Annotated in this window: 140 protein-coding genes, 1 tRNA gene, 5 pseudogenes and 1 riboswitch (1 of these 147 running past the window's edge); of the genes and pseudogenes, 56 read left to right on the plus strand and 90 right to left on the minus strand. The window is 59.6% G+C overall.

The window, feature by feature from the left end; all coding sequences use genetic code 11:
- Together MUN46_RS10705 and MUN46_RS10710 are read right to left on the minus strand one after the other, a co-directional pair.
- On the minus strand, window positions 1–480 hold the 5' portion of the coding sequence (locus MUN46_RS10705; RefSeq protein WP_237978266.1) for a response regulator transcription factor. The gene continues 195 nt to the left of window position 1, outside the view; the window shows 480 of its 675 coding nt (coding positions 1–480); the start codon lies at window positions 478–480; the stop codon falls past the left edge of the window.
- Between the two features lie 3 nt (window positions 481–483).
- Entirely contained in the window at window positions 484–2,298 is a 1,815-nt protein-coding gene (locus MUN46_RS10710; RefSeq protein WP_243375922.1) for a sensor histidine kinase, read from the minus strand.
- A gap of 413 nt (window positions 2,299–2,711) precedes the next feature.
- Here MUN46_RS10710 and MUN46_RS10715 point away from each other — a divergent pair, with 413 nt between their 5' ends.
- From MUN46_RS10715 to MUN46_RS10725, 3 genes are all read left to right on the plus strand, one after another.
- The gene (locus tag MUN46_RS10715) at window positions 2,712–4,385 is read left to right on the plus strand and encodes a carbon starvation CstA family protein (RefSeq protein WP_243375923.1); all 1,674 of its coding nucleotides are present in this window, start codon (window positions 2,712–2,714) and stop codon (window positions 4,383–4,385) included.
- Window positions 4,386–4,840: 455 nt separating this feature from the next.
- Window positions 4,841–5,206: a phosphonate C-P lyase system protein PhnH gene (locus tag MUN46_RS10720; RefSeq protein WP_285230634.1), complete on the plus strand. Its 366-nt coding sequence runs from the start codon at window positions 4,841–4,843 to the stop codon at window positions 5,204–5,206.
- Window positions 5,207–5,245: 39 nt separating this feature from the next.
- Entirely contained in the window at window positions 5,246–5,626 is a 381-nt protein-coding gene (locus MUN46_RS10725) for a hypothetical protein (protein WP_243375925.1), read from the plus strand.
- Window positions 5,627–5,998: 372 nt separating this feature from the next.
- On the opposite strand, the gene MUN46_RS10730 is transcribed toward MUN46_RS10725, so the two are convergent.
- The 5 genes from MUN46_RS10730 to MUN46_RS10750 form a co-directional block, all read right to left on the minus strand.
- Window positions 5,999–7,231 carry a DUF401 family protein gene (locus MUN46_RS10730; protein ID WP_243375926.1) on the minus strand — a complete coding sequence of 411 codons (1,233 nt, stop codon included), beginning with the start codon at window positions 7,229–7,231 and terminating at the stop codon, window positions 5,999–6,001.
- An 18-nt stretch (window positions 7,232–7,249) separates the two neighbouring features.
- A complete protein-coding gene (locus MUN46_RS10735) occupies window positions 7,250–8,128 on the minus strand; it encodes an ADP-ribosylglycohydrolase family protein (protein WP_243375927.1) in 879 nt (292 codons plus the stop codon).
- Between the two features lie 134 nt (window positions 8,129–8,262).
- Entirely contained in the window at window positions 8,263–9,213 is a 951-nt protein-coding gene (locus MUN46_RS10740) for a hypothetical protein (protein WP_243375928.1), read from the minus strand.
- Between the two features lie 359 nt (window positions 9,214–9,572).
- Window positions 9,573–10,844 (minus strand): M20/M25/M40 family metallo-hydrolase, encoded by a 1,272-nt coding sequence (locus tag MUN46_RS10745; protein ID WP_243375929.1) that lies wholly within the window; start codon window positions 10,842–10,844, stop codon window positions 9,573–9,575.
- 58 nt (window positions 10,845–10,902) lie between these two features.
- On the minus strand, window positions 10,903–11,826 hold the full coding sequence (locus MUN46_RS10750) for a hypothetical protein (protein WP_243375930.1): 924 nt from the start codon (window positions 11,824–11,826) through the stop codon (window positions 10,903–10,905).
- Between the two features lie 470 nt (window positions 11,827–12,296).
- On the opposite strand from MUN46_RS10750, the gene MUN46_RS10755 reads away from it, so the two are divergent.
- From MUN46_RS10755 to MUN46_RS10765, 3 genes are all read left to right on the plus strand, one after another.
- Window positions 12,297–13,391, plus strand: a complete 1,095-nt coding sequence (locus tag MUN46_RS10755; protein ID WP_243375931.1) for a porin — start codon at window positions 12,297–12,299, stop codon at window positions 13,389–13,391.
- A gap of 433 nt (window positions 13,392–13,824) precedes the next feature.
- A complete protein-coding gene (locus MUN46_RS10760; protein ID WP_243375932.1) occupies window positions 13,825–16,365 on the plus strand; it encodes a ribonucleoside-diphosphate reductase subunit alpha in 2,541 nt (846 codons plus the stop codon).
- Window positions 16,366–16,410: 45 nt separating this feature from the next.
- On the plus strand, window positions 16,411–17,457 hold the full coding sequence (locus tag MUN46_RS10765; RefSeq protein WP_243375933.1) for a ribonucleotide-diphosphate reductase subunit beta: 1,047 nt from the start codon (window positions 16,411–16,413) through the stop codon (window positions 17,455–17,457).
- A gap of 90 nt (window positions 17,458–17,547) precedes the next feature.
- Here MUN46_RS10765 and MUN46_RS10770 read toward each other — a convergent pair whose 3' ends face one another.
- Both MUN46_RS10770 and MUN46_RS10775 read right to left on the minus strand, forming a co-directional pair.
- The gene (locus MUN46_RS10770) at window positions 17,548–18,336 is read right to left on the minus strand and encodes a PhzF family phenazine biosynthesis protein (protein WP_243375934.1); all 789 of its coding nucleotides are present in this window, start codon (window positions 18,334–18,336) and stop codon (window positions 17,548–17,550) included.
- Between the two features lie 89 nt (window positions 18,337–18,425).
- Window positions 18,426–19,133, minus strand: a complete 708-nt coding sequence (locus MUN46_RS10775; RefSeq protein ID WP_243375935.1) for a B3/B4 domain-containing protein — start codon at window positions 19,131–19,133, stop codon at window positions 18,426–18,428.
- Between the two features lie 344 nt (window positions 19,134–19,477).
- On the opposite strand from MUN46_RS10775, the gene MUN46_RS10780 reads away from it, so the two are divergent.
- The gene (locus tag MUN46_RS10780; protein ID WP_243375936.1) at window positions 19,478–20,134 is read left to right on the plus strand and encodes a GNAT family N-acetyltransferase; all 657 of its coding nucleotides are present in this window, start codon (window positions 19,478–19,480) and stop codon (window positions 20,132–20,134) included.
- Between the two features lie 353 nt (window positions 20,135–20,487).
- Window positions 20,488–20,772 carry a hypothetical protein gene (locus tag MUN46_RS10785; RefSeq protein ID WP_243375937.1) on the plus strand — a complete coding sequence of 95 codons (285 nt, stop codon included), beginning with the start codon at window positions 20,488–20,490 and terminating at the stop codon, window positions 20,770–20,772.
- Between the two features lie 641 nt (window positions 20,773–21,413).
- Here the strand turns inward: MUN46_RS10785 and MUN46_RS10790 are convergent.
- A complete protein-coding gene (locus MUN46_RS10790) occupies window positions 21,414–21,770 on the minus strand; it encodes a MuF-C-terminal domain-containing protein (RefSeq protein ID WP_243375938.1) in 357 nt (118 codons plus the stop codon).
- Window positions 21,771–22,184: 414 nt separating this feature from the next.
- On the opposite strand from MUN46_RS10790, the gene rpsT reads away from it, so the two are divergent.
- The 3 genes from rpsT to MUN46_RS10805 all read left to right on the plus strand — a co-directional run bounded on the left by rpsT (window position 22,185) and on the right by MUN46_RS10805 (window position 25,535).
- A complete protein-coding gene (gene rpsT / locus MUN46_RS10795; protein ID WP_243375939.1) occupies window positions 22,185–22,460 on the plus strand; it encodes a 30S ribosomal protein S20 in 276 nt (91 codons plus the stop codon).
- A gap of 333 nt (window positions 22,461–22,793) precedes the next feature.
- Window positions 22,794–23,780, plus strand: coding sequence for a metallophosphoesterase (locus MUN46_RS10800; protein WP_243375940.1), 987 nt, complete (start codon window positions 22,794–22,796; stop codon window positions 23,778–23,780).
- Between the two features lie 264 nt (window positions 23,781–24,044).
- On the plus strand, window positions 24,045–25,535 hold the full coding sequence (locus MUN46_RS10805) for a phosphoethanolamine transferase (RefSeq protein ID WP_285230635.1): 1,491 nt from the start codon (window positions 24,045–24,047) through the stop codon (window positions 25,533–25,535).
- Window positions 25,536–25,559: 24 nt separating this feature from the next.
- Here the strand turns inward: MUN46_RS10805 and trhA are convergent.
- Together trhA and MUN46_RS10815 are read right to left on the minus strand one after the other, a co-directional pair.
- A pseudogene (trhA, locus tag MUN46_RS10810) lies at window positions 25,560–26,057 on the minus strand (PAQR family membrane homeostasis protein TrhA); the annotation flags it as partial.
- A 399-nt stretch (window positions 26,058–26,456) separates the two neighbouring features.
- Entirely contained in the window at window positions 26,457–28,160 is a 1,704-nt protein-coding gene (locus tag MUN46_RS10815) for an IS1634 family transposase (RefSeq protein ID WP_243375943.1), read from the minus strand.
- A 143-nt stretch (window positions 28,161–28,303) separates the two neighbouring features.
- On the opposite strand from MUN46_RS10815, the gene cas1 reads away from it, so the two are divergent.
- The gene (gene cas1, locus MUN46_RS10820; protein ID WP_243375944.1) at window positions 28,304–29,389 is read left to right on the plus strand and encodes a CRISPR-associated endonuclease Cas1; all 1,086 of its coding nucleotides are present in this window, start codon (window positions 28,304–28,306) and stop codon (window positions 29,387–29,389) included.
- 368 nt (window positions 29,390–29,757) lie between these two features.
- Here the strand turns inward: cas1 and MUN46_RS10825 are convergent, their stop codons facing one another.
- Window positions 29,758–31,437, minus strand: coding sequence for a putative transporter (locus tag MUN46_RS10825; protein WP_243375945.1), 1,680 nt, complete (start codon window positions 31,435–31,437; stop codon window positions 29,758–29,760).
- Between the two features lie 1,675 nt (window positions 31,438–33,112).
- Between MUN46_RS10825 and MUN46_RS10830 the strand changes: the two genes are divergently transcribed.
- The gene (locus MUN46_RS10830; protein ID WP_243375946.1) at window positions 33,113–33,409 is read left to right on the plus strand and encodes a hypothetical protein; all 297 of its coding nucleotides are present in this window, start codon (window positions 33,113–33,115) and stop codon (window positions 33,407–33,409) included.
- 141 nt (window positions 33,410–33,550) lie between these two features.
- Here the strand turns inward: MUN46_RS10830 and MUN46_RS10835 are convergent, their stop codons facing one another.
- The 11 genes and pseudogenes from MUN46_RS10835 to MUN46_RS10890 form a co-directional block, all read right to left on the minus strand.
- Entirely contained in the window at window positions 33,551–34,324 is a 774-nt protein-coding gene (locus tag MUN46_RS10835) for a family 1 encapsulin nanocompartment shell protein (RefSeq protein WP_243375947.1), read from the minus strand.
- Between the two features lies 1 nt (window position 34,325).
- On the minus strand, window positions 34,326–34,679 hold the full coding sequence (locus MUN46_RS10840; RefSeq protein WP_243375948.1) for a ferritin-like domain-containing protein: 354 nt from the start codon (window positions 34,677–34,679) through the stop codon (window positions 34,326–34,328).
- Window positions 34,680–35,853: 1,174 nt separating this feature from the next.
- Window positions 35,854–36,891 carry a hypothetical protein gene (locus MUN46_RS10845; protein ID WP_243375949.1) on the minus strand — a complete coding sequence of 346 codons (1,038 nt, stop codon included), beginning with the start codon at window positions 36,889–36,891 and terminating at the stop codon, window positions 35,854–35,856.
- A gap of 79 nt (window positions 36,892–36,970) precedes the next feature.
- Window positions 36,971–37,960 carry a tyrosine-type recombinase/integrase gene (locus MUN46_RS10850; protein ID WP_243375950.1) on the minus strand — a complete coding sequence of 330 codons (990 nt, stop codon included), beginning with the start codon at window positions 37,958–37,960 and terminating at the stop codon, window positions 36,971–36,973.
- Between the two features lie 878 nt (window positions 37,961–38,838).
- Window positions 38,839–40,052, minus strand: a pseudogene (locus MUN46_RS11805) (IS256 family transposase).
- Between the two features lie 207 nt (window positions 40,053–40,259).
- Window positions 40,260–41,138 (minus strand): radical SAM protein, encoded by an 879-nt coding sequence (locus MUN46_RS10865; protein WP_243375951.1) that lies wholly within the window; start codon window positions 41,136–41,138, stop codon window positions 40,260–40,262.
- A 101-nt stretch (window positions 41,139–41,239) separates the two neighbouring features.
- Window positions 41,240–41,554 (minus strand): ArsR/SmtB family transcription factor, encoded by a 315-nt coding sequence (locus MUN46_RS10870; protein WP_237978233.1) that lies wholly within the window; start codon window positions 41,552–41,554, stop codon window positions 41,240–41,242.
- Window positions 41,555–42,089: 535 nt separating this feature from the next.
- Window positions 42,090–43,412 (minus strand): hypothetical protein, encoded by a 1,323-nt coding sequence (locus tag MUN46_RS10875; protein ID WP_243375952.1) that lies wholly within the window; start codon window positions 43,410–43,412, stop codon window positions 42,090–42,092.
- A 248-nt stretch (window positions 43,413–43,660) separates the two neighbouring features.
- Window positions 43,661–44,911: a hypothetical protein gene (locus tag MUN46_RS10880; protein ID WP_285230636.1), complete on the minus strand. Its 1,251-nt coding sequence runs from the start codon at window positions 44,909–44,911 to the stop codon at window positions 43,661–43,663.
- Between the two features lie 503 nt (window positions 44,912–45,414).
- The gene (locus MUN46_RS10885) at window positions 45,415–46,128 is read right to left on the minus strand and encodes a hypothetical protein (protein ID WP_243375954.1); all 714 of its coding nucleotides are present in this window, start codon (window positions 46,126–46,128) and stop codon (window positions 45,415–45,417) included.
- 60 nt (window positions 46,129–46,188) lie between these two features.
- Window positions 46,189–46,434: a hypothetical protein gene (locus tag MUN46_RS10890; RefSeq protein ID WP_243375955.1), complete on the minus strand. Its 246-nt coding sequence runs from the start codon at window positions 46,432–46,434 to the stop codon at window positions 46,189–46,191.
- A gap of 351 nt (window positions 46,435–46,785) precedes the next feature.
- On the opposite strand from MUN46_RS10890, the gene MUN46_RS10895 reads away from it, so the two are divergent.
- Both MUN46_RS10895 and MUN46_RS10900 read left to right on the plus strand, forming a co-directional pair.
- Complete coding sequence (locus tag MUN46_RS10895) at window positions 46,786–47,748, plus strand: hypothetical protein (RefSeq protein WP_285230637.1); 963 nt, start codon at window positions 46,786–46,788, stop codon at window positions 47,746–47,748.
- Between the two features lie 574 nt (window positions 47,749–48,322).
- Window positions 48,323–48,619 carry a hypothetical protein gene (locus MUN46_RS10900; protein WP_243375957.1) on the plus strand — a complete coding sequence of 99 codons (297 nt, stop codon included), beginning with the start codon at window positions 48,323–48,325 and terminating at the stop codon, window positions 48,617–48,619.
- 367 nt (window positions 48,620–48,986) lie between these two features.
- Here the strand turns inward: MUN46_RS10900 and MUN46_RS10905 are convergent, their stop codons facing one another.
- A complete protein-coding gene (locus MUN46_RS10905) occupies window positions 48,987–49,430 on the minus strand; it encodes a MerR family transcriptional regulator (protein ID WP_243375958.1) in 444 nt (147 codons plus the stop codon).
- Window positions 49,431–49,876: 446 nt separating this feature from the next.
- On the minus strand, window positions 49,877–51,337 hold the full coding sequence (locus MUN46_RS10910; protein ID WP_243375959.1) for an FAD-dependent oxidoreductase: 1,461 nt from the start codon (window positions 51,335–51,337) through the stop codon (window positions 49,877–49,879).
- Between the two features lie 128 nt (window positions 51,338–51,465).
- Between MUN46_RS10910 and MUN46_RS10915 the strand changes: the two genes are divergently transcribed.
- Window positions 51,466–52,407: a LysR family transcriptional regulator gene (locus MUN46_RS10915; protein ID WP_243375960.1), complete on the plus strand. Its 942-nt coding sequence runs from the start codon at window positions 51,466–51,468 to the stop codon at window positions 52,405–52,407.
- Window positions 52,408–52,724: 317 nt separating this feature from the next.
- Here the strand turns inward: MUN46_RS10915 and MUN46_RS10920 are convergent.
- From MUN46_RS10920 to MUN46_RS10935, 4 genes and pseudogenes are all read right to left on the minus strand, one after another.
- Window positions 52,725–52,877: pseudogene (locus MUN46_RS10920) on the minus strand (transposase); the annotation flags it as partial.
- A gap of 366 nt (window positions 52,878–53,243) precedes the next feature.
- Window positions 53,244–56,579, minus strand: coding sequence for an autotransporter outer membrane beta-barrel domain-containing protein (locus tag MUN46_RS10925; protein WP_243375961.1), 3,336 nt, complete (start codon window positions 56,577–56,579; stop codon window positions 53,244–53,246).
- A gap of 748 nt (window positions 56,580–57,327) precedes the next feature.
- Window positions 57,328–60,174 (minus strand): YadA-like family protein, encoded by a 2,847-nt coding sequence (locus tag MUN46_RS10930; protein WP_243375962.1) that lies wholly within the window; start codon window positions 60,172–60,174, stop codon window positions 57,328–57,330.
- A gap of 540 nt (window positions 60,175–60,714) precedes the next feature.
- Window positions 60,715–62,229, minus strand: coding sequence for an FAD-dependent oxidoreductase (locus tag MUN46_RS10935; RefSeq protein WP_243375963.1), 1,515 nt, complete (start codon window positions 62,227–62,229; stop codon window positions 60,715–60,717).
- Window positions 62,230–62,378: 149 nt separating this feature from the next.
- On the opposite strand from MUN46_RS10935, the gene MUN46_RS10940 reads away from it, so the two are divergent.
- On the plus strand, window positions 62,379–63,329 hold the full coding sequence (locus tag MUN46_RS10940; protein WP_243375964.1) for a LysR family transcriptional regulator: 951 nt from the start codon (window positions 62,379–62,381) through the stop codon (window positions 63,327–63,329).
- Window positions 63,330–63,346: 17 nt separating this feature from the next.
- On the opposite strand, the gene MUN46_RS10945 is transcribed toward MUN46_RS10940, so the two are convergent.
- The 3 genes from MUN46_RS10945 to MUN46_RS10955 all read right to left on the minus strand — a co-directional run bounded on the left by MUN46_RS10945 (window position 63,347) and on the right by MUN46_RS10955 (window position 66,751).
- Complete coding sequence (locus MUN46_RS10945; protein WP_237978383.1) at window positions 63,347–63,517, minus strand: hypothetical protein; 171 nt, start codon at window positions 63,515–63,517, stop codon at window positions 63,347–63,349.
- Window positions 63,518–63,566: 49 nt separating this feature from the next.
- Complete coding sequence (locus MUN46_RS10950) at window positions 63,567–64,013, minus strand: reverse transcriptase family protein (RefSeq protein ID WP_243375965.1); 447 nt, start codon at window positions 64,011–64,013, stop codon at window positions 63,567–63,569.
- A 479-nt stretch (window positions 64,014–64,492) separates the two neighbouring features.
- Window positions 64,493–66,751, minus strand: coding sequence for an inorganic phosphate transporter (locus tag MUN46_RS10955; RefSeq protein WP_243375966.1), 2,259 nt, complete (start codon window positions 66,749–66,751; stop codon window positions 64,493–64,495).
- Between the two features lie 380 nt (window positions 66,752–67,131).
- Here MUN46_RS10955 and MUN46_RS10960 point away from each other — a divergent pair, with 380 nt between their 5' ends.
- From MUN46_RS10960 to MUN46_RS10970, 3 genes are all read left to right on the plus strand, one after another.
- Complete coding sequence (locus MUN46_RS10960; RefSeq protein WP_237978380.1) at window positions 67,132–67,410, plus strand: hypothetical protein; 279 nt, start codon at window positions 67,132–67,134, stop codon at window positions 67,408–67,410.
- Complete coding sequence (locus MUN46_RS10965; RefSeq protein ID WP_422732595.1) at window positions 67,388–67,990, plus strand: hypothetical protein; 603 nt, start codon at window positions 67,388–67,390, stop codon at window positions 67,988–67,990. Before MUN46_RS10960 ends, MUN46_RS10965 begins: the two co-directional genes overlap by 23 nt.
- Before the next feature lie 460 nt (window positions 67,991–68,450).
- Complete coding sequence (locus tag MUN46_RS10970; RefSeq protein ID WP_243375968.1) at window positions 68,451–70,202, plus strand: cation:proton antiporter; 1,752 nt, start codon at window positions 68,451–68,453, stop codon at window positions 70,200–70,202.
- Between the two features lie 191 nt (window positions 70,203–70,393).
- Here the strand turns inward: MUN46_RS10970 and MUN46_RS10975 are convergent, their stop codons facing one another.
- The gene (locus MUN46_RS10975) at window positions 70,394–72,805 is read right to left on the minus strand and encodes an aconitate hydratase (RefSeq protein ID WP_243375969.1); all 2,412 of its coding nucleotides are present in this window, start codon (window positions 72,803–72,805) and stop codon (window positions 70,394–70,396) included.
- A gap of 209 nt (window positions 72,806–73,014) precedes the next feature.
- Between MUN46_RS10975 and MUN46_RS10980 the strand changes: the two genes are divergently transcribed.
- Both MUN46_RS10980 and MUN46_RS10985 read left to right on the plus strand, forming a co-directional pair.
- Complete coding sequence (locus tag MUN46_RS10980) at window positions 73,015–74,844, plus strand: sensor histidine kinase (RefSeq protein WP_243375970.1); 1,830 nt, start codon at window positions 73,015–73,017, stop codon at window positions 74,842–74,844.
- Window positions 74,841–75,479, plus strand: a complete 639-nt coding sequence (locus tag MUN46_RS10985; RefSeq protein WP_243375971.1) for a response regulator transcription factor — start codon at window positions 74,841–74,843, stop codon at window positions 75,477–75,479. The genes MUN46_RS10980 and MUN46_RS10985 overlap by 4 nt, the downstream gene beginning before the upstream one ends.
- On the opposite strand, the gene MUN46_RS10990 is transcribed toward MUN46_RS10985, so the two are convergent.
- Window positions 75,414–76,424: a metallophosphoesterase gene (locus MUN46_RS10990; RefSeq protein ID WP_243375972.1), complete on the minus strand. Its 1,011-nt coding sequence runs from the start codon at window positions 76,422–76,424 to the stop codon at window positions 75,414–75,416. The genes MUN46_RS10985 and MUN46_RS10990 overlap by 66 nt on opposite strands.
- A 170-nt stretch (window positions 76,425–76,594) precedes the next feature.
- Here MUN46_RS10990 and MUN46_RS10995 point away from each other — a divergent pair, with 170 nt between their 5' ends.
- The 5 genes from MUN46_RS10995 to MUN46_RS11015 all read left to right on the plus strand — a co-directional run bounded on the left by MUN46_RS10995 (window position 76,595) and on the right by MUN46_RS11015 (window position 80,027).
- A complete protein-coding gene (locus tag MUN46_RS10995; RefSeq protein WP_243375973.1) occupies window positions 76,595–77,350 on the plus strand; it encodes an ABC transporter permease in 756 nt (251 codons plus the stop codon).
- Window positions 77,347–78,111: an ABC transporter ATP-binding protein gene (locus tag MUN46_RS11000; protein WP_243375974.1), complete on the plus strand. Its 765-nt coding sequence runs from the start codon at window positions 77,347–77,349 to the stop codon at window positions 78,109–78,111. The genes MUN46_RS10995 and MUN46_RS11000 overlap by 4 nt, the downstream gene beginning before the upstream one ends.
- 6 nt (window positions 78,112–78,117) lie before the next feature.
- A complete protein-coding gene (locus tag MUN46_RS11005) occupies window positions 78,118–79,068 on the plus strand; it encodes an ABC transporter substrate-binding protein (protein WP_243375975.1) in 951 nt (316 codons plus the stop codon).
- Between the two features lie 97 nt (window positions 79,069–79,165).
- Entirely contained in the window at window positions 79,166–79,723 is a 558-nt protein-coding gene (locus MUN46_RS11010) for a hypothetical protein (RefSeq protein WP_243375976.1), read from the plus strand.
- A complete protein-coding gene (locus MUN46_RS11015; RefSeq protein ID WP_237978369.1) occupies window positions 79,716–80,027 on the plus strand; it encodes a hypothetical protein in 312 nt (103 codons plus the stop codon). Before MUN46_RS11010 ends, MUN46_RS11015 begins: the two co-directional genes overlap by 8 nt.
- Window positions 80,028–80,058: 31 nt before the next feature.
- Here MUN46_RS11015 and MUN46_RS11020 read toward each other — a convergent pair whose 3' ends face one another.
- The 4 genes from MUN46_RS11020 to MUN46_RS11035 form a co-directional block, all read right to left on the minus strand.
- On the minus strand, window positions 80,059–82,332 hold the full coding sequence (locus tag MUN46_RS11020) for a patatin-like phospholipase family protein (protein ID WP_243375977.1): 2,274 nt from the start codon (window positions 82,330–82,332) through the stop codon (window positions 80,059–80,061).
- A gap of 90 nt (window positions 82,333–82,422) precedes the next feature.
- Window positions 82,423–83,124: an amidase family protein gene (locus MUN46_RS11025; RefSeq protein WP_243375978.1), complete on the minus strand. Its 702-nt coding sequence runs from the start codon at window positions 83,122–83,124 to the stop codon at window positions 82,423–82,425.
- 161 nt (window positions 83,125–83,285) lie between these two features.
- The gene (locus MUN46_RS11030; protein WP_237978366.1) at window positions 83,286–84,506 is read right to left on the minus strand and encodes an aminotransferase class I/II-fold pyridoxal phosphate-dependent enzyme; all 1,221 of its coding nucleotides are present in this window, start codon (window positions 84,504–84,506) and stop codon (window positions 83,286–83,288) included.
- Window positions 84,507–84,731: 225 nt separating this feature from the next.
- Window positions 84,732–86,897, minus strand: a complete 2,166-nt coding sequence (locus MUN46_RS11035) for an autotransporter outer membrane beta-barrel domain-containing protein (RefSeq protein ID WP_243375979.1) — start codon at window positions 86,895–86,897, stop codon at window positions 84,732–84,734.
- Between the two features lie 473 nt (window positions 86,898–87,370).
- On the opposite strand from MUN46_RS11035, the gene MUN46_RS11040 reads away from it, so the two are divergent.
- Entirely contained in the window at window positions 87,371–87,607 is a 237-nt protein-coding gene (locus MUN46_RS11040) for an AbrB/MazE/SpoVT family DNA-binding domain-containing protein (protein ID WP_237978364.1), read from the plus strand.
- A gap of 260 nt (window positions 87,608–87,867) precedes the next feature.
- Here MUN46_RS11040 and phoU read toward each other — a convergent pair whose 3' ends face one another.
- From phoU to MUN46_RS11065, 5 genes are all read right to left on the minus strand, one after another.
- A complete protein-coding gene (phoU, locus tag MUN46_RS11045; RefSeq protein WP_237978363.1) occupies window positions 87,868–88,587 on the minus strand; it encodes a phosphate signaling complex protein PhoU in 720 nt (239 codons plus the stop codon).
- Window positions 88,588–88,614: 27 nt separating this feature from the next.
- Window positions 88,615–89,418 (minus strand): phosphate ABC transporter ATP-binding protein PstB, encoded by an 804-nt coding sequence (pstB, locus tag MUN46_RS11050; RefSeq protein WP_237978362.1) that lies wholly within the window; start codon window positions 89,416–89,418, stop codon window positions 88,615–88,617.
- Between the two features lie 24 nt (window positions 89,419–89,442).
- Window positions 89,443–90,306, minus strand: a complete 864-nt coding sequence (gene pstA, locus MUN46_RS11055; protein ID WP_243375980.1) for a phosphate ABC transporter permease PstA — start codon at window positions 90,304–90,306, stop codon at window positions 89,443–89,445.
- Window positions 90,303–91,205: a phosphate ABC transporter permease subunit PstC gene (gene pstC, locus MUN46_RS11060; protein ID WP_243375981.1), complete on the minus strand. Its 903-nt coding sequence runs from the start codon at window positions 91,203–91,205 to the stop codon at window positions 90,303–90,305. The genes pstA and pstC overlap by 4 nt, the downstream gene beginning before the upstream one ends.
- Window positions 91,206–91,294: 89 nt before the next feature.
- Complete coding sequence (locus MUN46_RS11065) at window positions 91,295–92,125, minus strand: PstS family phosphate ABC transporter substrate-binding protein (protein WP_243375982.1); 831 nt, start codon at window positions 92,123–92,125, stop codon at window positions 91,295–91,297.
- A gap of 466 nt (window positions 92,126–92,591) precedes the next feature.
- Here MUN46_RS11065 and MUN46_RS11070 point away from each other — a divergent pair, with 466 nt between their 5' ends.
- On the plus strand, window positions 92,592–92,852 hold the full coding sequence (locus MUN46_RS11070; protein ID WP_243375983.1) for a DUF2968 domain-containing protein: 261 nt from the start codon (window positions 92,592–92,594) through the stop codon (window positions 92,850–92,852).
- Between the two features lie 601 nt (window positions 92,853–93,453).
- Window positions 93,454–94,470 (plus strand): LysR family transcriptional regulator, encoded by a 1,017-nt coding sequence (locus MUN46_RS11075; protein WP_243375984.1) that lies wholly within the window; start codon window positions 93,454–93,456, stop codon window positions 94,468–94,470.
- Here MUN46_RS11075 and MUN46_RS11080 read toward each other — a convergent pair.
- The gene (locus MUN46_RS11080; protein WP_237978356.1) at window positions 94,467–95,687 is read right to left on the minus strand and encodes a M20 metallopeptidase family protein; all 1,221 of its coding nucleotides are present in this window, start codon (window positions 95,685–95,687) and stop codon (window positions 94,467–94,469) included. The two genes, MUN46_RS11075 and MUN46_RS11080, sit on opposite strands and share 4 nt — an antisense overlap.
- A 90-nt stretch (window positions 95,688–95,777) precedes the next feature.
- Window positions 95,778–97,148, minus strand: coding sequence for a C4-dicarboxylate transporter DcuC (dcuC, locus tag MUN46_RS11085; RefSeq protein ID WP_243375985.1), 1,371 nt, complete (start codon window positions 97,146–97,148; stop codon window positions 95,778–95,780).
- Between the two features lie 674 nt (window positions 97,149–97,822).
- Between dcuC (MUN46_RS11085) and ahpC the strand changes: the two genes are divergently transcribed.
- The gene (ahpC, locus tag MUN46_RS11090) at window positions 97,823–98,386 is read left to right on the plus strand and encodes an alkyl hydroperoxide reductase subunit C (RefSeq protein WP_237978354.1); all 564 of its coding nucleotides are present in this window, start codon (window positions 97,823–97,825) and stop codon (window positions 98,384–98,386) included.
- A 150-nt stretch (window positions 98,387–98,536) separates the two neighbouring features.
- On the opposite strand, the gene MUN46_RS11095 is transcribed toward ahpC, so the two are convergent.
- Window positions 98,537–103,378 (minus strand): hypothetical protein, encoded by a 4,842-nt coding sequence (locus MUN46_RS11095; RefSeq protein ID WP_285230638.1) that lies wholly within the window; start codon window positions 103,376–103,378, stop codon window positions 98,537–98,539.
- Window positions 103,379–103,584: 206 nt separating this feature from the next.
- Here MUN46_RS11095 and MUN46_RS11100 point away from each other — a divergent pair, with 206 nt between their 5' ends.
- On the plus strand, window positions 103,585–103,821 hold the full coding sequence (locus MUN46_RS11100; protein ID WP_243377558.1) for a hypothetical protein: 237 nt from the start codon (window positions 103,585–103,587) through the stop codon (window positions 103,819–103,821).
- Between the two features lie 176 nt (window positions 103,822–103,997).
- Here the strand turns inward: MUN46_RS11100 and MUN46_RS11105 are convergent, their stop codons facing one another.
- The 10 genes from MUN46_RS11105 to MUN46_RS11150 all read right to left on the minus strand — a co-directional run bounded on the left by MUN46_RS11105 (window position 103,998) and on the right by MUN46_RS11150 (window position 116,261).
- Window positions 103,998–104,999: an NAD-dependent epimerase/dehydratase family protein gene (locus MUN46_RS11105; RefSeq protein WP_243377559.1), complete on the minus strand. Its 1,002-nt coding sequence runs from the start codon at window positions 104,997–104,999 to the stop codon at window positions 103,998–104,000.
- 174 nt (window positions 105,000–105,173) lie between these two features.
- Window positions 105,174–106,184, minus strand: coding sequence for a glycosyltransferase family 8 protein (locus MUN46_RS11110; protein WP_237978352.1), 1,011 nt, complete (start codon window positions 106,182–106,184; stop codon window positions 105,174–105,176).
- Between the two features lie 423 nt (window positions 106,185–106,607).
- Window positions 106,608–107,042 carry a hypothetical protein gene (locus MUN46_RS11115; protein ID WP_243377560.1) on the minus strand — a complete coding sequence of 145 codons (435 nt, stop codon included), beginning with the start codon at window positions 107,040–107,042 and terminating at the stop codon, window positions 106,608–106,610.
- Between the two features lie 131 nt (window positions 107,043–107,173).
- On the minus strand, window positions 107,174–108,328 hold the full coding sequence (locus MUN46_RS11120; RefSeq protein ID WP_243377561.1) for a M20 family metallopeptidase: 1,155 nt from the start codon (window positions 108,326–108,328) through the stop codon (window positions 107,174–107,176).
- Between the two features lie 18 nt (window positions 108,329–108,346).
- Window positions 108,347–109,771, minus strand: coding sequence for a Na+/H+ antiporter NhaC family protein (locus MUN46_RS11125; RefSeq protein WP_243377562.1), 1,425 nt, complete (start codon window positions 109,769–109,771; stop codon window positions 108,347–108,349).
- Between the two features lie 156 nt (window positions 109,772–109,927).
- Window positions 109,928–110,123, minus strand: a riboswitch (Lysine riboswitch).
- 150 nt (window positions 110,124–110,273) lie between these two features.
- Complete coding sequence (ygfZ, locus tag MUN46_RS11130) at window positions 110,274–111,416, minus strand: CAF17-like 4Fe-4S cluster assembly/insertion protein YgfZ (RefSeq protein WP_479691234.1); 1,143 nt, start codon at window positions 111,414–111,416, stop codon at window positions 110,274–110,276.
- 44 nt (window positions 111,417–111,460) lie between these two features.
- A complete protein-coding gene (locus tag MUN46_RS11815; RefSeq protein ID WP_422732596.1) occupies window positions 111,461–111,775 on the minus strand; it encodes a DUF4143 domain-containing protein in 315 nt (104 codons plus the stop codon).
- Window positions 111,776–112,331: 556 nt separating this feature from the next.
- On the minus strand, window positions 112,332–113,423 hold the full coding sequence (locus tag MUN46_RS11140; RefSeq protein WP_243377567.1) for an ABC transporter ATP-binding protein: 1,092 nt from the start codon (window positions 113,421–113,423) through the stop codon (window positions 112,332–112,334).
- A 1-nt stretch (window position 113,424) separates the two neighbouring features.
- Window positions 113,425–115,095, minus strand: coding sequence for an ABC transporter permease (locus MUN46_RS11145; RefSeq protein ID WP_243377568.1), 1,671 nt, complete (start codon window positions 115,093–115,095; stop codon window positions 113,425–113,427).
- Between the two features lie 176 nt (window positions 115,096–115,271).
- On the minus strand, window positions 115,272–116,261 hold the full coding sequence (locus MUN46_RS11150; RefSeq protein WP_237978345.1) for an ABC transporter substrate-binding protein: 990 nt from the start codon (window positions 116,259–116,261) through the stop codon (window positions 115,272–115,274).
- A gap of 458 nt (window positions 116,262–116,719) precedes the next feature.
- Between MUN46_RS11150 and MUN46_RS11155 the strand changes: the two genes are divergently transcribed.
- The 4 genes from MUN46_RS11155 (at window position 116,720) to MUN46_RS11170 (ending at window position 117,823) form a co-directional block, all read left to right on the plus strand.
- Window positions 116,720–116,989: a metal-sensing transcriptional repressor gene (locus MUN46_RS11155; RefSeq protein ID WP_243377569.1), complete on the plus strand. Its 270-nt coding sequence runs from the start codon at window positions 116,720–116,722 to the stop codon at window positions 116,987–116,989.
- Between the two features lie 140 nt (window positions 116,990–117,129).
- Window positions 117,130–117,333 carry a hypothetical protein gene (locus tag MUN46_RS11160; RefSeq protein WP_243377570.1) on the plus strand — a complete coding sequence of 68 codons (204 nt, stop codon included), beginning with the start codon at window positions 117,130–117,132 and terminating at the stop codon, window positions 117,331–117,333.
- A complete protein-coding gene (locus MUN46_RS11165; protein ID WP_243377572.1) occupies window positions 117,330–117,623 on the plus strand; it encodes a P-type ATPase actuator domain-containing protein in 294 nt (97 codons plus the stop codon). The genes MUN46_RS11160 and MUN46_RS11165 overlap by 4 nt, the downstream gene beginning before the upstream one ends.
- Window positions 117,620–117,823 carry a hypothetical protein gene (locus MUN46_RS11170; protein WP_243377573.1) on the plus strand — a complete coding sequence of 68 codons (204 nt, stop codon included), beginning with the start codon at window positions 117,620–117,622 and terminating at the stop codon, window positions 117,821–117,823. The genes MUN46_RS11165 and MUN46_RS11170 overlap by 4 nt, the downstream gene beginning before the upstream one ends.
- Before the next feature lie 35 nt (window positions 117,824–117,858).
- On the opposite strand, the gene MUN46_RS11175 is transcribed toward MUN46_RS11170, so the two are convergent.
- Entirely contained in the window at window positions 117,859–118,668 is an 810-nt protein-coding gene (locus MUN46_RS11175; RefSeq protein ID WP_285230639.1) for a metallophosphoesterase, read from the minus strand.
- A 149-nt stretch (window positions 118,669–118,817) separates the two neighbouring features.
- On the opposite strand from MUN46_RS11175, the gene MUN46_RS11180 reads away from it, so the two are divergent.
- Window positions 118,818–119,783 (plus strand): alpha/beta hydrolase, encoded by a 966-nt coding sequence (locus MUN46_RS11180; protein ID WP_243377576.1) that lies wholly within the window; start codon window positions 118,818–118,820, stop codon window positions 119,781–119,783.
- A 102-nt stretch (window positions 119,784–119,885) separates the two neighbouring features.
- Here MUN46_RS11180 and MUN46_RS11185 read toward each other — a convergent pair whose 3' ends face one another.
- The 4 genes from MUN46_RS11185 to MUN46_RS11200 all read right to left on the minus strand — a co-directional run bounded on the left by MUN46_RS11185 (window position 119,886) and on the right by MUN46_RS11200 (window position 123,597).
- A complete protein-coding gene (locus MUN46_RS11185) occupies window positions 119,886–120,599 on the minus strand; it encodes a carboxymuconolactone decarboxylase family protein (protein ID WP_243377577.1) in 714 nt (237 codons plus the stop codon).
- A 35-nt stretch (window positions 120,600–120,634) separates the two neighbouring features.
- A complete protein-coding gene (locus MUN46_RS11190; protein ID WP_285230640.1) occupies window positions 120,635–122,365 on the minus strand; it encodes an IS1634 family transposase in 1,731 nt (576 codons plus the stop codon).
- A 177-nt stretch (window positions 122,366–122,542) separates the two neighbouring features.
- Complete coding sequence (locus MUN46_RS11195; RefSeq protein ID WP_243377503.1) at window positions 122,543–123,319, minus strand: alpha/beta hydrolase family protein; 777 nt, start codon at window positions 123,317–123,319, stop codon at window positions 122,543–122,545.
- Entirely contained in the window at window positions 123,217–123,597 is a 381-nt protein-coding gene (locus MUN46_RS11200) for an alpha/beta hydrolase family protein (protein WP_285230641.1), read from the minus strand. Before MUN46_RS11200 ends, MUN46_RS11195 begins: the two co-directional genes overlap by 103 nt.
- 115 nt (window positions 123,598–123,712) lie before the next feature.
- Between MUN46_RS11200 and MUN46_RS11205 the strand changes: the two genes are divergently transcribed.
- Window positions 123,713–124,624: a LysR family transcriptional regulator gene (locus MUN46_RS11205; RefSeq protein ID WP_243377501.1), complete on the plus strand. Its 912-nt coding sequence runs from the start codon at window positions 123,713–123,715 to the stop codon at window positions 124,622–124,624.
- Window positions 124,625–124,628: 4 nt separating this feature from the next.
- Here the strand turns inward: MUN46_RS11205 and MUN46_RS11210 are convergent, their stop codons facing one another.
- Complete coding sequence (locus tag MUN46_RS11210; RefSeq protein ID WP_243377500.1) at window positions 124,629–125,471, minus strand: aldo/keto reductase; 843 nt, start codon at window positions 125,469–125,471, stop codon at window positions 124,629–124,631.
- Between the two features lie 53 nt (window positions 125,472–125,524).
- Window positions 125,525–126,025: pseudogene (locus MUN46_RS11215) on the minus strand (flavodoxin).
- A 224-nt stretch (window positions 126,026–126,249) separates the two neighbouring features.
- On the opposite strand from MUN46_RS11215, the gene rarD reads away from it, so the two are divergent.
- The 4 genes and pseudogenes from rarD to MUN46_RS11230 all read left to right on the plus strand — a co-directional run bounded on the left by rarD (window position 126,250) and on the right by MUN46_RS11230 (window position 128,596).
- Complete coding sequence (gene rarD / locus MUN46_RS11220) at window positions 126,250–127,167, plus strand: EamA family transporter RarD (RefSeq protein ID WP_243377499.1); 918 nt, start codon at window positions 126,250–126,252, stop codon at window positions 127,165–127,167.
- 51 nt (window positions 127,168–127,218) lie between these two features.
- Window positions 127,219–127,770, plus strand: coding sequence for a helix-turn-helix domain-containing protein (locus tag MUN46_RS11225; protein ID WP_243377498.1), 552 nt, complete (start codon window positions 127,219–127,221; stop codon window positions 127,768–127,770).
- Window positions 127,771–127,840: 70 nt separating this feature from the next.
- Window positions 127,841–128,026, plus strand: a pseudogene (locus MUN46_RS11820) (helix-turn-helix domain-containing protein); the annotation flags it as partial.
- A gap of 3 nt (window positions 128,027–128,029) precedes the next feature.
- Window positions 128,030–128,596 (plus strand): IS3 family transposase, encoded by a 567-nt coding sequence (locus MUN46_RS11230; protein WP_285230645.1) that lies wholly within the window; start codon window positions 128,030–128,032, stop codon window positions 128,594–128,596.
- 119 nt (window positions 128,597–128,715) lie between these two features.
- On the opposite strand, the gene dcuC (MUN46_RS11235) is transcribed toward MUN46_RS11230, so the two are convergent.
- From dcuC (MUN46_RS11235) to MUN46_RS11290, 12 genes are all read right to left on the minus strand, one after another.
- Window positions 128,716–130,041, minus strand: a complete 1,326-nt coding sequence (gene dcuC / locus MUN46_RS11235; protein WP_243377497.1) for a C4-dicarboxylate transporter DcuC — start codon at window positions 130,039–130,041, stop codon at window positions 128,716–128,718.
- 88 nt (window positions 130,042–130,129) lie between these two features.
- Window positions 130,130–130,948 (minus strand): lyase family protein, encoded by an 819-nt coding sequence (locus tag MUN46_RS11240; RefSeq protein WP_243377496.1) that lies wholly within the window; start codon window positions 130,946–130,948, stop codon window positions 130,130–130,132.
- 75 nt (window positions 130,949–131,023) lie between these two features.
- A complete protein-coding gene (locus MUN46_RS11245; protein WP_243377495.1) occupies window positions 131,024–131,497 on the minus strand; it encodes a lyase family protein in 474 nt (157 codons plus the stop codon).
- A gap of 553 nt (window positions 131,498–132,050) precedes the next feature.
- Window positions 132,051–132,722 (minus strand): 7-carboxy-7-deazaguanine synthase QueE, encoded by a 672-nt coding sequence (locus MUN46_RS11250; RefSeq protein ID WP_243377494.1) that lies wholly within the window; start codon window positions 132,720–132,722, stop codon window positions 132,051–132,053.
- Window position 132,723: 1 nt separating this feature from the next.
- Complete coding sequence (locus MUN46_RS11255) at window positions 132,724–133,137, minus strand: 6-pyruvoyl trahydropterin synthase family protein (RefSeq protein ID WP_243377493.1); 414 nt, start codon at window positions 133,135–133,137, stop codon at window positions 132,724–132,726.
- A gap of 209 nt (window positions 133,138–133,346) precedes the next feature.
- Entirely contained in the window at window positions 133,347–134,516 is a 1,170-nt protein-coding gene (locus MUN46_RS11260) for a MalY/PatB family protein (RefSeq protein ID WP_243377492.1), read from the minus strand.
- 71 nt (window positions 134,517–134,587) lie between these two features.
- Complete coding sequence (dcuC, locus tag MUN46_RS11265) at window positions 134,588–135,967, minus strand: C4-dicarboxylate transporter DcuC (protein WP_237978327.1); 1,380 nt, start codon at window positions 135,965–135,967, stop codon at window positions 134,588–134,590.
- Between the two features lie 58 nt (window positions 135,968–136,025).
- A complete protein-coding gene (locus tag MUN46_RS11270) occupies window positions 136,026–136,403 on the minus strand; it encodes a RidA family protein (protein WP_243377491.1) in 378 nt (125 codons plus the stop codon).
- 454 nt (window positions 136,404–136,857) lie between these two features.
- Entirely contained in the window at window positions 136,858–137,406 is a 549-nt protein-coding gene (locus MUN46_RS11275; RefSeq protein ID WP_243377490.1) for a Tat pathway signal protein, read from the minus strand.
- A gap of 164 nt (window positions 137,407–137,570) precedes the next feature.
- A complete protein-coding gene (locus MUN46_RS11280; protein ID WP_243377489.1) occupies window positions 137,571–138,743 on the minus strand; it encodes a porin in 1,173 nt (390 codons plus the stop codon).
- Window positions 138,744–139,118: 375 nt separating this feature from the next.
- On the minus strand, window positions 139,119–140,273 hold the full coding sequence (locus tag MUN46_RS11285) for a porin (RefSeq protein WP_243377488.1): 1,155 nt from the start codon (window positions 140,271–140,273) through the stop codon (window positions 139,119–139,121).
- 763 nt (window positions 140,274–141,036) lie between these two features.
- Window positions 141,037–142,149, minus strand: a complete 1,113-nt coding sequence (locus MUN46_RS11290) for a replication initiation protein (protein WP_243377487.1) — start codon at window positions 142,147–142,149, stop codon at window positions 141,037–141,039.
- A 110-nt stretch (window positions 142,150–142,259) separates the two neighbouring features.
- Between MUN46_RS11290 and MUN46_RS11295 the strand changes: the two genes are divergently transcribed.
- From MUN46_RS11295 to MUN46_RS11305, 3 genes are all read left to right on the plus strand, one after another.
- The gene (locus MUN46_RS11295) at window positions 142,260–142,559 is read left to right on the plus strand and encodes a hypothetical protein (protein WP_285230642.1); all 300 of its coding nucleotides are present in this window, start codon (window positions 142,260–142,262) and stop codon (window positions 142,557–142,559) included.
- 1,057 nt (window positions 142,560–143,616) lie between these two features.
- The gene (locus MUN46_RS11300) at window positions 143,617–144,270 is read left to right on the plus strand and encodes an AAA family ATPase (RefSeq protein WP_243377485.1); all 654 of its coding nucleotides are present in this window, start codon (window positions 143,617–143,619) and stop codon (window positions 144,268–144,270) included.
- Between the two features lie 85 nt (window positions 144,271–144,355).
- The gene (locus MUN46_RS11305; RefSeq protein ID WP_243377484.1) at window positions 144,356–144,640 is read left to right on the plus strand and encodes a ribbon-helix-helix domain-containing protein; all 285 of its coding nucleotides are present in this window, start codon (window positions 144,356–144,358) and stop codon (window positions 144,638–144,640) included.
- Window positions 144,641–145,710: 1,070 nt separating this feature from the next.
- Here the strand turns inward: MUN46_RS11305 and MUN46_RS11310 are convergent.
- Window positions 145,711–147,303, minus strand: a complete 1,593-nt coding sequence (locus tag MUN46_RS11310) for an IS1634 family transposase (protein ID WP_285230601.1) — start codon at window positions 147,301–147,303, stop codon at window positions 145,711–145,713.
- Between the two features lie 462 nt (window positions 147,304–147,765).
- Window positions 147,766–148,935, minus strand: a complete 1,170-nt coding sequence (locus MUN46_RS11315) for a phosphatase PAP2 family protein (protein WP_243377321.1) — start codon at window positions 148,933–148,935, stop codon at window positions 147,766–147,768.
- Between the two features lie 357 nt (window positions 148,936–149,292).
- Here MUN46_RS11315 and MUN46_RS11320 point away from each other — a divergent pair, with 357 nt between their 5' ends.
- Window positions 149,293–150,894 carry an FAD-dependent oxidoreductase gene (locus tag MUN46_RS11320; RefSeq protein WP_243377322.1) on the plus strand — a complete coding sequence of 534 codons (1,602 nt, stop codon included), beginning with the start codon at window positions 149,293–149,295 and terminating at the stop codon, window positions 150,892–150,894.
- A 524-nt stretch (window positions 150,895–151,418) separates the two neighbouring features.
- Here MUN46_RS11320 and MUN46_RS11325 read toward each other — a convergent pair.
- Window positions 151,419–152,411 (minus strand): LysR family transcriptional regulator, encoded by a 993-nt coding sequence (locus tag MUN46_RS11325; RefSeq protein WP_243377323.1) that lies wholly within the window; start codon window positions 152,409–152,411, stop codon window positions 151,419–151,421.
- 153 nt (window positions 152,412–152,564) lie between these two features.
- On the opposite strand from MUN46_RS11325, the gene MUN46_RS11330 reads away from it, so the two are divergent.
- From MUN46_RS11330 to MUN46_RS11350, 5 genes are all read left to right on the plus strand, one after another.
- The gene (locus MUN46_RS11330; RefSeq protein ID WP_243377324.1) at window positions 152,565–154,001 is read left to right on the plus strand and encodes an aspartate ammonia-lyase; all 1,437 of its coding nucleotides are present in this window, start codon (window positions 152,565–152,567) and stop codon (window positions 153,999–154,001) included.
- Between the two features lie 249 nt (window positions 154,002–154,250).
- Window positions 154,251–155,225, plus strand: a complete 975-nt coding sequence (locus MUN46_RS11335) for a LysR family transcriptional regulator (RefSeq protein WP_243377325.1) — start codon at window positions 154,251–154,253, stop codon at window positions 155,223–155,225.
- Between the two features lie 168 nt (window positions 155,226–155,393).
- Complete coding sequence (gene argH, locus MUN46_RS11340; protein ID WP_243377326.1) at window positions 155,394–156,899, plus strand: argininosuccinate lyase; 1,506 nt, start codon at window positions 155,394–155,396, stop codon at window positions 156,897–156,899.
- A gap of 821 nt (window positions 156,900–157,720) precedes the next feature.
- A complete protein-coding gene (locus MUN46_RS11345) occupies window positions 157,721–159,037 on the plus strand; it encodes an anaerobic C4-dicarboxylate transporter (protein WP_281069890.1) in 1,317 nt (438 codons plus the stop codon).
- An 86-nt stretch (window positions 159,038–159,123) separates the two neighbouring features.
- Window positions 159,124–159,966, plus strand: a complete 843-nt coding sequence (locus MUN46_RS11350; RefSeq protein WP_243377328.1) for an alpha/beta hydrolase — start codon at window positions 159,124–159,126, stop codon at window positions 159,964–159,966.
- Window positions 159,967–159,999: 33 nt separating this feature from the next.
- Here the strand turns inward: MUN46_RS11350 and eutH are convergent, their stop codons facing one another.
- Together eutH and argH (MUN46_RS11360) are read right to left on the minus strand one after the other, a co-directional pair.
- Window positions 160,000–161,085, minus strand: coding sequence for an ethanolamine utilization protein EutH (gene eutH / locus MUN46_RS11355; protein WP_243377329.1), 1,086 nt, complete (start codon window positions 161,083–161,085; stop codon window positions 160,000–160,002).
- Window positions 161,086–161,198: 113 nt separating this feature from the next.
- The gene (gene argH, locus MUN46_RS11360) at window positions 161,199–162,713 is read right to left on the minus strand and encodes an argininosuccinate lyase (RefSeq protein WP_243377330.1); all 1,515 of its coding nucleotides are present in this window, start codon (window positions 162,711–162,713) and stop codon (window positions 161,199–161,201) included.
- Between the two features lie 327 nt (window positions 162,714–163,040).
- Here argH (MUN46_RS11360) and MUN46_RS11365 point away from each other — a divergent pair, with 327 nt between their 5' ends.
- The 3 genes from MUN46_RS11365 to MUN46_RS11375 all read left to right on the plus strand — a co-directional run bounded on the left by MUN46_RS11365 (window position 163,041) and on the right by MUN46_RS11375 (window position 165,282).
- Complete coding sequence (locus tag MUN46_RS11365; RefSeq protein WP_243377331.1) at window positions 163,041–163,994, plus strand: agmatinase; 954 nt, start codon at window positions 163,041–163,043, stop codon at window positions 163,992–163,994.
- Window positions 163,995–164,181: 187 nt separating this feature from the next.
- On the plus strand, window positions 164,182–164,730 hold the full coding sequence (locus MUN46_RS11370) for a pyridoxamine 5'-phosphate oxidase family protein (protein WP_237978314.1): 549 nt from the start codon (window positions 164,182–164,184) through the stop codon (window positions 164,728–164,730).
- Window positions 164,731–164,733: 3 nt separating this feature from the next.
- Window positions 164,734–165,282 carry a flavodoxin family protein gene (locus tag MUN46_RS11375; protein WP_243377332.1) on the plus strand — a complete coding sequence of 183 codons (549 nt, stop codon included), beginning with the start codon at window positions 164,734–164,736 and terminating at the stop codon, window positions 165,280–165,282.
- Window positions 165,283–165,320: 38 nt separating this feature from the next.
- Here MUN46_RS11375 and MUN46_RS11380 read toward each other — a convergent pair whose 3' ends face one another.
- Genes MUN46_RS11380 through MUN46_RS11390 form a run of 3 tightly spaced genes read right to left on the minus strand, consistent with a single transcriptional unit; the run spans window position 165,321 to window position 166,975 of the window.
- Window positions 165,321–165,581, minus strand: coding sequence for an FAD-binding protein (locus tag MUN46_RS11380; RefSeq protein ID WP_243377333.1), 261 nt, complete (start codon window positions 165,579–165,581; stop codon window positions 165,321–165,323).
- Window positions 165,562–165,741, minus strand: a complete 180-nt coding sequence (locus MUN46_RS11385; protein ID WP_243377334.1) for a hypothetical protein — start codon at window positions 165,739–165,741, stop codon at window positions 165,562–165,564. The genes MUN46_RS11380 and MUN46_RS11385 overlap by 20 nt, the downstream gene beginning before the upstream one ends.
- Window positions 165,742–165,799: 58 nt before the next feature.
- On the minus strand, window positions 165,800–166,975 hold the full coding sequence (locus MUN46_RS11390) for an MFS transporter (RefSeq protein WP_243377335.1): 1,176 nt from the start codon (window positions 166,973–166,975) through the stop codon (window positions 165,800–165,802).
- 220 nt (window positions 166,976–167,195) lie between these two features.
- Between MUN46_RS11390 and MUN46_RS11395 the strand changes: the two genes are divergently transcribed.
- Window positions 167,196–168,038: a phosphatase PAP2 family protein gene (locus MUN46_RS11395; RefSeq protein WP_243377336.1), complete on the plus strand. Its 843-nt coding sequence runs from the start codon at window positions 167,196–167,198 to the stop codon at window positions 168,036–168,038.
- A 179-nt stretch (window positions 168,039–168,217) separates the two neighbouring features.
- Here MUN46_RS11395 and MUN46_RS11400 read toward each other — a convergent pair whose 3' ends face one another.
- The 5 genes from MUN46_RS11400 to MUN46_RS11420 form a co-directional block, all read right to left on the minus strand.
- Window positions 168,218–169,723: an APC family permease gene (locus MUN46_RS11400; RefSeq protein WP_237978308.1), complete on the minus strand. Its 1,506-nt coding sequence runs from the start codon at window positions 169,721–169,723 to the stop codon at window positions 168,218–168,220.
- 209 nt (window positions 169,724–169,932) lie between these two features.
- Window positions 169,933–170,613 (minus strand): methionine ABC transporter permease, encoded by a 681-nt coding sequence (locus MUN46_RS11405; protein WP_243377337.1) that lies wholly within the window; start codon window positions 170,611–170,613, stop codon window positions 169,933–169,935.
- 1 nt (window position 170,614) lies between these two features.
- Window positions 170,615–171,640 (minus strand): methionine ABC transporter ATP-binding protein, encoded by a 1,026-nt coding sequence (locus tag MUN46_RS11410; RefSeq protein ID WP_243377338.1) that lies wholly within the window; start codon window positions 171,638–171,640, stop codon window positions 170,615–170,617.
- A 9-nt stretch (window positions 171,641–171,649) separates the two neighbouring features.
- Window positions 171,650–172,852 (minus strand): M20 family metallopeptidase, encoded by a 1,203-nt coding sequence (locus MUN46_RS11415; RefSeq protein ID WP_243377339.1) that lies wholly within the window; start codon window positions 172,850–172,852, stop codon window positions 171,650–171,652.
- A 76-nt stretch (window positions 172,853–172,928) separates the two neighbouring features.
- Window positions 172,929–173,789: a MetQ/NlpA family ABC transporter substrate-binding protein gene (locus tag MUN46_RS11420; RefSeq protein WP_237978304.1), complete on the minus strand. Its 861-nt coding sequence runs from the start codon at window positions 173,787–173,789 to the stop codon at window positions 172,929–172,931.
- Window positions 173,790–174,300: 511 nt separating this feature from the next.
- Between MUN46_RS11420 and MUN46_RS11425 the strand changes: the two genes are divergently transcribed.
- A tRNA-Gly gene (locus MUN46_RS11425) sits at window positions 174,301–174,375 on the plus strand.
- A 29-nt stretch (window positions 174,376–174,404) separates the two neighbouring features.
- On the opposite strand, the gene MUN46_RS11430 is transcribed toward MUN46_RS11425, so the two are convergent.
- Window positions 174,405–174,860 (minus strand): hypothetical protein, encoded by a 456-nt coding sequence (locus tag MUN46_RS11430; RefSeq protein ID WP_243377340.1) that lies wholly within the window; start codon window positions 174,858–174,860, stop codon window positions 174,405–174,407.
- Window positions 174,861–174,902 lie beyond the last annotated feature (42 nt).

Below are 174,902 nucleotides of genomic sequence, written 5' to 3' on the forward strand. Positions count from 1 at the left end.
CTTGTTGGGCAGCCCCGTGGCGACAAGCTGCGCCACCTCGCGCTCGCGCGGCGAGAGCTTCGCGAGAAGTTGCTTCGCGCGCGCCCTTTCCCGGGCCTTCTCGCGCGAGGTCGCGTCCCAGTCGACGAGAGTGCGGCAGGCCTCAACCAGTTTTTCAGCCGGCACGGGCTTCTGGAGGAAATCCGCGGCCCCGCGCTTCAGGGCCATTACGGCCATATGGATGTCGCCGTGCCCGGAGAGGAAAAGCACGGGGAGCCTGATTCCGCGCGCATTCATCTCCTCCTGGCACTGCAGGCCGCTCATGCCGCCCATGCGGATGTCGAGCACCACGCAGCCGGGCCGCTCGTGGTCGTCCTTCTCGAGGAAGTCCTCCGCGGACTCGAACTCCCGCGTGTCGAACCCCGCGAGCTGAAGGACGAAGGCCTGGGCTTTGCGAAGCTGCGGCTCGTCGTCCACGAGCCGGATGAGAGGCGAGAGCATGGCTTAATTCTCCTTGTCTTCTGCGGGTACGAGGGGCAGCGTGAGGGTCGCGACGAGCCCGGGGCCGGGCGCGGCGCGCCGAAACTGCACGGAACCGCCGTGCGACTCCATGATCCGGCGCACGATCGTGAGCCCGAGCCCCAGCCCGTCGCGCTTCAGGCTGCGGGTGGGACGAGCGAGCCCCGCGATGAGCTTGTCGGAGACCGGCGGCCCGTAGTCCCGGACGCTGATCCGGACGTGCGGCGGTTCGCACTCGAGCCCGATGTCCAGGCGCCGGGCGGCTTCGGGCAGCGTCCCCATGCAGGCCGCGCCGTTTTTAAGCAGGTTCACGATCGCGAGTTCGAGCTCGAGCGGCTCGACCAGCACTTCCGGCGAGGCGGCTCCGGCCGGGCTTCGATAGAGCCTGCGGATCGAGACGCCGCTTGAGGTCGTGCTATGGCTGAAGGTGCGCAGCGCCCGCTCGATGAGCCCCGCGGCGGCCATCCGGTGCCGCGGATGGGTGTCGGCCTTCGCGTAGCTCCTCACCCGCTCGACGATGTCGGAGACGCGCTGCGCCTCCGAGACGATCTCGTCGGCTGTCTGGTTCACGACAGGATCCTCCGTCCCCTTTTTCCGGAAATACATCCGCAGCCCGCCCGCATAGGTCATGAGGGTTGCCAGGGGCTGGCGCACCTCGTGCACGAGCAGCGACGACATTTCGGAGACCACGCCCGCGCGCTCCATGTGCGAGAGCCGCTCTCGGGCCTCGCGGGCCTGCCGGTCGCTTTCGGTCTTCTCGTCGATCGCGGCCTGGAGCTCGCGCGTTCGGCGCCGCACGAGCTCGTTCGCCCGAAGCGTGTGGAAGATGAGAAAGCCCGCCGCGGCAAGCAGCGCGAATACCACGCTCTTGTACTGCTCCCAGAGCACCTTCCAGTTGGTTTCGCGCAGGTAGCTGTAGGGACCGATCTTCAGGGTCTTGTAGAGCTTGTCGACCGGGTGGAAGTCGTTTGCGATCCCCCAGCTGTAGCCCCGCCGGGTGGGCGGCATGGTGAGTGCGGCCACCATCAGGGTCTTCACCGCTCCGGGGGTGAGCCGCGGCGTCGCCCCGAAGACGGTGTCGGGGAAAAGCGCGCTCGTGCTGCGGCAGGGGTAGCCCGTGATTGGCTGGGGTTCGAGCACGCGGAAAGCGCCCTTTCTGACGCGCCCTTCGGCCTCGAGCCGCTCGAGGCTGCAGGAGGGGAGCACCGCGGCGTCGGCCTGGCCCGAGGAGAGCCGCTCAAGCAGCGGAGGCTCCTCGTAGTTGGCGACGACCGCCCGGCTCTCGATCGGTCCGAAGTCGACCCCGCGTTCAGCGAGCACCCCCTGGAAGGCGATCCAGGTGGTGAAGCGCTCGGGGTCGTTCACCGCGACCCGGCTCTCCTTCAGGTCTTCGATCGAGCGCACGGGCGAGCGATCGGGCACCACCACGGTCATGCCCACCGCGTGGCATGGATCGCTGATGTGCGGCGCGAGCCTGGTGGCGACCTGCATGATGTGGTAGCGGATGTGCAGGAACGTGAAGATGCCGCTGTCGGCGAAGAAAAGATCGGCGCGGCCCTGCTTGATCGCTTCGATCAGCTGCGCGCTCGAGTAATCCGTGCGCCTGAACTCGGTCCCCGGGAAGCGTTTTTTGAGATACGCGATGGTGGGCTCGTAGGACTCGAGGAAGAATTCCGGGTCGAGCGAAGCCTGAACCGCCACCTGCACCACGGGGGGAAGTTCCTGCGAATAGACGGCCTGCGCCGCGCACAGGGCGCAGAGCGGGGCGGCGAGGCATTGAAGGAGGCGGGAGAAGTTCATGGACTTAAAAAACGCTCCGGAACCTGAAGTTTAAAGCGCGGCGGCGTTTCTGTATACATCTCAGCGCCGAAGCCGGCCAGGCGGTCCTCGCGGGGGCTCGGGGTGGCTCGCAGCGCGGTCTCCCCCCTCCCGCAAAAAAGCGGCCCCGCGCCGGGGATATAAGATTTAAGTGTTTGTAAAATAAATAAAATAAATAGAATAAATGCAGAAGCTTAGTGAGTTCAGCTTAAGGGAAAAATCCATGGCCTTCGGCAACCAGGATATCAGATAAAAATATATATTTTTCTGCAATGGGATTCTTCTTGGTCTGATTCCTCAAAGAAGGAGCGCCCCCCGGGCCCCGCGCTTTAAGGGGGAGAAGAGCTCCCACGGTTTTACAAGACTTCAAACACTTTTCTTAGAGAGATAACACAATGAACGGCGTAACCGTCATGCTGATCGCCTTTGCGGCGCTCGGCTTCGGGTATTTCGTATACTCGAAATGGCTGGAGAAAGTCTGGGGCATCGACCCCAAGGCCCTCACCCCGGCCGTAAGAAACAAGGGCGGGGACTTCGCCCCGGCCTCCAAGTGGACCGTCGCGGCCCATCAGTTCACCTCGATCACGGGCGCGGGCCCGGTGACCGGTCCGATCATCGCGGCAATGTTCGGCTGGCTGCCGGCGCTGCTGTGGATGCTGGTGGGCTGCGTCTTCTTCGGCGCGGTCCACGACTTCGGTGCGCTCTACGCCTCGGTCAAGAACAACGGCAAGTCGATCGGCTCGGTGATCGAGGACTACGTGGGACACACCGGCAAGCAGCTCTTCCTGCTTTTCTGCTGGCTGTTCTCGCTGCTCGTGCTCGCGGCGTTCTGCGACATGGTGGCCGCGACCTTCAATGGCTTTTCCAAGACCGGCGCTCCGCTCATGCCCAACGCCGCCGCGGCCTCGATCTCCATGATCTACATGGTGGGCGCGATCATCTTCGGCCTTTTCATGAAGTACGTGAAGCCCTCATCCGGACTGCAGTTCGTGGTGGGCGTCGCGCTCATGGTCGTGATGGTGGCCCTCGGCATCGAGTTCCCGATCTACGCCTCGGCTGACACCTGGCGCTACGTGACCTTCGTCTACCTCTTCGCGGCCGCGGTCTGCCCGATGTGGATTCTGAAGCAGCCGCGCGACTACCTGTCGTCCTTCCTGCTGCTCGGCATGATCCTCTGCGGCGTGCTCGGCGTCTTCGTGAAGAATCCGACTCTCAACATGCCGGCCGTCACGGGCTTCACCGTGCACAACCTGGACCTCTTCCCGATCCTCTTTGTGACGATCGCCTGCGGCGCGGTCTCGGGCTTCCACTCGCTCGTTTCCTCGGGCACTTCCTCCAAGATGATCAGCAGCGAGCGCGACATGCGCTTCGTGGGCTACGGCTCGATGTGCTGCGAGACGGTGCTCGGCGTGGTCGCCCTCATCGTGGTGTGCGCCGCCGCGAGCAACGGCCACCTGCCCGCCGGCACTCCCTTCCAGACCTTCTCAGGCTCCGTCGCGGGCTTCCTTGAGCAGATCTTCGGTGTGCCCAACGACATCGCCGCCTGCATCCTGACGATGTGCGTGTCCGCCCTCGCCCTCACCACGGTCGACGCCGTGGCCCGCATCGGCCGCATGTCGATGCAGGAGTTCTTCACCCCCGCCCCGGGCAAGGAAAAGACCCTCGTGCAGAAAATCGGCACGAACGTCGTTTTCTCCACCGTGACGACCCTGGTGGGCGGCTTCCTGCTCTGCCTCGCGGGCTACATGTCCGTCTGGCCGCTCTTTGGCTCGGCCAACCAGCTGCTCTCCGCGCTGGTGCTCACCGGTCTTGCCGTGTTCCTCAAGGCGACCGGCCGCAAGGGCTGGATGCTCTACATCCCGATGACCTTCATGTTCATCGTCACGATGACTGCGCTTTTCGAGGCGGTGTTCCGCATCTTCGGCCAGATTGCGAACGGCACCTTCGTGTTCATGGTGGGCGGTCTGCAGCTCATCGTCGCCGCGGCGCTGATCGTGCTCGCGTTCCTCGTGGTCTATCACTGCGTGGGCAAGCTGCGCGAGCCTGCGCCGGCGACGGCGAAGAACTGACCCGGGGCGTCCCGCCCGGCAAGGGGCGGGACAGCTCTCCTTTTCACTCCCAAGCCCCGGTGCGTCCGGGGAGGGGAGGATCCCAGGCGGAGCCTCGCGCTCCGCTTTTTTTTGGCTTCGGGAACCTTCTGGAGAAAGCGGGCCCGCACGGGGCGCGGGCCGCCTTCAGGGATCCGCCGTGAGCCGGATCCTTTTCCCCGCGATCGGCTCGAGCAGCGCTTCGAGGCCGAAACGGCGGCTACCAGGGTGGACTTTCAGAGCGTGTCCGGGATCCGCCATGACTGAGCGGACGGTTCTTCGCGGAGCCGCGCTTTCCGAGCAACGGGCCTTCCGCTGCCTGCTGCTCGCCCTTTCCTATCCGGAAAGGCCGGCTGCGGCCCCGCCGACGAGTTTTTCCTTGGCTCCTGCTTGCTCGCGCTCTCGGGCGGCCTGGGGCTCGTCTGCCTAATGGGGGAGTGCGACGCGTCCCTGCGGGGCCCCTGGGGCTGCTCCGGAGCGCGCAGGCTCAGGAGGCCGACGTGGTTCTCGCGCCTGCGAGGTTCGGCCCGGTCGTGCGGACCCTCAAGCGCGGCACGGAGCTCGATCCGGACCTTTCGGTCCGGCTCGTGCTGCTTAACGGCGGCTGCGCCCCGGGCGAAGAGGTGCGGCTCACGGGTCCGGGCGTGCGCGGCAGCCTGGCCGTGTCGGTCCCGGGGGCGGACCGCGCGTTCTGGGAGGCCCGCGGGGAGGCCATCCTCTGCGTGTCTCACGAAAGAAATCCTTCGGACATTCCGTTCGACCGGATTGTCCGTCTGGGTCCAGCGCCGGTTTCCGCCTGCTGATTCCGCGCTTTTCTTTTTAACTTTATGGAGTTTTAACTCATGAACCGCATCACAGTGACTGAAAAAGGGCAAAGCCTCATCTTCACGTTCGAGGACATCCTCAAGTACTTCGGCTCGGGAAAGATCTCGGGCTGCGTCGTCGGGGTGAGCCACGGGCTCATCTCCATGCAGCTCGCCTTTCCGATGCTCGACGCGGGCCGCCCCCTCGAGCGGCGCGAGGTGAGCGTCCGCACGGCCTTCCCCGGCGCGGGAGCCCGCGACGCGCTTGAGATGGTGACGCGCTGCTTTACCGACGGCCTCGTCGTGGTCGACAAGAACATGCCGGAGGCGAAGGACGCGGTCGAGAGCCCCGGGGGACGCTACTACTTTGAGTACAGCTACCGCGGCCGCACGATCGCCTGCAGCGTGAAGCCGGGCTGAGTGAAGCCGGAATTCATCGCCCTCGCCCGGCTGAAGAACCGCACCCCGGAGCAGGAGTCGGCGCTGGACTTTCGATGAATTTCCTCTGTCCCTGATGCTGACAGGCCCGGGGGCGCTCGGTGATCAGCGTACAGATGTTTGATGATCTGCGTTATGAATTTGTTCCGGTGATTGCGGCAGTTTCCCTGGGCCGATATGGCCATTGCCGCCGTGGTCATGCTGATAATCGAAAAATCAATTGGCCTGAAGGCAGTTTAGGGCGGGAAGAGAAAATCATAAATAGTGAATGCCGCCTTACGGCAGCAAAGGATGAGACTGACGGGACGGTTAAAGCGGTAAAGCACGGCGCGCCGAACTTTGAATCCCGCTCAATCACCAAAGGAGTTGCAGCAGGCAGGCTCCCGCGATGTAGCAGAGCAGGTACAGCGCGCTGCAGCGGGCAAGCAGCGGCAGCGTCTTCAGGTAGTCCGCCCTGAAGTAGTCGAGCGTCACCGTAAGGCACATGTGCGTGGGCGTGAGCATGATGCCCGCAAGCCCGCAGGAGAGGATCACGCCGGCGAGCTCGAGGCTGCCCTGCGGGACGAGGGCGGCGGCCAGCGGCATCACGATTCCAACGTAGCCCGGGGTCATGCCTACGACCGCCCCGAGCACGAAGGCCGCGGCGCCAAGCAGCACCGGCGCGGGCATCGGCGCGGAGAGGATCGCGGCCGCAAGCTGCTCGAGCGCTCCGGACTCGCCCGCGAGTTCCACGAACAGAAGTATGGCGAAGGTGTTGAGAAACAGAGGCCACTCGAAGGTGTTCTTCAGGATTGAGCGCAGGTCGACGGGCTTGCCGAAAGCAAGGAGAACGGGGATCATGCCTCCGGCAACAAGGCCGATCGAGCGCCCCGCGCCCAGGTTCGTCGCGAACATCAGCACAAAGCTCGCAGCGATGGGGAGCACAGCGAGAAACACCTCCCTGGCGGCTTCGAGCCCGGAGCCGGACGGGGCCCCGGAGGACCGCGCCCGGGCCTTGACCGAGCGCAGCAGCACGAGCCATCCGGCCGCCGCAAAGACCGCCCCGGTCCACAGCAGGCTCGCGATCAGCTCTCCAATGTCCACCCGGGCGATGGAGGCGGCGAGAATGACGCCCGGGGCGATCGGCCTCAGGTTTTCAAAGATGTGCCGGAACCAGAAGTTCACGGCGGACTTCTGCTCGGCCGAGAGGCCCAGCCCCTGCGAGGCCTCATCGACGATGGGGGCGGAAAACCGCGCTCCGCCCACCGAGGGGAGGAGCCCGAGGAAGGCCGGCATCAGAAAAAGAGTCGCCTTGGGCGAGTGGAAGGTTTTCTCCAGTGCCGCGACCATGCCCCGGATCGACTGCGCGCCTTTTAATTCAGACTCGATCGCCATGACGGCAAGAAGCGCGCCCATCAGGTCCCAGGTGCGCGGCGAGAGCGCCGTCTTTTCAAGCGAGGCGGCGAGTACCCCTGGGTCCCTCGACGTGAAGGCCCAGATGAGAAGCCCGCCCGAGAGCGTGGCGGCTCCGACCGGGACCTTCCTGCGGATGAGCCAGACGATGAGCAGGACGGCAAGTCCCATCACCAGCGCGATGCTTCCGCTCATGGCTGCGGCCTCCCTTTGTCAGGTCTGGGCGGCCGCGGGGGCGTCTTTTTCCCGGGCGGGGGCTGAAAGGCCTCCGGGCTTTGTCGCCGCGGCGCGGTCGAGGATCGAAAGCAGAGGCTGCGGGAGCCTGCTGCGGGCCGCTTCGCGGACCGGCCCGGGCACGCCCCAGTAGGCCTCGGCGAGGCTCCCCGCGATGGCGGCCTGGGTGTCGGTGTCCCCGCCGAAGGAGATCGCGCGCCGCAGCGCATCCTCGAAGCTGTCCGAAGAGAGAAAGCTCATGAAGGCGATGGGCAGTGTGTCCATGCAGGTGACGGAGGGCCGGGCCGAGGCCCTGAAGGCCTCGAAGGATCCGGAAAGATCGTAGCCGTAGCGCCCGGTGATATAGGAGCGGATGTCCTCAGCCGAAGCGCCGGTTCTCGCAAGGAAAATGCCCGAGGCCGCGGCGCAGGCTCCGCGGATGCCCTCCGGGTGGTTATGGGTCACGGCGGCGGCGATCTCCGCGAAGCGCTCAGTCTGCGGCAGACTGTCGAAAAACCAGCCAGCGGGGGAGACCCGCATCGCCGAGCCGTTGCCAAAGCTGTTGTAGGGCCGGGGGTCCTCGGAGCGCAGCCACAGCTTGAAGCGCACGCCGTAACCCGCATTCGGGTAGAGGAGCGCGAGACGGCGGATCGAGGCGATGAGCGCGGAGGGCGTCTTCTGCGGATCGCCTCCGCCTTCGATCAGGCCTTCGGCCACGGCGAGCGTGAGCACCGTGTCATCGGTGAAGCGAGAGGCGGGTGCAAAAAGTGGCCCGGCGTACGAGTTGATCGTCCGGGGAGCGCGGCAGTGCTCGTAGGGGCTGCCCGCGATGTCGCCCGCGATCGCGCCGTACAGGAAGCCATGGCTGAAGTCTTTCATAAGAGCGCTCTCCAGAAAGGAGCCGGTCCCTTTTGACGCGGGCGGATAGCCGCGGCGGAGCGGCCCGCCGCGTCCGGGGAAACAGGGGCGTCCGAAAAAGAAGGATAGCACCGCCCGGACGGCCCCGAAGCCTTTCAGCGGCGCAGCGCCTCCTCGGCCCAGAGCGCGCGCCGGGCGGCCTCTTCGGGCAGCCCATCCAGATCCCCGAGGAGGGGCTTCAGGCGGCTGGGGATGAAGCGGCGGAAGACAAGGGCGCTGCCCCCCGGCGAATACCAGGCTCCCGCCTGCGTGAAGGGGGCGGCAGCATCCATTGCAAGGCGGTTCAGGTCAAGGGCCGCCTGCCAGGCGAGGGCTTCGGAGGGCTGCCTCGCGGGCAGCTGCAGCTCGATGGCAAGCCCGGGCCCCAGGGCCGCGTGGCGAGAGGCCCGAAGCGTGAGCCGCGTTCCCGCTCCCCCGGGGCCGGAGAGCTTCCCCTCGAGCCCGGAATCTGTGACGGAGGGCTCCTTCAGGGCGGCGGCCCAGTCCGAGGCCCACCGCCTGAAATCCCCGGCGTTCCAGGCCGGCTCGGAGGCGTCCGCGCTCCCGCGGCCGGTGAGGGAGGCGACAAAGCCCGTGAAGAGCGCCTTCGGGGCTTCGAGCGCTGCTTCCTTCACGGCTGCCCCTGCTGCCTCGCTCCAGCGCCCGATCCGAATGCGGCTGCCGACCCGCAGCTCGCCGCTGCCCGCGCAGTAGAGCGCGCCGCAGGAAGCGAAGGCGTTGATCGCGTTTTCGGTGCGCGGGTTGAAGGGGAAGCGCTTCCTCACGAGGGAGGGGACGCCCGAGGTGACGACGAGGTCCGAGGCTTCGGCCTGTCCGGGGCCGGTCTTCGCGGCGCGCGCCGTGAGGAGGACTTCGCTCGAGGGCGTGACAAGCTTCAGGCTCGCCTCGTCCTCGTAGGAGGCAAAGACTCCGGGCTCGTCAATGAACAGCAGCGCGACGCGCGCGAGCGACAGCCCGCAGGCCTCGTGCGCCCCGCTCTGGAGATCCTCGGCGAGCTGCTCGGCCGTGAGCCCGCGCTCTCTCTTTTTAAAAAGCCAGTCCAGCATGGCATCCTCAAGGAAAAAGCGGAGGGCGCAGCTCCTGAGGCTTGCGCCCGTGTGGGGTGAGCATAGCCCAAAAGAGAGCGCCCTGCGCCTTCTGCCGCCCTTACGTCAGGATATATGGAGCTGCCTAAAAAATAGGCATACTGGGTTAGCCCTTAGAAACAATGGGGATTTTTGTCGCGAAACCCGCTCTTATTCACAGATTCTGTGGAAATGTGGCCCCAAGGTTACAGCAAAATTTTGTAATGCAGGAAAAATGGCAGCGCCCGCCGCTCGCAAGGGAGCTCTTGTCGCCTGCGGCGGCGCCGGGAGGGCCTGGGGAGCGGGGGCGGACAAGCCCCCCTTTTCTGTGGAAGCGTCGGTCAGACCCTGAGGTCGAGCGGGGCGAGCTCTCCCTCGACTCCGGCCAGCGCGAGCAGGAGCAGCAGAGAACGCTGTTCGCACACCCACACTCCCCGCGGGTCGAACCATTCGGCGAGCGTGTGCGTGCCGAACTCCTCGCCGCCCCGCGAGAGCGTGACGGCGGGAATGCCGCAGGCAATTGCGATGTTGCCGTTCGTGCAGCCGCCGGGCAGAAGCCGGGGCTGGACGCCCGCGGCGAGCGAGGCCGCCCTGGCGGCCTGCACGATGCGCGAGGACTCGGGCTGGGAGCCGGCCGGGATGTCGAGGATTTTCCTGCACGACATCCTGATCCGGCCGGGAGTTTCCCAGCGGGCGTTTTCCTCATCGGCTCCGGCCTGAAAGAGCTCCTGCATCCTCTGGTTCAGCCGCTCGAGGACCGTGGCGCTGTTTGAGCGGGCGTTCACCTTGAAGGAGGCGCGGGAGGCGATGCCGTGAATCGCCTGGCCGCCTTCGATCAGCGTGACCGAAAGCACGGTCTTAGGTTCGGCAGGGAGCTCCAGGTCCGCGAGCTTTGCGGCCGCCCGGGCCGCGGCGTGCACGGCGCTCGGCTCTCCCCAGGCTGTCCAGACATGGCCGCCCGGGCCCTCGTAGTCGACCTGCCAGTCGACCATCCCGGTCGCGTTGGCGTAGAAGGTACCGCGGCTGCCGCCGTCGATCGAGATCGAGGCGAGCAGCTTCGTGCGCGCGGGCAGGTCCTCGCCGAGCAGCCGCTTCATGCCGTCCATCGCGCCCAGGCCTTCCTCGCACACGGTCCCGGCGAACACGAGGTCGTGGTGGGGGCGGATCCCGCAGGCGCGCAGCGCCTTGAGCACCGCGAGGTTCGCGGCGAGAGCGCGCGTGTCGTCGCAGATGCCCGGGCAGTGGATCCGGCCTTCGGCGTCCACGAAGAGGCCCTTCACGTCGCCAAAGGAAAAGACCGTGTCGAGGTGCCCCTCGAGAAGCACCGAAGAGCCGGTGCGGCCCCCGCCGCGCACAAAGCCGAAGACGTTGCCGCTCGGAGCAGTCTCGACCTCTTCAAGCCCCGCGCCGCGGAGCAGCTCCGCGTACCGGGCGGCCTTCTTCTGCTCGTGGCGCGAGGGCGCCTCGATGAGCGCGAGTTCCTTTTGCACTTCGATCGTTTCGGGGAGCCTTTCGCGCACGAGCCGCAGGGCCTCCTTCACGGCGGGCAGGGTCTTGAGCGCCTCAAAGGCGCGGGCGACCTCCGGGCCGACAGCTGTTTTTTCTTCGTTCACGGTTTTCTCCTTTGTGGAAAAAAGACTGCGCCGCCGCGGGTCCGGGCCGCGCGCTCTTTCAGCGCACAAGCTGGCAGCGCGCCGAGAGCCCGAGCGCGGTCGCGATTTCAATCCTTTCCGAAGCGGAGTAGACGTAGTCGCGGGACTTCACCCGGGAGGCGGCCTGGCGCACGAAGGGCGCGGCGAGCGTCTCCGGCCCTTCCTTCAGGAAGTCGGCGTAGGCCTCGAGATAGTGCTCGCGCTTTGCGCCGCTGCGGGCGATCTCAGGGTCGTGGGTGAAGTAGGTGAGGGCGGCCGCGTAGAGCTGGCGGATCTCGTAGGCGTAGGGAAAGTTGGGGTAGGCCTTGAGGAAGGCGTCGGAGCCCAGGAGAAACCGCCCGAGCCTCTGCGGTGCGGGGCCTTCCTTTTTCGAATTGACCGACGGGATCTTGCCCGCGGCCTCGTCCATCAGCGCGAAGTATGCGGCCCAGCCGCGCGGCAGCGAGGGCAGGAGGCGGAAGAAGCCGTAGTTTGGCGTGAGCTCGAAGTCCGGGATCTCGTTTTCCCGCGAGGCGCGGGAAAAGCCGTTGAAGGCGAGTTCCTGCTCGATCGCCCGCCCGGCGACCGACCCGTCGAAGATCTGCTTTTCCTTGTAGCGCGAGGCCACCTTGTTGTTGAAGCTCACGATGTTGTTGAGGTAGAGCCGGTAGAACTTCTCGAAGGACGGGTTGTTCGCGTAGAGGGACTCGGTCGCCTTCGCCTGCTTGATGAGCTCGGTGTGGAAGGTTTTCTGCGCGTGCGAGATCTCAATGGAGTCGTCCTTGAGGTTGATGAAGGAGCGCGCGGAAAAAGGGTTGGGCTCCGTCTGGACGGATTTGGGCCCGAGCGTCGTGCGCCCCCAGTTGAGGACCCGCTCGATCATGTCGCCTACCGAGGCGGCCTGCGCTGTCGCGGAGAGCGCAAGAAGCAGGGACGCGCATAGGGCGAGAGCTGTGTTCTTCATGCCGTGTGTCTTTGAAGCCGAAGCGGAAAGTGTGGAAAAAAGAAAGACCGTCAGGCGATTATTGTAAGAAGGCGCATGAAAACAGTTCCCCTTAATTTGTTTCAAAGTAATTAACGGGCGGGGTTCGCGCGGGACGGGGAAAAGCCGCGCATCGCGCCGCGGCCGGTCCGGGCCCGGCTCTTTGCCTGAAAATGCTTAAGTTCTATCCATAAAGAATTACTCCCGCAGGAAAGCTGGCTCCTCTGCGCTCTGCGGCGGGCCTGCCCCTGGAATTAACTTTTTCGCTTATTAAAGAGTGACATTTAAATCTTCCGGGCTTTATCAGAAACAATTTTGATTAAAAAAGGGACAGACTCTTTCGTTTTCCCTCATTGCCTAATCCTATGGATATATGGATATTCGCTCCTTCCGGGGGAACAATTGTGGAGGGTTTTCGTTTTCACCACATTCAAAGAGAGAAAAGGGCAGTCATGAAAAAAACACTCATTGCAGCGGCGTTTCTGGGAGCTTTCGCCGCATCGGCCTTCGCGGCCCCGTCGGTCACCCTGTACGGCCGCATCGACACCGGGCTGCTTTACCAGCACGTGAACCCGGACGCCCCGGGCAAGGACTCGGTCGACACCGTGTCGATGGAGTCGGGCTGGAACACCGGCTCGCGCTGGGGGCTTAAGGGCGGGGAGGACATCGGGAACGTCCGCGTGGGCTTCGTGCTCGAGTCGGGCTTCGCCTCCGACGCCGGCACGAGCAGCCAGGGCGGCCGCCTCTTCGGGCGCCAGGCCACGGTGGAAGTCTCGGGGGCCTGCGGAACGCTCTACGCGGGGCGCCTGGGCTCGATCAATTCCGATATCGGCTCGATCGGCCTTCTGGGAAGCGTCTCCCCTCTGGGCTCGTCCTTCACCGGGCTCGGCACCCACAACTCCACTGGGCACCTCTGGACGCGCTACGACAACACGCTCGCCTACGTGAGCCCTTCCATCGCCGGCTTCAAGGCTGAGGCGATGTACTCCTTCAAGGGCAACACGAAGGACACGTACGGCGTCGAAGGCAAGTCGAGCGCCGACCGCTACGCCGCCGCGGGCCTCAGCTACAACAACGGCGCCCTCGACCTCGTGCTCACCGGCGACTACACGATGTGGGGCAACGCCGAGCACCCGGGCCTTGACGACGGCTGGAGCGTCGTGCTGGGCGGCAACTACAACTTCGGCTTCCTCACCGCCTACGCGAAGGCCACCTACTTCGACAACCAGCTGGTCGCGGACGACTCCGACCTGAACTTCTTCGGCCTCATCTCGACCCCGGTGAAGGGCTGGGGCGTGTCGGCAAGCGTCAAGGTCCCGGTCTGCGGCGGCAGCGCCATGGCCGAAGTCGGCTACCGCGACGCGAAGAACGTCGACGACTCGAGCGACAAGTTCCACCGCCTCTACGCGACCGTGGGCTACAGCTACTCCTTCAGCAAGAGGACCAGCGTCTACGTGACGGGCGGCTACACCCAGGAAAAGGCGAAGAAGCTTGACCGGACGCCGAACGCGGCCCTCGTGGGCGGCGGCCTCGTGCACAAGTTCTAAAAAACAAGGCTTCAAGTGACCCGCGGGCCGGCCGGAGGGGTTTCCAGCCGGCCCGCGCGGCGTTTTTTCCTTTCCGCTTTTCTTTCCGCTTCAGGCATCCCGCGTATTGGGGGCGCGGCCCTGGCAGCGGCGCTTTCCTTTTTCCCCTCTTTCCGCCCCCGAAGCCCCGCGCGGCCTCGCTCCGGGCCTCAGGCCCCGAGGCTTTTTTCTCTTCGCCTGAGCGCCGTCAAGGCGGGTTTTCTCCAAGGCGTAGGAAGGGCTGCGCCATGATAAAGTCACTACATTTTGTTGCTCAGACAATTTTATAAACTATTGATTGCGGTTCAGGCTTCATCCGGTCCCGCTGCGGCCGAGGCCGCGGCGGGCGGCCCCCGCGGCCTTTTGAAGCCGGTCCGCCCGACGGGCGCACGCGCCCCTGGACAGGAAAACGAAGATGGAAAAAAAACCGTCCTTTACGATTCGCAAGCGAAACGGCAGCGCCGAGCCTTTCCTCGGGGAAAAGATCGCGCTCGCCCTTGAGAAATGCTTCCGGGCGGCCGGCACCGCGCCGAAGCCCGGGGACGCCGCCGCGATTGTGAGCGCCGTGCGCGGGCAGCTTGAGGCCCATGAAGAGATGCGCGAGGTGGAGCGCATCCAGGACCTCGTCGAGCGGCAGCTGATGCAGCGGGGCTATTTCGACGAGGCGAAGCGCTACATCCTCTACCGCGAGGAGCGCTCCGGCGAGAGAAGGCTCGTGAAGGAGCTCTCGGAGCTTACCGGGGGCGCCTCTTCCGAGTCCGTGTGGAAGGGCATCGCCCGGGACTTTCCGCAGCCCCTTTATTCGCTTGAGGTGCTCAGGCGCAAGGCGGCCGGGATGGAAAAGGAAGGCCTCGGGAGCCGGGGGCGGCTCGCGGCCTTCATCGCCGCGGCCGAGGAGCTCACCACCGCGGAGGCTCCGCTCTGGGAGATGATCGCCGCTCGCCTTCTCGACTTCGAACTGCGGTGCGGCGTCCGGGAGGCCGAGGAGCGGGCGGGCGTCACGGACTTTTACTCGAAGCTTGCCTGGCTCGTCTCCGAGGGGCTCTACGGGGGCTATATCCTCGAGCATTATTCGCGCGAGGAGATCGCCCGGGCCGCCTCCTTCATCGACGACGGCCGCGACCGGCTCTTCAGCTACCCGGCCCTGAGCCTGCTGTCCAAGCGCTACCTCATCCGCCCGCACGACGGGTCGCAGCCCGTCGAGACGCCCCAGGAGATGTTCCTCGGGATCGCGCTGCACCTCGCGATGAAGGAAAAGAAGGAGCGGCTCGGCTGGGTGAAGCGCTTCTACGACATGATGAGCAGGCTGCAGGTGACGATGGCCACCCCCACCCTCGCCAACGCGCGAAAGCCCGCGCACCAGCTCTCCAGCTGCTTCATCGACACGGTGCCGGATTCGCTCGAGGGGATCTACCGCTGCGTCTCCAATTTCGCCCAGGTGAGCAAGTGGGGCGGCGGCATGGGGCTTTACTTCGGAAAGGTGCGGGCCGCGGGAGGCCGCATCCGGGGCTTTGACGGGGCGGCCGGCGGCATCGTGCGCTGGCTGAAGCTCGTGAACGACACGGCCGTGGCCGTGGACCAGCTCGGGGTGAGGCAGGGGGCCGCCGCGGTCTACCTGGATGTCTGGCACCGCGACCTTCCCGAGTTCCTGCAGATCCGGACCAACAACGGCGACGACCGCATGAAGGCGCACGACATCTTCCCGGCGGTGTGCTTCCCGGACCTCTTCTGGCGGCGGGCGAAAGAGGACCTGGGGCAGCCCTGGGCGATGTTCTGCCCCGACGAGGTCTGGCGGGCGAAGGGCTGGCACCTCGAGGACTTCTACGGCGAGGAGTGGGAGAAGCGCTACCTCGAGTGCGTCGCGGACCGGAGGATCTCGCGGCGCGTGATGACGATCCGCGACATCGTGCGGCTCATCATCAAGTCCGCCGTGGAGACCGGCACGCCCTTCATCTTCAACCGCGACACGGTGAACCGCGCGAACCCGAATCCGCACAAGGGCATGATCTACTGCTCGAACCTCTGCACCGAGATCGCCCAGAACATGAGCGCGATCGGCGAGGCGAAGACCGAAGTGCGGACCGTGGACGGCCAGACCGTGGTCACCTCCAGCGTGACGCCGGGGGACTTCGTCGTGTGCAACCTCGCCAGCCTCGTGCTCGGGCGCATTCCGCTCGAGGATCCCGCGGCCGTGAAGGAGATCGTGGCCGCGGCGGTGCGCGCGCTCGACAACGTGATCGACCTCAACCGCTATCCGCTGCCGTACGCGGAAATCACGAGCCGGCGCTACCGGGGCATTGGGCTTGGCGTGAGCGGCTGGCATCACGCGCTCGCCCTGCGCGGCATCCCCTGGGAGAGCGACAGGCACCTCAGGTTTGCCGACGAGGTCTTCGAGCGGATCGCGCAGGCCGCTGTCGAGGCGAGCAGCGACCTCGCCGCGGAGCGCGGCTCCTACGCCGAATTTCCGGGCAGCGACTGGCAGAGCGGGGCCTACTTCGACAAGCGCGGCTACGTCTCCGGGGCCTGGAAGGCCCTCCGGGAGAAGGTGCGGGTCCAGGGCATGCGAAACGGCTGGCTCATGGCGGTCGCCCCGACCAGCAGCACCGGGATCATCGCGGGCACCACCTCCGGGGTCGACCCCGTCATGAAGCGCTTCTTCCTCGAGGAAAAGAAGGGCTCGATGCTGCCGCGGGTCGCCCCCGGGCTTTCCAACAGGACCTGGTGGATGTACAAGAGCGCGTATCTGATCGACCAGAAGTGGAGCATCCGCGCGGCCGGGATCCGGCAGCGCCACGTCGACCAGGCGCAGAGCGTGAACCTCTACATCACCAACGAGTTCACGATGAGGCAGGTCCTCGCCCTCTACATCCAGGCCTGGGAGGAGGGCGTGAAGACGCTCTACTACGTGAGGAGCAAGTCCCTCGAGGTCGAAGAGTGCGAAAGCTGCGCCTCGTAAGGGACCCCCTTTGCCCCTCTCAACATTCACCGACAGGAAACCAGCATGTCTGAAAAAATCAAGAGGAACGCCCTTTTCAACCCGGACGGCGACACCGACCTGAGGCTGCGCCGCATGATCGGCGGCAACTCCACGAACCTCAACGACTTCAACAACCTCAAGTATCCCTGGACCAGCCAGTGGTACCGCCAGGCGATGAACAATTTCTGGATCCCCGAGGAAATCAACCTCTCGCAGGACGTGAAGGACTACCCGCGGCTCGAGCCCGCGGAGAAGACCGCCTACGACAAGATCCTGAGCTTCCTCGTCTTCCTCGACTCGCTGCAGAGCAACAACCTGCCCTGCATCAGCGAGTACATCACGGCCAACGAGGTGAACCTCTGCCTGCACATCCAGGCCTTCCAGGAGTGCGTCCACAGCCAGAGCTACAGCTACATGCTCGACTCAATCTGCAGCCCCGAGCAGCGCAGCTCGATCCTCTACCAGTGGAAGACGGACCCGCACCTGCTGCGCCGCAACACCTTCATCGGCAGCTGCTACAACGAATTCCACGAGAACCAGGACAAGACGGCCTTCATGAAGGCCCTCATCGCCAACTTCATCCTGGAGGGCATCTACTTCTACTCGGGCTTCATGTTCTTCTACAACCTGAGCCGGATCGGGAAAATGCCCGGGTCGGCCCAGGAGATCCGCTACATCAACCGCGACGAGAACACGCACCTCTGGCTTTTCAGGAACATCATCCGGGAGCTGCAGAAGGAGCAGCCCGAGATGTTCACCCCCGAGCGGGTCGAGATCTACCGCGGCATGATGCTCGAGGGCGTGAGCCAGGAAATCGCCTGGGGGCAGTACGTGATCGGAGACGCGGTGAGCGGCCTGAGCAGCGCGATGATCCGCGACTACATCCGCTACCTCGGAAACCTCCGCTGGCAGAGCCTGGGCTACGGCTACCTCTTCGAGGACAACCGGCTCGAGCCCGAGAGCATGAAGTGGGTGTCGGTGTATTCGAACGCCAACATGGTGAAGACGGACTTCTTCGAGGCAAAGAGCACGGCCTACGCGAAAAGCGCCGCGATCGTGGACGACCTGTAAAAGGGAAGGGCGGGCCGGAGCGCCTTAAGGAAGCGGGGGACAAGCGGCCCCCGCGTCCCGCGCCGCCCGGGGGCCCGGGAGGGGACCGGGTCACCTTTCCGGAAGAATGTCGCCCACGGAATAAAGCACGGCCTTCCCCGCGATCATCACGCGGCCGCCCTCCAGGCTCGTGCGGAGCTTTCCGGTTCTGGCCGAGGCCTGAAAGCAGTTCAGGCGGGTTTTGCCCAGCTTCCCGCACCAGTAGGGCGTAATCATGCAGTGCGCGCTGCCTGTGACGGGATCCTCATCCACTCCCGCCTTCGGCGCGAAAACGCGCGAGACGCAGTCGTAGTCACGGCCCCGCGCCGTGACGGCCAGAAGCAGGCCTTCCAGGCTCTTCACCCGGCCCAGGTCCGGCTTCAGGCCGGCCACCGTGCGGCTGTCCCGCAGCACGAGCAGCAGGTCCCGGTCCAGATAAGCCTCCAGGACCTCTGCCCCGACGGCCTTCCTCATTTCGTCCGTGACGGGCACCGGCCGGCAGTGATAGGCGGGGAAGTTCATGACAAACGCGTCCCCGTCCCTCCGGACCCGGAGTATCCCGACCTGGGTCTTAAACTGTATTTCTTCCGCTTCCTTCTCATAAAACGAGAAGAGCACATAGGACGCGCCCAGCGTCGCGTGGCCGCAGAAATCGATTTCCCCGCCCGGGGTGAACCAGCGCAGATGCCAGGCGGGGCCTTCCTTCACGGCAAAGGCCGTTTCTGAAAAGCGGTTTTCAGAGGCGATGTTCTGCATCAGCTCATCGGGAATCCAGCGCTCCAGCACGCAGACCGCAGCCTGATTGCCCTTGAAAAGCGTGTCTGTAAAAGCGTCGACTATGTACTGTTTCAAAATCCGCACCTCCTGGGTCAGAGGGCCGTGAGGCTCCTCGTCCGGGCGGCCCGGCCCTTTTTTCGGCCGCCGGCTTTAAGGGAAGGAAAAAAGGCCGCTCACTCCAGCCTGAATTCAGGGTGCTGCGCGTCGACAAAGCCGACCGCGGGCTCGCAGGAAAAGACAGCCTTCAGCATTTTCGCAAGAAGATCCCGGGCCTCCATGACCTGGTCCAGGTTGACGTCGGAAAACCCGTCTATCGGAAAGAACGCATAGCTTGTGTCCTCCGTGATCTTCCCGTCGTCGCTCTGCCTCCAGATCCAGCGGCGCGTCTTCACGGTGCGGCCGCTCACGTAGACGAGCTCCCCCTCCGGCACCGGTTCGGCCTGCTCTTCCCCCATGGGCTGGAAGTGATCTCCCGCTTCGGAAAAGCGCACCGAGAGGCCGCCCTCCCATTTGTCCACGTCATGGGCTCCCATGGGCAGCTGGTATCTGAGGGAAAAGGCGTTGCCGATGTCCACGATGGAGTTGATGTGGGGGAGGGCGGGCGTTTTTTTAACCCGCCTGCCCAGGGCTTCAATGGAGCACATGAAGCGGTTCGGGTTCATGCCCAGCTTCTGGAAGGCGCTTCTGCAGGCCTTCACGTTCCGCAGCTCCCTGATGTCCTGGTCTGACACCTGCTCATGAAACTTCTGAATTTCCTCGTTCAGGAAGTCTTCGATTGCTTTGCTGAACGCGTGATTGTCAATCCCGCGGGCCGCCACAATCCCGAGGCAGTAGGTCGGAAGCGCTTCAAAAACCTTCGGGTCAACGTTAAAAACCTTCACCTTGCATTCTCCTTTTTTCCCCGGCCTGCAGGAGCTCCTGCCTTTCCTGCGGCGCCTCTGCGTCAGGGCCTGGGCCGCTTTCAATATTAGCCGCCTGCGGCGCTCAGCCGGTGATTTTTCCGTGGTTTCTTTGCTTTTAAACGCCAGCCAGGCTGAAGCGCCGTCTGGCCGGCCCAGGCGAGGAGCCCGGCCTGAGGCTTTTTTAAGCCTGCGGTTTGAACGCAGTTTGAATGAGGCGGATTCAGACGGGAGAAGTCGCGGCGTGGAAAAGGGCGGCGCCGGCTGGACTTTGCCGCTGTTGTCTGACACAATGAAAGCTTTTAATTCCAAAGGAGAAAAGCCCAATGAAGCAGACGACCGCCGCCGGTGCGCTCACTGAAACTGCGCTTTGCCCGTCGGACTACGCCCGCATCGTCGATGCGTTTCATGCACAGTGGGGCTGGGAGACGCAGGGAGCTCCCGGACTCGGCCGCAGGGTTGCGGACTGGTACTGCTCCAAAATGATGCAGCACGTCACCTTCGGGCGGCTGCTCATCGCGCCCTCGGGCGGCACGGCCGGACTTGCCGTCGGGAGCGTCTTCGGAGACCGCCCCGTCCTGGGCAGGGACGCGCGCCTGCCGGAGCGACGCGCGGCGCTGCAACGGGAAATTGCCGCCCAGGAGGGCGGTCCTGAGACGATAGCCCTTTACGACAACATTGCCCGCATTAACGAGCAGCTGAGGCGCCGGGCCCGCGAAAACGGACACATCTTCGCGGCCGAGCTTTATTTTCTCTGGGTTTCGCCGGATTACCGGGGCTGCGGACTTTCCAGGCGCCTGCTCAACGCCGCCCGAACAGCGATGAAGGCGAGGCGCGCCAAGAATTTCTGCCTTTTTACCGATACGGACTGCGACTGGAAGTTTTACATGCGCGATCCCTGGGTCGCCTGCGGCCGCGAGCCCTGGCCTGACGTGCCGGGCATGGAAGGCGGCGCGGGACTGATGTTCGGCGCCGCGCTCTGATTCGCCGGGCCCCCGGCTGGTTTCCCTGGGGAAGGTTGTTCGGAAAAATGCCGGGCAGCCAGGTTCGGGTGCCGAACCATGAGGCTGCGCCTGCATGGGCAGCAGTCAGTCTGCGAGCACGCGGGCCTCATTAATTAAATGAAACAAGTAGGGACGGATCCGAGAAACGGGCATCGGCCCTTCATGCTTTTTAAGCTGTATTTTATGAATACAACGGATTATCAATGCTGAATACATTGGCATTCAGCAAGTATCCTATTTGTTTTCAAGGTATTGAAAATTTTTAGCACATAATTTTTCAGTCTTTGCCGCCCCTCGGGACTAATATATTTCTGAGGGGAAAGGAGATGGCCATGAAAAAGCTGCTTGTTTTGCTGATGTGCTTTGCCGCGGCTGTTCCTACGATTACCGCTAACAAATCTGGATTCGACAAAAATGGGGTTTCTGTTTCGCCTGAGGGTTGGGTTTTTACAAAAGGACCGAGTGGCGTGTTTAAAGATCAGCCGCCGATTGAGAAAGAAACTCCTCCCAGCTTCATAGATATGCGGAAGGTTGGAAATCAGGGAACAGATGAAATTTGGGAAGATACTCGGAATGGCAGGCTGTATACCTGTAACAAAGAGACGGGTTGCAGGTAATTGATATTTTATTTTTGTGCGGAGCGCTCTGAAAAACGGTGCGCTTTTTTATTATGGAACAGACTGTACTAAAACTTATCGTCGGTGGAAAGGAATACCGGGCATGGCAGCCTGTTAGTCAGCAAATAGGTATCTCGTTTTATTTGTAATACTAACTGTATGAATTAGAACGATTAAAACTATATTTAATCCGAAAAATTGAATTTAAATTAAGTAATTACATGCCACATTATCAATGTTTTTCATTGCTCGAAATAATTATATTTGTTAAAAATTACATAATTAAGTGAATGGGGCTGTATGGAGGATCGCTTTTCTCTATGCTATTTCCGGTTATTAAGAGGGAAATGAATTTCTTTAATGATTTTCGGATAATATTTCGAATTATCAATGAGTAATACAAAGCAACAAAGCAAGTACCCTATTTACTACCTATTGGAATGCTCGTCTTGCAGCTTGACAAGATCGTCCTCAGTGAGTACCCTAGAACCGTCGAAGTTGGAGAGCAACCGCTCCGCCTCTTCGGCAGAAAGCGGTTTGGGGCTTGGACGAAGAGAATTGGACTCGGGTGAGCCAAGCCACCGAGCCGCTTTTGCTCTATTCACATAGGCAACATTTCCCCACGATCGCTGTATAGCTAGTCAACCCTTCTTTTTCTCCCTTCCTTTTTCGTATTTGTTGTCTTTACCGTAAGCTGTCAGAGCGATATTAATTTCAGCGCCGTCTCCACTCTTGTCTTTGCTGAAATCAATAGGGACGATAACTGCCTTTCCCTTCTCATCAGTCACTTCGAGAAGGAACACAAAACGCCCTTCCGTCTCCGTTCTAAAGATGGCGACCGGGTCGGCAAGTGCGGCCGGGATCTGCTTGAGAACAGGAATGGTCATATCCGGATGGATATTGTTGCTGAACTTGCCCGTCTTCTCTTTTAGGAAGACGCCGTCGAAAAAGTGATTTGCCGCATAAAGCTCTTTGAATTTAGCCCCTACCAGATGCATGAGTCAGCAAATAGGTATCTTGTTTTATTTGTAAAACTAACTGTATGAATTCGAATGATAAAAAATATATTTAATCGGGAAAATCAAATTTAAATGAAGTAATTACATGCCACATTATCAAGTTTTTCATTGTTCGAAATAATTATATTTGTTAAAAATCATATGATTAAGTGAATGAGGCTGTGTAGGGGATTGCTTTTCTCAATGCTATTTCAGGTTATTAAGAAAGAAATGAATGAATTTCTTTAATGATTTTCGGATAATATTTCCTAAATATTTATAATTATCAATGAGTAATACAAAGCAACAAAGCAAGTACCCTATTTACTGCCCTTCAGGACAGAAGTCCCATCCATAAGCCCCACCGGGATCGAGATTCCGCCGGGCAAACTTAGAAAAAGGAAAAGTTCAAAAATGGCAAATACGAAACAGGCCCGCAAGCGCGTCCGCCAGGCGATCGAGCACAACCTCCGCGTCTCCGCCCAGCGCACCCGCTACCGCACGGCGATCAAGGCTGTCGAGAAGCTCGTCGCCGCTGGCGACAAGGCCGCCGCCGAAGCCGAGTTCAAGAAGACCTCCGGCATCCTCGACCGCTTCGCCTGCCGCCACGTTCTCCACAAGAACGCCGCCGCCCGCCAGAAGAGCCGTCTGTCCGCCGCCATCAAGGCGATGAACGCTGCCGCGAAGTAATCCTTCCCTTTCAGGAAAGATTCTGAAAAAGGCGCACCCCCTTGGGATGCGCCTTTTTTCGTGCCCACTCTCCCCTGGACCCTTGCTTGGCCCCGCGGATCGTGGCGGAAAGGAACAGCCCCCTATCCTTCTCCTCCGCTAACATTACCGGCAGAACCCAGGAACGATTCCCAAGAACAGACCGCAATGACACTTTTCTACTACGCGGCGCTCGCCGCGATCGGCTGCTACCTCGCGGCACGAACCTACTTCATCCTCTAGCGGTTCGGGAAAGGGGTTAGGCTCGGAGCCGCAGCGTTCGCGCTCGTCTCCTCACTCCTCTACCCGCTCCTCATGGTGGAGGCGCTCGGGCACCCGTGGGAATCCATGCACGCCGTGCTTTCAGTTGTCGGCTTCTTCTTCACGGCCGCGTCCTTCTCGGCGATCCTTCTCTTCCTCACGGACGCGGCACGGGTCGTGGTGCTCGTCGCCACACTCTTCCGAAAGCGGGGCCGGCTCCCGGGCGCCTTCTACGCCGCGTTCTTCGCCATTGCCTCCGCCCTCGCCCTTTGGGGCGGGATCAACGTAAAGACGCTTCCCCCTGTCCGCGAGACCGCGGTGACTGTACCGGGACTCCCCGCGGAACTCTCAGGGCTCCGGATCGTCCACCTCTCCGACATCCACGTGTCGCCGCTTTTTGAAAAGGACCGGTTCGAGGAGATCGCGCGGCGCGTCAACACGCTGTCGGCCGACTTCGTCGTCGTGACGGGGGACATCGCGGACGGCACCCCGGACTCTAAGCGCGACTACATGGGGTTCCTCAGCAAACTCCGCGCGAAGCACGGCGTGATCCTGATCCCCGGGAACCACGACTACTACGTGAATTTCGCGGGTTGGAAAAAGTTCTACCTCTCGCTCGGGCTCCCGTTCCTCGACAACGCGAGCGCCTCCTATCAGGTGAATGGGAAGACCGTGTCGTTCGTCGGCCTCGCGGACCGCACCGGACGTCAGTTCAGATTCCCGGGCCCGGACATCGGGAAGGCGCTTTCCTCCGCCCCGGCGAAGGACGACCTCCGGATACTCATGGTCCACCGACCCGAGGACAGCGTGAAGTGGGCGGATCCCCGGTACGGAGCGGGGCTCATCCTCGCGGGGCACACCCACGGCGGGCAACTTTTCTTTCTAAAACCTTTCGTTTCACTCCAGAACCATGGGTTCGTAAGCGGACTCTACCGGGCTGGGACGATCCCCGCCTACGTCTCGCCCGGAATCGGCTCCTGGAGCGGGGTGCCCGCGCGGATCGGCGCCGCGACCGAAATTACGCTTCTCACGTTGAAATAAGAAAAAGTAGAGATTTTCATTCTTTGTATGCCGTGATAGACTATTCCGAATTGTGAATTTTGTGGTTTTTAGAATTTTATTTTTAAAATCAAAATTATGCTTACCCCCCCCCCCCACACAAAGAGCATTAACTGCTTATTGTCGAAGTTAAAACATTGGTGTGAGGGCTTTGAAAAAATGCATAATTCCTCTCAGGAAGATGGCGGTCCGAAGCCATTCATCCCATCCCGTAGGGCTTCAGCTAAAACCATTTTGCTTTTCGCCGTGTATACGGCGCTTTGCATGGCCTTTGCAAAGCTCGTGCTCTTCGGCCTGGGCGACCTGCACGGCACCAAGCCGACGATTGCGCTCGGGCTCCTTTTCATCTTCCTTGTCTCCTCGAAGAAGGCCTATTTCCTTGCGGTCCTGCCGATCAGCATTCTCGCGATGCTCTACACACCGACAGGAATCTTCTACGGGCCTCCGGACAAGCAGGCGCTCTTTTCGCTTCTTGCGACAGACACGAGGGAAAGCCTCGAATACCTGAAGCAGATCCCTGTGTCCGCCTTCCTGAAGGCCGTCCTGATACCGATTCTCGGATATGGAGCCTACTTACTCTGCCATCGGGCCGAGCTAAGGCCCTGGCGGAACAAGACCCTTGTGATTGCTTCAGTCGCCTTCATCGTTTTCCTCTACCGACCGATTCACTGGTTCGACCGCGCAGCGGATTCCTGGAATGGCGTCAAAGGTGAGTACGACATCATCCACAAGGCCAATAACCCCATTTGGGGAAAGAGCATTTACAAGGGACCGAAGAACAAGGACTACATTCTCGTGATCGGAGAAAGCGCGAGGCGTGACTACTTCCACGTCTACGGGTATCCGATCAGAAACACCCCGTTCCTCGACTCCGTTCCCGGCGCGACAGTCGTCGACGGACTTTCGGCTGGAGGCCCTTATACGATCGGGTCCCTCCGTCTGATGCTCACCCAGGGCGACACGAGAGCGTGGGAGCCGCGGTACGAGAAAAGCATCGTGGGGCTCGCGAAAAGCGCAGGTCTCCACACGTCGTGGATCAGCCTGCAAGGAATGGTCGGAAGATGGGATTCTCCGGTTTCCGCGATCGGGATCCAGTCGGACGACAAGTTCTTCGACGGGGACTGGGACCATCGATCAGACCTTGAGCTTCCGGGGCTTTTGAAGAAAGAGCTCGAAAAGGAAGCTAAGGGTCCCCGGCTCTTTTTCCTCCATATGCAGGGTTCGCACTTCGATTCCTGCCTCAGGATAAGGGACATTACAGACCCTTACATTGCAAAAGACCCGAAGCTGAAAACCGTTGCCTGCTACGCGACTTCCATCCTCAAGACCGACCGAGTGCTTGAAGGGATCTACAACGCGCTCCTTGAAAACAAGGAGCAGACCGGGCGCGAGTTTTCAATTGTCTACTTTTCAGACCACGGAAATGTGCACGACTTCCATCCCGACGGTACGGTGACGCTCTCGAACGGTCACAACACGAACCAACTCTTCGAAATCCCGCTTGTTCGCATCGAATCCTGCCAGAAGGGAAGGAAGAGACTGGAGTCGGCCAAGGCCGGAGTGAGGTTCACGGACGGGCTCGCCACCTGGCTCAATATCCGTAACCTTCGTCTCCGTCCTTACGATCTTTTCGATGGTCAAAGCGATCCGAGCGACTACGGTCTCGCCGCGAAGTTCAAGCTCGGGCCCGAAACAAACGATCCTGCGATCAGCCTTCAGGGGAAGCTGCAGGAGTAGCAAAGAAAAGTTGGATTTTCTTCTCTAGGCCGTAACGTACGTGCTCGGGAGCACATAGAGGAGCACCGAGAGGAACTGGAGCACTGTCCCCGCGAAGACGAAGACGTGCCAGATCGCGTGGTTGAACGGAATCCGGTCCTTCACGTAGAAGAAGACGCCCGCCGAATACGCGACGCCGCCAAGCGCGAGGAGCCAGATGCCGCCTGACGGCAGGGCGGCCGCGAGCGGCTTCATCACGAGTATCACCATCCACCCCATCGCGAGGTAGATGAGGCAGTTCACGAAGTCCCCCCGCCGCATGAGGAGCGGCTGCAGGAGGATCCCCGCTACCGCAAGAACCCATTCCACAATGCAGAGCGTCCAGCCCATGCCGCCGCCAAGCGTGATGAGGCAGAACGGCGTGTAGCTTCCCGCGATCAGGAGGTAGATCGACGCGTGGTCGAAGACCTGAAGCACGCGCTTCGCCTTCCGGTTCGTGATCGCGTGGTAGAGGGTCGACGCGGTGTAGAGGATGATCATCGAGGAGCCGAAGAGTCAGCAAATAGGTATCTTGTTTTATTTGTAAAACTAACTGTATGAATTCGAATGATAAAAAATATATTTAATCGGGAAAATCAAATTTAAATGAAGTAATTACATGCCACATTATCAAGTTTTTCATTGTTCGAAATAATTATATTTGTTAAAAATCATATGATTAAGTGAATGAGGCTGTGTAGGGGATTGCTTTTCTCAATGCTATTTCAGGTTATTAAGAAAGAAATGAATGAATTTCTTTAATGATTTTCGGATAATATTTCCTAAATATTTATAATTATCAATGAGTAATACAAAGCAACAAAGCAAGTACCCTATTTACTGCCCATGGTCGGACCGAGGAATATACATGACCTGAAAGTCGTCTAATGAAACCACGAAAATTCAGTGAGTGACTCCCAGCATTTCAAGCAGCAGCTCGTCCCGCCGAATGGATTCCGTGCTCCAGCGCTGAGCGCCTCTGGGTGTCTGAACGGTCGTCGTTTCAACACAATCAAACCACTCCAGAATCTGAACCAGGGAGTGCGCCTCAAGCCACCGCTTGAGGCTGAGCTCCAGCTCGAGCTGCGACTGTGTCTTTGATGCGCCTTCTCTGCCGAGTTTTTCCTTCACGGCATCAATGGCCTTCGTCAGGAAGCAGTGATAGCCGAGCGCTACGAACTGGCAGAAGAGCCTGCCTTTGAGGCTGTCCGGGAACCACACGCGAGGTCGCCTGCCGTCAAGCGAGTTCTTCTGCACATCAAACATATCCTCGATTTTCTCCCTCTCCCGGTACATTCTCAGAGCTTCGTCGGCATTTTTGACCTCGTTCGAAACGAGCACGAAGAAGCCGAAGTACTTCCTGGCCTGCCTGAAGGCGTCTTCGTTAAACGAGACCTTGAGCGCGCCTCCCCGGCCGACACGGCTGCAGATGAGAAATTTTTCGGCTTTCCTCCTGCCTGCTTCGCTCAAAGGGTCTCCAGCCTCAACCGTGCGCTTGAGTTCGAGCAGATCATCAATTAAATTCTGTTCGTCCCTGCCGATGTTGTCCCGGTTGTAGAAGACATGAACATACAGACGGCGCTCAAACTCTTCCGTTTCACCGGCGGCAAAGCCGCCGCGCGTGCGCTGCCGGACCACAGAAAGCCGGTGCATGCGGCGGCGGGTGACGCCGCTCACCTTTTGATCGAAGGAGCACACGGCTTCAAGCCTGCCCACCTCTTCCCGGGCGGCGTCAATTTCTTCTCGCACCCAGGAGACGCTTGAGCGGATGAGCGTCAGGAACTTCATGTTGCTGCGGGCGAATTCGGCCATATTGCTCTGGCTGCAGAAGCCGTTGTCCGTCACTACGACGGGCCTGGCCAGCGGAAGGCACTTGATCTGCCTGAGGGTGTTTTTGATCGAAATGACATCGGGAATGTTACCGGGCTGTTTTGCAAAAGCGATCGGCTGCCTGTCCGACGTCGAGTACAGAGTCAGCAGCTTGATGGTGTTGAGTCCGTCCCGGTCTTTGTTGAATCCTTGTCTTGCTTCGGTCTGGTTGTGGCTGTAGGTCGAAATCGTGGTCGAGTCGAATGCAATGCAGGGGTTGGTGCTGAGGCATGCCGCCCGCTGCGAGAAATACTTCTGCTGGCCGTCCTCATTGACTCCCACGTCGTGGAAGAGTTTTCCGTAAACGTCTTCGCTCAACCCGGGAGCATAAGGAGTCGGGTGGGTGATCTGCCAGGACTCGATGCGGGGCATCGGGGCTCCGTCGGTGGCGACCAGGTAGCGCGCGACCGTATCAATTTTTTGAGCGGCGGGCTCTCCGAAACTCATCCGCAGCTGATCGGAAATTCCGGTCTGCCGCGAGACCCACTCCAGAAGATCCGTCGTGCCGGTGCACTGCCTTGAAGTCTTAGACGAGACCTTTTTAATCGATTTTTTCCTTGTCGACCTGATTTTCCCCGTTTCGGGGTCAAGAATTCCCAGCAAAGTTGTTTTAATCGTCCTGGTCTTGCGGGTTAGCGGATCGTACTGCGTCTGGCGTTCGTAAACGTAGACGTCCCCATTGGGGCGGGTGATGCGGCGGGTGCCGATGTGGATTTTTCCCGTAAAAGGACGCGGCATGGTGATCTCCTATAGTGTATTCATATTATATCATAGCAACACTAAATAAGTCAAGAAAAAACCGGCGAAATTTCAATTATTTCGACGGTTCCCAGATTGATATCTGGCGATTTTATGCGGGCATTAGACGACTTTCAGGATACATGAAGATTAAGTCCACAAAAAATCATGAGAGTTCTATTTGGATTTGGAACAGCCAGGAGAAAGGTGGGAAAGTGAGTCTTTGGTTGCCATACGCAGAAAGCCTCCTCCGCATTCCACGTTCGAGTTTCTGGGAGGCAAGGTATGGGGAAGAAACTTTGGAAATTGACTTGCAGAAAACCGATTTAATTATGCTTTACGGAGAGCGCGGCAACCTTCCAGTCACCTTTTTGGCAGACCTCTCAAAATACGGCATACCACTTATGATCCATGAACGCCGGCAGCCCCGGCCTTTTATTTTTTATCCTCCCGATTTTCAGGATCGCAATGACATCCTATCGCTCCAAATTCTGGCCCGAAATAATAAGACTCGTCGAAAGTCGGTTGCTAAGGCTCTGGTGAAGGCGAGGATTGCCAGTATGTCCAAACGCTACCTCATTCCGGAGAAAATCTCCAATGGGTTGCATTTCGCAAACAGCATTCAGGAGATCCGCCTTGCGGAAGCTCAGGCAACTGCTCGCTACTGGAGCTCTTGGTATAGCGCTCTAGGGCAGCCGTCGGAGCGGCGAATTAATACGCCGCTCAACCATGCACTGAATCTTGGGAGCGCGTTTCTTCACGGAATACTGCTCCGCTGGATACTCTTCCACCACTTGTCCCCGATGCACGGCTTCCTGCATGAAGCCACTTCATACAGTGCGCTTGTCTATGACCTGATGGAACCGTACCGATACATTTTGGAAGACGCTGCCGCCGACGTGTTCCGTGAAACCGAAGGGGAAGAAAAGGCTATGCTGAGAAAAATTGGGCCGACAATCAAAGAGCGGCTGTCTGAAATAGTTTTTGTACCAGCAACACGACAAAGCGTTCAGCGGAAAAACTTGCTGCACGGCATCGTACTCGCATTGCGAGCATGGCTGGCGGGGGATTCGCCGAAATTCATCATTCCAACCGAAGGCGAACCACGGGGTGGGAGAAAGCCGTTGCCAGGATATATTCTTCCCGGCGGACGGCTGTCAACTCGAAAAGGCGTTTCAAAAAGAGCCCCAGCAAGGAAAGACGTACGCCAAAGGAACGCGATCCCTTAATAACTAGTTCCGATAAAAAACAACAGGGCTTCAAATGCGCTTCGGCGGTTCGGCTGCATCGGTTGCGCAGGGGTATCGATTGGCGGAATGGATTAATGAGGGCCAGGTCTGAGGGCCGCCTGCCTAGTCCTTAAGATTTCAGGTCGCTCAGGGATGGGAAAAACTTCCGCGCTTCCATTTTTTAAGTTTCTTATTTGGGTAGGAGTTGTGCCTAGGAAGTCTGCCCGCACATAAAGCCGCCGTTCAGTGCCCGGCAGGCGGCTTCTCTTGTCAAGACGCCGTAATGACGGTGACCGCTGGCTTCCGGGCGGGTTCCTTGCAAATACATCTCTACGCTTGCCGAACCAGCCCTGCTTTCCTTATGGCTTTTATGAAATAAAAGGCCAGAGGATCACAAGAATGAGCTGCCCGGTCAGAATCCGCAGGAACATCGCGAGCGGATAGACGGTCGAATAGGCGACGGCCGAGGAATTGTTTTCAGACAGCGTCGCGGCGTAAGCCAGAACGGGGGGATCGGTCGTGGCGCCTGCCATGAGGCCCACGATGCTGTGGTAATTCACGTGGAAAACACACCGGGCGATCGTTCCCACGATCAGGAGCGGAATCACTGTAATGAGCAGGCCGAGGCCGACATAGAGCGGACCGTTGCCGTTTGTCATCGCATCGACGAAGCCCTGGCTCGCGGCAAGCCCGACGCTCGCGAGGAAAAGCGAAATGCCCAGCTCCCGCATCATCATGCTCACCGACTGGGTCGTGAAGGAGACCAGCTTCATGAAGCAGCCGAAGCGCCCGATGAGGATCGAGACAATGAGGGGACCGCCCGCGAGCCCGAGCTTCAGGGGCACCGGGAGCCCGGGGATCACGATCGGAACCGACCCCAGCAGGATGCCCGCCGCAAGGCCCACGAAAATCGTGAGGATGTTGGGGTGGTAGAGCTTCTTGATTTTGTTGCCGAGAATGGATTCCAGCCGCTGCAGCGCCGCCTCAGGCCCCACGCAGTAGACCTGGTCGCCCACCTGCAGGTGCAGGTTGGAGTAGGGGAACAGCGTCATGCCCGCCCGGAAGACTCGGGTGATGTTGACCCCGTCGAAGCGGCTCAGCGCGAGATCCTTCACCGTCATGCCGTTGATCTTGGAGCGGGTGATCAGAATCGTGCGGGTGGACACCGGAGACTTGTCCGCCGCCAGATCGACATCGTCGCGCTCTCGGCCAAAAAAGGCCGAAACGGGGAGGCGGTTTTCAGGAGCGGCCACGATTCGGAGGATGTCGCCGCGCTTCAGGGCGGTATCGGCTGTTGGGCTTGAAATCCGGCCCCCGCGCAGAATCCGGCTTGCGATGAAAGGACGGGCGATTATTTCACGGACTTCGCTGATCGTACGGCCTTCGATGCCGGAGTTCGTGGCTTCAACGTGGAAGTAAATCGGCTCGTGGTTCTGCGCCTTTTTTTCATCTTCCCAGTGCTTGTCCTCCTCGGCCAGGTTGATTCGGAAGGCGCAGCGGAGAATGATGGCGCAGGTGATGGTGCCGACAACGCCGAGCGGGTAGGCGCAGGCATAGGCTACGGCGATGTTCTCACCTGCGTAATGGAGTACGTCGAGCGCTTCCTGCGTTGCGCCAAGCCCAGGGGTGTTCGTGACCGCGCCGTAGTGCACGCCCAGCATCTGGGGCAGCGACACCCAGCCGGAGCAGAGGAAGTAAAGCGCGATGGTGACCGCGATTCCGAGCAGCACGAGCAGCGCGGTGAGGCCGTTCAAGAGCAGCCCTCCGCTCTTGAAGGAGGAGAAAAAAGAGGGCCCCACCTGCAGTCCGATGAAAAAGACGAAAAGCGTGAGCCCGAAGTCGCGCATCAGAGTGAGCACCTCGGGGGGCACGCTCAGTCCGAGCTGGCTCGCCGCCAGCCCCGCAAAAAGTATGAAGGTGGCCCCGAGCGAGACGCCCGCGATGCGGATGTGTCCTAAAAGCGTGCCTGCCGCGATCACCAGCGAATAAACGAAAATGATATGGGCGGTAGTCGCGGGATCCGCGAAAAGAGAAACAAGCCAGGACATGAGCGTTTCGGCTCCCGTTTTTTAAGGAAGCCGCAATACTTTTAAAAGGTTGAGAAGACGGAATGCACCGCCGGGGGCAGAGGCGGCAGGGAATATTGCTTAGTCTAATCGCATCAGGGCGGAGATCAGCCTTTCGAACTAGCGTTTTATGCAAATTGGGTTTTCAAAAAAAACAAGGGTAGCACGAGGGCGCTTGTTTCCTTGAAGGATATTAAGGTCACGAATACGTAGAAACAGCACCCGCCTCGCGCCGGAACCGTTTTGCGGCCTGGAAACCGAAGGCCGGAATTCCAAGGGCCGACGTGCTCTGCTCAGAATACCTGAGGTTCGAAAGAACTTTATCCGCCGGACGTTTCACAGAGACGATCGATGGCGGCACGTATCTTTGGTGAAGAGATGAGACGCCGGGACCTGATCCCCTTATTTCATGAAGAGCAGAGAAGGGCCGGAAACTGAAAGAGCGGCTTAGGCGCTTGCCCGCAGCAACTGCCGCCGGGGTTCAGGAAACAGGAAGAGTTCGTGCCGGAAGCGCGTTCAAACGCTGCGGTAAATTCAGGGGCTTTACATTCGCCCCTTTCAGTGGCAAGAGTGGAACTCTTTCCGCAGGGCGAAAGATCAAGCCCAATGAGAGGAGCCGCCTGCCGGGCACTGAACGGCGGCTTTACGTGCGGGCAGACTTCCCTGCGCACAACTCTCATCACAATTGTATCCATAGGTGCTTGAAATGGAGGTTCGAGCGCCTGGTGCCGAAGGGGATACGGACTTTGGGCACGGCGGCAAGACAGGAGATTGGGCGCGTTGGTTTGTGAACCTGGATTTCGTCAGAAGGCAGAACAAAATCGAGCCCGGGCAACACGCTGAGCCCGTGGTGTAGGCAGCATCAGAATTTTTAATTTTTTAAAAAGATTTGATGAAGTCTTTGTTTTTATGCGTAAAAACAAGAGCTAAAGGCCTGTTTTCCTGCATTGACGCTGAAGGAAGCTTCAGCCTAAAGATTGAGAACCGAAAGCAGAATCAAAACTCCGGCCTGCAGACTTATGCGCACGGAATGGAATTGGCCGGCATTAGAGGATCTCAAATACGAGAAAACCGCATGGCAGGTTGCTCGGCGATCGCAGAGCCTGCTCATACGGTTTTCCAGCTGAGGGCCTCCACTTCCTTCCCGCAATGTCTTTCGACTCGCTGTCTGAGAATTTGAGTGCCCAGGACACCTCAACCTGTCAAATGTCGATTTTTGATAAAAGATGCGTCAGGCGCAAATAAACAGACAGGCTTCCGTCCGCACGCAGGGTACTTGTTTGACGTCACGTTGCCTTGGAAGTAAAAAAGATTTTAAGAATACGACGCGGACATCTCTTAAAAATAAATAGTCTCCAGACTAATTTGTTCTGGAAGAACAGAATATATGCTGCTAAAAATGATATTTGTATTAAAAATTTAATTTTAATAATATGAAATGCAAAGCCGATGATTTAAATATGGAAAACAATATTGGCTTCAAATAAATTATTCATTCATTTTAAGTTATGGCTGTTATTTATGTAAATAAATCAAGGCTAATCAATTCAATTTCACCAAACTAGTTGTCAAGAGGCTGAAATTTTTGAGAACATATTTTTTTCAGTCTTTTCCGCCCTTCAGGGCTAATATATTTCTGAGGGGTAGGGAGATGGCCATGAAAAAGCTGCTTGTTTTGCTGATGTGCTTTGCCGCAACGGTGCCGGCGATGGCGGCTGACCAGATCAAATTCGATAAAAACGGCATTTATGTTTCTCCGAGCGGTTGGGTTGTGCGGGCCTTAAAACCAGAAAAAATCAAATTAACTGAGCTCGATAAAGAAACGTCAGCGCCGCAGGAAAAAGAATCGAGTCCAACGGATTACACGGTTCTTAACAGGGATGGGGATCGGTTCAGACTTTGGGATTCTCGCCGCGGCATAATATATGATTGCGACAAAAACGGCTGCAGGTGAAATAAAAATTTAGCTTACGGAGCGCTATGGAAACAGGGCGCTTTTTATACGTGTGCCCGTGCCGAGCACACCGTTAAAAGCCCGCAGCCTTTAAAAGAAAAGCTGCGGGCCTGTAGCGGCCGCTGCCGCATCCAGCGATTTTTAACCCCGGAACGCTACCACCGCGTTCGTGTTCTTCAGGCGCAGGAGAACGGTTTCAAAGACGCGGAAGTCATGGTTCATTTCAGAAGCCCCGAGGTAAGCGGTCACGAGGTCCTGGCCGATGGCAAGGTCCATATTCTGCTCGTCGGGCGCGATCAAAAGGGCGGTTTTGGCAGGAAGGATCGGGGTCTGGTAAATCTTCCCTTCGATCAAAGCAGCGATCCGGGTGCTTTCTAGAGCGCCGGTTCCCGGCTGGATGCGCTGCAGGCTTGCAAACACATCCGGGCTGACAACGAGAACCTTGGAGCCGTAGGCCCGGTTTGCCAGCATGTACTGCAGGCCGGACGCAACAGCAGCGAAGGCATTCTCATCCTTGTCCCAGGCCGCCAATTTCATGGTTTTGCCCGCAGTGCCCAGAAGGCCCGCACAGCCCTTTTCTTCATCGCCCAGGAAAATCAGGCGGTCTTCCTGCAACGCTGCGCCAACGGCGGCGGAAGCAACATCTGAGTAGGAAAACGGCAGGTTCAGGCGCTCGGCCGTTTCAAGGTCGCGCCAGGACAGGGTAAAGTCGGAGGAAATCTCAGCGAGGACCGCAATTCTCTTCGTTCCGTCCGTTTTAACTTCAACCGCCGGGACGCCGGCTCCCAGAGGGCCGTAGATGTTCAGGAATTTCCTTCCCGTCAGCACGGACCTTGCGGCGTTCACCACTGTCTCATCGACTGCCTTCCACTGCGCGTCGGACAGCTTGCTGTCACCTCTCATCAGGTAATCCATTTTATTTTCCCTCCTTCAAGCTTCCAACGGTCGCGCCGGCGGCAGGGAGTTCACCCTGTTTTATCCCGAGTTCTTCGAGCATTTCCAACACTTCTTTCTCGCCGCTCGCGTAAAGGTCTCCCTCCTTCGGATCCAGGTACTTCATAAGCGCCAGAAGTTCGCCCATATGGGCTTTTTCCTCGTCCCTGATGTCAGAGAGCACCGCCTTGGCAACCGGATCGTCGGTCGCCTGGACATGGGCGTCATAGCCGTAGATGGCTTCCAGCTCTCCGGATAGGTCTGCCCGGATGGCCTGGACGAGCTCTTCTTTGGTCATCTTGCGCTCAACATTTGCTGAAAATGGGTTGCCAAACATGTTGGTTACTCCTCTAGCTGTGGCATGAGTGCATGCGATGATTTCAATTTAGCATATGAAGATTAAATTAAAATAAACAGGTTTTTAGACAAAGTCAGACGGATGCTGCCCGTTTTGGGCGTAAAGATGCTGGGCCCCCGATTTCCAGAGAACTGGAGCTCCTGTGGGAAAGTTTTCCCCGTCAGCCGTGCCGTGCACTTTCTTTAATAGACTGAAAAAAGTATGGATTCCGACGCTCCGAGCGAAGCAGCGGATGCCGGAAGGCTGCTTCTTTTCTGACCGCTGAAGTTCCCTGTCCGTCAGCACGAGTATTCCGTCCGGGTCCCAGGTTTCCGGAAAAGAGCCGAGCGCTTTGAGTCCTGAGGTTTTGCCGGCGTTCCAGATGCTGCGCCGCCGCGCAGACCGCAAAACCCGCGGCCGGTCAGACGCCGCTCTTTGCGTCCCGGACTTTGAAGCGAAGGTCATATTCACCAGGGAAAAGCCGTCCCTAAAGCACGGAAATGACGGTTCAGAGTGCCTCTGAACGGCGGATAGCCAGTTCGAAAAAAAACTGCAGCCGGACTTCCAAAGCTGCTGTTTTAGTGGATTATTTATATCCTGAGCTCGGGGTCTTGCCCAAAAGGGAATTAGCCCCCGATGTTGCGCCCGGGCTCTCGAGCCTCTCTGCGTCAGCCTTTAAGGATTCGTTCCCGACAGCTTCCGCCGGAGAGGTTAATTTTTTTCTATCGGCCTGCAGTTTCTTCCCGGCTCTCCCTGTTGTCGAATCAAACTTCACTGACTCATCCGACCGCTGGAAGGCAATGCAGCTGATTTTGCATAAGATGCCTTTTTAATCTATTATTTGCTTCAGTCAAGCTGATTATGTCTTGGTGCTGTTCGTGGAACAGGCGCGTCTCCTCGGTGGCAAAGCTAATCGGCTGAAAGCCCGCCAGCTCCTGGCTCTGTTATCGCCTAACACTCCAGGTACGCGGGCTTTCCGTTTATTTGCCTTTGCAAACTGCACTGGAGTGCCTGCCCGGCGGGACAATGCAGACCAGGCTGCTCTTCCAGCAATGAAGTTCAACCTGGCGGCTCAACAAGTTTGCAGCGGCCGCCTTCATCATGAGAAGACTCCCCTGATCATCAGCTGAGCTCAGCGGTTCAAGCAAGGGCGCGGCAGGTCCTGAACCAACGCTCAGGGCAGAGGCTGCCTTGAAGACCACTTTTTCCCCGCTGCCGTATCCCGCACTTTTTTTATCGATTGAAAAAGCACGGCTTCGAGCGCCACCGAACGAAGCAGCGGATGAAGCGCCGAGGCGTTTTTCTTCACGGTAAGCGTTCCCTGATCGGTGAGCGCCAGAATGCCGGCCGCATCCCACGAGTCGGGGAGGGTGCCGAGCGATTCTAGGGCTTTTTCCGTTGCCGCCAGCCAGTAAAAATCCACAAAATCGAGCTGCGCCCTGAGGTTTTGCAGGCGTTCCAGATCCTGCGTCGAGGCGCAGACCGCAAAGCCGTGCAGCGCCACGCGGCCGGTTTCGCGCGTCGTGACCGATTCCGCCGCCAGCGCGTCAAATCTCGGGACAAAGGCCCGGCCAGGCGCAACCGCAAGTTCGGAAAAGAGCTCGTACCCGTCCTGGAAATAGGGTTTGATGGAGGATCCCGGCAGCCAGGACGGCGTGCGGGCGAGGGCGAGGATCAGATCCGTGCGGGGGGAAAGAGGCGCCTCTGACACTGTATCGGGCTTTAATTCCGCGTTTCTCCGCTCGTAGCCGTTTGCAAAACCCACGGCGCGGCCGGAAAGACGCCTTTCTTCACGCTCCATCTTCCAGGTCTGGCGCAGGGCCGTGCCCGTGAGAATGCCCTCGCTGGCCTTCGCCATCAGGTCGCGTTCGCGCTCAGCGCTGCCGCCGGCGATTCGGAAAATATATTTAAGTTTTTCCACTCCGAGCCTTGCTTTTTCCAGGCTGGGCGCGCTGCGGCCCGCCCTGGCCTCCCGAGCCTCGAAACGGAGGTAGTATTCGCCGGCGAAAAGGCGGTCCCAGAGCACTGAGATGTGGATCCGGGTCGCCTCCGAGATGGTTGAGAGCCAGTTTGAGAAAGAGCTGTAGCCCGGTTTCCAGAGCTGCTGCTTTTTCACTTCCTCCATCATTCGGAAAGAGGCTACCCAGGCCCTTCTGTCCGTAAGCAGGAGGTGCTTGAGGCTGCGTTCGATTTCACCCAGTTTGGAGAGCATGGCCGCAAAATGAAAATGATTTACTCGTGCTTTGCACGAGTATTATTATAAATGAACGAGATGAATCGTTCCCGCCGGTTCAAAGGCGAATTTTCCTGGACGCCTCGCGCTGCGCGTCTTCGCCGCGCCTGTCATACAGGGCGGTCGTTGAAATCGAGGCATGGCCCATCATGTTCTGAACCGTAGTGATGTCGACATTGGCCGCAAGCAGCCTCGTGGCGAAGGTGCGGCGGAGGTCGTGGGTTGAAAGCGCTTCGAGTCCCGCCTTTTCCCGATATTTTTCAACGATGTCGCCCACGGCGTGAGGCGTGAGCGGCCGGCTCGGATCAAACCGCCCTCCCTTGTAGAACCGCCCGAAGACAAAGGCTCCCGAGGCTCCCCGGACTTGAAGCCAGGCCTCGAGCGACTCCTGAACTTCACGGATCATGAAAACATTTCTTTCCTTATCGCCCTTTCCGATCAGCCGGATGCTCGATTCCGGCAGGTTCAGGTTTCGCATCAGGAGCTGCGCCGCCTCGGCGCGCCGCAGCCCGCAGCCCAGAAGAAGCGCGAGGATCGCGTGATCGCGAAGTCCCTGGGGACTGCGGGGCTGCGACTCGAGGAGCGCCTCCGATTCGGATTCCGAAATCGAGCGGCCGGCCGCGAGCCTCGCGTAGCGCACCGCGCGGATGAGCCTGATGCGGCTCAAAGCCTCGGTGTCCATCTGCCGCAGCAGGTAGGCCTGGCGCGCGACGCCCTTCAGGGCCGAGAGGTAGCAGTTGAGGGACCGGGCGCTGAGATGCGGCCTGCCGTCTGCACCGGGCTTCTGCATCGAGGCCATGAAGGCGAGGATGTGCTCGTAGCGGAGCGCCGCCCAGTTGCAGGAAAAGAGATCCTGAGCCCCGGCCCAGCGGGCGACGCAGTTCAGTTTGCTGCGCACGTTGTCCCGCGAAGCCCCTTCGTGGAGGGTCGCGAGGTAGGCCGCCGCGGGATTCAGCCGCGAAGGCTCCTGATGAGCGGCTGGCAGCGCCGCGCTTTCCTTCGGGGCCTCGGTCGGCAGCAGCTCGGCTTCGTAGCGGCGGGGTTTCATCTTTTGTGAGATCTGGGCTTCAATATTACTTCCTATAATAACCATTATGTTAAGTAAATACAACATTCCTGAGTAAATTTTTCCCTGTTTCCACAAGCCCGGCTACCGGCCTCAGTTGGTGAGGAGGCCGCGCGTGGATCTCCCCGCCCCTTGGCGCGCCAGATCACCGGTCGCAGCGAGCCTGCGCAGGGAGCCTTCTAGAGCTTAGGAGTCAAGGACGCGGACAGAGCTCCCGGACATCTTCTCCTTCATGAATCTGCCGCTTCTGACTTGTGCGGCGATCCTTACGGCCCCGAGCGCCGGGCTCTTTGCCGCACCAAGGAGCAAGCCCTTCACAGGCACAAGGAGCACTCTCATCAAACCATAGGCTGCAGGATCTCTCTCCCTGCTTTTTACAATTTTCCCTTAAAAGGCTGAGGAAATTAAGTTTTTCAGATGCTTCCCCTGCTAATTTCCAAAAGGCAACGAGCCTGCCGCTTTAAGCGCCAGGGCTGGTGTTTAAAACGAAAGCGAAAAAAATTGACCTTTGCCTGGCCGAGCGTCGCCTTAAATTCAGGCGCATCATGTTTTAAATGATCTGCAGAGTCCACCGCGCGCCAGCCTTACATACGTTCAACATGGCGAATCTACCAAATGAGAATAGGGCGGGATCTTTCGCTTGACATTCGGGAGTAGCCGGAGAAATCCGAAGAACAGCAGGGTACATTTAAACTCATTTAAATGAAGAACCCTAATTTATAATAATTTGAGGCGTTTTATTTTCACCTCTCTTTAAGATCGCTGAAACCCCGGGTGAAGGGGCTTTGTTTTTCTCATAGAGTAAGAGCGGCTGGGCCCTGGCCGAGGGTGTGGAAATTTTTGCGGGCGGCTCCTTCAGTTTAATCGAGGAAAGGTGTGATCCTGTCTCCGTACTTAATAGTTAATTCTCGCATGGCAGCCTTCCAATAAGGTGACGGCCTCACCCATCGCTTTTCCACTTTTCGTACGGCCAGGTAAATCAGCTTCATTGCGGCCGTCTCGCTTGGAAAGGAAGCTCTCGTCTTAACGACTTTTCTCAGGTCACGGTTCAGACTTTCGATGGCGTTGATGGTGTAAATCAGCCGCCTGACGGCGGGTGAGAAATCGAAGAAAGGAATCACTCGATCCCAGGCAGCCAGCCACAGCTTTTCGATATAGGGATATTTTTCCCCAAGATCCGACTGGGCGAAAGCGTCCAGAGCCTGCCGCGCTTCTTCGGCGTTCACGGCACGGCAGACGGGCTTCAAAGCGGCCACAACCGCCGCGTATCAGGTGGACGATGCAGGTCTGCAGCATCGTTTCCGGGAAAGCAGTTTCCCGTGCTTCCTTCATGCCTTTGAACTCGTCTGTGACGGCGATGAGAATGTCGGAGACGCCTCGATTCTTCAATTCGTTAAAGACCTTAAGCCAGTATTTGGCGCTTTCATTCTCTGACATCCACAGGCCCAGGACATCCTTCTTTCCATCAGTGTCCACGCCCAGAGCGATAGGGACCGCCCGGGGTGTGACGACCCCGTTTTCGCCTCTTGTCTTGATCCTGATGGCGTCAAAGAAAACAACCGGATAGACGGGGCAGAGAGCCCGGTTCTGCCACTTCTCGAGCTCCGGCAGGATGGCCTCGGTCACATCGCTGATGAACCCGGCGCTGGTTTCCATGCCGTATTCATCGTAAAGAAATCCTTGGATCTCCCGTGTCGTCAGGCCTCGGGCATAAAGAGCCAGGATCTTCTAGTCGAAACCATCGAGCGTCCTCTTGTGCTTAAGGGACGATCCGGGGAGTGAAGCGTCCTTTGCGATCCCGGGGCACGTCCACATGGATATTTCCAAGCTTGGGAGACCTCAGAGTTTTGGAGCTGTGCCCGTTGCGTTCATTGTCGCCCGAGCTTGCCTGGCCCTTTTCATAACCCAGGTGATGGGTCATCTCGCCATCAAGCATTTTCGTCAGCAGTCGGCCAAGCAGGTGGGGCATGAGATTATCCATCTCGTCGGCGGATCGGATTTCCCGGCCGGACTCTTTCAAGTCATTCAGAATCTGTTCGGCGTACTTGTCAAAAGGATCGGGTTTTCGTTTCATGTTGGGGTTCTCCAAGAGGCATTGTCTCAGAGCGCCCACAAAATTCTTTACACCCTCAATCCACCTAATAGCACCGTTACTTCCAATCCCGGATGTGCTTCAATAAACGGTTTAAGAATTGTCTCAAACCCATAGCACCATCCACAATAGCTGTCAAAAATATAATACGCCTTCATCTAAATACCGCTTTTCTGATTTCTGTCCTGGTCACAGGCTTCTCATGCTATCTCTTCGCATCCGCAATCGCTCTTCTCCCTGTTCGTCTGCACCCTGTTTGAGCATCGCCAGTATCTTCTCTTTGTCATCCGGAAGCTGTCCATATACCGGCATCATATTGGAGACGTTCGTTGCATCCAGCAGCGTGTGGATTTTAAGCGTCTTCACAAAGGTATATAGTTCCTGTATCTTTTCTGTCTCTGTAGCTTCTACAAACTCACCCCTTCTCACTTCTTCCATAAGCGGAGTATCAGGGAAGATCGAGAGCCCGGAAGCCAGTACCCTGACAGGCGACAGATGATTTAACACTTCTGCTGTTTTGATGGCATGCCCCATACCATAATCATGGCCTCCCAGTCCGTATAAGAAGATGACGGAATAATGCATTCCTGCTTCATCCAGCTTGGAGAGCTGCTCTACGATATCACTTCCATGATAACCCTTATTCATCTTATCGAGAACAGCATCATCCCCCGACTCGATTCCGAATACGATCACGTCATATCCCATTTCTTTCAGTGACTTAAGCTGCTCCACAGACTTGTTCTTTACGCTGTCAACCCGGCCATATCCACCAACGGAAACGCCCCAGGGCAGGTATTCTTTGATCAAGTCCATGATTCTTTTAAGTCTGCCGTAGCTCAGCAGCAACGGGTCCGCTCCCTGCAGAAAAATCCGATTTACCTTCCATCCGGAATCTCTTATTTCCTGAAGATCCTCCCGTATCTCCCTCTCAGGAGATACAGCAAACGGTGCTTCCTTGTAAAAGGTACAGAAGCGGCACTTGTTATGCGAGCAACCTGACGTTACTTGTAAAAAACAGGAACCTGCCTCATAGGGCGGTCTGACAATTCCACATGAAAAATGCATAGAAATTTCTCCTTGTTTCTTTATATCCTTATATCTCGTTTTGTCGATATATAAAGCCTTAAATTAAACGGGATTCTCATCCCGCCTAATTTATGCACAACTTAAATTTCGTGTCCGAAGTAGTCTGACAGTGCAGTCAACATCTCTTCATTCCGTCTGTAATATGTCCACTTCCCATGCCTTTCGGAAAGAAGCAGACCCGCCTTTTGCAGCATATCAAGATAATGAGATACGGTCGACTGTGATATACCGGCCCTGTCGCGGATGCTTCCAACACACACTCCGCCCTTCAGATCCACCGCATCGTCAAAATGTCCTCCCTGCGGTGGAAAGTTTTTCTCCGGTTCCTTCAACCACTCAATAATGCTGAGCCGTGTTTCATTTGACAGCGCTTTAAAAATTTCAATCTTATCCATGCATCTATTATATCCATTATTCGCGATATGTCAATAGTTTTGAGAAAACTAGTAAGCCCCCAGGGCCACCAGCAGCAGGCCGCAGGCCAGCTGGGCAAACAGGTACCCCAGTTGAAGGAGCGCTAGCGACGCGCAAAATGTAGTGAGTCGTTTCCCCTTTAGGGGGCAATACTTATAAAGTCAGCGTTACGGGATTTACTTTCAGTATCATACGTTATGAGGCAACAATTAGGTCTATTGTTTGATAGATATTCTTAATTAGATGAATTTAAAGTAAATATTCAATATTACATCGCTAAAACGGCTATGGAAATAACTTCATTTCCGGCCTGTTTTATGTATCTGGCAACTTGAATCGAATGTATGCCGATTGTGAAACGTTAAAAATCAATTAGTTTCACAAGATAATCTTTTCGTTTCATGTGTTTTCCTGTACAAATGAGGGAAACAGAGTTGGAAATGAATTCATTTCCGGGATGTTTTAAGGAGATGTTTTCTTAATTTTGTTTTATTATCAATGAATTAGAATTAACCATCAAGCAAGTATCCTATCTGTCGGCCCGGAGAGATAGCGCATATCCCGCATGCCGCGGGCCGTAAGGTCTTCGTTCGCCGCGTCAATCGATTCCTTCATCAGGGCAAGATAGGCCTGATAGGCTTCCTCCTCGCTGAAATCTTCGCGGTTAAGGGCCTGATAGAGGTCGTAGCGAAGCCGTGCCTCGGTCTGCTGCTCTTCAGCCACAAACAGCCGGTCAAACATCCGGCGGACATCGTCGCTCATCTGAGAGCCCGGAACCGCTGTCATAAAACCGTAGATCGCTTTAAGCCAGTTGGCGAAACGACGGAAAAGCGACTGAAGCCCAGCGCTCGGAGCCCGGCCATCCTTGAGATACTGCTCGAAGGTGCGGGCGAAACGCTCCTCGGCCGGACGGCGCTCTTCTATCGAAGCACCGACAAAAGTCTTCAGCGAATCGTACCCCAGCCACTTCACGGCATCTTCAACCGCAGAAACCAGATGCTTCTGACTGTCGGTCAGTGTCTCCAGATTCTTCAGCTGGAGAGCCAGCCCTACCCGGGCGCCAAGGAACCAGTGCCCAGTCTCGTGGAGGAACGTAGACCGATCCGCATTAGCCCAGAGCAGGATAGACCGAGCCGTGGGGAAATACTCGCCCTTGGAGAGCTCGTTGGGATTCTGCTCCTTGACAGATTCAGGAGTTGATTTATCATTGGAATTAAGAGCTTCGCGCGGGGATGAAGAGCCAGAGTCCCCATCAACTGTCCGACTTGGACTTGGAATCTTGTCGACGGCGCTTGGAGCTCTTTTTAATTCTTTGCCAGTCGGTGCTTCTTCATCTTTAAAAGATGTAATTACCCACTGCCCTCGGTCCGGATTACCATCCCAAAAAACGGAAAGACCAACTTTATCCTTACCGTTCCAAAGCGTTATTTTATCCCCGCGGCTAAATGCCCGAAGAGCGGGGTTCTGTAAAAAAGAAACTATCTTTTCAGCGTTTCCGGGATGCTTGGCGTCTATGTGCGCCAAACCGTAGCCGCCGCTAAATTCTCTCTTGGGGTCCCCCGGCCGGCCATAAACGAGTCCAACGGCTCCATTAGACGGTAACGGCTTTCCGTTTGGGTCTAACCACTGATCCAACCTAAATTGAAAAGCGTTAGGAACAACGCCCGTTTTTTCTTTACGGAGCTTAGCCAGTACCGCTAAGGGCTTAAAGTCCAAATCCTCCCCGCTAAAGATCGGACCGAACATATCCGGTACGTTGACCGTAGCATTTCCCTGCTTGGCCCACGGTTCATGAAGGCTCTCCGGACTCACCAGCGCGCTCTTCGCTTCCGAGCTCACCGCCTGAACCTGACCGGAAGCATCACGGGTTACATCCTTCCCCTCGGAGAAAATATTGCGGATACCGTATTGTTCCCTGATCTCCTTAGGCGAGCCGACAGATAGGATACTTGCTTGATAGTTAATTCTAATTCACTGATAATAAAACAAAATTAAGAAAACATCTCCTTAAAACATCCCGGAAATGAAGTTATTTCCATAGCCATTTTGGCGATGTAATATCTAATATTTACTTTAAATTCATCTAATTAAGAATATCTATCAAACAATATACCTAGTTGTTGTCCCGGGGCGAATTCCTCGAACTCAGGCGCGGCCGTGGCGTCGCTTTTCTTCTTTCGGTTAGCCCAGCCGCGGCACGCATTGACTACTCGAGAGCCGGGCTTCCAGACAAGGAGAGGCTTCAGATCATGCAGTCCTCCATTTCCCTGAGCTCCTCCCTGGTCCACTCCGGCCACCACGCCAGAGTCATCTCGTCGTCCGGACCTGACAGCTCCTGATCCCGATAGTCCGGCCTGACCCACTGGCCGTTCCGCTCGATAGACAGCCGCGCACCGCTGTGCACGCTGCGTATGGTCCTGTAGGGACAGGCTTCTGTCGGCTCGCAGAACGCCAAATGCCGCAGCACCTGCGTGTTGCGCATTCTGTGGAGAGGCGAGAGGATCGCCTTGATTTGCGCCTGCTCCAGCGGCGTTGCCGGATGCATTTTTGGAATTGGCTCCATTTGCTACTCCTTGGCCTGCTTGCGCGGCGGAATTGGATGGTCCCGCGGGGGCTCGTCGCTGAGCTCCCACCCCAGCTCCCGGATTCGCACCTGCGCCGCCGGGTAGTCCTCCCTGCGCATTGCCTCCTGGTAGATTTCGTCTTTCTGCAGCGCCAAGTTCCGCCTCCAGTGCGGCGGCCGCTTCATTCCGAAGATGATTTGCACGTCTGTCTCCTTCAAGGTTGTAGTCCGCCTTCTCCACCCAGGTGGCGTAGACAGCCTTGCTCGACGGCGAGCACTTCCCGCCGTACTTGTTGTCAAGGATAGCCAAAAGCTCCTGGTCGGACTTTGACGAGAAATTGAGTATTACCATTTCGCCGCTCGCATTGAGCGAGAAGCCGGCGAACGGATGCTCGTCCTGCCCCTTGTCGTCCTTCACCGTGATGGCGTAGAGCTCCTTGCCGAGGGCGTCGATGTCCTTGACGGATGCGTTGGCGGGAAGCTTCAGCACGACGGCGCCGTTCTTGTCGAAGCCGTCGCAGGCGTGGTCCTCCATGGCGGCCACGAAATCCTGCCCGAGCACGTAGCCCAGCATGCGGGCGACCGTCTTGGCGATCGTCGGCGTGCTGATGTTGAGCGTCACGGACGGAGACGTCACGCCGAGGAAGCCGCCGGCAGACAGGCTCCAGTTCCCCCGCGCCTCGAAGTCGTCGAGCACCTGTGGCAGCACCTTGCCCAGCATGCGCCGGGTGATGTCTGTGCGAACCGTGAACGGCAGCTTCGACCACCGAGCCATCAGCTCCTTGTTGGCAGGATCCGGCGCAACCTCGAAGTGCAGCTCCTGCGTGGCACCCTGGGAAAGGCCGGGGTCAAGGTGAACGCCGCGGCGATCATACGTGCCGTCTGTGACCGGGGTACCCGCAGGCACGCTCCAGCTCGGAGTCAGGTTCGCCTTTTGCCGACAGATAGGATACTTGCTTGATAGTTAATTCTAGTTCACTGATAATAAAACAAAATTAAGAAAGCCTCTCCTTAAAACGTCCCGAAAATAAATTCATTTCCCACTCTGTTTCCCTCATTTGTACAGGAAAACACATGAAACGAAAGATTATATTGCGCAACTAATTGATTTTTAACGATTTACAATCGGCATACATTCAATTCAAGCTGCCAGATACATAAAACAGGCCGACATAAAACAGGCCGGAAATGAAGTTATTTCCATAGGCATTTTAGCGATGTAATATCTAATATTTACTTTAAATTCATCTAATTAAGAATATCTATCAAACAATATACCTAGTTGTTGCCCATCGTGGCGACGCTGCGCTTCTGCAGCGCCTCGCGTCCTTCCTGCGTCTGGGCATCGATGGCGTCGGCGTAAGCCTGCCACTCCTCTTCAGACACCCATTCCGGCCGCTCGGAGAACATCTTCACCGCGCCCATGATCTTCTGCACCTGCTCGCTCTGCCGCTGGGCTCCAAGCATGCGGTCAAGCACGCCGCGCACCTCGTCAGAGAGCACTGGCAGCTTCTCTCCAAAAAGCCGCTCTTGCCGCTTCGACAAAGTGTTGTGCAGGAAGACCTCCTGGTAGACGCCGATGATCCAGTCAGAGAATCTCTGGAACAGCCCCTTGAGCGATTCGTCCGGCGCCTTTCCCGTAGCGAGGTGTTCCTCAACCCACGCGGCGAACTGCTCATGCACGACGCGCTTCTTGCCAGGCGCCATCTGGAAGAACTCCTCGGCGCTCTTGATGCCGAAGGCGTCACACAGGGTCTTCACGTCGCCCTTGAGAGAGCCGTCCCCATATCCGTCCTTCACCAGGGACATGATCGCCTCGAGGTACCAATGCCCCGTCTCGTGCGCGAACATCGAGAGGTTGGCGTTGTCCGTCAGCGTGATCGTGTTCGTTGCTGTGTTGAAGCTACCGTTCGGGCCTTGACTTGCTGCTGGCTTGGGTTGCTGCGCGGAACTGCTGCCTCTCTCGCCACGGCCCATCTTGGTCTGGTCCATGCTCTGCTCCTCGCTCGACTTCCCGGACCTTCTTTCTTGGAGCCGAAGTGCTAGAATGGATCAAACAGGCGCGGCTGGCCGCAGCTGCTGTCCTCCCGCGTAGAGGTCTTGTAGGGTGGCTGCGGCAATATCCTTGGCAAGGTTCACCTCGTGCAGGTAGAACTGCTTCTTCTTATCCCCCTTCTCCAATACAATCGCTTCGCATATGTAACGCTCTCCGCCAATGCTGACAGGAGCAGCGGTTACAAACGTGTCGTACCCGCGGCCCTTCCAGTCAGGCTTCCAATCGAAAATCTGGCCGTGCATCAAGACTTGCCGACAGATAGGATACTTGCTTGATAGTTAATTCTAATTCACTGATAATAAAACAAAATTAAGAAAACTCTCCTTAAAACATCCCGGAAATGAATTCATTTCCCACTCTGTTTCCCTCATTTGTACAGGAAAACACATGAAACGAAAAGATTACCTTGCACAACTAATTGATTTTTAAAGATTTGCAATCGGCATACATTCAATTCAAGCTGCAAGATACATAAAACAGGCCGGAAATGAAGTTATTTCCATAGCCATTTTGGCGATGGAATATTTAATATTTACTTTAAATTCATCTAATTAAGAATATCTATCAAACAATATACCTAGTTGTTGCCCGACATGATTAAGGCACAGACGGACCCCGATGGCGTCGACTCGCCTCTTATCAAGATGGTCTCACAAGCGTCGCAGACCTTCATGCCCGCAACCTTCCGGTCGGACTACAACAAGATGTGGGGTGGGCGCGGAGACAAGTCACGCCCGCTGGGATGGAAGTTCTACTCAGCGATGAAAGGCGTGGAGCGTGCCGCGCTGACTGACAATGTTGCGCCGTCAGGGCCTCGCCAGCGGAGCACCATCCGCGGCATTTTCAACGAATGCCTCGACAGAATCTCCGACATGAAAGGCCTAGAGACCCTGACGATGGCCGATCTTCAGGCGTCCTTGTGGTACTCGGAAAAGAAAATTTACGAGAACGTTAAAACGCCAGAAGGTATTTACGTCAAGGACTACAATACTAACGACGCCCCTGACTACGCAAACGAAATGCGTCGGCAGGCCTTGGCGCATGGGGTTCCCGAATCGACGCTTGACACTATCAGCCGACGTGTCGATCAAGAGATAGCGGAAGAGGCGAAAACCAAGGCCGCGGCCAAAGCAAGCAAAGAAGGATCTGGCACCGGTGCACAGACGGCGGCCAGCAAGGACACGACAAATGGAAAAAGCGCAGGACCAATCAAGCCTCGATTCGATACTCTCGACAACAAGAGTAAGGGTGTCGTCTTCAGAGCGCTCATTTTTGGCGATTTACGACGGAGATTCGGACTATCCCTACAGAACGGTACGGAGCGTCAAAAACGGCTGTCGTCTGTGTATCGAAGTGAATGGAAAGTGGCAGAGACCGGAGTACGCGGATCCAATGGAGCCGATGGGGGCCGGGCATCCGTATTGGACGAAGGAAGAACTCGAAGACGCAATGGACGACGACTTTCTGTACAGCTGAAGCCAATTGCGGTATGGAGCCCGGGGCGTGGCGTTTCAGATGTCCTGAGCCGACAGATAGGATACTTGCTTGATAGTTAATTCTAATTAACTGATAATAAAACAAAATTAAGAAAACCTCTCCTTAAAACAGCCCGGAAATGAATTCATTTCCCACTCTGTTTCCCTCATTTGTACAGAAAAACACATGAAACGAAAAGATTATCTTGCACAACTAATTGATTTTTAAAGATTTGCAATCGGCATACATTCAATTCAAGCTGCCAGATACATAAAACAGGCCGGAAATGAAGTTATTTCCATAGCCATTTTGGCGATGTAATATCTAATATTTACTTTAAATTCATCTAATTAAGAATATCTATCAAACAATATACCTAATTGTTGCCAGGGCGGCCGTCTGGGGTGATCTCACGACCCGGGCCGAGAGCCGGGCAAGGCTGATTGACTATACTCCGTCGGAAGTCATGCCGGCCCTCGTTCTGGCCTACGACTACTACGGGGACGCCACCCGGGACTCTGAGATCGTGGAGCGCAATAACATCCGGCGTCCGGCCTTTGTACCGGCCAGGGCGCTGAAACTTTTGAGCACATAATTTTTCAGTCTTTTCCGCCCCTCGGGACTAATATATTTCTGAGGGGAAAGAAGATGGCCATGAAAAAGCTGCTTGTTTTGCTGATGTGCTTTGCCGCAGCGGTGCCTGCGTTAGCGGCTGACCAGATCAAATTCGATAAAAACGGCATTTATGTTTCTCCGAGCGGTTGGGTTGTACGGGCCTTAAAGCCAGAAAAAATCAAATTAACTGAGCTCGATAAAGAAACGTCAGCGCCGCAGGAAAAAGAATCGAGTCCAACGGATTACACGGTTCTTAACCGGGATGGGGATCGGTACAGACTTTGGGATTCTCGCCGCGGCATAATATATGATTGCGACAAAAACGGCTGCAGGTGAAATAAAAATTTAGCTTACGGAGCGCTCTGGAAACAGGGCGCTTTTTTATTATGCCGACAGATAGGATACTTGCTTGATAGTTAATTCTAATTAACTGATAATAAAACAAAATTAAGAAAACCTCTCCTTAAAACATCCCGGAAATAAATTCATTTCCCACTCTGTTTCCCTCATTTGTACAGGAAAACACATGAAACGAAAAGATTATCTTGCACAACTAATTGATTTTTAAAGATTTGCAATCGGCATACGTTCAATTCAAGCTGCCAGATACATAAAACAGGCCGGAAATGAAGTTATTTCCATAGCCATTTTGGCGATGTAATATCTAATATTTACTTTAAATTCATCTAATTAAGAATATCTATCAAACAATATACCTAGTTGTTGCCCTCATCTTGTAATCCCGGTCCCGCCCGAAAGTATAAAGACTGTGAATCGGAGGACGGACGACATCTTCGACGACCCCGTCGCACAACGCGCATTTGGACAGGAACGACTCCACTTCCCGCAGCCGTTCAAGCCGTATGGAAAGTTCCTTTATTTTCTTCTCGATGTCCTTTCCGCACTCCTTGAGTGCTTCAAGCTGGCCGCGGTACGAAACTCCCTTTAAGGCCTTGATGTGGGAAAGTGAAAAGCCGAGGCTGCGCATCACCCGGGCATCTGCCACCCTGAGGGCATCGTGCGAGCCATAGCAGCGATAACCGTTTGCCGGATTCACGGACAGATGAAGCAATCCGATGTCCGTATAGTGCCGGATCACTTCGAGCCCGACCCCAAGGGCTGAGGAGATTTGCTTAACTGTCTGCATGAAGCGGGATAAATCAGTAGAAAAGCTAAGCTTCACATTTTCGGGCATTTCGCCACCGAGGGTTAAAGAAAGCTCCGAAACAAACTGCCTCGTCCAGCCGTCCAGTCACAAATGATGTTAACGAGGATGGGCCAGCCGGTTTTTTAAGGCCAGGCCTACGGCTTTTTACCTCCCGTCTGAAACTTCCCCCTGAGGATAAAAACTGCCGCTTTGCAAGCGGCGGTATGAAACCCCGGGCCTGAGTCTTCGGGAGGCTAGGGGTCGTCTTTTTCCCTTAAGCCCGAGCTACCCAGACCGTCAGTGCTCTTTCAAAAATGACCGTTTGTAATATCAGTCAGAAATCACCGTTTTCTTCAGAAGCTGGGAAGCGCAGGAAAAGTGCCGGCCGAAGCGGAGAGAGTACTCCGACCGGCAGATCCCGACTCTATCCTCTCCTGTTCCGGGATTTAGGCCTTAGTGGCGGCTGAGCGGCCGGCGATTCTCCCGAAGGTGAAAATGTCGGCGATAGCGTTGCCGCCCACGCGGTTCGTCCCGTGGATACCTCCGGTCGTCTCGCCTGCTGCATAAAGACCCGGAATCACCCGAAGACGGCGGTCAATCACGCGGGCCTTCACGTCTATCAAAATGCCGCCCATCGTATGGTGAACCGCCATGCTCGCGCGTCCCGCATAAAAAGGAGCCTTTTCGAGCTTCGTCATCACGGTTGGGCTCCGCCCCAGAGCGTCCTTCTTTTCATCGACTCCACGGTTATACTCCGCCACCGTCTTCTTGAAGACGTCGACCGGCACGCCCATCTTCTGCGCGAGTTCATCGAGCGTCTGGCACTTCCAGGCCTCGCCCGCTTTGATCGAAGCCTCGCAGCGCAACTTCGGACCGCCGGGCATTTCATCCCAACCCTGCGAGTCAATCACAACAAAGGAGACGGGGTCAGGCTGTGCAAGGAAGGCGTCGCGAAGCACGTCCCGGCGGCGGTCCTCCGCCACAAAGCGCTTGCCGGCCTTGTTCACGAATATGAACCGTTTCACCACATTGAAGAAGGCCGAACGGGTCTTGTCGCCCAGCGGGGCGCCCGGGATGCACTGGATGTAGTCCATCCCCACGGTCTGAGCCCCGACATCCTCGGCATAGTCGATCATCTCGCCTGTGGCCCCAGGCTGATTGGTGGTCGTGAGGTTACGCATCCTGGGATCGTAGATGGAGCGCTTTGCGACATTTGCGCCAAAGCCTCCGGAGGCGATCACGACTCCGCAGCGGGCTTCAATGCGCTCTGGCCGCCCGTTGACCTTCGCCTCGACGCCAAGCACCCGGCCCGAAAGCTCCTTTTCACGCACGATCCCGGTCACCGGGGCGTTGGTGATAATTTTGACGCCCAGCTTCTCAGCGCGGGCCGAAAGAGCCTCGATATAGGCCATTCCGGCAGCTTTTTCCGGCACATGAGCCCGAGGATAAAGGCCACCATAGATCTGGTAGACATAGGGCTTGAACTTCACGCCGAGGCTCTCGAGCCAGTGCAGGCTCTCCAAAGCATGGCTCGTTAGCTCATTCACCAGCTGCGGATTGGCTCGACCGTCGCCTGCGGCCAGTGTTTGCTGCGCGTGTTTTGCGGGGCTGTCCTCGACGCCCAGTTTCTTCTGCAGAACCGGATCGGCTGCGTTGTAACCGCCGCCAGAAATAATGGTGTTTCCGCCAATAATGCCGAGTTTTTCAAGCACGAGAACCTTTTTGCCGGCTTCGGCAGCCGTGACAGCCGCCGCAAGGCCCGCTCCTCCTGCTCCAACCACCACGACATCACAGCTTTGCGTCCAGCGCGAGGACTTTCTCTGCGCGGCGTTTGCCGCACCGCTTCCCAAGGCCGCCATCGCAGCTGCTGCTGCACCAAGGAAATCTCTTCTTTGTATTCCACTCATTTCTTTTCCTTCAATCCTTTGAAGCCACAGGCCAAATCCCCTGCATGGATTGATTTTATCCGCCGAAAGTATTAAATTCAATTAACATTTTTCTATCTATTAATAAATAATATTTAACTATTTATTCCATGGCCTCCGATCTCCCTCATCTCAATCTCGAACAGCTTCGAATTTTCCAATGCCTCGCCACGGCGGGAAGCGTTTCCGGGGCCGCTCGGAGTCTCTGCGTGACCGGGCCTGCCGTTTCCTACGGCATCCGGCGGCTCGAAGAGCGTCTTGGCGTACGGCTTTTCCGCAGGGAGGGACGCTGCAATGTCCTGACGGAGGAAGGAAAAATCCTTTTACAGACCACCCGTGCCATGTTCTCCGAACTTGCTGCAGGACAAGCCCGACTCGATGCGTATCGGTCCGTTCAAAGCGGCACCGTACGATTCGGAGTACCTGAGATGCTTATGCACCGGCTGATGCAGCCGGTGCTGCAGGAATTCCATGCGGACCATCCCGACGTAGGAATAGAGGTAAAAGCGGAAAACCATTTCAGCCGTTTGCTCGACGACCTCCGGAAGGGCTTAACGGAGTTCATGCTGGTCACGCTTCCCGACGGCTACAGCCCGGGCGAGGAATTCGAAGTCACCGAACTAGGTCGGTTTAGCTACAGCTTTGCCGCGAGCCGCAGTTTATTTCCTGAGCTTCAGCATCCGAATGTCCTTCTAGAGGAAATCGCAGCCTGCCCGCTCATCACGCTAAACCAAGGGCACATCGCTCGTGAAGCACTGCACCGGGCATTTGAGGGAAAAGGAATCGCTTTTCAGCCTCCGTTTGAATGCGAGTCCATGTCGTTGATTGAGGACTTTACCCGCGCCGGGCTGGGGTTGGGCTTTGTGATCACCGGTTGCGTGGAAAGTCTGCCGGAAGATGAGGACGTGTTCGTGCTTCGAATGGACCGGCCGCTAGTCGAGGGCTCACTCGTTCTCGTGCGCCTCAAAGGCCGCGGATTGTCCCTGGCGTCTAAAGTGTTCCTGAGCGTTCTGGAAGCGTCCAGGTCCAGCCGTTCGGATTCTGGCACCTAAAAATTAAATGTGCTTAAAATACCTTATTTTCTAATTAATTTCTCTCAGCATCCCCCCTTTTTTGAATCTATTGTTATTGGTTCAAATTAAACACAACTCAATCTGCAGCCATTTTGCATAGGATTACCAGTTCGTTCACAACCTCTAACCCGGGTTTTTTATGAACGATAAGAAATTAATGAGATCTTTTAAAATAAATTCAATGAGGTATAAGAAAAAAAGGTTCTTCATGGTATACCGGGAAAAGTTGGTACCCACAGCCCTGATTTCAACACAGCGGCATAGTCTGGAAGGCTTCTCCATGGAGACAGGTTCCTTCCGGGGAAAATTGACTTGATTTTCAGTACAAAATACTCAAAGTCTCTGAAGCCGTATGCCATTCGCTTGAGCACTTTGATCGCATTGTTCGCTCCTTCAAGGGGGCCGGTACTCCGTTTGAATTTCCCGGCATTGACAATGCCTTCTGCGCGGCGGCGCCCCGTCTGTTTTCGACCGGTCCGGTAACAATGCCCTGCGGCTCGCCGCTCGCGCCCAGCTTATCTCCACGACGATAAGCCGCTTCTAAAAAGGCTCACAGAGCTTTGCTAAAGCATGTCTTCGGGTTGCTGGCTCAACTGCAGGAGACACGCAGCGAAGCCACCCTTTCAGAACTATTGATCAACCTCTGAGGAACAGGGAAAAGGCGCCTTCCAGATCAAAATGCAGAAGGCCCGGCGCGGCTTCCTTCCCCTGATGAAACGGAGTCCGACCGGAAGCAACCGCCCGGTCAACAGGAACCTTTTCTGCCCCTTTCAGAGCAGGCATGGATCCTGTCGTCGGCCAGTTTTGAGAAGCTGTCAGAAAAAACGGTACACGATGTTCATATTACCGCCCGCACCGCGATGCTGCCCTGCGTACGCATGAGCGGCGAGATCCAGAACCCACGGGCCTTTCGTCCATTTTCCTCCCACCTCGAAGCGTGCGCTGCTGCCTCGTATGTCAGCATTCCGGATGGGGACTTCGTCAGCCAGACCCGAAGCCTTTCCGTCGAATTCGTACTCATAGGCCAAACCGGCGAAATACAGACTGTCGCGGCCGGCATGATTCCATTGTCCGCCGAGGCGCAGCAGGCTGCTGTTTGCTCCATCCAGCCGATAAGTGCCTGCGGCACGGAAAACATCGCTGCCAAGATGAGTATAAAAATAGCGCCCGTATAGGTCGACGCTGTCGTCTCGGGCCACCTCCAGAGTTTTGCCCAGGCCGAAGTGAAAAGCCCAGTAACGGCTGTGCGTATTGTAGTCATAGCCGTTTCCTTCCCCATCCACAAGAGCATGACGGGACTTGTTCTTCAGCCGGCCTGTGCGCAGAGAACCCTCTGTGAAAATCTGGTTCTCCCACCGGTGCTGGCCGAAGAGACCCGCACCGCTGTAGTCGATTTTTCCGTGCCCGCTGCGACCCGCGTCGTAACTGTGATAGTTTCCATGGCCGTAATCAAAAAACAACGCGCAGATGCCCTCGCCGCCTCGGGCAGTCGCAAAACGAACCCCCAGACCGGCATGCCCGTTGTACAAGTCGGTTCTTAAATGGCTACCGGTGTCATAGCGGTTCGCGCCGCCCATGGAAGAAACAAAGCCATACAAAGCGTTCTTCTCGTCCCTGGCAGCTCTGAGGTCCCGGACCACCAGGTCGCTGCCCTCGATCAGTGCAGTCAGACCCGCCTCGTGCCCCATCACGGTCATGTGAGTCTGCTTCTGGGGCTGGGGCTTGGAGAATGTATCCTTCAGGTCGATCGAATACTGAATATTCCCATTCTGAAGATAGGCCCTGCCGCTGCCCTCAAGCGTCGTTCCGACAGTGTATTTTAGGGACTCTCCGCTCAGGCTTTTTTCCGTCAGGTTCTCAGCCCGGCCGTTGGCATCGAGCAACGTCATGGTGTTCGTACCTTCCTTCAGATCCGAGAGGGATTTAAACATAAGGCCGGAGGTTTCAATTCTTGCCTCTGCGAAGTCGTAAGTCACATCCCGTTCCAGGGTGAGGGGAGTCTTTCCCCACTCGATGTTGCCAAACGAAACGGAGTTCACCTTCACGTCGCCAGTTTTAAGAACGATGTTGCCGTTTAAAGTGGTTCCCTTTCCGAGGAAGCTGCCGGACAAAACGGCTCCCTCCTTTCCCAGAGTGTAGGCGAAAGCCACGCCCCGTCCGCCGTTTCCGTCCTCGAGAGTCACGTTTTTGTCAGGACCCGCGTCGCTGTACTGCGTTACGGCGTCATCGACCAGGATGGTTTCGCTGTCAGGTCTGGCCGGCGAGGCCTGATCAAACGACAGACGGCTGATATCCACCGTTGTCTGGGTCAGATCCATAGCCTGCTTTACCTGAAGCATGGTTTTGCCCCACTGTCCTTCATGGAGCTCCATGCGGTCAAAGAAAGCTACGCTGTTGACCATATTGCCTTCCGGATTGTCCCATACTGCCGCCGCGGAACCGTTGTACCCGATGCGCAGGGTATTACCGGACCCCCGGGGCTTTGTCCCTCCGGCAGACAAGGCGCCATAGATATCAGCGTCACTCAGATCGGCTGTGCCCGTGATGTTGACGGAGTTATCGTTTGCCGAGCCGCTCGAACTGTACGCGGCAATCACAACAGAACGATTCTTCAGTTCGGGAACCGGCACCAAATTCTCAGATTCCGTGATATTGCGAGCTTCAAGCGCTTCCCGGGCAGCGTCAAAGCGGACTGCGGACTGACCTCCGATCGTGACCGTATTGCCGGAAGCGTCTCCCTCGGCCAGCCCGCCAACCACGATACCGGCCGTGCTGTCTGTGACGTCGACGGAATTGCCCCGGGCATTCCCCGTGCTGAGGGCTGCGCTGCCGAAGAGAGCGACGGAGCCTCCCAGCAGATGCAGAGAATTGGCAAAAGCCGAAGCCTCAGAGGAACTCCCGCTCATGGTCACTGTGAGAGCTGCCCCGGCAAAGCCTGACTCCAGGCTCACCTGATTTCCGGAAAGTTCGACTGCCGACAGCCCCTGATCGCTTAGCTCCACGCCCACGGCAAAAGCTGCCTGACTGCCTCCGGAAAGTGAAAGCTGGTTGTCCTCGGCACGGATGGCGGTCTTTTGTGCAGAGCGATTATTCTGAATTACGACCGCCGTGGCGCCCGCTTCTGCGCGACTTGCGCCAGAAAGAAAGACCGCATTTTGTTTCGCGTTGAGCTCTGAGGCCGAGTCAGACCCGTAAAGGTATTCGCCGATCGCCGAGCCCTTGGCAACCGAACCTTGATCCAGGATCAGGGTATTTTTATTGAAATTTTCCTTTGCGCCGTATACATAGTCTTGAATCAGATAGCTCCCAACGGTGCTCCCGGCAAAGGACAGCCGGTTTCCTTCTGAAACGGCCGAATCCGCCTCATAGATGTTCGAGCCGAACACAGTGCTCTGGATTTCCGCGCTGGAAAATTCCGCCGTATTTTGCGACAGGACGAGGCTGCTGGATTTCCCGTACCTCTGATAAGTTCCGGAATAGGAACCCACCGTACTTGAGCTGACGGCGACCGTATTGCCAGAGATTACATTCTCGCTTTCTTCATGGGGCGAGTACAAATGAATATGAGTGAGCTCGCCGATCCTGCTGGAGTCCACAACCAAAGCGTTTTTCTTGGCAGTAAATGAAGAACGGTCACGTCCGTTGCTGTTGTCCGTAATGTCGTAAACCGACACGACCTCCCCTGCCTGGGTGTTGCGGATCGTCAGGACATTGTCCCCCGCAGTCACACGGCCCATGGAGCCAGCGTCCTCCGCTGCGCCAAAAGATGGCTCGACATAAACGCCAAAAACCGTCCCGACCCGACTCGTCTTCTCCTCCCTAGTCCCGATTTCCAGAGCATTGCGGAGCAGAGACACGCTGCCTGAAGGACTTTTGCTCTGGGTCTCCACCCGAACGCCCTCCACCAGCGATGCGCTGTCGTGGTCATAAACGTAAAACCGGTTGTCAGCGGCCTGCACCCCCCCAGTCGGGTCCACCGGATCACGGGAGGTCACACCGATCAGCGTCTCGCCTTCCCGTTCGCCCTGAGACACCGTGCTTGTGTTTCCGCTGAGGCTACTGCCGGCCGTAGCGGTCCCGGACAAGGCTGCGAACACCATTAAGAGCCCAATGCGGATTTTCCGTTTTTCCCCGATTTTTTTCATAATCATTTCAGACCTTCAAAAAAGCATGCGTCCGACTCAGTAAAGACCGGATACATGCCCGCAAGGCTCGAACGCGATCCTCGGCAACGAAGCGCTCAAGGAAATGCAGGTTTAGATATCAGCTGTCTTGAAAAAAAATTTTAGTAAGTTAAATAAAATTTACAAATGAACGTTGCTTTCCTTGAAAAGGGGTTCACATTTAGCCCCCTATGTCAATTTGTTTATTTTCGGCAACAAAACTCCATGGCTGTTTTAAATCAGCCATTGTGATTCTCAATAACCAGAAGTTCCCTAAGTCGCTTTTTGAATTCGAGGTTCGATCGGGAAGTGAAACAATTTACGTCGTGTATTCGGACAGGCTCACATCCGGATTCGGGGACTTCTGTTGCCCTCCCCAGCGCCGATTAAAAGGCCTGGGCCATTCACTTCAATCTGGTCCGATTCCAGTCCCAAGTATTTTTTCAGGAATCACTGCATAGCCTCCGCAGAAGCTGCCGCCCGTCGAAGGGTTTAAGGAATCGGCCGAATTCACGAATTCAGTTTTGCAACCTATGTTGGGCTTACCGAGTAAGCTCTTCCCAATCGGGGTCAAATGGGTTCATTCACAGAAAGTCTCATCCCCCGATACTCATATAGCCCTTTGCAGGGCTATATGAGTATCGGGGGAGTCTCGAGAGCGGGAGGCTCCTTCCGAGGCTTTTTGGGACAAAGGCCTCAGAACGGAGACGCCCGCGGGCGGCATGATCCGGCGCTTTCAGCGAAGGTTCAGATGCGCCTTGATCTTGTTAAGCTCGGCCTTGAGGGACTCGTAGCCGGCCCTAAGGGCCTTCACTTCTTTGTCGGCGGCCTCAAGTCTCATGTTGGAGCTCTGAAGCTTCGCCTGCAGATCGCGGTTCTCGTTGGTGAGGGTGCTCACGCGCTCGGCCACATTGAGTTTCGTCTTGTAGCGAGCGGTCGAGTTATCGCCGAACCGGTAGGAGACCCCGAGGTTCCCCATCACGTCGTTCCCCGAGGCGATGGAGCCGCCGAGCGAGAAGAGCAGATTCGGAGTCGGCCTCACGAAAAACCCGAAGGCGGTTGCAGCCGCTCCATGATAACCGCCCACGCCCGCGGAGACCGTCACCAGGTGGTCCTCGTCATATTCCAGAGGATGAAGCGCTGCCAGCGCCGCGGCGTTCGCGCCTGCCTTCTTCACCTTGCGGTCGAGCTCCTGGGTCACGCGGTTGAGCTGCGTGATGGAGTTCGAGTTCACCTCGACCGCCTGGTTCGTTGCAAAAAGTTGCGAGCCGTTCACCGCGTCGGTGCTTGTGGCGGAAAGCTCGCCCGGAGCCACGTTCGTGATCCGAAGGCCCTGGGCGTTGATTCCGTTTTCGCTCAGGTAGGTGTTGGCGTTTACGACTGCCCGAGCGGCCGCTGCGTCAAGCGATACCGTGTAGTCCTTGGTGCCGATCTCATTGCCGGAGGAGGTTACGACAACGTTCTGACCCGCCGCCACGCGCGACTGGGTATCCTTGAGTCCCGTGACGCTCGCGGTTGTTCCATCGTTCATTGTGAGGGTCGCCGTACCGCTACCCTTGTCGTCATACGATGCGGTTCCTGACGCGACATACGTGTTCTTCAGACCAGTGACATCTGCCTTCGATCCGTCGTTCATCGTGAGAGTCGCCGTGCCGCTGCCCTTGTTGTCATAAGACGCAGTTCCGGACGTGACATATGTGTCTTTGAGGCCTGTGACCGTGGCTGTTGTCCCGTCCTGGTGCGTGAGCGTGAGGGTTCCCGCGCCGTTGCTGGTGTAGGAGGCGCTGCCCTCCTTGACATGCATGTCTTTGACATCGACGGTATAGACCGTGTGGTTGTCTGTTTTATCGGCGGACGGAGTGACCTTCACCAGATCGCTACCGGCCTTCACCTCGGTTTTCGCTGCAGCGACTGCAACGGTCGATGCGATGCCGGAAACCGAGTAGGTGCTTCCGTCGTTGCGTGTGAACACAAGCGAGCTGCTGCCGGAGTCATAGGAGGCGCTTTTCGTGTAGGTGTCCTTCAGGCCCTCAATGGTGACGGTGGAGCCGTCGTTCTGGGTGAGGGTGATCTTGCCCGTGCCGTTGCCCGAGGCATCGTACGAAACCGATCCGGAAGCAACGTAGGTGTTCTTCAGGCCCGTGACGCGTGCCGTCGACCCGTCGTTCAGCGCCAGGGTCGCCGTGCCGTTACCGTTGCCCGAGGCATCGTACGAAACCGTTCCGGAAGCAACTGCCCGGTCCTGGATCTCGTACTTCGTGCCGTTGATGGAAAGCGAGGTGAGCTTGTCAGGCGAAGTCGTGGTCGCGCTCGCGGGATTGGCAGCGACCAGGGAGCCCGCATTGACCGAGAAGGAAGAGGTTGTTCCGTCTGAGGTCGAACCGGAAATCACGATCTTCAGGTCGTCTCCGCTGCCCCCGGTCCCGCCGCTGTTCGCAATCGAGATCGTTCCCGGGACATCGGCCCCGCCGTTCGTGGTAAGGCTGATCACGCCGCTCGAGACCCCGCTCGAAGAGGCCGTCGCCGTGGAAAAATTCAGGTGAGCGATATTGTCCTTGTGGACTTTTTCGATATTGTTTTCAAGAATCGAAACCGCTTCGTTGAAATCCGCCACCGTCATCGAGGACATGCTGACCGGCAGCGTCTCATCGTAAAGATCGCCGCCCCAGTATGAATAAATGGTTCCCGAGGAATCCGTGGAGGTGAGCAGGATTTCGTTGTTCTGGCCGTAGACGTTGCCTTGATAGATTTCCTTCCCGCCGTTGATGACGAAAATCCCGGTTTCCGCAGTTTGAGTCGATGCATTGAGTATGGAATAGAGCTTCCTCGGGTTCACCGAAGAAAGCTCCCCGTCCGTGCTGTAATACTTGTAGAGTCCGTCGCTCTGGTCGTAGTACAGGGTCCCCGCCGTGGGAGAGGACGGCATGGAGGAAACGGTCGTGGCGGTCTTGAAATAGGTACTGTAATTGGTTTTCCCCGCGTTAACGACGCTGTTCCCTTCATAAATAATCATGTCCCAGTCGGAGCGCGCGTGGATGCCCGCGTTCGTCGAGGCCGCGAAATTGGTTTCCGAAGCGCTGAACAGGTGGTCGCTGTTAAGCGTCGTGATTCCGTTGTCCGCGGAAGCGAGCTGCGTGCTGTAGAGAATGCCGGCCTTCTGGGCGTCGGTCGCGTCAGCGTCGGCGATGACGACGATTTTGGTGTTCGAAGAGGGCGTAACAGCCGCGCCGCTGCTGTTCGTTCCCTCCCAGCGGTAGCCTTCCTCAACTTTCATGGTGAAGCCGTCGCGAACCCAGTAAGTGCTCGAACCTACCGTCTGCTTGTGGTAGGAGTAAGTCGTCGTCGCTTTTGTCGTCGGATCCGTGGAAGCATAAGTCAGTGTTGTTTCATCTTTTGAAAAAGTATAAGAAGCGTTTGAGAGTGTCTTACTGAGAGCTTCGATCTGTTTTCGCAAATTCGTGCTGTCCATAAGGACCGCGTACTGATAGTAGGTCGCCGCAGCAGCATTGGCCGCTGAGGCGCTGGGCATTTCACCGAAACAGACGCCGAGAATCAGAGCAGCGGCGAGGGCTTTATACGTCATTGCCGGTCGGATAAGTGAAGACGAAGAAAACCGATGCTGTCCAGAAGCATAACTTTTTTCTTTTGACATTAGAGCAGGGAAATTAATAACTGTTAAATTAAAAAGATAGGACCAATTATATCGGCAAAGGCCCGATGTCGAGAGAGTCGTTCTGATTAGGGAAAAAACGTTAGAAAGCCCGGAGCACCTGCAAAAAATCCCGCATTTCCGACCCGAAGACCTGCCGGAACCCACCGATCCCGAGTCAGCCGGGAAAGATCAGGAAATGCAGTTATAAACAAAAAGATAAGAATTCCGCAGTATCCGGTGCAGGGCGCAGCAGGACAGGGAGAAAGAAGGCCCCGGCAAGGCCTGAAAAGAAGCGGCGCCGGCCGCTCGGAGTTCGTCAAGAGAATTAACTGACTTTGCAGGAAAGCCTGCCTCGGGCAGGTCTCAGACTGCGGAAGCACGCCGCGGACTCAAACGGTCTTCCGGAAAAAAAGCGGCAGGCCAGGACGGCCTGCCACTTTAAAGCCGCTCCATTTTGGAAATTTTAAGGAATCAGAGCTTCTTTTCCTGAGAAAGGATGTTCTTTACTGCGATGCGGGCCGAGTTAATCGCGAAGGACGAGGCCGTGCCTTCACCCACTCGCAGGTCGTAGCTGTCGCCGTAGACGCCGCCTGCGTCATGGCCCAGAGCATAGAGTCCCGGGATCACCTTCTCGTTCTTGTCGACGACCTGGAGGTTCTCGGTTACCTTGACGCCGTTGAGAGACGTGAGCGTGTGCAGCTTCCCTTTAAGGATGTAATACGGACCCTGGGAAACCGCGCGGATATAGTAGCGGTCCTTGCCAAACTGCGTGTCTTTTCCGGATTTGGCGAACTTCGTCATATCGGCAGCGGCGCGCTTCACGTTGCTGGGATTGAGCCCCGCCTTCTTTGCCACTTCCTCGAGCGTCGCGCCCTCGAACACGTCGCCGCGCTTCACGCCGTTTTGGATCATCTGCGGCAACTCCTTTGCCACCTGATGGCGCTGGATGAAGTTGCCGCAGGGGTTGAGATAGCCCTTGCCCTTGGTGCCGAGCTCCTTCACGAAGGCGTTGTCAAAGAGAATGTAGGTCCACTCGCCCGCGCGCAGGATGGCGTTCGAGGCGACCGGCCAGTCGAGCGTGAGCTGCTCGTTGAAGAAGCGGTTGCCGGCGCCGTCGAGATAGAGCTGGCTCTGGCGGAAGATCGCGCGCAGCTCCTTGTTCGGGCCGTTGCAGATCGCCTCGCCAGGCAGCGGATTGAAGGCCCCGTTGATCATCATCGGGCCCATATTGTCGCCCACGGCGCCCGCCGAGAACGCCATTTCAATGCCGTCGCCGGTCCGGCCCGGCGCTCCGGACGGCACCAGATCCTGGCCGGTGAATTCCTTGACCAGCTTCGGATTGAAGTTGTACCCGCCGGTCGCAAGCAGCACGTACTTCGCGTTCACCGTCACCTTTTCGTGCGTCTTCAGGTCTTCAGCCTCGACGCCCACGGCGCGGCCGTCCTTCATCAGGAGCTTTTTGCCGGGGGTCTGCAGCAGCAGCCTGCCGCCGTGCTTTTCAAAGGTCTGCACCATAGCGGCGGGCAGCGATCCCGCCTTCGGGTAAATGTGCCAGGTGAGGTTCTTGTTGCCGGCCCACACGGACTTCACTTCCTTCCAGTGCACGCCGTGATCCCACACCCACTGGATCGTTTCCGGGGATTCATCGATGAAGCGCTTCACAAGAGGCGCGTTGATGCGCCAGTGGTGGTATTCGCCCATGCGGTTGAACTCTTCGAGCTTGGTGAGCTTCACCCCGGCCTTCTTCTGCATGAAGGACTCGACGGCAAAGGAGCCCTCCATGAAGTTACCCGCGCCGCCGGCGAAAGCGTTCTTTTCAAGCAGCACGGTCTTCAGGCCGGCCTCCTGGGCGCTCGCCGCGGCCACGGTGCCGGAAGCGCCGGCACCGACCACGACGACGTCGGCGTTGAGGACCCGGTCGGCGACCGCCGGGAAGGCAAAGGCCATGGCGACCGTCATGACTGAAAGCGTGCGAAGCAGTTTCATCTCTTCTCTCCTTTGAATGGAAGAGAGGGGCCCCCATCCTCTTGTTTTCAATGGGTAAGCTCATCTCTTCCCATTATCCTAGGAGAAAAGATAGTTAAGATAAATAGCCATAAACAAAACACTTTGTTTCTTTAAACAGAATAATAGCCATGGATCTCCTGTCCCTTCTTCCGGTTTTCATCCGGGTCGCCCAGACCGGAAGCTTCACGCGCACGGCGGACAGCCTGGGGCTATCGAGGCCCGTTGTGACCCGCTCGATCCAGAGGTTGGAAAAGGAGCTGGGGGTGCGGCTTTTTTACCGCTCGACGCGCTCGGTCACCCTCACCGCCGAAGGCAGGGAGCTGCTCGATCAGGCCGAGGACCTGATGCTGCGGACGAGGCGCCTCGTCGAAAGCCTCCACCGCAGCCCCGGCGAGCCGCTCAAGGGCCGCATCCGCATTTCCTCTTCCGGCATCATCGCCTGGGCCTTCCTGCAGCAGATCGTGACGGATTTTCTCGCTGAAAATCCGGGCGTCTCGATCGAGCTCATCACGGCCGACCGCGACATGAACATCCCCGGGGAAGGGATCGACCTCGCCTTCAAGGTGGGAGACCGCCTGAAGGCGGACGTGATCGCCCGCAGGATCGGCGTCGTGAGAAACATCCTCTGCGCGTCTCCCTCTTACTTCAGGGGCCGCCCCGTCCCCGGCGAGCGGGACGATCTCCGGGACCACGTCGCACTCGTGAACCTCTACCTCGGAGAGCGCTTCCGGCTCACAAACTCGAAGGGGGAGACGAGGATCATAGAAATGAAGGGGCGGTACCTCAGTAGCAACTCCCTTCTGATCTTCAACGCGTGCCTGCACGGCGCGGGCATCGCCATGCTGCCTTACGAATTCGCCCTGCCCTACATGGCGCGCGGTGAGCTGCTCCAGGTGCTGCCCGACTGGGAAGCGGACAAATACGGCTTTTACGCCCTTTACTACGACACGTCCCTTTCGCGGCCCGCCCGGCGTTTTCTGGAAAAGGTCACGGGCGTCCTCCAGACCGTGGGCGGCCGCGTCTACGACATCCGCGTGCGAGCGAAGGACAGGCTGGTCGGCTCCGGAAAAATCGAGTAGGAGGCAGGCGGTTCGCCCTACATCAGTCCGACCTCCGGCCGGATCACCTCCGCGCCCGTGTCTATGCCCGACTTAAGCATCCGGTGGATCAGCGATATGACCCGCCTGTCCTTGATCCGCGCTGACAGCTTCCTGATGAGTCGGCTGTGGTCCACGGTGTCGAAGAACTTGGCGAGGTCGATGTCCACCGCTCACTTGAACCCGGCATCGGCATGGCCGATGCACCGGAGGATCGCGTCAGACGCGCCCCGGTTCGGCCTGAAGCCGCAGCTCGAGTCCGAGCACCTGCGCCACGGCCTGCTGGGCAAGCCGGTCGAGGGCTGTAGAGATTCCAAGATCTCTCCCTTTTTCTGGTTTAGGAATGGTCACCCGCTTCACGGGGGAGGGGCGGTAACGCCCCTCGCGCACCGCGCTCGTGAGTTCGCCCGGGTGGCTGACGATGTAGTCCCGAAGCTCTTCGGTCCTCATCCCGTCCACGCCGGAAACCCCTTTGTTCGACTCGACCTGCTTCAGGGCGAGCAGAAGGTTGGAGGGGCTCAGTATCCTCTCGCGCGTGATGCCCGAAAAGTCGGGCTCAGCATGTGTCGTCTCTTCCTTCGCTATGACGGTCTTTGCGCCCTCCCGGCATTTTTTCCCCGTTCCGCGGGTATCCGGTGCCGGGCAGGTGCTGGTTTTCTGCGCCATAAGACTTTGTATCTCCGGGATGACACTCCGTTGGATTCGGGCCTTCGCCGGCTGCTGCTCCGGCTACTATGCCCTCTGCTGACTTCTCGCGGCAGGCTTTACTCCATGAGCCGAAAGGCTTCACGTTCGCGAGATCTCCTCGGGTAAGAACACGTTCTTTCCCGCCATGCATCCGCCGCATTGACACCTCGGAATCCGGACAGCTGGGGACTTCGCCTTGTCTAGCAGGCTCATCCTTCCTCGTATGCCTTATGCGGTTCCTGTTCGTCGGATCGGCGGTTTGCCTCGGGCTTCCTTCAGATTCCGCCTCGCGGCGGACACCCTTGCCTCCGGCTATGTGCTTGGTGCTGTCTCCTGCACTCGGGACTTTCACCCGTTAGAACGCGCTCATGCCGAGCGCACCCCGAGAAAAAGGACGGCTTCGCATGAAGCCGTCCTTTTCCGGCGGTTCCGGCCCCGCGGAACCGGTTCTTTATTTTTCAGCCCGCGGCCGCTCTTGACGGCCCGGCAGCCCTCTCCGTCTTTTCCCGTCCTGTGAGCCGCGACTCCAGCCCGGTGACAACGGTGTACCGGCCGAGAATTTCACGCAGGAACTGCAGGAAATTCATGTACAGCTCCGCGCCGCGCAGCGACAGCCCGAAATGCTCGCGGTCTCCAAGCACCGTTTCCTGAATCCGGTCGATGCGCTCATTGAGCGCATGCAGCTTCAATTGAAACTCGCTCTTGTCACCGTGCCGCACGGCCTTTTCGAGCGGCTGCTTCAGCGCCACGAGATCATGGGCAACAGCCTGAAGCTCCGTGGCGAGATCTCCGGAAAAAATCCTGTGCCGGTTCGCGACATGATCCCGGGCTAGCGAGACCGTGCGGATCAGCGACGAAGCCGCCTCCTTCATGCCGGTGCAGGACCTGTAATAAAAGTACTTGGAGTCCGCACTGTCATAGCCTTCCGTATCGGCCGGCATGGCATAGTAAAGAGCACGGTCATCGGAAATGCGGTCGCGCTGCTCGGAGGCGAGATTCACCGCTTTTTTCAGCCCGGGAAGATTATCCGAAAGGAAGGAGTCCACAGTCAGTGCAAAAAGATCCGCAGAGTGTCCGAAATTGGCCGGAATCGATTTTTCGAGCTTCGTGCGGATGCCGTCCGGGCCGCTGAGCGCCACAACCTCACGGTCCATTTCCTTTTCCCGAGGACTCTTTACGTTCGTCTTGAAGATGATGAACAGAGCGAGCGCCATTAGGACCAGATACGCAGCAAAACCGCCCAGGTTCACGATAGAAACCATCACGGCAGCGGCGATGAAGGCGCTGAAGGCAGTCACGAACCAGCCGGAAATCACCGTGATGACACCCGAAACCCGGTAGACCGCAGTTTCCCGATCCCAGGCCCGGTCGGCAAAGGACGAGCCCATCGCCACCATAAAGGTGACGTAAGTGGTCGACAGAGGCAGCTTGAGCGAGGTCGCCGAAGCAATCAGAATCGCTGAGACAATCAGATTGAGCGAGGCGCGGATGTAGTCAAAAGGCAGAGCCTCCTCGCCCTTCTCAAGCACTTTCGGCTCAAACCTGCGGTTGATTCCGCGCTGAATACCCGCCGGCACGAACGCGTGGATCAAATCCCCCAGAGCCATGCTCCCGCGAACGACGGCCCGCCCCAGAGGGGTGGCTCCAAATTTTTCTCGAGTTCCGTTCGAACTCGCCGACAGGTTCACGGAAGTTTCGATCACTTTGCGGGCGCTCTTTGACAGAAAGAGCGTAGCCACCATGACAACGCCAGAAAGCAGCAGAAGCAGCCCCGGGGCCGGAATGGCTTCAGCCAGCCCTCCCATCATAAAGCCGGAAGGATCCGCTCCGCCCGCAGCCTCAAAAATATGCGCCGCGTCGAGCGCCGCAATCGGAACGCCTACGAAATTAACAAGGTCATTGCCTGCAAAGGCAAAGGCCAGGGCGAACGTTCCTGCGAGGATGACAAGGCGAAAAACGTTGAGATGGAACAACATCATGCCGATCTGCAGCAAAATTGAGCAGACCACGAAGATACCAAGCACGACCATTGATCCGTTGACGCGGAAAAATTCCAATACCTCCGGCGTCATGAAGGACGCGCCTTTTGCTCCCTTCATCACGAGGAAATAAAAAATCATCGCAAGCGAAAAGCCACCGTATATGCCTCCCAGCTTTCGGAAGATGAGGTCATAACGGAAGGAAAATACGAGGCGCGTCACCCACTGAACGAGAGCTCCGGCTACAAAGGCGACGACGACAGACACCAGAATGGCGGAGATCATCCCGAGCGCCTTGCCGCTGTTGAGATAGTCGCCCAGCGCGGAGAGCCCCTCGCCCATGCCGATCAGGCGATTCGCAGCCATGCCGGCTCCAGCTCCCAGCAGCTCAAAGACAATCGAGACAGTGGTCGAGGTCGGCAGTCCCATGCGGTTGAAAGCGTTGAGCAGGATAACGTCGGTCACCATGACGGCGAAGTAGATCGCGATCACGTCCGAGAAGGAGAACATCGCGGGATGGAAGACGCCGCTGCGGGCAATCTCCATCATGCCGCCGGAGAACGTGGCGCCCAGCAGGACGCCCACGCCCGCCACAGTGAGGATCACCTTGAATGGGGCGATCCGGGACCCCACCGCTGAATTCAGAAAGTTGACGGCGTCATTGCTGACGCCCACGAAAAGGTCTATCACGGCCAGCAGTGCCAAAAAGCCGAGAACGACCCAGAAGAAGATGTCCATTTGTCACCAGCTGCAGGATTGTTGAAATAGGGAAGAGGGCCTGAGAGCGTGAAGCCGCTCGTCCACGCTGTAAGTATGGAAAAAACCTGTGTCGGGATTGTTGCTGGAAGATGACAGAAAGATGACGAAAATATGTCAATTTGATGACAAGGGGAAAAAGCCTTCGAAAGAGCGTCCCATCCACTTCCCGGGACTCGCCGCAGCCGGGCGCTCCGGCCCACTGCTCTCCCGCACCCTCCCTTCCGGCCCTGTGAATATGTGAGCCCCTTCAACATTCACCCTGCAGAGAGTCATATGCAAAAGAGAGCCCTTTCCTCCTAAAACAGCTGCGGTCCCGAAGCAAAGAAAATTTTCAACTTGCAGCGGCTGTACGTTGTGCGTTGCTCCTCGCAACGGGAGTCGGACTCCTCGCGGGTCCGAGGCAGGCTTTTGCGGACGCGGACAAAGCCTACGCAGCTGGCGACGGCGCGGCGGCGAACAGCTCCAAATCGACCGCCCTCGGCTCCGATTCGAGCGCCACGGGAACTTCGTCGCTGGCAATCGGCGGCGCCACGGCCAATGGCAACTACACCATCGTGATCGGCGATTCCGCCCAGGCTTTGGAAACCGGCAGCCCCCTACGACAGCTCGGCTGCCATCGGCTACAAGGCGTACGCTGACGGCGAGTGCGCCATCGCACTCGGCAGCTCTTCTAAAGCCGCGGGAATGGATTCCATCGGCATCGGTTTTGGCAACCAAGGCCAGGGCGCCACGGGATCAAATTCCATCTCGATCGGCGTCCGGTCAACCGCAAGCGGCGAATACAGCGTCGCCCTCGGCCAGGACAGCACGGCCTCAGGCACACTCAGCATTGCGATGGGAGACGCTGCAAATGCAACCGGCAGTTATGTCCACGCCATGGGCTGCTTGTCAAAGACGAGCGCTAATTCAGCCATCGCCATGGATAATCAGGCGGAAGCCGCCAGCAACAATGCTGTATCGCTGGGCGAGCGGGCGAAAGCTGCCGGAGGAAACAGCACCGCTTTGGGCGCCGAGGCGAATGCTGGCGGATTTAGCAGCATCGCAGCCGGCTATCAGTCGGCTGCATCCGGAAACTACTCCATGGCACTGGGCCAGCGGTCCGTGGCAAGCGGCGCTTCCTCCCAGGCGTTCGGCTACAACGCGACCGCAAGCGGCGAGGGAAGCCTCGCAAAACATACCGCTCGGCATGAAAGCGAACTCAATGCCGTCAAGGCATAGCTGAGCGAACTGAGAGCGATAGTTATGAAAAACACCAGTAGAACCTGAGGCTTCCCCAGATACCCGGTCAGCCACTTAGGGCGGAGAAGCGGCGCCGGCAGAAGCAGCGGGAACAATCCCGTTGCTTCTTTTTTTGCTGGAGCCCCTGCCGGCTTTTTAAGAGAAAGGCAGTCCTGCTGGCGCGGCCTCTGCCCGCCGCGCCCCGGAAAGAGCCTGGCGGTACTCAGACAGTGCTCTGGAGTTTCTCTCCGGTCCTTTTTCTCTTGGGAAGCAGGGCCTGCGCTCGAAGCGGCTTCCTCCGCGCTGTTTCAGGCCAATGCCCGCGCGCTACGCTTCGGTAAAATGGCCTTTAACGGTTTAAAAACTGAAGCTTGAGAAACGATTTCTACCTCCCGCTGTTTGCGGACCTCCTTCATCCTTTTTTCAGTCAGACCCATCATTCCGGAATAAAAACATCGAGATGGAACAGAACTTTACCCTGATCTCCACCCTTGCCGCAGGCTTTGTCTTCGCGCTCGTCTTCGGCGTGATCGCCCAGCGCTTCCGCGTTCCTCCGCTGGTCGGCTACCTGCTTGCCGGCATCATCATCTCACCCGCGACCCCGGGTTACGTCGCCGACGTCGAGCTCGCCCACCAGCTCTCTGAAATCGGCATCATGCTGCTGATGTTCGGCGTCGGGCTGCATTTTTCGCTCAAGGACCTGCTTCGCGTGAAGGCGATCGCGATCCCCGGAGCAGTAGCCCAGATGGCGCTCGCGACGCTGCTGGGCATGGTCGTCTCGCACCTCTGGGGCTGGAGCTGGGGGCAATGCTTCGTCTTCGGGCTGTCTCTGTCCTGTGCCTCCACCGTGGTGCTTCTCAAGGCGCTGGATTCAAAAGGGATCCTGAAGACCATGGACGGCCAGATTGCCGTGGGCTGGCTCGTGGTCGAGGACATTATGACGGTGGTGCTGCTCGTGCTGCTGCCGCCGCTTGCCGCAGTGCTGGGCGGCAGCATCGGGACGAGCACCGCAATGACCGCGGAAGGTTCCCAGCCCTTGTGGCTCATCTTTCTCTCGACGCTCGGGCGCGTCGCAGCCTTCATCGCCTTCATGCTGGTTTTCGGCAAGCGAGTGCTGCCGTGGCTGCTCTGGCAGGTCGCAAAGACAGGTTCGCGAGAGCTTTTCACGCTGTGCGTTCTTGCTTCGGCCATCGGCATCGCCTACGGCGCTTCGCTTGTTTTTGACGTCTCCTTCGCCCTCGGCGCCTTCTTCGCCGGCATGGTGATGCAGGAGTCGAAATACGCGCACGCGGCCGCGATCGAGTCGCTACCGCTGCAGGACGCTTTCTCCGTCATTTTCTTCGTGGGCGTGGGCATGATGTTCGAACCCTCGATCCTCGTCTCCCAGCCTCTGCAGCTGCTGCTCACGCTTGCGATCATCATGCTCGGGAAATCGGCCGGCGCCTTCTTTCTCGTGCTGCTGTTCCGCAGGCCGCTGCATACTGCGCTCACGGTCGCCGCGGCGCTCGCCCAGATCGGCGAGTTCTCCTTCATTCTCGCGGGGCTTGGCGTCTCGCTGGGGCTGCTGCCCCGCGAGGGGATGAGCCTCATCCTCGCCGCGGCCATTCTCTCGATCGCTCTCAACCCTGTCGCCTTTGCGCTCGTGCCGAGCATCAAGGAAGGCATGAAGAAGCGCTGGAGCTTCGCGCTGGCGGCCGACCGACGGGCTGCCCGGGACTTCCGACAGGAGCATGTAAAGGACGAAGAAAAGCGCAAGGTCATCATCGTGGGAGGCGCCGCGGCCGGGGCGGAGGTCGCCCGGGCGCTCAAGGCCGAAGGCGTCCCCTTCACGATCGTGGAGGACGACCCGGCGCTGATCCGGGAGCTTGAGCGCGAGGGGCTCAGCGTCACTCCGGGCCCGGCCGAGAGCCTCGGTACGCTCGCTCAGGCGGGCGTGCAGGACGCCTCGCTGCTGCTGGTCGCGATGCCAAACAGCATACGAGCCATCCGGGCAGTCGGGGCCGCGAGGGAGCTCAACCCGGACCTGAAGAGCGCCGTCTTCGCGAAAAACGCGGCCGAGGCCGAGCGGTTCAGGGAAAACATCGGCATCAACGAGGCCTTCTACGCTGAAAAGGAGCTCGCGCGCGCAGCCGCGCGGTTCGCGCTCGAGCAGGCCGGACGCGCGAGCCCGGAGGGAGCCGCCGCCCCAGGCGGGAAGCTCGCCCTGAGCTGAGGGCGCCGCGAGCCGCGCCGGACGCATCCCCCGCGGGGCAAGGGCCCCGGGCTCCCATAAAAAAATATCCTCCCCACCGGGGCCGGAGTGACCGTAGCCCCGAGGGGAGGATGCTGATTTTTACTTCCACCTGGGGAAAAGAGCGGGCGGAACCCGCGCCGCTCTTTCGCACTTTCCCGGAAAAAAGGGAATCAGGCGGCCTTCTTCATCGCGTTCAGGGCCGAGCCCGCGCGGAACCAGGACAGCTGTTTCTCGTTGTAGGAGTGCGCAGCCTGGAAGCGGTCCTCGGTGCCGTCCTCGTGCTTGCAGACCACGGTGACCGTCTTGCCCGGGGCGAGCTCTTTCAGGCCCAGCACGGAGATCCGGTCCTTTTCACGGATCTTGTCGTAGTCCTTCGGGTTTACGAAAGTCAGCGCGAGAATGCCCTGCTTCTTGAGGTTCGATTCATGGATTCGGGCCAGGCTCTTGGCCAGAACCACAGAGACGTTGAGATAGCGCGGCTCCATGGCGGCGTGCTCGCGGGAAGAGCCCTCGCCGTAATTGTCGTCGCCGACAATCACGGAGTGAATGCCCTTGTTCTTATAGAGCCGGGCCGTCTTCGCCGGGGTTTCGTAGTCCTTGTTCACGACGTTCCAGACGCTCTGACTGCGGCCGTTGAAGGCGTTCACGGCGCGCTCGAGCAGGTTGTCGGAAATGCGGTCGATGTTGCCGCGGTAGGGCAGCCACTTTCCCCCCGGGGAGATGTGGTCGGTCGTGCACTTGCCCTTCGCCTTGATGAGCAGCGGCAGATCCACGAAGTCCTTGCCGTCCCAGGCCGCGAACGGGGTGAGCAGGCGAATGCGCTCGGCGTTCGGGCTCACCTTGATTTCAATCTTCTTGAAATCCGGGATGACGCAGCCCTTCACGTTGGTGGCGAAGCCCTTCTTCGGCAGCTCCTCCCCGGTCGGGGCGGCCAGCTTGAAGCTCGCTCCGTTTGCGCCGGTGATGGTGTTCTTCAGGGGGTTGAAGCCCATATCGCCTTCGATGGCCATCGCGACTACCATTTCAGGGGAGGCGAGGAACGCCTGCGTCTTCTTGTTGCCGTCGTTGCGGCCGGCGAAGTTGCGGTTGAACGACTCGATGATGGTGTTCTTCTGCGAGGGATCGCCGATGTGGCGCTTCCACTGCCCGATGCAGGGACCGCAGGCGGTGGTCATCACGGTGGCGTTGAGCTTCTCGAAGGTCTGCAGGATGCCGTCGCGCTTGAGGGTCTCGCGGATGCGCACGGAGCCGGGCACGACGATGAGCGGGGTCTTGATCTTCACGCCCTTGTCGAGGCACTGGCGTGCGATCGAAGCCGCGCGGGTGAAGTCCTCGTAGGAGGAGTTGGTGCAGGAACCGACGAGCGCCACCTCGATGTTCTGCGGCAGGCCCTTCGACTTCACCGTCTCGCCCACCTTGTCGATCGGCATCGCGGCGTCGGGAGAGAGCGGCCCGTTGATGTAGGGGGTGAGTTCGGAGAGGTTGATCTCGACCACGCGGTCGAAGAACTTTTCGGGGTGCGCGAGCACCTCGGGATCGGCGTGCAGGTCCTTGGCGACGCCGTCGGCCAGCGAAGCCACGGCCGCGCGGCCGGTCGCCTGGAGATAGGACTTCATGTGGGAATCGTAGGGGAAGACCGAGGAAGTCGAGCCCACTTCAGCGCCCATGTTGCCGATCGTGGCCTTGCCGGTCGCGGAGAGCGTGTCGGCGCCGTCGCCGAAGTACTCGATCACGCAGTTCGTACCGCCCTTGGTGGAGAGGATGCCGGCCAGCTTCAGGATCACGTCCTTAGGCGAAGCCCAGCCCTGGAGGTGCCCGGTGAGCTTCACGCCAATCAGCTTCGGCATCTTGAGCTCCCACTCGGTGCCCATCAGGGCGTCGACCAGGTCGGCGCCGCCCACGCCGATCGCAAGCATCCCCAGGCCGCAGGCGGTCGGGGTGTGCGAGTCGGTAACGAGCATCATGCCGCCCGGAAAGTCGTAGTTCTCGAGGAAGACCTGATGGCAGATGCCCGAGCCCGCGGGCCAGAAGTCAAAGCCGTAGCGGCGCGAGACGTCGCGCAGGAAGTCGTAGGTCTCCTTGTTGAACTGATCGGCGAAGAGGATGTCCTTGCGGGCGCCGGCGTTCGCGGTGACAAGGTGGTCGCAGACCATCGCGGCGGGCAGCGCGATGCGGTCGCGCCCCGAGGTCATGAACTGCAGGATGGCCATGGGGCCGCCGATGTCGTGGGTCCCGGCGCGGTCAGGCCTGAACTCCGCGTAGGAGGCGCCGCGCTTGTATTCCTGAATGTTCTTCGGATCGTAAAGATGGGTGTAGAGGATCTTCTCGGAGAGCGTGAGAGGGCGGTTGAGCTTCGCGCGGACCGCGGCGAGACGGGACGGATAATTGCGGTAGAACGCCTGGATCATCGCGAAATCGCGGATGCTGGCCGTGGAGGCCTGCGCGGCCTTCTTGCCGGCGGCGGACGACGCCTTGGCCGAAACGAGGCCCGGCAGCGACATCGCGCTTACACCGGCCGCACCGATCGCTGTATCCTTGAGCAGGGTGCGGCGCGACAACTGGAAACTCTTCTTGCCTTCCATCTGATGTTCTCCTGAAAGCGGGCGGATCGCCTCTTGTCCGGGCTCCTGGCCACGCTCTTTTTCTGTGAAAATCTGGATCATCTCCGGCGCTGTTCGGCCATAGGTCTTCCTATGGGGGCGGCTCCTGATGGCTTACATTGTTCTGCCGATCAACCACTACGTAGTCTGACGGACGTCAAATACCGTTCGATCTACCACTTTTGAAATAGATGCCTATACGAGTCCTCTGTCTTGCCGCCATCGCCCTGCTGCCGCTCGCAGTCCGGGCCGCTGAAGCCGCCTGGCCGGCGCTGCCCGTGCGGCCCGACGTGACAGTGGGCATCGTCGACTACACGAGCCCCTCGCACAACGAGCTCATCATCCCCGACACGCTTGAAGCGCTTCGAAAGAACCTCGGGCCCGAGCACGTCCTCGTGAAGCGCTACAGCCTCTCGGAGCTCGCCTCCGCGATTCAGAAAAGCGAGGTGGACGTCTTTCTCGCGTCCTCGGGCTTCTGCCGCACGATGGTGCCCTTCGGGGCAAGCGCGCTTGCCACGGTCGCCTCGGTCGAGAACCCCGACCCCAACCAGAACGACGGGTCGGCCTTCGTGGTGCGTTCGGACTCCTCGGTTCGCACCCTCATGGATGCCTCGGGAAAGAGGCTCGGCGCCTCCTCGCCCACCGCCTTTCTGGGCTACCTCGTGGGCTTGGGCGAAGTGGCGCGCCAGGGCGGCAACCCGGATCGCTTCTTCTCCGAAACCCGCTTCTACGGCGGAGGCCTCGGTGCAGGCTCCATCCTCGAGGCGCTGCGCCGTGGCGAAGTGGACATCGGCATCTTCAGGCAGTGCTGGCTTGAAGACCACGTGCGGGCGAACCCCGCTGACCGCGGTCTCTTCCGCGTGGTCGACCCGAGGCCGGACTCCGGGAGGTGCCTGCGCTCAAGCAACCTCTACCCCACCTGGACCATCTCGACCGCGCCCGGGATCCGGCCCGACACCTCGAAGCTCGTCGCCTCGGCGGTGCTCGACATGCCGCCCACCCGAAGCGGCCTCTACTGGAGCATCGCGACCGATTTCCGGCAGGTCGACGAACTCTACCGGACGCTGCGGCGCGGTCCCTACGCGTACCTCCGCGAATGGTCCGTAAAGCGGTTCCTCGCTGCCTTCTGGCCCGGGATCGTGATCGCGCTGATGCTCGTTGTGGGGCTGGCCGCCCATGCGCTTCGCACCGAGGTACTCGTGAAGCGGCGCACCGCACAGCTGCAAGAGGCGCTGCGGGTCCAGAAGAACTACCAGGCCCGCGCCCGCGCGGCGAACGAAAAGATCCGCACGATGGAAAAGATCGGGATCGTGGGCGAGCTCTGCTCTATTTTCGCGCACGAGATACGTCAGCCCCTCGGGGCGATCGCCCTTTACGCGCAGGGCCTGCGCTCGCTCGTGCGGCGGGGCTCGGCCTCCCCCGAGCAGCTCTCGCTCGCGCTCGACCGTATCGAGACCCAGACCCAGCGGGCGAGCGACATCGTGGAGCGGGTACGCGCCTATGCGAGGTCGCGCAGCTCCCGGCGCGAGTCCTTCCTCCTCAACGACGCGGTGAGCCGCGCACAGGCCAATTTCGAGGCCTCGAGCACCCTGCACCCTAGGATCTCCCGCACGGACACCGGCCGCATCGCCTTCACGGGCGACCCCCTGGAGATGGAACTCGTCGCCTACAACCTCATCAAAAACGCGGCGGAGGCGGTTCGCAGCCAGTCCGACGCATCTGTCGAGATTCTCCTCAGCCAGAACGCGACCCACGCGCTGCTCTCGGTCTCGGACAACGGGCCGGCGCTTTCCCGCGAAGAGCTCGAGCTGCTCGCGGACCCCGGGGCGAGCTTCAGGAGCAGCAAGGCCGAAGGCCTGGGGCTGGGACTCCTCATCGTGAAAGCGATCATCGAAAAAAACGGCGGGCGGCTCTCCTATGAATCCTCCGGGAGCCGGGGCGTCACCGCCTGGGTGTTCCTGCCGCTTGAAAAGGCGGAGCGAGGACTAGGAAATGCCAGTCAGGACAAGGAGCTCACATGACAAACGTCCCTGAAGAACTGAAGAAAGGCAGCCTCATCCGGGCCGTGGATGACGACCCAGCGATCCGCGAGGCGCTCCAGTTCATGCTGGAGGCCGAGGGCTGGAGGATAAAGACTTACGCGGGAGGGCAGGAATTCCTCACCGAAGACGCACCCTCGGTGCCGGGCTGCGCCATCATCGACGTGCGCATGCCCGGAATGTCGGGGCTCGAGCTGCAGCGCGAGATGAACGTGCGCGGCTACCGCCTCCCGGTCATCTTCCTCACGGGCCACGGCGACATTGACATGGCGGTGAGCGCGATGCGCGAGGGCGCGGTCGATTTCGTCCAGAAGCCGGTCGAGCAGGAGCGCATCCTCGAGGCGATCGCGAGAGCCGTCGACCGGGGCCGGCTCGGAGAGGGCGGCAGCCTGTTGCTGGGCGACATCCGCGCGCGGGTCTCGACGCTCACCGACCGTGAGCGCGAGGTGGCGGCCCTGATCGGAGCGGGACTCACCAACCGGCAGGTGGGCGAGAGGATCGGCATCACGGTGCGCACGGCCGAGGGGCACCGCGCCGCGATCATACGCAAGCTAGGCGTGCGCGAGCCGCAGGCGATCGCCCGGTTCCTGAAAAGCCTCGAGGAACGGGAAGGCTGAGCGCTGCGCTCCTGCGCCGCTGCCGACCTGGCCGAAGCGCTCGTCCTTAAGCGGCCCGGGCTCGTCCTCGCACCAGCGGTAGGCGGTGAGCGCGCCGCCGCTGCCCGCTCCGTAGTCCACGCAGGCGGCGAATTCAGACACGGGCCGGGGCTCGAGTCCGCAAAGGTTGTAGTGACCGAAGAAGGTGGGCTTTTCGGGCTTGAAGACGCACACGCTCTTTTCAAGCGGCAGGGGCGGTACGCGCTCGGGCGCCTCCATGAAAGCCGCGGCGCGGTAGCTCGCGGCCCGGTCGTCCCACCAACGGATGCGCACGCGCCGCAGGAGCTTGCCGCGGCGGCTTCGGTAGGTGACCCCGGGCGGCAGTGGGAGCATGATGCCTGAAAGCACCCGCTCGAGCGCGTCATGCACCCTCCGGGCCCCGCGCTGCGTCTCGCCCCCGCGCGGGGGATTGAAGCGCCGGAACAGCGCTTCGCTCATGCGGCAGCCGCCCAGGGCCTGAGAGACCGTGCGCATCGCCTCCGGATCCCAGCAGGCGTGCACGGCCCGCAGGGGCCCAAGGTCGAGCCAGAGCGGCAGCGACATCATCCAGTCCAGAACCTCCTCGAAGTCCGGAGCGTTCTGGATGCGCCGCAGAAACGAGACGTGGCGCTCGCCGCGGTGGAAATTCTCGAGCCCCAGCCAGTCGCAGAGGTCGTTGTACTCGTGATTGCCCATGAGGGCGAGGGCCGAACCCGAGCGCGTCATCGCCATCACGGTGCGCACCGTGGTGAGCTCGAAGTCGCCCCGATCGATCATGTCGCCCAGAAAGAGCGGCCTGCGGCCCGAAGGATGGCGCCAGACGTAGGGAGAGGACCGCTCGTAGCCCATCGAGTCGAAAAGCCGCTCGAGCAGCTCAAAGTGTCCGTGCACGTCCCCGATGATGTCCCAGCCCGGGCCCAGCGTCATTGTCTAATTTCCCCCTGCCTTTTCAAGGCTTACCGACTGCGGCCGAATTTTAGCAACATTCCGTGATGCTCTGATGACAGCCCGGGCAGACCGCGGGCCCTGCGATTAGAATAGGAAACCGCCTTGTCGTATATAATTAATTATCATTCTCATTTAATTCAAGCCGAACCATGCCGCGCAGGCTTCTCTATCTTGTGCTTCCGACGCTGCTTTTCGCCCTCTGGGAGGGGGCTTCGCACAGCGGCCGCATCCCCGCGATCCTGCTACCCACGCCCGAATCGGTCTTCGCGGCCTTCTGCGCGCTCGCCTCTGACGGGACGCTTGCCGCGCACATCGCCTCCTCGGCCCGGCGCGCCTTCACCGGATTCGTACTTTCGGCGCTGCTCGGCGTCGGGCTCGGGGTCTTCCTCGCGGGCCACGAGAACGCGCGCCACGCGGGCAGCCTCCTGCTCGAGGCACTGCGGGTGACTCCGCCGCTCTCGCTTGTGCCGCTGCTCATCCTGTGGCTCGGGATCGACGAGGCCCCGAAGATTGCGATTGTTTTCCTCGCAAGCTTCTTTCCCGTCTATATGAACGCGCTCTCCGCTGTGCGGAGCGTGGATCCAGGACTTAAGGAAGTAGCGCTGCTGCTGCATTTCTCACCCTTCGAGCGCTTCCGCTGCCTCACGCTGCCCGCGTCGCTGCCGGGAATCCTCACGGGCCTGCGGCTCGGCTTCGGCTACAGCTGGAGGGCTCTGGTGGGCGCGGAGCTCATCGCCTCGTCCTCGGGGCTGGGCTTTCTCATCAGCGAATCAGCGGAGCTCTCGAAGACTGATGCGATCTTCGTGGGCATCATTACGATCGCGGTCCTCGGCGTGGCGGCCGACGCAGCGCTTCAGGCGCTTCTGAGCCTCGCTTCGGCCAGAATCAGGAGCGGCGGACGATGAATGCAGCCCTCATCTGCGAAAGCCTGTGCAAAACCTTCGAGACCCCGCGGGGCGCCGTGCGGCCGCTTCAGAACCTCTCGCTCCGGGCCGAGCCCGGGGAAATCGCTGCCGTGGTGGGCGAAAGCGGCTGCGGAAAGACCACGCTTCTGCGGATCATCGCCGGACTCGAGAGGGCCGAGGCCGGCCGGGTGCGGTTCGAGGGGGCGTCGGGCGAGCCCGCCTCGCCCCGGATCGGGGTCGTCTTCCAGGAGCACCGGCTCTTTCCCTGGATGACGGTGCGGGAGAACATCGAGCTCGCGGTGCGCCGGCTGCCGGCCCCGGAGCGGCGCCGCCGGTGCGGCGAAATCCTGGAGCTTGTGCGGCTTTCCGGATTTGAAGAGGCCTATCCCAGAGAGCTCTCCGGAGGGATGGCGCAGCGCGTGGGGCTCGCCCGGGCCTTGGTCGGCTCGCCCGATGTGCTTCTCATGGACGAGCCCTTCGGGGCGCTTGACGCGCTCACGCGCCACAGCCTCTACCGGGAGTTCGTCCGGGTGCACGCCGAGCGGCCCGCGACGACGTTGCTCATCACCCACGACGTCACCGAGGCGGTGCTGCTCGCGCGGCACGTCCACGAAATCGGCGGGGGGAGGCTGCTGCGGACCTTCGACGTCCCCTTCCCCTACCCGAGGACCCTGTCCACGCCGGGACTGGGCGGACTGAGCGACCGGATCCTCGCAACTTTTCTTCAACCAAGCCTCAGCAGCATTCAACCCAAGGAGTGAATTTTTATGAACCTCAAGCACTGGGCCGCGGCCTTTGCCGCCGCGGCAATCTTCACCGCCTCCGGCGCCGCGCTCGCCGCTATGCCCAAGGAACTCAACATCGTCTATGTGAAGGCTCCCTTCAATCTTCAGAACATGGTGATGAAGCAGCAGGGGCTGCTCGAGAAGGCCTTCGCGAAGGACGGAGTCAAAGTGAACTGGAAGACCATCACCTCCGGCTCCCAGCAGAGCCAGGCGATGGCAGCCGGCGCCGTGGACATCTCGGCCGTCATGAACACCGCCTCCCTTCTCATGGCCAACGGTGCGGGCAACCCGGTGCTTATCGCCAGCGGCGTCGCGCACCCGTCGGAGAATTTCGCGATCGTCGCGAAAAAGGGCGGTCCGGACTCGATCCGCGCGCTCAAGGGCAAAAAGGTAGTGGGGCCCCGCGGCACGGTGCTGCACCAGACGCTCGTGGCCGCGCTCGTTAAAAACGGCATGAAGCCCTTCGACGTCGAATTCATCTCGATGGGCATCCCCGCCGCGCTCTCGGCGGTCTCAAGCGGCCGGGCGGACGCGGCTCTGCTTGCGGCCTCCGCCATTGTGAAGGCCGAGGAGTCGGGCTGCCGGGTGATCACCCGCGCCACGGGTCTGGTGAACGTGAATCTGGTGATGACGGTGAGGAAGGGCTTTGCCGACCAGAGCCCGGAGGCCGTCGAGAAGGTCGTGCAGGTGCAGCGGGAAACCCTGAAGTGGATCCGCACGCACTGGAAGGAGGCGGTTGGAATCGGCGCGAAGGAGCACGGCATCAGCTTTGCCCAGGCCGAGGCCCTCGCGAAGCGCTCGAATTACTACGACACCCTCACGGAAAAGGATCTGAAGGGGCTCGAAGAGGACCAGAAGTTCCTTGTCGACAACGGCATGATGGCCAGAAAGGTGAACGTGCGCTCGCTCGTGCTGCCGTCGGCGCTGCATTAAGATAAGCCGCAGGGGCGGGGCCGGGAAGAGCCGCCCTCCTTCTACCCCCGGCTCCGCCGGAAACGCTTCCTTTTTCCCCGCGAGGAGAACCGCCGCCATGGAGCTCACGGCACCAGCCACCCTTCGGATCCGAGACCACGGGATCGAGCTCGCCATCCCCTTTGAAGCCTGCCGCCTCTACCACGGCGAGGACAGCATCGGGGGGCTCGCCTTCGGGTACCGGCTCGTGTGCTTTGCACTCTCGAAGCTCTCGCCCGGGCGGACCGCGGACCGCAGGGATTTCCGCTTCAAAACCGCCTTCCCCGGCCCGGGCGTGATCGACGCGCTCGAGATGACGACCCGCGCGGTCTCGCGGGGCGCGCTCGAGGTGATCCCGCCGGAGAGCGCCCCCCGCTGCGCCCCGGAGGCCGTCTACGGGCGGCTTTACTTTGAGGCTTCGCTCGGGGACCCGGGGCTTTGCCTCTGCGCGCGAGAGGGAATCATGAGCGAAGACTTCATCCGCACGGGCCGCTCCGTGAAGGCCGGAGGCCGCGATCCGGCACTTCTTGCACACTGGACGGAGTTGAAGCGAGCTCTCGCGCGGGCCGCGATGGCCGCGCGCGACGAGGAGCTCTTTGCCATCGTTCCCGAGGGCGGGGAGACGCGCAATGCCTGAGAGCGTCATCACGCGCTGCAGCCAGAAAGGCGTCCGGGTGCTGGTCTACGGGCGCAGCAAAAGCCGCCCCGGCGAACCCGAGCGGCTCCTCTTTGAAGTAAAGGGCGCGCTTGAGAGCTGGAGCCCGGAGCGGGTGACCGTGACGGACTTTTCGGGGCTCGAGGCCGACTACGGCCCTGACGGGCGAGAGGACGACGACACCGATCTGATCGAACGGCTGCGCGCGGGAGACTCGAAGGCGATCTGGAGCGTCTTTTTCCTCGCGGCGGTGCTTCTTGTGGCCTGGGCGACGGGCAGCCTTTAGGCGGCAGCCCGGCCCCTGCCTTCAAGCGGCCTTACTGGATGTGCCCCCACATGAAGTAAATGGCGCTGTCGCCCCCAAAGGTGCGTCCCCCCACCAGGTAGATCGGCCCCACCCAGGTGTCGGCACCGAGGAAGACTCCCGCCGCGCTCTTCCAGCCCGGGTGCTCGCCGTCCAACTTGTTGTAGGCCCGGCCGCCTTCCACCGTCACCCCGGCCCAGACTGGAGCGCCGATCTGCGCGAGCCGCGAGCTCAGGTTCCTGTAGGCCATGAGGCGCGCGAATTCCATGTGGTCGCCCGAATAACGCCCGTAGCTCGAGCCCGACAGGTTGAAGGCGCCGCCCAGCTTGAATGTGCCCTCAAGCGGCGAGCGGCCCGCCTTCACGGTCCCGGCGAAGGTCCAGGGGCCGGCCGTCGTCGCCCCGGTCGCGCTCAGCTCGTAGCCGGTCTTCATGCCGCTTCTTCCCATCTCGTCCCAGAAACGCACCCCGAGCGCGTCGATCTTGTAGCCTGCGGTGGGGAAGCTCGTGCTATTCAGGCGGTCGAGCTTGAAGCGCACGAAGTTTCCGAAGCCGCGGGTGTCCCTCACGTCGCGCTCGCCCGTGCCCACGACGCGGTTGGGCTTGAGAAGCGTGTAGCCCAGCCCCGCGGTGGCCACGCCATAGCGGCCGAGCTCGTAGCCGAGCTCCACCGAGCCGATGAGCTGCTTGTTCTGCCAGGTGCCGGCCCGGATGTCGCCCTCGTAGACGTCATAGTCCTCGCGCCCAATGGAAAAGCGCGGATTGAGGAACACGGGGCTTGCAACGCCCAGGGGCTGGTAGTAGCTCAGCTGCAGGCCCTCGTCCTCGCCGATCTGCACGGCGGTCTTCAGCTCCCCGCCCCAGGCGTTGATCCAGCCGAGCGTGTGTTCGAGCATGAAGCTGAAGGTGTGGTCGTCGCGGAAATTGGTCTGCAAGCGACCGCCCACGCGGAAGGCCGAATACCCCCAGGTCTTCTCCTGTGGCTCGAAGACGAGCATCTCGGTGCCATCGGGGCCGGGCTCGAAATGGTAGGGCACGGAGAGGAAATCGTCGTCCTGCCAGATGCGCTGCGCCGCCCGCTCGACCTGCGCCGTGGTGACGACGTCGCCCCTCTTCAGCTTGATCTCGCGCTCGACGTTGACAGGGTTGACCACCTTGAGTCCCTCGACCCGCACGCCCGCGAGCACGTGCCGCCCGGTGATCTCGGTCGCGCTGCGGCGCTGCTCGCTCCAGGCGAGGAACTCGCTGCGGGGAACGGCGAGGCTGCGCAGCCTCGGCAGCACCTTTCTCGCCGCCTCCTCGCCCGCGCGGATGATCTCGTCGGCCTTGTCGAAGTCGCCCGAAGAGTACTGCTCGAGGTCGGGCACGATGAAGATGTCGCGCGGCGTGAGCTCGCTGATGCTCTTCTGCACGTTCTGCTCGGTGAGGATGTTGATCATCTGCCCCATGACGCCCGCGAGCGTGTTGAGCTTCGAGCGCGGGGAGAGCGGCGTGCCCACGTTCACCGCGATCACGATGTCGGCGCCCTGCTTCCTCGCCTCCTCGACCGGGAGGTTCTGCACGAGACCGCCGTCGGAGATGAGATGTCCCTTCCACTCGGCCGGCGCGAAGGCTCCCGGAATCGACATCGAGGCGCGCATCGCCTGTGAGAGCAGGATGTCCTTCTGCAGCACGAGGGCACGGCCCGTCTCAAGGTCGGTGCCGAAGGCCGCAAACGGGATCGGCAGCCGCGAGAGGTCCGTGATGCGGCTTGCCGGCTCGTTCACGCGCGACAGGAACAGATCGAGCTCCTGGGTCGTAATGATGCCGTAGGGCAGCGCGAAGCCCTGCGGCCCGATGCCGAGCTCCGTGTCGGAAAGCCCGTGCTCCTTGTCTTCTTTGCGCCGCCAGTTCATCTCGGCGCGGTCAGGCTTCGGCGCGAACATCTTCTGCCAGTTGACGCCTTTGATGATTTTCTCGATCTCCTCGGGGCTGTAGCCCTCAGCGTAGCCCCCGCCCACCATGGAGCCCATGGAGGTGGCGGTGATGAGGTCGACCTTCACGCCCGCTTCCTCGAGCACCTTGAGCACCCCCACGTGCGCGAACCCGCGGGCGCCGCCGCCCGAGAGCACGAGCCCGATCCTCGGACGCCGGACGGTCTCGGGTCGCCTCTGGCCTGGCGAGGGGGCCGGAGCGGACTGAACCGCGGCGGGCTGCGTCTGCGGGGCAGGCGCGGGGGAGGAGAATCCGTCGGCCCGGACGCCGGAGGCGGCAAAGGAGAAAAGGACGAGAAAGGCGGCGAATTTCATGGCGCGCTGAAAACAAAATCTAAAACAAAAGAAAAACACCTTTAGGATAGCGTATCTGGGTTCGTCTTCCTATTAGCCGCCGGGGCAATCTCAGACGGCTTTCCTTATAAAAAAGAAGAAGATCGGGGCAAAGCCCGCGCTGGAAAAGAGCATGCGCGGGCGACCGAGGCTTTCCATAAGCTCGCAGCCGCAGCGCAGCACCCACTCGTCGCAACCCGCGGGCCCGAGGAGGGTGAGGCCGACCGGCGCGCCCTGCAGAGTACCCAGCGGCAGCGACAGCGAGGGCAGCCCCGCGAGTCCCGCCGGAGAAAGCACCGCAAAGGCGCTCGAACGGAAATGCTCCATGTCCGCGTCGCTGCCCGAGTGAAGCGGCCCGGGGCCGGGCAGCGTCGGAAACACGAGGAGGCCGCCCCCGGCGAGCTCTTCGTCAAGAAAGGCTTTGATCCGGGAGCGCTCTTCGCGCCAGGGCCGCAGGTCCTCCGAAGCCGCCTCGCGCGCGAAGGCGAAGCGCTCGCGCACGCCGGGTCCAAGCGCGGGGTACACCTGCTCGATGAAGGAGCCCCAGCTGCGCCAGGCTTCGGCCGCCTGAAGGTGGCGGAAGGCTTCTGCGAAGCACCCGAGGGTACAGGGCGCAAGACGCGCCTCCTCCTCTCCGCCCCAGAGCGCGCGGGCCTCGGAAAGCGGCCTCGAGAAGGCCTCGTGCAGCTCCTTCGGGACCGCCGCCCAGGCGTCCGCGGGCAGCAGCAGCCGAGGCCTTGCGGGGAAGGCCTTTTCGTCGGGCCCGCAGAGCACGGCAAAGGCGCGCTTCCTCCTTCAGACACGGGCTCTGTACTCACCGTCACGGCCGCAGCCGCTGGCTTTCTCCGGATGCAGAAAGCCCGCACCGAGGCCTGGGTCTTAAGGCGGGCACCGCCTTTGAAAGGAGGGAGGGCCTCCGGCGCCGCCTGTCCCTTTTAGTCCTGGCGGTAGTCCGCGAAGAAGTTTTTCAGCCTCGTGAGCGCCTCGGTGAGCTGCGGCACCTCCGAGAGGTAGACGATGCGGAAATGATCCGGGTGAATCCAGTGGAAGCCCGCCCCGTGCGTGATGAGAATCTTCTCACGCTTCAGGAGGTCTAGCGCGAAGCGCTCGTCGTCCGTGATCCCGAAGCGCTTCGTGTCCATCTTCGGGAAGATGTAGAAGGCGGCGTCAGGCCGCTCGAAGGTGATGCCGGGGATTTCGGAGAGGAGCCTGCAGACGCAGTCGCGCTGCTCGTAGACGCGGCCTCCGGGCACGAGCATCTTCTCGGTTTCCTCGGGCATTGCGAGCGCCGGCGCGATGAGCGACTGCGCGGGCACGTTCGAGCAGAGCCGCATCGCAGAGAGCAGGTTCAGGCCCTCGATGTAGCCTTTCTTGCGCTCCTTGTTGCCCGCGAGGCACATCCAGCCGCAGCGGTAGCCCGCCATGAGGTGGGACTTCGAGAGCCCGTTCAGACTCACGGTGAGAAGGTCCGGCGCGAGCGAGGCAAGCGCCGTGTGCTTCTTGCCGTCCATCACGAGCCGGTCGTAGATCTCGTCGGCAAAAAGGATCAGATCGTGCTCGCGGGCGATCTTCACGATGCCCTCAAGGATTTCCTTCGGATAGAGCACGCCGGTCGGATTGTTCGGGTTGATGACCACGATGCCCTTGGTGCGGTCCGTCACCTTCGAGGCCATGTCCTTCAGGTCCGGGTACCAGTGCGACTTCTCGTCGCAGATGTAGTGCACGGCCTTACCGCCCGCGAGAGTCACCGAGGCAGTCCACAGCGGATAGTCCGGTGCGGGCACGAGCACCTCGTCGCCGTTGTCGAGCAGCCCCTGCATCGACATCGTGATCAGCTCGCTTACGCCGTTGCCGGTGTAGATGTCGCCCACCCCCACGTTCGGGATGTCCTTCTTCCTGCAGTACTCGGCGATCGCCTCGCGGGCCGACAGCAGTCCGTGGGAATCCGAGTACCCCTCGGTGTCGGGCAGGTTCTCGCGCAGCTTCTCGACCAGAGACTCGGGCGTCTTGAAGTTGAAGTAGGCGGGGTTCCCGATGTTGAGCTTCAGGACGTCTTCTCCCGCCCGGCACATGCGGTTCGCCTCATCCATGATGGGGCCGCGGATGTCGTAGCAGACATGATCGAGTTTATGCGACTTGAGGTAGGTCTTCTGCATGATCAGAACCTTTGGCGCCGGATTTCGGGCGCAGGAATTTTTAGAAATTACTGAGGGATATTAGCTCAGGGAAGGCGCCCGGGCGGCCGGCCACCCCAAAACAGCGGGACGCCAAAAACAAAGTCCTGCCTTTCGGGGTGACGAGGATCCCCGCGAAAGGCAGGACTGGAGGAAAACGACAGGAAACTGCCCCGGGCCGCGTGCGGCCCGGGAGCTCAGGCCCTTTTACCAGACGTAGCGCAGGCCGACGTTCCAGCGCCAGTTTTCCTTGATGTCGCCGCAGCTCGTGCGCTCGAGGTCGAGGTAGGTGTAGGCCTGCTTGCTGAGATTGAAGTTCGCGCCCACCGCGTACTCGACCCAGCCGCCGTCGAGCTCGTCCTTGTAGGAGCGGCTCGCCAGCGCGTTGCTCGCCTTGTACTTGTAGTCGCCCTCGAACTCATAGGCGCCGGAGACGCGGGCATAGATCGTGCCCTTCTTCTGCGGGAGGTTCAGGCCGGCGCGCACACCGAGCCGGCCCACCAGAGAATTGAAGTTGTCCTGGTCGATCGTGGTGCCGCTCGCGGAGCGGAACTTGTCGCCGTCGACGAAGCTGTAGGTGAGCTCGGCCTGGGGCTCGACGAAGACGCTCTCGTTCACGTTCCAGTGCCAGCCCGCCTCTGCGCTCAGGCTGAAGGCGTTGTTGTCATAGGAGCCGCTGAAGCCGTTCAGGCTGAAGTCCGTGGAGATGCGTCCGTACTTGCCGATCAGGTCGACGAAGAGGCCCGAGTCATCCATCCAGGTGCCGTAGACGGAGAGCGTGTAGGTGTCGCCGTCTCCGCTGCCCTTCTTGTAGCTCGTGTCGCTGTCGGTGTAGCTGAAGGCCGCGCCGAGCTTCCAGTTGCGCGGCAAGCCGAAGTCCGCGCCCAGCTGAACGGAGTTGTTCTTCGTGGTGAGGCTCTGCGCCCCGTATTCCTGCTCGGAGCCGTAAACGCGGACCCAGGTGCCGACGCCCTTCGCGCTGTCGCGAAGCTCGCCCATGCGCTTTTCGAGGTCGTTCGTCTCATGGCGCCAGGTGAGGATGGAGGCCTTGGACAAGGCGCCGAAGGCTTCCTGGCGGGAGTTCCTGCTCTCGACCACGGCGCCCACGGTTCCGTCGGCCTTGGTCTCGCGGGTGATCGCGCCCACGATGTCGCCTTCAGCCACGTTCTGCACGAGATCGACGCCCTGGGTGCCGCCGTTCACGCTGAGAGACCGCAGGGTGTCGAGGTCGGAGGCGCTAGAAGCCTGGTCGGCGGTGATGCCGACATAGTTTTCAGTGATCTTCGGAGTCGATCCGGAGGCGACCGAAGAGACGTTCACCTTGGCGCTCTTTAGCGTTCCGTTGGTCTTTTCGGCAGCAACGTTGAGGGTGCCGCCCGTGCCCGAGAGGGTGGTGACGTCAACCGACTGGGAAGGCGACTGCGTCACGTTGATGACGCCGTTGTCAAGCTTCACGGAGTTCACGGCGAGGGCGGAGGACTTTTCGCCTTCCTCCCAGGGCTGAGGATCCGTCACGTTCCAGGCGGCGCCGTCGGAGAGCGCGAGGTTCAGCCCGGCCACCTGCCCGTTCTTCTGGATCTCCTCGTCGGTCCAGGATTCCGGAACCTGGCGGAAGACGTTGCCAGTCCAGGAGGAGCCGCTGCCCTTCAGATTGATGTTCACGGTGGCGTCGATCTCGTTGCCGGAGCCGGCAGCGCTGCCCGGCGTCTCGAAGGCGATGTCGCCCTTCAGGACCACGGTGCCGTCGCCCTTCTGGTTGATGTTGGTGGTGGAGTGTCCGCGCACGTCCATGAGCGACATGTTGTCGGTTGCCGTAAGGTCGCCGTTGATCTCAAGATAACCGTTGGAGTAGGCCGACATCGCGTATCCGTTCGGAGCGCTGATGGTGGTCTTTCCGCCGTTGATGACGACAGAGGCGGTACCTTCAGGCGCGGTTTCCTGATCCGTGTTGTTTTGCGTGAGCACGCTCCAGAAGCCGTCGGAGGTGACGCTGATGTTTTGCCCCGCGAGAACGACGTGCCCGCCCTTAAGGGCGAGGACTCCGATCGCGCTCTCCCCGCCTGTCGCGCTCACCGTCAGCCGGCTGGTTTCGGAAGTGCCGATGTTCAGCTCGCCGGAAGTTGAGGCCTGAATCGCCCTGGGATTGCCGTAAACCGCAATAGTGTCGCCCGAGGCGGTACCGACGGCGCCGCTGCCGTTGGCATAGAGCGCCTGGCTGATGGGGTTCGCCTCCGATCCCACCGTAATCGAAGGATCGCCGACCAGGTTAAATGAGGCAGACTGCTGGGCGTCGAGCGTGAGCGCGCCGGCAGACGCAGACAAGGCTGCCGCAGTTACAGCCACAGACAGAAGGCTCAGTGAATATTGCTTCATTGTTATTTCATCCCCCTCAAAATTCGAATGTGCCACCGTGATTATTTCAACCGGTCCCTTGAGCCATGGCCTTCGCGGTCATGTGTAAACTATTTTAAATAGTGCAAAATCTATAAATCCATGGGAGGGGGTAGAGTTTGTTCCATATTGACGTAGAGTATTTTGTGTATATTTTTCTGCCGGAAAATTCGGATTTTGACTTCTGAACTTTTTAGGTGTAAGGTTCAAAGACATATTTATATTCTGAGGATAGGTTTTCTGATGATCCGCCAGCTGTCCCATTTCGACAGCATGTGCATGTGCATGTGCCAGATGACGCGGCTTTCCAAAGCTGTAGCGTCCGGTTCTGCACGGTCAGAAAAAAGATAGTCCTTAAAGCAGAAAACCAGATCCGCTACAAAGAGAAGAGCCGCAGACAAAACTGCGGCTCTTTTTTTATTCGCATTCGTTTATTCAGGCAGGGAGAATTCAACATGGCAAATCGTCTTACCATTAAGGGCCAGGTCACCATTCCGAAGGAAGTCCGGGATTTTCTGGGGCTCAAGAGCGGGGACTCGCTCGTTGAGTTTCGGATCAATCCGGCCGGCGCGGTCGAAGTCGTGAAGGCGGCCCCCAAAAACCGGGCCTCGGAATCGCGCCGCTCTTCGGCGCGATGTCATGCGCGCCCCGGCATCGACGTCCTGTCGCTGCTCTCCGGGGTCTGCATCTGAGCCTTCTGCGCGCCTGAAAAAAGACGCGGCTTTAAGAAAAAAGAAGAGAAGCCCCCTTCCCTCTTTTTCAGGCATGGTCCGCTGAAAGCCCGGCACCCGCACCCCGGGGCCCTCCCTCCCCTCGAGGAAGGAGTTCCCCCAAAAGCGCAGGCGGCCCGCCACGAGGATTCGAGGCGGGCCGGAGGAATAAAAAGCGGCAGTGCCTTTTTTTTAAAAGAGCATTGCCAAAAAGGGCTGAGCTTGTATCTTGGCTCTCGGTCTCAGCCTTCCACCGAGTCGGGGCGAACGCTGCCTGGCCCCGGCTCCGTGTAAAACTCATGATGGATGTCTGCTCCCTCGCAGATGTAGATCACGGTCTCCGCAATGTTCTTCACGTGGTCGCCCACCCGCTCGATGGATTTGGCGATCCAGGCCGCGATGATCTCGGAGCGCAGGGCTTCGCGCTTCACCCCGTGGGTTTCGATGAGGCCGGCGATCAGGGCATGGAACACGTCGTCGATGCCGCGGTCAAGCCCGATCACCTGCCGGGCCACGACCGCGTCGCGGTCCTTGAGGGACCGAAGCGCCTCGCGGATCATGAGGTCCGCGGTGCTGAAGGCGGGCGCGAGGGCCGCGGCCATCGTCTTGCGGGCCGGGTCGGCCGGATCGAAGTAGCCGATCGTCCGGGCGATGTTCCTTGCCTCGTCGCCCATGCGCTCCAGATCCACCGAGACGCGACTCACGCCGAGCATCAGCCGCAGGTCTCCGGCCGCAGGCTGCCGGCGGGCGAATATCGACTCGATCTCCCGGTCGATTCTCACCTCCCAGCCGTTTACCTCGGAGTCCTTGCGGACCACCTCTTCGGCCCGGCCGTCGTCAAAGGCCTGCAGCGCGGCGCCGGCAAGCGCGAGCTGCGCGCGCACGAGCTGCCCCATCGAAAGCGTGTGGGCGAGCAGCTCTTCGAGCTCACCGTCGAATTTCGCGACAATATGCGCGTTCATCTCTTCTTCTCCTTTTTCCGCGCCCGGTCAGCCGAAGCGCCCCGTAATGTAGTCCTCGGTTTCCTTTTTCTTCGGGTGCGTGAACATGTCGGAGGTGGCGCCCACCTCGACGATCTGCCCCAGATAGAGAAAGACGGTGACGTCGGAGACGCGGGCCGCCTGCTGCATGTTGTGCGTGACGATCACCACGGTGTAGTCATTCTTCAGCTCGTCGACGAGGTTCTCGATCTTGGAGGTCGAGATCGGGTCCAGGGCCGAGCAGGGCTCGTCAAGAAGCAGCACTTCGGGCTTCACGGCGACGCCGCGCGCGATGCACAGCCTCTGCTGCTGGCCGCCCGAAAGGCTGGTGCCGGGCCGTGCGAGCTTGTCCTTCACGTCATCCCAGAGCGCGGCCTTCTTCAGCGCCCACTCGACCCGCTCGTCAAGGTCGGCCTTCGAGATCTTCTCGCGCAGACGCACACCGTAGGCGACGTTCTCGTAGATGCTCATCGGAAACGGGGTCGGGCGCTGGAAGACCATGCCCACCCGAGTGCGCAGCGCGCAGTCGTCGACCCCGGGCCCAAGGATGTTCTGCCCGTCGAGCAGGATCTCGCCCTCGGCCCTTATGCCCGGGTAGAGGTCGTACATGCGGTTGAAGGTGCGCAGCAGCGTCGACTTGCCGCAGCCCGAGGGGCCGATGAAGGCGGTGACGCAGCCCTTCGGGATCGTGAGCGAGATGTCTTTCAGGGCCCGCGAGCTGCCGTAGTAAAAGTTCAGATGCTTCACCTCGATCTTCGCCTCGCGGGCGCGCGGATCAGTCGAACTGGTGAAAAGCGATTCATATCCGTTCATAGTGGCTTGCTTTCCAAATAACCGTTAGTGTTTGCCGCGGCGGAACTCTCGGATGAGAATGGCCGCAAGGCTCATGGCGAAGACGAGCACCACAAGAACCACGGAGGCGCCGTACTGCAGGGGCCTGGTCGCCTCGATGTCGGTGCCGGAGGTCGCCATCACGTAGATGTGATAGGGCAGTGCCATCACCGGCTCGAAGGGCGAGACGCCCTCCTTCGGCGTGAAGAAGACCGCGCCCGTGTACATGATCGCGGCGGTTTCGCCCGCGGCGCGGGCGAGCGCGAGGATCGCGCCGGTCATGATGCCCGGCAACGCCGAGGGCAGCACGATCTTCATGATCGTTTCGCGGCGCGTGGCCCCGAGGGCGAGGCTCGCCTCACGCCAGTCGCCCGGAACCTGCTTCAAGGCGCTTTCCGTCGTGTTGATGATGATGGGCAGCGACAGCACTGCAAGCGTGAGGATCCCCGAAAGGAGGCTCACCCCGAACCCGCAGAAGACGGAGAAGAACGTTAGGCCGAACAGCCCGAAGACAATCGAGGGGACGCCTGCGAGGTTCGCGATCGAAAGCCGCAGCAGCACCACCGCAGGCGTGTCGCGGCTGTACTCGTTCAGGTACACGGCGCTAGCCACCCCGAGGGGCAGCGCGAAGAAAAGCGCCCCCAGCGCGAGCAGCGCCGTGCCGACGATGCAGGGGAAGACCCCGCCCGCGGTCATCATGTCGCGCGGCGGCTGCGTGAGGAAATCCCAGCCGAGCACGGGCCAGGCATTCACGATGAGCACGCCCAGCACGCCGAAAAGCGCAAGGACGCTCGCCGCCGCCGCGAGTCTCATGGCCGCAAAGCCTGCGATGCCCGCGGCCTGCCGCAGCCCGAAGTTTTTGAGTTTCATGATCCCTCCTTCAGCGCAAAGCGCCGGGTGAGGTTCCAGGCGATCACGTTGAAGACGAACGTAATGAAGAAAAGGACCAGGCCTGCGGCATAAAGCGCGTGGTAGTGCTCGCCGCCCACGGCGGCCTCGGCCATTTCAGCAGCGATGCCGGCGGTGAGAGGACGCACGGGGTCAAAGAGACTTTCGGGAAGGATGCCGGCCCCGCCCGCGACCATGAGAACTACCATCGTTTCGCCGATCGCACGCGAAATCGCAAGCATCACGGCCGTGCCGATACCGCCCAGGGCCCAGCGCAGCTCCACGCGGCAGAGGGTCTCCCAGCGGGTGGCTCCGAGCCCGAGGCTTGCCTCGCGCATCTGGGCGGGCACGTTGTTAAGCGCGTCCTCGGAGATTGAGGCGATCGTCGGCACGCACATGAAGGCGAGCATCAGCCCCGCGTTGAAGAGGTTGAGCCCCGTGGTGAGGTTGAACGTCTGCTGTAGCCAGGGCGCCACGACCACAAGGCCGAAAAAGCCGATCACCACCGAGGGCAGCGCCGCCATGAGCTCGATCACGGGCTTGAGGAAGCGGGTCACCGCCGGAGGAAAGGCGCAGTGCATGGCCGCGGCGGTGAGCACTCCGATCGGCACCGCGATCACGGTCGTCACGGCGGCGACCGAAAGAGATCCCACGATCATGGCCCCGATTCCGAAAACCGGAGGATCATCAGTCGGGTACCACTCCGTGGAGAAGAAAAACTGATGCAGGGGGACGTCCCTCAGAATCGGAAACGCCTGCGTGAAAAGAAACACGACAATGGCCGCGAGCGCGAGAACGCTCACGGCTGCAACGGCTGCGAGGGAATTTCTGAAAAGCCCCTCGTGCCTGTCGCCCGCGGGGGCGGCCGCAGAAGAAGTCATTCGATTGAGCCTTGCATTAAAGGCTCCCGCGAAAGGGAGGAGAGAAACCCCCGCGGGAGCACTTTTTTCAGTAGGAACAGCCGGACCGGTTATTTGCCAAGAGGAACGTAGCCCGCCTTGGCGACATACTGCTGGCCGCTCCTGCTCAGGGTGTAGTCGATCAGCTTCTTCGCGTCGCCCGCGGGAGCCTTGGCGGTGAAGAGGAAGAGGTCGCGGGCGATCGGCCAGGTCTTCTTGCGGGCGGCTTCAGCGGAGGGCTTGACGCCGTTCACCGAGAGGCCCTTCACCTGCTTGCCGAGATAGCCCACGCCGATGTACCCGATTGCGTTGGGGTTGCCGGCCACAGCCTGGACAACGCCGCCGTTCGAGCTCTGCAGCAGCGCGCGCTGGGAGACGCGAGTCTTGCCCATCACGAGCTCCTGCCAGCATTCGAACGTGCCGGAGGAGGAGTCGCGGCCGACCACGACGATCGGGGCGTCAGAACCGCCCACTTCCTTCCAGTTCTTCACGTTGCCGGCGAAGATCCCGCGGATCTGATCCTTGGATAGGCCCGCCACCTTGTTCTTCGGGTTCACCACCGGAATGATGGCGTCATGAGCGATCGTGATCTTCACGGGCTTGATGCCGTGCGCTCCGAAGTCAGCCACTTCCTTTTCCTTCATGTCGCGGCTGGACATGGCGATGTCGGTCGTGCCGTCGCGCAGAGCCTTGATGCCGTTGCCGGACCCGGTTCCGGAGATCGTCACCGTGATGTCCCTGTGCTGCTTGTGGAAGGCCTCGGTCACCTGCTGCATGATCGGTAGCACCGTGGTGGAGCCGTTCAGGTTCAGGGTGCCGGCGAAGGCAGAGGAGGAGAACATCACGGAGGCGGCCAAAAGGGCAGCGACGGCAGCCTTGGAACGCAGGAACTTGAGAGTCATCTTTTATTTTTCCATCAGTAGAAAAGAAATCAAGTGCGGGTGCTTTCCTCCCGCACAGGTTGAAAGTATGGAGAGGCGTTGTGTCAGCCCCGTGACGGTTTTGTGACGGATTGATGACAGAAAAATAAATTCACTCAGGCTTTTGATTTTTTTGTATTAGACGCAGGCCTGCCGTCAAACAGGCGGCAGGCCCTGAGGAAAAATCCGGCTGGCGGAAAAAGGGATTTCCCCCGTTTTTTCCATAACCAGCCCCTGCCGAGAGGTCCTGCGGCAGGCGCCTCTCAAACCCCCTGTGCCAGGTTGAACAACTTACATTATTTTAAATGTCAAAAAATATTAATATCATTTTTATGAACTTGCTTTCTGCAATTGAAACGCGGCGGTCTTATGCGCGTTCTGGTACACAGCAGACTCCGGCAACCTCCTCGTGTCTGCGGGGTACTCAATCAGCGGGGTCAGCTCCAATATGCTTAACGCCGGCCTCATCTACCGCTTCGGCAGCGACTTCAGGCACGCCGTGGACTACAGGCAGGTCGCGCTTGACGCTAAGAACCGCTCGAATGATCTCCAGGCACAGCTTTCTGCCTCCAGGACCTGCGAGGAAAACATGGCCAAAGACCTGCAGGCGGCCCGCGATCATTCCAATCAGCTGGAGTCCGAGCTGACTGCTGTCAAGGCGCAGCTTTCCAAGCTGGCTGCAAAGGTGGAGGCGCTTTCCGCCAAGTAAGCCGCTTAAACGGAAAGAAGCCCTTGGCTCCCTCCGCCCGACAGGGAGCCGGGAAACGAGAGAAGGGGATTTTTCAATCGAAGAATCCCGGTGGGATCTCCGCCTCAAGGCATACGAGCCGGGGATCCCTTTTGTTATGCCCCCTGCCACGGCCGGCGCCAGCTTTGTCTACAGGAAATCAGCCATCCGGGATGATTTGGCCAGCCCGATCCGACTGACTTGCTTCGCCTTGCCTAGCGGCTTTCCCCTTCCAAAGAACCTCTCTCTTTCACAGGCCGGTCCTTTCCGGACTCCTGGCGTCCCTGACGGAAAGGTGCGGGCAATGGCGGCGATTCACTTTTTATAATTTTTAATTAGATTTATAAAAACAGTGATTCTTAATTTTTTCAACATTAGAAATTCAGAAATACTGTGCTGAAATTTAGATCCGCAGCCTAAAGCCTCCAATGGCTGTCTGAACTGCGCTGCGGCCTCCTTGCGCCTGCTATTCCCGGCAGCACCATGCGCCCTTTCAACCTCTTAGAAAATCCTCTTGCTGCTTTTTCGCGCGTTTAAACTTGAATCCCGGCGCGTTCCGCGCCTGACTTCGGAAAATCACGCCATGGCCGAGCCGCTTCCCAGCAGAAACATCAGTCTGAAAAAAAGCCTTTTCAACAAGGACTTTGAGATCTTCCTGAGCCTCTGCGAGACTCGCTCCTTTCGAAAGACGGCGCAGCTCGCGGAGCTGTCAGTCGCCTCGGTCTCGCGAATTTTGAGCGAGCTCGAGGCCTCGCTGGGGGTCCTTTTGTTCGACCGCTCGCGCCGCCCCGCCTCGCTCACGGCCGAAGGCCGCCGCCTGGAAAGCGAGCTGCGCCCCTGCATGCGGCAGTTTGAAAAAAGCGTTACGGAAATCCGGCTCATGAGCCGCATCAGGCCTTCCCTCAGGATCGGCTTCATCGACAGCTTTTCCTACGACATCGCCCCGGCCTTCATCAGAAAAATGGCCCCGTCGCTGCAGAGGATCTCGTGCCTCACGGGAGGCGCGGACCGCCTCTGCGAGCGGCTTGCCGCTCGGGAAGTGGACGTCATCCTTTCCATCAACCCCTGCTTTGAAGCCCCGGGGCTGCGCCGCTTCAAGCTGCTCACCGAACCCTCGGTCATCATTTTCCCACGCAGCGCAGCCCCCGCAGCCTTCAGTCCGGGCAGCTGGCGGGAGCTCGCCTTCTGCGGTCTGCCCTTCATCCACAACTACCGCTCGAGCGGCGGGGGCAGGCTTGAGGACGGGCATTTCCAGACCCACGACATCCCCGTCTGCGGCAACATCTACACCGACAGCATCGGGATGCGCATGAAGCTCGTGGCCCAGGGGCTGGGCTGGGCCATTATCCGACCGCTGTCTCTGCTGCAGCACCTGGAGCTCCTCGAGGAGTTGCGCGTCCTGCCCTCTCCTCCGCCGGGACTGTCAAGATCCATCTACGTCCTTGCGGAAGCGAGCGTCCCCTCCGAGCTCTTCACCCGGATCATCACGGAGCTGCACGGCATCATCCGGGACGATATCCTCGGGCGCATCGCGCCGCTGCTGCCGCAGGGGACTGCGGGCATCGAGCTCCGTCCTCTGCCCGAAGCCCTGAAGGACTAGCCCTGGCAGGCCTGCCCGAAGGCAAACGGAATGGCCGCCATCACGGCTGCGGCATCTGAGAGCACCGCGTCGTTTACGAGAAAGGCGGGATCGTGCTGAGGCTGGCCAACGCCCTTTCCCTCGTCCTTCATGCCCATGAAGTAAAGACAGGACGGAACCCGGGCGGAATATTCACGAAAGTCCTCCGAGCCCGTGAGCATGTCGACGTCCTTCACACGCCCGCTTCCTAGAATCGCGCCTGCCGCGCTGCGCACCACCGAGACCATCGCCGGGTTATTCATCACGGCCGGCCCGTTGATGAGGAGGCTGTATTCGGTCCTGCAGCGATGGGCCTGCGCGGTGAGCGATGCAAGCTCCCCCAGCCGCTTGCCCATAAACCGCACTAGATCCTCGCGCGCTGCCCGGATCGTGCCCGAGAGCGTCACTTCCTGCGGGATCACGTTGGTCGCGGTCCCCCCGTGGATGGTGCCCACCGTGATCAGTGCGGGTTCGATCGGACTCGTTTCCCGCGAGACGATCGTCTGCAGACCGCAGACGATCTGGGAGGCCGTCGTGACCGGATCGCACCCCAGGTGAGGGCTCGCGCCGTGAGTGCCCTTGCCGATCACCTTCAGGCTGAAGCGCCCCGAAGCCATCATAGTCGCGCCCTCGCGGACAAAGACCTTCCCGGCCTCGAATATCCCCCAGACGTGCATGCCGAACATCGCGTCCACGCCTTCGAGCGCGCCGCTGCGCACGACGTAGCCCGCCCCAGAGAGCGGCTTTTCAAAAATCTTCGTGCGCGTCTCTTCCGCGGGCTGGAAAAAGATTTTCACCCGCACCGGCAGATCTTTCTCGTATAGCTTCAGGATTCGGGCGGCAGCGAGCATGCAGGCGGCATGGGCGTCATGCCCGCAGGCGTGCATGACCCCGGGGTTCTTCGACTGGTAGAGCAGCCCTGTCTGCTCGGCAATCGGCAGAGCGTCGATGTCGCAGCGCAGCCCCACGCAGCGGCCGCCCTGCCCCACGTACGTGCAAAGCCCCGTTCCGACCGGGCCGAACCCCACCTGGATGTCCCTGTAGCCAAAGGACTCAAGCTCCCTGCGGATGAACTCCGTGGTGCCCGTCTCCTTGAAGGAAAGCTCGGGGTTCTCGTGCAGATGGTGCCTCCAGCCCACGATCGAGTCCTGCATTGCGCGGGCCTCGGCCTTGATTGCCTCATAAATATCAGGATTCATATTGCGCCTCTTTTATGTCCGCCCGGGCCGTCCCTTCCTCCCCCTCCCCCCAAAAAAATGAGAGAAAGAGGCGGTCGGGACCGGCCTGCTTCAGCCCAGAAGAAGATAGTTGCCGATCATCATCACGATCCAGCCCCCGAGCATCGGGATTGCCGTGCGGCGGATGATGGCGATCGGCGTGATGCCGGCCGCGGCAGCCACCACAATCGTGGCGCCCGCCACTGGCGAGATACCGCGGGCGAGCCCCGCCGTAAACTGCATGGAGGAGATGAGCTGGGTCACGTCCCCGCCCAGGCCCGCGGCCACATCGGTCGCGATGGACCCCAGACTCGTGAGCGCGCCCACGCCGCTGCCTGTGAGGAAGGCGACGATCGCGATCAGGCCCGAAAGGACACCGGCCATCCCGGTCATGCCGAAGCCACCGTAGTTCGCGCATTTGAGCAGCAGGTCGATCAGACCGCAGAGCTTGATGCCGGTCGCGAAGATCTGGGCCGCAATGATGAGGGACACAATCGTGGTGAAGAGCGACCCCATGCCCTTGATCATCGCCATCGCGTCCTCGCAGACCTTCATCAGGTCGCGGCGGCGGATGAGCTCGACCACGACGCCGATGATCCAGGAAAGAAAGAGCGCGGTCACGGTGTTGAGCTGGATCGACTGGTAGCCGAACTTCGAGAACACGCAAAGGAGCGCGATCGGCAGGACCGGCAGAATCGCATAGCCCGAGGGGCCGACCGGCATCAGCTTTCCGCTGTCAAAGACGGAGTCCGTGTAGACGTCGTCATTCTTCCGGTCGTAGTAGCGCTGGACGAAGAAGTTGAGCACCGCGATCGTGATGATCATGGGGATCGCGACCGGCAGCTGGTACTGGACGAAATAGACGATCGGCTCGATGTTGGCGATTTTCGCCGCAAAAAGCGCCGTGCCCGTGCCGGGCCCCATTCCGATCGTGCCCGAGCAGAAGATAGCGGCCGCTGCACCCGCCCGGGAGACGCCGAGCTTGAGCAGGATCGGGTACATCGTGGTGAGCAGCAGCATCGCCAGCCCTCCGTGGCTCGGGACGACCGGGCACATCGCCGCGCCCAGCATGTAGCAGAGCGCGAGCACGAGATACGGGCTCTTGAGCGCCTTAAGCGGGGAAATGCAGACCTTCACCAGGGCGCCCGAAGCGCCTATGCGCTCCATGTACTTCGCGAAGCCCCCGGCCACCATGATGATCATACCGATGCCGGCCACCTGCTTCACGCTCGCGAGCCGGATCAGGTCGATGAGGTCGAACCAGACAAGCCCCGTGGACTTCGCGCCCTTAGGCAAAATGTGGTCGGCCCCGAACAGGATCGCAATGGCGATCATGATCAGGCCCGAGCCCAGAAGGACAATGACAGTGGGATATCGCTTGATGACGAGCCACCCTGTGGCAATGGTCACAAGCACCGCTAGAAATGACGCCAGATATTCCATGGTGAGGTCTCCTCATGAAAACCGCCTGTTGTTCTGGAATTGCGCGGATTCAGAAACAACTATCTGACTTCACGTGAAATTTTTAAATCATGTTTCGCGCCGCGAAAACTGACGTTTTGTTTTCTGCCGGTTCTGCGGCTGGCAAAATCGTTTCTAAATAACCCCAGGAAAAAGAGGGCCGGCGCCGGCAGAATCATCCTTTCATTGTTTTTAACAGTTATAAACAATCGTTCTATGATTTTTTCAATGTAAAAATAAAAACAGCCGCTCCGGCGGCCCGGACGCCGTGCGCTCGGGGAAAAAGCGGAAGCGCTCCTGCCTTGAGGGCGGAAGAACAAAGAAGGACTTCCCCGTCTTTCCCCAAAGGGGCAGGAGCCTGGCAGGCGGTTTCTTTTTGCCCGCCGCCCCGAAAGCCCTGGCAGGGCCCGCTTTTTTCCCCGGCGCTGAGACTTCAGGGAAGGCCCCCCGGCCCTGCCCCACCCTTTCCTTCCTGCCCTCTTTTATCTATCCCCTGCGCTCAAGGCCCCGGCGCCCCTCTTTCGGAGGAGAGGGAAAACCTGAGTGGCTTTGTCGGGTATTATTCGTAAAATAAAAATCATTCTCGATACGAACCAAAGGGCCTCGATCGCAGAAACGCTTTTTTCGGCCCTTTTATTACGCCAAGGAAAACATTCATGTCTCTCATCAACAAGGAAGTTGCCGACTTCACCGCCTCCGCCTACCAGGCCGACAAGTTCATCACTGTGAGCAAGAAGGACATTCTCGGCAAGTGGTCCGTCTTCATGTTCTATCCCGCGGACTTCACTTTCGTGTGCCCGACCGAGCTCTCCGACCTGAACGACCAGTACGAGGCCTTCAAGAAGATCGGCTGCGAAGTCTTCTCCGTGTCGACCGACTCCCAGTTCGTGCACAAGGCCTGGCACGACGCCTCGGAGACGATCCGCGCGCTGCGCTTCCCGATGCTCTCGGACAGCAACCATGAGCTCTCCCGCGACTTCGGCGTGCTCATTGAAAAGGCGGGCCAGGCCGAGCGCGGCACCTTCGTCGTGGATCCCGACGGCCGCATCAAGGCCTACGAAGTGGTGGACGGCAACATCGGCCGCAACGCCGAGGAGCTGCTGCGCCAGGTCGAAGCCCTGCAGTATGTGCGCGAGCACGGCGACCTCGCCTGCCCGGCGCGCTGGAAGCCCGGCAAGAAGACCCTGAAGCCCGGCATTGATCTCGTCGGCAAGATCTGATTTCCTTTTCCCGGGGGCTAACCCCGGGAAACATGTCGGAAATACTTCACCGCCGCAAAAACAAATTCCCGACTAACAGTTCAAGTTAACCGGGAATTTAGTTTTAAGAAGCTCCTTTAAAAGTCGTTGGGAGCTACGAAGTTAAATCACTTAATGAAGCAGAGATTCGACCTTCGCCGCCAACGCATTGAACTTTTCCTTCATCTTCCCGAGTTCAGACTCAAGAGTGCTGGCTCGTGCCTCTGCTTTGTCACGGCTCTTTATGAGTTCATCCACCTTTTCCGCAAGGCTGTTCTCGCGTGTTATAGAGGCTGACAGCCGTCCCTCCAGGTCATTTGAACGGCTGACGGCCTGTTGCGCCAGCTGGCGGTAATCGACAGCGTGCCTGAAGTTTCCGCCAAACCTGTATGTCAGGCCAGCGTTGATCATGTTGGAATCAGAGCCGCTGTTCGCATAGCCTGCTGAAAGCAGAAGATTGCCAGAATCAGTCGGATACCAGAAAGCTCCGATGGAAGCCGCCGTCCTGTCTTTATAGTGTCCAACGCCTGCGGCTAGCATGAACCGGTGATCCGGATCGAAGTCGACAGGATGGAGTGCCGCCAGGGCAGCTGCGTCGGCTCCTGCCTGGTTAATGCGCCGGCTCATATGATTGTTCAGCCGCTGGATCTGGTAGTCGACAAAGCCAACATTGGCGGCGCTCGTAGGATCGCTCGGGTTGGTGGCAACCCCGGTGAGGACACGTGTCTGGCCCATGCCGCCCGTGATGTCAATCGTGGAGGCGGTTCCTCCCGCATCGATCGTGATCGTATCGCCATCTGTCTGAACAAGCGAAGACATTTTGTTCACATTCTGGATGGCTGTGTAGACAGTGCCGCCGGAAACAAGCCCGGTATTGCCATTTTCGACTGAGCCCGTTCCGAGTTTTTCCTGCCAGGAAGCCACATCGTCTGCGCTTAGGTTGCTTGCATTTCGATCAGCTTTCTTGTCCATGTCTTCTTTCATGACGGACTTGATCGCGTTATCGGAGACATTGACGGTGTAAGTATCGGCAGTGCCTTCCGAACCTTTGGTGACCGTCGTGTTCTGCCCGGCCAGTACCTTTATCGACTCCTTTGCGAGGTTTCTGATGACGCCCTTCCCGCTTTCGCTGACATTTCCTAAATCCGTCTTCGCATAGTTCTGATCCAAATTGCCAACGGTCGCATTGATTGAGCTGATCGCAGAATCAAGGAGGTTGATATTCTGGCCGGCTGTATTGCCCGAACTGACAATGGTGCCGTCAGCGGAACGAGTTTCCGCATAAACAGTCTTTCCTGTCACAAGGCCGCTGCTGTTTGAATCCACTGTCCCAGTTCCGAGAGCACGTTGCCAGTTCGCAGTATTTATGACCGATGTGTCTGCATTGACGATACTGCTTGCCGCCTTGTCAAGGGCTGTGATGTTTTGCCCCGTGGTCTGTTCCGGCTTTACATATGCGCCGGCCTGAGACGGGCGGACTTCGTCGTAAATTCCGCCGCTGGTGACAAGAGCCTGGCTGTTTTTGCTGACTTGATCGCTGATGTCTGCGCCAGGCGAATTAGTTTTCACGGCAAGATTAAAACTCTTTACTCCCTGGTTATTCGTGGTTTCATTGACTGTCACCGAGCCATCAGAGCTGGAAATATTGATGAGTTTGGTGATGTTTTCCTTGCCTGCCGCAGAAATATTGTCCAAATCGCTTGAGGCCCGTTTTCCGATCTGAGCATCCAAGACAGACAAGTTCTGAGCAACAGAATTGTTCGGCTGGATGTAATTGCCTGCAGCGGTCGGGCGGACTTCCCTGTAGAGGATTCCGCCGGTCACTAGGCCGGCATTGCCGGAAGCGACGGCTCCATTGCCAAGTTTGTTTTGCCAGGCCTGAATATCGGCCTCCGAGAGGTTGTCAGCGGCCAGGTTCGCCTTTGCATCCAGATCTCCCTGAACCGCTCCCTTGATGCTGTCGCTGCTCACATTGACTGCGTAGGTCTTCGCGTCCCCCTCTGCGCCTTCCGTGACCGTCGTGTTGGTGCCGGCCACCACCTTCACCGACTCCTTCGCGAGGCCGCGGACCGCGGCCTTGCCGGCGTCCGTGACGTTCGAAAGGTCGGTCTTCGAATAAGTGTTCCCCAGCCCGCTGATCGTCGAGTTGATCGTCCCGATGTCTGTGGCGTTCTGGGCGGCCTTGTCGGCATTGGCCTTCACATGCGTGTCAAGCAAGGCCAGGTTCTCGCCCGCAGTCTTCGCCGACTTCACATAATTCCCATCAGCTTCCGGACGTACTTCGGTATAAACCGAACCGCCCGTCACGAGGCCTATGTTGCCAGAGGCGACTGAACCGTTGCCCAGTTTGCCCTGCCAGGCCTGCACATGGGCCTCCGACAGGTTGTCAGCCGCGAGGTTAGCCTTAGCATCCAGGTCTGCCTTAACCGCACCCTTGATGCTGTCATTGCTCACATTGACTGCGTAGGTCTTCGCGTCCCCCTCTGCGCCTTCCGTGACCGTCGTGTTGGTGCCGGCCACCACCTTCACCGACTCCTTCGCGAGGCCGCGGACCGCGGCCTTGCCGGCGTCCGTGACGTTCGAAAGGTCGGTCTTCGAATAAGTGTTCCCCAGCCCGCTGATCGTCGAGTTGATCGTCCCGATGTCTGTGGCGTTCTGGGCGGCCTTGTCGGCATTGGCCTTCACATGCGTGTCAAGCAAGGCCAGGTTCTCGCCCGCAGTCTTCGCCGACTTCACATAATTCCCATCAGCTTCCGGACGTACTTCGGTATAAACCGAACCGCCCGTCACGAGGCCTGTGTTGCCAGAGGCGACTGAACCGTTGCCCAGTTTGCCCTGCCAGGCCTGAATATCGGCCTCCGAGAGGTTGTCAGCGGCCAGGTTCGCCTTCGCATCCAGATCTCCCTGAACCGCTCCCTTGATGCTGTCGCTGCTCACATTGACTGCGTAGGTCTTCGCGTCCCCCTCTGCGCCTTCCGTGACCGTCGTGTTGGTGCCGGCCACCACCTTCACCGACTCCTTCGCGAGGCCGCGGACCGCGGCCTTGCCGGCGTCCGTGACGTTCGAAAGGTCGGTTTTCGAATAAGTGTTCCCCAGCCCGGCGATCGTCGCGTTCACCGTCCCGATGTCCGCGGCGTTCTGGGCCGCCTTGTCGGCATTGGCCTTCACATGCGTGTCAAGGGCGGCGAGGTTCTCGCCTGTGGTCTGCGCCGACTTCACATAAGCCCCGTCGGAAGCCGGGCGAACTTCTTTATAAACAGCGCCTCCTGAAACAGCATTCGAGTCATTTTCTGCCACTGTGTCGCTGACAGTGGCCCCGGGGATATTAACTTTAAGGTCGTAGCTCTTTGCACCGCTTGTCGAATTGACGTTTTCGGTGACAGAAACCGTGCCATCGCTGCTGGAAACAGATTCAACAATCTGATTCATGGCGGCGGCGTCCTGTGCGTTCACGCCGTTTGCGATCCTCACGATTCGGTTGTTTTTCGCTGCTGCTTCAGCCTGGGTGTCGCTCGAACCAAAGGACACTGTGCGGGTCGTGTCCGCAGCGCTGCCGGTGCCGATCGCCACGGCGTCTCTCGCGGTAACCGACGCGGAGGAGCCGATGGCTACGCTGTTTGAAGCAGCCTCAGAAGTGGACGCGCCATTGCCCCCAACAACAACGGAGTAGGCTCCGGCCGCTGTTCCATTCTGACCGCCAACGACGGTTGAATAGTTTCCGGAAGCGGTGTTTTGATAGCCGCCGTCTAAAGTGGAATATTCACCAGAACCGGTGTTGCCGAAGCCGCCGTTAACCGCTGAATAGTCTCCTGATGCCTTGTTCAGGTAACCGCCGTTAATTGCGGAGTATTTACCTGAAGTTGCGTTGTTATTGCCCCCAACAATGGTGGAGTATTCACTGCGGACTTGATTGCCGCTACCGCCAATGGCAGTTGCATAATCTGCATAAATGCTATTGGCATTGCCGCCGATTATCGTTGCAAATTGGCTAGAGGCGGTGTGTGACGAACCACCGACTATGACTGAATAGTCTCCTGAAGCGTTATTCGATGAACCACCATCAATAGTTGCATATTTCCCAACGATCAGATTCGACGCGCCCCCGTTGATAGTCCCATAGGGATCTAGAACCGTATTAGAGGATCCTCCGTTGATCGTGCCGAACTCGGGCTGCTCAGAGCTGCTTGTCGACAGATTCCAAATATGATTATTGCTGCCGCCATTAATCGTTGCGTAATTTGCCCTGGCCTGACCGGCCTGTCCTCCATTTATCGTCGCAAAATCAGCAGACGCAACGGCATATGTCACAGAAGTATCAGACCATGCTCCCCCGCCACCGTTAATCGTTGAGAATTTGCCTGACGCGGCGTTGTACTTTCCCCCGTTGACAGTCGCATATTCCCCGTCGGTCTGCACAATATAGCCACCGTTTATGGTCCCATATTTCCCATTGACTCGCGATATGAAGCTGCCGTTTATAGTTCCATAATCGGCATTTGCCTCAATTGCTGTGTACCGACCGCCATTTATCGTGCTGTGAACTGCGCTTGCCCTAACTCCGGCGCCGCCGTTAATGGTCGAGTAGTCCCCTTGCGCAAAATTCTTCTCGGAATAAGTTCCCGTGCCAGGGCTTTCGAATGTCCCTGTAGTATCGCTACCGCCGTTGATGGTTGAATATTTTCCAGAGGCGGTTCCTTCCTGCCCCCCGTTAATTGTCGAATAATCGCCCGTGGCCGTGTTCCCCTGGCCGCCATTTACTGTTGAAAAGTCACCGGCCAGTGCCTGAGGCGCGCAAAAGGAAGAAATCAATAAGCTGCAGAAAACGGCAACTGGAGTCTTTTTAAAGCGAGCGGAATTTACCCCCCCCCAAAAAAAATACACCTGTAATAATTTGATTTCATTTAATTTCCTCAGACAATTTAAGTGGAATTCTTTGGCTTTGTTTTCTTTATAAACGTAAAGACTCGTTAACAAATACCTTAAATATTTAACTCATGTATAAAAAATGTGTCAATAGGGCTTGAGTTCCCAAGCTCCTCTTTAACAAATCACCGCGTTGAATAAGTTAAATTAAGAAATTTTATGTATATAAGTGATAATTCACTGATTTATTTAAATATCATGATCATTTTGGTAGCGCAGTGGACAGTCATATCGAAGGAGCACAGGGATGATTCGGCGTGCTCATTGAAAAGGCGGGCCAGGCCGAGCGCGGCACCTTCGTCGTGGATCCCGACGGCCGCATCAAGGCCTACGAGGTGGTCGACGGCAACATCGGCCGCAACGCCGAGGAGCTGCTGCGCCAGGTCGAAGCCCTGCAGTATGTGCGCGAGCACGGCGACCTCGCCTGCCCGGCGCGCTGGAAGCCCGGCAAGAAGACCCTGAAGCCCGGCATTGATCTCGTCGGCAAGATCTGACCGCCCTTTTCCCGGGAGCCCGCCTCCCGGGAAAAGCGGCCGGAAATGCCAGAACGATGCGATTTGCGGGCGGCGGATTAACGATCCCCTGAAGGGTTCTTATTCTGCCGCCCGCCTGCCGTCTCACGCCCGGCGCTGAGGCCGTCAGACTGCCCGCAGGAAACCGTGCGCCGCTCTCACTTATAGTAAGTTTTGTACCACTGGGCGAATTTCCCCAGCCCTTCTTCAATGGTCGTTTCCGGCTTAAAGTCAAAGTCGCGCTGCAGCTCGCTCACATCGGCATAGGTCTGGTACACATCGCCGGGCTGCATGGGCAGATATTCCTTTTTGGCCTTTTTCCCCAGGGCCTGCTCCAGCACCTCGATGAAATGCATGAGCTTTTCCGGCTTATGGTTTCCGATGTTATAGACTTTGTAGGCGTCTCCCAGTTCATTTTTTCTGGGCGGATTGCACAGCATGTGCTCCATGCCGGTCACGATGTCGTCCACGTAGGTAAAGTCCCGGTACATGTCCCCGTGGTTGTAAATCTGGATCGCCTCTCCCCGGCGGATTTTATTGGCAAACTTGAAATAGGCCATGTCCGGGCGGCCAAAAGGCCCGTAAACCGTAAAGAAGCGCAGTCCCGTTGCCGGAATCCCGTAGAGATGGCTGTAGGCATAAGCCATCAGCTCGTCAGACTTCTTGGTCGCCGCATAGAGGCTGATGGGATGATCCACATTATCGGCCGTTGAAAACGGCGTTTTCTGCTGATTGCCATACACGGACGAGCTCGATGCGAAGAGCAGATGCGCGACTTGATGACGGCGGCAGGCCTCCAGGATATTGAAAAAGCCCACAATGTTGGAATCAATATAAGAACGGGGATGGTCGATGCTGTAGCGCACCCCGGCCTGGGCCGCCAGATTCACAACGATATCCGGATGAAAGGACTCAAAGACCCCCGCCACGGCCTTTTCATCGGCCAAATCCCCTTTGACAAAGGTAAATCCCGGAAAACGGGCAAGGATGTCCAGGCGGCTTTTCTTTAAAGAAACCTCATAGTAATCATTGAGGTTGTCAAACCCAAGGACAGAGGCTCCGAGCGAGAGCAGCCGCCGGGCCAGATGAAAGCCTATAAAACCGGCCGCCCCGGTGATCAATACTTTGCTTGTTTTGTCAAACGCTTTGAAATCTGCCATAGCAGTCGGCACCCTGTCTTCTCTGTTTTAGCCGCGGGGAAAAACAGCCCGCGCATAGGCTTTCTAATTGGCTTCGCCTGATTCTTCAGCCTGGCTGATTAGAAATAATCGCCGAAGCACGGCCCTTTAGATTTTACAGCGATCCGTAAATCCCTATTGCGGCAGCAGAATCGTTTAAAGATGCAGTTTATAGCGCATCCGCAGCCACGAATACCAAAATATCCCCTTAAAATATCCCGCCAGATTTCCATGCTTTTTCTGATATCGTCCCCACTGTTGGAAATCATGATAATTTTCAGGTTTTTTAATCGGCAGAATATTCGTAACAGTGGGCCAGGGCGATAAAGCATTATATTTGCGCCATTGGGCATCGAAGGGCGTCAGGACCATGTTCCACGGCTTTCTTCTTCCGGCCCAGTGAATAAACACTCCCTGATCAGTATCATAATCATCTCCGCCGTCCGTTATATTATAGGCATGCGGCAGAAAATAAAGATTTCCGTCAAAAACCAAATTCAGTATATCCTGGCTTTGCCCTAAAAAACGCTCTTTCGGTTCGCATTGGAAAGAAAAGGCTTTTTCCGTAATATGGTCTTTCTCCCACTGCTTACAGTCCACTAGCATAATGCCATCGTTGAAATATCTTCCATTCTTTAGCTTCAAATATTCAGATCTGTATTTGACGGAATCAGGACGATCAGCGGCCGCGGCTATGGCATAGCCTTTCATATCCAGGTGCATCAGAGGCTTTAATGAAGAAATGCACATGGTATCGGAGTCCGCATAAATATACCTGTCTGCATATTTTCCCAATACCTTCGGCATATAAAGTCTGACGTAGGTTACACGTGAGAAACGTGAAACCTTAATATGGAAATCCTTAAACGGCTCCATATTCACACGATATAAATAGCAGCAGCAGTGAAATTTCTGGGCTGTTTTCCTAATGTTTTCCTCACTGCCATCGCTGTACCCGTCTGTAAAAATGTGAAATGAAAGCGACGCACCCTTATTGTTTTCTATGACAGAAACCATTGAGGCGCCCATAAACGGAATATACGCATCGTTAACGTTATAAGAAACGTGAATTTGCTCCCGGGCATCGTCGGCTGGCAGATAATTAAATATTTTTTCTGACGCAATAAAATGAGATACATCAAAAAACGACGATTCAAACTGTTTCACGATCCTGTTCCTCCGAAGCCGCAGAGATTATTCACAAGCATAAATTAATCAATCAGGCGCATGATCAACGATCCAGGCAGCAAATAGGGTAATTACCGGATTTCAATGAGTCAAGCATTGGTAATTAAAGGCATTTAAGAAATAAGGGCGCCCTTTTGTTTTCCAATGAAGGTTTCATGGCGGATGGCCGCTGAGTAATGCTCCGCCACAGGGGCTGACCCTCTCATTAATACAGCGTGAAAAGCCTGTACAGAAATGCGGCTCTCAGAGGACATCCTTCTGTCGTCCGGCACACGGCAGACGGTCCGCCCGGGAGTAAAAAAAGCATCGAGAATTGTTCACGATGCTTGATTTTTTCGAACCTCCCGGAGTCCTGGAAGACCAGAAAACCGGGAGCCCGAGCTTCAGGCAGCCTTAAAGCTTTCAGCGCCTTCCGTCCGGGCGGTCTCCCGGACCCCCGCGCTGCGGAGCCGGCCCCCTCGCATCGCGCGCAGGCGGCATGGCGGCCGGATGCCGACGGCGGTATTCAGGGGCGTAATGATGGCGGTACCAGTCGTTCTTCACGAAACGCACCGGACGGCCGCAGGCGTCGTAGCGGCTGCAGTAGTGCCTCCAGTCGCGGCGTTGGGCTTCCGGAACGTTGAGATACAGGATCGAGGTCCCGGCGATCGCCGCGCCGATCGCGACGATCGGGGTCGAGTTCCAGACGTCAGGCCGCAGGCCGTTCATCATCGGGATAGCGCCCCAATAGCCCGAGTCGCCGATTGAAATATTGACCTGGGTGGCCGCACCGGCCTGAGCCGCACCGATCATGAGCGCGGCTGCTGCCGCAGCAGCCTTGCCTGCCATGCTGTTCATGTGATTCTCCTTTTCCGGGCCCCGGAGAGAAGCCCGGTGCTCACAGGCATACCCGTCCGGAGCGGAGGAAACCGTCACGAATTTTAAGTTTGGGCCCGGAATGGTTACAGCCTGTTGTCAGCTGTAACAAATCAAGCCGCGCCGGGCTTGAGCAGATCGCGGGTGAGGCGCTTGTAGATCTCAAGCGCGTTGGTCACCTGCTCGGGGACCCCGTACTCGTTGTCGCCGTGCATGTTGCCGCCTGAGGGCCCGAAAGTGACCACAGGAATGCCGAGCGAGACCGCGAGAATGTTGGAGTCGCACACCGAGGGGTCGTAGGCTACCGGCAAATCCACTCCGGTCACATCGCGGTAGTGGCGCTGCAGGGTCCGCACGAGCACGTGGTCTTCCGGTATGGCGAAGGCCTGCATGTAGGGGCTCTTGCGGGGCTTGAGCCGCACGGAGACCTTGCCGCCGAGGCCCAGGGCGTTCGCCGCCTCCATGATCTGCGAGATACAGAGTTCCGCGGTCTCGCCGGGCACCACGTAGCGGTCGACGAACATGTAGCAGCTGTCGGGGACAACAAGCGCCCCGGCGCTGCCGCCGCTCAAGTAACGGACGCACCAGGTCCCGCGGTTGAGCTTCGGGTGAGAGAGCGTGGGCAGCGCTTCGATCGCGGCGGCGAGCTTCCCCGCGCTGATGAGGGCGTTCTCCCCCACCTGCGGGTAGCGGCTCGCGTGGCCGGCCTTGCCCTTCACCGTCACCTCGAAGCTGAAGCGTCCGCGGAAGCCCACTGCGACGTTGTCATAGCGGCACTCGGCCATCAAGGCGAGGTCCGCATGGATCACGTTCTCTCGCACGAGCTCGTAGGTGCCCTGCGAGAGCCCCTCCTCATCGGAGACGAAGCAGGCCATGATCTTCCCTGCGAACTCGCTGCGGTGGGCGCTGAAGTAGCCGATGGTTGAGAGGATGGCGGCGTCTCCTCCCTTCATGTCCATGGCTCCGCGGCCGTAGACCTTCCCGTCGATCAGCGTAGGCTTGAAGGGATCGGTCACCCAGGCCTCGCGGTTCACGTCCACCGTATCGATGTGGCCGATGAAAAGCAGCGTCGGGCCGGGCCTTCCGCTGTCGAGAACCGTCCAGACCGAGGGGCGCTCGTTCTTCTCGTCTTCCGGGAAATAGCTCATATGCACGATGAGCCCGAAGGACTCGAGCGTTTTCTTCACATACTCCGCGGCCTTAGCCTCGTGGCCCATGACGGAGTCGATGCTGATCAGGTCGTACCAGCGCTGAAGAACTTCTTCCATGATTTTCTCCCCTTTGAGTCAGTTCGCCTCGGAAGCGGCCCCGGCCTGCGAATTCCCGCTACGGCGGGGCAGCTTTGCCGAGCCGATGCCCGTGAGTGCGATGAAAGCCGAAAAGACAATGGACAGCCAGAGCATCGGCGCATAGGGCAGGAACGCGAGGTTCGCGACGCCCAGCGTCGCCGCCGTGTAGGAGCCGGTCGTCGACCAAGGCACGAGCGGAGCAAGCCCCGTGCCGGTGTCGAGCATCATGCGCATCAGGTTCTTGCGGTCGAGCCCGTACTCCGAGAACATATCCTTCGTCATCGCGCCGATCACCGGATAGCTCACGTAGTAGGCGCCCGTGATGAGGAAAAAGAGCGCGTGCAGGCACATGATCGAAAAGCTCATCACGCGGGGGCTCGTAGCAAGGCGCTTCACGAAGTCGAGCAGCACGTCGGCCACGCCCGCGGTGCGCAACGGCGCGCCGAAGATGCCCGCCGCCATCAGCAGCCCGATCGTGCTCAGCATGCTGGTGAAGCCGCCGCGGTTGAGCATTTTGTCAACGAAGGCCGACCCGGAATGCCCGGAGTAGCCGCTGTAGAGGCTGGTGAGGACGGTCTTCAAGTCCATGCCCTGAAGAATCATGGCGAGGACCGCGGCCACCGCAATGCCGGCCACGAACGTGGGCAGCGTGGGCTTCTTCCAGACGATGAGCCCCACCACGACCACGAGCGGAAGCAGCGTGATCACCGACAGGTTGAAGGTGTGTGCGAGAGTCGTGAGGATCTCGTCGTAGACTGCGCTTTCAGCCACGCCGCTCTGGAAGGAGCTGCCGTATATGAAGAAGAAGACGAGGCTGATCAGGTAGGCCGGCCCCGTGGTGAGAAGCGCGTGCCAGATCCCGGACATGAGCGGGGTGTCCGTAACGGTGGCCGTGATCACGGTCGAGTCGCTCAGGGGCGAGATCTTGTCGCCGAAGAACGCCCCCACGCAGACCGCGCCGGCGGCGGCCTCCATCGGGACGCCCAGGCCGGAGGCGACGCCCATGCAGGCGACGCCCACGGTGGCGAGCGTTCCCCAAGAGGTGCCCGCGAAGGTGCTCATCAGCGTGCACAGAATGCAGGCGACCGGCAGGAAGAGCGCCGGAGTGATCACCTGCATGCCGTAGTAGACCATGACGGGGATGGTGCCCGCGGCCATCCAGCTTCCGATCAGGACGCCCACGGCGAGCAGAATGAGCATTGCGATCAGCATCGAGGCGATGATGTCCTTGATGCCCGTCTGCAACTTCGAGTACGGGACGCCGAAAAGCACCGCCATAAGGCACATGACGACGCCGTCCACAGCAAGCACGATGCGGACGTTCACGGAGAGACCCATGAGGCCGTAGACAATGATGAGGACGCCCACGACAAGCATTGAAAGGGCCTGCCAGGGCTTCACGATGGTATGTTCTGATTTCACTTCATTCTTTCCGTTTAAGAAAACCCACCCGCCTCCGGTGCTGCTTGAAAAAAGGAGGAAGGAGACGAAAAGGCCAGAACCCAACCGGGAACTCAGCCTTTTTCCCCTTCGGGGCGAACGAAAAGAATGTTCTTCGAAAAAAGAAAAAGCGCGAGAGTAACCGGCAGCGCTCCGCCCGCGCGAACGACCGTCCCGCGGGCGACAGTCCGCAGGATCTTCTCCTGCGGCCCAGATCCGAAAAACTCTGAAGCAGCTTCTTCGGTCTTCGGCGGTTCCCCCTTTGGCAGCTTCCGGCTCTTCAGCCCTTTGTGTGGAAGCCGCGACTCATGAGTCCCGCGCCTCTGCCTTGTAACGAAATATTTTAGAAACTAATGCTTCCCGCGGCAATGAGGACTGTGCCTTAGTCTTTTAGGCCGCCGGGGCGGCCCCTTCACCCGCCGAAGTCTTAACTCCCTCTGGGTAACGGGGCCTTCAAGACCGGAGCCCGGGGCCTGGGGGGGGGTCAGCGCTGCTTTTCGATGAGGGCGTAGAAAGCCTCGCCCGCGCTCACCGACTCGACCACGGTGCCGCCCGGGCATTCGCCCCCGGCGCCCGGCAGCGGCTCATGCGAGCAGAGGATTTCAGGCTGACGCTTCAGGCGCTCGGGATGGTTCTGCAGCCGCGCGATCACCTCCTGGCCCGGGTAGCAGCCCTTGTTGAAGGAGACCCCGCCCAGTTTCTCAAGCCCCACCGCCTGGGGGAGAAAGCGGCCCGAGGTAACCGCAAAGACCATGGGCAGGCCGCAGGAGATGTCGGCGAGCCACCACAGCCCCTCGGGGGCCTTCGGGGCGTCAAGACGCGAAAGCGCCCCAGGCTCCCCGAGGACGATCACTCGCGGGAACGCGGCCTCAAACGCCGGCACCCGCCCGGGATCCGCGTCTGACACCCGCACCGCGGTGAGCCCCTCGGAGCGCGAGGCCTCCCAGGGCTTTTCAGGCACCGAGAGCCCCGCCGCCTCGAGCACCCGCGCGGCCCCGCCCCCGGCAAGGCCGGAAACGCAGAGGCTTTCGGTGACATCCTCGAACTTCACCTTCGAACGGAAGACATAGAGACGTATTTTTTTCAGGAATGCCGGGGCGAGGCCGCGCGGAATGAGAAGAAGAAAGCTCTCGGTAGCCTCGCGCACGATCCGCGGGGCGGCGATCAGCCGCCCCTGGGCGTCAGCCCAGCCGGTGAGCTTCGCCCCCTCGCCAATGTCAGAGATGCGGCTGCAGAAGAGCCGGTCGAAAAATCCAAGCGCATCCGCGCCTGAGGCGCGGATTACCGAAAGCGACTCAAGCGGCGAGAGCGCCGCCCCCTGCCCGAGCCCGCGGCAGTCCTGCGGGCTTACCGCCCAGCTTCCTTCCTGCATCATGGCCTGATGGCTCCTTTTCATCCTGGCTGCAGGCGCTTTTCGCGCGCCTGTGCTCCACAATGCAGGAAAGGATACCCGAGTTGGAGAAAAACTGCGTTCCCTGGGGAGCCCGCTTGACCGTGTTCCCCCTGAGCACGCCAAAATTGTCGAGCCTTCCCGGATCAGCAGATCAATCTCCCGCTTTACCGTATCTCGGTAAAAGTAAAAGAGCGTCTTCTTCCCGTTGCGACGCCAGCTCTTCAAGATTTCCATGACGACGAAATTTTCGAAGAACACACCTGCGTTGTATGCCTGCCTCAGCGCTGAGAGCCAGGCGGCTGGCGCAGCCACGCGGCAAATTCTGTGTCCGTGAAGTAGAGCCGGGACTTTTTGATGAGTGTTTGCCCAATATTCTCGCAAAAGGGCGAAAGCAGATAGACGCCCCCCGCCGCCACGACCCCATTGAGCCATCCCCAGGCCGTTTCTGCCGCGACGCCGGCTTCCTTTTGAAGCGGGCCGAGAGCGAATTCCTGTCCATTGCGGGCGTCCAGAACTGCGACGAACTTCTCAAAGACCGGGATGTGCCGAACCCCGGCTGCCGGGATGCCCTTTTCAACGAACGCTCCGGGCAGATTCTCAAAAAACGGCCCTTCTGATCCGGATCATTCTGCGCCGCCGCGGGCCAGGAACCCTGCCCGATGATCTGCCGGATCTCTTCCTGTGTCAGGGAATCGAGGCTGTCCGGAGAAAGATCTCCGGCCGACAGAAAAAGTCTCTGCCGCAGTCCTTCCCCCTGGCGTTCATAAAGATTCAGGGGAAAAAGCTCAGAGGAGACCGCTCGTCTGGGCGAAGCCCTGGTGATCACGACCTCCCGCATCCGGGGAAGACAACCGGAGTTCAAAGGTTTCAGACCGCCTATGGGAGCACCTCATCTGAATGGCTGAAGAAAAACAGAGCTCTTGTGCATTCAGGCTGCCCCCGCAGGCACCCGGGGCAAAAAATCACTGCTGCACAAAGGGCTTTGCCTTTATTGAGCCAGAGCTCAATGAAATAAAGACAACAGTCTCTGCTTCCTGCGCCTTCCTGACTGCCCGGGGCTGCTCTCCAGCCTGCTGCCCAGTCAAACGCCCCGGAAAGCGAAGCCTTCCGGGGCGTTGCTGTTCTTCTTAAGAAGCTGTTTTTCCGGGCTCAGCGGCGGATCACGACGCCAGCCTCGGGAGTGAAGGCCGCCTCGATGATCGTGCCCTGCTCCACGAGCTTCGTGCCGGGCAGGAACGGCACCGACATCGAGAAGGGCTTTTTCTGCCCGGAGCCGGGCAGCACCACTTCGTAGTCGACCCGGTCGCCCTCGAAGTAGCGGTTTACGATCTCAAGCGGGAAGCCCGATTCGCCGGGCTGCGCAATCCGAAGATTTTCGGGACGCACGACAAGCAGCGCCTCTTCGGCTTTCTTCGGGGGATTCTGCCGGCCCATGCGGGCGCGCAGCTTCCGGCCGCCCACCTCGAAGAGCGCGTAGCCGTTCTCGTCGGAATCGAGCCGCCCCTCGATCAGGTTCGCCTGTCCGATGAAGTCCGCGACAAAGGCCGTGGCCGGGTCCTCGTAAAGCTCCATCGGAGTGCCGAGCTGCTCGATGTGGCCGTGGTTCATCACCATGATGCGGTCCGACATCGTGAGCGCCTCCTTCTGGTCGTGCGTGACGTAGAGGCAGGTGACGCCGAGTTCCTGCTGGATGCGGCGGATTTCGGAGCGCATGTGCAGCCTCAGCTTCGCATCGAGGTTCGAAAGCGGCTCGTCCATGAGCAGCAGCTGTGGACGCAGCACGAGTACGCGGGCAAGCGCAACGCGCTGCTGCTCGCCGCCCGAGAGCTGGTTGGGATAGCGGTGCTCGGCCTTTTCGAGGCCCACCATCGCGAGCCCCTCGCGCACTTTCTTCGCGATTTCAGAGGAGGACTCGCCCCTCACTTTCAGGCCGTAGGCGACGTTGTCGAAAATCCTCATGTGAGGAAAGAGCGCGTAGTTCTGGAAGACGAAACCCATATTGCGCTCGTTCGCGGGGAGGCTCGTGACGTCGCGGCCGTCGAGCAGGATGCTGCCGTCGGTGGGCGAGGCAAAGCCCGCGACCATGCGCAGCGTCGTGGTCTTCCCGCAGCCCGAGGGTCCGAGGAAGGTGAGGAACTCGCCCGGGGTCACCTCGAGGTTCACATGGTCGACCGCCCAGAACTTTTCATTGTCCTTCACATAGCTGCGGCAGAGATTTTTAAGGGTAAGAGCAACCGACATTTCAGTGAACTCCGATAGCGTCGCCGCTGCGGCAGAACAGGCGCGCGAGAAGCGCCATCACGCCCGAGGCGATGAAAATGAGGATGATGAGGACGATGGAGAAGGCGCAGGCCTGGGCGAACTGCAGCTCGGTCATGCACTCGAGAATCCGGGTCGTGATGAGCGACCACTGCACCGACACGAGGAAGATCGTCGCGCTGATGGCGGTCATCGAGTGGATGAAGAGGTAGCGCATGCCGGCGAGCACCGCGGGCAGCACCATCGGGACCGTGATCGAGAAGAAAGTACGCACCGAGGAGGCTCCGAGGCTGCGGCTCGCCTCCTCGATCGAGGGGTCAATCTGGGTGAGCGTGGCGATCACGTTCCGGATGCCGGCCGAGGAGTAGCGGAACACATAGGCCGCGATCAGGATGTAGATGGTGCCGGTGAGCACGATCGGCTCGCTGTTGAAGGCGAGCACGTAGGCGATGCCCACCACGGTGCCGGGCAGCGTGTAGTTAAGGAGCGAGACGGTCTCGAGCAGCTTGCTGCCGCGCACCCGCAGCCTCGTGGTGACATAGCCCACGACCACGGCGAGCAGCCCGCCCAGGGGCGTGCCGATCACGGCGATGAGCAGCGTGTCCTTGATCGCCTTCATGCCGAAGGTGAAGACGTACTCGTAGTTCTCGAGAGTGAACTCGTTGTTCACGCCCCAGACCTTCACGACTGAACCAAGCAGGATGATGGCGTAGATGTAGAGGATGAAGGCCGAGAGCAGCGCCACCACGCCGACGATGAGCGAGGAGAGCAGCAGCCCCGGACCCTTCACGCTGCTTCTGCCGCCCGCCTTGCCGGTCACCGTGACGTAGCTCTTCCTGCCCACCCAGTAGTTCTGCAGAAAGTAGACGACTAGGGCGGGGATGAGGAGCATGAACGACAGGGCTGAACCGCCCTTGAAGTCATACATGCCGGTGATCTGCAGGTAAGCCTGCGTCGGCAGCACCGGGAAGGAGTGGCCGCCCAGGACCTGCGGCGTCGCGAAGTCGGCGAGCGAGCAGGAGAAAACGAGCAGAAAGGCGTTGGCGATGCCCGGGGCCGCAAGCGGCAGCGTCACCGTGCGGAACACCCTCAGGCTCGAGGCGCCGAGCGAATAGGCTGCGTCTTCGAGGTTGGGGTCGATGCGCGAGAGAATCGTCGAGAGCGTCATGAAGGCGACCGGGAAGTACGTGAGCGACTCGGAAATGTAGGTGCCCCAGAAGCCGTAGAAATTGAAGTCGTCGATGCCGAGGAAATCGAGCAGAATGCCGTTCGGACCGAGCGAGAGGGTGAGCGCGATGCTGCTCGTGAAAGGCGGGGAGATGAGCGGCAGCAGCGTGACCGCGCTCACCGCGAGCTTGAGCCAGGTAGGCAGCCCGAGGCGGGTCACCGCGTAGGCGAAGATGAAGCCGAGGATCGTGCCGGTGAGCCCCACCGAGCAGCCGAGCAGGATGCTGTTCACCGCGGCGCGCTGATCGTACCAGCTGCCGAGGAAGGGCTTCAGGTTGTCGAGCGTGAAGCTGCCGTCCACGAAGAAGGCAACGCCCAGAAGCCGCAGGAAAGGATAGATGACGAAAACGCCCAGCAGCAGCCAGAGCATGAGAACCGTCAGTTTCGTGCTCAGGTCGCGCTGCGTCGTTGCTGCGCTGTAAGCCATGATGAGATAGGTCTAAAAGGCTGTGCGGAAAAGCGCGGGCGGCTGCGGGAAAAAGCGGCCCCGGGTAAGAAAAGCGGGCCGCGGCAGCGGCCGCCGCGCGCGAAAGCGGTCCCTTTTCGGAAGCTTCCGGAAGGGACTTCGCGCCTGCGGGGAAAAGGCAGGCGCGGTCGCGTTTCTTACTTGATCACTTCGTTGATCCAGCGCTCGGTGTAGGCCTTGCGGTGCGCGCCCTTCCAGGCGACGTCCACCGACACGGTCTTGATCTTCGAGAGATCAAGCAGCGGGTTCGTCGTCTTCACGTCGCGGCGGGTCGGGACGTAGTTGATCTTGTTCTTCACGATGAACTCGGCGAATTTCTTGGAGGCCGCCCAGTCAACGAACTTCTTCGCCTCGGCCGAGTGCTTCGCGCCCTTCACCACGCCGGTCGCCTCGATTCCGAAGCTCACGCCGTCGGACGGATAGGTGATCACGACCGGGTAGCCCTGCTGCTGGATGTCCAGGGCGTCGACGATGTAGAAGATGCCCGAGGCGCACTGGCCGGTCGCGATCGGCATCGCGCCGCCCGCGCCGCTCTTCGTGTACATCTGCACGTTGGCGTTGAGCTTCTTCTGGAACTTGAAGGCTTCTTTCTCGCCCTTCACCTTGACCAGGGAGTAGATGCGCTCGGTGGCGGTGCCGGAGGTGCGGGCGTCGGCCATCTGAAGGTTGTTCTTGTAGCGGGGGTCAAGCAGGTCGTCCCACTTGGTCGGGGGATTCATGTGATTCTTCTTCAGGAACTTGGTGTTCGTGAGGAAGCAAAGCGGGATAATGCCGATGCCGGTCCAGTGATTCTTGGGATCGCGGAACTGAGCCGGAATCGCGTCGGAATCCTTCGGGCGGTAGGACTCGAACACGCCCTCGCGGACGCCCGCGGCGTAGGTGTCGGCCGGGCCTCCGAGCATCACGTCAACCTGGGGATTCTTCTTTTCCGCGGTGAGCCTCGCCAGCGCCTCTCCCGAGGAGAAACGCAGGAAGTTCACCTTGATGCCGGTATCCTTCGTGAACTGCGCGAAAACCTTGGAGGCGTACTTTTCGGGCATGATCGAATACGCATTCAGTTCTGCCGCGGACACCGAGCCCGCCAGCACACAAAGCCCCATGAAGAGGGCCGAGAGCCTGAGTTTCATAAATTTATCCTTTTGGTATGGTCCGTGCGCCCTCCGTAAGCCGCTTGCACAGGGCGACATGGCGCCGTCCGGGCCGAGCCGGTGGGAGGCTCTTTCGGAAGCGCGCTTTTTTATACCTAAAAAGTCATGACAAGGCAAGTGCTTATAACCCCTTTTACCATCCGCTCCGTTGCCTTCAGCTTTCCAGGGGAAGGACCTTCGGTTTGATCCATGTCAATCTGCACCGTTCTTTTATTGCTAATGATTCTTATTTCCAATATGATTCTCGCATCAGGTCCACGGGGTCGGACCTGGTGAAAGCAGACAAGACCGCGGAGCGTCTCCTCTTCGCCGTCTTTGGGTAACTTTAGGGTGTGGCGCACTCGCTGCCACACCCCTTTTTTCCCTGCGCTCTTTTATACTGTGATTTTCAACGGCTTAATTTTCAGGGCTGCATTTTCAGGGCTGCAAATGAGACAGTGCATGGATGCGCCCAATCTGCATCGCCGGCTGAGAAAATCATCGGCCAGGTCCAGGCTATCGACCGCATGGTCGACGAGGACATCCCCTGCGAGGACGTGCTCTCGCAGATCAACGCGGCCAAGACCGCCCTGCACCGCTGCGGGCAGATCGCGCTCGAAGACCACATCAGGCACTGCGTCCGCGACGGCATCGAGCACGGAGACGCCGAAAAGACGATCGAGAGCTTCACGAAGGCGGTCGAGCGCTTCTCCAACATGGGCCGGTGAGGGCGCGACGGCCGGATGGCTTGACAGGGAGCGGGGGCGCATTATACCGATACCCCTATGTGTGTAAGGAACAGCCATGTCCTTCTCCCTCGGGCTCGAGCGCCGGGAAGGCCTCAGCCGCAGCATACCCGTGCTTCTTCTTGCCGTCGCGACCCTGGCGGCGAGCCTGTTTTTCCCGGGCCGCTTCATGCTTTGACATCCGCGCCGACGTCCTCGTCACGATCGCCCTTGCCGCCTCAATCGCCCCGGACGAGGTTTTCGCCGCAGGCGAGGTCGCGCTTATCATGCAGCTGGGCTCCCTGCTCGAGGATAAAACGGCCGCGCGGGTATCGAGCGGCTCGTGAGGATCACGCTGAAGACGGCCCGCGTCCTCTCGGGCGGAGCCGAAAAAGTGATCCCCGCCTCTGAAGTGCGCCTAGGCGACCGGCTCCGGGGCCTGCCCGGCGAAACCGTTCCGGTCGACGGCGCCATCGTTTCGAGCTCAGCCTCGGTTGACGAGTCGGTCATAACCGGGGAACCGATTCCCGTGGGCAAAACCGCGGGCAGCGAGGTCACCGGCGGCACCACGAACCAGTTCGGGGCCTTCGTGATGAGGAGGGCCTGCCGCACCTGCGGGACCTCTCGAGGCGGATGATGACGACGATCAGGCTGAACTTCGCCTTCGCGATGTCGCTCAACCTTGTCGCGGTCGCCCTCGCTGCGGCGGGAATTCTCAACCCTGTCACCGGCGCCCTGGTCCACAACGCGGGCTCGGTCTTCGTGATCGTCTGCTCGGCGCTGCTGCTCAACTGGGAGAAAGGAGGCGGCTCCGGGCGCGCGGCGCTTGAAACCTGAAGGCCCTGCCGCAGGCTTCGGGGTTCTTCCGGCCCCTAGCCGGGGCCGCCCGAAGCCTGCAGGGCGCCCATCGCCCCGGCCTGCGCCTGCTCGAGGGTCTCGCGACGGTAACCCCAGCCCGCGAGGCACCCCTCCCCGGGGGTCTGATTGAGGAGATGAAAACGGACCCCGCGCCGCACGAAACTGCCCGCGCAGTGCCAGTGCCCAAAATACCAGTCCCTCACCCGCGGCAGCCTCTGAAAGATGCGCTCGAGCGCGTCCTCCGTCGCGCGCCCGGAGATCCACTCGGGCTTCAGGCCGCAGATCCCGCACACCTTGTCAAGGCAGCCCGCGGGGCAGGTGTGGGAGACCACGGCATCGACCGAATCGAGGTCGCTGCGCTTGAGAATCCGCTCGAGCTCCTCCTGTCCCATCTCCTCTTCGGCAAACCAGGTCCTGCCCTCCTCGCGGTACGCGCGGTCGATGGAGAAGGCCCCGCCCGCGAAAAGCACGCGCCGGCCCCGGATCACCGCGGTGCTGCCGCGCGGCGCGTAGAAGAGACCGGGCGCGACGTGGATCGGCTTTTCCCAGCCGCGGGTTTCCACGAGGCGACGCAGCAACGCGTGGTTTTCATGGTTGCCGTCGCAGAAGAAAATCCGGGTGCCGGGATGCCGCAGCCCCTCGTGGAAAAAGCCCTCCCCGGCGCCTTCCTCGAAGTCGCTCCGGCGCCAGTAGCCGAAGTCTCCCGCCACGATGCAGACCGAGGGCCGGAGGATCCCGAGCGCCCCCTGCAGGAAGGAAAAGTCGGCGTGCGTGTCGCCGCAGAAAAGCACCTTGTCGAGGCCGTGCATGCGAGCAGTCTCCAAAGAAAGAAGGCGGGAAAAGCCCCGGAGCGGCAGGCGCCGCCCGGACCGGACTCATTTTATTATGGTGGAGGGCGCGGCACGCCGCCCCCGGCTTAGAGCAGGGGAAGGACGCATTTTCGCGCGCACCGCTGAAAAAAGGAGGGCGGGCAATGGAAGGAAAGAAAAAGGCAGGGGCCGGCAGCCACCCCGCGGGCTGGACCGAAGGCGCGGAAGAGCTCCGCATCAAAGTCCGCGGGCCCATGATCCGGGTCATTTCCGAAGCGGTCTATTCGCAGGCGATCGGATCCCGGCAGGCCACGCAGCTGCGGATGACGCTTTTCGTGCCGAACTCGCCCGGAGCGCACCCCGCGGTGCTCTTTTTCCCGGGCGGCGGGTGGCTGCAGGCCGCAAAGGATCGCTTCATCGAGTGCCGCCTCGCCCTCGCCCGGGCGGGCTTCGTGGCGGCAAGCGCCGAGTACCGGACCCTCCCGCAGGCCTTTCCCGCCCAAGTGCAGGACGGCCGTGCGGCCGTGCGGTTCCTGAGGGCGCACGCCTCCGATTTTTCGGTCGATCCGACGCGCATCGGCGTCATGGGGAACTCCGCGGGCGGCTGGCTCGCGCTCATGGTGGCTTTCAGCGGCTCCCGCAAAGGCTGGGACTCGGACGAATGGAAGGACTTTTCGTCTGCGGTGCAGGCCTGCTGCGCGCTGCATCCCGTGACGCAGCTCTCAAGCCTCTCCGAAGGACTTTCACCTGAAGGCCGCGCCGCGCACTCGGGACCGGCCTCGGCCGAATCGCTCCTGCTGCACGGCATCTCCTTTTCCGGCGCGGGCCGAGCGCTCGACCCCAAAGAGGAGGCTGCCGCAGGGGCTAGCCCCGAAGCGCTTCTGCGGCGGCGCCGCAGGGGCTGCGCGCTGCCTCCCGTGCTCCTGATGCACGGCACAGCCGACCGGCTGGTCTCGCCGCTGCAAAGCGCCGCACTCTATGAGCGGCTTCGGGCCCTGGGCTCGCCCGCCCGGTACCTGCTGCTCGAAGGCGTCGACCACTCTTCCGATCCCTCCTGGTACCAGGAGGAGGTGGGCCGCGAGATCGTCCGCTTCTTCCGTCAGGCGCTCGGAGCGGTCAGGGAGGCCTAAGGCGCGGGCTTCCGATCCAGCTTTTCAAGCTCTGAGGAGGCCACGGGCTCCATCCATTTGGTCTTCGCACCCTCGCCCGGCACCTCGATCGCGACGTACTGGTCAGCTGCCCCAGGCGGCCCCGTACCGGTACTTTACTCCTGCGGGGATCGAAACCGTGCCGCCCGGCAGAGGCTCGTGCAAGGGTCTGCCCCACTCCTGAAACCAGCCGTGGCCGGAGACCGCGATCAGGATCTGACCGCCGCCGCGGGCAGCCTCGTGTACGTGCCAGTTGTTCACGACGCCCGGGGCGAAGGTGACGTTGTAGACGCCCATCGGGGAACCGGCGAGCTTCGTGACGAAACTGTTGCCGGTGAAGTAGCGGGCATTGGCGGTGTTGGGCTGCCCCACGGGGAAGGCGGAAAGTCCTTCGGGCGCGGCCGCGGTGTGCTTCCCGTCGTCCGCGTACACCTTGCGGATGATCGGAAACGCGCTCCAGGCCTTGGACCAGCCGCAGTAGAAGGTGAGGTGCGTGACCAGCGCCACGGCCTCCTCGCGCTTGCCGCCGTACCTTCGCCCGAGGATCGGGTGCGAGCGCAGCTGCGGATACAACCCAGCCGAAAAGAGCGCCGCGATCGTGATGAGGCTGCGGTCGCGCAGCGACAGCTCCCGCTCCCTCGCCCAGACCTGCCCGAAAAGCACATCGTCGTTCAGATGGGCGAACTGCGGCGCGAGGTCTCCCGGGCGGTCGTGGCCCGCCGTCTGCTTTTCAAGCCCCGCAGCGGGGTGCAATGCGAGGACAATGGCGGCCGCCAGCCCTGCAATGCATTTCTTCATGATGCTTCTCCCCTAAACTCCCGGTTAACTGATCCCTAACGCAGGACTTTAGGCGGGAGGGGCACCGACAGAAGCAGCGAGAGAAAATCCCGCTGCTTCTTCGTTATGGGCCGCGTCACCCAGGCATTGCCGCTGGGGCGTTTGTCCGCCTTGATGCACCTTAGCTTTGCCAGCAGGCAGTCAATCGAGTTGTGCGGGAGAGAGACTCTCGGAGCAGCACAGTCGCGGGCCCGCTTCAGCATCATGAGCCTGATGGCGGCGGCCAGAGTGCAGATGAACAGCTTTCCAATGTACCCGGTCTGCGAGCAGCGCAGACGGTCTCCGTCTACCTGGTTCTTGAACTGGTTGAAGTCGAGTTCGACCCGTCCCCTCAGGCGATAAGCCCAAAGAGCGCGGAAGGGATCCTCTTCCTCATTGGTCCGCAGAACAAACATGCCGGCATAGCGGCAGGCGTCCCGCATTGCGTCATCTTTCCTGACCCATCTCAGCGCTCCGTTCCTGCCAGAGACCTTTTCTACAAAGCGCCCGCAGCTTCTCCACAGGTCATCGGGCCGCCTGCCGCCTTCATTGAGGATGTCCAGCAGATCCTCGATTCTGGCCGCCAGCTGCTTCATCTCAAGCTCATCTCCTCCCGGAAAGCGGTAAAGGTGGACGTAGACCGGTTTTCCAACGGGGCCGAAATCCGTATTCCGGGTCCAGTCTTCCTTGATCGTCCTTGCGTACACCTCGAGCCTGGGGTTGTAGAAGCTCACGTCGCGCAGAGACGCGCTGTAGCGGTCAAGCGCACGCAGGACTGAGTCTTCGGCCCTGCGGACGCCTTGAATGAAGCGCAGCTCGAGATCGAGCATCTTCTGCACGTTATAGAGGCTCCCATAGCCTCGGTCCGTCACAAGAACCGTGTCTTCAAGGTCAAATCCGGCGCTTTTCATCCGGTAAAGAATGTCGCTCAGGGCGGTGACGTCATTGACGGAGCCCGCATAGGCATGCGCATAGGCAATGTCGCCGGTGGCCTGGTCGCAGACAAAGGTGTAGTTGATCTGCCTGAGCTCTGGATCGCGTTTGGCATGCCCGAATTCAGCATCATCGATGGTAGTCGAGTACGTGGAGACGGAAGTGTTGTCCAAGGCGTAAAAAGTCTTCTCCTGCCGGCTTCTCGCCTGCTCGAGAATCCTCTGGTGCCGCAGGGCAAAGTAACTCTCGACATTCTTCTGCTTCACGCTTTCCATCAGTTCGCTGATGCGCTGGGAGCTGAGCCGGCTGCGGGTCTGGAGGTAAACGTTGCGCCGCCAGTCCTCGCAGGCGGCCATTGATCCCCCGTTGTCAAGCTTGTAAATGGCAAGCGCCAGCAGGTCATTGGCATCGTCTCCGAAGACTGCTTTCAAATCGCTGCGCATCCCGGATTGATCGGCAATGGACTCGGCCGCCCAGGTCACGCCGGCGCTGAGCGTCTCATCCAGCTCCGGATCTTCCTCTGGCTTGGGTCCGGGTGCGGCCGGAAAGTCCTGCCGGTAGGTCACTTCATCCACGAGGGTTTTGTCGACTCCGTAAAAGAAGTCACCTTCGGCATAGGCGGGAAAATCAGCCAGGAAGCGCTTCCCAAACGACACTCTGCCATCCTCATGCAGCCGCCCCGCATAGCGTTTCGCGCTGCGGCAGGACTGCTTTTTCACTGGATCCCAGCGTGTCTGATAGGCATAGACGTAAGAAAGTCCTTGGGCGTTTGTTTCAACAGTGAAATGCCATCTGTCAGGGTTGTTTCGACGCATGGGACAGCCTTTATGATCATTATTAATAAAATATGGATCATTTTACATTATAAAAGAAAACTCCACAATTTCTTTTTCAAAGAAATCACGGAGTTATCAACTTTAATAAGAGGTTGTTTGACTTACGTCATCCTTTTTCTTGATCAGTTAAATGGGAGTTTGGGTTCTCCCTGTCTGTCAAAATGTGAGCGGCTCTAAGCGCAGGCCCGCCTGCTCAAGGTCGGCTTCCATCAGGGAGGCGATCTGCGCGTTGTTCTCCTCCTCGAAAAGGAAGTGGCTGTTGCCGCGGATGCCCTTTTCCGGCAGCGACACGACGCGGCACTCGACACCGCGCTCGGAAAGCGCCTTTGCAAAGACCCGCGCGCTCTCAAGCGACTTCTGCCAGAAGGCGGTGGAGTCGATGTCCTTCGGACCGTTTCCGATGTAGTCGCCGTAGTAGAAAATCACGGGAATGCGGGCCCGGGCTGCGGCCTCGAACTCCGGGGAGCCGGGCTGAGGCGCGCGCCCGGGCTCGATCAGCACGAGGGCGGAGGCCTCGCTCAGATCCGTCTGGAAAGCCACCGAGCAACCCTGCGAGTGCGCGATGTAGACCGGCTTCCTGCCGGTCTTCGCGCGGGCGTCCTTCAGCACCTCGGTGAGGGCAGAGCCGGCCACGCGGGCGTCAAAGGAACCGGTGTTGGGCGTCATCTGCCTGAAGAACTGGTTCTGGGCGGCGGCGCCCTGCGGGAACTGCGAGCTCGCGTAGCGCTCCAGGGCCACGCGCCCGATGCGGAAGTGCGTGTACCAGGCCTGATCGCCGGGAAGGTAGTCCTTGCCGCGGCCCTTCTGCGTGGCGTCGAGCGCGTCGCCGGTCAGGGAAACCGCAGCCTCGGCTGGTCGACGAGAAACACCGGGTGTCCCATTTCGAGGAAGAGCTGCGCGAACCCCGGGCGGCCGTCCGGCGTCGTCATCCATCCGGTGCGCGACTGCCCGTAGCCGTGCAGGAACACGACCGGGGCCCTGCCGGCGCGCGCCGGGATCTGGTAGAAGACACTCGCGTGGTCAACGTGCGCCGTGTTGCCGGCGCGGGTAAAGTCAAGCCAGTTGCGCTTTGCGTCGTAGGCACCCGGTAGCGGCCCGGCCACCGTGCCGCCGGAGGAAAACACGCCCTGCTCCGCAATGGCGAGCGGGGCGGCCTGGGCGGCGGTCCCGGAAAGTGCGGCGGCCATAACCAAACGTTTAAGCATATCCACTCGCAGCCCTTTACAAAAACAATCTTTATATATGAATATATTGAAGAAAAATAATAATATACAATGGCAAAAACGCATTGCACAATCATCTTGACTTATAGCAGGATCGTCTACTATGCCCCGCCTTGTTGAAATCGGTCTGCTGCTGCAGCTTGAAGCCTTCTCAAGGCTGGGAACGCTCTCGGCCGCGGCCGAGGAGCTGCACATCACCCAGCCCGCGCTCACCCGCTCCATGAAAAAGCTGGAGGACCGGCTCGGTGTGACGCTCTTCGTAAGGGGCAGGAACCGCCTGGAGCTCAATGACAACGGGCGGCTTGCGGCCCGCCTCGCCGCCCAGGCGGTGGCGGCCGACGAGCAACTCGTACGCGAGGTGCGCGCGGCCGACCTCATGCGCCGCACCATCTCGGTGGGCTGCTGCGCGCCGGTGCCGCTGCAGGAGGTCACGCTCGCCCTTCAGCGCCTTTTCCAAGGCAAGACCGTGGCGGCCTCGATCGTCCCGGACCCGAGGCTGCTGCCCGGGCTGCTCGAGGGGACGCTACAGCTCGCGGTGACGCACGTCCGGCCGCAGGAGCCGGGCCTGTGGTCCGAGCCCTGCGGAGAGGAAACGCTGTTCATCGCGATGCCGCCCGATCATCCGCTCGCGGGGCGCGTGAGCGTGCGCTTCAGCGACCTCGAGGACGTCCCCTTCCTGCAGTTCTCTGAGGTGGGCTTCTGGTCCGAGCTCGTCCGGTCCCGGATCCCGAGGCCGCACCTGCTGCTGCAGCAAAACCGCGAAGACTTCACCGAAATCGCTGCCGCCACGGACCTGCCCACTTTCTTTACCGATTATTTCTTCAGCCGCGGCGACCGGATCACGCGCAACCGCAGGATCATTCCGATCGACGACCCCGAGGCCCGAGCGGTCTACTACCTGGTCTGCCGCGAGACGGACCTGCCGAAATTCAGGCCTCTTTACGCGCGGCTGCCGCTTTTCGGCAGGACGCTGCGCCCCGGCCCGGGCAAAAAGCCGGCGGGCAGCGAGCCCTGAATCCTTAGTCTGCGTCGAAGTTCGGATGCATGTTCGCGTAGCTCGCGAGCACTTCGGGCGTGGCCGTGTAGTAGCGGCGGGTGCCGTCGAGCCTGGCGATCCTCGCCAAGTCCTCTCCGCTCAGGCTGAAGTCGAAGATGTCCGCGTTTTCATCGACGTGGACCGGGCTCTTCGAGCCCGGAATCACGATAAAGCCCATCTGCACGTGCCAGCGCAGGATGACTTGGGCGGGCGTCTTGCCGTAGCGCGCGGCGAGCTCCGCAAAGAGCGGGTGATCGATCAGGCTGCGGTCGCCGTGTCCGAGGGGGTACCAGGACATCAGCCGAATCCCCTCGGGATCGAGCTTCTTCCTCAGCTCGGTCTGAGCGAAAAACGGATGGGCCTCGGTCTGCAGGACCTGGGGCTTCACGCGGGCCCCGGCGAACAACTGCGCGAGCTCCGGCGCCTCGAAGTCCGAGATGCCGATCGCGCGGATCTTGCCCGCCTCGTAGGCTCGCTCGAGCTGCTCATAGCCCGCCTGCCAGTTCCCGGCGGGCTGGTGGATGAACAGCAGGTCGATGTAGTCGGTGCCGAGCCGCCTGAGGGTTTTGTCGACCGCCTGGGGGGCCTCGTAGACGCTCACCCAGAGCTTGGTCGACAGAAAAACGCTGCGGCGGGGCAGCCCCGACTCGCGGATCGCGCGGCCCACGGCGATTTCATTGCAGTAGGCATTGGCCGTGTCGATCAGGCTGTAGCCGTGCGCGAGAGCGTGACGCACCGCTTTCTCCGCGTCCCTCGGGGCGATGAGAAAGGTGCCGAGCCCGAGCGCGGGGATCCGGACTCCGTTGTTCAGTTCAAAGCTGTCCATGATTTTTTCCCTTTTGTCGTCGTTTGCAGAAATTGCAGAAAGTGATCCGGGCCTCAGAAGCCCTGGGAGGCGAGGAAGCGCCACACCTCCGAGTCGGAAGGCACACCCATGAAGCAGACGCCGCGGCGCCATCTGCCGCCGCGGGCGGCCTTCTTCAGGTGCCGACCGCTCAAGCCGTAGGGCGAGCCCTGGGAGGTCGCAAACGGAATCACCGTCCGGTCCCCGAAGTCGACGCGGCGCATGAACTCATCGAACACCCAGGGGGCTTCGCCCCACCAGAGGAGATATAGCCGATGAAGACCGTGCCCACGCCTTCAAGCCTCGGGCAAGAGGGGAGATCAAGCTCGACCCTGCGCCCGGGCGTCCCCATGCTCGCGGTTCACCCGCGAGGCGCGGTCCGTCCAGTCGAGGTCCGCGCTGCTGTAGGGACGCGCGGGCCGGATCTCAAGCGTGCGACCGCCGGCGGCCGAGGCGATTTTTTCGGCCGCACGGCGCGTAGTGCCAGTGACCGAGAAGTAAGTCACCAGGACCGAACCTTTGTTCTGTTCCGTCATTTTTATGATCCTCAGTCATTATCCTTTTCGTGACGGATGGAAATTTAGTCTCTGAAATCCGGCTAGTACAATGCTTTATCAGGCTTCTGCTATAACAATTGATTATATTAGCCGGGCGGCGCCCCTTCGGCTGGGAGCCTGCCGCGGCGCGACCGGCCGTATACTCGAAGCTGAACCGGAAGAGGAAAACTCCCCCCGCTTTACCCCCGAAACCTTCTGCAAACATGGACAGCACCAACTCCAACCTCCGCGCGGGACTCGCGGCCGGGCTGCTCGCCAACGGCATCTGGGGGCTTTTTCCCCTTTACTGGCATCTGCTCGGCGGGGCAGCCTCCACCGAAATCCTCGCCCACCGCATCGTCTGGTGCCTGGTCTCGCTTGCGGCCGCCCTCGCGCTTACGGGACGGCTCGGGGCATGCGCGCGGGCGGTGCGGGCACTCGCCTCCGACCGCAGGCTCGCGCTCACGCTTTTCGCCGCCACGGTCTTCGCGAGCGCGAACTGGCTCATCAACATCGTGGGGGCCAACACGGACCGGGTGGTGGAGCTCGGCATCGGGATGTTCATCACGCCGCTGGCCACCGTGGGCCTCGGCATGGCGTTCTTTCACGAGCAGCTCTCAAGGACGCGCGTCGCCGCAGTGGCGCTCGCCGCGGCCGGGGTCCTCATCATGATCTTCGAGCTCGGGCGCTTTCCCTGGATCGCAATCGGGGTGTCGGCCTCCTGGGCCGTGTACGGGGCGCTCAAGAAAACCGTCCGGATGGACCCCTGGTACAGCATCACCGTGGAGCACGCGATGATGGCTCCGTTTGCGCTGGCCTGGCTCGCATGGCTCGCCGCCTCGGGCGAAGGCGTGTTTCTCGCTCCCGGGCGCGCCGCGCTGTCGCTCGAGCTCATGGGAACCGGCCTTCTCACCCTGATCCCGATGGTCTCCTTTTCCATCGCGGCGCAGAAGCTACCGCTCATCCTCCTGGGCATCATTCAGTATCTGAACCCGGTGATGACGCTGCTGCTCGGGCTCTTCTGGTTCGGCGAGCCGATCAGCCGGGGCGAGGTGATACCGCTCCTTTTCATCTGGTCGGGCATCGCGCTCTACCTTGTGCCTTCGGCCGTTACGGCGCTGCGTGAAAAAGCCCGGGAGTAGACTGCCCCAAAAAGTTAAGACACCCCATATTATTCAAAAGGAGTGCCTACCATGGTCAAACGCCTCACCTTCCAAGAACGCATCAATGTCGTCAAATACGCCGCGAGGCACGGCAACTCAGGCGCCGCCCGCCACTTCGGCATTGCCGCAACGCAGGTGGATTCCTGGGTGGCATTTGAGAAGGCCGGCTGCCGCGAGCTCTACGATCCCGCTTACAAGTCGCCTGAAATCACTGAGGAGCTGCTTCGGAGCATCTTTTCCGACCTGGACAACGGATTATCGCTGTTGCAAGCCTGCATCAAATATGGCTTCAAGAACACAGGCAACCTCAGTGTCGTCTTGAAGAAAGCAAGAAGCGGAAAGCCCCTGCCGGTGCGGCGCGGCCGTCGGCCAAAGAATCCCAGGTCCCGGGCTCCTGACCCGCTTGACGAAAAGCTGCCGGAGATAAAGCCCGGAGCCACCAGGCAGGAGCTCGAGGAACTGTGCAGGAAGCAGGCAGGCCTGCTCAAGGCATTTAAGGAGGAGCGCGAATGCAGGGTTGACCTGTTAAAAAAATTCGAGGCCTTAGTCCACGACTCACTCAAAAGCAGCGGCGGGCGCTGATTGTGAAAGCGATCGATAAACTAAGGCGAAACTATCCGCTGGCCCGGACAAGTACGCCGCCGCCAAACAGGGCATCCTGGAGACCTGGAAGTGCCACAGGAGCTGCTACGGGTATGACCGCCTGCCCCATGTCCTCAAGGCCGGGACTGACCTCTCCCTGGACCGCAAGACCGTGTACAGGCTGATGAAGGAGATGGGCATCGCCGGCAGGACTGCCCGGCGCAAGTACAGCTCCTGCAAGGGCGATGCGCACTGATGCATTCCCAATGAGCTCAAGCGGGATTTCAACCCGCCGGCTCCGTTCAGGAGCTTCGTCACCGACATCTCGATGTTCAGCGTCCATGGCCAGTGGGTGTACCTCTCGCCCATCATGGACTTGTACAGCCGCGAGATTGTCGGGCTTTCCTGCGGCACCAGCCAGGGCCTGTCCCTGATCAAAGCCATGCTCGATGACTTCAAGCGAAACATGGATGCGCGCGGCGTCAGCCTGGCAGGATCGCTGCTGCACAGCGACATGGGATGGCAGTACCAGCACAGCACTTACCGCTGTGCCCTGGCCCGGACGGGGATGCGGCAAAGCATGAGCCGCAAGGGTAACTGCCTTGACAATGCAATCATCGAGATTTTCTTCGGGAGGCTCAAAGTGGAGCTGTCCTACGGGCAGGAGCGGAAATTCAAAACCGCTCAGGAACTGATCGACGCCTTGCCGGACATGATCCGCTGGTACAACCAGGAGCGCATCAGCAAGCGCACAGGCTGGAAAACCCCTGCTGAATACTCTGCAGAATATGAAAGCGCCCGACGGATGGCGGGCGCTTTGGGATAAGATTCAACTCAAAAACAGAGTGTCTAAACTTTAAGGGTTAGTCTACCCTCCACCCCCTTTTTGTCTTCGCGGCCCCCGCCCGGGCTGAAAGCCCGGCGGGAAGTGCCTTCATTTTCCCTTCAGTTAAGCGTGTACATCGCGATCGTCACCACGACCACCGCGATCAGAACCGGCAACGCGGTGCGCTTGACGACCTGCATCGGGTTCGCGCCCGCGATGCCAGCCAGAATGATGACGCCACCGGCCACCGGGGACATCGAGCGGCCAAGGCCTGCCGCGATCTGGGCCACAGCGCCTAGCTGGACCACCGTCATGCCGAAGTCGGCCGCATGGGGCGTGATCGCCTCATTGAAGGCGAGCGCTGCGGCGTTGCCCGAGCCCGAAATAACAGCCATGATGAAGGGGCCGGCCGCAGCCGAGAACATAGCGACCGACTGCGAGCCCTTCATGGCGTTCACGAGCGCGCCCGTAAGCCCGATCGACTTCATGCCGGCCGCAAAAAGAGCGGCTGCAGCGATCAGGATCACCACGTTGTTGAAGCCGTCGCCCGCGCCCTTGCAGAAGCGCTTCGAGCACTCGCCCGCGGGCTGCTTGTGCACGAGCCCCACAATCATGCCGAGCGCCGTGCCGATCAGCATGCACACCGGCACCGAGAAGGTCTTGGTGGGCAACAGCCCCACCTGCTTGGAGGCGATCACGAGCAGGAAGAGCGGGACGATCGGGATGAGCGCCATGATCGGGTTTACCTTGAAGTCCCCGTTCACGCCCGAGACCTTCTCGTCAACGTCCTTCGTACTCCCGACGCCTTCCTTGAGGAAGAAGCAGACCGCGGCGAGCACCACAGCGGCAACAACCACGCCGATCGCCGAGGGCAGCGCCTCCTGCATGATCACCACCATCGCGTCGGCCTCCGGGATCTCGCCCGCCTTATAGGCGATCGTGGCGATCTGAGGATTGAACATGAGCCCCGGGCTGATCACCGAGCCCCAGGTTCCGAGGAAGACGGCCGCGGCGGCCATCACCGGACGGACCCGGAGCGCGATGAGCGCCGGGATGAGCAGCACGCCGACGGCGGCCGCGACGCCCGCGGCCGAGGGCAGCACGATGTTCATGAGCCAGGTGATGATCACCGCGCCCGGCACCACGATCGCCGGCACGTGGGTGAGCGGCCGCACGAGGGCGTTCACCAGGTGATCGGAGCACTTCGTGTAGGTCATGACCGCGCCGAAGCCCATCACCGTGACGATGGTGGGCACGAGGCCGCCGTTGACGAGCTGCTTCACGAAAGCGTTCACCGCAGCCGACACCGTGGTGTCGGAGCCGACGATGAACTGCCCGATCACGGCCATGAGCAGGCCCGAGAGCGCGAGAACGAGCCGCGCCTCATAGTTTTTATAGATGAAGTAGAAGGTGATCAGTACGATCGCAAGGCCAATCCATATCATGCCTTATCTCCTTTAAGTGCCCCGGCGGGCCTTCCTCTGGAGGCAGGGGAAAGGCTTCGCTTCAGCTTGAAAAAATCCGATTCCGCCTTTAAAGCAACGCCTCGAAGGCCGCATCGAGCTTCGCCTTCGCCTCGTCGATCGCCTCGCAGCGCGAGGCGACCCAGCGCTCGTCCTCAGAGAGCCGCCTGCCCGCGGCCTCGAGCCCCGCCTTCGTCGAGGCGGGGGCGGGGGAGCCTGTGCCTACCCTCGTACGGACCACGTAGCCGGGCGAGAGGTACCTGCGGAACTCTTCTTCGGACATCGGCAGCTCCTCCTCCTTGCCGAGCAGTTTTGCCGTCACCTCGCGGAAACACTGCTGCGCCTTCTCGTAGGGGAAGTTCTTCGGGATCCAGCCCTCGCTGCGCGCCACGGTCACCACGGCACTCGCGAAGTTGTGCCCAACCCTGAAGGGCAGGGCGAACTCCATCTGCAGCCCTTCGGCTAGCGCCATCGTGCAGGTCCAGTCGTTTTCCAGCTCCTCTAGCGCCCGGTCCTTGTGCACCCGCAACAGCTCGAAGGTTTTCTTCGCGAGCGCGAGCAGGTGCACCGCCTTCACAAAAACCGCGGTGTTGTCCTCGCTCACCGACTCCTTGTTGTCGTACATACCGAGCGGCAGGTTGTGGGCCCGGATGAAGCACGTGTTCACCGCGCCGATCACGTCTCCCGCCTTCGCGCGGGCCTTATTGATGATGCCCGGGTTCCTCTTCTGTGGCATCGCGGAGCTGCTGTAGGTAGAGTGCTGGTCGAGCAGCAGCCAGGGGCGGGTCTGAGCGTACTGCTGCGCGATATCGGCGAGCAGCGTCGAGATGAGCACCGCCGCGCGGCCAGCCACCCCAGCCTCCTCGAGCGGCACGTCAAAGAGACTCACCTGAGAGCTGTCAAGCGAGTTCGTGATCGGGCCGTCGAAGCCCAGTAGCTCGGCGAGCCTCCCGCGCGACAGCGGTCAGGCGGAGTTCGCGAGGACCGCGGAGCCCAGCGCGCAGCGGTTCACCCGCGTATAGCCCTCGCGCAGCGCATCGAACTCGCGCTCGAAGGCCTCGAGGAACGCCCAGAGGTAGAAGCCCAGCGTCACGGGCATTGCCTGCACGCCGTTCGTGTAGGCGGGGATCAGGGTCTCGACGTGCTGGAGCGCGATCGAAAGCAGTGTGCGCCGGAACTCGTTCATCGACTGCGCTAGATCGAGCACCGAGCGGCGCAACCGCCCCTGGTTGAGGGTGGCGAAGATATCCTGGCGGCTGCGGCCGGTGTGGATGAGCGTCGCCTCCTGGCCGCACTGCTCGATGAGAGCCTTCTCTAGCGGCATTATGTCAGAGAGCGGCGGCTCGCCCGGTCGCGTGAACTTCTCCTCGGCCTTCTTCTGCGCCCGGGCGATCCGGCTCACCGTCTCGGGCGGCAGGATCTTCTGCTCGGCGAGCATGACGAGGGACGCCCGGTTGATAATGAGCTCCCAGAAGCCCCAGTTTTCCGCTTCGGCCCGGGCGCTCGTTGAATGAGGAATGTCCCGCCCTCAAGGGCAGGTGTTGGTGATTTCCATAGGACACCTCTTTTTTTCCAAGCCGGGCGCGGCCCGCGCCCTTGAAGAATCCGGGGACGCTGCAACTCATCCGACCGCAATAGCTAATTGCGCCTAGTTTAAGAAAACAGCCCAAGAAACTCAAGATGCCCGCAAAAGCTCCGTCTTACCTGATCTGCAAAATAATTTTTGCTCGACAGAGGTTGATTTCTAATCCGCAATTGTAATTAACGCTTTGGGCCGATCCCCTCCCCTGCGCGGCCATTCGTTGCAAAATTAAAAATCCAGAGAAAATTCTTTTGGTGCGGAAACGAAGACATGGCAGCCTCAGTTCAGACAACCGCCTCCGGGCAAGGCGGACTTCCGATGGCCGCTGCCGTTTCCGGTTCAATCCGGGAGCGGTCTTTTTTTGTCCCGCAAAAAGCCCGCCCTTCCGGGCCTCGCGCGGGAAGCGCCGCTACCGGATGTCAATCATCTTTTCGGTCTGCAGGCTCAGCCTAAGTTTGCCGCTGCGGCTGATGACGTACTCAAAGCACAGCCGGGTGGCCTCCTTGTCCTGAGACTTCGGCTGAAGGCAGAAAAGCTTGTCCGGGTACGCGACCCGCAGCGGCTTCATCCTTTCGAGGTCCGCCTCGTTCCCGATGACATACTTGATCTCGTCAGCCCGGCGGGCCATACGCGGAACGAGCTCCCCGTTCGGGACGCCGAGCTTGGGGGAAACGACCACGTAGACGTAGTCCGGGAAATCGAAGTCGACGTGCCCGGAGGTTTCAACCGCGATGTCCAGCCCCCGGGCCCTGAGCGACTCGCATAAGGGGCCGATGTCCTGCTCGCAGGGCTCGCCGCCCGTCAGGATGACCAGCGGAATGTTTGGGTACCGGCCGGTGATGTCCCGCACGAGCGCTTCCTTTTCAATGAGCGCGCAGCCGGCTTTCCGGTCCTTTACGAAGATTTCCGATGCAGGCACGAGCGAGGCGCACTTCGCGCCGCCCTTCCACGTGTACTTCGTGTCGCACCATGGACACCTCACGGAGCAGCCTTGAAACCTCACAAACACCGCCGGGCAACCGGTTTTCGCGCCCTCGCCCTGCACGGAGGGGAAAATCTCGTTGATGTAGTAGCTCGTCATCTCAAAGCGAAAAAGCCGCCGAACATTTTCTTGTCTCCTCCACTTCGCACCTGACGAGGGTCACGCCCGTTCCCTCGAGCTGCTTCGGGGCGACGACCCGGACCAGATGCTCGGCGATGTTCTCCGCGGTCGGGTTGAACGGGACGAACACGACCGCCGGGTCGAGCCTTCGCAGATCTTCGGCGATCGGATCCTTCTCCCAGATCAGGAACCGGTGGTCGTAGTTTTCCTCAAGCCACTCGCACAGCCGCGCCTTGATCACGCTGAAGTCGATGACCCTTCCAACGTCGTCGCGGTCCCCCGCGCAGGTGAAGGTGATCCGGTAATTGTGCCCATGAAGATGAGCGCATTTCCCTTCATGGCCGTAAACCCTGTGGCCGCAGGAAATATCATGATATCTGGTGCAGGTGATCATTTCGCTGGATCCATAAACTCCTTCGTGAATCGGATTATCTCAGAAGATGCCGCGCGCGGCCGAATCGAACGGCAGTGCTGGCGAGGCCCGCAAAAGGCCCGCCGGCATTTCCGAAACCTCTTTTCGGAAATGCCGGCGGGCCGTCGGAAAGCCGCTGCGCTGCGACTCAGCGCAGCGGTCTTCCCTCAAAAAAAGCGGGCGGGGAAATATTAAAGCGATTTCACCGCTTCGCTCAGGCGCTTCATGGCTTCGACCAGATAGGAGCGCGGGCTGGCCACGTTCATGCGAACAAAACGCTCGCCCTCGACGCCGAAGGTATTGCCGGGGTTCAAACCGAGCTTCGCCTTCTCGACCATGAACTTGTCGAGCTCGGCCTGGGTCTTGAAGGGCAGTCCGCGGCAGTCGAGCCACAGCAGGAACGTGGCGTCAGGCATATAGGCCTTGATCTGCGGAATGTTCTTCGTGATGTAGTCGACCACGTAGCGGTGGTTCGCCTCGACGTAGTCACGGATCTGGTCGGCGTAGTAGTCGCACTCCGTGAAGGCCTTCACGTAGCCGGCGATGCCAAAGCACTCGCGGCCGAGCTTGCAGGAGGCGAGGGCCGCCTGGTACTGCTTCTGCACTTCGGGGTTCGGGGTGACGACCGAGGAGGTGCGCAGGCCCGCAATGTTGAAGGTCTTAGCCGGGTTCACGGCGACCACGCACATGTTCTTCGCCTTCTCAGAGAGCTTCGCGAAGACCTGGTGCTTATGGGGCGCGAACACAAAGTCGGAGTGCACCTCGTCGGCGAAGATCGTCACACTGTTGGCCGCGCAAATGTCGGCCATGCGGTTGAGCTCCTCGGCGGTGAAGCAGCGGCCGGTCGGGTTGTGCGGATTGCACAGCATGAAAAGCTTGCACTTCGGATCCTTCGCGCGGGCCTCGAAATCCTCCCAGTCGATTTCCCAGCGCCCGTTCACGAACTTGAGCGGGTTGTTGGAGGCGTAGCAGCGGTTTTTCACCGTCACGGCCGTGAAGGGGGGATAGATCGGGGTTTGCATCAGCACCTTGTCGCCCGGCTCGCAGAACGCCTTCACGGCCACGGCGAGCGCCGTGCCGGTGGAGGGGACGAAGTCGACCATGCTCTCGGTGATGTCCCAGTCGTAGCGAACCTTGCACCAGCGCACCGTCGCCTTTTCAAAGGAGCCTTCCTGCACGTAGGGATAGCCGTAGATGCCGTGCTGGGCGATTTTGATCATCTCGTCAATCACAGGCTGCGGGCATTTGAAGTCGGTGTCTGCGATCCATAGCGGCAACACTCCCTTCGGATACTTGAGCCACTTGGAGCTGTTGGTATGGGTGCGGTCAACCACTTCGTCAAAATTGTGCTTCAGGGTCATTTTCTACTCCAAAAAAGATTGCGGTTTGATTCAAGGGCGGCTCCCGCTGCGCGGGAGCCTGCCGACTGAACCTAGTACCAGAACATGAAGTAAGCCACGAGGGTCACGATCGTAGCCACAAACATCGGGATGCAGGTGCGCTTGGCGACCTGGAAGGAGGAAACGCCGGCGATGCCCGAAATGGCGATCAGGGCTGCCGTGATCGGCGAAGAGACGCGGCCGAAGGAGACGAGCACCTGAAGCGGGAAGATGAGGGAAACGATCGGGGCGCCGACGGCATGAGCGATCGGCGGGACGAGCGGGGCGAACGAGAAGAAGGCCGCGTTGCCCGAGCCCATGATGAAGGCCATGATCCACAGCAGCAGGCCGCCGATCACCACCATGGCGGCAAGCCCGAAGCCCGCGTCATTGGCCGCGGAGATCAGGGTGCCCATCGCACCGGACTTGATCAGCCCCTGGGCGAAGTACTCGCCGCAGATGATCAGGGAGACGACGCCGACGAGGATCTTGCCCATGCCTTCAAAGAAGAGCTTGAAGGTGCCGAGGATCTTGCGCAGGTCGCGCCAGCGGATCAGCTCGAAGATGATCGCGATGATCGTGGAGATCACCATGGCGGTCACCACGTCCATGCGGATCGTGGAGCCGGCCACCTTCGAGAAGAAGATGATCAGGAACAGCGGGATGATCGGCAGGATGGCGTAGATGCGGGGCGCATCGACAGGCTCCTTCACCGACTTCTCGCCCGCGAAGGTCTTCACGTGCTCAGGATCGAAGTGCCAGCCCTCGCGCTTGTCCCACCAGGCCTGGACGAACATCTGCACGAAGGTGAGGATGACGACAAGGCCGATGAAGAGCGGCAGCTGGTAGTACACGAAGTACTCGGAGACGTCCATCTGAGCCACCTGCGCGGCCATGTTGGCGTTGCCCGAGCCCGGGCCCACGTCCATGAACTGGCAGCAGCCGATCACGCCCAGGGCGGAAAGCGGGCTCACGCCGGAGCGGACGAGAATCGGGTAGAGCGTGCACATGAGCAACAGCCCGAGACCCGCATGGGACGGCACGAAGATCACCATGATTTGCTCGACCAGGAACGCAGCGCCCAGCAGCAGGTACGGGTTCTTGATCTTCTTGAGCGGCTTTTCAAAAACCTTGAAGAGCGCGCTCGAGGCGCCGACGTACTCCATGTAGCGTGAGAAGCCGCCGATCGCCATCAGCATGAGGCCCAGGCCGCCGATGCGGGTGGCAAAGCGCGTGCTGAAGACCTTGAAAATGTCGAACCCGCCGAAGTGGGTGGTCTGCTTGGCCGGCAGCAGGTCCCCGAGGCCGAAGATCCACGTGCAGGTGAGCAGAATCAGGCCGCCGATGAACAGTGCGGCCTGCGGGTAGTAGCCCTTCACGAGCAGGTAGACCACGATCACGAGGGTTATGCCGGCAATGACGAGGCTTAGCATAAGAGTCCCCTTTGGATGTTTTTTAAGTGTGTTTTAAACGACAGCTGCCGCCGGTTTCTCAGCGCACGGCGATCGCTTCGACTTCGAGCTTCGCGCCCTTCGGGATAGCACCCACCTGGAAGCAGGAGCGGGCAGGAGCATCCTTCGGGAAATACTCCGCGTAGACCTTGTTGAAGACGGCGAAGTCAGCGATGTCGGCAAGGAAGCAGGTGGTCTTCACGACTTTGCAACAGCAGGACCCGGCCTGCTCGAGAATGGCCTTCACGTTTTCAAGCGACTGGCGGGCCTGGGCCTCAATCCCCTCGGGGATCTCGCCGGTGGCGGGGTTCACGGGAAGCTGCCCGGAAACGAAAATGAGGCCGCCGGACGCGATGCCCTGAGAATAAGGTCCAATCGCCGCAGGGGCCTTGGGAGTTGCAATAACTTCCTTTTCCATTCGAAAACTCCTTTGAAATTGAAAACTGCAGACCGTAGTTCAGACTCCGCCTGAGCCGGCCTCCCAGATCTTGCCGCTGTCCTTACCGGAATCAGCAGACCTCCATCAGAAGGAAAGCCCTCAGCCCTCAGAGGTAGTACATCAAGTCTAAATACCGGTATACCAACGAACGATATTGTGAACCCGGAACGGTTATGTTCTGAATTATTACTTACCCCCGGACATAAGCGGAAATCGAAACCCGATTTATTGAAAATTGAAACGGTAGATTACCGCCCTGTTTTCATGGACTTAGGAAGCATCTTGGACGGCCTGCGGCCGGGGGTTTTTAAAGGTATGGAGAACAACCTTAAGATAAAATACCTAGTCCGGTTCGGCTAGGAGCCCGGGCGCGGGGGGCAGGCGGGCCGCGGCCCCCGGCCAAAACGGGGCTGCGGCTTTGGTGGAAAGAGAATCAGAGGCCGGACGCCACCGCGATGTCTCCGGTGCTCATGCCGGCTGTGAGCGCGCGGTACTCCCCGGACCGGGTCTTCACGACCCCCAGAGGCAGGCCCCGCGTCCCGTTCCAGCGCGCGAGCTTGGAATTCGCCCAGACCTTCATGCGGACTTCCTGCGGCAGCTTCCAGACCTCCTTCTGATCCACGGGGAGCCCCCGAAAGGCTTCGTCCCCGAAATGATCCACGTGCTCGTTCAGCTTTTTCCAGGGATCCTCGCTCATCAGGATCATCGTCGACTGCGGGTCGGAGTTGAAGTTGACGGCCGCGATCAGCAGCCACCGCACGCAGAGCCTGTCGGCCAGGGGCTTTGCGGCTCGGAACAGAGCCATGCTCTTCGGGCACTGGGGATCGATCGCCACATAGGCCTCCACCCTCCCCTCGGGCCCCGGGGTCGGCACCGTGCAGCCCTTCGCGGCGTACTCGGCGAACATTTTCTCCCCGTCCCAGGCGGGCGGAGGCAGCGCGGGCTTTGCTGCCACTTCACAGGCGCAGGCAGGTGCAGTCATTCCGAACTCCTTTCTTGAAGTCAGACCGAATGAAGGAAGTATGTCACAAAAGGGGGGCGGCAGATAAAGCAAAGCCGCATCCCGGAGTCTCTTGTAACCGGGAAGCGGCTTTGAAGTTCCAAAGGCGGAGGCGCAGCCCCCGCCTTTCCTCAGCTTTAAGGAAATCAGAACTTGTGGACCAAGCCCAAGCCTACCTGAACTTCGTTCGGATTGGGGTTACTATTTAGCTTCTTGTAAGAAGCTCCCTTAGCCTTTTCCTGAGCGTAACCGACAAGGCCATAAACGTTAGTTCTCTTAGAGAAAGCGTAGGTGTAGCCCGCGGCCACGTTCCAACGATGGAACTTCACATCGGAGTCGTCCACATCCTTCGCGTCGCGGTAGCCGACAGCGGCGAGGAAGTTTCCGCCGAAGGCCGGCACCTTCGTGCCGAGTTCAAGACCCCAGCCCTTAACCGCATCCGTGGTCACATCTTCGTTATTAACCTTATGTGTGACATTCTTCAGGAGCTTGAACGTATCCACAACAGAGCCAACGTCTTCGTTGTCGAAGTAAGTGGCCTTGGCGAAGACCTTGGCAACGCCGAAGTCGTAGTTGCCTCCCAGGATGATGCTGTAGCCGTCATCAAGGTCCTTGCCATACTGATCATTGCCCCACATCGTGTAGTCACCGGCGAGGACCACCTTGAACTTCGGCGCCTTGTACTGCAGACCTACAGCAGCGTAGCGGGTGGCACTCGCCTTATTCTCGACACCGCTCACATCTTTACTATTTTTGTCCTTCGCAAGGTCATTGCCCTTGAAGGAGTACATCGCGCCGGCACTGAAGCCGCCGAACTTCGGGGTCATGTAGGCGAGGGTGTTGTCGTAACGGGTATAAGCAGACCCGGTAGAACCATTGCCCTTAGCTGTATCGCCGTAAGTCATGCCGAAGGCCGAGATATCGCCCAGCATGGAGACCGAGCCGCCGATACTGGCAATAGACATCAGGCGACCGGCATAGAGAGCGCCGTAAGCACCGGAAACATTCACCTGGGCTTCACGGCCGAAGAGGCGGCTCTGTCCGTTTGTACCATCGTCAGAATTGAAACCCGATTCGAGGACGAAACCGACCTTGGCGTTGCCAATGTCTTCCGTCCCCTTCAGGCCCCAGCGGGAACCGGTGGAGAAGCCGGACTTCATTTCGAACGTGTCGGTGGAATCAACACCCTTTTTATCCAGATCCTGGTGGGTGTAGACGAGGCCCGTATCAATGCGGCCGTAGAGGGTCACGGACGGGGCAGCGAAAGCAGAAGCGGCAAAGGCTCCGAGGATCGCAGCCGCAACCAAAGACTTTTTCATCTTATCTTCTCTCCTACTCATAATGAAATTGAACTTTGGATGATGAGGGCAGATCTCATCCGTTGAAACTAGTCCAATAGTGACACTGCTTCGGGCGTTTGTCGGCAAAAAATGAAACAAAAGAGTTTTGCATAATCTGCAAAACTCTATCCGAAAAACATCTAAAGTATTAAATCCTAATGAATTTTATCTATACGAATCCAAATTCCCCGGCAAAATCCTGCTGTTGCAGAAACGCAACAGAGAAGGTTTAGCCCGGCGGCCTTTCTTTTTCCGCAGAAAAGCAGAACCGCATTCCGGAATACCGAAATGCGGTTCTTTCGCTTCAAGTTCAAGGCGGAATGCGTGTTCCGCCTTTTTCTCAGTTAAGAGAAATTAGAACTTGTGGACGAGGCCGAGGCCGACCTGAGCGGCGTTCGGGGTGCGGGCGTCAGCACCACCCTTAGCCTTTTCCTGAGCGTAGCCAGCGGCAGCGTAGACGTTGGTGCGCTTGGAGAACGGATAGGCGTAGCCGACAGCGGCGTTCCAGCGATGATACTTGATGCTAGTGTGGTCCACATCCTTGGCGTCACGATAGCCAACGGTGGCGAGGAAGTCGCCGCCGAAAGCCGGCACCTTGGTGCTGACTTCAAGGCCCCAGCCCTTCACAGCAACTGTGCCGTTACCGACATAGCCCGTGGTCTTGTTAGTAGCATCAAAAACACCGAAGGAGTCAAGAGCGTTGGCCGCGTTGTCGAAGTAAGTGGCCTTGCCGAAGACCTGGGCAACGCCGAAGTCATAGTTGCCGCCGAGGACGATGGTGTAGCCATCATCAAGATCCTTGCCATACTGATCATTGCTCCACATCGTGTAGTCGCCAGCCAGGACGGCGGTGAACTTGCCGGCCTTGTACTGCAGGCCAGCAGCAGCGTAGCGGGTAGCACTCGCCTTATTCTCGACACCGCTCACATCTTTTTTATCTTTGTCCTTCGCAAGGTCATTGCCCTTGAAGGAGTACATCGCGGAAACCGTGAAGCCGGCCATCGACGGGGTCTTGTAGGCGATGACGTTGTCGTAGCGGTCATAGCCGGAACCGGTCGAGCCCTTCATCGTGCCGACGATGCCATAGCCGTTCGGGAAGGCGGAAACGCTGCCCAGCAGGCAGAGGGAGCCGGAATCGCTCACGATGGAGCCCAGACGGCCGGCATAGAGGGTGCCGTACGCGCCGGAGACGTTCACCTGAGCTTCACGGCCGAAGAGACGGCCGCCCTGGCCGCTCGTGCCGTCGTCAGAGTTGAAGCCGGACTCGAGGACGAAGCCGACCTTGGCGTTGCCAATGTCTTCCGTGCCCTTCAGGCCCCAGCGGGAGCCAGTGGAGAAGCCGGTGGTCATCTCGAGCGTGTCGGTGGAATCACCCTTGGGCTGATCCAGATCCTGGTGAGTATAAGCAAGGCCGGTATCAATACGGCCGTACAGGGTCACGGACGGAGCAGCGAAAGCAGAGGCGGCAAAAGCGCCGAGCAGAGCAACTGCAACAAGAGACTTTTTCATTTGGTTTAAAACTCCTAATCCAGCCTCGGCTGAGGCTTCTTTGGTTAAGAACAATCGGGCATAACCCGAACGTCCTCTGTGTCTATCCTGCCAAGACTTGCCGACTTAGGATATAGGGTTTTTACCAATAAATTACCGGTCTTCTGTTTTAGCGTCTATGTATTTATTTGTTTTTAATGTATAAATTTATAAATTAAAAAACTCTGGGCTTTTAGTTTTTTTACATTGAAGTGTTGTTAAAAAGCAACATTTTCGTTTCCGCCGTCGTTTCAACCGATCTAAGCAGAGCTTGAAATAAACGGCTTTGCCCCAGCCGAGCCCCCCTTCGGCGCTCAGCGCAGCGCTTAAAGCTACACCAGTAGCTTCGCCCCTGAGCAGTCCTCCGCCGGTCCCCGGTGCGAGGTCCATCGAAATCAATTTCCCATTCACCGCTGCGGGAGATTTTTTTCCTGCCCTCTTCATCTCTCCAGCCGGCCCCGGCCGGGGCTTGTCCGGGAGGTTCAGGCAGACGCGGCTCACGCTCTCCCCGCGCGCATCTTTCTTTCTGAGAAAGCCAGGCTTATAGGCCGGCCTCCAACGAATCAAATTCGGGACCCGCTTGAATTTTCTTCCGCGGAGGCACTGTAAAAGCACAGCAGACCCGGTTTACGGACACCCTGCTTCCGGCCCAAAAAGCGACCGGAGTTCGGCTATAACAATAACCGTTTAGAACAAACCCTTAGCCCCAGAACGGGGGCAGCGCCCAGCGGCCCGTCCCGCCGGTTCAGGACCTCGAGCGGCGGCGGCTCCGGAATCCCAGCTGCTTGAGCCAGGGGTTATAGATCTTTTGAACAAAGGAAGGAGAGGCAAGCTCGCTTCGCAGCCAGTCCGCAAACTCTTCCGACGAAGAGCCCTTCGGGTTCATGTTCTGGGCTTTGAGCCACTCGAAAAAAGCGTGCGCGTTGAAGCCGGTCGCCTCGACCTTTTTGGCGTTCCGCCCCGCGAGCCAGTCCGCGTACATGGGGATCTGCCGCACGGAAAGCGTCGCCTGCGCTTCGGTGAGCACCGTCTGGGCCTTCGCGTGCGCTGCGCCCTCCTCGTGCTTTGCGGGTTTGCCGCTGGGGAGCACGGAATAGGGCTTGGGCTGGAGGTGGAAGATCAGCCTCGTCACGCGGTTGTGCTCGCCCTTTTCGATTTCAAGCTCCAGCCCGAACTTCGTGTAAGGGGAAGCGTTGATCTGCCGCACTGCGACGTCGAGAATCCGCTGCTTGAAATTGCCGAAGAGCCGGTAGGCGCTCCCCAGGTTGAGCGCCTTGCGCAGCTCCTCCACCGTCGTGATGAACGTCCTCTTCGGATGGTTCTGGTACTGAAGCGCCATCGTGTAGATGCGGACCGCGTAAACGCTTTTGAGGCCTTTTAAATCCACGAGCTCGAACTCGGTGAACCGCTCCTTCAGCTGCTGGATGAACGGGATGAACTGCTCGGTGAAGTTAAAGCCGATTTTCCCGTCCCCGTAGGACAGGGCCGCAAGGAAGTGGAACTGCACGTAGTTTTTCTTGTCCGGGTGCTTCTTATAGGCCTCGTACTGGGTCCTGAAGCCGCTTCGCAGCGACGGAAAGGCGTCGAGCGCGCTCATGGAAATCGTGGCCGAGCTGTGAAAGAGCGTCTGCGAGGCCTTGGAGAGCGCCGCGTACACCTCCTGCTTGCGGGTGCCGAGCATCATCACGTCCTCGGCTGAAACATAATAGGTTTCGCTCGGCCTGATTTCCTCGTCGGGCTTCACCGAGGCGATGGCGGCCATGACCACGCGAAGCTCGAACAAATCCAGCTTGTAGGAAGCAAAATTGAGCGGATTCAGGTACCGCACCATTTTGCCGTCTTTTGAATGATTGGCCATCGAAAAACCCGCCTCTGCACAGAATGGAGAAATCGTACGCCCGCATTTCAAAGGCTGCAGGATTTATCCACAGGCCTTGAGCCATAACAACAAAATACTTTGTTATACCCATGCACGGCAGACGTAATTTGAACGGTACGGCAGACGTTATAACAATACACGGCAAAGGTTATACCAAAGGTACGGTCTCCGTTATAAAAAAGGGGCCTCTATATATAAAAGAAAGGAAAAGATTTAAAAATACTAAAAAAGAAAGTACAGAAGCTGTGGATAACAAGCCCGAAGAACAGCACTTACTTAAGAAAAACGAGCACGGCAAACGTTATACCGACCAGCCGTTTCTTTTTCCCCGACCAGTACGGGAAACGTTATATCAAAAGGTGAGCTTCTTTCTGCACCTCATTGTTTAAAAACAAAAAAATACGTGAATTCAAGAAAAACTGCACCCGACCGCACGCGTCTTTTCCTGCTCTCAGCCATACACGGCAAACGTTATAGAAAGGACCAAAAGGCTTTCAAAGCCGCGCATGAACGCAAAAAAAAACGAGAAGCCTGTTTCCCTGTCGCTTTCCGTCAGACCCACGTCTTTAAAAGACATCAAACCGAACAGCCCGCCCTTCTCCCCGCAGATTGGGATTTAAAGACATAAAAAAACAGGAAAACGAAGCCGGAAACTGACTTTCCGGCCGGTACGGAAGACGTTATAGCGGCGGTCTTACTGGCGGGCAATCGGGTACGGTAAGCGTTATATCTCCAAAGCAGCCCCGCCGTTCATTTTCTTAAAGTCCCGAAAAGGGTACGGCAGACGTTATAGCTAGAGAAAAAAAGAAATCACCCCAGGGTACGGAAAGCGTTATAGCCGCGGCTGGAAAGGCGTTGCCGCAAAGGATACGGCAACCGTTATACCCTGTTTCACCGGAAGCTTCAGACACCTATTCATATCTTATTGATTTAAAAGAATTATTTAAGAAAGCGTCTGATCCTGCAAAGCCGGCACGGCAAACGTTATACCTCAAGCTGAGCTTCAAGAGAACCAGCGGGTACGGAGAACGTTATTTCAGGATGTCTCCTTAAGGTACGGAAAACGTTATAGCCCTGCCCTTCCGGCGGCAGTCTGCCTGCCGATCTGCTTCAAACCTTTTTTAAACAGTCAATAAAGAGTGAATTTAAATTGATTCAATATTGAAACACTCAGAAGACAAATTTAAAGCAGTCTTAAAACACATTTAAATCGGCCTGCCGAAGGCGGAACCGAAAACCGCTTCTTCCTCGCCTCGAGATCTCCAAGAGAAGAACTCAGTCAATATTGCCTATGATTACAATGTAGAGACAATTGTTTAACAATTATAAAACACATTGTTTAAAATCTAATATTTGTGGCTTCATCCTCCTCTGTGTAATATTCTCTGGCGGAAAAAAAACGGCGGCTCCGCCGCTTTTTTCCTCATTTCCTCAAGGGGACGCCAAGTGATCATCGCTGTAGCCAACATCAAGGGCGGCGTTGGAAAGACCAACATCGCCGTTTCCATCGCGACTTACCTGCTCACGCAGAAAGCCAAAACGGTCTTCCTCGTCGACACCGATGAGCAGGAGTCGGCCTCGATGGCCCTGAAAGTCCGCAAAATGCTGGGAGTGAAGCCCGCCGTGCCCTTCAAGCTGATCACGGAAGCGAAGGAGCTCAGCTGGAACCTTGAGGAATTGAAAAAACAGTACGACTACGTCATCGTCGACGCGGGAGGACGCGATACGGAAGCCCTGAGGGCGACGCTGCTTCGCACGGATATTCTTCTGGTCCCCTGCCCTCCCGGAAGCACCGACATCTGGTCCTTCAAAAAGAAGCTGGGCAAAATCGTCGCCGACGCCAGAAAGATCGGCGGCAAATTCAAGGCCTACAGCTTTCTCTCGCGGGCTGACGCGAAGCTCGGCTCGGCCGACAACATCAACGCCCAGAAAATCATCGAGCAGGTGCCGGAGTTTGAGTTCGTCGACGCGAGAATCGTGAACCGCAAGGCCTACGGCATCGCCCTGGGTTCCGGGAAATCGGTTTTCGAGCTTCGGCCGCGCGATCTCAAGGCCTGCAACGAAATCCGGTATCTGGTGGAAAAAACCATCCCGCTCTGACAGATGTAATACAATGTGTTAAAACAGCTGAATAAATACATTTCAGCTGTTTAGCACTGTTTCTCAAAATTTACGAGTCTCCACCATGCCCAATACCTTCTTTGATCCGGATATGGATGAAAACAGCCCTGCCCCTGCGGAGAAAGAAGAATCCGCGGACGGCTCCCTCTCGGCGAAGGAAAGAGAGTTCGTGCAGAGGAAGCCCGGGCGGCCGCGCCTCATCAACAAGCGCCAGCAGCTCACGATCTACCTGCCTAAGGAAAAGCTGCAGGAAGTCGACAAGGTGGCAAGCGACTACGGGATGACTCGAAACGGCTTCATCAACGCGGCGATTTCCCAGGCCCTGAACAACGGCCTCATGGTCCGCTGAAAGGGCTGCCCCTTGAAAAGCTCCGGCCGCACCGCGGCCGGTCTCTTTTTGTCTGCTCAAAGACCTGGGCTACTGAGGTCAGCGCCATCATCTGCCCGCCCTTTTCCCCTCCCCGCTTAAAGGGAGCCTCGGCGCTGAAGGCCGGGCGGAGGACGCCCGCAGAAGCTCTTCTCTTCCCCGCCGGCTTCCTTACCTTCTTTTCCTTTTCCCCTTGTTTTCAATCGGCGGCGGCTCCGGTCTCAGGCCAGGCGCTTCTCCGCTTTTCTGGGGTTTCTCTAATTTTTACAATGGTTGAAAATAAGTGATATCTGATTTTTTCAATATTAAAAAAAGTTGATTTGAGGCCCGGAAGGCCTTCTGCCGGCGGTTTCGGCTAGGGCAGTGAAACGAGGAAAGCAGAACCTTCTTATCCCTATTTTATTAATAGTGTAAAAACAGCGTTCTATGATTTTAACGATTGTTTTTCGACTGTGATCGCGAGGCTCTTTCTGCGTCTGTTCGGTTTGCTATGGAGTCGAGTAAATGCAGTCTGAGACGGCGGTGTGCTTCCGGCCCCGCAAAGCGGAACTCCTCCCTTCCCTGCGGTGAGATGAAAGAAAGAACAGTCCGTCCCGAAAAAAGTCTTTTAAACTCGTATCAATGATGAAGCACGTGCTATACAATATTAAAAAACATTATTAAAAATTTAACAACAGAATGACATAGAGCATCGAAAGTAAGGGAGGAGCTTCCTCGGGAGCCAAAAAAGAGCGGGCAGAAAAAAGACCCGCAGAAAAAAGAGCAGGCTTTGTCCGTCTCCATAAGGCGGAGGAAAAGCGGGCCGCAGGGATCAAGAGTGCCCGGGTGAACTCGTGAGGATGCTTCCTAAAGGATGAAATCCCGATGGAGCGGATGAGGCCGGATGCATGTCCGCCGCCCGGCCGGCCCTGCAGGAAGACGAGCCGGCGGGAGCCGAAACGCGGCTTCAACCCGTAACGGTTTCAATTTAGGTACGTTACTCAGTTCCGGCGACCAATTTTTCGATTTTCTCGGCAGTGACGTTAATCCGTAACGGTTTCAATTTAGGTACGTTACTCAGTTCCGGCGACCAATTTTTCGATTTTCTCGGCAGTGACGTTAATGCCAAGTTTTTCGCACAGCCTGGCAGTAGACCTCTTAATGGGCGGCATCTGCCACGATTTTCCCAATCTTGCCGCCCTGATTTTCTCCAGGCCGCTGGTCAGGTCCTTGTACGAAATGTTTTTGCCTTCGCCGATGGAATAAATGTCCTCGATGGTTTTGACGCAGAAGCCGGCCGCAAGATGGTTCAGGAACAGCCACGCTTCCTCCTGGGTTGCTCCGCGCATATACGAGGCTTCGAAGTCCAGGGTCTCTGAATAGGTTTTGAAGAACTGCTCGATGTTCTGGCGCTGCTTGTAGATGTAATAAACAGCCTCGCCTTCCAGGTCCAGCCGATTGGTCTTAATGATGATGACGCCCATCGCCGGATGGGCGTCATGAATGTCAGAGAGCTCCACAGGCCTGAGAGCCTCCAGTTCGGCGTCGGTCAGTCTTCCCTTGCCCTTTTTTCTTCTGTTTTCTTCCGCCTGGCGAGCCTGTCCGACGGTGCGGTTCTGTGCTTCCATTCGGGCGGTGGCCGTAGCCATCTCATCGGAGTACAGCTCTGGATCGAAATAGATGTGGAGCCGTGAAGCTTTGTCCTGGCAGTCAAAGGAACTGTACTGAATCGAGCGGGAGTGATACGTGAAGCCCTTCTGGTAGCCTCTGGGCGACTCAGGTATCAGATCCGCCGCTGCCGCGCAGTTCCGCCTGAGGGGCAGCAGGTACTTCAGGCCATCGTCCTCAAGCTGGCAGAAGCCATCCTCGCTCGCAAAGCCTTTGTCGGCGATGACGGTGTAGTTTTTCCCGTTCATCGAGGTCTCGCGCAGCAGGTCGGAGAAGCAGCTCACGTCGGGGGTGCTCCCGGCATACTGCTTGTAATACAAAGGCATCCCGGTGTCTTCGCCCAACGAAAATACGTACACCAGATTGATCTGGGGCTTGAATCTGCACTTGGAGTCGTAGCCCAGTTCAGCCGTCGTCATGGTCTGGGAGGCAGACAGGATTCTGTGCCCGTCAAAAAGGATGAAGGCTTCCCGATCTTCAAGGTCTTCCCGCATGTAGCCTCGGATGGCCTCCCGGCTCCTGCCCAGCTGCTCGAGCAGATCCCTGATGCACGGCCTTTGGAAGGACAGGCCCGGGCAGAGGTAGGAGAACAGGCTGTTTTCGTAGTGAGACTGCAGCCTTCGGAATCGGGGATCCAGCGCCGAACGGACATACACGGCCGTGTAAATCTGCCGCCAAAGATCAGGAAAATATTTCCTGAGGCGCCGACGCATGGGAGCCGTGTTTTCCCAGAAATACACTTCATTGCCCACGGCAACCACATCGTTCAGAACAGCGGGCTTGGGCTCGGCGAGCCTGCGGGTGGTTTTCACCAGCCCCTCGGGAGTGATGGCTCCGAGGCATTTCCCGGATATTTTCCGGCTGCGCTTTATTTCCGGATCGTATTTGCTGAAGCGCTCATAAAGATACCAGCGGCCGCCGATTTTCTTGATCTCGGTCTGCCTGGGTTTGGACTTCTGAAATTGAATCACATAATCCGGTTTTTCCGTCGTAGCCATAGCTGTCTTTATAACCACCCTATTAGGTATACCAATTATGACATATACAGGCCCGAATTTCAAGGTTTGAGAAATAGAGGTAAACGCCCGGTGGTGCGGGCTTTAGGGAAAATTCTGAAAGATAAGGGACGCGATTATCGCGTCCCTAAATTGAAACCGTTACGGTTCAACCGCACCGGCAGGCGGCAGCCCCATGGAGGGCTTCCGGCTCTTCGGGCCGGAGCGTCCCGAAAGACCTTCGTCCAGGCGCGTCGGGGTCGCAGGGCTTCCAGGTTGACTGCCCTTTGGGGACTCGAGTTGAAACTTAAGTTCGATCCGGGATGAAAAGCTATTAATACAAGTTTAATAACAAGCGAATAAATAGTGAAAACCGATTTAACCGATTGTTAAAAATTCTCAAGGCGGACAGCCTTTGCCCGAAAGAAGCGGGCTGAGGCTGCTCGCTCAAAGTTTCTCCAGGGATCAGTAGGGCTGCAGGCGCCAGGACCGTATGCCGACCTTCGAGCGGCAGACGGCCAGGAGCACGGGAAGAAGCGAGGCCAGGAAAAAGAGCGGGGCCAGCAGCCAATGAGAAGGACCCGCGGGTACGACCGCAGCGGTCAGAAAGAGGGCTCCCAAAGCGGCGAGGATCACAATCATCGAGCCGCAGATTCTCGTCGGCAGCTGCATGATTCCAACGAGGAACGCTGCGCTGGCCGCGAAAAGCGCCCCGAAAAGGCACGTGAGGGCGAGGAGGGCCGAGGCGCTCCATTGAAAGCCGGCGCTGTTCAGACCAACGGAGTTCTGAAGATACGGAAATGAGTAAACCGCAGACCACCAGAGCGCGCAGAACAAAATAAGCGTGCGCTGCGGAATGGTCCGCCACTGCCAGAGCGGCCTGAACGCGCTCACCGATGCGAAGCCCTTCCGGCGGCCCCAGGCAAGAAACACGCTGTAGACCCCTGCACAGACCAGCCAGTCGATGAGCCCGGTCGCGATCACGTGGGAGACGAAATGCGCGCCCTGCATCACCCGCGTGAAGCCGCAGAAGGTGCCAAAAAGCAGGGCGAACCAGAAGGCGGCCCGGGCGAGCGGCCGGCTCACGCCTCTCAAGGCGAAGTAAAAAGCGAAGAAGACAAAGCCGGTTCCTGCGTGTCCCGCGGGCCAGCAGTTCCCGATCTGCGGGAACAGGGAAAAGGAGGGATTGGTGATGGAAAATGTTCCCCCGAACTCGCTCAAATCCCAGGGGCAGGCAACGCCCGTCGTGCGCTTGAGCCACCAGACCAGAATCGCGCCGCAGGCCATGGCCGCGAGCACGTAGACTTCCCGCAGCGTCGTCAAATCCTTGGGCAGGGTGCGGTTCTTTCTCCAGTGGAAGGCAAGCCTCGCCATCATGGCGAGGGCGACGGAGAAAGTGACGACCTTGGTCGCCGTGTGAGTCCAGAAGACAAAGGAATCGCTTCGATGCCATCCCCAGCCCTCCGTAAAGAAGAGGTGCGAGATCGACAGGTCAAGGGCGTGGGGCGGGTAGATGACGAGAATCGTGAGCAGCGCGAGCGGCACCACGAGGCACGAAAAGAGAGACAGGGGCGGAGGATTCTCCGCTGCCCCTGAAAGGTTCCTGCCGTATTCCACGTTTGCTGCGTCCGTCATGGCCTGCTCCAGCCTGGTTTGATCACCGGTTGAAGTATCGGGTGGAGGCGGTCAAGAACCCGACAAGCCCGCGTCTAAAGAGCGTCAAAACGGCCTGACGCATGAAAAATGTTTTTTTTGAGTTACATAAACATTAGAAAAATAGTGAATCATTCATAGGACAATGTTGATTCAATATTTAAACAAATGAGAAAAGAGCCGTCCGGAAAGCGGCCGCTGCGGCGGGGAAGGCGGAGCGGCGTGCCGCGGGAAAATATTCCTTGAGCATCTTGGCCTGGAGCCGTAGGCTGGAGGCTGCCGGGGCTCAGGGTTTCAAAACGGAAGCTTCTTCCCCGGCTCCCAAAAAGGAGAGTGGCGATGGCTGTGCAGATATCGAGAAGAGGGTTCCTTAAGGGCGCGGCAGCGGGCGCCGCCGCTGCAGCGGCCGCGGCTCCGGCCCTGGCGATTGAAAGCGAAGCCGACCTGCGCTGGGACCGGTCGGCGGACCTCGTCGTGATCGGCTACGGCAACGCGGGCTGCAACGCGGCGATCGAGTCCGCCGATGCGGGGGCTTCCGTCCTCATTCTTGAAAAGATGGGGCAGGGCGGGGGCAACGTGTCGGTTTCAGCCGGCGGCTTTGTCGTCCCTACGGACAAACAGGCGTATTTCACTTATCTGAAGACGCTCTATGAGCTCTCGCGCTCGGAGTGGGACGAGGAGATCCTGAGGGTCTTCTGCGAGGAGTCCGCGGAGCTCCCGGCGTATTTCGCCCGGCTCGCGCCGAAGGCGAAAATCGCGGTCTACGGGCACGCCGGCTACCAGCAGCTTCCGGGGGCGGGCAGCGTGAACAAGATGTCGCTGCGAAACGTCCCGGGCAAAAAGGGCGGAGACCGGCTCTTCGGGGTGCTCGCGCGCGCCGTTGAGAAGCGGGGCGTCCCGGTGCTGCTCAATACGCCCGCGAGGCGGCTCATCGTCCGGAAAGGGGAAGTGGCGGGGGTCGAAGCGCAGGAAAAAGGGAAGACGATCCGGATCCGTGCGAACAAGGCGGTGCTGATCGCCTCGGGCGGGTTCCAGTGCAATCCGGAGCTGATGAAGAAATACATCTACGGAAACCCGATGTCCTTTCTCGGCAGCCCCGGTCATACCGGCGACGGCCTGCTGATGGCGCAGTCGGTGGGCGCGGGGCTCTGGCACATGAATGCGGTCTCAGCCCCGCTTGGGGTGAACGTGCCGGGGGTGAAGGCGGGCATCGCACTCGTCACCCGGCAGCCCGCCTTCATCTGGGTCGATCAGGACGGAAGGCGGTTCGTGAACGAAAAGAAGCTCGACTACCACTGCTCCTGGATGGCGGTGAACGGCTTTGACGCCATCCATCACCGCTACCCGCGCATTCCCTGCTTCATGGTGATGGACGAGAGCTACATCAAGGCCGGTCCGATCGCGACGGCGGGAGCCTCGGGCTACGCCATCAACCGCGAGGGCTATGTCTGGAGCCGGGACAATAGCCGGGAGATCGCCTCGGGCGTCATCGTGAAGGCGGACACGCTCGAAGAGCTCGCAAAGAAGCTGGGCATGAAGGATCCGAAGGTGCTGGTCGATCAGGTCGAGCGCTGGAACCGGGACCTGAAGGAAAAGGGCGTCGACACGGAATTCGGCCGCACCCTCACGGCCGACCCGAAGATGAAAACCATTTTCGCCGGCCGGGACGTCAGGGCCTGGTCCGCGCCTTTGTCCGAGAAAGGCCCCTACTATGCGATGAAGCTCGTTCCCGTGCTCTACCACACGATGGGCGGCCCCCGACACTCCATCCGCTCCGAGTGCCTGGATCCGTACGGGAAGCCGATTCCGAGGCTCTTTGTGGCGGGCGAGGCCTCGTCGATCTGGGGGCTCACCTACCAGGGGGCCTGCGCGAACGCGGACGCAATCATTTTCGGGCGGATCGCGGGCCGTGAGGCGGCGAAGCTCAAAAGCTGGGTCTGAAGGCGCTTGAACGGACTCCGTCCCCGGAGCGCGTTCCCGGGGACCGTGCGCCTTTGATGGATGCAGATTAAATTTATTAAAACAGTCTTATCTGATTTTTCTAAAATTTAAACAAGGTTTATTAATTTCAAAACACCAGCGGTGAGTTTCCAGTCAGAACGATAATTTAAAAAAAAAACTTATTTCAATGTTTATTAATTTCTTAAAATATTTATAAAATTTAAAAAAACATTAAAACTCATTGTTTAAACGGAAAGAAAGCTTCGGGGGAAGGAACGGGAGATCTCCGAAGAGAGGCGCCGTTCCGGGGTCTGCCCGCGGAAAGGCGAAGAAAGAGAGGCTGAAGGATTAAAGACCCTGTTTCAACCATGAATCAATATTTCAATAACATTAAAAAACGTTGAAATAGTGCGCGAGGAGAGAGACAGGGCTCGGCGGCTGGCCGCAGGCTCTGCGGATTCAGCCGCCGGATTTTTCAGGTTGTTTCAGCATCAAAACAATGGCAGAAAAAGGTTTATGCACAATTAAAGCACATTGTATTGATCGGAGCCTTTGCTGCACAGCAGCCTGCAGCTCTTTTTGAGAAGCGGGGAGATGCCTTCGAGCTCGCGCATCATCCGGTCCCTGAACGCGGCCGTGGCCGCTTCGGCGACCACCTCGAGCATCTCTGGCAGCAGCAGCCTGTCGGAGACCGCCCACATGGTCCTCGTCACCCGGCGGCCGCCGGGCAGCGGCCCCGCGTGCACGTCCTTCAGGAACTGGCGGCCGCACCAGAGGTTCGTGGGCGGGATGATCGTCCAGCCCTCCTGCTGGGAGACGAGCCCCACCAGCATGTAGCTCGCGCTCGCCGTCACGCGCCCGAAGGGGTGGACATTCATGGAGCGGAGGATGCGCGACATCACCACCTCGTCGGAGCTGCCCCCGGCGTAGGTGATGAAGGGGTATTTCACGCTGATGAGCTGCAGCTCTTCCGGCGTGCGGGGCAGGGGGATGGAGCGCGCGGAGGCGAAAAGGAAGTCTTCCTCGTAGAGTCCGCAGTGGGCCCAGCGCTCTTCGGTGAGAAGCGAGTCGGGCGAGATGATGACGTCGAGCGCCCCGGCCCGAAGCTCGTCGCTCAGGGGCCTGGCAAGCAGCGTCCTGGTCTCCAGCTTTCTCACGCGCCCTATGAGGTCGGCCACGAGCCAGGGCCCGATCGTCGCGGTCGCGGTTTCGCCGATTCCGAGCCGCAGCGCGAATTCCTTGAGCGAGTGGTTGGAGACCTGGCTGGCGAGCTGCTCGGCCTCCGCGACGAGCCGCCGGCTCGACTCCAGAAGCCGCGAGCCCGCGGGCGTGAGCTTGAGCGGCCTCACGTCGTGCTCGAAAAGCTCCGCTCCGAGCTGGGCCTCGAGCTTCGAAAGGGCCTGGGAGACCGCCGAGGAGGTGAGCCCCAGACGCTGGGCCGCCTTTTTCAGAACCCGCACTTCTGCCACGGTGTTGAAGGCGCGGAGAAACTCCAGATTGGGCAGTTCGTAGTCCATGTCGCCCCGGCGGGAGCCGCAAGTTAAGCGCGGCTTAACCGCGAATTAAAAATGAAGAAAGGAAGGGGAACTTTCACCCCGCCCTGCCCATAATAACCTCAACCGCAGCCGGACGAACCTTCCGGCCGGGACTTTTTCCTAGAGGATCAAGGCATGACGACAACCCGCATTGAAAAAGACTGTCTGGGCGAGATGGAGATTCCGAACGACCAGTACTACGGCATTCAGACCCACCGCATGGTGAAGGTTTCCGGGGCGGCCGGAGTTCCCGTGATCGCCTACCCCGAGATGCACCGGGCGCTGTTTCACATCAAGAAGTGCTGCGCACTTGCCAACGCCGACATCGGGGCCCTTGAGCCCGAAGTCGCCCAGGCGATCGCCAAGGCCGCCGATCTCGCGCTTCAGGGGCGCTTCGACGACCAGTTCCCGCTCGACATGTGGCAGGGCGGAGGCTACACCTGCGTCAACATGAACGTGAACGAGGTGCTCGGCAACGCCGCAAACGAGATCCTCACCGGCCACAAGGGCCAGGACCGCGTCCACCCGAACACCCACGTGAACAAGGCCCAGTCCACCAACGACACCATTCCCTCGGCCACCCACCTCGCGATGGCCCCCGGAATCGACAAAATCATCGACGGACTGGACAAGCTGCAGGCGAGCTTCGCGAAGAAGGCCGAAGAATTCAAGGACGTCGTGAAGGTCGGCCGCACCTGCTGGCAGGACGCGCTGCCCTTGACGTTGGGCCAGGAGTTCTCGGGCTACGCCTCTCTCATGGGGCGGCTGGCCGCGAAGCTGCGCGCCGCGCGGCCCGGCTGCTTCGAGCTCGTGATGGGCGGCAGCGCCGTGGGCACGGGGCTTGGAGCGGATCCGGGCTACATGGAGGCGCTCTACCGCCACCTCTCCGAAGAGTACGGCGAGACGGTGCGCCCGATGGACAACCTCTTTGACGGCTTCCAGAACTCCGACTTCGTGGTCACGGTCTCGGGGCTCGTGAAGGAAGTGGCCGCGTCGCTGTCCAAGATCTGCAAGGACCTGCGGCTCATGAGCAGCGGCCCGCGCTCGGGCTTCATGGAAATCGGCCTGCCCGCGCTCTCTCCGGGAAGCTCCATCATGCCCGGCAAGATCAACCCGACGGTGCCCGAGATGGTGATCCAGATCGCGCACCAGGTGATCGGCAACGATGTGGCGATCACGGTGGCCTACGACGAGGGCGAGCTCGACCTCAACGTCTGGGACTCGACCTTCTACAAGTGCATCATGGAGAACCTCAGGCTCGTGGGCGAGGAGCTCGTCATCCTTCGGCGCGACTGCGTCGACGGCATCACGGCGAACCGCGCCCGCTGCCAGCAGGAGGCCGACCGCTCCGTCGCCCTTTCGACCGTGGTCGCGGCGACCTTCGGCTATCCGGAAGGGGTGCGGGTCGCCCATTACTGCGAGCAGCACAACGGGACCGTGAAGCAGGCGGTGGTCGACATGGGCCTCATGACAAAGGAAGAGGCCGGGCGGATGATCGACCCCATGCTGATGACCGAGCCGGCACAGATGGCCCGCGCGATCGCGCAGTTCAAGGCTTCGAAAAAGGCCTGACCTGACGAACCGACACTGTTGGAATCACATGGTTTGATCCATGTCCCTCTTTTCCAGGAGGGTTCGGGCTGCCCGGCGGGTTCGGGCGGCCCTTTTTTTCTTCTGCAGGAGAGAGTATGTGGCGGAGAATCGGCGCGTCTAAAATGGAAGCCCGGCCAGGCGCGGCAGCAGCGCCTCCCGGGGACCGGACCGCGCTTTTTCTCTTTGCTCCCGCGGGCCGGGTGAAACGCTTGGATGGGGATCCCTGACATGGCCGCCAGAAACGAATATCCGGAAATATCAACACTGCGGGCTTTTTCCATCACGGCCCGGGAGGGAAGCGCCGCCCGGGCGGCGAAAATCCTCGGGGTGTCGCAGCCGGCGATTTCAATTGCAATCCAGAAGCTCGAAGGGATGATCGGGCTGCCGCTGTTTGACCGCAGCTCCCGGCCCATGCAGCTCACCGCCGCCGGGCGGCTCCTTAAAAACCGAGCGGACCCGATTCTGGGGCAGCTCGAGAGCATCGCCTCCGAAGTAAAGAGTGCCGTGAAAAGCGGCGGACTCGACCTGCGGGTGGGATTTTCCGACTCCTACAGCGGCTGCGTCTCCCCCTACATGCTCCCCAGGCTCGTCTCCCGGGTGAAGAATCTCTACGCCTACAGCCACTCCACGCCCCAGATCGTGCGGATGCTGCTCGAAGACAAGGTGGACATCGCAGTTGCAACCAAGTTCCCGCGCGAAAACCCGGACATCAGCGGGCTTGTCCTCCTCACGGAAAAATTCCTCGTCGTAACCCCGAAAAAATACGAGGGGAAGATCCATTCGGTCTGCGACCTGCAGAAACTGCAGGCGCAGCTTCCGGTCATCCGCTTCAACGACGCGAGCCTCGACCGGATCCAGATCGAGCGGGTGCTGCGCCAGTGCAGCATACAAAGCGAGCGGGTCATCGCGGCCGACATCAACGGCTCCGTCCTCGAGCTTGTGAACAGCGGCACGGGCTGGACCATCATGAGCCCCTTAAGCCTTTGGATGGCGCACGATCACATGGCCAATATCGCCTGCCACGAAATCGAAGGCCTCAAGGCCACAAGATCCTTTTACGTGCTCTACAGAAGCCCGGTCTACAGAAGCCTCGCCAATTTCATCCATGAAGAGTCTCTTTCGATCCTGAAGGAGATCGTCCTGCCGGCAATCGCCCGCGTCTCGCCCTTCCTTTCTGAGTCGGTCACGTGCGCCAAGGATTGAAGGCGCCTGAGAAGCCCGCCTTTTTGAGCCTTTTTTAAGATTTGGATTAATTTTTCTTATAGTGGGAGAAAGCCTCGCCTTCGCGCCCTATAGTTTGGGGCACGCGGCGGCGGGCCGCTCCGAAACGCCGGTGTCCGCCGCCCGGTCCTTCTGTTTTGGAGAATGCTCATGGCTGAAAGAATTCATCGCGGCAAAATCAAGACTCCGCCGGATCCGCTGGTTGTCAAATACCTGATCACCCCGGGCATAGAAAACGACATCAAGTACCGCTACCAGGCTTTCCTTGACTGCAACAAGGCCCATGTCCTGATGCTCATGCGCCAGAAGATCGTCACGCGCGAAGTGGCCAGCGCCATTTTGAAGTGCAACCGCGACATGGCCGCAATGGGCGACAAGCCGGACTTTCCGATCGATCCCAACCGCGAAGACTTCTATTTCAATCTCGAGGCGCACCTGATTGAGCAGGTGGGCATCGAAATAGGAGGCCAGCAGCACACGGCCCGCTCGAGGAACGACCTGTACGCGACCTGCGCGAGGCTTGCGGTCCGCAACTCCTACTTCGAAATCTGCCGCATCTTCAACCGGATGCGCCAGGCGATCATCGAGGTGGCCCGCGCGAACGAGGACGCGGTCTACGCCGGCTACACGCACATGCAGCCCTCGGAGCCGATCACCTTCGCGCACTACTGCTCGGCGGTTTTAAACGGGCTGCAGCGCGACTACAGGCGCATCGCTCACTGCTACGAGGGGCTCAACCTCTGCCCGCTGGGCGGCGGCTCCATGGGCAGCACCACCTGGAACATCGACAGGAACTACACCTCGAAGATGCTGGGCTTTGACGCCCCGGTCGACAATTCGATCGACTGCGTGGCCACCCGCGACTTCATCACCGACATCCTCGCCGCGCTGTCCATCGCCGCGAACACCCTGAGCCGCTTCTGCCAGGACCTCTACGTTTGGGCGACGCCCGACTACGGCTACATCGAGGTGTCCGACAGCTGCGCGGTCTGCTCCTCGATCATGCCCCAGAAGAAGAACCCTTGGGTGCTGGAGCACATCAAGGCGAAGGCGGCCCACGTCGAGGGCTGCTTCATGAGCGCTCTCAACGTGATGAAGAACGTTATCTACTCGCACTGCGAGGACATGTGCGGGGAGTCCGCCAACTACTTCTTCCCGGCTCTGCAGGAAATGAAGATGATGTGCGAGCTGATGGAGGTGAGCATCAGGGGGATCACCGTGAAGAAGGAGCGGATGCTGGAAAACGCCAAGGGTGACTTCTGCACCGTGACCGAGCTCGCGAACGCCCTGGTCCGCAAGGACGGCATCAGCTTCCGCATGGCCCACGACATCGTGGCCCAGGTGGTCGCTCACATGCTTGAGACCCACAAGAGGGCGGACGAGATCGGCACCGATGTCGTGAATCCGATCTATATGAAGCTTTTCAACCGCACGACCGGCATGACCGACGAGGAAATCCGCGCCGCCCTGGATCCGGTTGCGATCGCCTATGCGAAGAAATGCATCGGAGGAACCGCTCCTGAAGAGGTCGAGCGGCAGCTCAACAACCGCCAGAAGGCGCTTGACCAGGACAACGCCGAGCTGAAGGAAAGGATGGACCGCGTCGCTGCGGCCAAGGCCGCGCTTGAGCAGGCCGTGACCGAAGCCATCGCCTGATTTTCCGTTTCATTCGGTGAAAAGACGCCCCGGCTCCCCTCCTGACTGGGAAGCCGGGGTTTATTTTGCCTGACGACGGGCTTTGCCGCCGGGCCGGCAGGCCCTCCATCGGCTTTTACGCAGACAGGCCGGTGCAGCGTCGCGCGTCAATCGGCGGCATGCTGCTTACTGCGATGATCCCATGACTAAGCCGGTCTGGATCCTGCCCCGGTCTCTAAGCGGCCAGGGACTGCTTTTCCAAAGCCGCGGGACCAATAGGCCACGCCCTCTCCGCCCTTTGGGACGAGGGCCTGCGTCAGCCTCTTTAGGCATGCCGTGCACTCTCGCAGGCTCAGGTTTTAAAGAGCGGGCTCTTATAGGCCAGTTGAAAAATTGTCCAGCGGATCTTTTTGCACCCTGAGGCGGGGATTTGTGCTGCGTCGGGGGAGTGTTCCCGCCGGCTGCCAGGAAGACATCGTGAAGGAGGGCCGAAGCGGCCGCGCGCGGCAGGAAACCTTCCCGCCAGAATCGGAAAAATCACAGGAAATTCTATAGGCCTGCCTTCTCAAACCCTTCTGATTTAAAAATTTTTTCACAAAGAAATAAGTTTTGGTTAATTAGCTTTTGGTGCTGACGCGTCCTAGACAGAATTGACTAGTCGAAAGGATTTATAGGGGCTTTCCTTAAGGCGTTTATGGGACGAAGCCCTTCCAGATTCTCTCGCGGTGGTTCCGGCGGCCGGCGTGGAGACTTTTCCGAGTTCGGGAAACGATCGGTTCGGCTTTTCTCAACTGCTATGGGTTCTGCCGCTGACCTTCCTGGGGAGGCGGCTCAAAAACACTATGTCAGTCTTAATACAATTTCTTATTGTCTTTGGCGCCATTCTAATGGGCGTCCGCTACGGCGGGCTCGCCCTCGGACTCTGGGGCGGCCTCGGACTGGTGGTTCTGTCGCTGGTCTTCGGCGTCGTCCCGACCGCGCCGCCTATCGACGTGATGCTCATCATCTTCGCCGTCTGCATGTGCGCCTCCTGCATGGAGGCGGTGGGCGGGCTCGACATTCTGGTCCGCATCGCGGCCCGCATCATCCGCTCCAATCCCCGCTACGTCGCGGTTCTCGGGCCGCTGGTGAGCTTCTTCCTCACGTTCTTCGCCGGCACCGGCAACGCCGTCTACGCCATCCTGCCGGTGATTTACGAGGTGTCCTACAACGCGAAGGTGCGCCCTGAGCGCGCGATGGCGGGCGCCGCAGTCGCGGGCCAGGTCGGCATTACCGCCTGCCCGATTTCGGCGGCTACCGCGGCCATGATCGGACTCATGGTGCAGAACGGGCACCCCGAGATCGGCCTGGGGCAGATCCTCATGATCACGTTCCCCTCCTGCCTGATCGGCGTCATCGTGGCCTCGATCATCTGCATGTTCCGCGGCAAGGATCTCGACAAGGATCCCGAATACCAGGCGCGCCTCAAGGCCGGCCAGGTCGAGCCCCCGCAGCCGATTTCCAATGAGAAGCTGCCGCGCGAGGCGACCTGGTCCGTGCTGATCTTCCTCGGCTCCATCCTCCTCATTGTCTGCGCCGGGTTCTTCCCGGAGCTGCGCGTGCTGCACGGCCAGACCAAGCCGGTGAGCATGTCGCTCGTCATCGAGGCGGTGATGCTTGCCGCCGGCGCCCTGATGTGCATCTTCTGCAAGCCCAACATGGACAAGGTGGCCCACGGCCAGATTCTCCACGCCGGCGTGGTCTCCATCGCGGTGGTGTTCGGCGTCGCCTGGATGTCGGACTCCTTCATCAACGGCAACAAGGGCTTCTTCCTTGACCTGTGCGGGCAGCTCGCCGCCACGGCTCCGTTCCTCTTCGCGCTCGTGCTCGGCTTCATGTCCGCGCTGCTCGGCAGCCAGGGCGCCACGACCCGCGCCATCATGCCGCTTGGCTTCGCCCTGGGCATCAACCCGTGGTCTCTGGTCGCGATGTTCCCGGCCGTGAACTGCCTGTTCATTCTCCCGACCACCGGCCCGGCGCTTGCCGCAATCGGCATGGACCGCTCCGGAACGACGAAGATCGGCAAGTTCGTGTTCAACCACTCCTTCCAGCTGCCCGGCCTTCTGATGGTGATCATTGCGGTCGCCGTGGGCTACGTGCTGGTGCCGATCCTCACATGAGGCCTGAGGGCTGCTTTTAAAGCCTGAAAAAACAGGGTCGGCCGATGTCTGGCCGGCCCTTTTCCGTCTCTGAAGGGAGCGATCAGATGGATTTTCTTGCCCATTTCGTTGAAAGCGCTTTTTTCTATCCCGACCGGCGCCGCTACTGGCGCCCCGGGCACTACGGCCTCAAAGGCACGGAGTTCGAGTGCCAGGCCCCGTCCGGGGCCGTGCTCTCGGGCCTGCTGCTGCACGCGGGCGGCGGCTTTGAAGAACACCCCGCAGGCACCGTGGTGTACTGCCACTCCGGCCGCATGAACCGGGAGTTCAACCTGCCCCAGGCCGCGTTCCTCGCGGAGGCGGGCATGAACGTCCTGCTCTTCGACTACGAGGGCTGCGGGCGCTCCGGGGGCAGCCCCTCGCTCGACCGCCTGGGAGAGGACGTGGAGGCGGCGGCCGGCTGGCTCGACGCGTCACCCTGGAAGGCGGAGCGCTACGTGCTGTTCGGGCAGTTCATCGGGGCAGACGCGGCGCTTCAGTACTACAGCGCGCACCCGAAGCGTGTGGCGGGTCTTGCGCTCGAGTCCTGCTATGCCACGAGGCGAGGCTGGGTGAAGGATAAGTGGGGGCCGCTCGTCGGTGACATTCTCGCTCGTTTCCTGCACTCGCAGACCGTCGAGCCCGCCCAAGTGCTCAGGAACTCTCATGTGCCGACCGTTGTCATCTGCCCGGGGCGCGACTTCGTGGTGCATTCCAGAGAGAGAAAAGCACTCCTTGCTGCCATCCCACCCCACGCGCAAGTCTGGAAGGCGGAGGGACTGCGTTTCCTCGGCGTTTTCGGCGGTCAAAAAAACATCTGGCAGGAAAGCCTGGTGCAGTTTGTCAGGGAAAAGTGCTTCGGGGTGAAGGAGGGAAAGAAAAAAGGATCACGGAACAAAACAGGACGATAAAGCCCCAGGGGCAGAAGGCGCGTCGCCGCAGAATCAATCAGAGCGAGACGGCCAGAGTCTTTCCATCAGAAGGGCGAGCGCGAGGGCAGCAAACGCTGCGAGAAGCTTTCCCGCGAGCAGCGGCGTGATGCCTTCGGGAAACGCAGCCGAGAAAAATCCCATGTGGTCGCCAACCAGGCAGAGCACCGGGCCGGAGAAGGCAGAACAGACGACTTTGCCGGAGTTTGACATACGGTCGAGCATCGAGTACATCGGCAGCGGGTTCGCGCAGGAGACGAACATTCCGAGAACCGCCGTATCATCGATTCGAAGCAGCTGCGCGATGGCGTGCAGCGCTCGCGTGCAGTATTTCTGTATGAAAAGCACAAAGGGAAAGGCCCCAGAGAGCATGATTCCAATCTCGCCTATGATCGCGAGCTGGGGCTCGATCGGGGCCATGCCGTGCACGAACCCCAGGCTGAAATAGTGGTCGAACGCGGCGTATACGAGCAGCAGGATGAAGACGGCGATCAGTCCCTCCGCGAACTTGAGGCAGATCCGCACGGTGAGGTCGCGCCGGAAGGTGAGCATCGCGGCAAGAAGCAGGGCGGCCGCAAAGACCGGAGCCCCGAGCCGGAGGATCTCGAGGGGCGGGCAGCCCGTCGCGAGCCCGACTCCGGCCATGCTGAGGGGCGAAGCGATGAGTCCCGCCACGATCCCCCTGGCAACATAGGGCTGGGAGGCTTTGCTGCACACCGACAGCGAGATGGGAAGCGCGAAGGTGAGGATCGAGCCCAGGGTGCTCGCGAGCCCGATGCCGGAAAGAGCGGCGGCCTCGGGGCTGCGGGCGAGACTTTTCGCAAGCGGAAATCCCCCGTTGTCAGGACCGAGAAACACGCCTGCCACCATGGCGGGATCCGAACCGATCGACTCGAAAAAAGGCCCGATAACCGGTCCCAGGAAGCTTCCGAGCGCGGGAGCCGCGCACATCGTGCCCACCATTACGAGGGCGAGCGGGCCCATGGCGTTCAGTCCCTTCTCGAACTCCTTTCCGTAGCCGAACCTGCTGTCAAAGAGCGCCCGATCAAGCGCTCCGATCGTCATGAAAAAGGCCATGACGCCGATCACTATCGCATTCACCTTTGATTCTCCGAAGCGTCCACGGAAAAAATCCGCCGGCCGCGCCAAAAAAAGGCGGCCGGCGGCCGGGCCGTCAGGGGCGGTTCTCTTTTAAAACTTCAGCCTCTGCAACCTCAGCTGTTTTTAGCGAGGAAGCTGTTCACGGCGCGGTCGAGCTTCGCGTGCGCCTGGGCGAGCCTGCCGCGGCGAAGCGTCGCCTCGGCCTCGTCGATGGCGATTCTCTTTTCGACGAATGCGAGCTGCCGCTCCACTTCCTCGGGTGCCGTCCCGCCGAGCACTTTCTTCGACATTGCGTTTTTTACCGGGTCGAGTCCGCTCTGGATCTGGGCGTCGGTGATCTTGAGGCTCCGGTTGAAAAGCTTCCTGCTGATCTCGTTGAGGATTCCGGAGTTGATCTCGGTCGCCTTCAGGCTGTGCTCGGTCATGTAGCCCACCATGTGGGCGACGATTTCGTGGGCCTCGCGGAAGGGGATCCCTTCAACGCGCACCAGCGTGTTGGCGAGCTCCGTCACCGTGCAGAAGTTAGCCGCCGCAGTGCTGCGGGCCCGGTCGCGGTGGACGATGACGCCCGCCATCGTGACGTCCATCAGCTTCAGGATTGCGGTCATGTCCTTCACACAGGGCCAGAAGTCGGCGATCACGTCCATCGACTCCATGGTGAAGGCGTAGGGCACGCCCTTGTAGGTCATCCACACGGCGTCGAAGTCGCTCTTCACCCGTGCGCACAGCCCGGCCGTCGTCTCGAACGTCCAGGGGTTCTTCTTCTGCGGCATGATCGAGGAACAGACCGCGCAACTGTCGGAGACCTCGACGTAGCCGAAGTCGGGCGTCGACCAGATCCGCATGTCGGTGGTCATCCGGGCGATGGTGTTCGCCATGATGGAAAGCGCCCCCATCACCTCCATGAGATAGTCCCTCGAGCAGACGCAGTCGATTGAGTTCTGCACAATGTCGTCGAACCCGAGAAGCTCCGTCGTGTACCTTCTGTCGATGTTCCAGGTGGTGCTGCCCATGGAGCCGCCGCCCAGCGGATTGAGGTTGATCGAATCCCAAGCGCGCGAGAGCCTCGAGTAGTCGCGGGCGAGGGCGAGCGACACGGCCGAGAGGTAGTGCCCAAAGGTCATCGGTTCGGAGGGCTGCAGATGGGTGTAGCCCGACATCACGGCGTCTTCGTTCTTCCGGGCGAGGGCGATGAGCGTCCTGCGAAACTTGTTGATGAGGGTGCAGAGGTCGAGGAAGGCCTTGCGGGTCACCATTCGGTCGACAGTGGCGTGCAGGTCGTTGCGGGAGCGGGCCGTGTGCTGCTGGCCGCCCACTTCCATGCCGACCTGGCCGATCAGATAGTTCTCAAGGTTGAAGTACATCTCCTCGAGCGCCGGGGTGATCTCGAAGTCGGGCTTGTCGCCCATCGCCGCCATCTTCCGCGCGACCTCCAGGATCTTCGCCGCGGCGGGGGCGCCGATGATGCCCTGGCGCGCGAGCATGAGGACGTGGGCCTTGTTGATGTCGATGTAGCTCTGGTAGGAGCGCTCCACTTCCTCGTCGGTGAGGGTGGGCTTGATCATGTAATCCATCACTTCCTGGGCCGGCGGCTCCTTGAGCCGGCCGCGTTCAATTGCCTGTGCCATTGCGAATTATCCTCTTCACAAAACAGAAACCGGGCGTCGGATCTGCCCGCGGAACCTATTTTGGCGTCGGCAAGGCGCTCGCCGCGAGGATCCTATGGAAAACTTATCCATTAGCTTTAATTCTGTTTAATTTGGCCGGATCCGGCATTTCCATCTCCCCGTATTTTTCCGCCGTCCCTCAAGCCTATAAAGGATAAATGACGCTTAAGAAAAACATTTAAATGAATTAACCAGTTTGCTGCCGCACTCCTGACTTCGGTAAAAACCTAAGAAGTTTCAGCAGTAGCTTCTGCATTTTTCTTGATTTTGAGAGGGAGAGCGCTTCTCATGCCTAAGAAAATCCACAACCTTCCCATCACGGGAATCGCAAGCTTTGCCAAGTACCCCATCTGCACGGATCTCGATCAGCTCGACGCGGACGTCTGCGTGATGGGCATTCCCTACGACCAGAGCACGCCTTACCTTACAGGTTCCAAATTCGGGCCGAGGAGGATCCGCGAAGTCTCCTGCCACTACGGCCGCGGCGATGAGGGTTTCTGGGACCCGGAGCGGCAGGAGCAGTATCTGGCCGCGCCTGTGAGGGTGGTCGACGGGGGCGACGTGGACATCCATCCGATGGATTTCCATGAAACCTTCGACAACATCACAGAGACCGTAAGGAAAATCCTCTCCAAGGGGGCGCTTCCCGTCATGATGGGCGGCGACCACTCGGTGACCTATCCCGAGGCCCGGGCTTTTGACCAATTCGAGGACCTCTGCATCGTTCAGTTTGACGCGCACCTGGATTTCGGGCAGCGCACTTACACAAACGGTAGCCCTATGAGGCTCATCTCGCAGCTGCCCCACTTCAAGAAGATGTGCCAGATCGGCATGCGGGGACTGGGCAGCAACACGCGCGAGGACTTCCAGGCTGCGTATGACTTCGGCTCGGTCGTGATCCCCGCGCGTCAGGCGCTCGAAATGGGAGCCGCCGAGGTGATCAAAAAGATCCCGCAGGCGAAAAACTACTTCGTCACGATCGACATCGACGGCTATGACATGAGCACCGCCCCCGGAGTGGGCTCCCCTTCGCCCGGCGGCCTCAACTACGTTTTTGAAACCGATGTGCTCGAGGGCATCGCGAAAAAGGGTAACGTCGTGGGGTTCGACCTCGTCGAGGTGGCCCCGCAGTACGATCCCACGGGCATCACTCCGCGGCTTGGCGCGATGACGATGCTCGCCTTCATGGGGTTTATCATGAAAGAAAAGGAGAAGAAGGGGCTGCTGAAGCACCGTTCATGATCCCCTCTGCGACGCGGCTTCAATGAGGCCGCGGCGGCTTTGCATCGGCGCCCGAGCTGAGGTTCTGCGGTTTGGGCGCCGCGCTTTCTCCTCTATGCACGGATGTTCGGAAAGAGGACCCGTGCGCTTGCTTCTCTCCTCTTTCCTCATCTGCCCATGGTCTGTCCATGGCGCAAGGAAACAGAAAATGACCCTTCCGCAAGATACGACCCGGGGCCGGCCCATCAGCCGGAAAAACCGTGCCCTCACGCGCAGTCAGGCGCTTGAAATCGTTCGCGCGTCTGACCACTGCGTGCTCTCCACCTGCGACAAGGCGGGCGTTCCCTACGGAGTGCCGGTGACGCCGGTTCTCGTGGACGAGGTGATTTACTTTCATGCCACCGCAAGGCCCGAGAGCCGCCGCCGGGAAAACCTCCTCATGAACCCGGCGGTGAGCCTGTGCTTCATCGGCAAGTCGACTATCATCGAAGACCTCTTCGGCGTGGACTACGCGAGCGCGATCGTGGCGGGGAAGGCGAGCCTTGTCACCGAAGAGGACGAAAGACTGCGGGCGATGAGGGCGATCATCGCTCGACACGCGCCCCATAATCCCCCGGAGCTAAACGAGTCCTATCTTAAAAAGGGACTGCCGTTCACCCAGGTCTGGAAGGTGGAGATCGAAAGTGTGACGGGGAAGGCCCGGGTCGGGGCTGAGCGCTGGAAGTCCGGCGTGTCGCTTAAAACCCTGGAGAGATAAGCCTTGCATTCATCTATAGATACCGGCGCGCTCCGCGTCGTTTTTTCCAGTCGCAGCGGCAACACGGAAAAGCTCGCCCGCGTCGTGTCCTCTTCTCTGTCTCTCCCCGGGCCACGGCGCGCGTCAGACGCTCCGCCCGAGCCCGGAGCGCTCACCTTCTTCGGTTTTTGGATCGACAAGGGCGCGATGGACGCAGAGTCACTCGCTTTCCTCAGGCGGCTTGACGCCGCGGCCGCAAAGGCTGGCCGTACCGCTCGCGCCGCGCTTTTCGGGACCATGGGTGGAGACCCTGCGGGACCGAGGGCGAAGAAATACGAAAAGACAGTTCGCGAAGCGCTCGCGCGGGAGTGCCCGCACCTTGCCGTGGTGTCCCTGCAGCTCTGGCAGGGGAGAATCGCCCCGGAAGTGGTCGAGTCCCTTCGTGCACTTTACCCCCTCTCTCCTGCGGCGCTGCGGTCGATCAAGGAGGCCGCGAAGCACCCGGACGAGAAGGACGAAGCTTCCGCCGCGGCTTGGGCGCTTGAAGTGGCTGCTCCGGCCCCGGCTTTCTGAAAGAGCTCCGCCCGGAAGGACGGGCCTCCCTTCTTCTTTTACTTTTCCAGGGCTTCGGCAGCGGCGTTCTGGCCCGAGAGCCGCCCGAGTACGATCGCGATCGTGAGGCCCTGCCCGTACTGGCTTACCGTTTCGCCTGCCGCATAGAGCCCTGGGATCGGCCGCCCGCCGCGCGAAAGCGCGCGGCACTTCAGGTCGCGCATGACGCCCCCGAAGGTGGTTTGGCCCGCGGGGCTGACTTCTGACCGTAAAAAGGCGTCTTGTCCAGCCGCGAGAAGATCAAGACTTTGCGGCCGCATTCGGGATCCTTCTCGAGCCGTAGACCGATTCCCAGGCTTCAAGCGTCTTTTGAAGTTCGGAGGCAGGCAGCCCGAGCTTCCCGTTGAGCTCCGGCACGGTCTTTCTCTCGACGAAATAGCCGTTTTCCCTGTAGCCCTGCATCACCTTTGCGCGCTCCACCGAGGCTTCGTCGAAAGATGAGCCGGGTGCAATCCCCCCTGGGGGGGTGCCGCGCGCTTCAGGCGCGGTTTCGGCTGTGCGGCGGAGGCAGGAACCGCGTGATCACGGCCGCAAAGACCGACAGCAGCACAACCAGCGCCATCGTGGAGGAAATGCCCCACTTGTCCCCGAACCAGCCGAGGGCCGGGGCAAGAATGCCGCCCGCGCTGAACGAGATGCCGAGCGTGATCCCGGAGGCAAAGCCTACGCTTTTGGCGAGATAAGACTGCCCGAGCACGACGAAAGGCGAATAAGTGATGTTGAAGGCGAGGCTGATCGGGATCAGCATCGCGTAGACCCAGGCGAGGCTGTGCGGCAGGACCGCAAGCGCGATCGCGGGCACGAGCAGGAGGCTCCCCAGCCGGACCATTTTGACGCAGCCGAACCGGTCGGCCAGCGGGCCGCCGAGGAACGTGCAGACGATGCCCGAAAGGGCGATCACGGTGAGCGTCGCGCTCGCGGCCGAGTTAGAGGTCCCGAGTCCATAGATGCAGTAAAGCGGCAGGAAGCTCATGATCCCGGTGTAGCAGACTGAGCGCAGGACGATGAAGGCTGATAGCTTCCCAAAAGACTTCCAGTCGTTTTCCCGATCTTCGGCGGCCGCGGAAGGCGCTTTTCCGGAGGAGGACTTGAAAGGAGCGGGGGCGGACGCCCGGATGCGGCCGCCGAAAAGCAGTAGCGGCACGCCAAAAAGAACCGAAACCACGCCGTAAAACGCAAGGCCCTTAAGCCCAAAGGCTGTGAGCAGGGCGACCGCGATGAGAGGGCCGAGCCCGAAGCCGCCGTTGCCGCCCACCGAGAAGATGCTGATCCCGGTGCCGCGTTTTCCGCCCGAAATGGCGTTCACGAGTTTTGCGGCCTCCGGGTGGAAGATGGCGCTGCCCACGCCGGAAATGAGGATCGCGGTGAAAATCGCCCAGTAGTTTGTGAGAAAGCCCGCGAGTGCGAAAGTGACGCCGCAGAGTATGAGCCCCAGTCCCATGAACCAGTTCCTAGGCCCCCGGTCAGCAAGCCACCCGAAGATGGGCTGCACGATGGTCGACAGGCATGACGAGGCGAACATGAAGCCCGCAACCGACTTGTAGTCGAATCCGTAGGCCGCGATGAAAAAAGGCAGCACGGCGGGCAGCGACCCCAGGTTGAGGTCGGTGAAAAAGTGCGAGATGGCTAAAAGCCCAAGATATTTCTTATTCATAGAGTTTCAGGGAAGGAGAGCTTCGAACCCCGGCAGGGCGGGTATTTTTGAGGGGATTAAAAGGAAGCTTACTGCGAACGGATCCCCCTCGTCACGAAGGGCCTCGAAGGAGAGCTGAGTCCGCAGGAAAGGGCGCCTGCTTGACGCTCTTTTGACGTGCTCTTGACAGTCTCAGGAGTTCAATGCTCAGCGTGAAACTGTTCTCTTATCGAAGAGCTTTATGTATTCAACGATGAGGCTCAGGCCGATTTCCCCGCTGCAGTGGGCCGTCTGGTTTCTGCTGCCGGGGGCGGTTCTCGCCTGGATAGTTTTTGCGACTCCCCACGCGCTGGACATTGCGCTGAGCAGCCCCTTTTATTTTTCTGACGGCTTCTCCCTTAACCGGGCGCCCTTCATGCTCTTTCTGCACCGGGTGGCCCGGGTGGTGCCGATCGGCACGGCCGTCCTTGCCCTGGTGATTGTCCTGCGCACCCTGCGCGCCCGAAAGGCGTCCGGCGGGGGCTTCCTCGACCTGAAGCATCTCTTCTACCTGCTGGCCGCCATGCTCGCCTGCGTGATGCTCGTGAAGTTCCTGAAGACGACGACCGGGGTCTACTGCCCGGTGCGGGTCGACGTGTTCGGGGGCGAGGAGCCGATCGCCTCTCCCACCTTTTCCTGGTTTGCGCGCCCGGGCCACTGCTGGCCCTCAGGGTTCGCGGGAACAGGCTGGTGTCTTTTCGCGCTTTATTTCGCCTTCCGGGACCGGAGCGCCCTTTATGCGAAAAGGGGGTTCGCGCTCGCACTGGGGGTCGGCCTTTTCTGCAGCGTCGTGCAGGTGATCCGCGGCGAGCACTTCTTCACCCACGTGCTGGGGACCGCCCTGATCGACTGGCTGGTGTGCGCGTCGCTTTACGTGCTCTTCTTTGCCCGGGACATCATCCGCGCCGCGGTTCAGGAGAAAAGCGCCACGGCGGGCTCAATGACATTGAGCTCTTTTTCAAGCAGGAAAAAAATCGCGTCAGGGCAGGCGGCCGCGGCAATCGGCGCGGCGGGCGTGACTTCATGCCGTTCAGGAACCAAATGAGAAACAGCAGGAAGAGAAACGTGCTGAGATAAAAGCCGATCCCGGAGATGAGGACAATCCAGGCCTGAAGGGAAAGGAACAGGATCACAGTCTTTCCGGACAGCGCCCCGGGCGCTTCAAAAAAGGGCTTGAGCCCTCTTTTGGTGCGTTTCACCGGGGCGTGCGCTCTTCCTTTGGGATCAGGCGGCGACGTAGGGGAGGATAAAGAGCGCCAGGGCGAGGACGCAGGCCGCCGCTACGACCGCGACCCAGATCCGGTATTCGCGGTCCATTGCGGCGCGCTCCTTCGGATCAGGCTGGTCGGCCGCCCCGGAGGCCTTGAGGTCGAGCGAGAACTCGCCTCCGCGGCCGTACCTGCGGCTGCAGACGAGATAGATCGCGATTCCGATCACGCACCAGACGATCCCGGTCACAAAGGCCTCGCGGTCGAGCTGCGTCATCATGGCGAGATAGATGAGGGCGCTCACCGGCGCGCCGACTGCGATTAAGGGAGCCCTGTAGGGGCGCTCGAGCTCCGGGTGGCGGCGCCGCAGGGCCCAGGCTGCGACGATCCCGATCACATAGTAGAAGAGGTCGGCGAAAAGCGAGAGCGAGGCGATGTACATAAGGGAGTTGGTGGCGATGAGCGCGACCGTGAGCACGCCCAGCGTCGCCACCGCCACGTACGGGCACTGGAAACGGTTGGTCTTCGCGAAGATTTTCGGCATCGAGCCGTCGCGCGCCATCGAAAAGAGGTAGCGCGGGGGTGTTGAAATGGAGGCGTTCAGGGTCGAGAAATCGCCACCGAAGGCGATTCCCGCTGCGAGTAGCGCGAGCGGGAAGCCGAGGATTCCGGCCGAGACCATGGCCTCGGCAAACGGCGCCTCGGCCGTGGAGAGCGCCGTGAGATGCTCGGCTGGCGTGATTCCGATGAGGTACCACTGGAAAAGCGCGTTCACGGCGAAAACCACGAACGGGGCGAGAAACATTGCGCGGGGGATGTTGATGCGGGGGAAGCGGATCTCCTCGCCCATCGCGACGCACGCCTCAAAGCCCGCGAAGCACCACCAGATCATGCAGGTGGCGGAGAAGAACCCGAGCGCGTCGGTCTTGGGCAGGAACGCTGGGGCCTGCACGAAGTAGGGCAGGTGCACGTTCGGGATCATGGTGAGAAACCAGATGGCGGCCACTCCCCAGAAGAAGAACATGAAGGCGTTCTGCAGCCGTCCGGTGAGCTCGACCCCGAAGAGGTTCGCGGCGATGAAGCCGAGCGTCACAATCGAGGCGAGGACGACGTCGGAGATCGGCAGCTCCACCCCGAAGGCGAGGAAGATCGTGCGGAAGTAATAGCTGAAGGCGAGTGCCTCGCCCCCGGTCACCGCGACAAGGGAAATGATGAAGTTCCAGCCCGCGAGCACCCCGGCTCCGCGTCCGAGGCCTAAGGAGGCGAATTGGTAGGTGCCCCCGGCGTAGGGCAGCGCCGCACCCATTTCGCCGTAAAGCAGCGCGGGGTAGATGCTCACTACGAGTGCGAGCAGCGTGGCGAGGATCACCGCGGGGCCGAGGGTTCCCACGACGTTGGAACCCGTGGTGAAAAGTCCCACGCCGATCACGGAGCCTGCTGTGATCGTGATCGCCTCCCGAAGCCCGAAGCGGCGCCGGAGGCCTCCGGAGGCCGGGGCGCTGTTGATGGATGTTGTCGACAAAATACGTTCTCCCTGAATATGGCTTCCCGGGGGCCTGCGGCCCGCCGGTGAGGAAAATGAAAATCACTCCCGGGGACAATCATAAGCAAGTGCGCCGGGGAAAAGGGTCCGGGATTTAGGCGAAAAGCCTGAGACAAAAAGGAAACGAAGGAGGCGGGCTTTCGAAGAAGGGGGGAGTCCCGGAAGCGGAAACGGGGCTCCTTCCCTCCTTAGTGCTTGGTGCGGCGGATAATGAGGTTCCCGAAAAACTGGAAGATGCTGATGATCGCGAGGATCACGAACACCGTGATCCAGATCATGTCGCGGTAGCCCATCTGGTAGCCGTAGCGGATCGCGAAGTCGCCAAGTCCCCCCGCGCCGATCGCTCCCGCGATCGCTGTGATTCCCACGAGGCTTACGAACGTGATCATGGTGACGCGGGTAATACCCGGGACGCTTTCCTTCAGGTACACCCCGGTGATGATCTCAAGGGGGGTGAGGCCCATCGCCTCGCTTGCCTCCACGAGCCCCCCGTCGACCTCCGAGAGCACCTGCTCGATCTGGCGCGCGAAAAAAGGCACCGTGCCGAACACGAGCGCGACGAAGGACCCCGTGACGCCCGAACCCGTGCCGACGATCAGGCGCGAGAGCGGGATCAGCAGCACGATGAGGATGATGAAGGGAATCGAGCGGATGATGTCGATCGCGCGGTCCGTGAAGGTGAAGATCCAGCGGTTTTCGAGGATGCCGCCGCGGCGGGTCGTCACGAGGACGACCCCGGTCGCAACGCCCAGGAACCAGGCGATCGTGCCCGCCACCGCGAGCATGATGAAGGTCTGCTCGAGGCAGGTGAGCAGCTCCGGCCAGAGCCGCTCGAGGTTCGGAGCGATGCGGAAAAGAAAGTCAACCATGTCAGAGCTCCTCCACCGTTACGCGGCGGTCCTTGATGTAGGCGAGCGCCCGGGAGACCGCCTCATTTTCCCCTGAGAGCGTGACGCCCAGCCGCCCGATCGGGGTGCCGGCCACGAAGTCGACGTTGCCGAAGAGGATGTTCGCCGAGACGCCGAAGAGTCGGTAGAGGTTTGCCATAAGGGGCTCGCTCGTCTCCGAGCCCGCGTAGGTGAGCAGATAGACGGGGGCTCCCCCCGTCACCGCCTTGCGCTCGGTCTGGTCCTCGAGGTAGTCGCGCAGGCTGTCAACGTTGCAGGCCGTGTCGATGAAGCTCTTTGTGATCGGCTGCTGCGGGTGCGAGAAAAGGTCGACTGCAGTGCCGCGCTCAACGATGCGGCCGTGCTCCATCACGGCGGCGTGTCGGCAGAGCGACTTCACCACCGACATCTGGTGGGTGATCACGACCATCGTGATCCCGAGCTTTTCGTTGAGTGACCGGAGAAGCTTCAGGATCGAGCGGGTGGTCTGGGGGTCGAGCGCGCTGGTCGCTTCGTCGCAGAGCAGCACCTTCGGGTCGTTCGCGAGGGCGCGGGCGATGGCGACGCGCTGCTTTTGACCGCCGGAGAGCTGCGAGGGATAGGACTCGGCGCGTTCGCCCAGGCCCACGAGCTCAAGGAGCGACGCAATCTTCTCCTTTTTCTTCTCCGGCGTGAGCGCCGAGTGCCGGAGCGCCATCGCGATGTTGTCTGCGACCGTGCGCGAAGGCATCAGGCTGAAGTTCTGGAAGATCATGCCGATGCGGCGGCGCGCTTCGCGCAGCTGCGGCACCGACAGCTCTGTGAGTTCCACGCCGTCGACGCGAACGCGGCCCGAGTCGGGCCGCTCGAGTAGGTTGATGCAGCGCACGAGGGTTGACTTTCCGGCTCCTGAAAAGCCGATGATGCCGTAGATGTCGCCCTTCTCAACGGAAAGCGAGACGCCGTCCACGGCGGTCACGCGGGCGCGGCCGGTGTCGTAGGTCTTTTTGATGTGTGTGAGTTCGATCATGCAGGGCCCTTACTGTTCGGCCACGCGCCGGGCGTGGTCGGCCTTGATGCGAGCGAGAAGCCCGGGGTCGAGGATGAGGTCGAGCGCGGTGAAGGCGAGAAGCCGGGCGCCGAGCCGGATCGAGGCGAGGCCCGACTCGCTGCAGGCCGCCTTCTTGAAGCCCTCGGTATGCGGAACGAGCTTTTCGCAGCTGATCTTGATCCAGGGCTGGATCGTCGGGACCACCTGGCTCACGTTGCCGACGTCGGAGGAGTCCTGAGCCCGGGGAGCCTCTTCTTCCGGGCAGGTCTCGCCCGCCTCGAGGAGGTGCTTCCGGTAGACGGCGTCGAAGGAGGGCGTCGGGACGAGGTTTTCGACCCGGTTCTGCGTGGGCTTCATCTCGCCTCTCGCGCCCGTCATGAGGGCCGCGCCCTCGACGATTTTCTCCACCTTTCCGTAGAGCGCCTCGAGCTTCGGGGCGGTTGCGGCGCGCAGGTAGAAGTACCCGCGCGCGTAGTCAGGCACCATGTTGGGAGCCTTGCCCCCGTCGGTGATGATGCCGTGGATGCGCACATCGGAGGTAACGTGCTGGCGGAGCGCGTTGATGCCGTTGTAGGTGAGGATCAGGGCGTCAAGCGCGTTGATCCCGCGCTCGGGCATGCTCGCCGCGTGGGCGGCCCGCCCGAAAAATTCGATCGAGACCGGGGCGCAGGCGATGTTCGCGGCCGAGAGCCGGTGGCCGGTCGCGCCCGGGTGGACGCAGAGCGCCGCGTCCACATCCTTGAAAAAGCCCTCGCGCACGAAGCTGCCCTTAGCGCTGCCGTTTTCTCCGCCTTCCTCGCCCGGAGTGCCGTAGACGCGGATCGTCCCGCCGGTCTGATCGACGACGGCCTTCAGCCCCACCGCCGCGAGCGAAGAGGTCGCCCCGAAGAGGTTGTGACCGCAGCCGTGCCCGAGACCCGCAAGAGCGTCGTATTCGGCGAGAAACACGATCACGGGGCCGGGCCGCGCGCTTTTGTACTCGGCGGTGAAGCCCGTCGGATGACCGGCGACTCCCACCTTCACGTCAAATCCCTCGGACTTGAGAAGATCGGATAGCCTGCCGCAGGCGAAGTACTCGTGGTTGCTTGTCTCCGGGTGCCCGTGGATGTCAATGGCCGCCTGGCGGTACTCGGGATAGCGCCCGGCGATCCGCTCAAGGATCGCCTCGTGAAGCGCCGTGATGTCCGGCATGTGTTTCTCTCCCCCTAAAGCAATGAAAACAAAAGCAACGGCCCCTTTCGGGGCCGTGCGGGACAGCGGGATCAGTTTACTTCTCAGCGCCTTCCCAGGCGGGGATGAAGGCCCCGTGATAGGTGTCCTTGATGGTCTTCGCGACGTCGGCCGTGTGGTAGGCGTCAACCACCTTCTTGTAGGTCGGGTTATCCTTGTCGGCCGAGCGCGCGACGATGACGTTCACGAGCTTGGCGGCCACGGGGTTTACCTTCGGATCCACGTTCTCGACGAAAATCGAGTCCTTCGTGGGATCAAGGTGCGCGGTGAAGGCGTTGCCGCCGTTGATGAGGGCCGCGGTCACGTCGGGCAGCAGGTTCGCAAGCGCTCCGGACTCAGCCTCCATGATCTTGATCTTCACGTTGTACTTCGTGATGTCGGTCTTGTTCGCGACGTAGCCCTTGGCGGGGTCGACCGTGATGAGGCCGGCTGCCTCGAGCACCTTCAGGGCGCGGCCGCCGTTGGTGAGGTCGCTCGGGATGGCAATCGTGTCGCCGTCCTTAATGTCCTTAATCGACTGGATCTTCTTCTTGTTGTTGAAGACGGCGAGCGGGGCGATCAGCGTGTCGCCGATCGCTTCGATCTTGTAGCCGTGCTGCTTCACGTCGTTCGCGAGGAACGCCTTGTGCTGGAAGGCGTTGAGGTCGATTTCCTTGTCGTTCAAGGCGCGGTTCGGGGTCGCGTAGTCGGAGTACTTCACGAGCTCGACCTTGATGTGGTCCTTCGCGAGCAGCTTGTTCACGGTGTCCCACTGGGCGTTGTAGTCGCCCACGACGCCGACCTTCACGATCTTGTCGCCGGAGTCGGCTTTCTTGTCGCCGCAGCCGGTGAGGCCCGCGGCAAGGACGAGGGAGGCGGCGGCAGCGCCGATCGCTTTGAAAAGGGTGCGTTTCTGCATGGTTGAGGTTCTCTTATAAAAATAATGTTCGTCTGGATGCCGCTTTCGGGCCCGGGCGGCGGCTCAGGGGGCTCGCCTGGAACGGGCTTTTGGGGAAAAGCGTGACGAAAGGCAATGATTTTAACTGTTTCCCGCGTGTTTTTGGCACGGGCGGTTCGCTTCAGGGGGCGAGCCTTCCCCGACGTCCGGCGTCCCGCGGGCTCCGCTGCCCGCGCCTGGGAGAGCGGCGGTCACATTCGGGGGGCGAAGCGGGAATCGACTCGGCTGCTCTTTGTGATGATGTAGTGCATTTCGGTCGGTTCTTCCGGTGAAGTGTTGTTCTTGAACCTGCTGAAAAGCTTACCCCATTTCAAAGCGTGAGCCTCTGGTAATACCTCAGAAGGAGGCGGAAAAAACGCTTCACCTGAGAGCGGCCCGCAGAAAGAGAGGGGCGGGCAATCGAGGGGAAAGCTGCGGCGGTCTACGCTTTTGCAATTTTTGCTGCAACGTGCTAACTTTCACTTCTCGATTTGCGGGTGTCGTATAACGGCTATTACCCCAGCCTTCCAAGCTGGAGACGAGGGTTCGACTCCCTTCACCCGCTCCACTGAATCTGAAGATTGGGGACTTTGCGCCTCAGGTTTTGTTTTTCTGAGCTTTTTTTGTATTTCGCTCCTTGACACAGCCTTTTCTTCGTAGTCTATAAGTCCCTGAGTTTTGGATTACGTGTTGCAACGCTTGGAGTTCTCTTTCTCTGTCCTCGCGTACAGAAAACGGAGTCTTTCCTGCCGCGGCCTCCATGGGACCGGTCTCCGAAAAGGTGCGGGATTCTGCGTAGCTGTGGGCAGCAGGTTTGATTTTCTCAGGATCTGGTTGTTCATAGATCTTCCCTTCCGGCGTTCGTTCAGGAACAGTCTCTTCAAATCCTGAGTCTTTCTGCGGTTTCTCGATTCCCTGAGTCTGTCCGGCCAACCGTTCTGTTGTCAGAATCCGGCTGAGGGTGCTAGAGAACTTTCTCTCATATGGATTGTGCTTTCTGCTAGTGTTGCTTTTGCCTGTGCTCCGGTGCCGATTGGACATCACTGTTGTCATATGCGAAAATCAAAAATTTAATTTCGAAATGAGAAAAGCCTT

The sequence above is a fragment of the Mesosutterella faecium genome (assembly GCF_022809315.2).
In the GTDB taxonomy this organism is placed as follows: Bacteria; Pseudomonadota; Gammaproteobacteria; order Burkholderiales; family Burkholderiaceae_F; genus Mesosutterella; species Mesosutterella faecium.

Excerpts from the sequence above, each read along its gene's own strand:
- MUN46_RS11405 (WP_243377337.1), bottom strand. The coding sequence starts at position 170,613 with ATGGTTGACTTTCTTTTCCGCATCGCTCCGAACCTCGAGCGGCTCTGG.
- phoU (WP_237978363.1), bottom strand. The coding sequence starts at position 88,587 with ATGAACGCGCATATTGTCGCGAAATTCGACGGTGAGCTCGAAGAGCTG.
- MUN46_RS11255 (WP_243377493.1), bottom strand. The coding sequence starts at position 133,137 with ATGATCACCTGCACCAGATATCATGATATTTCCTGCGGCCACAGGGTT.
- MUN46_RS11105 (WP_243377559.1), bottom strand. The coding sequence starts at position 104,999 with ATGGCAGATTTCAAAGCGTTTGACAAAACAAGCAAAGTATTGATCACC.
- MUN46_RS11430 (WP_243377340.1), bottom strand. The coding sequence starts at position 174,860 with ATGACAACAGTGATGTCCAATCGGCACCGGAGCACAGGCAAAAGCAAC.
- MUN46_RS11225 (WP_243377498.1), top strand. The coding sequence starts at position 127,219 with ATGGTCAAACGCCTCACCTTCCAAGAACGCATCAATGTCGTCAAATAC.
- MUN46_RS10825 (WP_243375945.1), bottom strand. The coding sequence starts at position 31,437 with ATGTCCTGGCTTGTTTCTCTTTTCGCGGATCCCGCGACTACCGCCCAT.
- MUN46_RS10990 (WP_243375972.1), bottom strand. The coding sequence starts at position 76,424 with ATGACGCTGGGCCCGGGCTGGGACATCATCGGGGACGTGCACGGACAC.
- MUN46_RS11420 (WP_237978304.1), bottom strand. The coding sequence starts at position 173,789 with ATGCAGAAACGCACCCTTTTCAAAGCGATCGGCGCTGCCGCCGCCTCC.
- MUN46_RS10815 (WP_243375943.1), bottom strand. The coding sequence starts at position 28,160 with ATGCCGCGTCCTTTTACGGGAAAAATCCACATCGGCACCCGCCGCATC.
- MUN46_RS11210 (WP_243377500.1), bottom strand. The coding sequence starts at position 125,471 with ATGGACAGCTTTGAACTGAACAACGGAGTCCGGATCCCCGCGCTCGGG.
- MUN46_RS10885 (WP_243375954.1), bottom strand. The coding sequence starts at position 46,128 with ATGGACCAGACCAAGATGGGCCGTGGCGAGAGAGGCAGCAGTTCCGCG.
- MUN46_RS11320 (WP_243377322.1), top strand. The coding sequence starts at position 149,293 with ATGGCTGTGCAGATATCGAGAAGAGGGTTCCTTAAGGGCGCGGCAGCG.
- MUN46_RS11015 (WP_237978369.1), top strand. The coding sequence starts at position 79,716 with ATGCCTGAGAGCGTCATCACGCGCTGCAGCCAGAAAGGCGTCCGGGTG.
- MUN46_RS10950 (WP_243375965.1), bottom strand. The coding sequence starts at position 64,013 with ATGGCGCAGAAAACCAGCACCTGCCCGGCACCGGATACCCGCGGAACG.
- MUN46_RS11010 (WP_243375976.1), top strand. The coding sequence starts at position 79,166 with ATGGAGCTCACGGCACCAGCCACCCTTCGGATCCGAGACCACGGGATC.
- MUN46_RS11270 (WP_243377491.1), bottom strand. The coding sequence starts at position 136,403 with ATGGAAAAGGAAGTTATTGCAACTCCCAAGGCCCCTGCGGCGATTGGA.
- MUN46_RS11185 (WP_243377577.1), bottom strand. The coding sequence starts at position 120,599 with ATGAAGAAATGCATTGCAGGGCTGGCGGCCGCCATTGTCCTCGCATTG.
- MUN46_RS11310 (WP_285230601.1), bottom strand. The coding sequence starts at position 147,303 with ATGGCTACGACGGAAAAACCGGATTATGTGATTCAATTTCAGAAGTCC.
- MUN46_RS10910 (WP_243375959.1), bottom strand. The coding sequence starts at position 51,337 with ATGAGTGGAATACAAAGAAGAGATTTCCTTGGTGCAGCAGCAGCTGCG.
- MUN46_RS11260 (WP_243377492.1), bottom strand. The coding sequence starts at position 134,516 with ATGACCCTGAAGCACAATTTTGACGAAGTGGTTGACCGCACCCATACC.
- MUN46_RS10880 (WP_285230636.1), bottom strand. The coding sequence starts at position 44,911 with ATGGCTCGGTGGTCGAAGCTGCCGTTCACGGTTCGCACAGACATCACC.
- MUN46_RS11415 (WP_243377339.1), bottom strand. The coding sequence starts at position 172,852 with ATGCCGGACATCACGGCGCTTCACGAGGCGATCCTTGAGCGGATCGCC.
- MUN46_RS10925 (WP_243375961.1), bottom strand. The coding sequence starts at position 56,579 with ATGATTATGAAAAAAATCGGGGAAAAACGGAAAATCCGCATTGGGCTC.
- MUN46_RS11380 (WP_243377333.1), bottom strand. The coding sequence starts at position 165,581 with ATGCGGCCGCAAAGTCTTGATCTTCTCGCGGCTGGACAAGACGCCTTT.
- MUN46_RS11335 (WP_243377325.1), top strand. The coding sequence starts at position 154,251 with ATGGCCGCCAGAAACGAATATCCGGAAATATCAACACTGCGGGCTTTT.
- MUN46_RS10935 (WP_243375963.1), bottom strand. The coding sequence starts at position 62,229 with ATGAAACTGCTTCGCACGCTTTCAGTCATGACGGTCGCCATGGCCTTT.
- pstA (WP_243375980.1), bottom strand. The coding sequence starts at position 90,306 with ATGAAACTCAAAAACTTCGGGCTGCGGCAGGCCGCGGGCATCGCAGGC.
- MUN46_RS11180 (WP_243377576.1), top strand. The coding sequence starts at position 118,818 with ATGGAAGGAAAGAAAAAGGCAGGGGCCGGCAGCCACCCCGCGGGCTGG.
- MUN46_RS10710 (WP_243375922.1), bottom strand. The coding sequence starts at position 2,298 with ATGAACTTCTCCCGCCTCCTTCAATGCCTCGCCGCCCCGCTCTGCGCC.
- MUN46_RS11390 (WP_243377335.1), bottom strand. The coding sequence starts at position 166,975 with ATGAATAAGAAATATCTTGGGCTTTTAGCCATCTCGCACTTTTTCACC.
- MUN46_RS11140 (WP_243377567.1), bottom strand. The coding sequence starts at position 113,423 with ATGTCGGTTGCTCTTACCCTTAAAAATCTCTGCCGCAGCTATGTGAAG.
- MUN46_RS10785 (WP_243375937.1), top strand. The coding sequence starts at position 20,488 with ATGAAAAAGCTGCTTGTTTTGCTGATGTGCTTTGCCGCGGCTGTTCCT.
- MUN46_RS11330 (WP_243377324.1), top strand. The coding sequence starts at position 152,565 with ATGACGACAACCCGCATTGAAAAAGACTGTCTGGGCGAGATGGAGATT.
- MUN46_RS10735 (WP_243375927.1), bottom strand. The coding sequence starts at position 8,128 with ATGAAAGACTTCAGCCATGGCTTCCTGTACGGCGCGATCGCGGGCGAC.
- MUN46_RS11305 (WP_243377484.1), top strand. The coding sequence starts at position 144,356 with ATGCCCAATACCTTCTTTGATCCGGATATGGATGAAAACAGCCCTGCC.
- MUN46_RS11245 (WP_243377495.1), bottom strand. The coding sequence starts at position 131,497 with ATGCTCGCCGAGCAGAAGATCCTGCCGCCCGAGACGGTGAGCCGGATC.
- MUN46_RS11190 (WP_285230640.1), bottom strand. The coding sequence starts at position 122,365 with ATGCGTCGAAACAACCCTGACAGATGGCATTTCACTGTTGAAACAAAC.
- MUN46_RS10915 (WP_243375960.1), top strand. The coding sequence starts at position 51,466 with ATGGCCTCCGATCTCCCTCATCTCAATCTCGAACAGCTTCGAATTTTC.
- MUN46_RS10850 (WP_243375950.1), bottom strand. The coding sequence starts at position 37,960 with ATGAAACCCCGCCGCTACGAAGCCGAGCTGCTGCCGACCGAGGCCCCG.
- MUN46_RS11370 (WP_237978314.1), top strand. The coding sequence starts at position 164,182 with ATGACCCTTCCGCAAGATACGACCCGGGGCCGGCCCATCAGCCGGAAA.
- MUN46_RS11285 (WP_243377488.1), bottom strand. The coding sequence starts at position 140,273 with ATGAAAAAGTCTCTTGTTGCAGTTGCTCTGCTCGGCGCTTTTGCCGCC.
- MUN46_RS11325 (WP_243377323.1), bottom strand. The coding sequence starts at position 152,411 with ATGGACTACGAACTGCCCAATCTGGAGTTTCTCCGCGCCTTCAACACC.
- MUN46_RS11020 (WP_243375977.1), bottom strand. The coding sequence starts at position 82,332 with ATGAAATTCGCCGCCTTTCTCGTCCTTTTCTCCTTTGCCGCCTCCGGC.
- MUN46_RS11290 (WP_243377487.1), bottom strand. The coding sequence starts at position 142,149 with ATGGCCAATCATTCAAAAGACGGCAAAATGGTGCGGTACCTGAATCCG.
- MUN46_RS11065 (WP_243375982.1), bottom strand. The coding sequence starts at position 92,125 with ATGACTCTCAAGTTCCTGCGTTCCAAGGCTGCCGTCGCTGCCCTTTTG.
- MUN46_RS11410 (WP_243377338.1), bottom strand. The coding sequence starts at position 171,640 with ATGATCGAACTCACACACATCAAAAAGACCTACGACACCGGCCGCGCC.
- MUN46_RS10890 (WP_243375955.1), bottom strand. The coding sequence starts at position 46,434 with ATGCACGGCCAGATTTTCGATTGGAAGCCTGACTGGAAGGGCCGCGGG.
- MUN46_RS11315 (WP_243377321.1), bottom strand. The coding sequence starts at position 148,935 with ATGACGGACGCAGCAAACGTGGAATACGGCAGGAACCTTTCAGGGGCA.
- MUN46_RS11030 (WP_237978366.1), bottom strand. The coding sequence starts at position 84,506 with ATGCAGAAGACCTACCTCAAGTCGCATAAACTCGATCATGTCTGCTAC.
- MUN46_RS11365 (WP_243377331.1), top strand. The coding sequence starts at position 163,041 with ATGCCTAAGAAAATCCACAACCTTCCCATCACGGGAATCGCAAGCTTT.
- MUN46_RS11195 (WP_243377503.1), bottom strand. The coding sequence starts at position 123,319 with ATGGATGACGACGCCGGACGGCCGCCCGGGGTTCGCGCAGCTCTTCCT.
- MUN46_RS10980 (WP_243375970.1), top strand. The coding sequence starts at position 73,015 with ATGCCTATACGAGTCCTCTGTCTTGCCGCCATCGCCCTGCTGCCGCTC.
- MUN46_RS11120 (WP_243377561.1), bottom strand. The coding sequence starts at position 108,328 with ATGGAAGAAGTTCTTCAGCGCTGGTACGACCTGATCAGCATCGACTCC.
- MUN46_RS10940 (WP_243375964.1), top strand. The coding sequence starts at position 62,379 with ATGGATCTCCTGTCCCTTCTTCCGGTTTTCATCCGGGTCGCCCAGACC.
- MUN46_RS11075 (WP_243375984.1), top strand. The coding sequence starts at position 93,454 with ATGGCCGAGCCGCTTCCCAGCAGAAACATCAGTCTGAAAAAAAGCCTT.
- MUN46_RS10840 (WP_243375948.1), bottom strand. The coding sequence starts at position 34,679 with ATGTTTGGCAACCCATTTTCAGCAAATGTTGAGCGCAAGATGACCAAA.
- cas1 (WP_243375944.1), top strand. The coding sequence starts at position 28,304 with ATGAAGATTAAGTCCACAAAAAATCATGAGAGTTCTATTTGGATTTGG.
- MUN46_RS10985 (WP_243375971.1), top strand. The coding sequence starts at position 74,841 with ATGACAAACGTCCCTGAAGAACTGAAGAAAGGCAGCCTCATCCGGGCC.
- MUN46_RS10975 (WP_243375969.1), bottom strand. The coding sequence starts at position 72,805 with ATGGAAGGCAAGAAGAGTTTCCAGTTGTCGCGCCGCACCCTGCTCAAG.
- ygfZ (WP_479691234.1), bottom strand. The coding sequence starts at position 111,416 with ATGGAAATCTTGAAGAGCTGGCGTCGCAACGGGAAGAAGACGCTCTTT.
- MUN46_RS10870 (WP_237978233.1), bottom strand. The coding sequence starts at position 41,554 with ATGGATAAGATTGAAATTTTTAAAGCGCTGTCAAATGAAACACGGCTC.
- MUN46_RS10790 (WP_243375938.1), bottom strand. The coding sequence starts at position 21,770 with ATGCATCTGGTAGGGGCTAAATTCAAAGAGCTTTATGCGGCAAATCAC.
- MUN46_RS11395 (WP_243377336.1), top strand. The coding sequence starts at position 167,196 with ATGTATTCAACGATGAGGCTCAGGCCGATTTCCCCGCTGCAGTGGGCC.
- MUN46_RS11040 (WP_237978364.1), top strand. The coding sequence starts at position 87,371 with ATGGCAAATCGTCTTACCATTAAGGGCCAGGTCACCATTCCGAAGGAA.
- argH (WP_243377326.1), top strand. The coding sequence starts at position 155,394 with ATGGCTGAAAGAATTCATCGCGGCAAAATCAAGACTCCGCCGGATCCG.
- MUN46_RS10955 (WP_243375966.1), bottom strand. The coding sequence starts at position 66,751 with ATGGACATCTTCTTCTGGGTCGTTCTCGGCTTTTTGGCACTGCTGGCC.
- MUN46_RS10995 (WP_243375973.1), top strand. The coding sequence starts at position 76,595 with ATGCCGCGCAGGCTTCTCTATCTTGTGCTTCCGACGCTGCTTTTCGCC.
- MUN46_RS11295 (WP_285230642.1), top strand. The coding sequence starts at position 142,260 with ATGCACGGCAGACGTAATTTGAACGGTACGGCAGACGTTATAACAATA.
- MUN46_RS11035 (WP_243375979.1), bottom strand. The coding sequence starts at position 86,897 with ATGAAGCAATATTCACTGAGCCTTCTGTCTGTGGCTGTAACTGCGGCA.
- MUN46_RS10755 (WP_243375931.1), top strand. The coding sequence starts at position 12,297 with ATGAAAAAAACACTCATTGCAGCGGCGTTTCTGGGAGCTTTCGCCGCA.
- ahpC (WP_237978354.1), top strand. The coding sequence starts at position 97,823 with ATGTCTCTCATCAACAAGGAAGTTGCCGACTTCACCGCCTCCGCCTAC.
- MUN46_RS10830 (WP_243375946.1), top strand. The coding sequence starts at position 33,113 with ATGAAAAAGCTGCTTGTTTTGCTGATGTGCTTTGCCGCAACGGTGCCG.
- dcuC (WP_243375985.1), bottom strand. The coding sequence starts at position 97,148 with ATGGAATATCTGGCGTCATTTCTAGCGGTGCTTGTGACCATTGCCACA.
- MUN46_RS10725 (WP_243375925.1), top strand. The coding sequence starts at position 5,246 with ATGAACCGCATCACAGTGACTGAAAAAGGGCAAAGCCTCATCTTCACG.
- MUN46_RS11070 (WP_243375983.1), top strand. The coding sequence starts at position 92,592 with ATGCTTAACGCCGGCCTCATCTACCGCTTCGGCAGCGACTTCAGGCAC.
- MUN46_RS10835 (WP_243375947.1), bottom strand. The coding sequence starts at position 34,324 with ATGGATTACCTGATGAGAGGTGACAGCAAGCTGTCCGACGCGCAGTGG.
- MUN46_RS11080 (WP_237978356.1), bottom strand. The coding sequence starts at position 95,687 with ATGAATCCTGATATTTATGAGGCAATCAAGGCCGAGGCCCGCGCAATG.
- MUN46_RS10865 (WP_243375951.1), bottom strand. The coding sequence starts at position 41,138 with ATGCATTTTTCATGTGGAATTGTCAGACCGCCCTATGAGGCAGGTTCC.
- MUN46_RS10905 (WP_243375958.1), bottom strand. The coding sequence starts at position 49,430 with ATGCAGACAGTTAAGCAAATCTCCTCAGCCCTTGGGGTCGGGCTCGAA.
- MUN46_RS10845 (WP_243375949.1), bottom strand. The coding sequence starts at position 36,891 with ATGCTCTCCAAACTGGGTGAAATCGAACGCAGCCTCAAGCACCTCCTG.
- rpsT (WP_243375939.1), top strand. The coding sequence starts at position 22,185 with ATGGCAAATACGAAACAGGCCCGCAAGCGCGTCCGCCAGGCGATCGAG.
- MUN46_RS10895 (WP_285230637.1), top strand. The coding sequence starts at position 46,786 with ATGATTAAGGCACAGACGGACCCCGATGGCGTCGACTCGCCTCTTATC.
- MUN46_RS11275 (WP_243377490.1), bottom strand. The coding sequence starts at position 137,406 with ATGACTGCACCTGCCTGCGCCTGTGAAGTGGCAGCAAAGCCCGCGCTG.
- MUN46_RS11350 (WP_243377328.1), top strand. The coding sequence starts at position 159,124 with ATGGATTTTCTTGCCCATTTCGTTGAAAGCGCTTTTTTCTATCCCGAC.
- MUN46_RS10750 (WP_243375930.1), bottom strand. The coding sequence starts at position 11,826 with ATGAAGAACACAGCTCTCGCCCTATGCGCGTCCCTGCTTCTTGCGCTC.
- MUN46_RS10780 (WP_243375936.1), top strand. The coding sequence starts at position 19,478 with ATGAAGCAGACGACCGCCGCCGGTGCGCTCACTGAAACTGCGCTTTGC.
- dcuC (WP_237978327.1), bottom strand. The coding sequence starts at position 135,967 with ATGCTAAGCCTCGTCATTGCCGGCATAACCCTCGTGATCGTGGTCTAC.
- MUN46_RS10730 (WP_243375926.1), bottom strand. The coding sequence starts at position 7,231 with ATGAGCGGAAGCATCGCGCTGGTGATGGGACTTGCCGTCCTGCTCATC.
- MUN46_RS11250 (WP_243377494.1), bottom strand. The coding sequence starts at position 132,722 with ATGACGAGCTACTACATCAACGAGATTTTCCCCTCCGTGCAGGGCGAG.
- MUN46_RS11280 (WP_243377489.1), bottom strand. The coding sequence starts at position 138,743 with ATGAAAAAGTCTTTGGTTGCGGCTGCGATCCTCGGAGCCTTTGCCGCT.
- MUN46_RS11145 (WP_243377568.1), bottom strand. The coding sequence starts at position 115,095 with ATGGCTTACAGCGCAGCAACGACGCAGCGCGACCTGAGCACGAAACTG.
- MUN46_RS11345 (WP_281069890.1), top strand. The coding sequence starts at position 157,721 with ATGTCAGTCTTAATACAATTTCTTATTGTCTTTGGCGCCATTCTAATG.
- MUN46_RS11115 (WP_243377560.1), bottom strand. The coding sequence starts at position 107,042 with ATGAACAGCATGGCAGGCAAGGCTGCTGCGGCAGCAGCCGCGCTCATG.
- MUN46_RS10970 (WP_243375968.1), top strand. The coding sequence starts at position 68,451 with ATGGAACAGAACTTTACCCTGATCTCCACCCTTGCCGCAGGCTTTGTC.
- MUN46_RS11170 (WP_243377573.1), top strand. The coding sequence starts at position 117,620 with ATGATGACGACGATCAGGCTGAACTTCGCCTTCGCGATGTCGCTCAAC.
- MUN46_RS10900 (WP_243375957.1), top strand. The coding sequence starts at position 48,323 with ATGAAAAAGCTGCTTGTTTTGCTGATGTGCTTTGCCGCAGCGGTGCCT.
- MUN46_RS11150 (WP_237978345.1), bottom strand. The coding sequence starts at position 116,261 with ATGAAACTCAGGCTCTCGGCCCTCTTCATGGGGCTTTGTGTGCTGGCG.
- rarD (WP_243377499.1), top strand. The coding sequence starts at position 126,250 with ATGGACAGCACCAACTCCAACCTCCGCGCGGGACTCGCGGCCGGGCTG.
- dcuC (WP_243377497.1), bottom strand. The coding sequence starts at position 130,041 with ATGATATGGATTGGCCTTGCGATCGTACTGATCACCTTCTACTTCATC.
- MUN46_RS11205 (WP_243377501.1), top strand. The coding sequence starts at position 123,713 with ATGCCCCGCCTTGTTGAAATCGGTCTGCTGCTGCAGCTTGAAGCCTTC.
- MUN46_RS10715 (WP_243375923.1), top strand. The coding sequence starts at position 2,712 with ATGAACGGCGTAACCGTCATGCTGATCGCCTTTGCGGCGCTCGGCTTC.
- MUN46_RS10740 (WP_243375928.1), bottom strand. The coding sequence starts at position 9,213 with ATGCTGGACTGGCTTTTTAAAAAGAGAGAGCGCGGGCTCACGGCCGAG.
- MUN46_RS11005 (WP_243375975.1), top strand. The coding sequence starts at position 78,118 with ATGAACCTCAAGCACTGGGCCGCGGCCTTTGCCGCCGCGGCAATCTTC.
- MUN46_RS10760 (WP_243375932.1), top strand. The coding sequence starts at position 13,825 with ATGGAAAAAAAACCGTCCTTTACGATTCGCAAGCGAAACGGCAGCGCC.
- pstC (WP_243375981.1), bottom strand. The coding sequence starts at position 91,205 with ATGACTTCTTCTGCGGCCGCCCCCGCGGGCGACAGGCACGAGGGGCTT.
- MUN46_RS10800 (WP_243375940.1), top strand. The coding sequence starts at position 22,794 with ATGGTGGAGGCGCTCGGGCACCCGTGGGAATCCATGCACGCCGTGCTT.
- MUN46_RS10930 (WP_243375962.1), bottom strand. The coding sequence starts at position 60,174 with ATGACGTATAAAGCCCTCGCCGCTGCTCTGATTCTCGGCGTCTGTTTC.
- argH (WP_243377330.1), bottom strand. The coding sequence starts at position 162,713 with ATGGCACAGGCAATTGAACGCGGCCGGCTCAAGGAGCCGCCGGCCCAG.
- pstB (WP_237978362.1), bottom strand. The coding sequence starts at position 89,418 with ATGAACGGATATGAATCGCTTTTCACCAGTTCGACTGATCCGCGCGCC.
- MUN46_RS10765 (WP_243375933.1), top strand. The coding sequence starts at position 16,411 with ATGTCTGAAAAAATCAAGAGGAACGCCCTTTTCAACCCGGACGGCGAC.
- MUN46_RS11000 (WP_243375974.1), top strand. The coding sequence starts at position 77,347 with ATGAATGCAGCCCTCATCTGCGAAAGCCTGTGCAAAACCTTCGAGACC.